We start from the raw sequence: 225,509 nt of genomic DNA, 5'->3' as shown, positions 1-225,509 counted from the left end.
GGGGGCGGCCAGCCCCGCGTAACGCTCCAGGAGCTGGGCCTGGGCATCGCGTACCGGCGCCCCTGAGGCCGGCTGGGCCAGCACATAGGCCCCATCGGGCTGCTGCAGCCAGGCCGAGTGGTTGTCGGAGAGGTACAGGTCGAGCTCCTTGCGCACCCGCTGGCGGAGCTTTTTGCCCTCGATGGGGAAGCAGGTCTCCACGCGGCGGTCCAGGTTCCGCTCCATCATGTCGGCGCTGGCCAGGTACAGGTCCGGCTCGCCGTCGTTGTGGAACCAGTAGACCCGGCTGTGTTCGAGGAACCGGCCGACCACCGAGCGGACGCGGATGTTGTCCGACACCCCGGGGATGCCACCGCGCAGGCAGCACATGCCACGCACGATCAGCTCGATTTTCACACCCGCCTGGCTTGCGCGGTACAGCGCACGGATCATCTTCGGATCGGTGATCGCATTGAGTTTGCAGATGATCTCGGCCTTCTTCCCTGCGGCTGCGTTGCTCGCTTCGCGTGCGATCAGTTCCAGCAGGGTCTTCTTCAGCGTAAACGGCGCATACAGCATGCGCTTCATCTTCAGCGCCTTGCCCATGCCCGTGAGCAGCCGGAACAGCTTGTGCACGTCGTCGCACAGCGCCTCGTCAGAGGTGAGCAGGCTGTAATCGGTATAGAGGCGGGCGTTACCGGAATGGTAGTTGCCGGTACCCAGGTGCGCATAGCTCACCAGCTTGCCGTTCTCGCGGCGCTGCACATAGGCCAGCTTGGCGTGGGTCTTCACACCCACCACGCCATAGGTCACCACGGCGCCCGCCTGCTGGAGGCGCGAGGCCAGGCTCAGGTTCGATTCCTCATCGAAGCGGGCGCGCAGTTCCACCACGGCGGTGACTTCCTTGCCGGCACGTGCGGCTTCCACCAGCGCATCGACGATCTCGGAATTGGCGCCACTGCGGTACAGCGTCTGCTTGATGGTGAGCACCTGCGGATCCTTCGCCGCCTGGCGCAGGAAATCCACCACGGGCGAGAACGATTCGAACGGGTGATAGAGCAGGATGTCCTGCTTGCCGATGACCGAGAACATATCCTCCGCATCGGCCAGCGCCTTGGGCAACGCCGGCACGAATGCCGGGTACTGCAGGCGGGCGTATTCCGGCTTCAGTGTCATTTCGAACAGGCGCGCCAGGTTCACCGGGCCATTCACTTCGTAAAGCGAATCGGCATCCAGGGAGTACTGCTTCAGCAGGTAATCCACCAGGGGCTTCGGGCAGTTGTCCGCCACCTCCAGGCGTACCGCATCGCCGTAGCGGCGCGAGAACAGTTCGCCACGCAGCGTGCGCGCCAGGTCTTCCACGTCTTCCGGGTCGATCGAGAGATCGGCATTGCGGGTCAGGCGGAACTGGTACGAGCCCAGCACGCGCATGCCGGGGAAAAGGTCATCCGCGTGGGCATGGATGATGGATGACAACAGCACATAATTATCGCCGCCTTCGCACACATCGGCCGGGAGGCGAATGATGCGCGGCAGGATGCGCGGCGCAGGCACGATGGCCAGGCCCGAATCGCGGCCGAAGGCGTCGGTGCCTTCCAGTTGCACGATGAAGTTGAGGCTCTTGTTCACCAGCCGCGGGAACGGGTGCGTCGGGTCCAGGCCGATCGGTGTGATCAGCGGCGCCACCTCGTTGCGGAAGTATCGGCGCACCCACAGCTTCTGTTTGTGCGACCACTGGTTGCGGCGCACGATGCGGATGCCTTCATCCGACAGGGCAGGGAGGATTTTCTCATTCAGGATGGCGTATTGCCGCTCGATCTGGCGGTGGGCAATTTCAGAAATTTCGGCCAGCACGCGGCGCGGTGGAATGCCATCGGCGCCAATCACCTCGTGGTCGAAAGCAATCTGCTGCTTCAGCCCGGCCACGCGGATCTCGAAGAACTCATCCATGTTGGATGAGAAAATGAGCAAAAACTTCAGGCGTTCGATCAGCGGCTTGGATTCATCCAGTGCCTGGTCAAGCACGCGGATGTTGAACTGCAGCTGCGCGAGTTCGCGGTGGATATACAGCGATGGGTCGTTGAGATCGATGGCGGGTGTATCCGCGACCACCGGCGGGGCCTTGGCGGAAGGTGCCTTGGCGGGTGCGGTCGGTTCGGTGGCAGTCGTCATCGTATCCAAGCGTCAGTCCTCGTCGCGGTTCACGACGTACCCGATGGTACGCCGCCCGGGGAGGTTATGACCGTGCTTTGACACAGTCATGACACCGACGGGCGCTACGCCTGCGCACCCGGCTGTTGTGTGCCCGATACGTGTAGGAGTCAGATGACCAGTGGTTCAGGTTCGAGCGTAATGCCGAAGCGGGCCTGCACGCCCGCAATGACTTTCTGGGCAAACGCCCACAGTTGGGGGCCGGTGGCTTTCCCATGGTTCACCAGCACCAGCGCGTGCCGGTTGGACATGCCGGCGTCGCCATCGCGCTCGCCCTTGAAGCCGGCGGCTTCGATCAACCAGCCCGCCGAGATCTTGGCGGTGCCCCCGGCATGCGGCCACACCGGCAGGCCGGGATGGGCCAGCGCGAGGGCATCCGCCTGGGCCTGGCCGATCACCGGATTCTTGAAGAAGCTGCCCGCATTACCGATCACGGCCGGATCGGGCAGCTTGCGCGAACGCAGGCGCACGACCGCTTCGGCAACGTGGTACGGGGTGGGCCGGGTGATCCCCATCTTCTCCACTTCTTCGCGGATGCCTGCATAGTCGAGCGATAACGGGCGTTCGCGGGGCAGGGCAAAGGTCACCGCGACGACGATCCAGCGGCCGGCCTGTTGCTTGAAGCTGGAGTCACGGTACGAGAAAGCACACGCGGCCTTGTCCAGCACCACGAATTCGCCGGCGTGCGTGTCGTAGGCTTCCACGGTGTCGACAAACTCGGCTACTTCCACGCCGTACGCACCGATGTTCTGGATCGGGGCGGCGCCCACGGTGCCGGGAATCAGGATGAGGTTCTCGAGCCCGGCGTAGCCCTGGCCCAGCGACCAGCGCACGAAATCATCCCAGCGTTCGCCCGCGGCGACCCGGATCAGCACCCGGTCGTCGCGCTGGAACGTTTCGACGCCTGCATTGGCCATGGCTAGCACGGTGCCATCGACGTCGCCCTTGATCAGCATGTTGCTGCCCTCCCCAAGCACCAGCACCTTGCCGCCTTTGACGGCGGGGAAAGCGAGGATCTCCGGGATTTTCAGCGGATCGCGTACTTCGGCCAGCAGGTTGGCACGCGCATCCACGCGTAGCGTATTGCGGCTGCCGAGGGGCGCGTGGGAGGTGAGGGTGAAGCCGCCCATGTCGACGGGCGCGTTGTTCAGGGTCATGCGAGGATCCCACGGCGGCGGATTTCCGCAACCGCTTCGTTGATCAGTTTGGGGCCACGGTATACGAGGCCGGAGTACACCTGCACCAGCGATGCACCGGCCTCCATCTTGGTGGCGGCGTCGTCGCCATCCAGGATGCCGCCCACGCCAACAATAGGGAGGCGGCCACCCAGGCGTTTTGCCATGCCACGCAGCACCGCGGTCGATTTCTCGAAGACCGGCTTGCCGGACAGGCCACCCATTTCATTCGCAAAGCGGTGGCCCGCCACGCGATCGCGATCAATCGTGGTGTTGGTGCAGATGACGCCATCGATGCCTGATGCAAGAAGCACTTCGGCGATGGCGTCGAGTTCGGCATCGGTCAGGTCGGGGGCGATCTTCAGCAGCATCGGCTTGCGCTTGCCATGCTGGCCGGCAAGGCGTTCCTGCGCATCGCGCAGCGTGCCGATAAAGCGGCGCAGCGTGTCCTCTTCCTGCAGGTCGCGCAGGCCCTGGGTATTCGGCGAGGAGATGTTCACGGTGATGTAGCTTGCCAGCGGATAAGCCCGCTCCAGGCACACCAGGTAATCGTCGGTGGCACGCTCGTTGGGCGTGTCCTTGTTCTTTCCGATGTTGATGCCGAGCACGCCACGGAAGCTGGCTTTCTCGACGTTGCGTACGAGCGCATCGATACCGCCATTGTTGAAGCCGAGCCGGTTGATGACGGCTTCGTGCTCGGGCAGGCGGAACATGCGCGGCTTGTCATTGCCGGCCTGCGGGCGCGGCGTGACCGTGCCGATCTCGACGAAGCCGAAACCCAGCGCGGCCAGGCCATCGAGGTGTTCGCCGTTCTTGTCCAGGCCGGCCGCAAGGCCTACCGGGTTGGGGAACGTGATGCCGAACACGGTGACCGGCAGATCGGCCGGCGGCTTGTTCACCAGGTGGGAAAAGCCGCTGCGTTGGGCCACGTCAGAGGCGTAAAGCGTGAGGCCGTGGGCGGTCTCGGCATCCAGCTTGAACAGCAAGGGGCGGATCAGGTCGTACATCAGGCGTCCGGGCGGCCCGCGAATACGCGGGTGTCGTAATCGAAATCGACCGTGCCGTCGTCCTGCGTCGCGTTGAAGAGCGAGCGCAGGGCGGCCAGCATCGGCTCGTGGTTGGGGTGCCCCGGTTTGGGCGCATACGAGGACGACATGAGCCGGCCCTGCAGCGCGTCGTAATCGAGCTTCTGGCCATGGGGAAACGACGCCATGCCGCGGTAGCCATGGCCAAACCAGCGGGCCATGGCGTCATCATCGGCATAGCGCTCGGCCACGCTGACGTAATCCACGCCGTACTCGTGCAGCAGGCGTTCGTAGCCTTCGAGGAAGGGTGTCCCCACCAGGCGCCGCGTATTCCAGAAAATGGCGACCAGTCCCCGTGGGGAGAGGATGCGGGCGAATTCCTTGCGCACCCTGGCCTGGTCGAACCAGTGGAAGGCTTGCGCGGCGATTACCACGTCGGTGGAACCATCCGCCAGGCCGGTGGCTTCGGCGGTGCCATCCACGGCGTGGAAACGGCCCTCGGCGCCCAGCCACTGCGTGGCGGCGGCGCGCATGGCGGCGTTAGGTTCCACGGCGGTGACGCGGTGGCCGGCATCAAGGAACAGCTTGCTCGAGATGCCGGTGCCCGCGCCCACGTCAGCGACGGCCCAGTCGTGCTTGACGCCCAGGCCGTGCAGCCAGTCGACCAGCGCCCTCGGGTAATCCGGCCGGTAGCGGACATAGTCCTCGACGCGGTCGGAGAATCGTTCCGTGGAGCGCAGGTCGGCCATGGCGTTGCCTCGGGTGCTTAGAACTCGAACTTGATGCCCTGGGCCAGCGGCAGTGCGTCGGAGTAATTGATGGTGTTGGTCTGGCGGCGCATGTACACCTTCCAGGCATCGGAGCCGGACTCGCGACCACCACCGGTTTCCTTCTCGCCACCGAAGGCGCCGCCGATTTCCGCGCCGGAGGTGCCGATGTTGACGTTGGCAATGCCGCAATCCGAACCCGCCGCGGAGAGATACTGCTCGGCCGCCTTCAGGTCCTGGGTGAAGATAGCCGAGGACAGGCCTTGCGGCACGGCATTCTGCATGGCGATGGCCTCGTCCAGCGTATCGAACGGCATCACGTACAGGATGGGGGCGAAGGTCTCGGTCTGGACCACGTCATCGGTGTTCTTCAGGCCGGTGACGATGGTCGGCAGCACGAAGTTGCCCTTGCGATCGGCCAGGGCCTTGCCGCCGGTGCGGACGTTGCCACCGGCCGCCTTGGCCTTGTCGACCGCGGCCACGAAGGCCTGCACGGCCTCGGGGCTGTTCAGCGGGCCCATCAAGGTCGTCGCCAGGGTGGGATCGCCGATCTTCTGTTCCACCTGGCCGTAGGCCTTCACCAGCGTATCGACCACGGCATCGTGGATCGACGAGTGCACGATCAGGCGGCGCGTGGTGGTGCAACGCTGGCCGGCGGTGCCGACGGCGCCGAACACGATGGCGGGGATTGCGAGCTTCAGGTCGGCCGACTTGTCGAGCACGATGGCGTTGTTGCCGCCCAGCTCCAGCAGGCTGCGGCCCATGCGGCGCGACACGCGCTCGCCGACCATGCGGCCCACCTTGGTGGAGCCGGTGAAGCTGATCAGCGGGATGCGCTTGTCGTCAACGAACGTCTCGGCCAGCGCCGTGCCGGCGTCGTTGAAGAGGAAGAAAATGTCCGGGAAACCGGCTTCTTTCAGCGCCTCGTTGCAGATCTTCATGGTGGCGATGGCCGAGAGCGGGGTCTTCGGCGACGGCTTCCACAGGCAGATATCGCCGCAGATCGCGGCCAGGAACGCGTTCCAGGCCCAGACCGCCACCGGGAAGTTGAACGCACTGACGATGCCGACCAGGCCCACCGGGTGCCACTGTTCGTACATGCGGTGGCCCGGGCGTTCCGAGTGCATGGTGTAGCCGTAGAGCATGCGGCTCTGGCCGACGGCAAAGTCGGCGATGTCGATCATCTCCTGCACTTCGCCATCGCCCTCGGGCTTGATCTTGCCCATTTCCAGGGCGACCAGGGAGCCCAGTGCATCCTTGTGCTTGCGCAGGGCTTCGCCACACAGGCGCACTGCCTCACCACGCCGCGGTGCCGGGGTGGTGCGCCACACGGCGAACGCTTCCTGGGCGCGCTGCACGATCGTCTCGTAGTCCGCCGCGCTCGAGGCGTTCACCGTGGCAATGACCTCGCCCGTGGCCGGGTTGGTCGGCGACAGCGTGCCGGCATCGGTCGTGGCGGCCCACTCGCCGCGGCCGAGGTAGGTGCCGGACTCGGTGGCGTTGAGGCCGAGCGCTTGGAGGATCTTGGCGGACATGATGGCTCCTGTGACGAGGCTCGGACGGGGTGTCCGGCTCATGGGAAAACGAGGATTCTAGCAAACGCCCCCTTCACCCCCTGTTGTGCAGCGCGGGACGGATGTCACGGCCGCGTCGATGCCGCACGTTCCTGCGGTGACCTTGCGATGACGAACGCAAGTGCATGCTTTGGCTGTAATTGTTGATTACGCTGGAGTTTTGCGATGACCCACCTGTACGAGGTGCCCTATTTCCCCGAGGACGACCTGGGCTGGCCGGTCCGTGTGGATGGGCGGATCGTGGCCCGCTGCGACTCCCGCTATGAGGCCGTGCGCACGGCTGTGAACCGCGCGGCGGCCGAAGGGGGCGATGCCAGCATCGGGATAGAAGGGGCGGATGGGGTATGGCGACCGTTCGGCAGCGATGCAAAACGCCCCAGCCGGGTCCCTCCGCTGCCAGCACGGCGATTCTCGACCGCCGGCTGACCGGTGCACCGGCCGACAGTGGCGGGCTTCGCGCTCCTGCATCGCGGCGTGATGTCGTAAACCGCCGGACGAGAAGGTACTCTGGCGCCCTTTGACCCACGCCGCGGGGCAGGGCGCCAATGAACAACGTTAGGATCGCCGTCGTGGGCCTGGGCTATGTCGGCCTGCCGCTGGCGGTGGAATTCGGCAAGATCCTGCCGACCCAGGGCTACGATATCGACGCCCGCCGGATTGCGGCCCTTCGCGAAGGGCACGATCACACTCAGGAAACGTCGGCCGACGATATCCGCGCGGCGACGCATTTGCGGATGACGGCGGAGATCGGCGACATCGTCGACGCCAATGTATACATCGTGACCGTGCCTACGCCCGTCGATGAACATAAGCGGCCTGATTTCGGGCCGCTGGTACGGGCAAGCGAGGCGATCGGTACCGTGCTGCGCCGTGGCGACACCGTCATCTATGAATCGACGGTATACCCCGGTGCCACTGAGGAAATCTGCGTGCCCGCGCTGGAGCGCACCTCCGGGCTGGTGTTCAACCAGGATTTCCACGTGGGCTACAGCCCTGAGCGCATCAATCCGGGCGATCGCGAGCGCCGCCTTGTCACCATCCCCAAGATCACCTCGGGCTCTACCCCCGAAACGGCGGATTTCGTCGATGAGCTATACCGGCTGATCATCCGCGCGGGGACACATAAGGCGCCCTCATTGAAGGTTGCGGAAGCCGCCAAAGTCATCGAGAACACCCAGCGCGATGCCAACATCGCGCTCATCAACGAGTTCGCGCTCATCTTCCACCGGCTGGGGATCGATACCACGGACGTGCTGGCCGCCGCCGGTACCAAATGGAACTTCCTGCCGTTCAAGCCGGGGCTGGTGGGCGGCCATTGCATCGGCGTGGATCCGTACTACCTGATCCAGAAAGCCCAGGCCGTCGGGTATTTCCCCGATATTCTCCTGGCCTGCCGGCGCATCAACGATGCCATGGGCAGCCACGTGGCCAGTGAGGTCATCAAGTTGATGATCGGAAAGGGGCATGCCATCCGGGATAGCCGGATCCTCGTCCTGGGGCTTACGTTCAAGGAGAACTGCCCGGACCTGCGCAATACGCGGGTGGTCGACCTGGTGCGTGAGTTCGAGGGCTACAGCGCCCGGGTGGATGTCTACGATCCCTGGGCGAACGCCGACGAGTGCATGGCCGAGTACGGCCTGCCTGTACTGGCGGAAGCCCCGGGTGCGGGTGAGTACGATGCCATCGTCGTGGCCGTGGCGCATGACGAGTTCCGGCAGATGGGCGGCCCTGGCATTCGGGCGCTGGCCAATGGCCGGGCTGTCGTCTATGACATCAAAGGCATATTACCTAAGGAAGCCGTCGACGGACGGCTGTGATGCTAAGGTACGTTGCGCGCGACGGGACGGCCGTTCGCATCCGATTCAAAGGCGTTAACGCATGAAAGTACTGGTAACGGGAACGGCTGGTTTCATCGGCTCCCATGTCGCCATGAAACTGCTCGAGCGCGGTGACGAAGTCATCGGCTTCGACAGCATGAACGATTATTACGACGTGACGCTGAAACAGGCGCGGCTGGCGCGTTTCAGCGATCACCCGAAGTACACGCATGTACAGGCCGACCTGGCCGACCGCGACGCGGTGGAGCGCGTGTTTGCCGAGCACAAGCCGGAGCGCGTGGTGCACCTTGCCGCGCAGGCCGGTGTGCGCTATGCGGCACAGAACCCCCATGTGTACGTGGCGAGCAATGTCACCGGCTTCCTGCATATCCTCGAAGGCTGCCGCCACCACCACGTGCAGCACCTCGTCTTTGCTTCGACCAGTTCGGTGTATGGCGCGAACCGCGACATGCCGTTCTCCGAGCACCGCTCGACCGAACACCCCCTGACGTTGTACGCCGCGACCAAGAAGGCCAACGAGCAGATGGCGCACAGTTATGCGCACCTCTATGGCGTTCCATCGACGGGCCTGCGTTTCTTCACGGTGTATGGGCCATGGGGCCGTCCCGATATGGCGCTGTTCCTCTTTACGAAGAACATCATCGACGGCAAGCCCATCGACGTGTTCAACCACGGCCATCACAAACGCAGCTTCACGTACATCGACGATATCGTTGAGGGTGTCGTGCTGGCGCTGGATAGCCCCGCCAAGCGCGATGAAGCGTGGGATGCGATGTCCCCGGACCCGGCCACGAGTGGCGTGGCGCCTTATCGCATCTTCAATATCGGCAACGAGCACCCCGTCGAGCTGCTTACCTACATCAAGACGCTTGAGAAGTGCCTTGGCCGTGAGGCCGTCATGAATTTGCTGCCGCTGCAGGCCGGTGATGTCCCCGACACGGAAGCGGATGTGACTGACCTGCGTGAGGAGCTCGGCTATAGGCCGAAGGTGCCCGTGAGCGATGGTGTTGCGAAATTCGTTGACTGGTATCGCGCGTACTATCGGGTTTAGGCCCAAGTTCTGGCCGTCAAGGCGCGTAGACGTTATCCTTGGCGCCCTTAGGCCCCGTAGCTCAGCTGGATAGAGCGTCCCCCTCCTAAGGGGAAGGTCGCCCGTTCGAATCGGGCCGGGGTCACCATTTCAGGCCGTCAGTGCGTGTATTTCGCCGCCGCAAAGGCCACGGCCGCCAGGGTCATCGCCACCGTAACGAACCACTTCGTGAGGTCGGAGCGTACGCCTTCGATGTGGGCCGTCATTTCGGAGCGTACGCCTTCGATGTGCTTGGTCAGGTCGGAACGGGAGCCTTCGATTCGGGTGATCAGATCGGCACGAATCCCTTCGGCGCGCGTCCCCTGCGCTTCGATCGCCTGCCTCAGTTCGGACGACAACTGCGCCATCGACTCAGCGGTCGCAACATGGCCTAAGGTGGTCTCGATTCGAGTGAGACGATGTCGGATGTCTCCGACACTCGTTTCGAGATCAAGAACACGCGTCTCAATATGTTGATCATGCGCGCTACGATATCGGGCACCCATGCCAAGTGACCCACGGTTGCGAAGGCGTTTGCTGCGGCTGACGATGCGTTGGGTCATGGGAAGGATGCTCTGGAGATCGGTGGGTGGTCACGGCGAGGGCAGGAGCGCGCTGTGGAATGCCGGATCTGCCCCGACACACTGACTGTATGGTTTCACGCCGATGTGTTTCTATCAGCCGTCGCCGCGCCGTTCTCTAGCCGATCCCTTACACGCTGTAGTCTTAGGGGGAGTTCCTCCCCGAAGTACGCGTTTGCAAGCCAGCCGATCTTGCCGGGGTGTATTCAGACATGATCCAGCTACCCGATATGCCACCTGCAGGAGCGCACCATGCCTCGTACGTTTGACGCCATCATCGTGGGGGCGGGCCAGGCAGGCCCGGCACTGGCGGCCAGGCTCACGGGGGCAGGACAAACCGTCGCCATCGTTGAGCGTCATCTGGTGGGCGGCACCTGCGTAAATACAGGGTGCAAGCCGACGAAGACGCTGGTGGCCAGCGCTTACGCGGCCCATGTCGCGCGGCGGGGGAGCGAGTACGGCGTCGAGTACGCGGCCGATCCCGGGCCCGTGCGGTTCAACCTGCCCGTTGCCGCGGCGCGGGCGCGCAAGGTGATTCTGGATTCGAGGAAGGGCAACGAAGATTGGCTCGCTTCGATGCCGGGACTCACGCTCATTCGCGGGCATGCAAGGTTCACCGGTCCGCGGAAGCTCGAGGTGAACGGGGAAACCATCGAAGCGCGGCAGGTGTTTCTAAACGTCGGCGGGCGGGCCAATGTGCCCGATTTTCCTGGGCTTGATCAGGTCGATTACCTGACCAACAGCACCATCATCCCCCTGGAAACCTTGCCAGAGCATCTGATCGTGGTGGGTGGCAGCTACATCGGGCTCGAGTTCGCCCAGATGTATCGTCGCTTTGGTGCGAAGGTCACGGTGGTCGAAATGGGGCCGCGACTGGTCGGCAAGGAAGATGAAGACGTGTCCGCCGAGATTCGTGCCTTTCTGGAGGCCGAAGGGATCGAGGTGCGCACGAGCGCATGCTGTATCCGGCTGGGTAAGCGTGGCGACAAGGTGACGGTTGGGGTGGATTGCACCGAGGGCGCCCCGGTAGTGGAAGGATCGCACGTGCTGCTTGCCGTGGGGCGCCGCCCGAATACCGATGACCTCGGGCTGGACATGGCAGGCGTGGCAGTGGATGAGCGCGGGTACATCAAGGTCGACGAGCACCTGAAGACCACGGCCGAGGGCGTGTGGGCCATGGGCGATTGCAACGGCAAGGGGGCGTTCACCCACACGGCCTGGAACGACTACGAGATCGTCGCCGCGAACCTCCTCGACGGTGCGGATCGCAAGGTGAGCGAACGTATCCTGGGTTATGCCCTGTATGTGGATCCGCCGTTGGGACGGGTGGGGCTGACCGAGGCCCAGGCACGCAAGACCGGCCGGCCGCTCCTCGTGGCCAAGCGGCCGATGACGCGCATCGGGCGCGCCGTCGAGAAGGGGGAAACCTGGGGCTTCATGTCCATGGTGGCCGATGCCGAGACCCGTCAGATCCTTGGCGCCGCGGTGCTGGGCACTGGCGGCGACGAAGTGATCCACGGCGTGCTCGACATGATGAATGCGGGCGCCACGATCGACACCTACCAGTGGGCGGTGCCGATCCACCCCACGGTCTCGGAGCTCATCCCAACGTTAATCGGTAGCCTGGGGCCAGCCACCTGATGGTGATGCGCTAGACCTCGCGCAACACCATCAGGCGAAGTTCGCTCATGTCATCGATGGCATAACGTACGCCTTCGCGCCCGATGCCCGATGACTTGGCACCCCCGTAAGGCATGTTGTCGACGCGGAAGCTGGGCACGTCATTGATGATGACGCCACCTTGTTCGAGCGCATCCCACGCCCGCATGGCGTGACGCAGGTCATGGGTGAAGACGCCGGCCTGCAGTCCGAAATCCGAGTCGTTGACGAGGCCGACGGCCTCGTCAAACGTCATGAAGCGATCGAGGATGGCAACAGGGCCAAATGCTTCCATGCGTTGCAGCTTCGCATCGCGTGGCACTTTTTCAAGCAAGGTGGCTTCGAGCATGGCGCCCTTGCGGCCACCCCCACATAGCAGGCGCGCGCCACCTTTCTTCGCCTCGCCGATCCAGGTTTCCAGGCGCTGCGCGGCGGCCTCGTCGATCATGGGCCCAAGGAACGTGCTCTTCTTCTTCGGATCGCCCGCCTTGAGTGTCGCCACTTTCGCGACGAGCTTGCGCTTCAATGCGTCGTACACATCATCGTGGATGAGAATACGCTGGACGCTGATACAGCTCTGCCCTGACTGATAGAAGGCACCGAATACCAGGCGATCAACGACGGCATCCAGCCGGTCCGCTTGATCCGCGTCAACGATGCATGCGGCGTTGCCACCCAGCTCCAGCGTGACCTTCTTGTGGCCAGCCTGCGCCTTCAGGTCCCAGCCGATGAGCCCGCCGGTGAACGAGAGGAGCTTCAGTCGTGGGTCCGTCACCAGCGGTGCGGCCGCCTTCCCGTCGAGGGGCAAGACAGAAAATGCGCCTTTGGGCAGGTCGGTCTCCGCCAGGATCTCGCCGATGATCAACGCGCCGAGCGGGGTGCGCTCCGACGGTTTCAGGACGAAGGGGCAGCCGGCCGCGATCGCCGGTGCGACCTTGTGCGCTACCAGGTTCAGCGGAAAGTTGAAGGGGGTGATGAATGCCACCGGGCCCAGCGGGACCTTGCGTGTAAAACCCTGGTAGCCATTGGCTCGCGCCGATATCTCAAGGTTGATCGTCTCGCCATTTATTCGCACGGCCTCTTCGGCCGCGATCTTGAACGTCTCGATCAGGCGGATCACTTCGCCGTGGGCATCGTTGATTGGCTTGCCTGCTTCAACGCAGAGTGCATAGGCCAGCTCATCCTTGCGCTCGCGGAAACGCGCCACGCAATGCTCAAGGACGGCCTGGCGTTGCCATGGCCTGAACGCCTTCATCGCACCAGCCGCGGCTGTTGCGGCGGCGATCGCCTTATCCAGGGCGTCAGCATCCGGCAGCGCCACCCGGGTGGCCACCTTGCCGGTGTATTTATCGATCACGTCGAGCTTCGCCCGGGCTTTTACGGCCTTGTTGGCGAGGTAATAGGGATAGCTCTTGTCGAGCATGGGCGGGGGCCCTCATTGGCAGCATTATTTGCCATGATCCAACCGCAAGCGTTCACTTGTCGTGAGGCGGTTTGCCGCGCGCGGGCGGTGGGCGATGGCTATTCGTCGCGTACCAGCTGCATCTGGCCCTCGGCCAGCATCACCCGTACGCGCTCGCCAATAGCCACATCGCCCGCACGGCGGACAATCGCATCGCGCTGGTCAAACACGATGGCGTACCCGCGTTCCAGCGTGGCAAGCGGGCTCACGGCATGCAGCGTGCGCCCCTGTTGCTGGACACGCAGCCGGTCCCGCTCGATGCGGCGTGCCATGCCCGTCGCGAGCCGCTGGCGCAGCTCGGCAAGACGCAGGCTCATGGGGGTCAACCGCAGCCGCGGATGCTGCGCGCCAAGACGCGCCTGAAGCCGATCCACGCGTGCGCGGCGCAAGGCGTTGGACTGGTCGATCGCATGGTGCAGGCGCCGCCGCAGGGCCTCCAGGCGCTGCGCATCCCGCGCCAGGCGCGCCTGGGGCCGCTGCGAGTTGAGCCGCGCATGCAGGTGATCCGTGCGTTGCGCGGCCGCTTGCAGGCGGCGGGTCACGAGGGTGGCCATGCGCTGGCGCAGGCGCTCCAGCTGGCGGGCCAGGTCGGCCGCATCGGGCACCAGTAGTTCGGCGGCGGCCGATGGGGTGGCGGCCCGCAGGTCGGCGACGAAGTCGGCGATCGTGAAATCCACCTCGTGCCCGACGGCGGAAACGACCGGGACCTCGCTGGCGTGGATGGCGCGGGCGACCTGCTCGTCGTTGAAGGCCCACAGATCCTCAAGCGAACCGCCGCCACGTGTCACAAGGATCACGTCGTAGCGGCCGCTGGCAGATGCCCGCCGAAGCATGGCGGCGATGGCCGGTGGAGCTTCGCGGCCCTGCACGGGCACAGGCAGTACCTCGACCTCGGCCAGCCCAAGGCGGCGGCCCAGCACGCTGAGTACGTCACGGATGGCCGCGCCTGAGGGCGAGGTCACCACGCCGATACGGCGGGGGAAGGCGGGCAGGGCGCGTTTGCGCTCCGTATCGAACAAGCCCTCGGCGCCAAGGCGGGCCTTGAGCTGTTCGAACTCCCGCTGCAGGGCGCCTTCGCCCGCGGGCTCCATGTGATCCGCGACAAGCTGGAATTCACCGCGCGCTTCGTACAGGCCCACCTTGGCACGCATGAGGACATGCATGCCATCGACGGGCCGAAAACGCAGGCGCGAAGCGGCCATGCGGAACATGGCGCAGCGTACCTGCGCGTTCGCGTCTTTCAGGGTGAAGTAGATGTGGCCCGATGACGGGCGAGCGACGTTGGAGAGTTCGCCCTCGATCCACACGCCCATGGGCAGGGCATCTTCCAGCAGATCGCGCACCAACCGGTTCAGGCCGGATGGCGTGAAGATCTCGGGTGCCGCGCGGTCAGTGCTATCGGACATGGACCGGCGAGGTTATCACGCCGGCCCGGAATGTCGATGGGGCGGGGAGTTACATGCGGAACACGCCGAAACGGCCTTGTTCGATCGGTGCGTTGAGCGACGCCGAGATCGCCAGCCCGAGCACGCGGCGTGTATCCGCCGGATCGATGATGCCATCGTCCCAGAGCCGCGCACTGGCGTAGTACGGGTGCCCCTGGCGTTCATACTGGTCGCGCACGGGTGCCTTGAATGCTTCCTCTTCCTCCGCGCTCCACGTGCCGCCGCTGGCCTCGATGCCATCACGACGCACCGTCGCGAGCACTGAGGCAGCCTGCTCGCCACCCATCACGCTGATGCGGGCGTTCGGCCACATCCACAGGAAGCGGGCGCCGTAGGCGCGGCCGCACATGGCGTAGTTGCCGGCGCCGAAGGAGCCGCCGATGACCACGGTGAATTTAGGAACGTGCGAGCACGCCACGGCCGTGACCATCTTTGCGCCGTCTTTCGCGATGCCGGCGTTTTCGTATTTCTTGCCCACCATGAAGCCGGTGATGTTCTGCAGGAACACCAGTGGCACGTTGCGCTGGTTGCACAACTCGATGAAGTGCGCACCCTTCTGCGCACTTTCACCAAAAAGGATGCCGTTGTTGGCAATGATGCCCACCGGGTACCCATGGATGTGCGCGAAACCCGTGACCAGGGTCTTGCCGTAGCGGGCCTTGAACTCGTGGAACTCGGAGTCATCGACCACGCGCGCGATGACTTCGCGGATATCGAACGGGCGCCGGGTATCCTCGGGGATCACACCGTAGAGTTCTTCCGCGGCAAACCGCGGCTCAAGCGGTGGCCGCACGGCGAGCGGCATCTTCTTCATGTGGTTGAGCGAGCCCACGATATCGCGCGCGATGGAAAGCGCATGGGCATCGTTTTCCGCGAAGTGATCGGCCACGCCCGACACGGAGGTATGCACGTCCGCGCCGCCCAGGGCTTCGGCATCGACCACCTCACCCGTAGCCGCCTTGACCAGCGGCGGGCCGCCAAGAAAAATCGTGCCCTGCTCGCGCACGATGATCGTTTCATCGCTCATCGCGGGCACGTAAGCGCCGCCCGCGGTGCATGAGCCCATGACCACGGCGATCTGCGGAATGCCCTGCGCGCTCATGCGCGCCTGGTTGTAGAAAATGCGGCCGAAGTGCTCGCGGTCGGGAAACACCTCGTCCTGGAGGGGCAGGAACGCGCCGCCCGAATCCACCAGGTAGACACAGGGCAGGCGGTTTTCCATCGCCACTTCCTGTGCACGCAGGTGCTTCTTCACCGTCATGGGGAAGTAGGTACCCCCTTTGACGGTGGCGTCGTTCGCAAGCACCACCACCTCCTGACCCATCACGCGGCCGATGCCGGCGATCACGCCTGCAGCGGGCGCGGCATCGTCGTACATGCCATGGGCGGCAAGCGGTGCGATTTCCAGGAAGGGCGAGCCCGGATCCAACAGGGCGCGGATGCGTTCGCGTGGCAGGAGCTTTCCACGAGCCACGTGCTTTTCACGCGCCTTCGCACCACCGCCCTCGGCAGTACGCTTCAGCGTGTCGCGCAGATCATCGGTGAGGGCGCGCAAACGCTGGCTTGCCGCCTGGAATTCAGGGGAGCGGGTATCGAGTTGCGACGTGAGGATGGGCATGGGCCGTCTTCGAGCGGATCAAACCACCATCATAGCGGCGCAAAGCCGCCGGAAAACGCTGCGCTGCCGCAGGCCGCAGGCAAAAAAACGGCCACCCTGGGGTGGCCGCTTCCTGAAGCAAACCGCGGGCGGGTTACTTCTTCGTGGAGTCGTCCTTCGCATCCTTGGCATTGGACGCGGCGTCCTTCGCCTGGTCGGCCGACTTGTCCGCCTGGTCAGCGGCGTTGGATGCGGCATCCTTCGAAGCTTCCGACGCACCGCCGGCGGTGGAGGCCGAAGCGGCGTTCTGGGCCTGGGCGGCGGCATCCTTGGCCTGGTCAGCCGATTGCTGGGCCTGGTCGGCGGCCTGGGTGGTCGCGGCGTTCTGCGACTGATCGGCGGCCTGCTGGGCCTTGTCGGCCTGCTGCTGGGCGTCGGCTGCCGACTTCTGGGCATCCTGCGCGGAATCCTGCGCGCCGTTGCTGCAAGCTGCCAGAAGCGCGACGAGCCCGGAGGCGAGAAGGGTACGCGTGAAATTCATTGTGGTTCTCCTTAGCCGTGGAATGCCGTTAGGCGGGCACATTAATAGCTCAGTTGTCTGGGCATCGCCAGCATCGACGGGATTTGCTTCAGGGCGCATTAAAACCCATGCAAATCGCGTGATGATGGCGCTAATAACACCCGTTCTTTCGACGTAGGCTTCACACCAGTTCGATGGCGATAGCCGTTGCTTCGCCGCCACCGATACACAGCGAGGCGACGCCCCTTTTTGCCCCACGGGCCGTCAAGGCATTGAGAAGAGTGACCACGATGCGCGCGCCACTCGCACCAATCGGATGGCCGAGGGCGCATGCGCCACCATTGACGTTGATCTTTTCGTGGGCGACGCCCAGTTCGCGCATCACGGCCATCGGCACCACGGCAAACGCCTCGTTGATCTCGAAAAGATCCACGTCTTCCACCTTCCAGCCGGCCTTGGCAAGCACCTTCTGGATCGCGCCCACGGGCGCCGTGGTGAACCACTCCGGCTCCTGCGAATGCGTGGCGTGCGCCACGACGCGGGCCAGCGGCGTGGCACCTTTCGCCTTCGCATCGTCGGCCGACATCAGCACGAGCGCCGCGGCGCCATCGGAAATGCTCGACGAGCTGGCGGCCGTAATGGTGCCGTTTTCCTTGCGGAAAGCGGCGCGCAGGGTCGGGATCTTCGCCGTATCGGAGCGGCCCGGCTGCTCGTCTTCCACGAAATCCTGGGGCCCCTTGCGGCCCTGGACGGTGACCGGAACGATCTCGTTGGCGAAGGCCTTGGCGGCCTGTGCGGCCTTGGCACGCTCCACCGACGCGATGGCGTAGGCATCCTGTTCTTCACGCGTGAAGTGGTACTTGTCGGCGCACTGCTCACCGAACACGCCCATGGACTTGCCGTCGTATGGGTTGGTGAGACCATCCCATGCCATGTGATCCACAAGCTGGCCATCGCCATAACGGATGCCAGTACGCGCGTTCACCATGTGCGGCGCATTGGTCATGGATTCCATGCCGCCGGCGACGACCACCGAGGCCGAACCGGCCTTGATCAGGTCATGGGCAAGCATGATCGCCTTCATGCCGGATCCGCATACCTTGTTGATCGTGGTGCAGCCCGTGCCCACCGGCAGGCCGGCCTTGAGCGACGCCTGGCGAGCAGGCGCCTGGCCCAGGTTGGCGGGGAGCACGCAGCCCATGATGACTTCGCTGACGTCCGCCGCGCCCACGCCGGCCTGGTCGAGGGCCGCCTTGATGGCGATAGCGCCCAGTTCCGGCGTGGGGACGCCCGTGAACTGGCCAAGGAAGGAACCAATGGCGGTGCGCTTGGCACCCGCAATGACGATGTCGGACATGGGGACTCCGTGGTACTTCAAATGGCCGCCCCTGAGGGGACGGAAACCGGCGGAGTATCGCAGTGCGGGGCAGGGGCGGGCAATGCGCACTGCGGCATTCTTCACGGACGATCCGCAGCTATTTGTGCCAAGATTCCGCAGGGCGCCGCCGCAAGGGGCGGTGGCGCGACATTGATGTCGAAACTGGGGAAAATCGAAGATGGCAAGGATTATCCTGCGCCAGCGCGACCTTGCGCTGGCCGTGTGCGTGAGCCTGGGGCTGGCCGCTTGCGGTGGTGGCGGGGGCAGCAAGCCCACCACGGTGGGTACCGGCGGTGGCGGCGGGGGTGGCGTGGTTACACCGCCGACCCAACCTACGCAGCCCACCCAACCCACGCAGCCGACGACTCCCGCGCAGCCCCCGTTGGATGCCCAGCTTGGACTCACGAACGTTGTCGCGGCCCACAATCTTGGCTTCAACGGCCAGGGTGAAACCATCGGCGTGATCGATACGGGCGTGGCTCATCTGAACCCAGCCCTTGCCGGCCGCGTGACCGCCGAACTGATTTACGTGGATCCATCCACAAACAATACGGGCGTGGACGATGTGGTCGGCCATGGCACGGCCGTGGCAGAAATTGCGGCGGGTGTTCCCTTTGGCAGTTTTGCCGGCGGTGTCGCCCCGCAGGCGACCATCGTGTCGGCCCGAATCATCAACGACAAGGCGCCGACGGATGACGGCTCCGGCCAGGGCAACCAGGCCACCAGCGCGGATCCGCTCGGCACGGTTAACGCGGACGTCGCCTCGCGGGGAGCCCGCATCCTGAATAACTCCTGGGGTGGCGTGTACTGGGACGTCACCGACGCCGCCGCGACCAAGAGCTTCCACGATGCCTATGCGCCGCTCACGGCGAATGGCGCGCATCTGTTCGTATTCGCCGCGGGTAACGATGGCCGTCCCGATCCGTCCGATGTGGCGGCGTTGCCGTCGCGGGCACCCGATGTCGAACAGGGCTGGCTCGCGGTTGTCGCCCTCGATAGCAATAACCCCACGCAAATCGCGTCGTATTCCAATCGTTGCGGTATCGCAAAGAACTACTGCCTGGCGGCGCCGGGTGATGTCGTGGTTGCGGCGGCCGGCACGACCAACAGTGGCAACGCCACCTACCAGATATGGGAAGGTACGTCGCTGGCCGCGCCGCAGGTGTCCGGCGCGGCTGCCGTCGTGCACAGCGCATTTCCCACCCTGGATTACAACGCGGTAAGGCAGATCATCCTCGGCACCGCCGATGATCTCGGGGACCCGGGTCCGGATGCGATTTATGGCTATGGCCGCCTGAACGTCGGTCGCGCCGTGCTGGGCCCGGGCCGGTTCGACTGGGGTACGTTCAACGCGAACGTCAATGGCGCGCAAATGACGTTCAGTAACGCGATTGGTGGTACGGGTGGCCTGAACGTGACCGGCTTTGGCACGCTCACGCTGACGGGTAACAACACCTACACCGGCGCGACCCTGGTGGACCAGGGGGCGACGCTGGCGGTCATGAATGAGCTGGCCAGCTCGTTGACCGTGGGCCATGCCGGTAACGCCTCGATCAACGCGACCTTGCATGGAAGCCTGGCGAGTGACGGCGTCGTCAAGGTCGGCGCAAGCGGCGCACATATCGATGGCAACTTCGTGCAGACCAGTGGTGGCACGCTATCCCTTGTGCTTGGCGCCCCGCTCACGATCGGCGGCAATGCGAGTCTCGCGGGTGCCATCGATATGCGCAGTACCGTTGCCAACTACACGCGGACGTCGCACCAGCAGGTCATCACCGCCAGCAGCATCCAGGGGCAGTTCGCCACGACACTGGTAGGGGGGGTCTTCGTCACGTCGACATTCCAGTACGCTCCCACGGAAGTCTGGCTCGATACCACTTCGCTCAGCATCCCGGCGGTGGCCAACGCCACGATGGCTCAATCGCGCGCTGCCACCTCCTCGGCCCAGCGCGTCGACGGCGCGATGACGCAGATAAGCAACAACCTGGCGGCAGGTGCGAGCGGCGCTGGCGCTATCGATACATCCATGCTGATTGCCGCAGGCGGCATACAGCAGTCTGCGACGACCCAGAGTGCCCAGGCATCGCTGGAATCGCTTTCCGGCCAGCTTTATGCCGCAAGCACGGCGGTGACCCTCGCTGGGATCGATGCCGGGAACGACGCCCTGATGCAGCATCTGGACGCGATGGGCAAGGGCGGCGCGTGGGTCCAGTCGCTTGGCTCACAGGGCGGCCTTAGCCGCAGCGGCTTCGGCAACGTGGGCTTCAACATCGATGGCAGCATGGTTGGTAACGACATCCGTCTTGGCACCAGTGGCTTCGCTGGCGTTGCCGTTTCGCAGATGCGCAGCAGCGGCCAGCTGTCTGGCAACTACGATCGCCAGCGTAATCGTGCGACGGAAGGGTCGCTTTATGCGGGTACGCAGGGGGCAAACTGGTACGGCGTGGGCCGTGTCGGCTTTGGCAGCTACCGTGGCGATACGCAACGCTTGCTGCGCTTTGGTGACGTGGGGGCCGCGTTCACCGGTGGCGAAAACAACGGTCGCTACAGCTCGGCCTACGGCGAACTCGGTTACCGCACGCACGCGGGCGCGTTCGATTTCACCCCGTACGCGAACGTCCAGTACGCCAGCATCCACCGCGATGGTTTCCAGGAGCTGGGTGGCGATGGCTTTGGCCTGGCGGCCGACGGCCACACCACCTCGCGCTGGCAGGCGGGCTTCGGCTTGCGTGCGGGTAGCACCTGGCTCACCTCGTACGGCAAGTTGCGCCTCGACATGAAGCTGGGCTGGCAGAACGCCTTTGCAACGCGTGGCGAGGTGTTCTCGGCGCGTTACACCGGACTGTCGCAGTGGGCACCGGTCGAAGGCATCGGCCTGTCGAGGCAGGCAGCGACGTTTGGGCTGAATGCGGGGATGGACCTGGGATCGCGTACGCAGCTGGCGTTTGGTGTCGATCAGCGGTTTGCCAGCCGCGATCATTCGCGGTCGGCTACCGCCAGCGTGCGCGTCAACTGGTAAGCCATCGCGCGCAAGCGCGCTCCATCAGGGGCGTGCTTGCGCGCGATGCCGTTGGATCAGGATTTGCCGTGGAACAACTCGCGGCCGATCAGCATGCGGCGGATCTCGTTGGTACCCGCGCCAATCTCATAGAGCTTCGCATCGCGCAGCAGGCGGCCAGCCGGGAACTCGTTGATGTAGCCATTACCGCCCAGCGCCTGGATCGCTTCCAGGGCGACCGTCACCGCATTGGTCGAGGCATTGAGCAGGCACGCAGCCGGGTCGATGCGCGACTTCACGCCGTTATCGAACTGCTGCGCGACCATGTACGCGAAACCGCGTGATGACTGCAGCGCCGTGTACATATCGGCCACCTTGCCCTGCATCAGCCCGAACGTACCGATCGGTGCGTTGAACTGCTTGCGCTCGCGCACGTAGGGCAGCACCAGATCCACGGCGGCCTGCATGATGCCGATCGGGCCGCCCGAGAGCACGAGGCGCTCCGTATCCAGGCCGCTCATCAGCACGCGTACGCCTTCGTTCACTTCGCCCACGATGTTTGCGGCGGGGATCTCGCAGTTCTCGAAGACGAGCTCGCAGGTGTTCGAGCCACGCATGCCGAGCTTGTCCAGCTTTTGCGCCGTGGAGAACCCCTTCATGCCCTTCTCGATGATGAAGGCGGTCATGCAGCGGCTGCCCGCGGCGCGCGGCGCCGTGCGCATGTACACCAGCAGCACGTCGGCATCGGGGCCGTTGGTGATCCACATCTTGGAACCGTTGGCCACCCAGGTATCGCCCACCAGCTCCGCCTTGCAGCTCATGGAGCCGACGACATCCGAACCGGCACCCGGTTCGCTCATGGCCAGCGCGCCTACCCACTCGCCGCTGGCGAGTTTCGGCAGGTACTTGCGGCGCTGCTCATCGGTACCGTTGTGGTAGATGTTCTGCACGCAGAGGTTGGAGTGGGCGCCGTACGAAAGGCCCACGGAGGCGGAAGCGCGCGAGATTTCCTCCATGGCGACCATGTGGGCCAGGAAGCCCAGGTCGGAGCCGCCCAGTTCACCGGGGATGGTGATGCCGAGCAGGCCCATGTCACCCAGCTTGGCCCAGAGGTCTTCCGGAAAGTGGTTTTCGCGGTCGATGCGGTCGGCGCGCGGGGCGATCTCTTTTTCGGCGAACGCGCGGACGGTTTCGCGCAGGAGGTCGAGGTCTTCGCCAAGGGAAAACGGACGCATGGGTGCAACTCCGGGGAAAAGGCGGGGGAAAACCCCACCATGCTAGCGTTTTGGCGCCGCCGAGCCACGGCGCGTCGCAGCAATCAACCCTGGGCGCCCCCCGCGATACGGTCGTGCACACGGGCCAGGAGCAGGCACTGGCGATCGAACAGGCGCAACGCGCCGCTGGCCGCCTGGGTGAGGTGCGAGGTGTCCTCATCGAGCCCGGGGGCGCCCAGCAAAGGCGCGGGGGTACCCGCGCGCAGGTGCTCGGCCAGGGTGTTGAAGCCGAAGGCGATGCGGCGCGCCGCCGCGTCCACCGCGGAGGCCTCCGCGGGGGCGATCACCTCGCGGTGGGTGCCCAGCGTTGAAAGGTGGGAGAGGGCGGCCTGCAAGGCCGTTAGCAGGCGCAGGGCACGCTCGCCCTGGCCAGGCGAATGGCCTGGTTCACCCAGCAGCTCGGCCACATTGCCCGCCACCACGGCCTGCGCCGCATGGGCGTCGCGCCGCGCGATGCGGTAGGCCAGGTCGTCGTCGCGGCCCGAGGCGTACTGCGCGGCAATCTGTTCGAGGTAACGCCCGTACGCCAGTAAGGCGTCAGCCACGAGATCGTCCAGGCGGCGAACCCTCCAATCGGGCAGCACGTAGCGGATCACCAGGGCGGCGACGAGCGCGCCAAGCAGTGTATCCAGCAGGCGCGGGCCGATGGCGTCGTAGCCGGCACCGACGCGATCGAAGCAGAGCAAGACGAACAGGGTGATGGCGCCCGTGGCGAGCGTGTAGCGGCGCAGCCGGAAGGCGAAGAACGCGGCGCCCGTGGCGACGAGCACGGGCAGGCGCCAATCGCCACCCGGCAAGGCCCGCAACAACGCCCAGCCCAGCACCAGCCCGGTGGTGGTGCCCACGATGCGCTGGACGAAGCGCCGCCGCGTGGCGCCATAACCCGGCTGGCATACGAACAAGGTGGTCAGGAGGATCCAATACCCATGCAACGGATGCAGCGCCAGCATCACGAGATACCCCCCGAGCATACCGATGGCCAGGCGCATGGCATGACGGAAATGCATCGATCGACGGTTGAGGCGCAAGCGCACGCGGCGCAATGCGTCGCGCAGCGACGAGGGCTCGTTGCCCTGTAACGCGATATCGCTGTCTTCACGCAGGCTGCCTTCATCGGCGATCAGCGCCTGCAGGCTTTCCATGTTTTTCAGCAGCGCGGCAAGCGCATCGTCGAGCGCGGTTCCCGCGCCGCGTGTTTGCTGGTGGAAGGCCATGGCGTCGCGCAGGTCATCGAGCGCGGCGGCCGGCAGGGCAATGGAGCGCAGGGGTGCCGAGCGACGGATGGCATCGGCGCGTTCCCGACAGGCCTGCGCCTGCAGGCGCAACAGGCGGCCAAAGCGGAACATGAGGTCGCTGTGGTAAAGCGCCTGGGCAAGGTCGTCGTACGGGTAGTGCGACGAGGTGATGCGCTCGTGGATATCCTGTGCCACGAAGAACATGGCCAGCCGGGAGGCCGAGCGGCCGCGTGGCTGGCGCCGGCCGATCCGGTCGATAAGCGCCACGCGGGCTTCGGTAAGCGCCAGTACCGTGCCCTGGTTACGGCGCGAAAACGCGAGGGCCAGCGCATCGTGATCGAGGCCGCGCACCGGTTCGAACTGGGCGGCTTTGGCGTCGATCAGCCCAGCCAGCGATTCGAATAGCCTGGCCAGTGCGTGACGCACCGCGCGCTGCGGGGCCAGGGCGCTCCAGAGCAGGGAGAGCACGCCGTACCACGCGGCGCCCGCGACGAGGGCCAGCGTGCCTTCAGCGCCGCGTCCACCCGCCGCGTCCGAAGCGATCATCGTGTATACCGCAAGGATGAGCGTCGCCGTGGCTATCGTCGCGTACCGCCCGCTGGCGGCGCCGAGCATGACGAGCAGGAAGGTGCCCAGCGGCAGCAACAGGGCGAACACCACGGGTGTGCCGATGGTCGTTTTCACGGCGGTCGCCGCGAGAGCGAAGCAGATCAGCGTGACGACCAGGCCGCGCAGGCGCCCCCGCCATGCATCATCAGTTTCGGCCAGGGCGCAGGCGATGGCACCGAGCAGGGCCGGTACGATCGCATCGGCCGGGCCGCGCAGCGTGCACCAGGCCGTGATCCCGCCCAGCGCCAGCAGCACGCGGATCACATCCGCGAAGCGATCGGATTCAGCGAGCTGGCGAAAGCTGGGCATGGCCCTGTTTAGCAGAGCCCGCCGTTGACCGCGAGGATCTGGCGAGTGATGTAACTCGCTTCCGGGCTCACCAGGAAGCGCACCGCCGAAGCCACTTCCTCCGGCGTGCCGCTGCGTTCCATCGGAATCACCTTGAGGATCTGCTCGACGGGGACATCGGGATCGAGCATGTCGGTGTCGATCAGGCCCGGCGCAACGCAATTGACCGTGATCTTGCGCTTGGCCAGTTCCACGGCGAGTGCCTTCGCCGCACCGATGACACCGGCCTTGGACGCGCTGTAGTTCACCTGGCCGCGGTTGCCGATCAGGCCCGATACCGAAGTGATGCACACGATGCGGCCCGGTGCGCGGCGGCGGATCATGGGCATCACCAGTGGGTGGAGCACGTTGTAGAACCCATCGAGATTCGTCCGCAGCACCTGGTCCCAGTCTTCGGATGTCAGGCCGGGAAAGGCGCCATCACGGGTAAGGCCCGCATTGCACACGACGCCGTAGTACGCGCCATGCGCGGAAAGATCGGCCTCCAGGGCCGCCGCCGTGGCGGCGCGGTCAGCCACGTCGAATTGCAGCACGCGCGCGGCGCGGCCTTTCGCGATGATCTCGGCTTGCACGGCCTCCGCTTCGTCACGGCGCGAGCGGCAATGCAGCACGATGTCATGGCCGGCATCGGCGAGGTTCAGCGCGATCGCGCGGCCGATGCCGCGGCTCGAGCCGGTGACGAGGATGGTATCGGTCATGGCGCGTTTCCGGTGGGGTCCAGGCTGTGGTGGCGTGGATCGAGGAAGGGGGTGGGGTCGGGCGGACTGAAGACAGTCAGGCGTGCTTCGGCCTGCACACCCGTCGCGGTGATCCGGCAAGCGAAAGACGCCATGCCGTCGTCATCGTGGAAGGTACGGGCGGCCTCGATGAGCAGGCGGGTCCCCACGGGGAAGAAATCCGCATCGGCGCGGTACGCGCGCGTTCCCAGGAGAAAGCCCGGGCGCACCTGGCCGCCTGCGGCCAGCACCTGGCATCCGTTCCACGCCGCGATCGCCTGGGCCATCAGTTCAACGCCTGCCCAGCTCGGCAGCCCCTCGGCGGTGACCTCCAGATCGCCCAGGCGCACCACGCGCTCGCAGACGACGCGCTCGGCATCCCACTCCACGACGCGGTCGATCCACACCATGCGTCCCGCATGGGGGAGCAGTTGTTCAATGGGCCAGTGATTCATGGCGAAGTGGCCTCGCGTGCAAGGCGGCGCTCTACGTCGTGCGTGAAGCAGGCCGGCGAGACCAGTTGCATCTCGCCATCAGCGACATGCACGGCCACCTGGATCGTACTGGCGCGCGTCAGTCGCTCGCCGGTAGCCACATCGCTTACGGTGTAGTGGATCTTTAGCCGGTTCTCCCATTCCACCAGTTCGGCGCGCACGCGCAGCGCCTGGCCGAACCGGGCCGCGCGCGCATAGCGCAGCTGCAGGTCGATGATGGGCCAGGCAAACCCGGTTTCCTTCATCTTCACGTAGTTGTGTCCGATATCGTCGAGCAGCGCGCAACGTGCGATCTCAAGGTATTTCACGTAATGCCCGTGCCAGACGATTTCGAGCGAATCGACATCGAAGAACGGAACCACCACATCGATCTCGGCGGCCAACACACCCTTACTGCGCATGGGTCACCCCCGGCATGGCATCCACGTGCAGATGGGCGGAAGAACACATGGCGTCGCCAACGCGGTACGCGAAATGCAGGCGGCCACGCTCGGCATCATGGCGGAGCACCAGCTCCACCTGATCGCCCGGTCGCAACAGCCGCTGGAACTTGAGCTGGTCCATGCCGCGGCAGGTCCGCGGTGTGCCGAAGCGGGACGAGGCAAACTCGAGCGCCCAGGCGATCTGCAACACGCCCGGCAACACGGGCGCTTCGGGGAAATGCTCGGCGAAGCATGCCAGGTCGAGCGGCAATGCCAGGCTCAGCACGTGCGTACCAGCGTCCACGCGCTCCGAGACCACCTGGGCGATACGCGGCAGCGGCGCCTGCAACAGCAAATCGATCCGCGCCGCTTCAGGTAGCCCTTCGACGAATCGCCATGCCATCGGGGTAGCCAGCGCGTCATCACCGGCGGCATGCTGGCCCAGTTCGCTGACGATACCGGCACGGCCATGCCGTGCCAGGGCGATGCGACCCGAGGCCGTCAGTGCCACGACCATGCCCAGGACCTGCTGGCCTGCATTGCCGCCCGCAGCCGCGGCAACCCACGGGTGCGATGCCAGCCGGACGGCCGCGCTGCCCATGGGGGCGTTACGCAGGCGTCGGCGCATGCGCTGCCTGCACACCCATTCCACGGCGAACAGCGTGCCCATCGCCACGTAGGCCACCACGCCGTTGTAGAACGTCCACCATGAAAGCGGCCCCCATGCGGCAAGCCACGCGGAGCATGCGCCGTTGATCGCGAAAAAAGCCGCCCACACCCCGGTGACCTTGCGGGTGTAAGGCAACGCGGCCTGCGGAAGGTCGGGCTCCATCATGCGCGCCACGCGTTCGATGATCGGTGGCCCGAATACGAGGCTATGGGTGAACGCTGCCAGCAGCAACGCGCAGATGAGGCTCGGGTACCAGCGCAGCAGGTGTTCGTGTCCGCCGAACGCCAGCAAGGCGCAATAGGCCAGGGCAACGCCGAGCATCCATTTGCCGCCAGGCTGGTGCACCAGCGCCGGCGCCCGGATCAGCCACAAGGCACCAAGAATCACGCCAAACACGGGCGGGGACACGTGATCGCCGCCCACGTAAACGATGAAGGGGTAAAGGATGCCCACGACAACCAGTACAAGGTTGGCGAGTTTGCGCGAGGGCTTTTCGTTGCCGTGGATAGTCATGCCTGCCGTTCCCGCGCATACAGGCGGTGAAGGTGCTCGTTGAGTCGGCGCGATGCGATGGGCGCGGGGGCCTCGCCTGAGAACGCCGCTACGCTGATGTCATCGCCCACGCGGAAGCGCATCTGCACGCGGCGGTTCGGAACGTGGTACCAGCGATCCGCCTTGGTGAGCGTTGTGGGTTCTACCGTGATGAACACGGGCGTGATGATGCTTGCACCTCGCACCGCGATCGCCGAAGCACCGCGGTGGAACACAGGTGCCTGCCCTGGCGTCGTACGCGTGCCTTCGGGAAACACGATCAGCGTCTGTCCCTCGCGCAACACGTCGGCGGCGCGCTCGAGCATGTCGGCGCTGCCATCGTTGCTGATGTACTGCGCCACGCAAATGGGCCCGCGCATGAAGGGGTTTTTCCACAGGCTGTGCTTCACCACGCAGTTCGCATCGGGCACATGGCCGATCAGGAACACCACATCGATCAGCGATGGGTGGTTCGCCACGATCATCTGGCCGGGACGCCCCAGCCGTTCCAGGCCTTCGAATTGGTAGGTTACGACACCGGTGCGGTACATGAATTGCGAATGCAGCCAGAAGGCCTTGCCGACCGTGCGCCGTGCGCGGCGGCGGCGTACCTCCAGCGGCGCTGGCCAGTGCATCACCACCGGCAGGACGAAGATGCGCAGCACCAGCCCGCCCACGCCGAACAGCGCGAACGACAGGGCGGTGAACACAAAGCGCCAGGCCCAGGCGTCGGCGCGGCGTTTCGTCGTGTCGGCTGCGAGATCCATGGGAAGGGGTTAGGCCAGGGCGAGGTCGGGTTGATGGTAGCGCCGGATGACCAGCGCGGCGCAGCTGCCGCCGAAACCGAAGCTGTTGGACAGGACCGCGTCCACCCGTGCCTCGCGCTCCGCGTCCAGCAGCGGCGTATCGGCAAACGCCTCATCCAGCTCACGGGGCGGTGCCCCGGCAAGCAACACGCCGTGCTCGATCATGCCGACGCACGCGATGGCATCCAGTGCACCCGCCGCGGCCGGCGCATGCCCCACCAACCCCTTTATAGACGACATCCAGGGAACGGGGTGCCCCCGGTCGCCGAACACGCGACGCAGCGCTTCCCACTCGGCCAGGTCGCCATCGCGCGTGGCGCACGCATGGGTGTTCACGTAATCCGGGACAACGCCGGCCAGGTCGATCGCCTGATGCATGGCTTCGGCCATGCCCTCGCTGTGCGGGCTCACCATGCCTTCGGGATCCGAGGCTGCGCCATAACCCGCCATCTCGGCCAGGATAGTGGCGCCGCGGGCTAGCGCATGATCAAGCGATTCCAGCACGAGCACGCCCGCGCCGCCGCCCAGCACGATGCCATCACGATCGGCCGCATACGGTGTGGAGATGCGCTCGCCGGCGACGCTTGTGGTGGTCAGGGCATGCATCACGTCAAAGCACATGGAGGCCTTGTCGTGCAGTTCTTCAGCACCACCGCAGATCACGATTTCCTGGCGGCCGAGCTGGATCAGCTCCATGGCCTGGCCAATGGCGTGGGTAGCGCTGGTGCACGCCGAGCCGACCGTGAAAGCGCGGCCGCCAAAGCCGAACGCATGGACCAGCGTGGCCGCGACGGCGCTGCCCATGCTGCGCGGGACGATAAAAGGCGACAGGCGCGAATAGCCTTTCGCGTGGAAAACATCCAGGCCCGCTTCGTACTCGGAGAGCGCAGCGGAGCCGCCCATGAGGATGCCCACGTCTCGCTCGCGTACGCGGGCGTCATTGATCCCTGCCTCCACCAGGGCCTCGCGCGTGGCGTGCCACGCGTACTCGGCAGCCTGCGGAAAATACCGGCGCAGCTTGCGCGGTGGCGGTTCCAGCGCGCCGAGGTCAACAGGTGCGGCGGTACGGCAACGCATGCCCAACGCGGCGTAGCCCGGCATATCCCGGAAGCCTTCGCGACCGGCGCGCAACCCATCGAACAGCGCGGCGCGGCCCGGGCCCAGGCATGTCACCGCGCCCATGCCAGTGACGACCACGCGACGCATCAGGCGTGCGCCTTGAAGATCAGTGATGTATTGATGCCACCGAACGCAAAGTTGTTGCTCATCACGTAATCGGTGCGGATGTCGCGGCCGTTCCCGGTGAGGTAATCCAGCGCGGCACATTCCGCATCCGGCGTCTCCAGGTTGATCGTGGGCGCGAACCAGCCACCACGCATCATCTCGATCGCCCACCAGGCTTCCAGTGCGCCGCAGGCGCCCAGCGTGTGGCCGACGTAGCTCTTCATCGAGCTGATGGGCACATTGGCTCCCAGCACGTCGTTCGTTGCGTGGCTCTCCGCCACATCGCCGCGGTCGGTCGCAGTACCGTGCGCGCTCACGTAGCCAATAGCGGCGGGCTCAAGGCCCGCGTCGGCCAGCGCCATGCGCATCGCCGCTGCCATCGTTTCCCGCGTGGGCTGGGTAATGTGCGCACCATCGGAGTTGGTGCCATAACCGACCACCTCGGCGTAAATGCGCGCACCGCGCGCGAGGGCATGTTCGTACTCTTCGAGCACCAGCGTCACGCCGCCTTCGCCGACGACCAGGCCGTCGCGTTTACCGTCGAACGGGCGCGGTGTCAGGCCGGGCGTTTCATTGCGCGTGCTTGTGGCGAAGAGGGTGTCGAAAACCGCCGCGCCCGGTCCTGAAAGCTCCTCGGCACCGCCGCACAGCATCAGCTGCTGCTTGCCTTGCTGGATCGCCTCGTAGCCGTAGCCGATGGCCTGGCTGCCCGAGGTGCAGGCGCTGGAGGTGGTGATGACCCGGCCCTTCAGCCCGAAAAACACGCCCACGTTCACGGCGGTGGTGTGCGCCATCATCTGGATGTAGCTCGTGGCGGTCACGCCTTGCATGGAACCGGTTTCCAGCATGCGCCCCACGGTGCGCGCCGGCTCGATGCTGCCACCGGACGAACCGTAGGCGACGCCCATGCGCCCATCGCGGATGCGCTCATCATCGAGCAGGCCGGCATCGCTCAGCGCGCGCTCGCTGGCGGCGGTGGCCAGCAGGGCCACGCGACCCATGGAGCGGGTGTGCTTGCGCGACCAGTGCGACGGCACCGCGAAATCATCGACCGGTACGCCGAGGCGCCCGTTGAGTGCATCGAAGTAATCCCATTCGCCCATGCGCCGCACGGCGTTCTGGAACTGGCGCAGCCGGGCTTCGATGCTGGTCCAGTCGTGTCCCAGCGGCGTGATGCCGCCGATGCCGGTCACGACGACGCGTTTCATCGCACGGCCACCCGTGGTGTTTGCGGTGTTGTTCATGCGTTTGGCTTCACAGGTGCAGGTGCGCTCACCGGGGCGAGGAGGGCGGTAAAGCCGATCCCCAGCAACAGGGTGAGCCCGAAATGTTGCAGGGCAGGCATGGTACTAAGGGCCAGCAGCCCGAACGAGAGCAAGGCGGTGACGGCGGAGAGCAGCACACCCGCGTAGGCGGCGCCGGGCGTGTGCGCGGAATGCGGTTCGCCTTCACGCAGGAACACGGCGTAGTTGGCGCCCACGCCAAGGACAAGCATCAGGGCCATGAGGTGGAATAGCGTGAGCGGTTGGTTGAGATAGCCAAGCGCCGCGACGGAGAAGACGATGCCCGCCAACGGGGGGAGTAGCACGCGCCATGCGCCACGCAGCCCGTAGCGCCATGCGAACGCGGCGGCCACCAGCAGCATGGCGGCACCCAGCCACAGGCTGGCGAACCCACGGTACTCACCGAACAGCGTAGAGATGCTGGCGGGCTTGTCGATCACCGATACACCCTGGAGGCCAGCCGCCGCGGCACGCATCCGTTCCACGGGGACATCGCCCTGCGGCACCACGATGCTGCCCTTGTCCATCCACAGGTACTGGAACGGCATGTACGCCTGCACCTGTTTCCAGTTCGCAAGCGTAAGCGGCTTGCCGGGGAACGCGGTTGCGTAAGCGCTTGCCGCTGTGTCCTTGAATCCGGCCACGGTCATGAATCGACGCATCTGGATCTGAGCCAACTCAGGGCTCGGCCCAAGAACGCCGACGACACCCCGGCACATGGCCCAGGTGATGGCCGCCACGTTCTCCGCCTGCCGCTTCTGCGAAGGCAACATGCCCGTCATGCCCGTCCAGGCAATGCCCTCCCTTTGCAGGCGATCGGTCAGCGCTTCCTCGTGCTCAAGCACGGCCTCCGGCGTATCCCCTTCCACCAGCCAGAACTGGCTACCGCCGCCAAACCCCGCGATATCGCGAATCTGGTTGGTTTGCGCTTCCAGGCTTTGCGGCGGTGAAATCAGCAGGTGGATGTCATCGTCATGGCCGAGCTTGATCCAGCCAGGGACGGCTATCAGCGCGAGTACCCCGATGACGGCGAACGCGCGGCGGCCCGAGGCGATCCGCTGCCAGGCCAGGGCCACGCGCACGAACGGCGCGGCCAGCGGCGCTTTGCCTGGATCGCGCAGCAACGCGGGCAGCAGCCAGAACACGCTGGCGCAAGCGACGGCCATGCCGGCAATGGCGAACACGGCCATCTGGCGCAGGGCCGGGAACGGCACCAGCGCAAGCAGCGCATAGCCGAGCAAGGAGGTGGCGAGTGCAAGCAGCAGGGCAGGGCGCACCTGGCGCACGCCACGCATGGGCTCCCAGGTGGGACCCGCGTTCGCGCGTGCGCACAGGTATTGGATGGAATAATCGACCGCTTCGCCCAACAAGGCCGCACCGAACACAAGCGTTAGCAGGTGCAACTGGCCAAACACGAGGATCGTAGCCACCGTGGCCCCGATCACGCCCAGCGCGGTAGACAGGAACGCGATGAGCAGCGGCCGCATCGAGCGGAACACGAACAACAGCAGGATGGCGATGCCGACAGTGGATGCGATACCTACGACATGGGTATCGCGCTCGGCCCCAGCGCGTGCCGCGGCTGCATAGAAAATAGCTCCCGTGCGAAGTAGTTGCGTCCCAGGGTGCTTCGCGATGATGTCGTGTTCGGCCTGGTCGAGGGCACCCAACGCGCGGCGCTGGACGCCGTCGTCATACGACGAGCCATCCAGCGTGGCGACGACCAACACATAGCTTCCCTCGTCGCGGTGCGCCGTCAGCAGGTCATCTTCGGGTACCAGCGTGGAGCGATTCCACGGCTGGCGGTCCAGCCAGTGCTGCAGCCAGCCGAAGGGATCGTCGCCCAGCTTCGGGCCCACGTTGGCGCCAAAGGGTTCATTGAGGCGGCGCTTCAGCGTTTCGGTCGGATCAAAACCGGCGGCATCGAGCGTGGCGCGATCTTCCTGGGTGAGCAGGTGGAAGCGATAGGGCAGGAAAGGGTTCACCAGTTGCGCCATGTCGAATGGCGGCAGCTCGGCAAGCACATGCTTGAATACCTTGTCCTTGCCCAGCGCGGCGCCCAGTTCGCGGGCGGCATCCTTCGCCGTGTCATCGTCCTGGTGGGCTACCAACAGGATCATGCGATCGCCGCTGGCGCGGGCAAGCCGCTCCACGGCATCCTCCGCCAGCGCGTTGCGCTCCGTGGCCGGGAGCATGGCGAGCAGATCGGTCTGCAGCGGCGAGGCACCACGGCCGAACAGCAGCCACGCGCCCAGGATGCATACCAGCAGCGACACCGCGGCGAACGCGGCCGCGCGGAGCGTCGTCGGCGCGGGCTTCATTCGGCGCCGAGCGCGCTGGCTTCAACGGGCGTGAGCGCGCCGGCATCGCGCGTGTTCGCGAAGGCGATGGCGGTGCGTTCGCCACTGGCGAGGTTCACGTCGATCGATTCGAGGAAGGCATCGCCCTTGAGCGTGATACCCGCCAGCACGCGGGCGACGCGCGCCTGCTTCGGCACGAAGTGCAAGGTCCATTGGTCCACGGTGCCTTCGGCCGTGATCGTAAACTGGCGAGCGGCCTCGTCGGTCTTGCCGGCCAGCAGGCCCTGCAACATGCCCGATACCTGGCTGACGCCACGGTTGCCATCGCGGACGCGCTCGAGCTTGCCCTGCGCGTTCAGCCGGCGTGTATCGCCGGCGCTGAGTACTAACGTATCGTCGTACGGGGCCCGGGTGTGCCAGAGCATGCCCTTGCCGATGACGAACAACAGGTCGCCGCTGCTCACCTGTGGCTCGGCAAGGTCGGGGTTTTCGCGGCGCTGGGTGAATTCGGCACGCACCTGCTGGTGCTTCGCGAGGTGGGCCAGCACCTGGTCGACCAGTGACGGTGCCTGGGTGGGCGCCGACTGGGTGTGCGCCAGGGTGGCGCAGCAGAGCAGGGCGAACAGGGTCATCAGGCGGCGCATGTGTCGGGTTTCCGTGTGAGCTTGCGAACGATCAGGCGCGGCGCGCGCGGCAGCATGCCCAGGAGCAGGCGGGTATGCATGGCCGTGATGCGTGCGTTGTCACGCCACAGGCGGAAATGGGAGAGGCCGTTTTCCGGGTAGATCACCCGGGTGGCGACATTGCGTACGGGGACGCCGCGCCAGAACAGGCGCACGGCGATTTCCGTGTCGAAATCCATGCGTGGTGGAAAAGGCTTGCGTGACATTTCCTCGCACGTCGCGGCCAACGGGTACAACCGGTAGCCCAGCATCGAGTCCTTGATGTCGAAGGAGAGTGTTTCCAGCCACACGCACGCGTGCGTGAGGTAGCGGCCGTAAAGGCGCGCCTTCGGGATGGAGTCGTCGTACACGGGGCATCCGCACACCATGGCGCCAGGCCGGGCCTGCGCTTCGGCAAGGAATCGCGGTACATCGGCCGTGTCGTGCTGGCCATCGGCATCGATCTGCAGCACGTGTGTGTAGCCGGCCGCGTGCGCGGCCTGGAACCCTGCGGAAAGCGCGGCACCCTTGCCACCGTTGCGCGGCTGGCGAATCAGGCGCAGGTCATCCCGTCCGGCGACGAGCTCATCCAGGATGCGCCGGGTGGCATCGTCGGAGCCATCATCCACGATCATCACGGGCAGGCCATGTGCGGCCAGCGCATTGGCGGTGCTGGCGATGGTGCGACCGTGGTTATAGATGGGCACGACCGCACAGGGTGCGAAGCGACGTTCCGCGGCCTCGCGCGGTCCTGCCGTGCCCATCATGCCGCGTCAGCGCGCGACCAGCTGCTGCACGGTGGCGACCACATCGCCGACGGTGCGCACGCTCTTGAAGTCTTCGGGCTTGATCCGTGTGCCGGTCATATCCTGCACCTGGATCGCCAGATCGATCGCGTCGATGCTGTCCAGCTCCAGGTCGGTGAACAGGTTCGCTTCGGGCGTCACCTTCGCCGGGTCGATCTCGAACGTCTCATGGAGGACGGTCCGAAGACGAGCCAGGATATCGGCTTGGGTGAAGGTCGCTGCTGGGATCGCGCTCATAAGCTCGGTAAGTCCATTTCAGCTCCGCCTGGCGTGCCTCGCTGTCCGCACGGGACAAGGGTAAGGCGGCGCCGCCGGAGCGACGAAGGGTCGTGATCTTGGATTTGGTAAATCCGCCTGAACGGCGGAGGTTTCCCCCTGCACCCAAAAGCTTCGTGTAGGCAAAGCCTTACAAGAGGCCGGGCGCGGCAAAGTGTAGCAGATCGCAACCCCGGACAACCGCGTCCCGCGGATTCCTGCGGGGGAACCGATACCGCCTGGCATCGCCGATCTTCACATTTGCCCAAAACGGCTTTGCAGCGCGGTTTGCGGCGGCATGAAAAAGGCCGCCGGTGGACCCGGCGGCCTTTCAGGTCGTGCACGGTGTTGCTTACTGCCCGCGCATGCGGCCCTGGAAGCGCGGCGCGCCGTTGCCCATGTGCGGCAGGCGGATCTTGCCGATCGCGTTGATGCGCTCTTCCGCCATGCGGTCCGCGGCCTTGTAGGTCGGGATGTTGTCGCGGCCGGAGATTTCGAAGATGCGGCCGACGTTGTAGTAGATCGTGCGCATCATGCGCATGGCGCGCTCGCGGTTGTAGCCGTCGATTTCCAGCGACACGTTCATGACGCCGCCGGCGTTCACGGCGTAGTCCGGCGCATACAGCACGCCGCGGCGGGCGAGTTCGTCGCCGATCGCGTCGGTGGCCAGCTGGTTGTTGGCCGCGCCGCAGATGATCTTCGCCTTGATGCGGTCGATCGTCTGCTCGTTGACCGTGCCGCCCAGGGCGCAGGGGCTATACACGTCGGCGTCGACGTCGTAGATCTCGTCCAGGCCCACCGCTTCGCAGCCCAGTTCATCGACGCAGCGCTGCACGGCATCCTTGTTGATGTCCGTGACGAACACCTTGGCGCCCTGCTCGCGCAGGAGCTTGATGAACTCGCTGCCCACGTGGCCGCAGCCCTGCACGGCGTAGCTGTACTTACCCACGTCTTCGTTGCCGTGCTTGGCCTGCAGCGCGGCCATCAGGCCCTGCAGCGTGCCGAACGCGGTGAACGGCGAGGGATCGCCCGAGCCGCCATGCACCTGGTGCACGCCGGTGACGTATTCGGTTTCGCGGTAGACATATTCCATGTCGTTCACGTCGATACCCACGTCTTCCGCCGTGATGTAACGGCCGTTGAGCGAGTTGACGAAGCGGCCGAAGGCGCGGAACAGCGCTTCGGACTTGTCCTTGGAGGGATCGCCGATGATCACGGCCTTGCCGCCGCCGAGGTTCAGGCCGGCCACCGCGTTCTTGTACGTCATGCCACGCGAAAGGCGCAGCACATCGTTCACGGCGTCCTGCTCGGACTTGTAGGGCCACATGCGCAGGCCGCCCAGCGACGGGCCAAGCACAGTGTTGTGGATCGCGATGATGGCCTTCAGGCCCGCGTCCTTGTTATGGCAGAAGACGACTTCTTCGTGGCCCGTGTTGGCGATGGTTTCGAAAATCATCGAACGCAAACTCCAGTTTTCATGATTAGCAGCCCGCCCCCCTTTGGGGCGAACCGGCAGCCGAGGCCACCGGTGGGGAAATGACCGTCCAAAAAAATCGCCCCGGCCGTTGAGGCGGGGGCGAGATTGTCGTGTCAGCTGCGTAGTCTAAACCGTTATTCGCGAGTTGGTAGATGCGGCGCAGCACGCAAATGTTAAGAATTTAGCGGTGCCAGTGCGGATCGCGCACCCAGACCTCGCGTTCGTAGTGGTAGCCGCCGCGGTAAGGACGCCAGCCGGGGCCGCGGTAGACATAGCCCGGACGGGCTGCGGCCCAACGGCCGCCGACCCATACGTAGCGGCCGCCGTACCAGTTCCAGTAACCGGGGGCCCAGACGTAACCGACCCGCGGGGGAGGCACGCGCTCAAAGCGCGGCGGCGGCGGGGCGTTACGGATCACGACCACTTCCCGCGCGGCGGCCGGCGGGGTGTAGCTAGCGGCGCCAACGGCCATGCCCAGGGCGGCCACGGCGGCAAGGGTGCGGGTGAGGTTGCGCATGCGGTCTCTCCTTCGTCGTTCGCGGGAATGCGAACTCGTGAGAAAAAACGTAGCCGCTGTCATCGGGTTGACCCCGGCGGTATGAGATGTTCAGCTTCGTGAAAGCTACGGCGAAAGGTCTTGCTAAGGGAACCTTGGCAGCCTGAGCCTGCACCAAGCCCTGATGCGAACCCAACAGACCCGCTCCCGCCCCATGAAGCCGCCCCGCCGTTTCGGCGCCCGTACTGTCGCGACGTTGCTTGGCATTCGCTTCGCCTACCGCTTTGGAAGCCGGCTGGCGCCAGGCCGCACGGTGGCGCATGCCGCCCGTGTCTTCCAGACGCCACTGCCGAGCAGCCGCGAGCGCGCCATGCATGCGCTCACCACCATGACGGCGCGCCGCGAGGCCGTCGATGTGGACGGGGAGCAGATCGCCACCTATGTCTGGGGCGATCCCACCACCCAGCCGTACATCCTGTTGGCGCATGGCTGGTCCAGCCTTGGGCTTCGCTGGGAAACCTGGGCCGCGCAGCTCCTGGCGAAGGGCTGGGCCGCCGTGGCATTCGACCAGCCCGCGCATGGTCACAGCGGTGGCGATCTTTGCACCTTGCCGGATTTCGTCCGCACGGTGACGGCGATCGGCCGCCACTACGGTGACGCGGAAGGCGTGATCGCGCATTCGCTCGGCGGCGCGGCCGTTGCCCTCTCGCTGGAGGATGGCTGGACGGCGAAGCGCGTGGTGCTGATCGCCCCGGCGGCCGATCCCGAGGCCGCCACGTCGCGGTTCGCCCGCTTCGTGCGCCTGGCGCAGCACCTGCGGCCCTCGCTGCACGATACGTTGGCCGCGCGAACCGGCGTGCAGATCGGCGACCTGCATATCCGTAACCATGTGCCGAATCGGACGCAACCGGCCTTGATCGTCCACGATTTCTTTGATCGCGACGTGCCGGTGGAAGAGGGCGAGCTCTACACCAGCCTGTGGCCCGGGTCGATCCTGCTGAAGACGCGCAGGCTGGGCCACCGTCGCATCGTCGACGACGAGTGTGTGCAGGCGGCGGCCCTCGCCTTCCTGTCCGGCGTGGATTTCGGTGGTGGTGGCGAAGCGGCCGCGTAACGTACGCACGCGTCTCGCTGCACTGCGTCAGAGGCCTCGCGGGCCCCGGCGGTAGAATCGGCAGGTTCCCCACCCCGACGATGGTTCTACCCGGAGTTTCCATGAGCTCGCAGCCCAAGCATATCCCCGCCAGCAACACCGACGCGGAGGCGAAGCCGCTGCGTTTCGTCACGGCGGCGAGCCTGTTCGATGGCCATGACGCGGCGATCAACATCATGCGCCGCATCATCCAGAGCCAGGGCGCCGAGGTGATCCACCTGGGCCATAACCGCTCGGTGGAAGATGTGGTGCGCGCGGCGCTGCAGGAAGATGCCGACGCCATCGCGCTGTCGTCCTACCAGGGCGGCCATGTCGAATACTTCAAGTACATGGTCGACATGCTGCGCGAACGCGGCGCCGGCCACGTGCGTGTGTTCGGTGGCGGTGGCGGCACCATCACACCGGAGGAGATCCGCGAGCTGCAGGCGTACGGCGTCGAGCGCATTTATCACCCGAACGATGGCATGAAGCTCGGCCTCGTCGAGATGATCGAAGACGTGATGACGCGCACCCGCAACGCGCAGAAGGCCCGCGCGGAAGCCGTGCCTGCCGCCGCGTCGATCGATGATGAAATCTCCATCGGTGCCATGCTGTCGGCGATCGAGGAAGACGGGCTACCGGCCACCGAGCTGGAGCGCCTGCGCAAGGAATGGAAGCTCGCCGGTGGCAAGACCCCGGTGCTGGGCCTTACCGGTACCGGTGGCGCAGGTAAGTCGTCGGTCGTGGACGAACTGCTGCTGCGCTTCCTGCATGCGTTCCCCGAGATGCGCATTGCCGTGCTCGCGGTCGACCCGACCCGCCGTCGTAGCGGCGGTGCCCTGCTGGGCGATCGCATCCGCATGAACTCCCTGCGCAGCCACCGCGTGTACATGCGTTCCATGGCCACGCGCCGCCAGCATGCGGCCACGTCGGTGGTGCTGCACGATTGCATCGATTTCCTCAAAGCCCAGGCGTATGACCTGGTGATCGTCGAGACCGCTGGTATTGGCCAGAGCGACTCGGAAATCGTCGACCTGGTGGATTTCCCGGTCTACGTAATGACGAGCGAGTACGGCGCGGCCAGCCAGCTCGAAAAGATCGACATGCTCGATTTCGCCGAGCTCGTGGTGCTCAACAAGTTCGACAAGCGTGGCGCGGAAGACGCGCTGCGCGACGTGCGCAAGCAGTGGAAGCGCAACCGCACCGCGTTCAACCTGGCCGACGACAAGGTGCCGGTGTATCCCACGATCGCCAGCCAGTTCAACGATCCGGGCGTGACCTGGATGTTCGACAACCTGTGTCGCCTGCTGCGCGAAAAGCTTTCGCTGCCGGCCACGGGCTGGACCCCGGACCTCGACACCAGCCTGCGCGAGCCGCGCGCCACGGTGCTCATCCCGGGCAGTCGCGTGCGCTACCTGGCGGAAATCGCGGAGCAGGGCCGTGGCGTGAACGCCTCCATCGCGAAGCAGGCCGAGGCCGCCGCGAAGGCGCAGCATTACTACGAATCACTGAAGGATATCGGTGACGAGGCGTTGCCGCGCGCCTTCGACCTGTACGACCACGCGCAGCTAAGCGTGGAGGGCGATCGTTCGCTCTCGACCCTGCGCCAGCGCTATAACACCGCGGTTCGCGAACTCAGCAGCGAGGCGATCAACCTGCTGCGCGAGTGGCCGGTACGCTTTGCCTCGGTCACCGCCGAGTACAACGAGTACACGGTCCGCGACAAAGTGATCCGCGTGGAAAACTACCGCGAATCGCTGAGCCACCAGAAGATCCCCAAGGTGTCGCCGCCGAAGACGAAGGACTGGGGCGAACAGCTCTCGTTTCTCATGCGCGAAAACCTGCCGGGCCACTACCCGTACACCGGTGGCGTGTTCCCGTACCGCCGCGCCGGTGAAGATCCGACCCGCATGTTCGCGGGCGAGGGCACCCCGGAGCGCACCAACCGCCGCTTCCATTACCTCTCGCTGGGCGGTGCCGCCGCACGCCTTTCCACGGCATTCGATTCGGTCACGCTGTACGGCGAAGACCCGGCCCCTCGCCCGGATATCTACGGCAAGATCGGTAACTCCGGCGTGTCGATCGCCACGTTGGACGACATGAAGAAGCTGTACTCCGGTTTCGACCTGTCCGCGCCCAGTACTTCGGTCTCGATGACGATCAACGGCCCTGCGCCGATCATCCTCGCCATGTTCATGAACACGGCGATCGACCAGAACATCGAGAAGTACCTGAATGAGGAGCCCGCGCGCTGGGAGGCGGTGAACGCCCGCATCGCCGAGCTATACCCCGATGGCAACCGCCCGCGTTACAACGGCGACCTGCCGGCCGGCAACAACGGCCTCGGCCTTGGCCTGCTCGGCGTATCAGGTGAGGAAGTGGTGGACGATGCAACCTACGCGCGGATCAAGGCCTATACCCTGGCCACGGTGCGCGGCACGGTGCAGGCGGACATCCTGAAGGAAGACCAGGCGCAGAACACCTGCATCTTCAGCACCGAGTTTGCCCTGCGCATGATGGGCGATATCCAGCAGTACTTCGTGGACCACAAGGTCCGCAACTTCTATTCGGTATCGATCTCCGGTTATCACATCGCCGAAGCGGGCGCGAACCCGATCAGCCAGCTCGCTTTCACGCTGTCGAACGGCTTCACCATCGTCGAGTACTACCTCGCCCGTGGCATGCAGATCGACGATTTCGCACCGAATCTGTCGTTCTTCTTCTCCAACGGCATGGACCCGGAATACACGGTGATCGGCCGCGTGGCCCGCCGCATCTGGGCCCGCGCCATGCGCGAGCGCTACGGTGCAAGCGCGCGCAGCCAGATGCTGAAGTACCACATCCAGACCTCCGGCCGCTCGCTGCACGCACAGGAAATCCAGTTCAACGATATCCGCACCACGCTGCAGGCGCTGTACGCGCTGTTTGACAACTGCAACAGCCTGCACACCAACGCATACGACGAGGCGATCACCACGCCGACCGAGGAGAGCGTGCGCCGCGCCGTGGCCATCCAGCTCATCATCAATCGTGAGCTCGGCCTCAACTTCAACGAGAACCCGTGGCAGGGAAGCTTCATCGTCGATGAGCTGACCGACCTGGTCGAAGAAGCGGTGTACAAGGAGTTCGAGGCGATCAGCGAGCGCGGCGGCGTGCTCGGCGCCATGGATACCATGTACCAGCGCGGCAAGATCCAGGAAGAATCGATGTACTACGAGCACAAGAAGCACGACGGTTCGCTTCCGCTCATCGGCGTCAACACCTTCCTGCCCAAGGACCACGGCGGCGAGATCGCCACCGAGATCGAACTCATCCGCTCCACGCCGGAAGAAAAGGGCCAGCAGATCGACAACGTGCAGCTCTACGGCAAGGCCCGCAACGGCCTGGCTCCGGAAAGCCTGCGTACCCTGCAGAACACCGCCCGCGACCGCCGCAACGTATTCGAGCAACTGATGGACGCCGTGAAGCACAACAGCCTCGGCCAGATCAGCCACGCCCTCTACGACGTAGGCGGCGAATACCGCCGCAACATGTAACCCGAAAGGCCCGCCCACCAGCGGGCCTTTTCTTTTGCGAGGCGCCCCCTACCTCTGTAGGAGCGCGCTTGCGCGCGATGGACCCCGTGATAACGCAGAAGGAACCCCTATGCCCCGCAAGGTCGTATCGCGCGCAAGCGCGCTCCTGCAGGTGCTTCTCGCAACGTGTCTCATGGCATTGGCCTGCGCCAGCCACGCAGCCGAGCGCCCCCGTCGCATCCTCTTCGTGGGCAACAGCCTCACCTACGTCAACAACCTCCCCGGCGCCACGGCATCGCTGGCGCCGGCGGGCGTGGCCGTCGACGCGTTCGCGCTACCCGGCGCGTCACTGGTCGATGATGAGCACAACGCGCGCCTGGCCGACCTGCTGACGAAGGGCCGCTACACCGATGTGATCTTCCAGGAGCGCGGAGGTAATGCCGTATGCATGGGGCAGGGCTGCATGGAAAGCGACGACTTCAGGGCGACGGAGCGTGCCAGCAAGGCGCTGGCTGATGCGGCAAGGGTAGGTGGGGCCAGGGTCTACTACCTGGGAACCTACCAGGGGAATCCCGCGATCGTGCCCCTTCTGATCGCCGGTGAACAAAGGATCGCTCGCCAGATGGGAGCGCGATACATCGAGATTGGCAGGACGTGGCTCAGCTTCCGACGGGCCGAACCCGCGGGCGCTTGGCTGCATAGCGACGGCCAGCACCCCGGCTATGCCACGACGGCGCTCATGGCGATACGTGTATGGCAGGCTGTGTCGGGAGAGACCGCCCATGCCGTGCCGTGTGTCGGCGGCACCCTCTACTATCAGTCGCCCAGCGAAGATGGCTTCTTTCGCGTGGACCGCGCCGCTACGCCAGTTACCTGCCTCGTTTCATCTGCACAGGCTGAATTGATGGGTGCGTCGCCCCTGCCCCCCGGCGCGTGATCTACACGCTAAGCTCGGTTTTTGCCTATCCTGGGGAATTTCAATGGCGACGGTTTGCGAAACATGCGGATTGGCCCACGACAGCGAGCTATTTGAACTGGCCTACCATCGGCCCGATGCCGTCGTTGCCATGGATGATGACGAGCGTGCCCAGCGCGTGCGTGAATCGAACGATATCTGCAGGATCGATAACGCCCGTTTCTTCCTGCGCGGAATCCTGCCATTGCCTGTCCACGACCGCGCGGACGGCTACATGCTCGGCGTCTGGGTCGAAGTGTCAGAGGGGTCTTTCAGCCGTATCCATAAGCTGTGGACCGATCCAGATCAGGCGGATGAGCCGGCATTCGACGCAACGCTGGCCAACGAGGTGCGCCACCACCCAGGAAGCCTTGGCCTGGCCGTGACGCTCCAGCTCACCGGCCCAACGACGCGGCCATCGGTATTCCTTGTCGATGACGGACACCCTCTCGCCGTCGAACAGCGAGAGGGCATCAGCTTCCACCGCGCCACCGAATACACCTACGGCCAACCCGACACCGCCGTGTAGGAGCGCGCTTGCGCGCGAGATCTTTTCGCGAGATCGCCGCAGGAGCGGTGGCTCTGCTTTTCTGCGGTTAGTCCGAGGCGAAGTCGATGCGCTCTACGCCGTGCGCTTTCACCAGCGCGAGCACCCGCGCTACGTCATCATAGGCTGCCTCGTCGCGCGCATGGAGTTCGATGCTGGGGGCCTTTGACGCGTCGTCGCCGCTTCTGGCAACAGCCACATCCAATTGCGTAGCGAGGGCCGCGTCACTCACCAGCGTGCCGTTGAGGAACACCATGCCACCGGGGTCAACCGTGACGCGCAGGGGCTCGACGGGCTTGGGCTGCCCTGCCGAACCGATGGGTAGATCGATACGGTTCTTGTGCGCGATCACCGGCGCCGAAATCATGAAGATGATGAGCAACACCAGCAGCACGTCGACGAGTGGGGTGACGTTGATGCCGGCGATGGGGGACGACTCGACCTTCGTAGAGAAAGCCATACTTCCTCCTTACGGTTTCGATGTGTGGGAATGCCCTGGTGCCGGGACAGTGGGGGACACCCGGCAGCCCGACTATGCCGTGACGAAGGGGGCTTCCCGCAAGGCGGCTGGCGGGTGCATGATCGGCGGATACGAGGAGAGGCATGGAAACCGAATCGCAGACGGACCTGGCGGCATCGTCGCCCGCACCCATGGCGGCCCTTTGGCGGCGCTACCTGGGATTCCTCATCGACTGGATCATTCTTTCCCTTGGCGGCGTCATCGTCGGCCTGGTCCTGTTCGACCCGCTGGTCCGGCTAGGGCCGTGGGCCCGCGTCATCGGCTTCGTGATTGCCACCGTGTACTTCGGTGTGGGCGATAGCGGGTGGGGCGGCGCCGGCTCCCCAGGCAAGAAGGTGCTGGGCATGCGCGTCGTGGACGCGAGCGGGCGGGTTATCGGCCTCGGCCGCTCGTTGCTGCGTGCCGCGCTGCTATGCGCCCCCGTTATCCTCAACAGCATCTTCGTGCACCGTCCCGGCGAATGGGGCTTGCTGGCGCTCGATGGCCTGACCGGTGGCTGGCTCGTGGCGACGCTGTATGTCCTGGTCTTCAACCGCGGTACGAAGCAGGGTCTGCACGATCTGGCCACCGGAACGTTCGTAGTGCACGGGCGCGCCACCCGGATGGGCCTCGGGGGTTACACGTTCTGGCGGCCCCACCTCATCATCGCCACCGTGTGCGTCGCGCTCTCGGTACCGGCGGCACTTGCTGGCCTTCCGGTGTATATGCACTTCGCGCCGGGCCTGAACCACGAGGTGACCACGGCGCCCGACACGGGGCCGGTCGAGGTCGTGAACGCCAAGCTCAAATGGGACCTGAAGAAGAAGGGCGATAGCGGCCGGCCGGAATGCCTTTCGGCACTTTTTCAGTTGCGCGGCACGGGCGTGCTGGATGAGCACCTGGCGCGCACGCTGAGCATGCAGATGATCGCCCATTATCGCTGCCAGGTGGTGACGAGCCTGACGGTACGCATGCAATACGGCTTCGACATGGGCTTTTCCAGCGGTACGGCCTTCCACGACTTCGTCATCGATGAAGCGGACCTGACCCGGTCGCCTTGAACCAACCCGGCGATTCGTAGTCCCATGGGGGCTGGTTTCACCGGAGTGCGTTGCGTTGAGCAGTCAGTCGTCGGGTTCGAAGTGGTTGGCAGGCGTGTTGATCGTCGCCATCGTGGGCTTGGGTGCGGTGTTTCTATATCGCGAGAAACAGGCCCGGGATGCGGCACAACCGTCGCAACCGGTGGCGGCGGCCTCGACGGCGCTGCCTTCAGCGCCGTTCCACGATGCGGCCCTGCCACAGCATCCCATCGGCCCGGCCGGCGCCTCCACCGCGGCGCTCCCTGCACTGGACCAGAGTGATGACGCCATCCTGGCAGGCCTGCTGGCGCTGACCAGCGACGGCGCGTTGAAAACCCTGTTACGCCCCGATGCCATCGTCTCGCGCATGGTCTCCACCATCGATGCGCTGCCCAAGCAAACCATCGGCATGAACATCCTGCCGCTGCGCACGCCCACGGGCCGGTTCCAGGTGCAACCCGATGACGGCATGTTCGTCGAATCGAAGAAGAACCTGGAACGCTACGACACCTACATGTACGTGGCCGACCACGTAAATCCCAAGGCCGCCGCGGCCTGGTACAAGCGCAACTACCCGCTGTTCCAGCAGGCCTACCGCGATCTTGGCACCAATGGTTATTTCAACGATCGGCTGATCGAAGTGATCGACCACCTGCTGGATGCGCCGGAACCCAAGGGCAACCTGCAGCTGCTCCCGGAAAAGGTCGGGTACGTTTACGCCAACCCGACGTACGAACAGCTCTCCGTCGGCCAGAAATTCATGATCCGCATCGGCACGGAAAACGAAGCCAAGCTCAAGGCGAAGCTACGCGCGCTGCGCGAAGCAGTGCTGGCCGATAATCCGCAAGCCGCGCCGTAACCGGTAGGAGCCCACCCTGTGGGCGACATCTTTCGCGACGAGGCGCCAGGAATTCTGCCGCTTTGTCGCGAAAAGCGTCGCCCACAGGGTGGGCTCCTACGCCAGCGCGTTATTTTTTCGACGGATCGCGCACCGGCACGCTGATATTGCAAAGGTCGATCTTCCCCGCCGGGCGGGTGTAGAAATCATCCTTGCGATTGCGCTTGGCATCGACCACGGCGGCGAACAGCTTGGTGTCGGTACGCAGCACCTGGATCGGAGTGCGTTCGGCTTCGGGCACATCGGCGGCGATGCGCACGCTCTTGATCGTCACGCGCTGCTCGGGCTTGTCGTAGAAGCCCATTGGCTCGCCGCCGCGCGGGTAGGCCGAGAGGATTTCCATGCCCTTGATGACCTTGCCGGCGACGGCCAGGTTGCGATCGAGGTTACGCGGCGCCTGGCCGATGATCGCGTAGAGCGAACTGCCGTTGCCGGTTTCGGCGCCGGTATCGCGGGCCACGCCCACCGTGCCGTAGCAATGGGCGATCCATGCTTCACCCGCCTTCGGGTCACGGGCGACAGGGAAACCTTCGGAGAAGCCCACTTCCGGCGCGTACACATCGCCATCGGCAAGCTTGGTGAACGGGTAGGGCTTGCCGCCCTTGCGGGTGAATTCGGGCGTGAGCGTGGCCTTGGCCGTGCCGATGCTCTTGGCCTTGGCCTTGTCATCCCCGTCGGCATCGCCCCACTGGGTGACGAAGTTATCCTGCACGCGGATCACCTGCGTGCCATCGAAGTAATGCTCGCGAATCAGGGTGCGGATGTTCGCGGCATGTTCCGGCGTCCAGTCCTGGGCCAGCTCGATAATGACGCGCCCCTGCGGCAGGTCCATGTACACGAGATTCTGCGGGTCGGGCGTGCGCCAGTCAGCCGGGGTGGACTTGGCCAGCAGCTCCTTCGGCGTGGGCGACTTCTTCGCCTCTTCGGCAAGGGAGGGCAGCGCCACGGCGGCGGCAAGGGCGAGCGCGAGGCAGGTACGAGCGAGCATGGGATCCCCAGGGTTGGTCAGGCCCAAGAAAAGTAGCACGCCCCGCGCCTGTTGTAGGAGCGACCTTGGGCGCGATGGGCGCTAGCGATGACATGCCATGGTTGCGGCCATCACGGCGAGAACCCATCGCGCGCAAGCGCGCTTCTACAGGGGGTGCAGCGCGGTTACAGGCCAACAATGGCCTTCGGCTCCAGGTAAGGCTCCAGCCCGAGTACGCCGTTCTCGCGGCCCAGGCCCGATTGCTTGAAGCCGCCGAACGGCGCCTTCGGCTCGTGGGTGAGGGTGTTCACCAGGACGCGGCCGGCGTCGATGCGTGCGGCGACGCGTGCGCCACGGGCGAGATCGGTGGTGGCGATGTAGGCCGATAGACCGTAGGTCGTGTCGTTGGCAATGGCGATGGCTTCCTCTTCATCGTCGTACGCGATGATGGCGAGCACCGGCCCGAAAATCTCGTCACGGGCGATGGCCATGTCGTTGCGCACATCGGTGAACAGGGTGGGGCGCACCAGCCAGCCGCGATCATTACCTTCCGGACGGCCTTCGCCACCGGCAAGCACGCGGGCGCCTTCTTCGATGCCCTTGCGGATATAGCCCTGCACGCGGTCCCACTGCTTCTGGCTCACCATGGGGCCGATGGTCGTGTCCATGTTGGCGGGGTTCCCGGAGACGCACGCGTTCACCGCTTCAGTCGCGAGCGCTTCGAATTCGGCCAGACGTGAGCGCGGGACCAGGAGGCGCGTACCAGCGACGCACGCCTGCCCGCTGTTCATGAAGCCGGCCTGGATGGCCAGCGGCACGGCGGTGGCGAAGTCGGCATCGTCCAGGATGATGGTCGGCGACTTGCCGCCGAGCTCCAGGGTGACGCGCTTCACGTCATCGGCCGCGGCGCGCAGGATGCTCTTGCCTACGGCGGTGGACCCGGTGAATGACACCTTGCGTACATCGGGGCTGGCGGTAATCGCCGCGCCGACCACATCACCGCGGCCGGTCACGATGTTGAATACACCGGCGGGCGCGCCCGCTTCATGCAGCGCTTCCATCACCACGCGCGTCTGCAGCGCGCTCATCTCGCTCGGCTTGATCACCGCCGTGCAGCCGGCAGCGAGCGCCGACGCCAGCTTGCCGGTGATAAAGCTCGCATTGCTGTTCCACGGCGTGATCAGGCCGACCACGCCGACCGGTTGCATGACAACATGGGCGATGCCCATCTTTCGCTCGAATTCGAAGTGCTCCATGGCATCGATGGCGTTGAGGAACACCTGCGCGGCGTACTGCGCCATCCAGCGCGAACGCGATACCGGCGCGCCGTATTCCTCGGTAATGGCCGCGAACAACGCATCCTCACGTGCGGCAATCGCATCGTGCATGCGGCGGAGCAGGGCGGCGCGCTCCGGGAGTGTGGTGCGCGACCAGGCGGGCAGGGCGCGTTTCGCGGCGGCGATAGCGTGCTGGGCATCTTCGGCATCGGCCAGGCGCACCGTGCCGATCACGGCCTCCGTGGCTGGGTTGAACAGCTCGAAGCGCTCCTCGCCATGCGGGGTGACAAAAGCGCCATCGACATAGATCTGGTTGAGGTCATACATGGTCGGGTTTCCGGTGTGGGGGCACGACACAGGATGGCGACGACCCATTGGCCTGATAAGCTGTACAAAACCGAATGCGGTGTGAAGCAGGAGCGGATAATGCGCAGTGGCCTGACTGAACTGGAGGCCGTGCTGGCCGTGGCCCGGCATGGCAGCTTTCGCAGCGCGGCGGCCGAGCTGGAAATGTCCACGTCGGCGCTGAGCCAGTCGGTGGCGGCCCTGGAGGCCCGGATCGGCACCCGGCTATTCCACCGAACGACCCGCAGCGTACGTCTGACCGACGCCGGGGCGCGCTTCGTGGAAGACATTGGCCCGGCCGTCTCAGGCATCCGCGACGCCATTGCCAGGGCGGGCGAGGCGAGCGACGAACTGGTGGGTACCTTGCGGCTCAATACCTCGGGCGGCGCGGCCCGCCGCCTCATGCAGCCGCTGCTCATTCCGTACATGCAGCGCTACCCCCGCGTGCAGCTGGAACTCGTCACCGAGGCGCGGATGATTGACATCGTCCGGGACGGCTACGACGCCGGCTTTCGTACGACGGATATCGTGCCGGGCGACATGGTGGCTGTGCCGCTGGGGCCGCGGATCCGCCACCTGGTCGTGGGCTCGCCGGGCTACTTCGCAAAGCACGGCCGTCCCGAAAGCCCGGGCGACCTGGCCACGCACGTCTCGGTCCGCGCCCGCATGGCTTCGGGCCACATTTATCACTGGGAGTTCGAACGCCATGGGGAAGCCCTGAGCGTGGACGTCCCGGGCACGGTAACCCTCGATGATCCGGTGCTGCTCCGCGAGGCGGCCCTGGCCGGTATCGGGCTGGTCTACCTCAGCGAGTACGACGTCGAGGCGGATCTGGCGGCCGGCCGCCTGGAAAGCGTGCTGGGCGAGTGGACGCCACCCTTCGACCGGCTCGCACTTTATTACCCCGGGCGCCGCCATGTACCGGCCACCTTGCGCGCCCTGATCGACCTCATCAGGGAAATAACCTAGCCGCCTGTGCCACCGGTCATGGCAAACCTTTGCGATCCGGCGGGCATCCTAGGCGAAGGAATTTACGCACGGACCCCGCATGCGCGCTCGCTTCACCCTGTTTGCCGCCCTCATCCTCGCCGCTGGCGCCGCCCATGCGGAAACCGCCGCGCGCGATGGCGTGGTGATCGATGGCCATATCGATCCTGCCGAGTGGGCCGGGGCGCAGCACATCACCGATTTCCGTGACACCCAACCGCGCACCGGTAAACCCGGCAGCCAGCCGACCGAAGCCTGGGTGCTCTCCACGCCCAAGGGCCTCGCGGTAGCCATCCGCGTTACCCAGTCCCCGGATATCCCGCGCTCGCGCCAGGCGGCGCGGCGCGATGAAGACGCGCTCGTCGACCGCATCAATGTCATGGTCGATTTCGATGGCGACGGCCGCACCGGTTTCGATTTCGAGGTGAAATCCACCGGCGGCATCGCCGATGAGGTGATCACCAACGAATCCGACTTCAGCTACGACTGGGATGGCATCTGGGATCACGCCGTCTCCGAGGACGCCGAAGGCTACAGCGTGGAGGTCCTGATCCCCTGGTACGTGGCGCAGATGCGCAAGCCCGATGGCGATACGCGCACGATCGGTCTCTATATCGATCGCGTCATCGCGGCTACGGGCGAACGCATGGCCTGGCCTGCCGTCAGCTTCGACCAGGGCCGATTCCTGTCCATGTTCCACAAGGTACAACTCCCCGCGTACACGCAATCGCTATTCGCAGTGACGCCTTACGTGGTCGGCAAGATGGAGCATGGCCACGGCGGGGCCTCGTTCGAGCAGGGCGCCGACATCCTGTGGAAGCCGAACGGCCAGACCCAGCTCACCGCAACGATCAACCCGGACTTCGGCCAGGTGGAAAGCGACGACCTGGTGGTGAACTTCTCACCCGAAGAAACCTTCTTCACCGACAAGCGTCCGTTCTTCACCGAGAACCAGGGCATCTTCGATTTCAGCCTGCTCGATGATTACTCGCAGCTGGTCTATACGCGCCGCGTGGGTGGCGAATCGGATGACGGGCACGGCCCGGCCGATATCTCCGCCGCTGTAAAGGTTAACGGCAGCGTCGGCCAGACCAGCTACGGCATCCTCACAGCGCAGGAAAAGGGCGATGCGGGACGCAGCTTCGGTGCGCTACGCCTGCTGCGCGCCGTGGATACCCAAAGCTTCGGCATGCTGGCGACGCACGTAAGTCATCCTTACGATGATCGCGACGCCAACGTGCTTGGCTTCGATCACCGCTGGCAGCCCAACGAGGCGTTCAACATCACAAGCAATGTGGTGGGCAGCAAGATCGACCAGCCGCAGGCGAAGAGTTCCGGCCTGGGTGCCACCAGCATCGCCTATTGGCAGATGAACGACACATGGGCGCAGCAGTGGCTGGGCATGTACTTCGGCCGCCGCCTCGATATCAACGACTTTGGCTACCTGCCGCGCAACGACATGGAGTACTTCCACTACGAAGTGCGCCAGCGCGTGACCGGCTTGCCGGAAGATTCGGCGTACAGCTCCCTGCTGTGGCGCTACCGCATCTCCAATCTGGATAACACCGAGGGCCTGCTGGTCAGCCGCCGCTTCCGGGTACAGCTCAATGCCAACCGGCGTGATGGCAGCAACGAGCAGTGGCGCCTGGATGCATTCACGGCGTCGTACGATGACCTGCTCACCCGTGGCGGCAACCCCGTGCGCAATCCGCCCACGGCGAAGTTGCAGTACGAGCGCACGCGACCACGCATCGGCCGCTGGAGCTGGGAAGCCGAGGGCTACATCAGCGGTAACGAGCTCACCGGCTATCACCGGCTCGGGTACTACTTCAAGTTCGTGCCCACGTTCTTCATCACCGATGCCTTCAGCGTGTTCGCCGGCGCAAGCTACGAGTGGGACCCGAACTGGCTGATCTGGCAGCACGATAACCTGGTGGGTTCGTACGACGGGCGCACGGTGGGTATCGACAGCGGCGTGAACTGGAACTTCGGCAGCCGCCAGGAACTACGCGTGAAACTGCAGACGCTGGCCGTGGGTGCGAAACTGCGCGGTGCCTACGAAATCGACCGCACCGGCCGTGCGCGGCCCAGCGATGAACCGATCGACGGGCTGGGCGTGGCCAACCTTGGCTTCCAGGTGCGTTACCGCTTCGAGATCGCGCCGCTGTCGAACCTGTACATCGTGTACAACCGCGGTGGTTACGAGCAGGACACGAACGACGAGGTCGATTCGCAGTTCCGCCGGGGCTTCTCGTTGAAGGACGTCAACGAGGGATTGGTAAAGGTCGCTTACCGCCTGGAGTTCTGAGCGACGCACTCACACAAGCTGAAGGTCACGCGGTTTCGCGCCCGGAAACACCGTTCCCATATCACCGTCTGAAAGCCCATACATCCGCTTCATCAGCCCGCCCAGCACATCGCGGTAGTTGTTGAGTACCGGATAGTCGCGGTTTTGCAGCAGGTTCGCGGCATTGACGGCTACCTGGCTGCCGAGCACGCGCCCTCCATTCACCTTGCCGCCGAGTACCCAGTACGTCGTGCCGTGACCGTGGTCGGTACCTTTGTTTCCGTTCTCGCGGAACGTGCGGCCGAATTCCGACACCACGACGACGACCGTATTGTTCCACTCGGCGTCGCCCAAGCCATTCGCGAACGCGGCGAGGCCCTGCGACAGGTTATCCAGGTTGTTCGCGAGCTGGCCGTCGGCACCGCCCTGGTTCACATGCGTGTCCCAGCCGCCCACGTCCACGAAGCCCAGGCGGAAGCGGTCTTTCATGAGCGTGGCCATGCGCTGGCCCTGCTGGGCGAAGCCTCGCGCATTCACCGCGCCACGGCTGGCGGCTACCATCTCGGTTTGCAGGTCCTGCGCTACCTGCTGGCGCAGTTGCAGGCCATCGGTCGCCGCCGCCTGCAGGGGCGTGCCTTCGTACATGCTGGCCAGGATCTTCGACTGGCGGTCATCGAACACCGCCTTGCCGCCACCCTTCAATGAAATATTGGGCACGTCACCCGTGCCACGGAACGAGAGCGGCAGGGCATCCGTAAAAGCGATAGGCGGTACGCCACGCAGCACGCCACTCAGGCGGCCCATGAACCCGGAAGCGTAGCTGCGGGCATCCCCGGCTTCGCCGGATTCGATATTGTCCTGCGTCTCGAAGTGGCTCCGTGACAGATCGTCTGTGCCGGCGAACGGAATGAACGCCAGCTGCTTCTTGTCCCACAGCGGCCCCATGCTCTGCGCGACGGCAGGTGTAAGCCCCCAGTTCGCATCGAGCGCGCGGACGGATTTCGGATCGCCCGGCGTCGGTTTAGCCAGTGCGATGGTGGGACGGGATTCGTAATAGAAATCGCTGGCGTAAGGCACGAGCAAATTGTTCGCGTCGTAGCCCCCGCGAAGGAATACAAGGAGGAAACGCGGTGAGTTGGCAGGCGCGGCAAACACCTTGCCCCCGAGCGTCAGCGCGGGAACGGTGGCGGCCAGGGCAAGCAGGAACTGGCGGCGGTCCATGGGTGAACCTCAGCGGTAGTTGAATTCAGGGGAGGAGAGCAGGAAGGTGTTCCATTCCTGCTGCGACGTGGCCTGCGATAGCGCGTTACGCGTCTTTGGGCCGAGTGACGGCTCGATCGCCGCGTAGTACGTGGGCGTCGTGAGCTGCGGAAACCCGCCCACCGAGCGTGTCCCCGCTTCGTCCAGATCGAACAGGTGGTTGGCACCACTGCCGATCGCGCGGGCGATTTCAAAGCGCTTCGCCACCTGGCCGGAGCTCGACCATTCGGAATCGGCCGTCGGCCACCCGTCCGGCGTGATCCGCCCAAAAGGTGCCTGGCCGAGCTGGTTGATCCAGTTCACGAGCGGGCGCGGATTCTCCACGGGCTTGCCGTCGTACGCGAGGCGCATGGTGGAGACGAGGAACTGGGTAGGATCCTTGTAGTGCTTGCCCAGCGAGGCGGTGAATTCCTTCGAGGTCAGCATCGTATCCATCACCTCGGCGATATCGCCGTCGGTACGGCGGAAGGTTTTCGCCATGGCGGTGATGAGCGAGGGCGGGGGTGTGTCCGAGACAAAGTACTTCGCGAGCTTGGTAGAGATGAAGGTCGCGCAGGCCGGCTGGCTCACGATCAAATCGACGGCTTTCTCTACTTCATCGAAACCACCGCCCTTGATCGGCTTACCCAACAAGACTTTGTCGCTGAAATCGTGCCGGTTCGGGTTGAACTCGAACACGCCCTCCTGCACGTAATACGCACGCATTTCGGGGCGCAGCTTGCGTGGCTGCCCATCAAAGTTGACACCGACGCCCGTGAGGATGCGCGCCAGGTTCTGCACATCGCCCTGTGTATAACCGCTGTTGACGCCCAGCGTGTGCAGCTCCATCAGCTCACGCGCGTAGTTTTCATTGACCTTGTCGCGGGCGTTTTGCGCGTTATCCAGGTACTCGAGCATCGCCGGGCTCTTCAGTGTCGCCAGTACCAGGTCCCGGAACTTGCCTAGGGCATGCGGGCGGATGGTGTCCTGCGCATAACTGGCGACCAGCCAGCGCACGCGGGCCTTGTTCTGGAACACGCTGAAGTGGTTCAGCCAGAACCACACCATTTGCTCACGCAGCTGGTTTTCATCGTAGACGGCACGAAGCAGCTCGGCGGCCTGGGCCTGCTGGGCGTACTGGTTGCCCTGCTTCTGCAGGGCCTTGCGCGCTTCCTGCTTCGCATCGCCGTCGGGCATGTCCTTGATATCGCGGTACTGGTCGCGGATCTGCGCCAATAGCGTATCGGTCGGGGTTTTCATCACATCGAAGCTGGCGATCTGCGCCGCGATGGGTTGCGGCAGGCCATCGCTATGTGGATGAAGCTGCGCCTGGAGGAAACGACGCCTTCCAAGGTCGCGATAGGTCGCGACCGTGGCGCTATCGACGCCGAACGTGACGCGATCGAGCCACGCGGCATCTTCCTGGGTGAGCGGCTTGTCCGCGGCCATGGCGGCCGCGGGCAGGCAAAGCAGGGTGGCCAGGCAGGCCGTCAGAAACGAACGCATGGGGATCTCCGTTCGAGGCGCGATAACCTTCAAACGGAATACGGTAGTAGGCGTTTACCTGGGCCGTTGGGCGCGGTTCACAGTTTGGGCGGGGTAGGTCAGATTTCGTTTTCGTCGGGGTAGACGAATTCGATGGCGGCCTCGCGGTTGCCGGCGGTCTCTTCGGCGATCTCGCGCACGCGCTCGCCCACCTTGTCATTGGGTACTTCGATTTCCACGGTATAGGTCGACGAGCTCATGTCGTCGGACGATTCAAAGGAGCTGGAATCGTCACGAAAGCCGCTGCCGAAATCGTCGATCTCTTCGACGTACTCGATGCGGTCCAGGCCGTGGATCGCGTTCACGACATCATCGAATACGTCACGGTCACCGGTAATGCGAAGCTGGATGCGGGGCATGGGTATCTCCTGTCCGATGCCACCACGATGCGGCGGCAAGCGTGTGCTGAAAGTGTACGCCCGGTAGGATGGGCGTTTTCGGCGGGATGCGCGCGATGCCCAAGACCTACGACCAGGCCTATTTTGACAAGTGGTACCGCAGTGCCGACCACGCTGTGCGGTCCACCGCGGAACTCACCCGCAAGGTGGCCATGGTGCTGGGCCAGGCCGAGTTCTATCTTGGACGTCCCGTCCGTAACGTGCTCGACATCGGCTGCGGCGAGGCCCCGTGGCGGGCCGTACTGCGGCGCCTTCGGCCCGGTATCGAGTACCGCGGCCTCGAGGCCAGCGAATACGCGGTGGCCCGCTACGGCCGCTCGCGCAACATCGGCTATGCCCGTTTTGGCCAGTTGGCGGAGCTGCGTTTCGATACGCGGTTCGACCTGATCGTGTGCACGGATGTGCTGCACTACCTTAAGCCGGCCGAGATCCGTGCCGGTCTGACCGGTATTGGCGAGATGGCAGAAGGGCTGGCCTTCCTTGAGGTCTATACCCGGGAGGATGATCCCGCCGGCGATCGCGAGGCCTTCTTCGGCCGCTCCGCCAGCTGGTACCGGGCTGAATTCGACAAGGTGGGCCTCATTCCCGTGGGCTCGCAGTGTTACGCCAGCCCGCGGCTGGCGCGGATGGTGGCCTCGCTGGAACGGCTCTAGCCGAACCAGGCCATGGTGGCCAGCGCGTTGTTGGCGGCGTGGCATACGAACGCTGGCCATATCGAGCCGCTGCGAACGCGGAGCCACGCGCAAAGAGCGCCCACAAGGGCGAGGTTAGGGACCGCGTACCACAGGCCGCCGAGGTCGGGCAGGTGCACGATGCCGAACACGGCGGCCGAGGCCGCAATGGCCCAGCCATCGCCGAACCGTGTGCGCAGTAGGGCGAGCAGGGCGCCGCGGAACAATACTTCCTCGACAAGCGGCCCGACCAGGACGGCCACGGGCAGCAGCGCGATGCGCATGACCACGTGGGCGCTGTCGGCCAGCTCGCTCACCGACTGGCTTACCGTGTGGTCGCCCGCTAGAAGCTGGGTAAGGAGCCCGCCCACGAGGGGGGCGACGATGCCCATGACGGCGCCGAACAGGACCTGCGCACCTGTCGGTGCCGTGAAGCCAAAGCCAGCGGGGCCGCCATCCCGGAGCAGGGGTGCCCAGCGTCGCTTGACCAGGGCCAGGGTGACGACGGCGGCTCCCAACAGGGTGAGGATGACCACGCTGACCAAGCGATCGCCCGGGCCCGGGACGCTGTTGGGGAAGAACTTGGCCAGGGTTTGCGAGACAAGCCCGAAGGCGCCACCGAGGACAAACTGCAGCGCGAAGTAGGCGACAAGGATGAGAATTGTCTCGACCCACCCCGGGCCCGGTCGGCGGCCAGGGCCGGCGGGCAGCGTATCGGCGTGAAGGGGCGAAAAAGCAGGATCGTTAGGCATGCGCCAACGTAGCCGAGGGCCTTCAACCGGCGCAACGATGGCTTCCGGCACAGACCTTCACATTTGCCCTGTATAGTCACCGGTCACTTATAGGAGGAAAGGTGGCGCTCCCGGCGCCGTCCCATGTTTGCATTCGACTGGTTAGCCGACCCTTCGGCCTGGGCGGGTCTTCTCACGCTGATCGTGCTGGAGATCGTCCTCGGTATCGATAACCTGGTGTTTGTCGCGATCCTCGCCGACAAGCTCCCCTCCCGCCAGCGCGACCACGCGCGCCTGCTGGGCCTTGGCCTCGCGCTGGTCATGCGCCTGTGCCTGCTGGCCGCCATGTCCTGGCTGGTCACGCTCACCCAGCCGCTGTTCCAGTGGAACGGGTTCGGGCTGTCCTGGCGCGACATCATCCTGCTGGTCGGCGGCGCCTTCCTGTTATTCAAGGCCACGCTCGAGCTGCACGAACGGCTCGAAGCCGATGACGACCACGAGGGCAAGGGCGCCCGCAAGGCCAGCTTCTGGCTGACGGTGGCGCAGATCGTCATCCTCGATGCGGTGTTCTCGCTGGATTCGGTCATCACCGCCGTCGGCATGGTCGATCACCTGTCGATCATGATGGTGGGCGTCGTGGTGGCCATGGCGTTGATGATCACCGCCAGCAAGCCGCTTACCGCGTTCGTCAACGCGCGGCCCACCGTGGTCATCCTGTGCCTGTCGTTCCTGCTGATGATCGGTTTCAGCCTGATTGCGGAAGGTTTCGGCTTCCACATTCCCAAGGGCTACCTGTACGCCGCGATCGGCTTCTCGATCATGATCGAGGTCTTCAACCAGACCATGCGCCGCAACCGGCGCCGCTCGTTGCTGCTGGGCGGGCGCATCATGCGCGACCGCACTGCCAAGGCCGTGCTGCGGCTGCTGGGCGGCACGGTCGATGACGAAGGCGACACCAAGAAGACACCCGACGTCGAGCAGGCGGAGCCCTCGGTCTTCGGCAAGGATGAGCTGGAGATGGTGCAGGGCGTGCTCGATCTGTCGCAGCGCCCCGTACGCTCGATCATGACCCCTCGCACGGAGATCGTCTGGGTCGATCCCTCGGATGAATTGCCCAGCCTGCTCACCGAAGCACGTGAATCGCCGCACCACTGGATGCTGGTGGCGAACGGCGACCTGGATGAGCTGATCGGCGTGACGTCGTCACGCGACCTGCTGGCCAGCCTGACCGAGCATGGTCGCCTGGTGACCGAGACAGCCGTGCGCAAGCCGATCACGGTCCTGGAATCGCTGAGCGTCCTGCGCCTGATCGATGAATTCCGCCGCGCCCCGCTGCAGGTGGCGCTGGTGGTCGATGAGTACGGCAGCATCCTGGGCCTGGTGACCCCGGCCGATGTACTCGAGACGATCGCTGGCGAGTTTCCCAACGAAAGCGGTGAAGGCGACCCTTCGGCGGTCAGCGAACCGGATGGCGCGTGGCTGCTCGATGCCAGCCTTGACGTGCGCCGCGTGGAGCACCTGCTGGGCCATCGCCTGCCCGGTGCGGGCGAGGGCAATTTCGCGACGCTTGCCGGTTTTGTCCTTCAGCAGCTGGGCCGCTTGCCTGGGGTAGGTGACACCTTCGAAAGCGACCGGCTGGCGTTCGAGGTCACGGCGATGGAAGGCGCCCGTATCCAGCGCGTACGCGTCGTCGAACTGCCCGCCACCGACGATTGATCGGCACTAACCCTGCTGTGCCGCGTCGTCAGCCGGCGCGGCGTTGTTCTCCATGATGGCCATGCCGATCCCGCCGGCGGCCATCAGCATCAGCACCGCCCAGGCCAGCATGGACACCATGTAGCCCGGGCCGCGGCGCGAGGCGTCACGCAGGTACGAAATGGCATACCAGAGGCGGCCGGCCAGCCAGACCATGCCGGCGATACCCGCCCACAGCGGATCCACGTACTGGGCGGCCAGCCAGAGCGCCGGGATGAACATCACGGCGTTTTCCAGGGTGTTCATCTGTACCCGCCAGGCCCGCTCGAAGGCCGGATCACCCGAAATCGCCGGTGCCTTGATGCCGTAACGGCTGCGGGCGCGGCCCACGGCCCACACCGTGAAGAACATCAGGAGCAGGGTGAGCAGGGTGACGACGGCGGGGAGCTGACTGTTCATGAAACGATCCGGGGGACGACGCAAACCCCGGAGTTTACCGGCAACCGTCCGTGCGATCATGCGGCACAGGTCTCGCGGGAGCACGCGGACGGGGAGAGGAGGGCGCCATGCTCTGGGAAAAAGGCCGTAGAAGCGACAACTTGGAAGACGCCGGCGACAGTGGCGGTGGCGGCGGGCCCTCCTTTGGCGGCGGCCGGGGGCTGGGTATCGGCGGCATCATCCTGCTCGCCATCCTTGGCCTGGTGTTCTACAAGGACCCCACGGCCCTGCTCAGCGGGGATGGCTCGGTCGCGCCACCACAGACCCAGCAAGCGCCCCAGCGGGCACAGCCGGCGGAAGCCAACGACCCGCAGGTGGATTTCGTCCGCGCGATCCTGGGCGAGACCGAGGACACCTGGGGCGAAATCTTCGCGGCGAACGGCCAGCAGTATGAGCAGCCCAAGCTGGTGCTGTTCCGCAACGGCGTGCGCACGGCCTGTGGTTCGGCCTCCTCGGAGGTGGGCCCGTTCTACTGCCCGGGCGACCATCGGGTCTACCTGGATCTCGGTTTCTTCCAGCAGATGCAGCAGCAGTTCCACGAGTCGGGCGATTTCGCGCGCGCGTACGTCATCGCGCACGAAGTGGGGCATCACGTGCAGAACCTGGTCGGGGTATTCGACAAGGTGAACGAGGCACGACGCCGCGGTGCACGCATGGAAGGTGCGAACGGATTATCGGTGCGCCAGGAGTTGCAGGCGGATTGCTTCGCAGGCGTTTGGGCGAATCATTCGCAGCAGCGCCAGCACTGGTTGCAGCAGGGAGATATTGAATCGGCGCTCAATGCGGCCACGGCGATCGGTGACGATAAACTGCAGGAGCAGGCGCAGGGCCGCGTGGTGCCGGATTCCTTTACGCACGGCACATCGCAGCAACGCGTGCATTGGTTCACGGTCGGCTTCCAGTCCGGCGATATCGGTAAGTGCAATACGTTCTCAGGCTCGATCTGATCCGCTTATGTCTCACCCTTGCATGCGCTGCGGCGCCTGCTGCGCGGCGTTCCGCGTAGCGTTTCACTGGATGGAAACCGATGCGGCCAGCGGCATGACGCCGGACGTGCTCACCGAGCAACTCGGGGCGCATCGGGTGAATATGCTGGGTACGAATACCTATGAGCCGCACTGTACGGCGCTGGTGGGCGAGGTGGGGGTGGGGACGCATTGCCGTATCTACGAGCTGCGGCCCTCGCCGTGCCGCGAATTAAAGGCCGCTTGGGAAGATGGCACCCCCAGCCCGCAGTGCGACCGGGCTCGCGCGAAGTACGGCATGCCGCCGCTTACGTCGGCGGATTTTGCGTAACTCTCGCCTTCGGTTTCGCGCTAGTGAATCGGTTCATTCGCGTTCGCGAATGCGTGTCTTAAGCGGCATCCGCCGCCTCGCTCTGGCGGGCTTGAGGCGAAGAGCCGCCGGTGCCCACCCTCGCGTCGATGCTGCGGCTACGCCGCCATGTCTTTGATTCGCGCACAAGGTGCGCTCCTACAACCGCCGCCCCGTTAGCGAGCCATGGGCCAGCCCGATGTAAGGCTGGCCTACGGCCGCTCTCTTGTGCGGAACTCGCCTCGAGGGTGGGCACCGACGGCTCTCTTCACCCATGAGGTGGCGTGGGGGCGAGCTCGCGTCTTATGCCGCCATGCCCTTGTAGGAGGTCACCCTGTGGCCGACAGCTTTTCGCGATACCGCCGCAGGGCCTGCGCGCTCGGCGAGAACATGTCGCCCACAGGGTGGGCTCCTACATGGCTATGTCGCGATTTGATAAATAGATGCGTCAGGCTCGTGTGGGGGCGTGCTTGCACGCGATCAGCCGGCGCAGCGATGACGCCGTAACCCATCACCGCGCCACGGCCACCACCGTCGCCGGCAGGTGCGACGGGCTGGCCGTGACAAACGAACCCATGGCCAACACACAGGTCAGCACGGCAGCAACGAAGAAGGACTTCAGCAGGAAGGTTTCAGCTTTCATGGCAATGCTCCGTGAGGTGGGACAGATGGGGCCAGGCCCCGTTACCCAAGACTTTGCATCCGCCGTGCCAACCCAAACCACAACCCACAAACGGCCCCACGACGCCGTTTGCGGCCATCCACGCCACACGATCACCCCTGTCCGCGGACGAAGCCGCTGTCCGCTGTACGTGTCCGAACGCACCAATCTGCCCGCAGACAACGCCGCGGCTCTCCCACCACCCAACCTCATGGGTCAAAAGAGCCGTCGGTGCCCACCCTCGAGGCGAGTTCCGCACAAGAGAGCGGCCGTAGGCCAGCCTTACATCGGGCTGGCCCATGGCTCGCTAACGGGGCGGCGGTTGTAGGAGCGCACCTTGTGCGCGAATCAAAGGCGCGGCGGCGCAGCCGCAGCATCCGACGCGAGGGTGGGCACCGACGGCTCTCGGCCTCAAGCCCACAAGCAAGAGGCGGCGCAAGCCGCTGGTCACACGCATTCGCGAAGGCGAATGAACCGATTCACCAGAGCGAAGCCGAAGGCGAGCCAGTAAACAAAAAGCCCGGCAGAAGCCGGGCTTTTCGTCGATCAGTAATCGCGCTTGCGGCGCGGCGGCTTGCCGCCACCCGGGCCGCCCGAGCGGGCACCCTGCGGGCGGAAATTACCGCGCGGGCGCTGCGGCGGTGCGCCGCTCTGCGGCTGCTCCGTGCCATCCCACTCGCTGATCTTCAGCTGCTGCTGCGCCACCCACACCTTCTTCAGGTGGTTGAACGTCTCCGCCGGCATGCCATCCGGAAGATCGATCAGGCTGTAATCGTCGCGAATGCTCACGCGGCCGATGAACTTGGCTTCCACGCCGCCCTCATTCGCAATCGCCCCCACGATATTGCCCGGCTTCACGCCGTGCTCGTGACCCACCTCAATGCGGTACGTCTTCTTACCCGACTCCGTGGCGTGCGGGCGCGGCTGGCGCATGCCCTCGCGCACCGGGCGGCGGTCATTGAAATCGCCACCATCACGCGGGCCACGGTCGCGATCGAAATCGCGCTGCGGGCGCTCACGATCGTACTCGCGCGGCGGGCGCTCGGAGTACTCGCGCTTGGCCGGCGGCTCGAGCAGCAGCGGCTGGTCGCCCTGGGCGATCTTGGCCAGCGCGGCGGCAATCTCGATCGCCGGCACGTTGTGCTCCTGCTCGTACTTCTCCACCAACTGCTGGAACAGCCCCAGGTCGCCAGCGGCCAGCGTATCGGTGATGCGCTGGTTGAACTTGTTCACGCGCGTATCGTTCACCGCCTCGATGGTCGGCAGCTGCATCTGCTCGATCGGCTGGCGCGTGGCGCGCTCGATCTGGCGGAGCAGGTTCTTCTCGCGCGGCGTCACGAACAGGATGGCCTCACCGTTACGGCCTGCACGGCCGGTGCGGCCAATGCGGTGCACGTACGATTCGGTGTCGTGCGGGATGTCGTAGTTCAGCACATGGCTGATGCGCTCCACGTCCAGGCCGCGCGCGGCCACGTCAGTGGCGATCAGGATATCGAGCTTGCCGTTCTTCAGCTGGTCGATCACGCGCTCGCGCTGGGCCTGGGCCATGTCGCCATTGATGGCGGCGGCCGCGAAACCACGTGCCTGCAGCTTGCTGGCGAGTTCTTCCGTGGCCGACTTGGTGCGGGCGAACACGATCATGGCGTCGAAGCTTTCCGCCTCGAGGATGCGGGTAAGCGCATCGAGCTTGTGCACGCCGCTGACCCACCAGTAACGCTGGCGGATGTTCGCCGCGGTGGTGGTCTTGTTCTTGATCGTGATCTCGACCGGATCCTTCAGGTACGTCTGCGCAATACGGCGGATCGGCGACGGCATGGTCGCGGAGAACAGGGCGACCTGGCGGCCTTCCGGCGTCGCCTGCAGCAGCTTCTCGACATCGTCGATGAAGCCCATGCGCAGCATTTCGTCGGCCTCATCGAGGACCACGAACTTCAGGGCGGAAAGATCCAGGGTGCCCTTGTCCAGGTGATCGATGATGCGGCCGGGGGTGCCGACGACGATCTGCGCACCACGCTTCAGGCCCTGCAGCTGCGGGCCGTAGCTCTGGCCGCCGTAGATCGGCAGGACCTGGAAGCCCGGCATGTACGTGGCGTACTTCTGGAACGCTTCGGCCACCTGGATGGCCAGCTCGCGCGTGGGGGCAAGCACCAGGGCCTGCGGCTTACCCGGCTTCACGTCGATGCGCGAAAGGACCGGCAGCGCGAACGCCGCGGTTTTGCCGGTGCCGGTCTGGGCCTGGCCGATCACGTCGCGGCCTTCGAGCAGCGGCGGGATGGTGGCGGCCTGGATCGGCGAAGGGGTCTCGTAACCCACATCGGTCAGGGCGCGGACGACGTTAGCGTCGAGCGCGAGCGCGCTGAAACCGGGCAGGGCCGGAGCGTTGTCAGTATCGGGGGATGTCATGGCAGCCTCGGGGAGGGGCGCGGCGGCGGATTCGGCGCCGGGCAGTAACGGTATTGTAGCAGCGATCAGGGGCTTACGTGGCACGCCGTGGCTGTTTGTCACGCCGGGGTTACACTCGTCGGTCAGTTTCCAGAGGGGTAAAGGCATGGCGGCGATCGAGACGGTGTCGGAGCAGCGCTGCTTCGGGGGTGTACAGGGCTTTTACACGCATGCCTCCGAGGTATGCGGCGGGCCCATGAAGTTTGCCGTTTACCTGCCGCCAGCGGCGGAAAACGGCCCCGTGCCGGTGCTCTGGTTCCTTGCCGGCCTGACCTGCACGGCGGAAACCTTCACGATCAAGGCCGGCGCCCAGCGCCTGGCCGCTGAGCTCGGCCTTGCCCTGGTCATGCCCGATACCAGCCCGCGTGATACCCAGATAGCCGGGGCCACGGGCGACTGGGAGTTCGGCGAGGGCGCCGGGTTTTACCTCGACGCGACCCAGGCGCCGTGGTCGGCGCGTTTCCGCATGTACAGCTATCTGGTGGATGAGCTTCCCCGCCTGGTTCAGGAGCGCTTCCCCGTGGATATGGGCCGGCAGGGCATCTTTGGGCATTCCATGGGCGGCCATGGCGCGTTGACCCTGGCCCTGCGCAACCCGGGCAGGTACCGCTCCCTATCCGCCTTTGCGCCGATCGTGGCGCCCGCCCAGGTGCCCTGGGGGCAGAAGGCGTTTCCGCGTTACCTCGGCGATGACAAGAAAGCGTGGCGCAGGCACGACGCCACCGCACTGATCGAGGACGGTGCCCGCTTCAGCGGCACCATCCTGATCGACCAGGGCGAGGCGGATGGTTTCCTGGTCAACCAGTTGCAGCCGCAACGTTTCGAAGCAGCCTGCGAGGACGCGAAACAGCCGCTCGATCTACGCATGCATGCCGGCTACGACCACAGCTACTACTTCATCCAGTCGTTCGTGGAAGATCACCTGCGCCATCACGCGAAAGTGCTGGCCGCATGAGCGAACCCGTCCGCATGCGCACGCCGCGCCTGCTCATCCGCCTTCTTGATATCGAGGAGGCGGAGCTGCTGCTGCGCTACCGCGTGGAAAACCGTGAACACCTGCGGCCGTGGGAACCCTTGCGCAACGCATCGCACTACACGCTGGAAGGGTGCCGGCAGACGATCGAGGCCGGCCTGGAAGCCGCGCGCTCCGATCGCGGGTTTCCCTTTGTCATGCTGACGCCGGACAGCAGCGAAATGGTCGGTAGCTTCACCTTCGCCAACGTGGTGCGCGGCGTATTCCAGGCCTGCCACCTCGGTTATGGCATCGGCCACAGGCATGAGGGCAAGGGCCTCATGTTCGAGGCGCTGGACGCGGCGGTACGCTATGCCTTTGGCCCGCTGGATTTCCACCGGGTGATGGCGAACTACATGCCGCGCAACGACCGCAGTGGCCGCCTGCTGGAACGCCTTGGCTTTGAAAAGGAAGGCTATGCCAAGCGCTACCTGAAGATCGAAGGTCTATGGGAAGACCACGTGCTCACGGCAAAGGTCAGAACGCAGGGGTAAAGGGCGATGTCCCGGCGGAGGCCGGCTTCTTGCCATCCGCGGCGAACAGGGCGGCCCATGCCGCGCGCTCTTCCCAGGCCAGCCACAGGTAGATCGCCAGCAGGAAGACATGTATCCCGAAGGCCTCGCCTTCGGTGACGAAGTGAAAGCCGAAGATGACGACGACCGGCGCGGACAGCAGCAGGAGCGCCAATGCGGTCATGCGGTGCGCGACAAGGGCGACGCCAGCGTAAGTGAAGAGCACGCCCAGCAGCGGCATGATGAATCCACTCGCGCCCAGGCCGGCGATGAATGCGCGGCCCGCCGTGGTGTGCGGTGCCGGCGGCTGCCAGAACCCGAAAATATGGTTCAGGCCGGAGAATATGAAGAACAGGCCGAACAGCGTACGCAGGATCTGCGTGGTGTAACGATGGAAACGGGTCATGCGGGGTGGTACCTACATCGGAAAGAGCCTGCCTGGCCCCGCATGATCCCGATTGCCGCATGGGCGCACCATCGCCCATGCGGCTAGGCCATCAGGCCTTGTTCGTGGCCGGCCCACGGCGCTGGCGACGGCGCTTGTGGTTACCGGTGTTCTCGCCCGTACCCGCCGCCGAATGGCCATGCGGGCGGTGCGAGGACGGGCGGCCGCCGTTGCCCGAGCGGCCCTGGCCACCTTCGCCCTGGCCGCCACCGGCGTGGCGCTGGCCACCCTGGCGCTGGCCCTGGCCTTGACCCTGGCGCTGGCCACCGCCACCACCCGCCTGGCGCTGCTGCTGCTTGGGACGCGGCGCACCGGCATCCAGGCGCAGCGGCGTGCTCGGCTCGAAGCCTTCCACGTTCACCAGTTCAAGGTCGGATTTCAGCAGGCGGCGGATATCGCGCAGCAGGCCCGATTCATCGTGGCTAACCAGCGATACGGCCTGGCCTTCGGCGCCGGCACGGCCGGTGCGGCCGATGCGGTGTACGTAATCCTCGGCCACCATCGGCAGGTCGAAGTTGATTACCACCGGCAGCTGGTCGATATCGATACCGCGCGCGGCGATATCGGTGGCCACCAGCACCGTCGTGCGGCCGCTCTTGAAATCGGACAGGGCGCGGGTACGGGCGTTCTGGCTCTTGTTGCCGTGGATGGCGGCGGCGCGCAGGCCGGCGGCCTCCAGGAAACGGACGAGCTTGTCCGCGCCGTGCTTCGTGCGGCTGAAGACGAGCGTCTGGCGGCGGCTGTCCTGCGCGAGCAGGTGCAGCAGCAGGTCACGCTTCTTCGCTGCATCCACCGGGTGCACGCGGTGCGTCACGGTGTTTGCCACGGTGTTGGCCGGGGCCGTGGAAACCTCACGCGGATCGCGCATGAACTGTTGCGCAAGCGCCTTGATTTCCGGCGCGAACGTGGCCGAGAACAACAGCGTCTGGCGCTTCTGCGGCACGGCGGAGAGGATCCGCTTCAGTGCCGGCAGGAAGCCCATGTCGAGCATGCGGTCGGCCTCATCCAGCACGAGCACTTCCACCTTCGAGAGGTCGACCGAACGCTGCATCATGTGGTCGATGAGGCGGCCCGGCGTGGCCACGACGACTTCGACGCCACGGCGCAGGGCGTGCAGCTGGTTACCCATGCCAACGCCACCGAAGATCACCGTGCTGCTGATGCGCACGTACTTGGCGTAGTCCGAGAGGTTGTCCTGGACCTGTGCCGCGAGTTCGCGGGTCGGCGTAAGGATGAGCACGCGGATGGGGCGGCGGCCTTCCCGGAAATCGGAGTTGGCGAGCTTGTGCAGGACGGGGAGCAGGAAGGCGGCGGTCTTGCCGGTGCCGGTCTGGGCGGCGGCCATCAGGTCGTGGCCTGCGAGGACCTCGGGAATGGCGGCGGCCTGGATCGGGGTCGGCTTCTCGTACCCGGCTTCACCAAGCGCGCGCAGCAACGCGGGCGCGAGGCCCAGCGATTCAAAGGACATTGGGGGTGACTCCTGTGTGCCCGGGCGTTCCCTGGAACCGCGCCGCGAGCGATGAATTCGGCGGCCGCGCGTGCCAAGGGGGGCAACGGGCTGGCCGGTGTCGCGCGCGCTGTTCGGGGGTGGGGGAGGGGCGCGGTCCCTGGTTCAGGACCGGCGCCGAAGCTCCGCAAGGGAGTCGATAGCGGCGGCACGACCCGCCGATTCTAGCACGTTTTGCGGCGCAACATACGCCAGCCCGGCTTACCGGCTCCTGGCGTGGCGTGAAGCAATCATCAGCCAGCTGTTATAGGGGGTGCGGCCAAAAAGGGGGCGGAAGTGCACATGGATGCCCCGAGGCTCCAGCGCAAGGCGAATATCGCCCTCCGTGGGAAAATACTGGGCGCCGCCGGGGATCCATCCCACGGCCTTGATAAAGCGCTCTTCCAAGACCGTGGCGCGGAAACGCCATGAGCTGTCGCGCAAAACCGTTCGCAGAATCAGCACGCCATCGTCGGAGAGATGGTCCACCGCGTTGGCCAGCAACACCGTCTGGCGTTCTTCGGGCAGGTAGTGGAGGACATCCAGCATGGCGACATGGCCGCGCAGGCCCTGCGGTGATGTCGCATCGTCCTGGCGTAACGTGAGCGTGCCAGCGAGGCCGGCGCGTTCGGCCGCTTCCTGGCCCATGGCGATCTTGCGCGGATCGTTGTCGAGGCCGAGGTACCCATCCAGTGCGTCACACGCATGCAGGTAATGACCAAGAATGCCCAACCCGCAACCGATATCGAGCAAGGGCAGGCGCCGGCCTGCGATGGCCATGGCGCACGCCGAATACACAGGATCGGTGGCGAGCTTGCCGTGGATGTAGAAACGATCGCCCCGCTGGCTGAAGCGGGAGGCAATGCGCCGCCGCGCATAGCGGTCTGGAATCATGGGCTGCGTGCCATCCCTGGAAGTGGCGGGGCACCCGTGGGATGCCCCGCCAGGTTAAGAGCGGTCAGTTTTGTTGCGGGACGCTGCTCTTGTTGACGTAGGCATTGTACTCGGCGGCGCTGAGTCGGCCATTGTGATCCAGGTCGGCTTCGCCAAAGTGCGCACGAAGCTGCTTCAACGCTTCAACGTCCTTCGGAACCTGGCCCCTCGTAATCCCCTTGCCGTCCTTGTCGAGATCGGCATACGCCGGTGCTCCCGTGGATTCACCCGACGCGCCCGGCGTGGAAGCGTGCGGACTCTGCCCGCTTGCCTCGACCTGTGGGTGAGCGGCGGGCTGGGGCGCGGGTGATGGTGCCGATTGGGCGAACGCAGCGCCCGCGGCCAGTGAACCTGCGAAAGCAAGGGAAACGATCAAGCGCGGATACTGCATGGAGTCCTCCGTTGGCCGTGGTGGCGTCACCGCCACAGGTTCGCCGCATGGGCGAAATCTTGCGATACGGCGCCGAGTGTAGCGGCAACACGTCGTCGGCCTGTGAGCCCCATGTTGCGATTTCGCCCTGTGCTAGCCTCTGCGGCGGTCAGCCTATGAGGAAATTCGGATGCCGTTACCTGCCGCGCTGCGCGAACTGAACCACACCCAGCGGCACACGGTCATCGCCAGCTTCCTCGGCTGGACCCTCGATGCATTCGATTACTTCCTCCTGACCTTCGTGATCCTGGCGGTGGCGCATGAGTTCAACGTGCCCGAGGCCGAAGTCACCTACGGCTTGTTCCTGACCCTTGCGGCACGTCCCCTGGGTGCATTGATCTTTGGCCGCCTGGCTGATCGTTATGGCCGCCGACCGGTATTGATGTTCGACATCGTGCTGTTCTCCGTGCTCGAGATTGCCTGCGCCTTCGCGCCCAGCCTCGCCGTGCTGCTGGGCCTGCGCTTCCTGTTCGGCATCGCCATGGGCGGTGAATGGGGTATTGGCGCATCGCTGGCCATGGAGTCCATTCCGCCGAAATCACGCGGCTTCGTATCGGGCCTCCTGCAAAGTGGCTACCCCTGCGGATTTTTCCTGGCCGCCCTGGCCAACTGGCTGCTGGTGGATCACATCGGCTGGCGTGGTCTGTTCGTCGTGGGTGCACTGCCGGCGCTGCTGGTCCTGTATATCCGCCGCAAGGTCCCTGAATCGCCGGTGTGGGAAGAACGCAAAAGCAAGCCTCGCGAAGGCCTGATGGTTGCCATGCGCGGGCACTGGAAGCTGTTCGTTTACCTCATGCTGCTGATGGCCGCGTTCAACATGTTCAGCCACGGCTCGCAGGATATGTACCCGACCTTCGTGCAGGAAACGCTGAAGATCCCGGCGGGCTCGGCCACGGCATTCATGCTCACGGCACTGCTTAACTTCGGCGCGCTCGCCGGCGGCCTGACCTTTGGTGCGATGTCGGAACGAATCGGCCGGCGCAAGGCGATCATCATTGCCGCCCTGCTGGCGATCCCCGTCATCCCGTTGTGGATGTACGGCGGCTCGCTGCTGCTGTTGGGCCTGGGTGCCTTCTTCATCCAGGTGATGGTGCAGGGTGCCTGGGGCGTGGTGCCCACCCACCTCAACGAGCTGTCGCCCGATGCCGTGCGCGGCACGTTGCCCGGCTTTGCCTACCAGATGGGCAACCTGCTGGCTGCCATCACGGCCACGGCACAAACCTGGCTGGCCGACCAGCGCGGGGGCGATTTCGCCTTCGCCATGTCGGTGTGGATCGCGGCGGTGGCCGTCCTGCTGGCGGTACTGACCTGGCTGGGCCCCGAGGCCCGCGGCCGGGGCTTTGGCCGGGACCGCGGGGCGGCGTGACGCCGGGCCCGGCGCCCGGTAAAATGCCCCGTTTTCATCCGGTAGAAACCATCATGCAGGCTGGCAAGGACAAGGTCATCTCGTTCCACTACACCCTCTCCGTCAACGGCGAGAAGGTCGAAAGCTCGATCGAGGGCGGCGATCCGTTGTGGATCCTGCTGGGCCACGGCCAGCTCATCCCGGGTATGGAAGCCGGCCTGGAAGGTAAGTCCGAGGGCGACAAGTTCGACCTGGAAATCGCCCCGGAGCAGGGCTACGGCGAGCGTCGCGAAGGCGCCACCCAGCGCGTGCCGAAGAAGTACTTCCCGAACCAGGGCAAGGGCCTGAAGGCCGGCGACACCACCATCCTCACCCTGAAGGAAGGTGGCCGCCAGGCAGTCGTTGTTCAGAAGGTCGGTTCCAGCGTGGTCGATATCGATACCAACCACCCGATGGCCGGCAAGACCCTCACCTTCAACATCGACGTGCAGTCGGTGCGCGATGCTTCCGAAGAAGAGATCGCCCACGGCCACGCCCACCCGAACGGCGACGGCGCACACTGAGCGCAACGCTCTCAGGGCAACAAAAAGGCGGCCACCTGGCCGCCTTTTTGTTGCCTGCTCGTTTGTATGACTACTTAAGCGAGCGCCTTGCCGTTCACGCTCACGTCCACGTCGATGTTGCCGCGGGTGGCGTGCGAGTACGGGCAGATGTCTTCGTGGGCGGTCTTGACGATTTCCTGGGCAGTGGCGTCATCCACGCCCGGCAGGCTGACTGCCAGCTTCACGTTGATCGCAAAACCCGAACCCTGGCGCGGACCGATGCCGACTTCGCTCTTCACGGAGGCGCCATCGACCTTGACCTTCTTTTGGCCAGCCACGAAGCGCACGGCGCCTTCGAAGCAAGCGGCGTAACCGGCTGCAAACAGCTGTTCCGGATTGCTGCCACCGCCATTGCCGCCCATTTCCTTCGGCAGGCGAAGCTGCAGGTCGATCAGGCCGTCGCTGCTCTTCACATGACCCTCGCGGCCGCCGGCGACTTCAGCGTGGGCGGTATAGAGGACTTTTTCGATTTTCGACACGTTGCTCATGGAAGCTTTCCTTTCTGGCTGACAGGGGAGGAAGCGCCGGGTCGTCCCGGGCCGTGGATTAAGTAGAGCACGCAATTAAATAGCGCGCAATCTAATTCTGACGAAGCGAGGGTCTATGTTGCCTCCCGTTCAGTTTAGAACGCGTCGACCATAGACGAAATTTTCCTTCCAATAGGCGCCGTCGAGCTCGTCGAGGCGCACCGTGCCGCCGGAATTGGGGGCGTGGACGAAACGGCCCTTGCCCACGTAAACGCCAACATGCGTGACGTGGCCGCGGCCAAAAAAGACCAGGTCACCGCTTTCAAGGTCCGATTCGCCGACCTTGGGCTTGTCGAGCGCAGCCATCTCGGTGGAGGTGCGGGGCAGGCGCAGGCCGGTGGATGTCAGGTAGATGTAGTTAACCAGGCCGCTGCAATCGAAGCCGCCCGCAGGGGTATTGCCGCCCCAACGGTACGGGGTACCGACCAGGCCGATCGCACGGAACAGCACATCATTGGCCGCATCGGCGGGCGGCGCGGCGGCAGGCTTTGTCGACCAGTTGAGGTTCTTTGCCAGCGGCACGGCCGAGGCCGGATTGTTCCGTTGCGACGACGAGGGGCGGTGCGGACTGCTGCCGCAGGCGGCGAGCAGGGCCAGCGCGGCACCCATCGCAACGTACCCCATGGTGCGACGTGGGCGAATGCTAAGTATGGCTGGGTGCATCGGGCGTTTCCCCTGTCAGGATCGGCACCGGGGAGGGTATCAAATCAATGATTTGCGTGGAATACCTCGCAATCTGCACGAATTCATGCGCGGGACAGGGCCCCAGCCCCTGGAGGGGCCGTTAAACTGGCGCCATGGATAGATCCCGAAGCGATGTGCTGATCATGGGCGGGGGTGTGGTCGGCCTGGCTTGTGCGCTTTACCTGCTGAAAGCTGGCGCGAGTGTGCGTGTACTCGAACAGCACACGCCTGGCAGCGGTAGTTCACATGGCAACTGTGGCACCGTGACCCCGAGCCACGCCGGCCCCCTGACCATGCCGGGCATGGTGGGCACGGCCCTGCGCTCGATGCTGCGCAAGGACGCCCCGCTGTACGTGAACCCGCTGCCTGATCCGGAGCGTGCGCGTTGGCTGCTCGGATTTGCCAGGCGTTGCACCTGGCGTGACTTCCAGCGCGCGGGTGAAGCCCGTGGGGCCATCCTTGAGCGGTCGCGCGCCCTCATCGGCGAACTGATCGCCAGCGACGATCTTGCCTGCGAGTTCGAGGACGTCGGCGAGCTCTATGTGTATCGCGATGAGCGAGCGCTGCAGCATGATCGCGCCCACGTTGAGCTGCTACGCCGCCTCGGCATGGATGTGCGGATGCTCATAGGCGATGACGTCCTGGCTCTTGAACCGTCCTTGCGCGAGGGCGTCGTGGGCGGCCTCCTGCACCCCGGCGATGCGCGATTGCGGCCCGACCTTTACGTGGCCGAGCTGGCGCGGCGTGTCCGAGAACTGGGTGGCGCGATCGAAACCGGAGCCCGCATCGATTCGTTCGTGATCGAGGGTGCGCGCATCACGCATGTGCGCACGACCGGTGGCGTGTTCACGGGCGATCGCATTGTGATGGCCCTCGGTGCGTGGTCTCCGCTAGTAAGCAAGTTGCTCGATATTCGCCTGCCCATGCAGCCTGGCAAGGGCTATTCGCTGACTTGGGACAAGCCGCCGGTGAACGCACCCACGCATTCGCTCGTGCTCCGCGAAGCGGCGGTATGCGTGACGCCATGGGTGTCCGGGTATCGCCTGGGCAGCACCATGGAGTTCTCCGGCTTCAGCGAAGGCCTGAACGATGTGCGCATCGACGCGCTTCGCCGCGGTGCCGCCGCGTATCTGCACGAACCCGAAGGGCAGGGCGAAGTCACCCCATGGTGGGGCTGGCGGCCGATGAGCGTGGATGAAGTGCCGATCATTGGACCAAGCTCGCAGTGGTCGAACCTGGTGTACGCCACGGCACACGGGATGCTTGGCATCAGCATGTCCGCGGCCACCGGCGAATTGGTGGCCGGCCTGCTCGCGGGGCCGGCGCCCGTGCTGGATGCGGCGCCCTATTCACCCGCGCGCTTCGGGCTTTAGCGGGGCTGCGAATTCACACGCAAGGCGAGCGCGAGTTTGTTACGGTGTCGCCACCCTTGCCCCGCTGGAGCCACGCATGTCCCATGAAGCCTTCGACCTAATCGTGATCGGGGGAGGCTCCGGCGGCCTGGCATCGGCGATACGCGCTGCAAAACACGGTGCAAAAGTGGTCCTCGTGGAACCACGTGAGTTGGGTGGCTTGTGCGTCAACCACGGCTGTGTGCCGAAGAAGGCCATGTGGTACGCCGCGCAGATGGCCGAGGCCCAGTACATCGCGCACGATTATGGCTTCACCGATAAGCCAGGCACGCTCGATTGGCCAGGCTTCATCGCGCGGCGCCAGGCTTACATCGAGCGCATCCATGGCAGCTACCGGCAGCAGCTCGATAAATGGGGCGTGACGCTCGTGCACGCCACGGCGCGTTTCATCGATTCGCGGCGCATTGCCGTCGGCGACCGCGTGCTTACCGCGCCGCACATCATCATCGCCACGGGGTCGTCGTCGAACCGTCTGGATAAACCAGGGTTCGATCTTGGCGTATCGTCCGATGGGTTCTTCGACCTGCGAGCGTGCCCGAAGCGGACGGCCATTGTGGGCGGGGGTTACGTGGCCGTGGAGCTCGCGGGTGTATTGCGCGCGCTGGGCAGTGAGGTGGACCTGTACGTCCGCAACCGGCTGATGGGTGGGTTCGACGAGGAGATGGCGTACCAGCTTGGCGAGGAGATGACCAAGCATGGCATCGCGATCAATTACGAATGCCAGATCGAAGCTGTTCATGGCACCCCAGGTGCCCTGATGCTCGATTGCGATAGAGGGACGAACCCTGGGCCCTACGACCTCTTGATATGGGCCGTGGGCCGCCACGGCAATACGGCATCGCTGGACCTTGCCGCCATCGGCCTGGGCACTAACGGTGACGGGCAGATCGACGTCGACGATTTCCAGGAAACCGGCGTGCCGGGTGTGTACGCCGTGGGCGATGTCACCCAGCGGATGGCGCTGACGCCGGTCGCGGTGAACGCCGGTCGCAAGCTGGCCGATCGCCTGTTCGGCAACCTGCCGAAGTCGAAACTCGATTACCAGAACATCCCCAGTGTGGTGTTTTCGCACCCCCCGCTGGGCACCGTGGGCATGAGCGAGCAGGAGGCCCGCGAGGCGTTCGGTGACGATGTACACCTCTATAAGCAGACCTTCGTACCCATGCAGCTGGCGCTTGCCCATCGGCCCATGTACGTACGCTTCAAACTCATCTGCGTGGGGGAGGATTCGCGCATCGTCGGCATGCAGATGCTGGGCCCCGGCGTCGACGAAATCCTGCAGGGCTTTGCCGTGGCGGTGAAGATGGGGGCAACAAAGGCCGACCTCGATGCCACGATGGCCATCCACCCCACCTCCGCTGAAGAAATGGTCACCATGGGTGATCGCGTCCCCGGTTGAGCATTACACTGATGCCATGACCCCGTATTCCCTGCACCGCGGCACCGCGCCGCTCCTGATCAGCCTGCCGCACAACGGCAGCGTCATTCCCGATGAGATCGCCGCGCGCATGAAGCGGCCCGCGCGCCGCTCGCCGGATACGGACTGGCATGTGGCGGAACTCTACGACTTCGCCCGCGGCATGGGGGCGAGCGTCATCCGCCCTGTGGTGTCGCGCTACGTGGTGGACCTGAACCGCCCGGCCGATGGCCACGCGCTTTACCCGGGCAAGAAGGAAACCGGGTTGGTGCCGACCATCATGTTCGATGGCCACGACATCTACCGCGGTGGCGCCGAGCCCGAGGCCGGGGAGATCGCCGACCGCGTGAAGCACTGGTGGAAGCCCTACCACCGCGCCTTGTGGGACGAGCTCAGCCGGCTTCGCAAGCTGCATGGCCATGTGGTGTTGTGGGATGGGCATTCCATCCGTAGCCACGTACCCATGCTGTTCGACGGCAAGCTGCCAGACCTGAACCTGGGCACCGCGGATGGCATCAGCTGCCATGCCGACCTGCAGGCGAAGGTCACGGCGATCCTCGAGGCGCAGAACGATTATTCGTTCGTGGCGAACGGCCGCTTCAAGGGTGGCTACATCACCCGCAACTACGGCAAGCCGGAGGAAGGCATCAGTGCCATCCAGCTCGAACTATCGCAGGTGACCTACATGGACGAAGACAGCTTCGAGTACCTGCCCAAGCAGGCCGCGCGCGTTCAGGTGCTGATCGGCGAGATGCTGCAGGCCTGCCTGGATGGTGCGAAGGCACTCTCCCCATAGGCCGTCCCCTTGTAAGAGCGCGCTCCTACAAGGGCAGCGCGGCCACGCACTTCAGCTCGATCGCGATGGGTGTTGGCAGGGCGGTGACGCCTACCGTTGTACGACACGCATCCACGCCCGCGAACGCCTCGGCATACAGCTTGTTATAGGTCGCGAAATCGCGTGCCATGTTGGTGAGGTACACGGTGATATCCACCAGGTCCTCCCAGCGTGCACCGCTGGCTTCGAGCACGGCGCGTACATTGGCGAACACCTGGCGGCACTGCGCCTCGATGTCGTAAGCCACCAGGATGCCGTTGGCGTCCATCACGTTGCCGGGTACGGCGTTGGTGCCCGGTGTGCGTGGGCCTACGCCCGAAAGAAACAGCAGGTTGCCCACGCGGCGCGCATGGGGGTAAGCACCCACCGGCGCGGGGGCGCCGTCGGTGCGGACGATGTCAGAGTCCGTGGTCAATGCAGACATTCCTTGCTTCAGTGAAGAAACGCATGGCATCGAAACCGCCTTCGCGGCCTACGCCCGATTGCTTGCTGCCGCCGAATGGCGTGCGCAGATCGCGCAGCATCCAGCAGTTCACCCATACGATGCCGAAATCGAGTTTCGCCGCCATGCGGTGGGCGCGGGAGATATCGTGGGTCCAAAGCGAAGCGGCGAGCCCGTAGGGCGTGCCGTTGGCCATGGCCAGCGCCTCATCTTCGCTATCGAAGGGGATGAGCGTGACCACGGGGCCGAAGATTTCTTCCTGGTTGGTCGCCGCGTCGAACGGCAGGCCTTCGATGACCGTAGGTGCAATGAACCAACCTTCGGCGCATCGGCCATCCACGCGTACCTGGCCACCGCCGACCAGCACGTTGCCGCCTTCGGCGCGGGCACGGTCGATGCAGCCCATGACTTTGTCGAAGTGCGCCTTTGACACAAGGGCGCCTAAATCGCTTGTGGCATCCTGCGGATCGCCCACGCGTAGCGCGCGCACGCGTTCGAGATACGCGTCGCGGAACCGCTCATAAATACCGCGCTGTACGAACAGCCGTGAGCCACAAAGGCAAACCTCGCCCTGGTTGGCGAAGCCGGAGCGGACGATCGTGGCCATCGTCTTTTCATTGAAATCGAAATCATCGAAGACGATGGCGGGATTCTTGCCGCCCAGTTCGAGCGATACCTTCTTGAGACGGGGCGCGGCGGCCGCGGCGATCGCCACGCCGGTGCGCGTGCTACCGGTGAAGGAAACGGCTTTCACCGCATCGTGCACGACGATGGCTTCGCCGACTGCCGGGCCGGTGCCGTGGACGATATTGAAAATGCCATCGGGGAAACCTGCCTCCCGCACGAGCGTACCGAGCAACCAGGCCGTATGCGGCGTTACCTCGGAAGGCTTGGCTACGACCGCGTTACCGGCTGCCAGGGCAGGGGCCACCTTCCATGTAAAGAGATAGAGCGGCAGGTTCCATGGACTGATGCACCCCACCACGCCGAGCGGCAGCCGCAGCGTGTAATTGATCGCGCCATGTTCCATGGCGTGCGATTCGCCGGCGAATTGGGTGGCCGCCGCGGCGAAGAAGCGCAGGTTGGCGATGGCGCGGGGGATATCGAGCGAGCGGGCAAGGGCCAGCGGCTTGCCACTGTCCTGTGATTCGGCCGCGGCGAAGTCCTCGATGCGTGCCTCGATCAGGTCGGCCAGCCGATACAGGCAGCGGGCACGGGCGTCGGCGGCCATGGTCGACCAGCGCAGATGCGCCCGGGTGGCCGCCGCGACGGCATCGGCAACATCCTCGGCGGTGGAGTCCGGGCAGCGCGCGTACGGTTGCCCTACGGCCGGGTCGATCACGTCCAGGTAGCGGCCACTACGCGGCGCCCGTGGTTCGCCGTCGATCAGGTTGCTGAGGGTGAGCATGCGGCCTCCCTCAGTTGAGGCTGCGGGTGCGCCCGCCATCGACCGCCAGGCTCACGCCGTTGATGTAACCGGCCGCGGGGCTGGCGAGGAAGGCAATGACCGCGCCCACTTCCGCCGGATCGCCAAAGCGTGCGGCGGGCACGCTGGCCAGCAGGCCGCGCTCGACTTCGTCACGGCCACGGCCGGCCTTCACGCTGGATTCCACGAGGGCGTCCAGGCGCGGAGTACGTGTGTAGCCGGGCAGGACATTGTTGACGGTGATGCCGTCATGAGCCACCTCGCCGGAAAGGGTTTTCGCCCAGCCCGCCATGGCGGCACGCACGGTGTTGGACACCCCAAGGTTGGGGATGGGCTCCTTCACCGAGGTGGAAATGACATTGACGATGCGGCCGTAGTGCGCCGCGCGCATGCCCGGCAGGCAGGCCTGCGTCAGTACCTGGGCGCTGACGATGTGCTGGCGGAAGGCTGTAAGGAACGCCTCCGTATCGGCCGCGTGCACCGCGCCCGGCGGTGGGCCGCCGCTGTTATTCACCAGGATATGCACGGCGTGGTCCTTCACCACCGCGCCGACGGCGGCGGCCAGGGCCTCGGTGTCGAGCATGTCCACGGCGAGGTAGCGGTGCTTCTGCCCGGCCTGCGCGGCAGGCAGTTCCGCCGCAAGGGCCTGCAAGGCATCGGCGGAGCGGGCGAGCAGGGTGACGCTGGCGCCGAGCTCGGCCAGCTCGAACGCCGTGGCCCTTCCTATCCCTTGCGAGGCGCCGCAGACCAGTGCGTGACGTCCGGTGAGGCGAAGATCCATGCGGCGCTCCTTGGTGGGTGGCGGGCGGTCAGCCCTGTTTCATCGCCCACCACTGTATCGCCATCGCGGCAAACCAGCACGGCCAGGCCAGCCATGGGGTACGCCGCCACCAGGCCTGCCAGCGGTTCAGGTCGGCATCGTTGAACAGGGCGGGGGCATCGGAGCGGAGCACCCGGCGCACGCGCAGCCAGTTGGCCATGCCGTTCGGACGGCCGGTATCCGCCTCGGTAATGGTTTTCCACTGGTCGGGGTAGCGATTCTTCAGCAGGCTGGAGAAGCGCCACTGCGCCACGAAATGCAGCACGAAGAACAGCACCGCGCCGATGAGCAGCAGGAGATAGGTGTAAACCGCGGCGACCATGGGGCTTAGCTACCCTTTTCCTTCTTTTGCGCATCCTTGCCGAGCAGATCGGTGCTGACCACATCCTTCAGGGTGTTGATCACGCCATTGCCCGGGGCGGCCTGGCCGCACACGGCGTTCTTCAGCGCGCTTTTGTAGGTGTCGTTCTCGATGCCGACATACACCACGCCATCGGGGCCGTGCTGGATCTTGAAGTTGCCCGCCGAGTTCATCTTGATCGGTGCCTCGGCCGAGAACGTCGTGGGCGACTGTTCCCAATACGTCTGGCTCTTCTGCTGCTTGGCGGAGGAGTACACCACCAGGTAGCGCGCGCGATCGTCTTCCACCTTGAACCGGCCGAACGCGCCGGTCGTTTCGCTGGTCCAGCCGATGTACTCGCACAGCTGGATATCTTCCGCGTGCAGCGGCTGGAATGCGTCGTCCAGGATCACCACCGTCGGCGCGAACAGGTAGCTCGAGCTGAGCCACCGGCCGTTGAGCTCGGATTTCATGGCGATCGTGTAGGGCGTCTGCGCGCCCTGCGGCAGCCGGAACGCCAGGAAATAGCTGCGGTCGCCATTGAGGTTGGCGACCGGCGTGTCCTTGGTCAGTTCAAAGCGCTTCGGCTGCCAGGGCAGCATGTCCTGGTAGGACAGGTCGGCGAAGCTGCCACAGCACGGGTTGGCGTCGTCGAGGGCCTTGCGGGCGAGATCCACCGTGACCGACGGATTTTCCGGCGGCCGGAAGTTCGGCGGCACGATCGTCTTGCAGCCGCCCAGCACAGTGAGGGCGACGGCAAGGGGGAACAGGCGGGTGAGTATGCGGGGCATGATCGATTCGTTGGATTAAAACTCGGCGCTCCCTGCCGCACGAGGGTAGGGGATGGCATCGCGGATGTTGCCCAGGCCGCAGACGTACACCAGCAGGCGCTCGAAGCCCAGGCCGAAGCCGGCGTGGGGCACGGTGCCGTAGCGGCGCAGGTCGCGGTACCAGTTATAGGTGTCCTTATCGAGCTTGAACTGATCCATGCGGCGGTCGAGGTAATCCAGGCGCTCCTCGCGCTGGGCACCGCCGATGATCTCGCCGATGCCCGGGGCCAGCACGTCCATGGCGGCCACGGTTTTGCCATCGTCGTTCAGGCGCATGTAGAAGGCCTTGATCTCTTCCGGGTAGTTCATGACGACCACGGGACGGCCCACATGTTCCTCGGCGAGGAAGCGTTCGTGCTCGGTCTGCAGGTCCACGCCCCAGGCGACCGGGTGCTCGAACTTCTTGCCGGACTTCTGCAGGATGTCGATCGCATCGGTGTAGTCGATGCGTTCGAAGGGTTTTGCGATGAAATCTTCCAGGCGCTTGATGGCGCCCGGCATGACGCGCTCGTCGAAGAACGCCATGTCGTCGGCGCGCTCGTCGAGTACGGCCTTGAAGATGCCCTTCAGGAAGACTTCGGCCAGGTCGGCGATATCGCTGAGGGTGGCGAAGGCCACTTCCGGCTCCACCATCCAGAACTCGGCCAGGTGGCGCGTGGTATTGGAGTTCTCGGCGCGGAACGTGGGGCCGAACGTGTACACCTTGCTCATCGCCATGGCATAGCCTTCGACGTTGAGCTGGCCGGATACCGTAAGGAATGCTTCGCGGCCGAAGAAATCCTTCTTCCAGTCGATACCGCCCTTGTCGTCACGGGGCAGGTTGGCCAGGTCCAGGGTGGACAGGCGGAACATGTCGCCGGCGCCTTCGGCATCGGAGGTGGTGATGATCGGCGTATTGATCCAGAAGAAGCCCTGCTCCGTGAGGATGCGGTGGATCGCCATCATCATGGTGTGGCGCACGCGGGTAACGGCGCCAAACAGGTTGGTGCGCGGGCGCAGGTGGGCCACTTCGCGCAGGAACTCCATGGAGTGCTGCTTGGGCTGGATCGGGTAGGTGAGCGGGTTCTCGACGAAACCGGTGACTTCGATCTTCGACGCCTGGATCTCGAACGCCTGGCCCTTGCCCTGCGAGGGCACCAGCTTGCCGGTGGCGATGACACCCGCGCCGGCCGAAAGGTGCTTCACGTCCGTCTCGTAATTGGCGAGATCGGCGGTGGCGACCACCTGGATGGGGGCAAAGCAGGAGCCATCGCTCACGTTTACAAACGAGAGGCCGCCCTTGGATTCGCGCAGGGTGCGCACCCAGCCACGTACCGTGACTTCCTGATCCGCCGCGGCCGTGCCGCCGGCGAGGGCCTGCTTGACGCTTACCACCGTCATCGATTGAAACTCCAGAAAGGGCGCCGCATATCGGGCGCGTAGGAACGCGACCCTGTATAATAAAGTAACGGTCGCGTGAACGGGACCGTTCCCCGGTATACCACGGCAAGAAAACGCTTTCATGAGCATCCAGATCACTCCCGCCGCCTCCGACCGCATGCGTGCTTTCCTCGCGAAAGCGCCCGAGGCTGCGGGTGTCCGCTTCGCCGTGAAACGCATGGGTTGCTCGGGCTTCGGCTACGTCGTGGACCTGGCCGGCGCCGTGGGCCCGGAGGATCAGGTCCTCGATATCGACGGGATCCGGGTCGTGGTCGACCCGAAGAGCCTGGTACTGGTCGATGGCACGGTCATCGATTTCCAGCGCCAGGGGCTCAATGCCTCGTTCGTCTTCCATAACCCCAATGCCACGGGCGAGTGCGGGTGTGGGGAGAGTTTCACCGTCTCGTGAGCCGCCTGCTGCGCAGGCGGTGAGTCGCGGCCTGCGGCCTGCTGGAAATCGTCAGCTACCGTGCCCCTGTGACGGGCGCGGCTGTCGATTTACCCTTCATAAGGCCGCGAAGTGGCCACTGGCGAGCCTAACCTCTTGAAATTACCCCGGTCCGCCAGTTACGATGCGCGGCTACCCCTCGGCGTACGAGGGGTTTCTTGCCTCACCGGTACGTACGTCCGGGAGGCTGCCATCCCCGTAAGGGGTGCATCCACAAGGAGCCACCATGCGTCATTATGAAGTCGTGTTCCTGGTCCACCCGGACCAGAGCGAGCAGGTGCCGGCCATGATCGAGCGTTACAAGACGCTGATCGAAGGCGACAACGGCAAGATCCACCGTCTGGAAGATTGGGGCCGCCGCCAGCTGGCTTACCCGATCGAAAACCTCGCCAAGGCTCACTACGTGATGCTGAACATCGAGGTTTCGCAGAACGCCCTGAACGAGCTCGAGACGGGTTTCCGTTTCAACGACGCCGTCCTGCGCCACCTGGTCATCCGTCGTGACGAAGCCGACACCGAACAGTCGTTCATCCTGAAGAGCAAGGAAAAGGATGAGCAGAAGGGTTCGCGTCGCCGTGACGACGATAACGACGGCGACGATCGCCGTGGCGGTCGCGACAGCGACAACGACGTCGACAGCGACGATTAATCGGGGAATATAGACATGTCCAAGTTTTTCCGCCGCCGCAAGTTCTGCCGCTTCACCGCTGAGGGCGTGAAGGAGATCGATTACAAGGATCTCAACACCCTCCGCCAGTACATCACTGAGAACGGCAAGATCGTCCCGAGCCGCATCACCGGCACCAAGGCGCGCTACCAGCGCCAGCTGGCGACCGCTATCAAGCGCGCCCGCTTCCTGTCGCTGCTGCCGTACACGGACAACCACGACGTCTGATTTTGGTAACCCTCTCCCGCATGGGGGAGGGTTTTCCACCTGAAGGCACATTTCGGACAACCGTCCTGGCTGCGCGGGCCACACCCGTGCTAACGAAAAGGAATACCCCATGGAACTCATTCTCCTCGAGAAGGTGAAGAACCTCGGCAACCTCGGCGACAAGGTCAACGTCAAGCCGGGTTACGGTCGTAACTTCCTCCTCCCGACCGGCAAGGCCGCTCGCGCCACCGCCGCCAACCTGGAAGCGTTCGAAGCGCGTCGCGCCGAGTACGAAGCCAAGGCGAAGGAACAGCTGTCGGGCGCCGAAGGCCGCGCTGCCAAGCTCGAAAACGCCGAAGTCACCATCGAAGTGAACGCTTCGCCGGAAGGCAAGCTGTTCGGTTCGGTCACCCCGCGTGATGTCGCTGAAGCGCTCACCGCCAAGGGCCTGAACGTCGACAAGAGCGAAGTCATCCAGGCCGAAGGCCCGTTCCGCAACACCGGCGATTACGAGGTCACCATCGTCCTCCACGCCGACGTGACGCAGACGGTCAAGGTCAAGGTCGTCGGCGCGTAAGCTCCGCACTGCCGCTAGCGTTACCAAACGGGCGCCCTGAAGGGCGCCCGTTTTTTTTGGCTCCTACATTTCTCATACGCGTGTGTTGTCGCCACGGCCGTCCAACCGCCTGGAAGCCCCGCCACACAAGGCTTGCCACCCCGACACCTTGGCACTCTCCACCTTGCCTGCCTACATTCACCGATTACGCAGTGGCAGGATCGGTTGGAAATGAAGCAACGGTGGTGGCGGTCGTGCCTGGGCATGGCCGGGAGTTCCATGGTGGGGATGTCCACATTCGCGGCCGAAGCGCCCCTGGAGAGCGCGCCGTATATCGAGACGCGCTACCGGTACAGCAACCTGCATTCCGACGCCAAGCCCAAGCGTGGCCATGCCAACACCCAGCGCCTGCAGCTGGGTTATCTGTGGGCTATCGGCGAGGGATGGAGCGCCTATGGCGAGGGCATTCGCACCTGGTCCCTGTTTGGCCAGCAATACGATGATGGCTCCGCCCGCATCACGCCTTATCCGGCCGAGGCGGATCCGGCGTCCACGGGCATCACCAATGCCTGGATCAACTATCAGAAGGGCGACATCGCCCTGCGCGCGGGGCGCCAGTACGTTCGTATCGATAACGGCCGCTTCTTCAGCAATAACCCCTGGCGGCAGAACCTGCAGTCGTACGACGGTGCCCACGTCGCATGGAAGGCCTGGAAGGGTGCCCAGCTCGAGTACTACTGGCTGGGGCGGGTGAACCGAACGGTGGGCGCCGATTTCGACGATCGCGACCAGCGCCGCTGGAAGCTCAACGCCCACTTGCTCCACGCCGACCAGGCGCTGCCCGTCGGTAAGCTCACCGCCTATGGCTATTTCGTGCGCAATGACACGATCGCATCGAACTCGGTAAAAACCCTGGGCCTGCGCTACACCGGTACGCAGGCGCTGGGTCAGGGCGGTCCCACGTTGACCTGGACCTCGGAGATGGCGCGCCAGTACGACTATGCCAACAACCCGGCCGACTTCAGCCTTGGTTACCACCTGTTTGATGCGACATTCGGCTACACGCCGCTATCGGCGCGCGTGGGCGAGGAGATGCTGCAGGGTAATGGGCGTAACGCGGTCAACGTGGCTTACGGTGCCGCGCGCGCGTTCAACGGGTGGGTGGTGGCTTTCCGCATCCCCAACAGCGGGTTGCGGGAGCGCTACGTGGGGCTGCTCGGCACGCTGGACGTGGGCCGTCCCGTCACGTGGCAGGTTACCTACCGGCATTTCCGGCCCGTGCAGGGGCGCGCCATGTTGGGCGACGAAGTGGATGCCGGCGTGCTGGTCGACCTCGGCCGGGGCTTCTCACTGGAAGCCCAGTACGGTGATTACCGGGCCCATCGGCATGGCGTGGACGAGCGGAAATTCTGGCTGATCGGCGAATATCGTTACGGCAAGCCGCCGAAATAACCCGTTTCGCGCCTTTCCCACAAGTTATCCACAGACTTATCCTCTCAACGCGTGCGACCCCTGCGCGTATCATGCCTGCACGGCAACCCGGGCCCGGGTCAGCGCCGCCTGCATGACGAGGTAATCCATGTCCTTCAATCCCGAGCGCGGCAACCGCGGCGATCGTGGCGAGCGCGGTGAGCGCCGCCGCCGCGAGCCCTCCGCCATCGATGCCCTTCGCGTCCCACCTAACTCCATTGAAGCGGAGCAGGCGGTGCTGGGTGGCCTCATGCTTTCGCCGGATTCGCTGGACAAGGTGGCCGATAAGCTCACCGATGAGGATTTCTACCGCAAGGATCACCGGATGATCTGGCGGGCCATCAACGAACTGGCCGGCAAGGGCATGCCCTGCGACGCCATCACGCTCGGCGAGTGGTTCCAGTCCAACGACCTGGATGAAATGGTCGGTGGCCCCACGTACCTGCTGGAACTGGCCAACTCGACGCCCAGCGCGGCGAACATCGCCGCCTATGGCGATATCGTTCGCGAGAAATCCGTACTGCGCAAGCTCATCGATGCGGGTACGGCCATTACCGAGGATGGTTTCCGTCCCGAGGGTAAAAGCGTCCAGGAAGTGATGGAGCTCGCCGAGCAGCGCGTGTTCCGCATTGCCGAATCCGGCGCGCGCGGCAAGAAGGACATCGTGTCCATGCGCGAAGCCGTCAGCGACGCATTCCGCCAGCTTACCGAGCGCTACGAGAACCGTGGTCAGCTCACCGGTCTTTCGACGGGGTTCACCGACCTGGATGAACTCACGGCAGGCCTGCAGCCCTCCGACCTGATCATCGTCGCCGCACGTCCGTCGATGGGTAAGACGGCATTCGCACTGAACCTGGCCGAGGCGGCCGCCATGCGCTCGAAGAAGGCGGTGGCAGTGTTCTCGATGGAAATGTCGGCATCCCAGCTGGCATTCCGTCTCATTTCTTCGCTTGGCCGTATCCATGCGCAGCACCTGCGCAACGGCGACCTGGCCGAAGAAGATTGGCCGCGCGTCACCTCGGCCATCACCATGCTTTCCGACGCCAAGATCTTCATCGACGATACCCCTGCGATGTCGCCGGTGGAAATGCGTTCGCGCTCGCGCCGCCTTCAGCGTGAACACGGCCTGGGCCTGATCGTGATCGATTACCTTCAGCTCATGCAGATTCCCGGCCACAGCGAAAACCGCGCGACGGAAATCTCGGAGATCTCGCGCGGCCTGAAGGCCCTCGCGAAAGAGCTGAACGTGCCGGTGATTGCGCTGTCGCAGCTCAACCGCTCGCTGGAGCAGCGTGCCGACAAGCGGCCGATGATGTCCGATCTTCGCGAATCCGGCGCTATCGAGCAGGATGCGGACGTCATCATGTTCATTTACCGCGACGACTACTACAACAAGGAATCGCCCGATAAGGGCCTGGCCGAAATCATCATCGGCAAGCAGCGTAACGGCCCCACCGATACGGTGAAGCTGGCCTTCCTGGGCCATTACACCAAGTTCGAAAACTGGGCCCCGGATTCCTACGTAGGCACCTTCGACTGATCGGCGTACCCTCGTCATATCGACGGGGGTGCGCATGGCCAGCGAGCACTTCGATGTCCTCATTATCGGCGCAGGGCTATCCGGCATCGGCATGGCGTGCCGGTTGGCCATGGCCTGCCCGGGCAAGCGGGTAGCGATTCTCGAGCGGCGGCGAGCGATCGGGGGCACCTGGGACCTTTTCCGGTACCCGGGCGTTCGCTCGGATTCGGACATGTTTACCTTTGGCTTCGGGTTCCGGCCCTGGAACGAGCTGAAGGTGCTGGCGGATGGGCCGGCCATCCTCAAGTACATCAATGACTCGGCTCGCGAGTACGCCATCGAGCGGCTGGTGCGATTTGGCATGCAGACCACGCACGCCGCGTGGTCGTCATCAGCCGGGCGGTGGGCCGTTACGGCGGTCGACGAAGATGGCGAGTCGCACGTCTTCAGCGCCGATTTCCTTATCGGCTGCACGGGCTATTACGCCTACGATCGGGGCTACGTACCCGAATTCGCCGGGCTTCCCGATTACCAGGGGCGGTTCGTTCATCCGCAGCACTGGCCTGCCGACCTTCAGTGGGAAGGCAAGCGCGTGGTCGTGATTGGTAGCGGGGCGACGGCTATCACGCTGGTGCCGGCGCTCGCCCAAAAGGCGGCGCATGTGACCATGCTGCAGCGCTCGCCGGGCTATGTGCTCCCGGTGCCGTCGCGTGATGCCATATCGGCGGCCCTGCTGCACGTGTTGCCGGAGCGTATCGTTTACGCGCTGGCCCGGCGCAGGAATATCGCGCTCCAGCGGGCGCTCTACAAAGCTGCGATGCGCTGGCCAAGACGCATTCGCGCACTGCTGTTGGCCGGTGTGCGTCGGCGCCTTGACGGTGCTGCGTCACTCGCTGACTTCACTCCCGACTATGCGCCGTGGACACAGCGGCTTTGCGTCGTGCCCGACAACGATCTGTTCGATGCCTTGCGTGACGGCAAGGCGTCGGTGTGGACGGACACCGTGGCACATTTCACTCCCACCGGGTTGACCCTGGCGTCGGGCGCAACGATCGACGCGGACATCGTGGTCAGCGCGACCGGCTTCCAGCTCCAGGTGCTGGGTGGCATGACGGTGGATGTGGACGGCGAACCACGTGACCCGGGTCGCATCATGACCTACAAGGGCGTGCTCCTCGAAGGCATCCCGAACGCGGCGGTGCTGTTCGGATACATCAATGCGTCATGGACGCTAAAGGTGGACCTGGCCGCGCAATATGTATGTCGCCTGCTACAGGCCATGGATGCGCAGGGCGCACATGTCGTCGTTCCACCAGCATCGCCGGGGCAGGCCACGAATACCTGCATCATGGATTCACTGCACGCCGGCTACGTCATGCGCGGCGAGGCCCAGCTACCCAGGCAGGGCAGGGAAGGCCCCTGGCACGTTACCCACCGCTACGAAACAGATCGCCGCGTGCTGCTCGACGACCCCATAGACGACGGGATCCTCACCTTCCACCCGATGGGTGGGGTAACGAAGTTGTGACATCCGCCCGTTGCGTGTGGGGCCCCGCTCTCCCAGTATCGGGGGATAGCCCACGCCGGGCCATAACGGAGGAGGGACTCATGTTGCGTGACGTGATGCTTGCGATGGCTCTGTGTGCGGTGACTACCGCGAGTTTGGCGACGAATACCGAGCGCCAGGTGCTTCCCGAGCACCCCTCGGCCGACCAGAAGGCCGATATCGAGCGGCGCTTGAATGACTGGCCGCAACTGGAGCGCTACGCCCGCGAGAATGAAGCGTATCCGGCCGGGAAGCCGGGTGAAAAGCGTGTCGTCTTCATGGGGGATTCGATCACCGACGGCTGGGGCCGCCAGGTCGGCGAATTTTTCCCGGGCAAGGGCTATATCAACCGCGGCATCAGCGGGCAGACCACGCCGCAGATGCTGGTGCGTTTTCGCGCCGATGTCATCGCGCTGAAGCCCGCGGTGGTGGTCATCCTTGCTGGAACCAATGACATCGCCGGCAATACGGGCCCGTCGTCGGTGCAGATGATCGAAGACAACCTGATGTCGATGGCCGAGCTTGCACGTGCCCATGGCATTCGCGTGGTCATCGCCAACCTGCTGCCCATCAGCAACTACCACGATGCCACATCAAGCACGCGCCGCCCGCCAGCGGATATCAAGACGCTGAATGCCTGGATTCGCGACTACACCACGCGCGAACACCTGGGATATATCGATTATTTCGATGCGATGCTGGACAAGACGGGCCAACTGCGCGCCGACCTGAGCGACGATGGCCTGCATCCCAACGCGAAGGGCTACAAGGTCATGGCGCCGCTGGCGCAGAAAGCCATCGATGCCGCGCTCGTTGATACGACCTCCTGATTTGTAGGTGTGCGCCCACAACACATAGTGGGCGATTCGTACGAACTTTTAGGAGTTCTCCTAATCCTGTCCTTGCGCGGCGACCGATAGCATTTCCCGGTCTCGCGACAGCCTGTCCGTCCACGCGCCCGTAACCCGGGCAGGTCTTTCTTCCGGGCGCGCAAGGACAGGGACCACTCATGGAACTCTTCAGCAAGACCGCCGCTACGACCGTGGCGGCTATCGGTATGTCGTTCGCGCTTACGGCATGCACGGCCACCAACCCACTGGTGACCAAGTCACAGCGCGAGCACGAAGCAAAAGTGCAGGCCATACCCAAGTGCGGCAAGAAGCTGGGCAGCATCTCGGTCATCGAGCCCGAGGGCGGCGTGCACTGGTGGACGCAGCAGCAGCTGCCTTCCCCCACGCGGCTGATCAAGGTATTCGTGCAGAAATCCGGCTGCTTCACGCTGGTGGATCGTGGCATGGGTATGAACGCGGCCATGCGTGAGCGTGAGCTGGCTGCCGGTGGCGATCTGCGTGGCGGGTCCAACCTTGGCAAGGGGCAGATCAAGGTGGCGGATTACGTCATGGTGCCCGATCTCGTCGCCAGCAACCGCAATGCAGGCGGTGCGGGGCTCGGCGCCCTGGTGGGCGGCCTCATCGGTGGTCCGGCCGGGGCGGTGGCCAGCAACATTACCATCAACTCCAAGACGGCGGATGTCGTGCTTACCGTGACGGATGTGCGGTCATCGGAGCAGGTGGCGCTGACCGAAGGCCACGGTGAGAAGAACGACCTCGGCTTTGGCGTCTCGGGAGGCATATGGGGTTCGTCAGCCGCTGGCGGTGCCGCGGTGGGGGCATACGCGAACACGCCCCAGGGCCAGGTCATCACCATGGCCTACCTGGATGCCTACACCAAACTGGTGAGTGAACTTGGCGGTTTGCCAGGCAGTGCATCGGCAGCGAATGCCCGCCAGGCCGGCACGGTGAACAAGCCCTCCACGTTGCGCGCGGCCGCGGATGTCAAATCCAAGGCGGTACGCAAGCTGGAGCCGGGCATGCCGGTGTATCCGACGGGCGACAAGATGGGCCTGCAGTGGGAAGTCGAGGATGAGCACGGCAACCGCGGCTGGCTCTCCTCGGAAAACTTCGATCTCACGCGCTGAGGTGGAAGACGCCACTTTCCCTTGCTACCATCTGCCACGAACGGGTTGCGGTCACTGATCGCCCCCCGGATGGGGCCGCAAGAGGAGTGCGACAGATCGCCGTGTGTCATCCGGCTTCGTGACAGTGGATGTTCGCCTGGCGATGTTTCCGTTCCGGATCATCGCGTCTTCCAACGCTTCTCGCCTTCGGGCGCCGGTGAAGGCCGTGCCTTCATCGGCGCCCGAGTGCATGTGCTCGCTCTTCGTACCGGTCCGGGGAGAGCGGCGTTTGACGACCCACCGGATCGTAAAGGGGCTTGATGATATGGAAGGCACGAGAACCCGGCGTTTCGCCGGCGTAATGGCGTTGGTGGTGGCAGCCCTGGCTGCACCGGCCAGCCAGGCGCAGATCAAGAGCGCACAGCAGCTGCGTGACGAGAAGATGAGTGAGATCCCGACCTGCGCGAAGCCCCTGGGCACGCTGGCCGTGGAAGAGCCCGAAGGCGGTGTGAGCTGGTGGACCGCGCAGCAGTTGCCCGCGCCGTCCAAGCTGATCAAGGTCTTCGTGATGAAGTCGCACTGCTTCACCCTGGTGGACCGTGGCGCGGGCCTCAACCAGGCGATGAAGGAGCGTGAACTCGGTGCCAGCGGCGAGCTGCGCGTGCAGTCGAACGTGGGCAAGGGCCAGCTCAAGGCGGCCGATTACGTGATGGTGCCTGACCTCGTGTCGAAGAACGACGACGCGGCCGGTGGTGGCGTGGGCGGCGTGCTTGGCGGCCTGATGGGCAGCAAGGTGGGCCGTATCGCCAGCAACGTGAGCTTCAAGACCAAGACCGCGGACGTCGTGCTCAGCATCACCGATGTTCGCTCGAGCGAGCAGGTGGCGATGGCCCAGGGCCAGGCCAAGAAGACCGATCTGGGCATCAACGCTTCCGGTGCGCTGTTCGGCAGCTCCGGCGTCGGCGGTGCCGGCGTGGGCGGCTACGCGAACACCGAAATGGGCCAGCTGATCACCATGGCCTACCTCCAGGCTTATAACGACCTCGTTGGGCAGTTGGGCGGCCTGAGTGGCAACGCTTCGGCCGACAATGCGCAGCAGGCCGTCACCATGGCCAAACCCGGCCGCCTGCTGGCGAACGCCAAGGGCACCGGTGCCCCCGTGCGCACGCTGGATCCCGGCATGATGCTGTACCCGACGGGTAACAAGGACGGCATGATGTGGGAAGTGCAGGATGAACTCGGCAACAAGGGCTGGGTGTCGTCGGCACTGATCCAGCTTTCGAAGTAACCGCGCCACGGGCGCTGTGCGCCGGTGCTGGCGCGATCTGTCCTTGCCAGCACCGGCCCTCGCCACACCTGCGCCACACGGATGCCCGGCGGATGCGGCTAGACTGGGCGGTCTTTCACTGACGCCGCTTATCCATGAGCCGTACCACCGTCGCTACCATCCACCTGGGTGCCCTGCGCCACAATCTCGCCCGCGTGCGGGCATTGGCGGCGGGCGCCCGCGTCATGGCGGTGGTAAAGGCGGATGCGTATGGGCATGGCCTCGAGCGCGTTGCGCGGGCGCTGGATGACGATGCCGAAGCGTTTGCGGTGGCTGCCATTGCCGACGGCCTGCGCTTACGTGCGGCAGGGCATCGGCAGCGCATCGTCGTGCTTTCCGGGCCCGATACTGCCGCCGATATCGCGGAAATGCAGCGGCTCCGGCTGGAGGCGCTGATTCATCACGATGCCCAGCTGCCCTGGCTGGCCAAGGCCGATCCCGCCCGCGGAAGCCTGGCGGTGTGGATCAAGGTGGATACCGGCATGCATCGGCTTGGATTCGCGCCGGCGAGGGCGCGCGAGGTTCATGGGCTGCTGAAGGCCATGCCCGCCATCGCCACGGAGGTAGGCCTCATGACCCACTTCGCTTCGTCTGAAGAATTCGAAGGCCACGATACGGCCCTGCAGATCCAGCGCTTTCGCGAGGCGACCGAAGGGCTTGAGGGCCCGCGGGCTCTTTCAAACTCTGCGGCGGTGCTTGGTTGGCCCGATGCGCGTGGCGATTGGGTTCGCACGGGTGGCCTGCTTTACGGTCTTTCCGTGGTTGAAGGCCGTAGCGGCGCTGATTTCGGATTCCGCCCGGCCATGACGCTGGCCACCCGCCTGGTCGCGATCAACCACCTCGCGAAAGGTGAACGCGTGGGCTACAACGGTACCTATACGTGCCCCGAGGACATGGCGGTCGGCGTGGCGGCGATCGGCTATGGCGACGGCTACCCGCGCAGCGCCGCGGAAGGAACGCCCGTTCTGGTGGGTGGCAAGCTGGCCCCGCTCGTCGGTCGCGTATCCATGGACCTGATCACGCTTGATCTGCGCGGCGTCCCCGATGCGCGTGTAGGCGACCGCGTCACGCTCTGGGGTGAAGGCCTGCCGGTGGAAACGGTGGCGGCCTCCGCCGGTACGATCTCCTACGATCTCACCTGTGGCATGACGCGTCGCGTACTCTTCGTGGAAGACGAGGGCTAACGCCCCAATATCGCGCCGTGCGACGCGGGTGCGCTATATAGCCCGCCTGCCTTTCCAGGAAGCCGAACATCGTGGCCAAAGCCAAGACCGCCTACGTCTGCACCCAGTGCGGCGCCGAACACAGCAAGTGGCAAGGCCAGTGCGCCGAATGCGGCGAATGGAATGTGCTTTCCGAGTTCGTTGTGCAACCGGCGAAGCCAAACGCTGTAGCCACGGCAGGCGCGCGACGCGGAGGGTACGCGGGCAACGCAGCGGGCGCCCCCCAGATCACGCCACTCACTGAAGTGCTGTTCACCGCGGAAGCACGCACCAATACGGGTATTGGCGAGCTTGATCGCGTGCTGGGCGGTGGCCTGGTCGATGGCTCCGTGGTGCTGATTGGTGGTGACCCGGGTATCGGCAAATCAACGCTGCTGCTGCAGATGCTCGGCACGCTCGGTGCGGTGCTGCCCAGCCTCTACGTAACCGGCGAGGAATCGCTTGCACAGGTCGCCGGTCGCGCGCAGCGGCTCGATTTGCCGTTGGCGCCGCTGCATGCGCTCGCGGAAACCTGTATCGAGCGCATTCTTGAGCAGGCCGCTGCGGCACGGCCGCGCGTGCTGGTCATCGATTCCATCCAGACCATCTGGACCGAGATGCTAACCGCGGCGCCCGGTTCGGTGAGCCAGGTGCGCGAATCGGCCGCCAAGCTCACCCGCTTCGCCAAGGAGACCGGTACCTCCGTGTTCCTCGTGGGCCATGTGACGAAAGAGGGTGGTATCGCGGGCCCGCGCGTGCTTGAGCACATGGTCGATGCGGTGCTGTATTTCGAAGGCGAATCCGGCAGCCGCTTCCGCGTGCTGCGTGCTTTCAAGAACCGCTTTGGCGCAGTGAACGAGCTGGGCGTGTTCGCCATGTCGGAAAAGGGCCTGCGCGAAGTGCCGAACCCGTCGGCGATCTTCCTGTCCGCGCATGCCGGGCCGACCCCGGGCAGCGCTGTGATGGTCACCCGTGAAGGCACCCGGCCGTTGCTGGTCGAGGTGCAGGCGCTCGTGGATCAATCGTCGCTGGGTAACCCGCGCCGCGTCGTGCTGGGCCTTGAACAGAACCGTCTTGCCATGCTGCTGGCGGTGCTGCACCGGCACGGTGGCGTAGCTGCCTACGACCAGGACGTGTTCGTGAACGTCGTCGGTGGCATCCGTGTGCAGGAGACCGCGTCGGATGTGCCCGTGCTCATGGCGGTGCTGTCCAGCCTGCGCGACCGGCCGTTGCCGGAGAAAACCATTGCCTTCGGTGAAGTGGGCCTCTCGGGCGAAATCCGCCCGGTACCCAATGGCGAAGAGCGCCTGAAGGAAGCCGCCACCCACGGCTTCCGCCGTGCCGTCGTGCCCGCTGCGAATGCACCCAAGCGCGGCCGCGTGGGTGACATGGAAGTCATCGGGGTAGAGCGCCTGTCACAGGCGATCGACGCATCCAGGGAGTAATGACTAGCTACGAAGCTGCTGTCGTAGGAGCGCGCTTGCGCGCGAAAAGCCAACTAAGCGGCGACGCCGTACCCTCAAGCCGTGCGATGCAGGATCAACTCAAGCACCAGCTTCGTGCCGAAAAACGCCAGCAACAGAATCCCCATGCCGGTGAGCGTCAGGTTCACCGCACGGATGCCGCGCCAGCCGTAGCGCCAGCGGCCCCATAGCAACACCCCGAACACCACCCACGCCACGATCGATAGCACGGTCTTATGCACCAGGTGCTGGCTGAACAGGTCGCCGACGAACAGAGCGCCCGTCACAAGGGTCAGGGTGAGTAGTACGAAACCGACGGCAATCAGGCGAAACAGCAGTACCTCGGTCAGCGTCAGCGGGGGCAGGGCGCGTACCCAGTGCCCGAACCGGCTGCGTCGCAAGGCGCGTTCCTGGATAGCGAGCAGGATGGCGAGGGCGGCCGCGAGGGAGAGGAAGCCGAACGCGAACACGGCGATCGTGACGTGCATCTCGATCTGCCACGTCATCGCCATGGGCGCGGTGCGCGGGGCGAGGAAGGCATCGATCGCCAGGAAGGCGGCCGAGAGCGGGAAAATCAGGATGCCCAGGCCGGCGACCGGCCGCGAGACGTTTACCACCAGGGTGAGTGCCGAAGCGATCCACGCCACGAGTGAGAGCGCGGCGAAGAAGTGCAGATCCAGGGTGCCACGGTGTGCGCCAAGCAACGCGCCGGCGTGGGCCAGGGCGGCGACCAGCGCAAGCGCCATGCCCCAGCGGGCCAACGGTTGCCCGCCCGTCACCAGCGGCCTGGCGAGGACGCCGGCGGCGGACAGGTAGAAAAGAATGGCGGCCAGCGAGAGGGTGACGATCATGGACGCGCAGTGTGGCATAGCGGGGCGGGGGAGCGGAATGCGACACAGTGGCATTTGCCAGCGCCCTGTAGGAGCCCACCCTGTGGGCGACTCCCTTCGCGAAAGCGCCTGGGGCGTGTTGCCCCACCGCGAAATGATGTCGCCCACAGGGTGGGCGCCTACGCCGTGGTTACCGGCTATAATCGGTCGTTTACGGCATCCCCGACGGCTCCCGCCATGTTTGAATCGCTCAGCCAACGCCTCTCCGATACCGTCAACCGCCTGCGTGGTCGCGGCCGGCTGACTGAAGAAAACATCCGCGAGACCCTGCGCGAGGTGCGCATCGCGCTGCTCGAGGCCGACGTGGCCCTCCCGGTGGTGAAGGCGCTGGTCGAGCGCGTGAAGGTGCGTGCCGTCGGTCAGGAGGTGCTCAAGAGCCTTTCGCCGGGCCAGGCTCTGGTCAAAGTGGTCAGCGATGAGCTCACCGCTGTCATGGGCGCCGCGAACAGCGAGCTGAACCTCGCCACCCAGCCGCCCGCCGTGGTCCTCATGGCCGGCCTGCAGGGTGCGGGTAAAACCACCACGGTGGGCAAGCTCGCGCGCTTCCTCAAGGAGCGCAAGAAGAAGCGCGTCATGGTCGTGAGCTGCGACGTTTACCGTCCGGCCGCCATCGAGCAGCTGCGCACGCTCGCCTCCCAGGCCGATGTCTCGTTCTTCCCGTCCGAGGCCGGCCAGAATCCGGTCGATATCGCGAAAGCCGCCGTGGCCGCCGCTCGCCGTGAGGTGATCGACGTGCTGCTGGTGGATACCGCCGGCCGCCTGCACGTCGATGAAGCCATGATGGAGGAGATCAAAGCCCTCCACGGCGCCATCAATCCGATCGAAACCCTGTTCGTCGTCGATTCGATGACCGGCCAGGACGCGGCGAATGTCGCCAAGGCGTTCGCCGATGCGCTGCCGCTCACCGGTGTCGTGCTGACCAAGACGGACGGTGACGCCCGTGGCGGTGCGGCACTGTCGGTGCGCTATGTCACCGGCCGTCCGATCAAGTTCCTCGGCGCCGGCGAAAAGACCGACGCCCTCGAGCCGTTCCATCCGGATCGCGTCGCCCAGCGCATCCTCGGCATGGGCGATGTGCTGTCGCTGGTCGAGGAAGTTGAGCGCAAGGTCGATCACGAGAAAGCCCAGAAACTGGCCGAGAAGGTCATGAAGGGCAAGCGCTTCGATCTCAACGACATGCGCGACCAGCTCGAGCAGATGAACAACATGGGCGGCCTGGCGGGCCTGATGGATAAGCTCCCGGGTGTCTCCAGCCTGCCTGAGAACGTGAAATCGAAGGTCAACGACGGCGAACTGAAGAAGATGGTCGCCATCATCGGTTCGATGACCAAGAAGGAGCGCCGGCACCCGGATCTCCTGAACGGCTCGCGCAAGGCGCGCGTCGCTCGCGGTTCGGGCACGCAGCCCGCCGATGTCAACCGCCTGCTGAAGCAGTTCATGCAGATGGAAAAGATGATGTCCAAGCTGTCCAAGGGCGGCAGCAAGGGCCTTATGCGCCAGATGCGTGGCGCGATGAAGGGCATGGGCGGCATGGGTGGGATGATGCCGCCCCGCTAAACCGGCCTTCGGGCCACGGAAGTACCCGCAGGTACTTCCATTTCTGAAAACTTTGGCTAAAATGTCCGGCTTTACCGCGCCCGCTTCTCGCGCGCGCCTTGCCGGCATCCGGCACTCTGGAGCACGTAACTTATGGTCAAGATTCGTCTTTCGCGCGGTGGCGCCAAGGGCCGTCCGTTTTATCACATCGTTGTGACCGACCAGCGCAGCCCGCGCGACGGCCGTAACATCGAGCGTGTTGGCTACTACAACCCGGTTGCTTCGGGCGCTGACAAGCGTCTCGAGCTCGACGTCGCCAAGGTCCAGGCCTGGGTGGCCAAGGGTGCCCAGCTGACCGATAAGGTCCGCGCGCTCGTCAAGGAAGCCGGCAAGCTGGCTGCCTGATGTCGATGGAGCCTGGTCGGCGCGTCCGCGTAGGGCGCATTGTCGGGCTCCACGGTGTGCAGGGTGAGGTCAAGCTCGAGAGCTGGACCGAACCCCGCCTCCAGATCTTCCGGTACCAGCCCTGGCTGCTGACCGCGCCGGGCGTGGAACGGGAGATGAGCGGTATCCGAGGTCGCGCGCAGGGCAAGGGCATCGTTGCCTCCCTGCCGGGTATCGCGGATCGCGACCAGGCGGCAACGCTCATCGGTTGCGAGATCACGGTCTCGCGCGATGTGTTTCCGCCCGCCGCACCAGGCGAGTTCTACTGGTTCGATCTCGAGGGTCTCGAGGTCGTCACCACGGAAGCTGTCTCGCTTGGCAAGGTAAGCCACCTTTTTTCCACCGGCGCCAACGATGTCATGGTGGTCAAGGATGGTGAAAAGGAGCGTCTGGTCCCGTTCGTCCAGGGCCCCTACGTGCAGTCAGTCGATTTCGACGCCGGCCGCATCGTGGTGGACTGGGACCCCGAGTTCTGAACACAGCGGTATCCGAAGATCATGCGCATCGACGTGGTAACGCTGTTTCCCGATTTCGTCCGCCAGTCGGCCGGTATCGGGGTGGTAGGAAGGGCGCAGCAGCGCGAGCTGCTCCAGGTGGAAACCTGGAACCCGCGCGATTTCGCCACCGATAATTATCGCACCGTGGATGGCCGCCCCTTTGGCGGTGGGCCCGGCATGGTGATGTTGATCGAACCCCTGCGGGCGGCCCTGGCGGCCATTCGCGAAGCGGCACCGGAGCCGGTGCACGTGATCTACCTCAGCCCGCAAGGCGCGCGGCTGACGCAGAAACGGGTGGAAGCGCTGGCAAACATGCCGCGAATCGCCCTGATCTGTGGACGTTATGAAGGTGTGGACGAGCGGCTGGTCCAGCACGAGGTCGACGAAGAGCTCTCAATCGGCGATTATGTGCTGTCTGGCGGCGAGCTTGGCGCAGCGGTGGTTATCGATGCGGTGGGTCGTCTGCAGGAGGGTGCGTTGAACGACGCACAATCCCATCAGCAGGATTCGTTCTCGGACGGCTTGCTGGATTGCCCGCACTACACCCGCCCCGTGCATCACGATGCGTGGGGTGGCGTGCCGGAGGTTTTGCTCTCAGGCGATCACGCGGCCATACGCCGCTGGCGCAGGAAGCAGTCGCTAGGTCGAACCTGGCTGCGCCGGCCGGACTTGCTAACGCAGCTTGTCCTGGATGATGAATCCAGGGTTTTGCTGGATGAATTCCGCCGTGAATATGCACGGCCAAACGGTGCGGCCGGCGACGACCGCCGTAACAAATATTGACAGGTGTGTGCCATGAACAAACTTCTCCAACAGTTCGAAGCCGAGCAGATCACCCGCCAGCTGCCGGATTTCGGCCCTGGCGACACCGTGGTCGTGAACGTCAAGGTCAAGGAAGGCAACCGCGAGCGCGTCCAAGCGTTCGAAGGTATCTGCATCGCCAAGCGTAGCCGCGGCCTGCACTCCGCCTTCACCGTGCGCAAGATCTCGCACGGCACGGGCGTCGAGCGCGTGTTCCAGACCCACAGCGCCACCATCGACTCGGTCGAAGTGAAGCGTAAGGGTAAGGTCCGTGGCGCCAAGCTGTACTTCCTGCGTGGTCTGGAAGGCAAGGCTGCCCGCATCAAGGAAGACGTGGCCGCCGCCGCTGCCGCCAAGGCCGCGAAGAAGGCTGCCGCTGCCACCGCCGAGTAATCGGCTGCCGCAAGGCGCACGAAAAAGCCCGCGAGCGATCGCGGGCTTTTTTGTTGTGGGACGCTGGTGTCGCCAAGGGACCAACACCGGCCACGCGCCCTTGTAGGAGCGCGCTCGCGCGATGCTCTTGCTTAGACGGGCAGGTATTCCTCGGCCAATACCTTCGCCGGCTCCTGCAGGAAATTACCCTGCACGAAATCGACGCCGCAGGCGAACAGGAGCGATGTGCTCACCGCGTCCTCGACCCATTCCGCCACGGTCTGCTTGCCGGTGGCATGCCCTTCCTTGCAGATATCGGCAATGCGCTTCTGGTTTTCCGGGTGCTGGGGCAGGTCGGTCATGTAGCTGCGGTCGATCTTCAGGAAATCGGCCTCGACATGGGTAAGCATCTGGAACGAGTTCAGGCCTGAGCCGAACTGCTCGATGGCGAACTTGCCGCCCGACTGGCGCCAGCCCACCGAGAACTCCTGCGCCTTGCGCAGCATGGTGAGTACCTTCGATTCCGGCATGGCGATTACCAGCTGGCTGCGGCGCAGCTTGGCCGTCTCCAGGCGGCGCTTCAGCCACGGCAGCAGGTCAGGGTCTTCCAGGGACTGCGCCGTGATCTTCACGAAGTACGTGGTGGTCAGGCCGTCGTTCTCGCGGTGGGCGAGGGCATCGATGGCATGGCCCAATACCCAGCGGTCGATGGCCGGCAGCAGGCCGTTGCGCTCTGCAACCGGGAAGAAGTACGAGGGGAGCACGTCGCCCTTGGGCCCGCGCATGCGCACCAGGATGTCGTAGTACTCGCCCGCTGCATCCTGGAGGCTGATGATTTGCTGGTGATACAGGCGCAGGCCGTCCTGGGCGAGTGCTTCGCGCACCAGGTCGAGCCAGTATTGCTCGCGCTCGGCGTCCGCCTTCTCGCGAGCGGCCGGGTCGTGCAGCTCCACGCGGTTGCCGCCCTGGTTCTGCGCGTTGCGCAATGCTGCACTGGCCTGGTCGAGCACGGTCTCGGCGTTGGCGTTCTTCTCGGCCAACAGGGTGCCGCCCACGGTCACCGTGACCGTCAGCGAGCGCGTGCCGGCATCGACGATGGCATCGGCGATGCTGGCGCGCAGGCGTTCCGTAAGGGCCGCATGCTCCAGGTCACCACGCGGCGCGAGCACGATGCCGAAGGTGTGGTCACCCAGCACGCCCGGCACATCGTCGTCATCGAGGGCTTCCTTGATGCGCGTGGCGAGGCTGGCGAGTACCTGGTCGGCGTTGGCGATACCCGCGCTGGCGACCAGTTCCTTCCAGTTGTCCGGTTCGATGAGGAGCACCGCCTGGCCCGCGCGGCCGGCGGCCGCCGCGGCCACGGCCTCGTCGATGTGCTCGAGCGTGCGTGCGCGGTTGAACAGGCCCGTGACCGGGTCCTGGTAAAGCTGGGCCACAAGGGCCGGGTCCACCGTCTGCTGGCGGAACACGATCTGCAGGCAGGCTTCGCCCTCGAACGTGGCCTGTGCGAATTCCACTACCGCCTTGAAGGTGCTGCTGTCGTCCCGGCGGGCGAGCAGGTCCATGGGCGGCGGCGTCTTTTCGCCCTTCGATACGGCGCGCAGGGCGTTCTTGAAATCATCCGCGTGCGTGCCGGAAATCAGGTCCAGGATCGGCAGGCCGATGATGTCGTCGTACTCGTTGAAGCCAAAGGCCTCGAGGTACGCCTGGTTCACGCGCACGTGCATGCCTTCGTGCACGTAGGCGATCGCATCGCGCGAGGAGTCGAGCAGCGAATCGCAACGGCGCTCCGTTTCGCGCAGTGCAGTCTCCAGCCGACGAACCTGGCGGCGCATGGATAGCGACTGGAACTCGCGATGCACGGTGGCCAGGATCTGGTCGTGGCGCTTGCGCAGGGCGACGCCGCGGACCCCGCCTGCCAGCAGGTCGGAGACCTCGTCGTCATCCAGGTGTTCAAGGACGGCGATCGCTGCCAGGTCGCGGCCGCTGGCATCGAGCTGGCGCAGTACCTTCGCCGGCTCGATGCCCGGCACGGCCGGGTTCATCAGGACCAGGTCTGGGACCTGCTCATCGAGGCAGGCCTGGATTTCATCGGCGCTGGTGGCGCGCGACGCGCGCACGGCAATGCCGCCATTGCGCAGGACGTTGATCAGCAGTTCCGCCTCTTCCACCGATGATTCGATAAAGAGGACGCGAATAACGTTGTCGTGTTTCATGCTTGTTCTTGGTTACCGCAGTTCCACCCAGCAGGCCGGGTACCGGCATGCTCCCCCTGTCGCGCGGTCCCGCCTGCGTCGTGACGGCGGGATGGCACCATACTAGCGCGCGAAATCGGCAATGGGACGCTTTGAGGGGTCGCCGGCCAGCTCACGAACGAGTTTTGGGACAAGGTAGCCAGGTAAACGTGCACGCAGCGCCTCGACCAGGGCCAGGGCCTCGTCGTCGGGCACCTCGAAATGGGCGGCACCCGTGACCTTGTCGAGCTGGTGCAGGTAGTAGGGCAGGACGCCGGCGGCGAACGAGCGCTCGCATAGCGCAGCGAGGACGTCCGGGTCATCGTTGACCCCCCGCAGCAGCACGGACTGGTTGAGCAAGGTCGCCCCCGCCTCGCGGAGGCGAGCGCAGGCCGCATCGACCGAGCCATCGAATTCGTTGGCGTGGTTGGCGTGGAGGACCACCACCTTCTGCACGGGCAGGGCGGCCAGCCAGGCCACGAAGGCATCGTCGATGCGCTCGGGCAGCACGACCGGCAGGCGGGTGTGGATACGCAGGCGAATGACGTGGGGCATGCCCGCCAGGCCGCGGGTCAGCTCGTCGAGCTTGTGCGTGGCGAGGGAAAGCGGATCGCCCCCGGAGAGGATGACCTCACGGATCGAGGTATCGGCCGCCACGTGGGCCAGGGCCTCGCGCCACTGGGCGGCGGCGGCAATCTCCTCCCCATAGGGGAAGTGCCGGCGAAAGCAGTACCGGCAGTTCACCGCGCACGATCCGCTGGCGATCAACAGGGCGCGGCCGTCGTACTTGTGCAGCAGCCCGTGGCCGGCCTTGGCCGCCATATCACCCACCGCATCCACGCTGTAGCCCGGCGCTTCCACGTGCTCGGCGGCCCGTGGCAGCACTTGCAGGAGCAAGGGGTCGGCGGGGTCGCCGTGGCGCATGCGTGCCACGAACCCGCGGGGCACGCGCAGCGGGAAGCCCGCGTCATCGGGCGGGAGCAGGTCGGCGCGGTGGCCCAGGCCGACGGCCCGGAGGAGCTCCCCGGCATCGGTAATGGCATCCCGCCAGGCCTCGCGCCAGCCCTGGGCTGGCGTCGGTAGGCGGGGAGTGGGGCTTGCGGTTATCATGGTGGGCCTTGGGGCGGGCCTTGGTGCCCGTAACAGACCCCTATTTTAGCCGCCCGGCGGGCGGATTCACCTCTGGAGCATGCAACACATGGCAAGCCTTGGCCTCAATGACGTCAAAACGGGCAAGAAGATCCTGCACAACGGCGATCCCTGGGTCATCACCGAAGCGGACTTCATCAAGCCGGGCAAGGGCCAGGCGTTCACGCGTATCCGCGTTCGCAACCTGAAGGACGGCCGCACGACGGAGCTGACCCTCAAGTCGAGCGATTCGTACGAAGAGGCGAATGCCACCGATACCGACGCCAGCTTCTCGTACATCGAAGGTACCGGCGACGACCGCGAGTGGATCTTCATGCACTCGGAGACCTTCGAGCAGTACCGCGCCAACCTGGCCGCCATGGGCGATGCATGGAAGTGGCTGAAGGGCGACGAGCAGTGCGTCATTACCATCTTCAACGAAACCCAGATCATCGCCGTCCAGGCACCGAAGTTCGTTGAACTGAAGATCGTCGAAACCGATCCGGGCGTCCGTGGCGACACCTCGGGCGGCGGTGGCAAGCCGGCCACGCTGGAAACCGGCGCCGTCGTGCGCGTGCCGCTGTTCGTGAACCAGGACGAAGTGATCAAGGTCGACACCCGCACCGGCGAGTACGACAGCCGCGTCAAGTAAGGCGGCTTCGCTCGACCCAACGCGACGGCACGGCCGCCCCCCGGGCGCCGTGCCGTTCGCTTATCAGGCGCTGGTAAACGGCCCTGGTACCCCCGATTCCGAGAGGCATGCATGAGTTCCGACGACATCCGAGACATCGACCTCCTGATCGAAGCCCGCTGGGTCGTTCCGGTCGAACCGCACGGCGTGGTGTACGACGACCACGCGGTGGCGATCGACGGCGGTGAAATCATCGAGATCCTGCCGGCGGACGAGGCGCGCAAGCACTACAAGCCGCGCGAGCGGGTCTCGCTGGCCGAGCACGCCTTGATCCCGGGCCTGGTCAATGCGCACACGCATAACCCCATGACGCTGCTGCGCGGCCTGGCCGATGACCTGCCGCTGATGGTGTGGCTACAGGAACACATCTGGCCCGCCGAAGGTCGCGTCATGGGCCCGGATTTCATCCGTGACGGCGTGGAACTGGCCGTGGCCGAGATGATCCGCGGTGGCACCACCTGCGCCAACGAGAACTACTTCTTCCCCGATGTCATCGCCGCGACCTATCGCCAGATGGGTTTCCGCGCGGTCATTGGCCTGCCGGTCATCGATTTCCCCACGCCGTGGGCAAAGACTTCCGATGAATACTTCCTGCGTGCCGAGGAAGTACACGACAGCCTGCGTGGCGAACCGCTGCTGACCACCGCGTTCGCACCGCATGCGCCGTACACCGTCTCGGACGAGAACTTTGAGCGTATCCGCGTGCTCTCCGAGCAACTCGATATCCCGGTACACCTGCACACGCACGAGACGGCGCAGGAAGTGGAAGAGGGTAAGGCGCGTGATGGCGTACGCCCGTTCCAGCGCCTGCAGAAGCTGGGCCTGGTCAACGAGCGCCTGATCGCCGTGCACATGACCCAGCTGACCGATGGCGAGATCGCCGCGTGTGCGGCCGCTGGTGTCTCGGTGGTGCATTGCCCGGAATCGAACCTGAAGCTTGCCTCCGGCTTCTGCCCGGCTGAAAAGCTGCGCACCGCTGGCGTGAATGTTGCCATCGGGACCGACGGCTGCGCCTCCAACAACGATCTCGATATGTTTGGCGAGATGCGTACGGCGGCGATGCTGGCAAAGGCTGTCGCCGGTGATGCCGCCGCGTTCGACGCCGCCAGCGCCTTGCGCGCCGCGACGCTGAATGGCGCGAAGGCGATTGGCCTGGGAGAGAAGATTGGTTCGATCGAGCCCGGCAAGCGCGCCGACCTGGCCGCCGTGCGCCTGGACGACCTGGAGACCCAGCCGCTCTATCATGTGGCCTCGCAGCTCGTGTACGCCACGGCTCGCCATCAGGTCAGCGACGTATGGATCGACGGCAAGCGCAAGCTCGCCGACAAGACCCTGGTCGGCATCGATGTCGAGGCCATTCGCGACAAGGCGCGTGGCTGGCGCGAACGCATTGCCGCCGAGGACACCCCGTGAACGATACCGTGCACCTCTACCTGGTCATGGCCATACGCAACCCGGCCTTCCAGGCTTCGGCAGGTGAGGAGCACCAGGTGTTCCTGAAAGACCTGATCGCGCGTGGCCTGCTGGACATGACCGGCCCGTTCACCGATGGCACTGGCGGTGCTTACCTGTTACGCGCGGCTGATCTGGAAACCGCCACGCAGATCGCCCATGGCGATCCATTGCATGTTTCCGGTTCGTCCACGCTTACTGTCCACGAGTGGCGCGTGCGCCGTTTTCCCTGAAGGCATTCACGATGCAAACCAACGCCAATGTGAGCGCGGAAGAAATCGCGCGTTTTGAAAAGCTCGCCGCGCGCTGGTGGGATCCCGATGGCGAATCCCGCCCGTTGCATGACCTGAACCCCGTGCGCTCCGCGTACGTCGCTGGCCGTGCGAACCTGCGCGGGGCGAAGGTGGTGGACGTGGGCTGCGGTGGTGGCCTGCTTAGCGAGGCACTGGCCCGCGCCGGCGCGAACGTCACCGCCATCGACCTTGGCGCCAAGCTGATCGAGATCGCGAAGCTGCACCTGTTCGAATCCAATTTGCAGGTGGATTACCGCGTGCAATCCTCCGACGAACTGGCGGCCGCCGAGCCGGCGTCGTTCGACGTGGTGTGCTGCATGGAGATGATCGAGCACGTGCCCGACCCGCTCGTGCTCATCCGCGACCTGGCGGCGATGCTTAAGCCGGGTGGCCAGTTGTTCCTGTCCACGCTGAACCGCACGCCGGCCGCCTTCGGCGCGGCTATCGTCGGCGCGGAATACCTCATGCGCCTGCTGCCGCGGGGCACCCATCACTACGCGCAGTTCCTGAAGCCGTCCGAAGTGGCAGGCATGTTGCGCCACGCGGGCCTGGAGCTCGAAGACATTTCGGGCCTGGCCTACAACCCGCTGACCCGCAACGCCAGCCTCACGCGCAACACGGCCGTGAACTATGTGCTGTCGGCGAGGAAGCCGGCGTGAGCCCGCTGCCGTTCAAGCCGGAAGGCGTGTTCTTCGACCTGGATGGCACCCTGCTCGACAGCGGGCTGGATTTGCATCATGCGCTGTTGCTGCTGTGCGCGGAGCTGGGCGTGGTACCGCCGCCGTACGACAGCGTGCGCCCGGTGGTGTCGCGCGGCTCGCGCGCCATCATCAGCGTAGGCTTCCCGCACCTCGACGACGCAGGCATTGTTGCGCTGGTGCCGCGCTACCTGGCGCTGTACGAGGCCAACATGGCGGCACACACCGTGCCATTCGCCGGGATTGAGCCGATGCTCACGGGCCTTGTGGGCGCGGGCATTCGCTGGGGTGTCGTTACGAACAAGCCTGGTTTTCTTACCGATGCGCTGCTACCGCAGGCCGTCCCGCACTGGCATCCGGCCGCGGTCGTATCGGGTGATACGTTGCCGGTGAAAAAGCCGGACCCGGCACCGGTTCTGCTGGCGTGTGAAACCGCCGGCTGTGTCCCGGGCCGTTCGGTGTTCGTGGGTGATGACCGCCGCGATGTACTCGCCGGGCGCGCTGCCGGCCTGTTCACCGTGGCGGTGCGCTGGGGTTACCTCGATGGCGGCGACCCGGATGCATGGGGCGCCGATGTGGTGGTCGACCATCCGAATGACCTGGCGACGCTGTTGGGCGTCGGCGAGGTGCCCGCATGAGCGATGGTGCAACCCAGAGCTATATCGACAAGTGGCTGGCTGTACAGCCGCAGCAGCGCGTCGCGCTGGGCTTCGTCGATCCGGCCGTGCGCGATGAGCGCGTGGCGCTCGCGGCGTTCGAGCAAGAGCTGATCTCCTCGGCGTACGGTATTCGCGAGCCCCAGGTCGCGGCGGCGAAGCTGCAGTGGTGGGCCGAAGAGCTCTCGGGCGCCGGTGCCAGCGGTGGCCGTCACCCGCTGACCAAGGCCTTGTTCACCAGCGCGCGCGCGAAGATCATCACGCCGCAGCTCTGGATCGCCCCCGTCCTCGCCGCCATGGCCCAACTGGAGCAGGGCACGCCTTCCGATTTCCCCGCGCAGGTGACGGCGTCGCGCAATATGCACGGGGCGCTGGCCGCGCTGGAAAATGCCTGGTGGTTCGGTCCGGAGGCACCCAGCGAGGCCGCCGCCGAGATCGCCACGCTGTCGCACCTGGTGTTCGCCCTGTCCCGGCTGGAGTTCGACGCGGATCGCGAGCGCCTGCCGCTGCCCATGTCGCGGCTGGCCCGGCACGGCCTGAGCCGTGGGCAGCTGAAGGATGATTCCCCGGCTCGCCGCGAGGCCATCAAAGCCCAGTTGGGCGACCTGGCTGCGGGCCTGGGCGCCGCGCTGGGCAAGGGGCAGCCCCTTTCCACCTTCCGTGGCCTGGAGGGTCGTACAGCGCTCGCCACGGCGCGTGGTGCCGCCCGGGCCACGGAGCCCTTCGCCGAATTACACAAGCGCCAGGCCCAGACCGGCCCCGCCACCGCCTTCCGCGCCTGGCGCGCGGCACGGCAGGCTGGCCGGTTGGGCTGAACGCAGCGTTTCCGGGCACACACCATTGAGCCATAGGCCATGGCCCCCATCTCGGGGCGAACGGCCGGAAACGACCTTACGTCCCAAGGAACCCCCGATGTACATCCAAGATTCCCCGACCCGCCTGCTGCCCGACGTTGCGTCGCAGGAGCATGCCCTGGCCATTGGCACGCTCGACTGGGTCGGCATGGATGGCATGGAAATGCCGGTGGCGTTCGACGCCGGTGACGGCGACGTTCGCTCCACCGGTGCGCGCGTCGGTGCGTTCGTGAACCTCACGAAGCCGGAAAAGCGTGGCATCCATATGTCCCGCCTGTACCTGTTGGTCTCCGAGGCCTTGTCCGCGGGGCCGCTGACCGTGGCGGGCATTCGTGCCCTGCTCGGGGAGTTCCTGTCCTCGCACGAGGGGCTTTCCGACCACGCCCGCATCACCATCGGCTTCGAACACCTGGTGCGCCGCCGTGCGCTGCGCAGCGACAACAGCGGCTGGCGCGCCTACCCGATCACGATCGACGCCACGATGCGCGGCGATCAGTTCCATCTGGAAGTAACCACCGACGTGGTGTACTCCTCGACATGCCCGGCGTCTGCTGCGCTGTCGCGCCAGCTTATCCAGGACAACTTCGTGAAGTCGTTCCCGGCCGACCAGGCGCTCGACCGCGAAACCATCCTGGCCTGGCTGGGCACGGAGCAGGGCATCATTGCGACGCCGCACGCCCAGCGCAGCACCGCCACGATCCGCGTGGCGCCGAAGGGCGAGGGTGTGTTCAACCTGATCGGCATGATCGATAACGTGGAAGCGGCCCTCGGCACGCCGGTGCAAACCGCCGTGAAGCGTGCCGATGAGCAGGCGTTCGCGCTGGCGAACGGCAGCAACCTCATGTTCTGCGAGGACGCCGCCCGCCGTATCCAGAAGACGCTGGAGGCCGATCCGGGCGTCGCCGATTTCCATGTACGTGTAGCCCACCACGAGAGCCTGCATCCGCACGATGCCGTGGCGTTCGCCAGCAAGGCGCGCTGATCGGCACGGTACCGCCGCTGCGTTACTGGATCCCCGGCAACAACAACGGATCCAGCCGCACGCCGAACCAGTTAAACCCCCAATGCACATGCGGCCCTGTGGCGCGCCCGGTCTTGCCCGCCGCGCCAATCACCTGGCCCTGGTGCACGTGTTGCCCGACCTTCACGTCGATCCGTGACAGGTGCAGGAAGTTCGACGACAGGCCAAAGCCATGGTCGAGCAGCACGGTGCCACCGGTGAGATAGAGATCCGGCTGGGCGAACGTGATGATCCCGTCCGCCGGCGCTTTCACGGGCGTGCCTTCAGGCACGGCGATATCCATGCCCGAGTGCGGGGCCTTTGGGTCGCCGTTGTAGATGCGCTGGTTGCCAAAGCGGCCGCTGATGCGCCCCGTAACCGGCCAGATAAACCCGTGGTCGAAGTCCTCGCGCGCATCGTCGCGGTTGCGCGCCGCGACCACGAGGGCTTGTTCGCGCTCGATCCGTGCGGCGATGTTCGGGGGCGGGTTCACCGTTTTTGGCGGGACACCCTCCACGCGCTCGATGGGCCAATCGCGTGGGGTCACGGTAATGCTCACCGTGCGGCTACCCACGGCCACCTTGATCGGCCCCTTTTCATCCCGGCCGGCGCCGAACACGAAGACGCCATCGTCGCCCACATGGACGGGCTTGCCGTTGACCCGCACGGCGGAGCCGGGCGGGGCGTGGGCGATGATGAGCGCGCCCTGGGACATGGTCGACGGGATATCTGCCGCGGACGCAGCGGTGGCGATGCCTGCGACCACGAACGCGCCGCCCTGGATGATCGCGCGCAAGCGCAATCGTCCAGGGCGGCGGTTGCAGGAGCGCGCTTGCGCGCGATCCGGGAGCTCGGTCTCGCCGCAATCCATTGCGAATTTCCTCATCGATCGAACTCGAGGCGCTGGCCGCGAATGCTGTCGTCGACGGTCTTGCCATCGAACACGCGCTGCCCGTTCACCCAGGTGGAGGCAATGCTGCTACTGAAGGTGTAGCCCTCGAACGGCGACCAGCCGCACTTGGAGAGCACTTCCTGGCGGGTCACGGTATGCGGCTTGTTCGGGTCGACCAGGACCAGGTCCGCCGCATAGCCTTCGCGCAGGAAGCCACGGTTCATCACATTGAACAGCTTCGCCGGGTTGTGGCAAACGGTCTCGACCACGCGCTCCAGGGTGAGCTTGCCTTCGGTCACGCGTTGCAGCGCGCCCTGCAGGGCGAACTGCACCAGCGGCAGGCCCGAGGGGGCCTTGTCGTATTTCTGCTCTTTTTCTTCGAGCAGGTGCGGAGCGTGATCGGTGGCGAGCACGTCCAGGCGGCCCTCGGCCAGCGCCTTGATGATTGCCTCGCGGTCGGCTTCGTCCTTGATCGCCGGGTTGCACTTGATGAACGAGCCCTTCTCGTCGTAATCGGCCTTGCCGCCAAAGTGCAGGAAGTGGACGCACGTCTCGGCGGTGATCCGCTTGCCTTCGATCGGGCCTGGCTCAAACAGGGCCAGCTCATCGGCCGTGGAGATGTGCAGCACGTGCAGGCGGGTGTTGTGCTTCTTCGCCAGTGAAATGGCCAGCCGGGTCGACTTGATGCAGGCCTCGCGCGAGCGGATATGCGGGTGTTCCCACATGGGGATGTCCTCGCCGTACTTCTCGTGCGCCTTGGCCAGGTTTGCGTCGATCATGGGGGTATCTTCACAGTGCGTGATGATCGGCACGGGGGTGTCGCGGAAGATACCGTCGAGCGTCTCCGGGTTATCCACCAGCATGTTGCCGGTGGAGGCACCCATGAACACCTTCACGCCTGGTGCAGCTTTGGGATCGAGCTTGCGGATGTGCTCAAGGTTGTCGTTGCTGGCGCCCATGTAGAACGCGTAGTTCACGACCGATTTTTCGGCGGCGAGCGTGTACTTGTATTCCAGGCTGTCGCGATCAAGTGCGGGTGGCTTGGTATTCGGCATTTCCATGAAGCTGGTGATGCCGCCGGCCGCGCAGGCGCGAGATTCCGTGGCCAGATCGGCCTTCTGGGTAAGGCCGGGCTCACGGAAGTGGACCTGGTCGTCGATCATGCCCGGCAGCAGGAGCAGGCCGCTGGCATCGATCACTTCTTCATCACGCTCTTTTTCCAATCCCTGCGCGATCTTCGCGATTTTTCCGTCGCGGATGCGAACGTCGGCGACGAACCGCTTGTTTTCATTCACCAGTTCGGCGTTCTTGATCAGCCAGGCATCAGTCATGGGTATGAGCTCCTTGGGCGCCGCAGCGGCGCAGGACAAAACGGTCGGGGACAGGATCGTGCCCACCCTCGCAGAGGGGCTGGCAGCGCAGGATGCGCCAGCTGCCCAGCACGAAGCCCTTGAAAGGGCCGAACCGGGCTATGGAAATCCGTGTGTAATCGGAACAGGATGGATGGAACCGGCAATTAGCCCCTAGCAATGGGCTGAGCCACCGCTTGTAAAGGGACAGCAGGAAGAGGAGGAGGCGGGTCACGTTCTCGAAAGGCCAGGTGGGTGCCGGCGTCGGGTATCTGACAGTATCCCAGAAGATAGGTTGCTGGGGTAACGCATCTGGGCTATAACACCCCGCCGCCACGGCCACCGAGGTGAAGGAAATGGCGAAAAACGCTCGTAGTTCCACCGTTGCCAAGGCTGCCGCCAAGAAGGGCGGGGCAGGTGACGCGACGAAGACCAGGACGGTTGCGGCCGGGGGCAAGGCACCGGCGAAGACGGCGGTGCGCGCGGCGGCCAAGCCAGCGGCAAAAACCGCAGCGAAAACCGTGGCAAAAACCGCGAAGCCGGCGACCAAGGCGGCTCCCGCGAAATCCGCTCCGGCCGCCAAGAAGGCGGCTGCGGCACCGGCGGCGAAACCCGCCGCCGCAAAGAAGGCGCCCGCCAAGGCGGCGCCCGTGACGAAGGCGGCGGCCCCCAAGGCGCCGGCCAAGCCTGCGGCAAAGGCACCGGCCCCCAAGGCCCCGCCAGCGCCCGCGAAGAAATCGGCCCCGGTGGTGGAGCATTCCGCCGCCAAGGCCACCCCGAAGCAGCAGGTGAAGGCATCGCCGGCACCCGCGCCGGCACCGGTGGTCAAGGCCACCGCCCCCGCCCCTGGACGCAAGGCGTCCGCGGTGGGGAGCCCTCCCTCATCCAGTAACGAGAAGTCCAAGCAAACCGGCATGAACAGCACCACTCTTGACAACGGAATCACGAAGGAAGACGGCCGTTACGCGTTGCCGGCTTCCACGATCATCGACCTGCCGAAGGGCTACAAGCCTGACGACAGCGAGGAATACATGAACCCGCGGCACCTCGCCTACTTCCGCAACAAGCTGAAGGATTGGCGTGAGCAGCTGGTCGAGGAATCGCGCCAGACCATGGATAACCTCCGTGAGGAAGTCCGCGATGTGGGCGATGAGGCCGAGCGCGCCACCCGCGAGACCGAAAACTCGCTGGAACTCCGCACCCGCGATCGCTACCGCAAGCTCATCTCCAAGATCGACAAGGCCCTGCGCCGGATCGAGGAAGGTCGTTACGGGTTCTGCGAAGAGACCGACGAGGAAATCGGCGTGAGCCGCCTCGATGCGCGTCCCATCGCCACCCTCACGCTCGATGCGCAGGAGCGCCGCGAGCACCTGCAGAAGCAGATGGGCGACTAAGCGCCGCATCGTTCGTGCAAACGTGAAAACCCCGCCCGCAAGGCGGGGTTTTTCGTTCCTACCCGAGGCGGCCTTGATGTTTCCGCACCTGCAGAACCTGATTCTCAACACCGACAGTTACAAGGCCAGCCATTGGCTGCAGTACCCGCCGGGTACCGATGCCACGTTCTTCTACGTGGAATCGCGTGGCGGCGTGTATGACCGAACGGTGTTCTTCGGCCTCCAGGCCATCCTTAAGGGGTGGCTGGCCCACCCGGTAACCCACGCCCACGTGGATGAGGCGCGCGAGTTTTTCGCGGCCCATGGCGAGCCGTTCAATGAAGAGGGCTGGCGCCACGTGGTGGAGACGCACGGCGGCCGTCTGCCGATGCGCATCCGCGCGGTACCCGAGGGCAGCGTGGTGCCTACGCACCAGGCGTTGGTCACGATCGAATCGACGGACCCGCAGGCGGCATGGGTGCCCAGTTACCTCGAGACCCTGCTGTTGCGCTTGTGGTACCCGGTGACCGTGGCCACGCTGAGTTGGCAGGTGAAGCGCTGCATTGCCGGCTTCCTTGATAAGACCAGCGATGATCCTGCCGGCCAGCTTCTCTTCAAGCTGCATGACTTTGGGGCGCGTGGCGTTTCTAGCGCGGAATCCGCCGCCATGGGTGGCATGGCCCACCTGGTGAACTTTCGCGGTACCGATACGGTGCAGGGTGTGTTGGCCGCCAGGGCGTTCTACGGCGAACCCATGGCGGGCTACTCGATCCCGGCCGCCGAGCACAGCACGATCACAAGCTGGGGCCGGGATCGCGAGGTGGACGCCTACCGCAACATGCTGCGCCAGTTTGCGAAGCCGGGTTCGCTCGTGGCGGTTGTGTCGGATAGCTACGACATTTTCCATGCCGTGCGTGAGCATTGGGGCCGGGCATTGCGCGATGAGGTGATTGCTTCCGGCGCGACCCTGGTGGTGCGCCCGGATTCGGGAGATCCCGTCGAAGTCGTGCACCAGTGCGTCGCGTTGCTCGACGAGGCATTCGGCAGCACCGTGAACGGCAAAGGCTACAAGGTGCTGAACCACGTCCGTGTCATCCAGGGAGATGGCGTAAATCCGCAGAGCATTCGCGCCATCCTCGAGCGGCTGACCGGCGCGGGTTATGCCACCGACAACATCGCGTTCGGCATGGGCGGCGCCCTCTTGCAGAAGGTCGATCGCGATACCCAGAAGTTCGCCCTGAAGTGCTCCGCCGCGCGCATTGATGGCCGGTGGGTCGATGTCTTCAAGGCACCCGTGACCGATGCGGGGAAGTTCTCCCAGCGCGGGCGCCTGACGCTCACTCGCCACCGTGAATACGGCACATGGAAGACCGTATCCATTCCTGACGGCGTGGAGCGCCCAGGGGACGTGGTGCTCGACCACGGCTGGGAGCACGCCATGGAAACCGTGTGGGAAAACGGCGTGCTGCGGAAGGACCAGACCTTCGACGAGGTCAGGGCCCGGGCGGACCTTTAGGAGCGCGCTTGCGCGCGATCCGCCGGCAGGCGGCCCCGCCCGGGCCAGGAGCATCGTGCGCAAGCGCGCTCCTACAGGGGCATGGCGTTATGCCAGCGCTTCGGCCGCGTACGCCTTGATTCGCACCAGCATGGCCGCGAGGCCATTGGAGCGGGTGGGGGAGAGGTGCTTCGCGAGACCGATCTCCCGGATGTACGACGGCTCCGTATCCACGATCTCCTGCGCTGAACGGTCCGAGTACACGCGCAGCAGCAGCGCGATAAGCCCTGAAACGATCGCCGAGTCGCTGGTCGCTTCAAAGTGCAACCGCGATGCATCGCCCGCGCGGGTCAGCCACACCATCGACTGGCAGCCGTGCACGCGGTTCTCTTCGTTCTTTTCCGCATCGGGGAAGGGCGGCAGTTGCTTGCCCAGGTCGATCAGGTACTGGTACCGCTCGGTCCAGTCGCCGAAAAAGCCGAATTCCTCGGCAATGGCGGCCTGGGCTGCGGCGGCGGTGGGTTCCTGCGGTTCTACGAGGTTGTTCATGCCTTCACTACGCTCCAGCGCGTGCCCTGCGCGCCGTCTTCAATAGCCACGCCCAGCGCCTTGAGCTGATCGCGAATGGCGTCGGAGCGGGCGAAATCCTTCGCCGCGCGGGCGGCGCGGCGTTCCTCAAGGAGGGCCTCGACCATGGCGGCGTCGATGGCATCGCCGGGGTTACCTTGCTGGAACCACGCTTCCGGATCCTGCTGGAGCAGGCCCAGGAGGGCGCCGCCATTGAGCAGGGCAGCCTTCGCCGCGATGCGCTCATCGCCGTTCGCCCGGCGGGCCGCGTCGGCGAGCTGGGACAGCTCAGCCAGTGCCTGCGGGGTGTTCAGGTCGTCGCACAGCGCAGCTTCCACCGCCGCCGGGACCGAGAACTCACCCGGGGGCACATCGGCCAGGTCGCGCAGCACGCCGTACCAGCCATCCAGCGTGCGTACCGACTGGGTAAGGGCGGCATCCGACCAATCAAGGGGCTGGCGGTAATGGCCGCGCAGCAGCATCAGGCGCAGGGCCTCCCCGGGGTGTTTGGTCAGCAGTTCGTGCAACTGGAGCACGTTGCCCAGCGACTTCGACATCTTCCGCCCTTCGAAGGTCAGCATGCCGTTGTGCAGCCAGAACCGCGCGAACGGCTTGCCACCATGGGCGCAGACGCTCTGGGCGATCTCGTTCTCGTGGTGCGGGAAGGTCAGGTCGACGCCGCCGGCGTGGATATCGATGGTCTCGCCCAGGTGGGCCTCGCTCATCGCCGAGCACTCGATGTGCCAGCCAGGGCGGCCACGGCCCCAGGGGCTATCCCACCCCGGAAGGGTCTCGTCCGAGGGCTTCCACAGCACGAAGTCACCCGCATCCTTCTTGTACGGGGCCACCTCGACGCGGGCGCCGGCAATGAGCTCGTCCGGGTCGCGACCCGAAAGCGCACCGTACGCGGGGTAGGAGGCCACGTGGAACAGGACATGGCCCTCGGCCTCGTAGGCGTGCTTCGAGGCAATCAGTCGCTGGATCATCGTGATGATCTCGGCGATGTGCGCGGTGGCGTGGGGCTCCACGTCGGGCTTGGCCACGCCCAGCTTCGCGATGTCGTCTCGGTAGGCCTGGGCAAAGCGGCCGGTGATCTCGGTGATGGGCACGCCCGCAGCAGCGGCGGCGGTGTTGATCTTGTCGTCCACGTCGGTGATGTTCCGGGCGTAGACCACGTTCGGGTAATGCCGGCGCAGCAGGCTGGCCAGCACGTCGAAAACGACCGGCGGCCGGGCATTGCCGATATGGATGTAGTTGTAGACGGTGGGCCCGCAGACATACATGGTCACCCGGTTCGGATCGAGCGGGGCGAACGCTTCCGTGCGGCGAGTCAGGGTGTTGTAGAGCGAGATCGTCATCGGGTGTCCATGCGGGGCGGGCCGGCGGCCTGGGCCGGCCTGAAATAGTAGCAAGGCCGGGCGCTGACCGTGCACGCGCGAACCGCGAAATGGTTGACAGCAGGCCGCGGATTCCTGCGGGGAAGACCTAAGCGTGGATTCAGCGTGATCTTGATGAAATGACACCCAGTAGGCGCTCTTGTGCGCCGGCTGGAGGTTTTCCTAAATGTCTCGCCTGCTTATCCCCGCGCTGATCCTCGCGGTTTTCGCTACCGGTGCCAGTGCCCAGGATCGTTACGGCCCCCCGCCGCCCCCGCCGTCGCAGTCGGCAGGGCCGGATGACAACACCCATTTTGGCTGGGCGGACGTGCTGCGCGTCGACCCGGTGTACGGCGTCGCCCGCGTGGAGACCCCGCGCCAGGAGTGCTACGACCAGCAGGTGACGACCCGCCAGCAGGGCAGCGGCAGCACGGCCGGGACGATCCTGGGTGCGGTCGTGGGTGGCGTGCTGGGCAATACGGTAGGCAAGGGCGATGGCCGCAAGGCCGCGACCGTGGCTGGCGCGGTGGCCGGTGGCGTGGTGGGCAATAACGTGTCGCGCAGTGGCGATACGGTCTACCAGGGCACGGAAACCCGCTGCCGCGACGTCAGCTCGGTGACCGAGCAGCGCCGCATCGCGGGCTATGACGTGGAATACCGCTACCGCGGTGAGGTCTACGTGTCGCGTCTGAACTACGACCCGGGCGAGCGCCTCCGCGTCCGCGTGAGCGTCTCCCCGGCCGACTGACCGGTTCCGGCAAGGCAGATGGGAAGGGCCGCGAGCAATCGCGGCCTTTTTCTTTTGCCGAGCCCGGCGAGGCCGAAGGCGCACCGGCTTGTTCCCAAGCCTCCCCGGGCAGTTGCGCAGCGCACCAATCCACGGCATTATCGACGCTTCACCTTTTTTCCGACCCCGACCGTGTCCCACGCCGACTACACCTCGAACGTCTATACCAGCGCCCGCATGGCCGCAGGAATGACGTCCCGTGCTCGTCGACCGTACATTGGATACTCGGCCGGGTAGGCTGTCGCGCGCATTTCATACGCAACGACTAAAAAACCCGGCCCCGTGCCGGGTTTTTTCGTTTCCGATTCCCCCTTCTTCCCACGGCCCCACCAGGCCACCGACCGATCTGGATCGCCATGACCGTTCGCCACTTCCTCAACACCACCGACTACAGCCGCGCCGAGATCGACGCCCTGCTCGCGCAGGCCGCCGAATTCAAGCGCTCGCCCCAGGGCCAGCAGCTGGCCGGCAAGTCCATCGCCCTGATGTTCTTCAACCCGTCCATGCGCACCCGCACCAGCTTCGAGATCGGTGCGTTCCAGATGGGTGGCCACGCGGTGGTGCTGGCGCCGGGCAAGGACGCATGGCCCATCGAGTTCGAGGTCGGCACGGTCATGGACGGTGACACCGAGGAGCACATTGCCGAAGTGGCCCGGGTGCTGTCGCGCTACGTCGACATCATTGCCGTCCGCGCCTTCCCCAAGTTCCAGGACTGGCAGGTCGATCGCCAGGACAAGGTGCTCAAGGCGTTCGCCCAGTACGCCACGGTGCCGGTCATCAACATGGAGACCATCACCCACCCCTGCCAGGAGCTGGCCCACGCGCTGGCCATGAAGGAGCACCTGGGTGACCTGCAGAACAAGAAGTACGTGCTGACCTGGACCTACCACCCGAAGCCGCTGAACACCGCCGTGGCCAATTCGGCGCTGCTGATCGCGACCAAGATGGGCATGGACGTGACCCTGCTGTGCCCCACGCCGGAGTACATCCTCGACCAGCGCTACATGGATTTCGCGGCGCAGAACGCGAAGGAAAACGGTGGCTCGCTGCAGGTCTCGCACGATATCGAAGCCGCCTACAGTGGCGCGCACGTCGTCTACGCCAAGAGCTGGGGCGCCATCCCGTACTTCGGCCGCTGGGATGAAGAGAAGGCCATTCGCGACGCAAACAAGCACTTCATCGTGGACGAAGCCAAGATGGCCCTCACCGACAACGGCCTCTTCAGCCACTGCCTGCCGCTGCGTCGGAACATCAAGGCGACGGACGCGGTGATGGATTCGCCCGCCTGTATCGCGATCGACGAGGCGGAAAACCGCCTGCATGTGCAGAAGGCCGTGATGGCTTCGCTCATGGCGCAGCCCGGCATCAAGTCGGGTCTCGGCTTCTGATAACACAGGCGGCGGCCCGCGCTGGCCGCCACCTTTCCGTAACGCCCTTGTGTTCGCCTTACCTCATTAAAACGCCTTGATTTCCGGAGCCAGCATGTCCAGCAAAGATATCGTCCTCGCCTTCTCGGGCGGCCTCGACACCAGCTTCTGCGTCCCCTACCTGATGGAGCGCGGCTATGCCGTGCACACCGTGTTCGTCGATACGGGTGGTGTGTCCGCGGAAGAGCGCGAGTACATCGAGCAGCGCGCCCACGAACTGGGCGCGGCTTCGCATCGCACGGTCGATGCCTCGCAGGCGATCTGGGATAGCTTCGTCACCCCGTTGATCTGGGCCGGCGAGTTCTACCAGGGCCAGTACCCGCTGCTGGTGTCCGACCGCTACCTCATCGTGAAGGCCTCGCTGGAGCGCTGCGACGAGCTGGGCACCAAGCTGTTCGCCCACGGCTGCACCGGCATGGGCAACGACCAGGTTCGTTTCGACCTGACTGTGAAGGCGCTCGGCGACTACACCATCATCGCCCCGATCCGCGAGATCCAGCGCGAGCACACCCAGGTGCGTGCCTACGAGCAGAAGTACCTGGAAGACAAGGGCTTCGAAGTCCGCGCCAAGACCAAGCACTACACCATCAACGAGAACGTGCTGGGCGTGACCATCTCCGGCGGCGAAATCGATGCGTGGGAGATCCCGGAAGAGGGCGCCGTGGCCTGGTGCGCACCGCGCGCCGAATGGCCGTCCGAACCGCTGCGCATCGAGCTCGGCTTCGACAAGGGCGTTGCCACCACGCTGAACGGCAAGGCTGCTACCGGCCCGGAAATCCTGGGGTTCCTCAACCGTGAACTGGCGAAGTACGGCGTCGGCCGTAGCCTGTACACCGGTGACACGAACATCGGCCTGAAGGGCCGCATCGTGTTCGAAGCGCCGGCGCTTACTGCGCTGCTGACCGCGCACCGTGCGCTGGAAGAAACCGTGCTGTCGAAGCAGCAGAACCGCTTCAAGCCGGAAATCGGCCGCAAGTGGACCGAGATCGCCTACGAAGGCTTCTTCAACGATCCGATCAAGGCTGACCTGGAAGCCTACCTGGTGAGCACCCAGCGCAAGGTCGATGGCAAGGTCATCATCGAAACCCGCGGCGGCACCGTGTACGCCGTGAAGGTGGAATCGAAGAACCTGCTGCACTCGAAGAAGGCCACCTACGCGCAGGCCGCCGACTGGGGCGTCGCCGAAGCCGAAGGCTTCATCAAGCTGTACGGCATGAGCTCGACGATCTGGGCTGAAGTCGACCGAGCCAACGGCGGGAAGTGATCGAGCACCCATGGATAATCTCCTGAAGGAAACCCTCGACCACCTGCGTGCGCTCGTTTCGTACGACACGCGCAACCCGCCGCGTGAGATCGGTACCGGTGGCATCTTCGATTACCTGCGCGCGAACCTCCCGGGGTTCGACGTGCAGGTGACCGATTTCGGCGCGGGCGCGGTGAACCTGTACGCCGTGCGTGGCACGCCGAAAATCCTGTTCAACGTGCACCTGGATACCGTGCCGGATTCGCCGCACTGGACGGCGAGCCCGCACGAACTTCGTGTGACAGACGACCGTGCGATCGGCCTGGGCGCCTGCGATATCAAGGGTGCTGCGGCGGCACTGGTGGCGGTCGCCAACGCCTCGAAGGGCGACATGGCGCTGCTGCTCTCCACCGATGAAGAAGCGAACGATGCGCGCTGTATCGATGGCTTCCTCAAGGACAAGCCGGCGTACGATGCCGTCATCGTCGCAGAGCCGACCAAGGGTGAAGCGGTGCTGGCGCACCGTGGCATCCTGTCGGTACTCATGCAGTTCAAGGGCCGCGCCGGCCATGCCTCGGGTGAGCAGAAGCCCTCGGACAGCGCGCTGCACCAGGCGGTGCGCTGGGGCACGGCGGCGCTCGATCATGTGCAGTCGCTCTCGCACGAGCGTTTCGGCGGGCTCACCGGCCTGCGCTTCAACCTGGGCAAGATCGAAGGCGGCATCAAGGCCAACGTGATCGCTCCGGCCGCTGAGGTGCGTTTCGGCTTCCGCCCGTTGCCGTCCATGGACGCCGACCAGCTGCTGGAGACCTTCCGCACGCTGGTCGATCCGCAGCCGGTGGAGTTCGGAGAGACCTTCCGCGGCGACTCGCTCCCTGCGGGCGATACCGCCACGGCTGAGGCACGCCGCCTCGCTGCGCGCGATCTGGCCGATGAGCTGGAGATCCCGGTGGGTAACGCCGTCGATTTCTGGACCGAGGCCGCATTGTTCTCCAAGGCGGGATACACCTGCTTCGTTTATGGTCCCGGCGATATCGCCCAGGCCCATACCGCCGACGAATGGGTCGCGCTCGATCAGCTCGCCCATTACGCCCAGACCATCCACCGGATCGTCGAACGTGGAATCTAAAAACACCCGCAAGACCATCGTCCGCCTGCTCTCCGCCATGGGCAGCGCGCGCGAGATCCAGCAGTACCTCAAGCGCTTCTCCCAGCTTGATGCCGCCCGCTTCGCGGTGGTGAAGGTGGGCGGCGCCGTGTTGCGCGACGAGCTCGCCGACCTCACCTCGTCGCTGTCGTTCCTGCAGCAGGTGGGCCTGACCCCCATCGTCCTGCACGGTGCGGGCCCGCAGCTCGATGAAGAGCTGGCCGCCGCCGGCATCGAGAAGAAAACGGTGAATGGCCTGCGCGTGACGTCGCCGGAAGCCCTGGCGATCGTCCGTCGCGTGTTCCAGTCGCAGAACCTGCGCCTGGTCGAGGCACTGCAGGAAGTGGATACCCGTGCCACCTCGGTACCGTCGGGCGTGTTCACGGCGGATTACCTCGACCCGGATCAGCTTGGCCTGGTCGGCAAGGTGCGTTCGATCAACCTGGCGCCGATCGAGGCCAGCCTGCGTGCCGGTTCCATCCCGGTCATCGCGAGCCTGGGCGAAACGGATTCAGGGCAGATCCTCAATATCAATGCCGATTTCGCCGCCAATGAGCTGGTGCGCGTGCTGCAGCCTTACAAGATCGTATTCCTCACCGGCACGGGCGGCTTGCTCGATGGCGATGGCAACATCATCGATTCGATCAACCTCTCGACGGAATTCGATCACCTGATCCAGCAGCCGTGGCTGCATTCGGGCATGCGCCTGAAGGTGGAGCAGATCAAGGATCTGCTCGACGATCTGCCGCTGACCTCGTCGGTCTCGATCACGCGCCCAGCGGATCTGGCGAAGGAGCTGTTTACCCACAAGGGCTCGGGCACGCTGGTTCGCCGTGGCGAACGCGTGCTGCGCTTTGATTCGTGGGAAGGCGTGGACCTGCCGCGAATGAAGACGCTGATCGAATCCAGCTTCGGCCGCACGGTGGTGCCGGATTACTTCGAGCGCACGAAGGTCTACCGCGTATACGTCTCGGAGAACTACCGCGCCGCCATGATCCTGACCATGGAAGATGGCTTCGCGTACCTCGACAAGTTCGCGGTGCTCGACGATGCGCAGGGCGAAGGCCTTGGCCGCGCCGTGTGGCAGGTGATGCGTGACGAGAACCCGAAGTTGTTCTGGCGTTCGCGCCACGGCAACGTCATCAACCATTTCTATTACGCGGAGTCGGATGGTTGCTACAAGCAGTCGCGCTGGAAGGTGTTCTGGTACGGCCTGGACAACTTCGCCGATATCGAACGCTGTGTCGCGCACTGCGCCACGCGTGTTCCCACCTTGCAGGACTGAAACCTAGCCATGGCCACCAAGACCATCGGTATCGTCGGCGCGCGCGGCCATACGGGCGCCGAGTTGATCCGCCTCATTGCCCGCCACCCGTCGCTGGAACTGGCGTTTGTGTCCTCGCGCGAGTTGGACGGCCAGCGCCTGGCTGAGCACAACGACGTGTACAAGGGCGAGCTTGCCTACACCAGCCTTGACCCGGCCGCGGTGGCGGAGCAGGGCGTGGATGTCGTCATCCTCGCCTTGCCCAACGGCAAGGCCGCACCGTACGTGGAGGCGATCGACAAGGCCGGTGGCAACACGGTCATCGTCGATCTTTCCGCGGACTACCGCTTCGACGAGCGCTGGTACTACGGGCTTCCCGAGCTGTACCGCGACCGCTGGCGTGGCGAGAAGCGCATCAGCAACCCGGGTTGCTATGCGACGGCCATCCAGTGCTCGATCGCGCCGATCAAGGACCTGCTGGCGGCGCCACCGGTGTCTTTCGGCGTCTCCGGCTACTCGGGCGCGGGTACCACCCCCTCGGACCGCAACGACCCGGACAAGCTGCGCGACAACCTCATGCCGTACTCGCTCACCGGGCACATGCATGAAAAGGAAGCCAGCCGTCACCTGGGCATGCCGGTGGAATTCATGCCGCATGTCGCGCCGCATTTCCGTGGCCTGACCGTCACCACTAATCTCTATCTGGCGAAGCAGGCAAAGCGTGAGGACATCGTCGCGAGGTTCGAAGCACGCTTTGCCAATGAGAAGCTGATCCACGTGGTGGATGAGGCGCCGTGGGTCAGCCAGATCGCACATAAGCACTACCTGGACGTAGGCGGCTTTGCGCTGTCGGTCGATGGCCGTCGCGTGGTCGTCGTCGCGACCCTGGATAACCTGCTGAAGGGCGCGGCCACCCAGGCCATGCAGAACGTGAACCGTGCGCTCGGCTTCGACGAGCTCACCGCTATTCCCCTGTAAGGATTCCACAATGACCCAGCCGCTCTGGCAGAAATCCGATACGCAGGTCGATGCGAAGATCATGCGTTTCCTTGCGGGTAACGACGTGGTCCTCGATCGCGAGTTCTTCCTGCACGACATCACCGCCAGCAAGGCGCACGTGGAGGGCCTGGCCAACATTGGGGTCGTGTCGGCCGATGAGCGCGATGCGCTGAAGCGCGAGCTCGATGCGTTGGCGGCCGATTTTTCGGCGGGCACCTTCGTGCTCGATGACCGCTTCGAGGATGGACATTCGGCCATCGAGGCACGCCTGACCGAGCGTCTTGGCGATGCAGGCCGCCGCGTACACACCGGTCGCAGCCGCAACGACCAGATCCTGGTGGCGACGCGCCTGTGGCTGAAGGACAAGCTTTCGACGCTGGAGGCCGTTTGCCGCCGTATCGCCGAGGTGTGTCTTGATCGCGCCAGTGGTGAAGCGGTGCCGATGCCGGGCTACACGCACATCCAGCGTGCCGTGGTGTCTTCCACGGGCATGTGGTTTGCAGCCTTCGCCGAAGCCTTCATCGATAACACCCTGCGTGCCCGCCAGGCACTCGAGCTGATCGATGCCAACCCGCTGGGCACGGCCGCAGGCTACGGCGTGAACGTGGCGCTGGACCGCGCGCACACCACGCAGGCACTCGGCTTCGCCCGCATGCAGGTCTCGCCGATCTACGCCCAGCTCTCGCGCGGCAAGTTCGAGATGGCCGCGCTGGACGCCGTCGGCACCGCGCTCCTGGATACGCGTCGCCTGGCGTGGGACCTGTCGCTGTTCACCACGGCCGAGTTCGATTTCGTGAAGCTGCCGGCGGAGTACACCACCGGTTCGTCGATCATGCCGAACAAGCGCAACCCGGATGTGGTCGAACTGCTGCGTGCCAGCTACGCCAGCGTCGCCGCCGCCCGTACCGAGATCGAGCAGCTGCTGTCGTTGCCCTCGGGCTACCAGCGCGACCTGCAGTTCTCCAAGGGCTCGCTGTTCCATGGTTTCTCCATGGGCCTGGGCGCGCTGGAACTGCTGCCGGACATGCTGGCCCGTTTCGAGTGGAAGGCGGACAAGATGCGCGCGGCGATCGAGCCGGCGATGTACGCGACGGACGTGGCGATCGAACAAGCCGTGGCCGGCGTGCCGTTCCGCGACGCCTACCGTGCCGCCGCCGAAACCGCCGCTTCCGCCGGCGAAGGCCGTTCGCCGGAGTCCAGCCTGGCCGCGCGCACCTCACCCGGCGCAGGCCACGATCTCATGCTCGACACACTGCGCAAGAGGCTTATTACCCTCGGCTGACCTGTAGGAGCGCGCTTGCGCGCTATGGGGGCTCGCGACACGCCCGGATCGCGCGCAAGCGCACTCCTACACAAAGCCCGGCTTCGTTCACGGAGGCACGATGTCATCCGGCTTCACCGAACAGGCATTACCCCAATGGCACCGCGCCGTCCTGAAGGTCGGCAGCAGCCTGCTCACCACGCCGGACGGTGCGCTTACCGGCGAGCACGCCGATGCGCTGGCCGCGTTCGTGAGGGCCAGCCGCGATGCGGGCAGGGAAGTGGTGATCGTGTCGTCGGGTGCCGTTGCCGCTGGCCGAGGACTTGCCCCGGTTCCCACGCGCAGCACAGGCCTCAGCGGTCGCCAGGCGCTTGCTGCACTCGGCCAGACCCGCCTGGTCGGGCTCTGGCAGACCTTCTTCGATGCACCGGTCGCCCAGGTCCTGCTGACCCACGACGACCTGCGCAACCGCCGCCGTTACCTCAATGCCCGCACCACGCTGCGGGAACTGCTGGCGTTGGGCGCCATTCCCGTCATCAACGAGAACGACACGGTCGCCGTCGATGAGCTGAAGCTCGGCGATAACGACAACCTCGCGGCGATCGTCGCCGCGCTGGTCGATGCGGATGTCCTGTTCATTGCCTCCGACATCGCCGGCCTCTACACGGCCAATCCGCGTATCGATCCGGATGCCGTTCCGGTGGCGGAGGTGCTGGAACTCACGGCGGCGCATCTGGAGAGCGCCGGCGGCGCAGGCTCGGCCGCAGGGACGGGGGGTATGCGCACCAAGCTGGAGGCCGCCATGAAGGCCGCTGCCGCAGGCATCGAAACCGTACTGTTCGACGGCCGCGACGCGCATGGCATCGCACGGCTCGCGGACGGTTTCCTCACGGGAACGCGCCTGCGCGCACCCCAGTCGCGCCTGGCGGCACGTAAATACTGGCTACGGCACGCTCCAGCCATGGGTCGGATCAGCGTCGATAGCGGCGCCGTCGAGGCCGTGCGTGGCCGCGGTGCATCGCTGCTTCCTGGCGGCGTGAGCGACGCCTCGGGCGAGTTTGCCCGCGGCGATGTGATCGAGATTGCTGCCGATGGTGTCCCGTTCGCCCGCGGCATCGCCCAGTACGCTGCCACCGATGTGCGCCGGATCGCCCGGCGGCACACGCGTGACATCGAGGCCGTGCTGGGCTACAGCTATGGTGAGACTATCGTCCACCGGGATGACCTGGTGGTGCTACCCGACCCCGCGAGGCTTCCATGACGAACCTGCGAGACCAGGCACTCGCCTGCCGCGACGCCGCGCCCGCCATCGCGGCGCTGGATACGGCGGCCAAGCAGCGCCTGCTCAACCGGATGGCCGACGCGTTGGCCGCAGACACCCGCCACGTCCTCGAAGCCAACACGCGCGACGTCGAGGCCGCCCGGCACAACGGCACCAGCGCGGCGATGCTGGATCGCCTTCGCCTGGATGAAGCCCGCGTCGCCGGGGTCGTCACCGCGATGCGCCAGGTCGCAGAGCTTCCCGATCCGGTCGGTCTGGTGACCCGCCGCGAGATCCGCCCCAACGGCATCAGCGTCGAACGTGTACGTATCCCGCTCGGTGTCATCGCGATGATCTACGAGGCGCGACCCAACGTGACAGCGGATGCCGCCGCGCTGTGCCTCATGGCGGGAAACGCCGCCATCCTGCGTGGCGGCTCCGACGCCATGCATTCGAACCTGGCCATCGCCGCGACCCTTCGCCGTGCGCTCCGCGACGAAGGTTTGCCCGAGGCCGCCATCACGGTCATCGACGACCCGGGCCGCGAGGCGATGGTGGAACTGCTCCAGCTCACCGATATCGTCGATCTTGCGATTCCCCGCGGTGGCGAAGGTCTCATCCGTTTCGTGGCGGAACACGCCCGCGTGCCGGTCATCAAGCACTACAAGGGCGTGTGCCACCTGTACGTCGATAAGGAGGCCGACGAAGCCCTCGCGATCGATCTGCTCATCGATGGCAAAACCAGCCGTCCCGGGGTCTGCAACGCCCTCGAAACCCTGCTGGTACATCACGATATCGCAGCCTCGTTCGTGCCAAAGGCCGTGGCCGCACTGCATGCGCGAGGCGTCACCGTGCGTGGTGACGACACCACCCGTGTGCTGGCACCCGAGGTCGAGGTGGCGACCGACGAGGACTATGCCGCCGAATTCCTCGACCTGGTTATCGCCGTGCGAGTAGTCCCGGATATCGAGGAAGCCATCTCCCACATCCGCCGCTTCGGCTCCGACCACACCGAGGTGATCGCCACGCGCGACATCGTCGCCGCCGATCGCTTCGTGAAAGCCTTGCGCTCGGCCGTGGTCATGGTGAACGCGTCATCGCGCTTCAGCGATGGCGGTGAGCTCGGCCTTGGCACCGAGATCGGTATCTCCACCACGCGGCTGCATGCGTACGGGCCGATGGGGGCGGAGTCGTTGACGGTGGAGCGGTTTGTGGTGCGTGGGGAAGGGCAGACGCGGCATCCGCTGTAAATCCGTAGCGGTCGTGAGTGGATCGGCAGCCCGGTGAGCGAATTCGTAGGCGCTTGCCTCCAACGGGATCGCCGGTGACGAGGTTTTCACGGCTAAATGATTGACGTGCATGGTCTTCGTTGGGATTTCGCGCGTCTCTGGCCTCGCGTCGTGTAAGTTCGAATCCCTGTTTCGCGTACCGGTAATTTGCTTCGATGACATCCACTGCATCCCATGCCCCAGAGTCCACCGTCGGGGCGACGACGAAGAGCCGCCTTAAATCCATCATCGGCGGCTCAACCGGCAACCTGGTTGAATGGTTCGACTGGTACGTCTATGCGGCGTTCACCCTGTACTTCGCGCCGCACTTCTTCCCCAAGGGCAACCAGACCGCGCAGCTGCTGAGCGCGGCGGCGGTCTTTGCCGTGGGCTTCATCATGCGCCCGATCGGCGCGTGGATCATGGGCATCTATGCGGACCGGCGGGGGCGAAAGGCGGGCCTGACCTTGTCGGTGACGCTCATGTGCGCCGGCTCGCTCATCATCGCCTGCACACCAGGTTACGCAACCATTGGCATCGCCGCACCGACGCTGCTGGTCGTCGCACGCATGATGCAGGGCTTGTCGGTGGGTGGCGAGTACGGAGCCAGTGCGACCTACCTCTCGGAGATGGCGGGCAAGGATCGGCGAGGCTTCTTTTCCTCGTTCCAGTACGTGACGTTGATCTCCGGGCAGCTACTGGCCATTCTTCTGCTGGTCGCCCTGCAAGGAACGATGTCGAAGGAGGCCCTGGACGCCTGGGGCTGGCGCATTCCGTTCGCCATTGGCGCGGTGCTGGCCATTGTTGTATTCCGCCTTCGCCGTGGCCTGGCCGAAACGGATAGCTTCAAGAACAGCCAGGGTAAGGTTGCGCCAAAGTCCGGCTTCGTCGCGTTGTTCAGGCACCACCCCAAGGAGACCATGCTGGTCATGCTCCTTACGGCAGGCGGCACGCTCGCCTTCTACGCCTACTCGATCTACATGCAGAAGTTCCTGGTGAACACCAGCGGCTTCAGCAGGGAAGCTGCGAGCCAGATCAATGCGATCACGCTGTTCGTCTTCATGCTGCTCCAGCCGGGCGCCGGCGCACTCAGCGACCGCATCGGTCGCAAGCCGCTGATGATTGCCTTCGGTGTGCTCGGTGTCCTGTGCACCTATCCGATCTTCAGCACCCTGGAGACCGCACGCGACCCCATCGTCGCCGGCCTGCTGGTCATGGCAGCGCTCATCATCGTCACGGGCTACACCTCGATCAATGCGGTCGTGAAGGCCGAACTATTCCCTGCACACATTCGTGCCCTCGGCGTCGCGCTACCTTACGCACTCGCCAACACGATCTTCGGTGGTACCGCCGAGTACGTCGCGCTCAGTTTCAAAGGGGCGGGGTGGGAGCAGGGCTTCTACTGGTACGTGACGGTGATGATCGGTTTATCGCTTATCGTCTACCTGCGGATGAGGGATACGCGGTCGGCTAGCATGATCGTGGAAGACTGAGAGAGTCGAAGGGTAAGTGTGCCGCCACTGGCGGCCCGCTCATCATGTATCTGTCGGCTGCGCGGTCAGGCCAGTCTTGACAGCCCGCCGCGCAAACGTTCACTTACGGCGCGCGCGGTGGTCGAACAGCGCTTGAGCGATGTCAGAAACTGCATGCGATCGACGGCAATCGTCTCCTGCCGCCCCCCTTCCTCAGGCCTGAATTCCACCAACAGCCGCTCCCCATCGATCCACGACTGCGTTCCCGCAAGGAACTCCGGATCGTCATACTTCGACGCGCCGACGCCGGGTGGCATGGCGAATGCGGTACGTCCCTCGCGCGGTGCGTTGGTCAGCAGGTCCACGGCTACCTCATACGATCCGTCACCGGCCTCGATTTCCAGCGGCACGCGGTCAAGTTCACGGCCGAGGAACAGTTCGATGCTGCCGTGGACGGCGATGTGCTTGGCATAGCCGTCCATGCGGGCGGCCTTGCTGTTAATCACGCTGCGGAGGTTGGCGATGTAGCGGTCGTTGATGTCAGGATGGTCGAGCAGCCAGTGGCTGCTGACGTCGATCAAGGCCACCCGGTGCCCGTCGGTCGTCGCTTCGAGTCCACGGTGCCGCACGCCTTCGGGAAGGTCCGGCAGCTGCACGGGCAAGCCACCCGCCTTCATGCCAAACAGGGTGCGGCCCGGCACCAGCCGCAGCCAATGCGTGGTGGCCTGCATGGCAAACCCGTCGCCGCGCTCCACGTGTGGCGCGGCGTAGAGATCGCCGATGCTCATGCCTGGCTCGCGCGCCAGGCTTCGATCGCTTCCACGGCGCCCAGGCAATCGGCGTAGCGGTTGTACAGCGGCGTGGGAGAGAGGCGGATCACGTCGGGCTCGCGCCAGTCGCCGATCACGCCGTGCTTCTCCAGGTACTCGAACAACGCACGGCCCGCCTCACGGCCAGCACGGACGCGGACGGAAAGCTGCGCGCCGCGCTGGGCCGGGTCGTTCGGGGTGACGATATCCAGCGTGTCATCGAGCCGCGAGCGGATCAGCCAGTCGAGGTACGCGGTGAGACGGCGGCTCTTTTCCACGAGGCGGGGCATGCCTGCACGCGTGAACACATCGAGCGATGCGCGCAGCGGGGCGAGCGCCAGGATGGGTGGGTTGGAGAGCTGCCAGCCATCCGCGCCCGGCGTAGGCACGAACTGCGGGCCCATCTGGAAACGGGTGCTCTTGTCGTGACCCCACCAGCCCGCGAAACGGGGGACATCGGCGTGTGCGTGGCGCTCGTGCACGAAGGCGCCGGCGACGGCACCGGGGCCGGCGTTGAGGTACTTGTACGTGCACCACACGGCAAAGTCGGGGCCTGTGTCGTGTAGCGCCAGGGGAAGGTTGCCGGCGGCATGGGCCAGATCGAAACCGACCAGGCAGCCCGCCGCATGGCCCAGTTCAACAATGCGCGCCAGATCGAACACCTGGCCGGTGCGGTACTGGATGCCGGGCAGCAGGATAAGTGCCACGCGGTGGCCGTGCTGGGCGATGGCGGCTTCGATGGCATCCATCGAGAGCGTGCCGCCGGGGCCATCGGGCTGCAGTTCAATCAGGTCGGTCGCCGGATCGAAACCGTGGAAGCGCACCTGCGATTCCAGCGCATATCGATCGGTTGGAAACGCGCCGGCTTCCATCAGGATCGCAGGGCGCTCCTTCGTGGGGCGGTAGAAGCTCACCATCATCAGGTGCAGGTTCACGCCCAACGTGTTCATGGCGACCACTTCCAGCGGCTTCGCGCCGACGACCTCGGCCATCGCGTCGCGCACGTACTCGTGGTAGTGCATCCACGGCGATCGGCCGCGGAAATGCGCCTCTACGGCCAGTTCCGACCAATCGTGCAGTTCGGCCTCGAGCGCGGCGCGTACGCCTTTCGGCTGCAGGCCGAGCGAGTTGCCGCAGAAATACAACGTGTCGCGGCCGTGATGCGGTGGAATATGGAACTCGTCGCGGAAGCGGTGCAGCGGGTCGGCGGCGTCCTGGGCCTCGGCCCAGTCGCGCGTGGCTTCAAAACCGTTCATAGCTGAAAACCTGGGAACTCATTGGGGTATGGAGCTGGCGACGTCTGCGCAACCTTTGTCGAACGTCGCGCTGAACTTTGCATCGCCATCGGGACGAACGCAGCGCAGCTGGATGGCATAACCATTGGCGAAGAAATAGCGCTCGTAGTAATCGAGTCTGGTGGTGCCTTCCTTCGCGGAATACACGTTCTCCGTGGGCGCCTTGGGCGTCCCCGCGGCATAGTCCTTCAGGTTCGTCGCACGGCTGCGCATCTCACCGGAGAACGTCTGGAACGAACGCAGGTCGGGGGCCTTTTTCAGCGTGATGGTGACACGTGAGAGCGTGGCGTCGGCGTGGCTGGAGCCCGGTACCTGGAACACCTGCGTCTCGGTCTCGCCGCTGGATTGCATGATCAGCGACCAGTTTTCCGGCACGGTGAAGTGGACGACGCCATCGGCCATGGCGACATCCGTCGCGCCAGCGGCCGGTGCGGCCAGGACAAAGGCAAGCGGAAGGGCGCGCAGCAACTTGCGAAGCATGGTTCGATTTCCCCCGGGAAGTCCTGCCATTTTGGCATACCCACCGCGCGCGGGCCGCGACGGCGGTGTGCGCCCCGTCACGCCACGGCAGCGACGGGCTGGAAGCGGGCGAGGGGGCAGCCCAGCCATTCGAGTGCCGTGCCGTGGAAAAGGCGGGCGCGGCTGGTCTCGTCCAGGCCCAGGGCCTCGATGCCGCTGCCTGGCTCCTGTTCGCCCAGGGGGAACGGGTAATCCGTGCCGAGCATGACGCGGTCAGTACCTACCGTCTCCAGCAGGTAGCGCAGCGCCGCGTCGTCGTGCACGCAGGAATCGAAATAAAGGCGCTTGAAATACTCGCGTGGGTTGCGCGCGTTATCCGTGGCCACCAGGTCCGGGCGCATGCGGAATCCATGCTCGATACGGCCAATGGAGTAGGGGAAGCTGCCGCCGCCGTGGGCGAGCATCACGCGCAGATCCGGCAGGCGCTCGAGCACCCCGCCAAAGATCAGCGAGCAGGCGGCGCGGGATTGCTCGGCGGGCATGCCGACCAGCCATGGCAGCCAGTACTTCGGCATGCTGTCGGTGCCCATCATGTCCCATGGATGCACCAGCACGGCGGCGCCCAGGTCGGCGGCGGCTTCGAAGAACGGAAAGAGTTCGTCGGCATCCAGATTCCAGTCGTTGCAGTGCGAACCGATCTGTACACCCTGCAGGCCCAGCTCGCCGATGCAGCGCTCCATCTCGCGGATGGCGAGATCGGGCGATTGCAACGGTACCGTGCCGATGCCGGCGTAGTGGCGCGGGCGTGCCTCGCACACTTCGGCCATGCTGTCGTTCAAATGCGTGTGCAGCTCAAGCGCCTGGTACCCCTTGGCCCAGTACGAGAACATCACCGGCACCGTCGAGACCACCTGCACACCCACGCCGAAGCGGGCGTAATCAGCGATCCGGTGATCCATGTCGAAGGCGGATTCCCACACTTCACGGAAAAATTTGCCGCCACGGTAAATGCGGTGATGGCCGCCAGAGTGGGTCATGACCGGAAAGCGGTCGTCGCCGAAGCGGGACGCCAGATCGGGCCAGTCCCGGGGCAGGATGTGCGCGTGGGTGTCGATCTTGAGCATGGCCCGAGTGTAGGGCGGCGGGAGCGGCCGCGCCTCTGGCGGTGCAGCATGCCGTCACGCCGGGGCGGTACTCCGCCGGTTAACCACGTGCGCGATGGTATCCACGTTATCGGTAAGCCGGTCGGTGAGGCGGGCGACCGCATCGGCCAGGGCGCGGTCCTGCGTGCGCGAAAGGGCCTCGACCAGCGTGCGCTGGTGCTCGCGCAAGTTCGGCGGCGTGACGACCGGTTCGGCGTGGGTCAGCGCCTGGCCCAATTGGCGGAGCTCCCCGGAAGCCTCCTTAATGAAGGGACCGACGTGCTCCCATTCCGGAGGGATGTCGCCGGCCTCGATCAGCGCTTCGAGTGTCATGCCGGTGCGTGCGACGCGGTTGCCGTTGGCGTAAAGCGTCTCGGCCAGTTCCTGGAGCAACGCGGGTGTGCCTGGCTCCGCGCGCATGCGATCGACCGACGCCTGGGCATTGGTGCGGGCGGTTCGCGTGGCGCTGCGCACTTCCTGCCGGGTACGCGCATCGGCGGGCGCCACCAGCGCATCGAGGTAATCCGCGTAGGCACAGAGCATTTCCGAGAGCGCGGTTCGCGCCCGGTGCCGTTCCCACGAGGGCCACAAGACGTAGGCAAGCAGGGCAAGGGCACTGCCGAGCGCGGTATTCAACACGCGATCGGACATGGCATTGAAGGGGTCCACACCCTCGAACGAGAGCAGCACCACGACGGTGCCGGTCAGTGCGGCGACGGCGATGCCGTAGTGCGCGCCGGCAAGATAACGGAACGCCACGCAGAGCACCGTCATTACCGTAAGGTGCGCCCAGACGACATCTGGCGTGAGGCGAAGCAGGAGGGTGGTGAGCATCAGGCCAAGGACGGTGCCGACGACACGGAGCAACCCGAAATTGAACGTGGCCGCGAAATCCGGGCGCAGCACGATGGCGGCGGTCATCGGTAGCCAGTAGCCGTGTGGCAACTGGTAATAGCGTGACACGACGAAGGCGAGGGTGAGCACCACCGCGCAACGCACGGCGTGGCGAAACGCTACCGAGTGCGGCGTCAGGTTGGCTCGGATCGTTGCGAGGGGCGAGGTACTGCGCAGGGTTTCCGGCAGCGTGGTTTCCTCGCGCTGCGCGCGTTCTTCGCCGCGGCTGCCGGCCCAGTTGGTGTTACGCACCACGGCGGCAAGCTGCCCTGACAAGGCCTGGATGTGCGCGGTAAGGCCCATGCCCGTGGCACCGGCCGCGAGGAGGGCGCGTTCGCTGGCCTGCAGGGTGGCCAGGGCGCGCTGCGCTTTTTCCGGCGGTTCGGCGGCGTCCAGTGCGGCGGCCGTCGCGCGCAACACGCGAGCCGCATCGGCACGGAACATTTCGCCCATGCCGTCGCGCCGTGTTTCCAGCTCGGCCATCGCCACCAGTTCCAGGCGCACGCGCTCGGCCAATTCCAGCAGGACGCGGAACGCTTCCATCGCGCGGCCCCGTGCATGGTGGCGGCCGAGCAGGGTGGTCTGAAGGTCGTTCATGGCCTCGGTGAGCCCCGGCGCTTCGCCCTCGCGCAACGGCTGTGCGGCGAGGTCGGCCAGGCCGCGATAGACGCCGGCCAGCGCCCGCCGCTCCGGCAGGTAGCGCTGCAGCGGCCACGCTGCGACGGAAAAGACCGCAAGGAGCATACCGCCCGCGAAGATCGAGGCCCCACCTCCCAGGGCGCCGCGCAAATCGGTAGGCACGGCGGCGCAGATCACCAGCAGAAGCATGCTGGTCATGCCGACGCGCGCGAGGTCCGGCCCGAACACGACAAGCAATCCACCAAAGAAGCCGCACACGATGCAGGCGAATGCCATGGGCAGCACCTGGCTACCGATGAGAAAGCCCACCAGGCCAGCCAGCCCTGCGGAGAGGGCGGCGAGGAACAATCGGCTGAGCCGTTGCTGGTAAGGCCCCGGCTGATCCGAGAACATCGTATCGAGCGCACCCGCCGCGATGCCGATGCCCGCCTGCGGATAGCCTGCGTAGAGGCCGATGGCGAGCGGCAGGATGACCGCTGCGGTGTTGCGCAGCGCAACGCGCATGGGGACATCGGGGCGCTTCGTCTTGATCAGCGTATCGATGACGCTGGCGCGAAGCGAGTAGCCGTTGCTCATGGTGGCGTGGGGTGGCCCTTCCTGTGGGCCTGTGATTCTGCCTGAGTCATCCTGACTGGACAGCGAGCAAAAACACGGGGCAGAAGCACGATGGCGTTCTGCCCCGCGGTGTTCATCAGGCGCGGCCCGAGAATTCGCCGGTGAGCGTATTCACCGTCACCTTTTCACCGGTGGTGATGTACTCCGGCACCTGGATTTCAATGCCGGTGTTGAGCTTGGCCGGCTTGTTGCGCTTGGTGGCGCTGGCACCCTTCAGTTCGGGCGCGGTATCGACGACCGTGAGGACGACGCTGCTGGGCACCTGAAGACCGACGGGGGCATCGTCGATGACCTGGACGTAGTAGCCCTCGGCGTCTTCGACGATGTAGCCGGCGTTATCGCCGACCACGGCTGGGTCGAGCGTGTACTGGGTGTAGTCCTCGTCATCCATGAAGACGAATGCCTCGCCATCCATGTACGAGAACTTCGCCTGGCGGCGGGCCAGGTCGACTTCCTTCAGCTCATCTTCCGAGCGCACGCTCAGGTCGAACTTGCGGTTGCCCGGAATGGAATAGAGCGTGAAGCGGTAAGTGATGTTGCCGCCACGTGCGCTGGGCGAGCTGCGCTCGATATCGCGCACCTGGTACACGGTGCCGTCGTTCTCGACGACGTTACCCTTTTTGACTTCGGATGCTTTCATGGCTTCGATGCTGGGTGGGTTGGATTACTTCGGGGCCAGGCGGACGGCGCCGTCGAGGCGGATCGTTTCGCCGTTAACGTAGCGCGCGCCCACGAGGAAGGCGACGAGATCGGCGAATTCTTCGGGCTTGCCCAGGCGGGACGGGAACGGGATGGATGCGGAAAGCGATTCCTGCACCTGCGGTGGCATGCCATCGACCATTGGCGTCCAGAAGATGCCCGGGGCAATGGTGTTCACGCGGATACCGAAGCGCGACAGTTCACGGGCCATCGGCAGGGTCATGCCGACGACGCCGCCCTTGGAGGCCGAGTAGGCCGCCTGGCCGATCTGGCCTTCGTAGGCGGCGACGGAGGCGGTGTTGACGATGAGGCCACGCTCACCATCGTCACCCGCAGCGTTGCCCTGCATGAGCTGCGCGGCGGCCTTGGCCACGTTGAAGCTGCCGACGAGGTTCACCATGACGGTGGTGCTGAAGGTGGAGAGCGGCATGGGGCCTTCCTTGCCCAGCACGCGGCCGGCGCCGAGGATGCCCGCGCAGTTCACGACCAGGTTCAGGCCACCCATGGCCTGTGCCGCCGCAGCGACATTGGCGACCACGCCTTCTTCGGAGGTCACGTCGGTGCGCTGGAAGCTGGCGTTCGGCCCCAGGGCGGCGATGGCGGCCTGGCCTTTCTCTTCGTTCACGTCGAAAAGCGCGACCTTGGCGCCGGCGGCGACAAGGCGCTGGGCAACGGCGTGGCCGAGACCGGATGCGCCACCGGTGATGATGGCCCTGACCTGTTCGAGCTGCATGGATACTCCGGGGATAACGGGGGGTAAAGAGGCGCAGTTTAGCCGAGGCCAGCCCAGGGGCGGTGCCGCGCCGCCGCAAAACAGCGGCCCGCTCCTACACGGGGAATCAGCCCAGCAGGTCGTCCAGCGTGCCGGTTGAGGCCAGGGTGGCGAAGGGGATCACGGGCACCGGCGGTACGGCCGGCTCACTCATGAACTTGCTCCACACGCCCACATCCCACCAGCGGCCCAGCTTGTAGCCTGCCTTCGGCCACACACCAGCCGGTGCGAAGCCCATGGCCTCGTGCATTGCGACGCTCGTATCGCCGGGTAGCGTGATGACGCCCACCGCCTGGTTGATGCCCTGCCGCTGCATGACGTCAAGCAGCACGCCATACAGCTTGCGCGCGATGCCGCGACGGCGGGCCTTCTCGTGCACATAAATCGATGTCTCGGCGATCCAGTCGTACGCCGCACGTTCGCGGAAGCGGCCGGCATAGGCATACGCGATAACCTCGCCAGCTTCTTCCCACACGAGCCACGGATGGTTCTGCAGGCGCGAGCGGATTCGCTCGCGCATCGCGGCCTCGCCGGGCAATTCGGTCTCGAACGTGATGGCGCTGGTTTCAACGACCGGTGCATAGATGGCATGACACGCGGCGGCGTCGGCTTCGTTGGCGATACGGATCACAAGGGCTTTTCCATGAAGATGCTTCCGGGACGCGCATGATGATCGCCGAACGGTGGGCAGCGGCGATAGCCGGAGCGCTCATAGAGTTCGATCGATTCGGTCTGTGCGGTACCCGTTTCGAGACGGACGAGCTTGCCGCCGTTCTTGCGCACCTGGGCTTCCAGCGCTTCGAGCATCTGCTTGCCCAGGCCCATGCCGCGGCAGGCGGGCAGCACGTACATGTATTTCAGTTCCACGTAATCGCCGTGATCGAGCCCTGCGCCACAGGCGAGGGGGATGCCGTCGACGCGCGCGGTCATGAAGGTGACGTGGGGCCGTTGCAGGCTTTCGACCGTCACGGCGGGTGAGACGGGGTGACGATCCAGGTCCGACAGGTAGCCGTGCAACTGCTCGATCAGCGCCACGACATCGGCGCGGCCGGGATCATCGATCCCGAACGCGAGCGATGGCGGCTTTGGCGCCACGATGAGGTCGCCATCGTTCAGTGCGCGCAGGAAGAAGCGGTCGCAGCTGAAATGGCCCGTGCCGCCCATGGGCGCGTCGATGCGGGTAAACCCGTGGCGCAGGTAAACCGTTTGCGCCGCATCCATGCCGGTAAGCGTTTCGAGGTAGCAGCGGGTGAAGCCTTCGCGCCGCGCGGCATCCAGGCACAGGCGCATCAGGCGCGATGCGGCGCCGGTGCCACGGGCCTGCGGCAGGAAATACATCTTGCGCAGCTCACAGGTCTCTTCGTCACCGCCCTCAAGCGGGGCGATACCCGCGCCGCCGACCACATGGCCGTCGATCTCGACCACGAAGTAGGCCCTGCGTCCGCCTGAGTAGGCGGCGGACATGTGGTCCACCTCGGCATCGTGGATGGCGAAGCCGGGGCCGTCGGCGCCGAACTCCGGCATGACGGCGCGAATGACCGCGGCGACCTGGGCATCGTCGCGGGGCTCAATGGGGCGGAGTAGGGGGTCTGGGGAGGCCATGGGGGCATGCTGCCATGGTGGGGGCGCGGCGTCACCGCTTCGTGGGCTTATCGCGTGTGGGCGCGCTCCTACAGGGCGCGCGCGGTGCCTTTATAGGAGCGTGCTTGCACGCGATCCGGTATCGCCTCAGGCCGCGGTACGGGCCCGGGTCACGCGGCTAGCCGTGTCCTTGCCCAGCTGCGCCGCGAGCCAGGCGCCGGTCTGCACCAGGCGGTCGAGGTCCACGCCCGTGGTCATGCCCATGCCATGCAGCATGTACACGACATCCTCGCTGGCCACGTTACCGGTAGCGCCCTTCGCGTAAGGGCAGCCACCCGTGCCGGAGACGGCGCTATCGACCACGCGCACGCCTTCTTCCAGGCAGGCGAGGATATTGGCCAGGGCCTGGCCATAGGTATCGTGGAAATGCACGGCCAACGCGGCCATGGGCACCTCGGTGGCGACGGCGCGCAGCATCGCGCGCGCCTTGGCTGGCGTGCCCACGCCAATGGTGTCGCCCAGCGAGATCTCGTGGCAGCCGAGCTCGTGCAGGCGCTTTGCGACGCGCACCACATCGGCCACCGGTACCTCGCCCTGGTAAGGGCAGCCCAGCACCGTCGAGACATAGCCACGCACCGCGACGCCATCGGTACGCGCGCGCTCCATGACCGGCGCGAAGCGGTCGATCGATTCATCGATCGAGGCGTTGATGTTCTTCTGGTTGAACGCTTCCGAGGCCGCTGTGAATACGGCTACCTCGGTCGCCCCCACTTCGCGCGCACGCTCGTAACCCTGCAGGTTGGGGACCAGAACGGGGTAAATCACGCCCGGCACCTTGCGAATGGCGAGGAACACCTCGGCGGCATCCGCCAGCTGCGGCACCCATTTGGGGCTGACGAAGCTGGTGGCTTCGATCGTCTGCAGGCCGGTATCGGACAAACGATCGATCAGTTCGATCTTCACCGCGGCGGGCAGCATGGCCTTCTCGTTCTGCAGGCCGTCCCGCGGGCCGACCTCAACAATGCGGACGTGGTTCGAGGCGTTCATGCGTGCTCCGGTCAGGCGGATTCAGCAAAGCGGACAAGGATGCTGTCGGCATCCACGAAATCGCCTTGCACGGCCGAGATGGATTCGATGCGGCCTGCGCGCGGCGCCTTCAAGGCCAATTCCATCTTCATGGCTTCCATCACCAGCAACTCCTGGCCTTCTTCGACCGAGTCACCAGCAGCGGCGCGCACCAGCACGATACGGCCGGGCATCGGCGCGACGACATGGCGTGCGGTATCGCCCGCGGCCCCCGCCCAGGCAAAGGCGGGCGCGCGTTCGAAGGTCCAGCGACGGCCCTCCGCATCGTGCACCCGCACGCGGTTGCCGGTTGCAGCCAACGGAACACGCCGCGCCTGCTCGTCGAAACGCGCCGAGAGCGCGTCGGCAGCGATGCGGGCCCCGGCGACGGTGGCCGTCGTGTCACCGTCGCGGAGCACGTAATGGCCAGCGTGGCCGTGTGCGTCGATTTCATGGCGGGTATCGCCTTCCATCAGCGCGACCACGCGCTTGCCAGGGTGACCCAGCCGCCACGCATCGGCGCCACCCCACGGCGAGTGGGGATCGTGAGCCGGGTTGCGGTGTTCGTTTTCGTCGGCCAGCAGCATCGCGACGGCCGCGGCGAAACGCTCGGTGTGGCCGGCCTGCGTATCCCCGGCGAGGAACTCGTCGAGGTGGCGATCGAGGTAGCCCGTATCAATGCGGCCCTCGACCACCACGGGGTGGCGGATGAGCCGCTCGAGGAACGCAACGTTGGACTTCGGGCCGACGATCTCGGTGTGTGCCAGCGCATCGCGCAGGCGCTCGAGCGCATCGGTGCGGTTCTCACCATAAACGATGAGCTTGGCGATCATCGGGTCGTAAAAGATCGTGACGGTATCGCCTGCCACCACGCCACCGTCGAGGCGTACATGGCGTGACGGCGCCGGAAGTGTCAGGGACACCAGCTTGCCCGAGCCAGGCAGGAAGTTCGCCTCGGGATCTTCGGCGTAAAGGCGTACTTCGATCGCATGGCCACGCGCCGTCACCTGGTCCTGCGCCAGCGGCAATGGCTCACCGGCGGCGACGCGCAGCTGCCATTCCACCAGGTCCAGGCCGAGGGTCTCCTCCGTGACCGGGTGCTCCACCTGCAGGCGGGTGTTCATTTCCATGAAGAAGAACTCGCCATCCTGGCCCACGATGAATTCCACCGTGCCTGCACCGACGTAATCCACGGCTCGTGCCGCGGCGACCGCGGCTGCGCCCATGCGTGACCGGCGCGTTTCATCCAGGAACGGCGAGGGCGTTTCTTCCAGCACTTTCTGGTAGCGACGCTGTGCGGAACACTCGCGTTCGTTGAGGTGGATGATGTTGCCAAACGTATCGCCGAACACCTGGAATTCGATGTGGCGCGGGTGCTCTACGTAGCGTTCCAGGATGACCCGGGTATCGCCAAACGCGTTGGCCGCTTCGCGCTGGGCCGACGCGAGCGCCTCGGCAAAGGCCGCGGCATCGCGCACGATGCGCATGCCCTTGCCGCCGCCACCCGACGCCGCCTTGATCATGAGCGGGAACCCGGTGCGCGTGGCTTCGGCGGCCAGGTGGGCGGGATCCTGGTTTTCGCCGTGGTAACCGGGTACCAGCGGGACCGCATGCTTTTCCATCAGGGCCTTCGCGGCAGCCTTCGAACCCATGGCGTCGATACTCTCGGGGCGCGGGCCGATGAATGCGATACCGGCGGCCGCACAGGCCCGGGCAAAGTCCGTATTTTCTGAAAGGAACCCGTAGCCGGGATGGATCGCCTGGGCGCCGGCTTTCCTGGCCACCTCGATGATGGCATCACCCCGCAGGTACGATTCCGCGGGGCGGGGGCCCCCGATCGGCCAGGCCTCGTCGGCCAGCCTGACGTGCTGGGCGTCGGCATCGGCCGTGGAGTACACGGCGACCGTGCGGATGCCCAGGCGGCGGCAGGTCCGGATCACGCGGCAGGCAATTTCGCCGCGGTTGGCGATCAGAATGCAGTCGAACATGGTGCTCCCGGCGACGCGCGGATGGGGTGGGGGAAAAGCGGGGAAATTAGCAGATTGAGCGGTCCCGGCGGGTTGCGGCGCAGCATCTGCGGGCGCCCGGATTTGCACCGAAGAGGCCTCTCCCCTAGCCTTACGGGGCAGCGAAGGCGAATTCCCCCTTCATCCCCCCTTACCCAGAGCGAGAATTTCATGCAGATCGGCAATCGCAACGTCGTTTCCTTCCATTACACGCTGACCGACGACCAGGGCAACGTGATCGATAGCTCGGAAGGCCGCGAGCCGCTCGCCTACATCCACGGTGAAGGCCACATCGTCCCGGGCCTCGAGAAGGCACTTGAAGGCCGCCAGGCTGGCGACCAGTTCAAGGTGGATGTCGCCCCCGAAGAAGGCTACGGCCCGCGCCATCCGGAGCTGATCCAGGTCGTGCCCAAGGCCGCCTTCCAGGGCGTTGATAACCTGGAGGTCGGCATGCAGTTCCAGGGCCGCAACGACCAGGGTTCGATCAACGTCACCGTCTCGAAGATCGAAGGGGACAACGTCACCGTCGACGGCAACCACCCGCTCGCCGGCCAGACCCTGCATTTCGCGGTGGAAATCACCAATGTGCGTGAAGCCAGCGAGGAAGAACTCTCGCACGGTCACGTGCACGGCGAAGGCGGCCACCACCACTAAGGTGGCGGCGTGATTGCGCGCAAGCGCGCTCCTACACAGGCACGAATCGGCAATGTAGGAGCGTGCTTGCACGCGATAAAGCCAACAAAGCGGTAAAGCCGCACACCTTGGCTATTCTCGCCCCCAGCCTCAATACCAATCCAACAACGAAACACCCACCCCCAGGTACGTTGCCCGGTGGTTGTAATCGATCAGGCTCTCGCCATACCCGTTGAACACCTCGAGATAACCGCGCAGGTTGTTCACCACCGGGAAGCTCCACGTACCCCGTAGCGAGCCATGCGAGCGGTCACCCGTCCGGAACGAATGCCGCGCCGTCAGGGCGAACTCGTTGCGGCCGACCTCGTGCACCACCTGGATTTCTCCGCGCCCCATGTAGTCCTGGATATCCGGGTTGTCGTCGTCCTTGCGTGCCTCGGGGATGCGCCACCACGGCCGCAGCATGACCGTCCAGCCCTCGCGCTCGAAGCCAAAATCGGCCACCACGCGGTTCCAGCTGCGCGATAGCGGATCGGCGCGCCCATTGGACTGGTGGTTGATGCCGATGCTGGCAAGGCGGCCATCCCAGCCCAGGATGCTGTAGTGCGTGCTGAATACCAGCAACGCCTCCGGCTCGTAATTCGTTTCGCGGAAGGGGCGGGAGTTGTCCTTGTTGTAGACCTGCCAGCGCGAGGACTGGGTGTAACCGACCCACAGGTCGCCGTTATCGCCAAACAGGTTCTCCGCGGCCTTGGTTTTCAGGCTGATCTGGAACTTCGACTCGACGTTATCCAGCTCCTGGGGCGTCGATACCGTGTGGTCAGGCGCGGGGCTGTGCGGCGTGTTGTTCTGGTTGTTCGTTGCGAAAAACGGCAATACGTAGGTGGGTTTGTACCCACGCAAGTTCAGCGTGCCCAGTTTGGATTCGGGGGACAGTTCCCACCGGCTATCCAGCAGTGACAACGGGCGGGAGACATTGCCCGATTCACGCGTGGCCAGATCGACGCTGACAGATTGGCCCTTGGCGTCTTCCTTTTTTGCCGCCTGCGGCATTTGCGTGCGGCCCACGGCCTTGTCATAGCAAAGCAGGCGCTGCGAGTCGGTTTCAATGGCCGAGCACGCACGAATATCCATCGGGCTCGGGTTCTGTGCCAGCGTGGGCGCCGCGTGCAGCAAGGCAAGCGCGCTGACCGCGCCTACGGCGTGGATTCGTTTCATGCGGTGATACTCCTTGGCCGTCCGCCCTGGCGGCAAGCCGCGAGTGTATCCGCCGCAAATGTATGGGGCGCGTGCAAGCGTCCCATTCGTTCAGGAAGGCAAGCGGGAATCGGCGATACCGAATCCCGCCTGCTCCGTTACGCGTTACTGGCTACCCGCACCCGAATGGGCCACCCACTTCGTGTACTCGGCCTTGCTGATGCGCCCATCGCGGTTGCTGTCGGCGTACTGGAAGTCGTTCGCCAGCAGCGGGTAGGCCGATGCCTGTTCGGCCGTGATGTAACCCTTGCCGCCCGAAAGCGTCTTGAAATCGGGGGGCGGGCCGGCCGGTTTGGGGGCGGCCGGCCCGCTATTGACCTGCACCTGACCCTGCGGCGTCGCCATCGACGTACCGCTGGTCATGCCGGCAGCGCCCGTATCACCCGGGGCCGGGGGAGCCGGTGGCGCGGGCGGCGGCGGGGGCGGAGGCGGTGCGCCCGCTGCCGGTGGTGGCATGCCCGCGTTACCGGCCGGCGGGGGCGGTGGCGTTGCCTCGCCAGGTGGCGGGGGCGGCAGTGCTTGCGACGGATCCGTGGGCAGGGTCTGGCCGGGCGGGGGAGGCGGCGGAGTCTGGTCGGCGGGAACGGTCTGGGCGAACGCCGTGCCTGCCAGCAGCAGCGAAGCGCCCAGGGCAACGGCGCGTACTTGCATCTTCATCGAAAGCCTCCTCTCGTGAGCGTGGTGGGGCATAACGGGCGCGGCCCGTGACATCGTTGCCGACGCTAGCAAGGAACGATTTAATGGTGGCCCAACTGCCAGAAGGCCTCCACCGTGGCGTCACGCGTATCCGACGATCCCTCCACAGGCCCCGTGTTTCGCCTTTCGCACCGTTCCGCCCAGTTGCTGCACCTGGAGGCGCAGGGCCTGCTGAAGCGCGCCACGCGCAAGGCGCGAAAAGCGGACGTGGCGGCAACGATCGCGCGGATGGGCATGCTTCAGATCGATACGATCAATGTGGTCGCTCGAAGCCCTTACATGGTGCTGTTCTCGCGCCTGGGCAGCTATCGCAACGAATGGCTCGACAACGCGTTGGCCGACGGGCAGCTTGCCGAAGCGTGGGCCCACGAGGCTTCGTTCGTACCCGCCGGTGAATTCCATTACCACCGCGACTACCGGCTGGGGCGCGCAGGCCACTGGGCACAGAAACTCGCCGAGCGCACGCACGCCGAAGCGCGGGCCGACATGGATGCGCTGCTTGAGCGCATTCGTACGGAAGGGCCGCTCATGGCGTCGGATTTCGAACGTGACACACCGGCAAGCAAGGGCTGGTGGGGTTGGAAGCCTGAAAAGAAATGGCTGGAGGCATGGTTCGCGCTGGGCAAGCTCATGGTGCTCCGGCGCGAACGCTTTCAGCGCGTGTATGACCTGGCCGAACGCGTGGTCGCACGTTGGCCCGAGCCGCCGTCCGCGGGCACGTTGGACGAGAACACGGTGCGCGCGCATTTCATTGCGCGAAGCGTCCAGGCGCTCGGCATCGCGCCGGCGCGGTGGATCGCGGACTATTACCGCCTCAAGCCCAGGGTCACCGACGCGGAACTCGAGCCCTTGCTTGCCCAGGGCACGCTGTTGCGGGTGGACGTGGATGGTTGGGACGAACCGGCGTACGTGCATGAGAGCCATGTTGGCCTGCTGGAGAAGGCGGCCGCGAACGCATTGCGCGCCACGCGCACGACGTTGCTATCGCCGTTCGACCCGGTGATATGGGATCGCACGCGGGCGCTCGAGCTGTTCGGCTTCGAATACACGATCGAGTGTTACACGCCGGCCGCGAAGCGGCGCTACGGTTACTACGCGCTACCCATACTGCACCGTGGGCGCCTGGTGGGGCGGCTGGATGCGAAGGCGCACCGCAGTGCCGGGTTGTTCCAGGTATTGGGTGTTTGGCTGGAGGAGGGAGTGCCCCTCTCACCCGCCCTGGTGGAGGGCATCGCAGCGGCGATATGTGAATGCGCGGCATGGCATGGCACGCCGCGCGTTGCCGTGGAAGGTGCGCAACCGAAAGGATTGCGCACCCAACTCAAACTGGCCTGCGCGGGCTGATCAGCGCGTGGAGGCGGGGGCGGGGGTATCGGCGCACGATTTGCCGTGGAGGGCATCCTTCAGCTGCGTCGACAGCGACACACAGCGGTTCTGCAACTGGTCACGCATGTCGGGATCCTGCGACTGGCGCAGCAGGCTCTCACGCATCATTTCGTAGCGGGGTTCGATCTGGTCGCGCGAAAAGACGCCTGCCGCCAGGTGGCAGCTCTTGTAGCTCGCCAGGTACTCGTCACACGCGGCGATCCCCGTGCTGTTAGGCAGGGGGCCGCCCTTGGCGGCGGGGCTGGCGGGGCTGGTCGTCTTCCTGGACGCGGGTACGCTCGTGACGGTGGTGGTCGCGGTTCGCGAGGTCGACGATGGCGTGGCCGTCACGGTCTGGGTGGTGCTGGGCTTGGGCTTGTTGTCCGAGCAGGCAGCGAGGGCGATGGCGCAGAAGGCCAGCGGGGCAATGCGGTTCAGGATGGTCTTCATGGTGGTAGGTCCCCCTTGCGGAGCCTTGGTCGATGGTGGGCCAAATCGCACCGGGGGGTGCGACGCGACCAACGATTTGCCCGATGGCGGGTGAACGTAACGTTATTGCGTTAGCACGAACGGGAAATGAGGGCAAAGCGCTCCATCGCTATTTTCCGCGGGGACAGGTATGATCCGCCCGCTGTGTTTGCCGGGGTCATAGAGTTCCGTTGACCCGATGCCGCTGATCACGGATCTGCCACATCGCTTCGCTCCTCGCGTTTCCTTGCACACCAGTAAGCGGCAACTGTCTAAAAGTTGCTGGTTATTCAATTAGTTATTCCGTTTGGAGTGTTACATATGTCGGATCGTGAAATCGGCACCGTGAAGTGGTTCAACGACGCGAAGGGCTTCGGCTTCATCTCGCGTGAGAACGGCCCGGACGTTTTCGTCCATTTCCGCGCCATCCAGGGCAACGGCTTCAAGTCGCTGGCCGAAGGCGAGAAGGTCTCCTTCAAGGTTGTCAACGGCCAGAAGGGCCTGCAGGCTGAGGAAGTCCAGAAGGCCTAAGCCTTCGGACAACCCGTCTGAATGAAAAGCCCGGCGCAAGCCGGGCTTTTTTTTGCGCGAGATTTCCGCTGCGCTCCTAGGAAAATCCCTGATTTCGCGTTTCCTTCACGCCTACGTGCGTGATGGGTGTCAAAAAAACGTCCTATGTAGGCATTCCCCTACAGAATCCTCGCCGAATGTGGTTATGATCACTCGTACTGTGTCTGCGCGGTCACGCGAGTGACCCGATGTGCGCGCGTTCGTTGATCACGCTCCATCGCCTCACCCGGTCCTGCATGCCCAGTAAGTCGCCGGCTTTTCGAGCCGGGTTTTCGAGTGCGAGTCTAGAGGTGTGTGTGATGGCAACAGGTACGGTGAAGTGGTTCAACGATGCGAAGGGTTTCGGCTTCATCACCCAGGACGGTGGTGGCCCCGACGTTTTCGTGCATTTCCGTTCCATCCAGGGCAACGGGTTCAAGTCCCTCCAGGAAGGCCAGAAGGTTGAGTACGAAGTGACCCAGGGCCAGAAGGGCCCGCAGGCCGACAACGTCGTGCCGAAGTAAAGCCTTTGCGGCTGGCATCGTCCAGTCAGCGTTGAAAGAACCTTGGCTCCTCCGGCCCCTGTCGCCGGAGGAGCCTTTCCATTTTCAGGGACTCGTGAAACGCATGAGTGAACCGGTGGAAGCAACGCGCGCGGCGATACCGCTGCGCATGACGGATGGTGCGCGCGCCGACCTGCTTTTGTTTCACCCCACGGGTACGCCGCGCGCCTGCGTGTTGTGGGTTCCCGCGCTTGGGGTGGCAGCCCGACATTACGAAGTCCTGGCCAGCGCCCTCACGCAGCAGGGCATCGCCGTGGGCATCCACGAGTGGCGCGGGCACGGCTCGAGCGACCAGCGGGCGAGCCGGCAGTGCAACTGGGGGTATCGCGAACTGCTTGGGGATGACCTGCCAGCCAGCCTCACGGCCATGGCGAAGACGTTCCCGGCCATCCCGCTCTATGTGGGCGGACACAGCCTTGGCGGGCAGCTCGCCACGATCCTTGCTTCGATCCACGTCGAGGCCGTCAAAGGTATCGTGCTGGTCGCCAGCGGCTCGCCGTACTGGCGTCGCTTCCACCCCTGGGTAGGCCTGGCGTACGTGGCCGCGCCGTTGCTGGCCAGCATCGTTGGCCGCCTGCCAGGCCGACAGATTGGCTTCGGCGGAAACGAGGCGCGCGGTGTCATTGCGGATTGGGCGCGCAGCGGTAGAACCGGGCGCTATGCCGCCCGGGGAATGGGCCTGGACGTAGAAGCTGCCATGTCCGGGCAGCGTGCGCCGGTGCTCGCCTTGCGGCTGCGCGACGATTGGCTTGGCCCCGAGCCCTCGCTACGCTTTCTTCTCGATAAGATGCCCCGTGCAGCACAGACGCTGGATGTGATCGGCCCGGAAGACCTCGATGGTGCGAAGGCGGACCATTTCGCCTGGATGAAGGCGCCTGCTCGCATTGCCACGCGTATCGCCGAGTGGCTCGGCTGAACCGCCTGCCGAACGTGCAAGGCAGGTGACCACGCATGCGTTACGCTGCGTGCGTGATCAACGGAGCCCTGCCATGACCACCGAATTCATCGACGGCAAACCGCGCGACCTGGGCGATGGCTTCAAGGTGCGCCGCATGTTGCCCCACCTGAAGGCACGCCACGTGGGTCCCTTTGTATTCTTCGACCAGATGGGCCCGGCCGATTTCAGCGAAGACACCGGCATGGATGTCCGGCCGCATCCGCACATCGGTTTGGCCACCGTGACGTGGCTGTTCGATGGCGCGATCCGGCACCGCGACAGCCTGGGTAGCAACGTCGATATCCATCCAGGTGACGTGAACTGGATGACCGCCGGACGCGGCATCGCGCATTCCGAACGCACGCCGCCCGATGAACGCCACCGTGGCCAGAAGCTGCACGGCATCCAGGTGTGGGTTGCGCTGCCGAAGACCCACGAAGATATGGCACCGGAATTCCATCATCACCCCGCGGCTGCGCTACCCAAGGTGGATGTCGAAGGTGGGCGCCTTGTCGTAATCGCCGGCGATGCGTTTGGTGCGATATCGCCAGTACGCGTCTTCGCGCCGATGTTCTTTGTCGAGGCGCGGCTCAAGGCGGGCGCGCGGTTGCCCATGCCAGCGCAGCACGCCGAATGGGGTGCGTATGTGGTGGAAGGGGCTGCAAGCTTTGGAGGCCTCGAACTCAATGCACTCGACATGGCCGTCGCGCACGATGGCGAACCGCCGGTGCTTGAAGCAACGCAGGATTCCCTCGTGATGCTTTTCGGTGGTGCGCCACTCGATGGCGAGCGCCACCTGTGGTGGAATTTCGTTGCCAGCTCAAAGGACCTGATCGAGCAGGCCAAGGCCGACTGGAACAACCGGGCCGGGCGCTTCCCGGTCGTACCCGGCGACGAGCACGAGCGGATCCCACTTCCTACGTACTGACGCGGAGCCTTCCATGGGTACCTTCGCCACGTTTCGCGAGTTCTATCCGTTTTACCTTGGCGAGCACGCTGACGTGCGCTGCCGCCGGCTGCATTTCGCCGGCAGTTTGCTGGTCATCGTGGCCGTCCTGCTTGCCTTCGCCACCGGCCACATGGCGTGGCTCTGGCTTGCACCGGTGGGCGGCTATGGGTTCGCATGGATCGGCCACTTCGTGTTCGAGAAGAACCGCCCAGCCACCTTCAAGCACCCGCTTTACAGCCTGATGGGTGACTGGGTCATGTTTTGCGACATCCTGCGCGGGCGCGTCACGCTGCGCTGAACCTGGCGGACGCGCGCCGCGCAGCCTCAGGCCACCTCGGCAGCGGCGCGGGCTTCCTCCTTGCGCAGCCGGCGGCTCGCGCTCCACTCGGGCAGGTTCATCTCGCCCCGCGCATTGCGGCAGGCATCCAGCAGGTGCTGCACGGCGTGGTCATCCATGCCGGCATTCAGGGTCAGCCGTAGCAGCGAGCGGTTCACTGTCGTTGCCGGTGCGCTGAACACCGAGCCGAACACCCCATGTTTCTCCATGACATCGCGCACGTGGCCGGTCAGGATTTCCTGGCCCGCTTCGAAGGCGATGATCTGCTCGGTGCCGTCGCCGATGGGGTAGCCCATGGCAGTGAGTTCGCGGCGTACATACCGTGTTACGTCGCGCAAGCGCTGGCGCCGCCAGGTCTCGGTCTGGATCACCTTGTGCGAAGCGGATAGCCCGGCGAGTTCATGGGGAAGAAGCGACGAACTGAAGATGGCTGGCAATGCTTCGCAACCAAAGTAGTCCTTGAACCGGGTCGTGCATGCGATGAAGCCGGCGCGCGAGCAATAGGCTTTGGCAAGGCTGGCGGTGATGAAGTGGACGCGGTCGTTGAGCCCAAGGCTGGCGACGAGCCCTTCGCCACGCATGCCGTGCGTGCCGAGTGAATGCGATTCATCGACGACGAAGACGCATCCATGCGCTTGCGAAAGTTCTGAGATTTCTCGCAGCGGAGCGAGGCTGCCGTTGGTGCTGTACACGCTATCGACCACGATGACGCCTGGCCCGTTTCGCAGCAATTGCCGCTCCAGGTGCTGCACATCGTTATGCAGGATGGACACGGCCTTTGCGCCTGCGCTGCGGATGCCTTCCCACAATGACGCGTGGGCCAGCATATCCACGTACACGGGGACGCGTTCCCCGGCGATGGACTGGATGAGGCCCACGTTGGCGGCGAATCCGGACTGGGCCAGTATGCCGTCCTCGCTGCCGACGGCACGCGCGAGTTCGGCCTCCGCCTGGTGCAGGGGCTGGTCGGCATCCTGTTGGAACAGTGCGGACATCATCATGCCCAGCCCACCCGCGGCGAGCGCAGCGCGTTGCGCTTCCACGATGGCCGGATGGCCAGCGATGGCAAGGTAGTCGTTGCTCTGTAGCATCAGGTCGCGCGCGGCGGGCTTGCGGCCACGTAAAATGTGACGACCACCCCAGTCGATGGCGACGCGTTCGCGGTGAAATCGTTCTACCCGGCGCTGGACGAACTCGGGTAGCTGCGGCGCCTTGACGATGGGGTGGAGGACGGAAACGTTTTCCATGGGGGCTCTCTCTCGTTGGCTTTAAGGGCAGGCGATATCCACGGCGTCGTTTCGCAACGACACGCGCACGCCGGCCTCGCCTGGGGCAGGCGCGAAAACGAGAGAGGCAATCCGCGCCGGCCTGAACGGCCTGGGCGCGAGCCCTGCCAAATTGGTGAGAGGGCCGCGCCGGCAAACGATGCTGCCGCGGCGACCACGCCACGAGCATATAGGCATGCGCACCCCTTGGCGCCGGTGGATCCGGCACCTGGGGTGTCAGCAGGACGCTGTTAGGGATTGGGTCAGATAAAGCGCGGGCGGCTGTCGGCCGACAGGCTCAGGTCTTGCTCGCGCAGCCAGCTGCGGTACGACTTGACGTGCTGGAGGCGGAAACGCTCCACGTCATCGATGAGCGCGTAGTAGTACCACTGCTCCCCGGATACGGCCGTGGCGGGGTACATGTGCGCTTCGGGGTTTTCCACGCCCTTGTGATAGAACCCGTCGCGCGAGTTGAACCAGGGCAGGGCCTCGCCGCTTCGCAGTGCTTCGAGTACGGCCGAGGGTGCCCCCAGGTCCGATGCGATTTCGTAGTGCGTGCGGAGGTCTTCGTCGGTTTGCACCAGCAGGAAGCGGCCTATGCCCCACGCGTCGACGAGCAACAGGCCCGTGGGGTTGCAGTGCACATAACATTCCACCGGCTGGAACGTGGCGGTAACGCTTTGCAACACATCGCGGAAAGCGGGATCGCGCAGGAAACGGAAGTTGCCGAGGGCAAGGGTTTCCGCGACGAATGCGCTGGCGCGTTCGAAATAGCGCCGTTGCAGCTCCACGATGGCGGTCTGCAGCTTTTCGATCGCCAGGGGATCGTTCTTGCGGATGAAACGGTCGATGACCCCCGAATTGAACGCATCGATCGCCGTGGCGTCATCGGCGCGACCGGTCAGCAGGATCTTGCCGATGTGCGGATTCGGCAACCGTTTGCAGAAGGTGATGCCATCCATCTCGGGCATGGCCTGATCCACCACGACCACCGAGATCTCGGCGAAGCGTTCAGGGTCGTAGACCACGCGATGGATGGAGTCGATATCCAGCGCCACAAGTTCCTGCGTTTCGGACGGGCGGTCTTTCCAGCGGTAAAGCCAGCCACCGCCGGGAACCGGGCGGCTCCCGTTATTGCCCAGCGTGGCCAGCGCGCTGCGCGGCGAGCTGAACGTACGTACCCGGACCATGGGGTCGAGCAGCAACGGGACGACATCGAGGTATTCCTCGTGGTCATCCACAAGTACCGTGGTCGTCGGGAAATGGAAGGGCTGGATATCGCCCTGCGAGTTCAGCGTCATCACTGCCGGACCCCGGCCTCCGTAATCGGGAACGTGAGAGTGAATTCCGTGAATTCACCCAGATTGGTACGGCAAACGATGCCTCCGCCCATATGCTCCATCGCCGCGCGACAAAAAGCGAGACCTATCCCGAGGCCGGTTATGTTGCCCGTACCCGCGCTATCGCTCGAATACGAATAAAAACGATTGAAAATACGGGGAAGTACGTCGGGCGGGATGCCTGGGCCGGTATCGTGAACCCTGACGTGATTGCCGTTTTCGCCTGCTTCTATATACACCTTGATCTCGCCTTTACCAGCACGGTCGGTATGAAACAGGGCGTTACGTAGCAGGTTGAACAGGATGTGGACCACCAGGGTCTCTTCGCCCAGGAGGGGAAAATCGCCCGTGGGGGAGAGGGTGATCCGTTCGCGCTCGGCCCGGGAGCCGTAGGGGAACCGGCGCAGGGCCTGCTCCACGCAATCACGCGCGCCCAGCAGGCTCAGGGGCACCTCGCCGATGGGGCGTGCCGAGAGCAGCAGCATGTCGATGATGGTGTTGGCGTAGGTGACCTCGCGCTCCATGACGCCGATGCTGCGTTCCAGCGCGTGCAGGTTCTGGGTTCGCATTTCAGGCACGGCCAGGCCCTCGCTTTCGGCCAGCCGGTGGCTGCGGATGAGGTCGGGCATGTAGCGGGCGACCGCCCGTGCCGCGATACGCAGGGAGCCCAGCGGCGTGCGCAGCTCGTGGGCGATATTGTTGGAGGTGGCTGTCAGGGCATCGATCCGGCTTTGCTCGGCCATGTTGGACGAAACCGTGCAGGTCGCCCCCCCCACGATGCCGAAGAGCAGCAGCGGGATGTATTCCAGCATGGTCTGCCCGTGCAGCTCGGCCCCCGGCGACAGCGCGAACGCCAGCCCCGCGAGCAGGCTCCCGGTCGTGAAAACGAGCAGGAAACTCACGATATCGAACAGCATCATGAGCAGCATGACGCACGCCATGTGGGTCATCAGCCATGGCGGCGTGGCATTGCGCAGGGTCATGTAGCCGACGAAAAACGGCATTGCCACGGTCATGGCGAAGTACCAGTACGTGGGGAGGTAGGCACGCAAGCGCCGTGGCCACCACGGCAGCAGCGCCAGGGGTATGAACGTGGCGCTGCATGCCAGCCGCATGGGCAGGTTTTCGTACGGCTGCGGAAACAGATAGGCCCAGATCGGGTAGTAAACGGCCAGCGAAAAGCTGCCAACCACGCCGATGGCCACCATCTTGGGCTGCGAGTAACGGGTGCGCAGCCACATGGTGGTTTCGAAGCGTGCCAGCGCCCGCAACAGCAGCCATAGCTGCAGCTTCAGGAAGGGTTGGCGCGGTGGCGGCTGGTCGTCCGGCGAGGGCATGGGCATGGGTGGGCGCCGGTCAGCGGTACTGCTGGTGGCATGCCGAACAGGCATCGCCGACCGGCTTGAGGGCGGCGGTGAGTGCCTCACACGTGGCCGGCTGGGCAGCGATAGCCGAATCCAGGGCGGTGCTGAGCGCGCCTGCGGCATGGCTGAATGCCGGGTCCGTGCCCGGGAACGCCTCGGTGATGTCGCCGGCCTCCTGGCGAAGGCGGCCCAGACGCAGCGCGGAGGCCTTGGCATCGCACTGCTTTGCCCGCACGTTCGCCCGTAGCGCACCCATGTGGTGCTGCATGACCGCCATGACCCCGTCGTGGAACGGCGTGCCCTGGCGCAGGGCGGAGATCGCGAACGTGGCGCCCAGCGCGCCTATGGCGAGGCCCAGCACGACAAGGAGCAGCGCGCGCATTGGTTTTCCATGGCTTAGCGTGGCCGTCAGCATAGCCGACGGGCCTGTTGTTTCAATATGAGATAATGCACACACATTCCCACCCAGAGATTCATGTGAGCACGGCCCAGGCCGAGCGTTTCGCTGGCATCGAGCGGCTCTACGGCCGCGGCACCCTGGACCGCCTCGCCCAAGCGCACGTGTGCGTCATCGGCATCGGCGGGGTAGGGTCGTGGGCGGCCGAGGCGCTGGCCCGGAGCGGGATCGGGCGGCTCACGCTCATCGATGGCGACGATGTCTGCCTGTCGAACACGAACCGCCAGCTGCATGCCCTGGACGGGCAGTACGGCAAGCCGAAAGTGGGTGTGATCGCCGAGCGCGCCCATGCCATCAACCCCACCATTCGGCTGGAAGGGATGGAGCGGTTCCTCACCCCGTCCACGCTGGATGAGTTACTGAACCGCAATTACGACGTGGTGATCGACGCGTGCGATGCCATGAAGGTGAAGCTGGAGACGATCGTGTGGTGCCGTCGCCGCAAGGTGCCCCTGGTGACCGTGGGATCGGCGGGCGGTCGCACGGATCCGACCCAGGTGCGCGTCCGCGACCTGTCACGCACCGAGCACGACGCCATGCTCAGCATGATTCGCAAGCGCCTCCGCCAGGAATACAACTTCCCGCGTAACCCCGATCGGTTCTTCGGCGTCTCCGCGGTGTATTCGCTCCAGAACGTGCAGTATCCCCAGGCCGATGGCAGCGTGTGTGGCATCAGGCCGCCCGGCAGCGATGCGCTGAAGCTCGATTGTGGCGGCGGCCTGGGTGCCGCGACCCACGTGACGGGTGCGTTCGCGTTTGCCGCTGTTGGCAAGGCGCTCGAGAAACTTACGGCCGCGAAGAAGGCCTAAAGCACGCTGGCCAGCGTTGCGAGCGCCTGTTCCAACCGGCCGGGGCCCTCCTCGGCGCCCAGGCATACCCGGAGCCCGCGGCCGGTGCCACCCTCGGCGTTGAACGGCACCGGTGGTGTCACCAGCACGCCGGCGGACCGTGCCCGGTCGTAGACGGCATCCGCGTCGTCACGGGGCAGCCAGGCGTGCATGCCGCCGCTGGTGCGCAGGCGCTCACCGAGGATCTCGCGGGCCAGCAGGTTGCGGTCGCGCATCGAGGCCGCAAGCGTGTCGAGCAGGCTATCCGCCGTGCCGTCAGCCATCCAGCCCGCCACGATGGCGGGCAGGAAGGGGGCGAGACCGTCGGTGGCCAGTTGCAGGGACTCGGTCAGGCGGTGGTGCGTGCCGTCATCGGGTGCCAGCAGCCAGCCGATCCGCAAGCCGGGACCCAGCACCTTGCCCATGCCGCCGGCGTGCAGGACCCGCTCCGGTGCCAGTTCGGCCAGGGCAGGGAGTGGATCGCCGCCTTGCCAGCCAAGCGCGGCGTACACATCACCCTCGATCAGGGTAAGGTCCAGCCGTCGCGCCACCTCGACGATGGCCTCGCGCCGCTGCAACGACATGGTCGCTGTCGTGGGGTTGTGCAGTGTTGGCTGCACATAGGCGGTACGGGCGCCGGTTCGGTGCACCGCCTCTTCCAGCGCATCGGGGCGCATGCCTTCATCGTCCATGGCGACCGCCGCGGGCCGGACACCATGGGCCAGGACACCCAGGCGAAAGCCATGGAAGGTGAGTTCTTCCATCAGCAAGGTATCGCCTGGCGCACAGGTTTCTTCCAGAGCGAGCACGAGCCCGTGCCGCGCCCCGATGGTCAGCAGCAGGCGCCGCGGGTCGACCGCAGCGAACCCGCTGTGGCGCCGCATCCACCCGGCGATGGCCTCGCGGACCGCCAGGCCGCCTTCGGGCGCCGGGTAAGCAAGCAGGCCATCATCCAGCGGGAAGCTGGCCAGCGCTTCGCGCAGGCGGGCGACGGGGGCGGCACGCAGCGGGAGGTTTACGGCGAGGTCGTAGCTCATCGGGGCATTATGCTTTGGGTATGTGGTACGTCTATCTCATCGAATGCCGGAATGGCAGCTGGTACGCCGGCATCACCAATGACCTCGATGCGCGTTATGCCGCGCACGCGGCGGGCAAGGGCGCCCGCTATACGCGGGCTAACCCGCCCGTGAAACTGCTTGGCGCCCGGGCGTTCCCCGATCGCTCCGCCGCCTCGCGCGCAGAGTACGAGATTAAACGCCTGCCCAAGGCAAAAAAGCTGGCGTGGCTGGGCGCTCAATCAGGCAGTGAGTAAGCCAGGTCGTAGCTGTGCGCGCCATCCGGCCCGATCTCGATGGCGAAGGTGCCCGAGATGCCTTGCAGCTCCTCCGAGCCCGTATCCGGCACGATCGTGATCAGCAGTTCGCGACCGCCGTTAGCCTGCACGCCACGATGAGCGAGGGCGAAGCTGCCCTTCTTGCCGTCCACCGTGCCGGTGAAGCGCTCCACCGCCACGTAGACGCCGGAATCGACCTTTTCCACGCTGGATGCCGTGAGCATGGTGCCCCTGGATGTACCGGTCATGCCGCCATGGAAGGTTTTCTCCAGGCTCATCTGCCCCAGCACGGATCCGGGCCCGGTATCGGGCTGGCCGGTCGGGGCGATCTTCACGTCGAAACGGCCCTTGGCGTGGTGCGTCATGCTGGCTCCCCAGGCAATGGTGGTGAAGGCGAATACGGCAGCGACGAACGTGGCGCGGACGATGGACTGCATGGAACCCCCCGGTCGATGCACAATGGCGCCATGCAAGCACGCCGACATACCAAGGTTACGCCGGATTGGCATCGCTGGATCGGCGAGGCGCTCGCCGGTGGCAATGCCCCCGCCGAGCTGCTCGCCACCATGAAGGAGCATCAATTCGACGAGCGCGTGGCGCGCGATGCGATTGCCGATGCGGTCTTTGGTGGCGCCGCGCCGCCATGGGCGGACGATGCCGGTGCCCATGAATTCACCAGCCGGCTGGCGCCTGGGCATGTCATCCATGCGCCCGATCGGGAGATCCGTGTCCTGGTGCGCGTGGCCCGCCCGGTCATCGCTGTCCTGGATAACGTGCTCGATGCCGCGGAGTGCGATGGCCTCATGGCCATGGCTCGTTCCCGCCTGGCGCGCTCCGCCGTGGTGTCGCCCGATTCGGGAAGTAACGCTGTGATGGACATCCGTACCAGCGAGGGCGCGTATTTCCACCGTGCCGAGAATGAGCTGATCCAGCGCATCGACGCCCGCACGGCGGCGATCATGCAGCTATCGGAGGAACACGGCGAAGGGCTGCAGGTCATGCGCTATGGCGTCGGCGGTGAGTACATGCCGCATTTCGATTATTTCGCGCCCGACCAGAAGGGTAGCGCCCCCCATATTGCCACCGGAGGCCAGCGGGTCTCCACGCTCATCATGTACCTGGATGACGTACAGGCCGGCGGCGAAACGATTTTCCCGCGCATTGACTTCAGCTATGTGCCACGCAAGGGCCAGGGCCTGTATTTCGAATACGCGGCCGCCGATGGCTCGCTGGATCCGCTGTCACTTCATGGCGGCGCGCCGGTGATCAAAGGCGAGAAATGGATCGTCACCAAATGGATGCGCGAGCGCGAATTCGCCGGCTGACGACTTGACGGCCACCCGTGACCTCTGGCCTATATCGGGCCTGTGAGTCGTCCAGCAATCTCGCTGGATTCAAGGGGAGGGTGGAAGCATGCGCCGCGAGGCAGCCAGGGTCGTACGTCTTGTCATCGCGGGCGCGTTTTCTTGCGCCACCGCCGCCTGGGCCCAGAGCCCGCCGGCACCCACGGCGCCACCGCCGGCGCCTGCCGCGGCCAGTACGGTCGCCGCGCCCGCCGTCCCTGTCGAGATCCCTTTCGCGTCGCCGCACGCCGCGTACGTGCGCACGCCGAGTGCGCCTACGGCATGGGGCGGTCCGCGTACCGGTAGCGAAGCGACGCTATCCGACCGGGTGGTTTCGTACCGCATCCAGGCCAGGCTCGATCCTGAGAAGCACACCGTCGACGGGCAGCAGCAGCTGACGTGGCGTAACCGCAGCGACCGGCCGGTCTCGGCGGTTTTCCTGCACCTTTACCTCAACGCCTTCGAAGGTGAGGGCAGTACGTTCTTCAGTGAGCGCCAGGTGCTCGCACCCGACGGCGGCTCGCGCGGCGTGGGCAAGGTAAAGAAGGGCGAATGGGGCTACATCGACCTGCAGCATGTGGAGCAGGATGGGGCCGCGCTGAAGTGGCGCTACGTCCACCCGGATAACGGCCCGGCGACGGATCACACCGTGGTACGCGTGGACCTGGCCCAGCCGGTACCCGCCGGTGGCAGTGTCACGCTCGACATGGCGTTCCACAGCCAGTTGCCGCGGGTCATCGAGCGCACGGGCTACGTCGGCAAGTTCCACCTGGTAGGCCAATGGTTCCCCAAGATCGGCGTCCTGGAACTGCCCGGTGAACGTGGCGCGACCGAGCCGCGCTGGAATGTCCACGAGTTCCACTTCAACAGCGAGTTCTACGCCGACTTCGGCGAGTTCGATGTACGCATGACGGTACCCAAGGCGTACACCGTCGCTGCGGTGGGCGAGCAACAGGGCGATCCCGTGCCGGAGGGCAACGACCTTACCTGGCATTTCATCCAGGCCGATGTGCACGACTTCGCATGGATGGCCGCGCCAGACTTCAAGACCATTGAAACCACCTGGAACGGCCCGGGCAGCCCCACGGTCAAGGTCAAGGTGCTGTACCCGGCCGAATACGAGGTCGATGCGAAGCCGGTACTGAAGGCCACCACGGATTCGCTGACCTACTTCTCGAATACGCTGGGCGCCTACCCGTACAAGACGATCACGGGCGTGATCCCCCCGTTCAACGCCAGCGAAGCGGGTGGCATGGAATACCCGACGTTCTTCACGTCGGATAACGCGAAGGACCTGAAGCCGAAGACACTCTCGGAATGGTTCATCGATTTCGTCACCATCCATGAGTTCGGCCATGGCTACTTCTACGGCTTGCTGGCCTCCAACGAATTCGAAGAGCCCATGCTGGACGAAGGGCTGAACGAATACTGGGATGAACGCATGCTGCGCGAGCGCAAGCAGGACGTTTACCTGACGAAGCCGATCTGGCAGTTCTTCGGCGTGGAACCGCCCATCAACGTGTTCGCGCTGGAACGCATGATGGCCACGCTGGCGCATCCCGGCGATCCGCTGGGCCAGAACGCGTGGGATCGCCTGTCGAGTTCGCAGTACGCCACCGTGTATTCGCGCACGGCGACGGCCATGCACGACCTCGAAGAGCGCCTTGGAAAGGATGTGACGGAGAAAGCATTCCGCCAGTACTACGCGACCTGGCACTTCCGTCATCCGGGCATCGGCGACCTGCAGGCCACGCTGGCCGAGGTATCGGGGAAGCCCGATGTGGTCGCGCAGGTGTTCGACCAGTATGTCTACGGTACGGACCGCATCGATGACCAGGTGAAGGACATCACGAGCGAGGAAGTACTGCCGCTGGCCGGCACCTCGGTGAAGGATGGCAAGCGCGTGGAGCTGTCGAGCGACGATAACGATGAAGCGATCGACAAGAAGCGCGATGCATGGAAAAAGGCGCACCCCGATGCAAAGCCGGGCACGGGGCCGTTTCCGTACCGCACGATCGTGACCGTGTGGCGCGATGGCGCACCCGTGCCGCAGGTGTTGAAGGTGACCTTCGCGGATGATTCGGTGGAGACCGTACGCTGGGATGACCAGCGGCGCTGGGCGCGTTTTGAGTTCACCAAACCGGTGAAGGCCAAATCCGCCGAGCTTGATCCGGAGCAGAAGATCTACCTCGACAGCAACAAGCTCAACGACAGCCGCACGGTGGAGGCGAACCACGCCGCGACGCGCCGCTGGACTTCGGACTTCGCCGCCCTGTTCCAGGGCATCTACAGCCTGCTGGTGACCCTATGAACGGCCAAGTGAAACGCTCCGCCATCGCTGCACTGGGCGCCGGGGCCCTTGGTGGCTTGCAGTGGCGCGTGCTGTTGCTGTGGATCCTGGTCACGTTGCTGCCGACGCTGGTTGTCGCATTGCCGTTCTGGGCCCTGCTGGATGGCATGCTTGGTCACAGCGTGCATGCCGACCGTTTCGCCAGCCATTTCGACGGGCTGATGTTCGCCGACGTGATGGCAGGTCTCCGCGACAATCGGTGGACGGGCATGGCCTTCTTCGCCGGCGTGCTGGTGACGCTGGCGATTTCCCCGTTCCTTACCGGCATGGTGGTGGCGGGTGGCCGGGCGGGCAGGGCGCTTAGCTTTGGCTCGTTGCTGCAAGGCGGCGCCACGGAGTATGGCCGCATGCTGCGCCTGCTCATCCTGTCGCTGGTGCCTTACATTCTGTTTGGGTTGGCGGCGAACGGTTTGTCGTCGTTCGCTTCCGATAAGGGTGATGCTGCGTTCCTGGAATCGGATGCGGACATGTGGGCACACGTGGCGCTTGGCGTGACGTTGCTGGTGTTCGTGATCGTGCAGTGCATCGTGGAGTCGGCGCGTGCGGCGTACATTGCGGACGTGACGTTGCGCTCGGCGTTTCGTGCCCTGGGCCGCGGCTTCATGCAGTTCCTGCGCCGCCCGTTCGCGACCTTGCTGGTGTACCTGGTGATTACGCTGGTGGGGGCGATCCTGGCGGTGCTGGTGGCGTCGTGGCGTGGGCATACGACGGCGGCGGGTAGTGGCGCGTTGGTGGCGTTTCTGATCGTGCAGGTGGGTGTGATCGTGGTGGCGTGGATGCGGACGGCACGCTTGCTGGCGCTGTCGCGGCTGGCCAACGTGAACCCGCACCGCCGCCGCCGCACGGATTTCGCACCGGCACTTTGATGGTGTGTTGATTGACCAGCGCGACGGCTCGCCTTCGGCCTCGCGCTGGTTATGCGGTTCATTCGCTTTCGCGAATGTATGGGACCAGCGGCTTGCGCCGCCGCGTGCTTGTGGGCTTGAGGCCGAGAGCCGTCGGTGCCCACCCTCGCTGCTCAGACAGGTCCTCCGCGTTCGTACCGGAGTGCGCCTGCGGCGCATATGTACTTAATTGGCCTACGGCCGCTCTCTTGTGCGGAACTCGCATCGAGGGTGGGCACCGACGACTCTTTTGACCCATGAGGTTGGGTGGTGGGAGAGCCGGTGCGTTGTCTGCGGGTCGATTGGTGCGTTCGGACACGTGCGGGCGGACAGCGGCTTCGTCTGCGGACAGCGGACAGCGTGCGGCGCGCATCGGCAAACGCGGCGTCTTGACGGCGTTTGCCGCTCGTCGCGCGTTGATGCGATAGGACGTCATCGCTGCGTGGGCTGATCGCGCGCAAGCACGCTCCTACACGAACTTGGCGCATCCATTCCTCAGATCGCGGCACCCCGTGTAGGAGCCCACCCTGTGGGCGACATCTTTTCGCCAGGCGCGCACGTCCTGCGGCGGTATCGCGAAAGCTGTCGGCCACAGGGTGGCCTCCTACGACGGCTCTGCGCCTCAAAACGACCAGCGCCAGGCGGCGCAAGCCGCTAGTTACATGCATTTGCGAAAGCGAATGAACCGCATAAAAAAAGGCCGCGATTGCTCGCGGCCTTCTCATATCCTCACAGCAAGGGGCATCACCCAGCGCGACGAACTTCCCGGTGCGGCGGGTAGTACGCGAACAGGTGCGTCGCGCCGCCCAGGAAATCGATGTTATCGATGTGCTCGCCACCCAGGCGTTCCGCCACGTGGTCGGAGGCTTCGTTGCCGATGCGCACCAGGCTGATCACACGCTGCGCGTGCATCTGGTTCCATGCGAAATCCAGGATGGCCGAGCCGGCCTCCGTCGCATAGCCATGGTGGCGGTGCTCCGGCTTCAGCATCCAGCCCAGCTCCAGGTCCGGCCAGCCCTCAGGCTTCATCAGGCCCGCACGGCCGATGAACTCGCCGGTGTCCTTCAGTTCGATCGCCCACATGCCGCAGCCGCGCAGGGCCCAATGGCCGAGCAGCATGGCCATGGAGCGCCACGCATTCATGCGATCCAGCGGCTGGCCGTCGCCGATCCAGCGCGTGCTTTCGGCATCGGCCAGCATGCTGGCGTAATCGTCGAAGTGGCGTTCGGTGAGAGCCGTGAGCCGCAGGCGCGGTGTTTCCAGGACAGGGATATCTGCAGTTGCCATCGAGGTGACCAGAAGTTTCAACCGAGCAGGGCAGCCAAAGCGTGAGTGCTCACGCGGAGGCTTTCCTGCCAGGACAAGCCGGTTATTTTCTCACCAGTTTGGGCATCGGCAAAGGCCTCTACCTGGCCTGGCGCCAGAAGGTGTCGGTAATCCACTGTAATTTCAGTGCCTTGCGGCAAGTCTTTGGCAGCAAATATAAATCCGAGGTGCCAAAGCCCGGTGGGCTGGAAGCTGTGATTGACGTAGCACTCATCCGGCCAGTCCGGGGACATGGTGTAGCGGTCCTCGAACCAGCGCGCGGCGGAGTACAGGTCTGGTGACGCCTGGATATCGGCCCAGCGGTAGGTGCGGTCGATCTCGTCGGGCGCGGTGACAATAGCCCCCGCGGCCACGAACTCATCGACAAAAAGCCCCTTGCCGGCCCCTTGGATGGTCGACTCGGCAATGCGGTAACGCGGAAGGATCATTGGATCTTCTTCGCCCCAGTCCGTGCCTGCGGCCCCCCGGCCCGGCATGGGGCGCGAGTGTAGCGCGTTGGGCGATAAGTGGAAGGGCCGCCCGTATGAGCGGCCCTTCTTGCTTTAGCCATCGTCCTCCGTCGCGGGTGCCTTTTTCCCCTTGCCGGCCCTGGCAGCGCGCGGCTTGGTGGCTTTCCCTTCATCGAACTGGATGGCATCGCGGTTGCGATCCACCAGGGATGGACCGATGCCCTTTACCTCGGTGAGCTGATCGGCCGAGCTGAAGGGGCCGTTGGCCTCGCGCCAGGCGACGATGGCCTGCGCCTTGGCCAGGCCCACGCCATCCAGCGATTGGGCAAGCGTGCCGGCGTCGGCCGTGTTGATGTTGACGGGCGTGGAGGCAAAGGCGGGGGCCGCCAGCAATGCGGCGGTAAGGAACAGGTGGCGAACGGACATGGATGGCTCCTGGAAAAGCGCGCCCGGATGGCGCTGGGGCACTTTGCGCTGACACGGTGTGCGCGCTAAGCGGCGTATCCTGCGACGTTGCGTAGGGCTCCGGAGCCCGGCGGTGAAGGTCCGGGCCGACACGCCGCGGGCCTTCGCTGGCCGCGCTGTTACACTTCCCCTTTGCCCCAACACGCAAGGCGCGCCATGGATACCTCCCGCATCTCCTCCTTCGTCAGCGGCCTGTGGGACCAGGAAATCGTCCCGCAGCTCATGGATTACATTCGCATCCCGAACAAGTCGCCCATGTTCGATGCGCAGTGGCGCGAGCACGGCTACATGGACCAGGCCGTGAAGCTGATGGAGGACTGGGCGCGCTCGAAACTGCCGGCGCTGCAGGGCGCGACGCTCGAAGTGGTGCGCCTCGAAGGCCGCACCCCGCTGATCTACATCGACGTACCCGCGCAGGGCACGAACGGCACCGGTACCGATGCAACGGTCGTGCTTTACGGCCACCTCGACAAGCAGCCGGAAATGACGGGCTGGGCCGATGATCTCGGCCCCTGGACCCCGGTGCTGAAGGGCGACAAGCTGTATGGCCGTGGTGGCGCCGATGATGGTTACGCCATCTTTGGTTCGCTCGCGGCACTGCTGGCGCTGCGCGACCAGGGGGTGCCGCACGCGCGCTGCGTCATCCTGATCGAGGCTTGCGAGGAATCGGGCAGCTACGACCTGCCGTACTACGTCGATCATCTCGCGGGCCGCATCGGCAATCCGGCGCTTGTTGTCTGCCTGGATTCGGGCTGTGGCAACTACGACCAGTTGTGGCTGACCACCTCGCTGCGTGGCATGACCGGCGGCAACCTGACCGTGCAGGTACTGGAAGAGGGCGTGCACTCCGGCGACGCCTCGGGCGTGGTGCCCTCCAGCTTCCGCATCCTGCGTGACCTGCTGAGCCGCCTGGAAGACCAGGAGACCGGCAAGATCATTCCCAAAGAGCTCTATGTCGAGATTCCGGAGCAGCGCAAGGCGCAGGCACGCAAGTCCGCCGACGTGCTTGGAACGGCGATTTACGACAAGTTCCCGTTCGTGGAAGGCATGCAGCCGACCACCGATGACCTGACCGAACTCGTGCTCAACCGCACCTGGCGCCCGCAATTGTCGGTGACGGGCGTGGGTGGCATGCCGCCGCTGGAGAGTGCCGGCAACGTGCTGCGGCCGAAGACATCGGTAAAGCTGAGCCTGCGCGTTCCGCCGACGCTCAACGGTGCCGAGGCCGGCAAGTTCCTCAAGCAGCTGCTCGAAAAGGATCCCCCGTACGGCGCGAAGGTCACCTTTGCGCTGGAGAAGGACGGCAGTGGCTGGAACGCACCGGTGCTTTCGCCGTGGCTGGAAGAGACCGTGGCGCAGGCCTCGCAGGATTACTACGGCCAGCCGGCCGCCTACATGGGCGAGGGTGGCAGCATCCCGTTCATGGGCATGCTGGGCGAGAAGTTCCCGCAGGCGCAGTTCCTGATCACCGGTGTGCTGGGTCCGCACTCGAACGCACACGGCCCCAACGAGTTCCTGCATATCCCGACGGGCAAGCGCGTGAGCATGGTGGTGGCCAGCGTCGTGGCCCGCCACTTCAAGGAAGCCACCAAGGCATGACCGGCGACCTGGCCACGCTCGCCGGCCGGCTGGCCGCCGTGCGGGCGGGGATTGATGCGGCCTGCCGTGAGGCGGGTCGCGATCCGGCCGAGGTAGCCCTGCTGCCGGTAAGCAAGACGTTTGGCGCGGATGTGGTGGCCGAGGCCACCCAGCTGGGCCTGCGCCGTTTTGGTGAGAACAAAGTGCAGGAGATCCAGCTCAAGGCCGCCGCACTGGCGGCGGACCACCTTGAGTGGGTGGTGATCGGCCATCTGCAGACCAATAAGGCCAAGGCCGTGGTGGCACTGGCCAGCGAGGTGCAGTCGCTGGATCGGCTGGATCTGGCCGTGGCCCTCGACAAGGCCCTTCAGGCGCAAGGCAGGGCGATCGACGTACTGGTCCAGGTGAAGACCTCGAGCGAGGACAGCAAGAGTGGCCTGGCGCCTGGCGACCTGCTGGCGTTCCTCCGGGAACTGCGCGCCTTCAGCTCGCTACGCGTGCGCGGCCTGATGACCATCGCCGAACACAGCGAGGACGCGGGCCTGGTCCGGGCCAATTTCCGGGACCTGTATCAGTGCCGAAACAGGGCCCGCGATGCCGGCTTCGAGCTGGAGCGGCTGTCCATGGGGATGAGCGGGGACTACGGCCTGGCGATCGCGGAAGGCAGTACCGAAGTACGCGTCGGCAGCTCGATTTTCGGTGCACGGAATTACAAACACTGACCAGTTTAATTAATCGAATTACGTGGCCGGCACGCCGTGAGGCGACCCGTAAGCACTCACATACGTGAAGCAAGTGCTTATATCTGTTCAGGAATGTCGTAACGGGGCCGTAAGTTTTTAGGGAATTGTCGGAATCTTTCCTAGGAATGGCACTTTTTAACTTTATGCCAACAACAGGGCTAATGGGGTTTGCTAACTTCACCCCTCGTTCACGGTCGTCTCACCTAAACGGCGGCTTAACCCAACACGGAACAGGCCTTCTCGCTCATGCAATTCAAGCGACTGACCGCTCTCGCGTTTGCTAGCTGCTGTATCGCCGCTGTAACACCCGCCATCGCCGACACCGTCCAGGCTCCACAAGGCCTTGACCAATCCGCGACGCTGCTCCTTACCGATCTCCCGGTCTTCGCCCCGGCCTCCGGCCTGGCGCAGTCCATCATCCCGGATGCCGCGACCTTCGCCCCCAAGGCCACCGTCGCCCAGGCCCAGGATGCGCAGGAAGCCGACGCCGTGGATGGCGACGACGAAGACGATAGCCTGGTCGCTGCCGCCACCGCCCGCCTTGCCGGCCACGTCGATGGCCACGCCCGCGAAGCCCTCCTGGCCTTCGCCATGAAGCTCCGTGATATCCGTTACCACCGCGGTGGCCGTACACCGACCGCCGGCTTTGATTGCAGCGGCTTCGTCCGCTACGTGTTCGCCAAGAGCATCGGCCTCGACCTGCCGACCAATTCCGCCAGCCAGTTCCTCGCAGGGCTGTCGGTCAAGCGCACCGAAATGAAGACGGGCGACCTGGTTTTCTTCCGCACCCGCGGCAAGGCCATCTCGCACGTCGGCATCTACATCGACAACGGCCAGTTCATCCACTCCCCGTCGGCAGGCAAGACGGTGCGCGTGGATAGCCTCAACGAGGCGTACTGGTCCAAGCACTTCGCGGGCGCCAAGCGTCCCGAAGGTATCGCCAAGATCTGACGGATCCCTTCAACGACTTTTCCGAAACGGCATGCCCCGGCATGCCGTTTTTTTTAGCGTGGAAGAAACCCGCCGCCGATCAACCATTGCTCGAGTAACCCCGGCCATGCCCGCAGGGCAGGCTTGTCGCCAGCAAGGCCGGTGCCGTGCACACCTTTCTCGAAGACGTGCAACTCGCTGGGCACGCCGGCGCGCTTCAGCGCGAGGAAGTAGTTGACGCTGTCCTCGACGGGAATCGTTGCGTCGTCCGCTGTGTGGTAGATGAAAGTAGGTGGTGTGGACGAGGTGATGTGCAGGGCGGGCGTGTACTGCTCCAGATAACCGGGCGTGCAAGTGGATGCGGGGACCTTAAGCGTGACGCAATACGCCAGATTGCCTTTTTGGTCCTTGTTGAACATGGAGAATGCCGGGTAACCAAGGATGACGAAATCGGGCCTCGCGCTCTGCTGCGAGACCGTATCGATGGGGCCACCGGGGACCGTGCCAGCCTGCGTCTCGAGCACGGCAGCGAGGTGTCCACCCGCGGAGAATCCGATGAACCCTATCTTCCGTGGCTGGAGCTTGTAGTGGGCCGCGTTTGCGCGGACGTACTGGACAGCGCGCTGGGCATCCATCAACGGAACCGGGAACGGGTATTTACTGCCAAGGCGATAACGCAGGACGAATGCAGTGACGCCCCTGCTGGCGAACCAATCCGCCACTTCGCGTCCTTCAAGGTCCCCGGCAAGGCCCTGGTACGCGCCGCCGGGGGCAATGATGACGGCCGTGCCGTCGGGCTCACCGAACGGTGGAAACACGGTCAGTGACGGCACGTCATCGACACCATCGCCTTTGGCGCCAGGCGGGATGTCGTACAAGTGCACGGTGCTCAGGTGCAGCATGGGGTCGCCGAGGGCCGACGTGGCCTGGCCGCTGGCAGCGCTGGTGGCGATGAGTGCACAGGCGGCGATGAGACGGGCTTTCACTATCGATCATCCACGCGGCGAAGAAGGAACCGACCTTAGCCAATCGCCTGTAAAATAACGAGGCGGTGCCCTGCCGTTTACCGTGCCCTCATGCCCAAGCCCTCCCAGACACCCACGTTCGGCCTCGCCCGGACGCTATCCAAGCGCGGCATCTGTTCGCGGAGCCAGGCCGAAAAGCTTGCGCGCGAGGGCAAGGTGCGCGTGGACGGCAAGGTGGTGCGAGATCCTGAGTTCCGTATCCGTGGGCCTGAGCGCATCGATATCGACGGCGCTGCTACGGATAGGGTGACGCCGGTGCATCTTGTGATGAACAAGCCACGCGGCATCGTGGTCTCCGCATCGGACGAACGCGGGCGCGATACGGTGTACTCGCTGCTGGAGGGCGCGGCGCTCCCGTGGCTGGGGCCCGTGGGGCGCCTGGACAAGGCGAGCGAGGGCCTGTTGCTGCTCAGCAACGATACGGTATGGGCGGCCGGCATCACCGATCCCGCGACACACGTACCGAAGACCTACCATGTGCAGGTGGCGGGGCATCCGGATGAGGGCACGATCACGGCGATGCTGGAAGGCGTCGTCGACGAGGGGGAGCCGTTGCGTGCAGGCGCCGCCATGCTGCTGCGGCAAGGCGAGAAGAACGCCTGGCTCGAAGTCACCCTGGATGAGGGACGCAACCGGCATATCCGCCGGCTAATGTCGGCGCTGGGGTTCGAGGTACAACGACTGGTCCGCGTTGCGATTGGCGACCTTCCATTGGGCGAGTTGCCGAAGGGCAAATGGCGGCACTTGCTGCCTGCCGAAATCGAAGCGTTGCGCCGCCGGTAAGCCATAAACCTGTAGGAGCGCGCTTGCGCGCGATCGCGCGCAAGCGCGCTCCTACAGGAAGTTCCCTGCGGTCGTCAGGCCTTGAGCACGCCCAGCTTCTTGCCCACCCTGGTGAATGCGGCAATGGCCTTGTCCAGGTGCTCGCGCGTGTGCGCGGCGCTCATCTGCGTGCGGATGCGCGCCTTGCCCTGCGGTACCACGGGGAAGAAGAAACCGGTGACGTAAATGCCTTCCTCGAGCAGTTCGGCCGCCATGGCCTGCGCTTGCTTGGCGTCGTAGATCATGACCGGGACGATCGGGTGCACGCCCGGGCGGATGTCGAAGCCCGCTTCAGTCATCTTCTCGCGGAAGTAGCGGGTGTTTTCCTTGACCTGATCGCGCAAGTCGCCAGCGGCGGCAAGCATGTCGAACACCTTGCTTCCGGCGGCCACGACGTGCGGCGGCAGCGAGTTGGAGAAAAGGTAGGGGCGTGAACGCTGGCGCAGCATCTCGATCACTTCCTTGCGGCCGGTGGTGAAACCACCCAGTGCGCCGCCGAGGGCCTTGCCCAGTGTGCCGGTCACGATATCGATCTTGTCGAGTACGCCGTGATACTCGGCCGAGCCACGGCCGGTATCGCCAAGGAAGCCCGTGCAGTGGCATTCATCGATATGGACCAGGGCGTTGTACTTCTTCGCCAGCGCGGTGATCTCATCCAGCGGCGCGATGAAGCCATCCATCGAGAAGGCACCATCGGTGGTGATCAGCTTGGTACGTGCACCGGCGGCATCGGCGGCCTGCAGCTGCGCTTCCAGGTCGGCCATGTCGCAGTTGTTGTAGCGGAAGCGCTTGGCCTTGCACAGGCGAATGCCATCAATGATCGAGGCGTGGTTCAGCGCATCGGAGATGATGGCGTCTTCCTCACCAAGCAGGGGCTCGAACAGGCCGCCGTTGGCGTCGAAGCAGGCCGCGTAAAGGATCGTGTCCTCGGTACCGAAGAAGCTGGCGATCTTTGTCTCCAGCTCCTTGTGCAGATCCTGCGTGCCGCAGATGAAGCGCACGCTGGCCATGCCGAAGCCGTGGGAATCCAGCGCATCCTTGGCCGCCTGGATAACGTCCGGGTGGTCAGCCAGGCCCAGGTAGTTGTTCGCGCAGAAATTGAGCACCTTGCGGCCGCCTTCGAGCTCGATCTCGGCGGACTGGGGCGACACGATGATGCGCTCGGCCTTGAACAGGCCTTGTTCGCGGATGGAGGCGAGTTCGGCGGCGAAGCGTTCCTGGGCGGGGTACGACATGGGACGGGTTCCGGGACGGGGAAATCCCGATTCTAGCGCGGGTGCGCCCGCGACGCCCTGTAGGCGCGCGCCTAGGCGCCATCCCGTCCGCGAAACCACGACGCGATCACGCCCAGGCGTCGCTCAATGGAGCCCGAAATCCACCCGCGTCGTCTTGCCACCATCATCAATGCCCTTTGGATCGAGCTTGGGCGCCAGGACAAACACCCGCTTGTCATCCACCTTGCCCTGCAGCCACAGCCTGACGGCATTCGCTCGCCGTTCGGCCAGATGGCGCAGCGCGTCGGCGTCTACCGGCATATTGGTTTCCATCAGCGTGCGCATTTCCTCAGGCGGCTGCGACTTGGTGAGGCCAATCATGTTCTTGGGTTTCGGGAACGAGGCGTGCTTGTAGGCCCGTTCCAGGTACTTGTCAGCCTGCTCCTGCGTCGGTGGCGTCGTATCGTCGCCTTTGTCGTTCACCTGTTCCTGGTGGACGAGGTCATCAACCATGACCTTGCGCAGCCCGGCCTCGTCCTTGCTCGTGTCGATCCGCCCGATGATGTCCAGGCTGATGGACGGCTTGTTGTTGAGCACCTTGACCAGCTCAGCCAGCTTCGAGTCCGCCGCCGGATCAAGCACGGCCGAACCCGGCGCAAACTCGACGTAGCCAAGATCCTCGCGGCCACCACCAGCCGACGCCAGCAGGCGGAACGGCGATGTGACCGCCTTGACGATCAGGTTGCCGATGGCCCGCCAGATCAACCCGCCGACGCTGAAATGCGGATCGTCGAGCGAGCCGGTGACCGGCACGTGCACATCGATACGCCCCTCGCTATCGCGCAGCAGCGCGACAGCCAGCTTCACGGGGAGGTGGCTGACGCCGGGCCCTTCGATCTTGTCGCCGAACGTCAGCTGGTCAATGAAGATGTGGTTGTCCGCGTTGAGCTTGCGCTGGTCCAGCGTGTAGTGCACATCGACGTTCAGGCGGCCGCGGGTGATCGGGTAGCCCGCGTACTTGCCCGAATAGGGCGAGAGGTTGGTGAGCTGGATGCCTTCGGCCTTGGCGGTGATGTCGAGGAACGCCACCGGTGCCAACGGGTTGATCGTGCCATCGATATTGACCGGCGCGTTGCCATCGAGCTGGCCCTGCAGCGTCAGGGGCGCGGGGGGCGCACCGGCAACCGTCCCGAAGCCCCCAATCTTGCCGGTGAGGTCGGTGACATCGGCGGTGTAATTCGGCTTGATGAAATTGTCGGTGTAGTTCAACCGGCCCTTGGTCAGCGTGATCTGGCCGATGCGGATATCTGCCTCCGGTGCGGCGGCGGCAGGCACAGGCGCGGGCTCATCGGCTTTCTTCGGCGCGGGGTTGGCCTGCGCTTGCGTGACGGAGACCGCGCCTGGGGATTCCGGGCTGGCGACGACATCCTGAAGGTTCAGCCGGCCGGTCGCGTTGATGATCACGCGTGCATAGAAATCATCGAGGGCGAGGCCACCTATCGCCACGCGCGGCACGCCGTCGCCCATGGCCACGGACAGGTTGGTGGCGCTAAGTGAATTCCAGCGCAGGAAATCGTCGTTGGTGAGCTTGTCCTGCACGCGTACGCGGCCGAGCGTGGCACGGCCGCGGTAGGCGATGCGCGGGGCATCCTTGCCGCGGTCGGCATATCGGACGTCACCATCGATGCTGAGCAAGCCGCTGGCCACCGTGACATTGAGCGGCACCGTTACAAGGTTTTGCAGGGGCGCGACGTTAAGGCGCGTGGTCTGGACTTTCAGGTCCGCTTCCATCGGCTGTGGCTTGACCTTGCCCGCCACGGCGAACGTGCCTTCGCCCAATCCGCCCTTGAGGTCGACGCTGATCGGCTTGCGCAGGTCATCGGACAGGCCATCCACGCTGAAGGCGCTTGCCGTCAGGCTCACGGCGTTGCGCTTGCCCGTTGCCTTTGCATCCCGCAGGGTGACCTTGCCATCGGTGAGGCCGACATGGCCGACGCTCCAATGCCAGTCGTGGCCGCCGGGGTGCGCAGCGCTCGCATTCGCGGGCAGGACATTGACGATATCGAGGTTGCCATTGGCGAGCTTCCGGATATCGAGGGCGAGGCCGTCCAGCAGGAGCGAGTCGATCCGGGCTTCGCTCGTCGCCATATCGACCGAGGTGATGGTCGCGTCGAGCGACGTCCAGGTGATGGGTGATGCGCGCCCGTTGCGGGGCACCAGGTTGAATCCGTCGAGCCGTGCATTCGCCCGTTCAAGGCGGATCGTGGCGGCGTCATGCCAGTCGGCTTTCAGGGTGCCGTCGGCCGTGAACGTGCCGCCCGTGATGTCGGCCGCGAGCATGGGCGGCGTCAGCGGCATGAGTGGCGCGAGCGAGACATGGCGAATGTCCGCCTTGCCCTCGTAGCGGCTGCCCGCCAGGTCGAACGTGCCTTGGGTGGCCAGCGTGCCACCAGCCATGCGCGCCGACACATCGAGTGCGGCTGGCGGCGCCTTGACGGTGCTCAGGCCCCGGAGTGTCCCGGCAAGGCCCTCGAGGGTGAGATGGGCGGGAGCGGGTGCCGCCAGGTCGGCATAGTCGATCCTGGCGTTGGCCAAGGTCAGCAACTCGATGCGAACGTCGGTCGGTGGGGCCTTGGGGTCGGGCTTCGCATCGCCCGCCGTCAGCGCATCGAAGTTGCTCTTGCCGCCGGGAAGGCGGGCGTAACGCAGGTTGGCGTCCTTGATCGAGATGGCGCCAAGCCGGTATCGGGAGGTGAGGGGATCGAGCACGCCCAGGTCGGCATCGGCGTGGCCCATGTCGAGCAGGGCGCCACCATCCTTGCCCGTGACCTTGAGCCCGTCGAGTGTAAGGCGGCCCTTGATACGCACGGTCGACTGCTTCTCGCCCTGCGAGAAGTCAACCGTCATGACGCCGGAGAGCTTGCCACCGGGAACCGCGACCGGGAGCGGCGCTGGAACGAACCCGATATATCGGGGCAGTTCGAGCTGATCGAAACGGAACGTGATGGCCGATTCCCGACTGCTCGCAAACGGCTTTGTCTGGCCTTGCACCTTCAGCGGGCTGCCATCGATGTTCATGGCCAGCAACGGCTGCACAAAGATGTCGGCATCGCTGGGCAGGCTGGCGATGAACGGAATGCCCAGTTCAAGGTGGTCCACCTGGTGCTTTGCGTCGAGGACGCGGTCGTCGAAGTCGATTTGCCCGTCGTGGATGGCGATGTTCGACACGGCGAATCGAGCGGGCCCGGTGTCGGGCGAGGCGGGTTGCTTCGCGAAGCGCTCGACGATGTCGGTGAAATTGAAGCGCTGGGGCGCGTTGCGCTGCAGATGCACGCGCGGGCTGTCGATGCGCAGCTCGTCCAGGATGGGCGCCAGGCGGAAGAGGGAGGCCCACGACGCGTTGCCCGTGACCTGGCCGATGTCGACGAAAGCCGTCTTTCCGTCCGCCTCGGCGATGTGCAGCCGGCTCAGCGTAAGCCTGAGGGTAAACGGGTTGAGGCTGGCATCGCCTACCGTGACCTGGCGGCCCAGCGCGGCCGAGGCTCGGCTGGCGATCTGCGAGCGGATGAGGGAGGGCGCGGCAAGGAAACCGAGCAGGGCGAACAGCACCAGGGCGATCGCCAGGCCGAGGGCGATGCGCCGGGCCCGGTGCGACTGGTAGGTTGCCATCGCCCGGTCACGGGCACGCCCCCAGGGCAGGCTCCGCCAGCTTCTACGGGTGTCCATTCGTGCCGCCCTCTCTACGCGTTGCCCCCGGCGGAAAGTGTACTCGCCGGGCGGCTACGCGGAAGGTGGCAAAGTCCTAAACAGGACGGCCATCGTGGAGGAGCGCGCTTGCGCGCGATGGGTGCTCGCGGCAAGTCCCATCGCGCGCAAGCGCGCTCCTGCAAACGGCTAGTTCAGGTCCAGCTGCAGACGACCTTGCCGCAAACACCGGCATCCATCAGGTCGAAGCCCTTCTGGAAGTCGTCGATCGCGATCTGGTGGGTGAGCACCTTCTGCAGTGGGAAGCCGGTGAGCACCATCTGGGTCATCTTGTACCAGGTCTCGTACATCTTGCGGCCGTAGATGCCCTGCAGGGTCAGGCCCTTGAAGATGACCTTGTCCCAGTCGATGCCCGCGCCGCGCGGCATGATGCCGAGCATGGCCACCTTGCCGCCGTGGTACATGCACTCGAGCATGTCGTTGAAGGCGCGGGGGTTGCCGCTCATCTCCAGGCCCACGTCGAAGCCTTCGATGTGCAGGTCTTTCACCACGTCCTTCAGCGACTGGTTGGCCACGTTCACCACGCGGGTGGCGCCCATGTCGGCGGCCAGCTTCAGCCGGTAATCGTTGACGTCGGTCACGACCACGTTGCGAGCACCCACGTGCTTGGCGATACCCGCGGCGATGATGCCGATCGGGCCGGCGCCGGTGATCAGCACGTCTTCGCCGATCAGGTCGAACTCCAGTGCACAGTGCGCGGCGTTGCCGTACGGGTCGAAGAAGGCGGCCAGCTCGGAGGGGATCTGGTCCGGGATCGGCCACAGGTTCGAGGCCGGCATGGTCATGTATTCAGCGAACGCGCCGTTGCGGTTCACGCCAATGCCCACGGTGTTCGGGCACAGATGCTGGCGGCCAGCGCGGCAGTTGCGGCAGTGGCCGCACACGATATGGCCTTCGGCCGAGACACGGTCGCCGATCTTGTAGCCGGTGACGCCTGGGCCGATCTCGGCGATGCGGCCGACGAACTCGTGGCCGATCGTGAGGCCCGGCTTGATCGTGCGCTGGGACCACTCGTCCCACTTATAGATGTGCAGATCGGTGCCGCAGATGGCGGTCTTCTCGATCTTGATCAGCACCTCGTTCGGGCCCGGGGTCGGGACCGGCACTTCTTCCATCCAGATGCCTTGTTCGGCGTGGCGCTTCACCAGCGCTTTCATCGTCTGCTGCATGGGCTTTCGGGTTCTCGTGGGGAGGGGCCGCGGGGGCGGTCCAAACCCCCATTATAGGCCGTGGCAAGTACGTTGGCTTGTGCGCCGCGGCATTGCCAGCGGCCGCCCGGGGCCTCTAGGGTGGGACAGCTTTGGAACCCACAGGGGCAAGTGAGACGATGCGAATCCGCACCATGATGCTGGGAGCCGCCATGGCATTGGCGCTGGAAGCGAAGGCCGACGAGGGCATGTGGATGCCCTCCCAACTGCCTTCGATTGCGAAAAACCTCAAGGCTGCGGGGTTCCGTGGCGACGCGGCCGACCTCGCCGACCTGACCAAGGCACCGCTTAACGCGGTGGTCCGGGTGGGCGGTGGTACGGGCTCCTTCGTTTCGGCCGATGGCCTGCTGGTCACCAACCATCACGTGGCCTTTGGTGTCATCCAGTACAACTCAAAGCCGGATCGTGACCTGATCACCAACGGCTACGTGGCGCCGGATCGTGCGGGCGAACTTCCAGCCAACCCGGATTACCGGGCCCGCGTCACCGTGGGGTTCGACAAGGTTACCGAGCGGATTCTCGCCAGCGCCAGGGGGAAGACCGGCCGGGCGTACTACGACGCGGTGGATGCCGCCAGCAAGGCGCTCGTGGCAGAGTGCGAGAAAGAGGCTGGCATCAAGTGCAGCGTGGCGACCATGTTCTACGGCCGCGACTTCTACCTGGTGAAGCAGCTGGAGCTTCGCGACATTCGCCTGGTCTACGCGCCACCGCGCGCTATCGGCAACTATGGCGACGAGACCGATAACTTCATGTGGCCGCGCCACGCCGGCGATTTCACCATCCTGCGGGCCTACGTGGGCCCGGACGGCAAGCCGGCCGACTATTCGCCGGACAACAAACCGTACCACCCGCCGTCGCATCTGCAGATTGCGACCGATGGCGTGGCTGAGGGCGATTTCGTCATGCTGGCAGGTTACCCGGGCATCACTTACCGCCACCGCACCGCGGCCGAGTTTGCCGATCAGGTGGAATGGCGCCTGCCGACGTCAGTGGCCGTGCTGAAGGCACTCCAGGATGTGATCGAAGAGCAGGGCAAATCAAACAAGGATGCGGCCATCCGCTACGCGTCCCAGCTGCAATCGCTGAAGAACGGCATCAAGCGTTTCAGTGGCGAACTCGAGGGCCTGGAGCGTAGTGACGCGGTCACGGTGCGCCGCGAGGACGAGGCGGCGATGTTGGCCTGGCTTGCCAGGCAGCCTGAGGCGAACACGCTCAAGCCGCAGATTGACCAGGCCATGGCGCTCATCGCCCAGGGCAAGGACGTGCGTGAGCGTGACCTGTTGGTGGGCCTGCTCTCGAGCCAGACCCAGTTGATGCGCGGCGCGCTCAACATGGATCGTCTGGCGGTCGAACGCCCGAAGGCGGATGCCGAGCGTGAAAGCGGCTACCAGAAACGCGACGAGGAGCTGATCCAGAGCCAGCTGAAGCAGATCCAGCGCCGCTATGACCCGAAGATCGAAAAGGCGCTGATCACCTCGTTGCTCACGCGTTACCAGAAGCTCCCGGCGGCGCAGCATCTGGCTGAGGTGGACAAGGTGTTCGGCACCACGCCCGCTGAAGTAGTAAGCGCGCTGGATCGGATCTACGGTTCGACGATGCTTGGCGATGAGGCCGAACGCAACAAGCTGTTCACCGCCAGCCCGGCGGACGTGGTGAAGAGCACGGATGCACTGATGTTGGCCGCCCGTACGCTTCGCCCGGCCTTGCTGCGCATCGAAGACGAAAAGAAGAGCCGTGATGGTGACCTGTTGCGCCTGCGACCGGCGTACATGCAGGCGCTGATCGGTTACCGCGAGAAGCAGGGCAAAGCGGTGTATCCGGATGCGAATTCCACGCTGCGGGTGAGCTACGGCAAGGTCACCCCGCTGATGGCTCGCGATGCGGTGACATACGCCCCGTTGACCACGGCCCAGGGCATCGTCGAGAAGAACACGGGCAAGGTTCCGTTCGATGCCCCGCAGCCCCTGCTCGATGCGATCAGGAAGGGCGATTTCGCGGGGTACGCCGATCCGAAGACCGGCGCCATGCCGGTCGACTTTCTGTCCAACCTCGATACGACGGGCGGTAATTCGGGCTCCCCGGTGCTGAATGCGAAGGGCGAGCTCGTTGGCCTTAACTTTGACAGCAACTGGGAGGCCGTGAGTGCGAGCTGGATGTACGACCCGCGCTACAAACGCGCCATTCACGTGGATATGCGTTACATGCGTTGGCTGATGGACAAGGTGTATCCTTCACCAGCGTTGCTCAAGGAACTCGGCACGCCGGCGCACTGAACCTGCGCGTACCGCGACTTAACCGAAAGGCCACCCTCGGGTGGCCTTTCGTGTTTCATGTTCACTCATGGCCTTCAGAAAAACATCAGTTGCATCAGTTTCGCCAGGGCCATGCATGCGCCCATGGAGGCGGCGAAGAAGCCAGCGCCCGCTACGAGCGGATACCAGCGTGACTCCGCATTGATCTTCGATGTTTCCGCGATGATCTTCAGGATCTCCGCCCGGAGCTTCTCCCGGATTTCTTCTTCGCTCGTCACGTCCCGTGTCTCGAATACCGTTGCCATGTGTTCTCCGATGCTAGCACTCCAACAGCGCAGTCGAATCCTGCCACGAGCGTGAAACTTCATGATGTAGGCGAATCGCTCGCGAACATGTAGGCAGCTGAAAATCCGCGCCGCATCGCCGAGACGACAGGGACACATCCGCGCGCAGCCCAACCGTGCGAACTGGCTCAAAAAAGGCCGCCCGGTGGCGGCCTTCGATGCGTTCCCGGCGTCGCGATGCCAGCGAGCTCATCCCTTGAAGAACATATCCAGGACTTTGATAAACGCGGCGCCGGCGGCGAAGAAAGCCGTCGTGACGATGAAAGGGTGCCATCGCCGTTCCTGATTCACCTTCAGGGACTCGATGAGAAGCTTGTAGGTCTCGGCCTGGAGCTTTCGCATTTCCTGATCTTCGCGCGTCACGCCTTTCTCGAATACTGTGTCCATGGTGCTTCGATCCTATCACTGCGGGTACCCATGCAAATCCTGCCATGGGTGCGTGCACGCTGATGTAGGCGGAGCGCGCGCCGATACGTAGGCCCGGTTGCGTGCAGGCGCTTTGAGCCGGGTCATGGTCAGGGCGCTGGCATGCATTCCTTGATGCACGTGAACCACGCCTTCTTGTGCGGGTAGTCGATCGTCATACGAAAATGCGCGTACACATTTCCGCCTACGGCACCCTTGATGTCGCCCGCCATGTACTGGCCGATGCCTTTGTCGCTGAACGCCGCGTCCCTCCGCTCAGTAAACCAGGCGGGGCCGACGGTCCAGCCCGCAATCTCCACGGCAGGCACGCGGATCGTGCGAGTTGCCTTGGCGGTGCCTGCAAGATCGTCCGCGCCTTCGACCACGGGCCAATCAGGATGAGCAGCGTGCCATGCATCCATCACGGACGTGACGATGTAGCTTCCCGCGGCAAAACCTCCATTCGCCACCTCTGTGCCCATGGCCTTTTGCCCGGCGGGAGACGGGTGAGCTGTTGCTCCTGTATCGAGCAGCATGTCCAGGGGCTTTCCATCTACCTTGATTGTGATGGTGGGTAATGGCGAGCCAGCATCACCGCGCGCGTCGAGCATGAAAGCTATCTGCCCTTCCCGGGCGCCTCCGGTCGGGCGCCAGGAAGCATCTTCAACGATCAGCTGGTGCCCGGGATAGTCGAACGTCCATGCGTGATCGAACAGGTAGAAGCTGCCAACGACACCGTCAATGCTCTTGTCGGTCACCGTTTTTGCAGAGGCTTTGAATGCCTTGCCGCACGAGCGCTCCGACGCAGGCAACCCTTTGCCCTGGGCGAATGCAGGTGGCTGGAGGAAGAAGTCATATCCACCACAGGTGGCCGGGGCCAACCGCAGGCGCGCCGCCGTAGCCGGAAAAAGACCCCATGTGAGTCCTGGGCCGCCGGTATCCAGAATGAGCTTGAGCATTCCCCCTTGAGCCAGGGTCGGGGTGACATAGAAGTGACCGGCTTCGTAGACAGTGGGCAGGACAGTCGCCGCGGTAGCGGACAGGAATGGGCATCCCCCCAGCGCGATTCCACAAGCCAACGCCTTCACGCTCATCGAATCCTTCCTGGAGTTCGTTTGGGTGCCCTGATCGTTGCACCGATGGCGATTCACGTCTCCATGCTGAGTTACTCTTGCGCAGATCCAGCCTTTGCCCTACCGATGACCCGCGACACCCGCCCCCTTGCCATCTTTCTCATGGGTCCCACTGCCTCAGGGAAGACCGCGCTCGCTTGCGAATTGTCTGATCGCTTTCCCGTTGGGCTGATCAGCGTCGATTCGGCGCTCGTCTACCGCGGCCTCGATATCGGCTCGGCGAAACCGGACCAGGCGACGCTCGTGCGTTATCCGCACGAACTGATCGATATCCGCGACGCCGCACAACCTTACTCGGCGGCGGATTTCGCGGAGGACGCTGCGTCTTCGATGTTGCGTATGGCCGGGCAGGGCAAGGTGCCGCTGCTCGTGGGTGGCACCGGCCTCTACTTTCGGGCGCTCCAGCGTGGGTTATCTGAGCTGCCCGAGGCCGATCCGGCGGTACGCGAGCGGCTCGCCGCCGAGGCGGCAGAGATTGGCTGGGCAGCGATGCATGCCCGCATGGCGGCCGCCGATCCGGCCGCCGGCGCACGTATCCGCCCGGCCGATGCCCAGCGGATCCAGCGTGCCCTGGAGGTCATGGAGCTGACCGGTCGGCCGATCACCGAGCTCCAGAACGCCCCGCGCAAGCCGTTCCCGTGGCGCGTGCTCAAACTTGCCCTGCTTCCTGAGAGCCGCACGGCGCTCCACGAACGCATCGCAAGGCGATTCGATGGGATGCTTGCCGACGGATTCCTTGATGAAGTGCGCGGGCTCAGGGCACGCGGCGACCTCCATCCGGATCTCCCGGCCATCCGCGCGGTGGGCTACCGACAGGCCTGGGAATTCCTTGATGGCCAAGGGGATGCCCAGAACTTCCGTGACCGTGGTATCTATGCAACGCGGCAACTCGCGAAGCGCCAGATCACCTGGCTGCGGAGTGAGCTTGACGCACGCGCGTTCGACCCGGATCGGGGGGATCCGTTGCCGGAAGTGGGCAGGGCGGTGCGGCAGTTCCTTTAATTGCCGACATCATCACGCTGGCGGCTTCCAGCGAGCGTTTAAAAGCAGTTAAGATTCAAAGCACTTGGGCCGGGGCGCCGTGTTTGGCGTTTTTTTACCCGGACCCGTACGAGAGGCGTAGGGGAGAAGAAAAAATGTCCAAAGGGCAATCATTGCAAGATCCGTTTCTGAATGCGCTTCGCCGTGAGCGTGTGCCGGTCGCCATCTACCTGGTGAACGGCATCAAGCTGCAGGGCACGATCGAGTCATTCGATCAATTCGTGGTGCTGCTGCGTAACCAGGTGAGCCAGATGGTGTACAAGCACGCCATTTCCACCGTGGTGCCGAGCCGTAATGTCCGCGTTGGCGGCCATGAAAGCCACGTAGACGCGGCAGGTGGCGACGCCGAGGGTTGAGGGGCCCAAGGCTGAACCCATATTGGTAAGGACGAGTACGGGCAGGCCACGCTGGCCTGCCCGTCTCCTTCTCCATCCTTGAGGTCAATCCCCTAAGTGTTCGATAGGCAAAAGAAAGGCGACCGCGCGATCCTGGTGCTCCCGCATTCCCGGGGCGAAGGCGATGCGGCACGTCGTGGCGAAGAATTCGCCGAGCTGGTGTCCTCGGCCGGTGCCGAGATCCTCGCCAGCATCCCGGCGCGCGTGAGCGAGCCCAATCCCCGCTATTACATTGGTACCGGCAAGGCCGACGAGGTGGCCGAAGCCGTGCGTGCCCTCGAGGCGGACCTGGTGCTGGTCGACCATGTCCTTACCCCGGTGCAGGAGCGCAACCTCGAAAAGCACCTGAAAACCCGCGTGGTCGACCGGGCAGGGCTGATCCTCGATATTTTCGCCCAGCGCGCCCGCTCCCATGAAGGCAAGCTGGAAGTGGAACTGGCCCAGCTCAAGCACCTGGCCACACGCCTTGTGCGCGGCTGGACCCACCTTGACGCCCAGCGCGGCGGTGCCATCGGCAACCGCGGACCGGGTGAAACCCAGCTGGAAACCGATCGCCGCCTCCTGGCCGAGCGGGTGAAAATGCTTACCAAGCGCCTCGAGAAGGTGCAGGTCCAGCGTGACCAGCAGCGCCGGTCGCGCCTGCGCAACACGGTGCCGCGCGTGGCCCTGGTCGGTTACACCAATGCCGGCAAGTCCACGTTGTTCAATGCGCTCACCACGGGCGGGGTCTATGCGGCGGATCAGCTGTTCGCCACGCTGGATCCCACCGTACGCAAGATCGATGGCCTCAGCTGTGGCCCGGCGGTGGTGGCCGATACCGTCGGCTTTATCCGTGAATTGCCCCACGACCTGGTTGCGGCCTTCCGCGCCACCCTGGCCGAGGCGCGCGATGCGGATCTGCTGATCCACGTCAGCGATGCGGCGGATGAAGAGCGCGAGCTCCTCCGCCGGGTGGTCAACGCGGTGCTTGAGGAAATCGGGGCGGGGGATGTTCCCCAGCTTTCGGTCATGAATAAGATTGATCTCATCGAGGGTGCCGAGCCGCGCGTCGACCGGGGCGACGATGGCAAGCCGCGCACGGTGTGGCTTTCGGCGCACTCCGGGGCGGGTCTCGATGGCCTGCGCGATGCCTTGGGTGAGCTGCTTGGCGGTGACCGGGTGCGGGCCGAGCTGCGGCTCCCGCTCACGGCCGGGCGCCTGCACGCACGGCTGAAGGCCGCCGGGGCGATCGCGGGCGAGGCCGTGGACGAGCACGGATGGCAGCTGGATATCGACGCCCCCCGCTCGGTCCTGGCCCCCCTGGCCGGCGACGACGCCCACGGTTCACCCCTGCGCGAGTTGATCGATCCGCCTCACGCCGAGCACTGACCGGCCGTCCTCTGGTAGAATTAACGGTGTTTGCGTGCCCGTTCGGCGCGGCGATGGGCACTTTCGTGCTCCTTGCCTTCCCCTGCCGATCCGGGCCCGCCCCGATGGCTTTCCAGCCGCCCACCCTCCGGTCCCCGAAGGAGACTGTCGACCATGCCCTGGAATGAACCCGGCAACGGCCAGAAGGACCCCTGGAACCGCAACCGGCAGGGTCAGCGCAAGTTCGACCTGGATAGCCTGCTGAAGCAGGTCACCTCGCGCTTCGGCCGTTTCGGCGCCGGTAGTGGCGGCGTGCTTGCCATCCTGCTCGTCTTTGCCGTGGCGTGGCTGCTCGTATCGAGCTTCACGGTCATCGATGCCCGCCAGGTGGGCGTCGTGCTGCGCTTTGGCCAGTTCGCCCGCGTGCTGCCCCCTGGCATGCACCTGAAGGCCCCGAACCCGATCGAGACGGTGACCAAGGTGGAAACCACCCAGGTCCGCACCGTGTCCGACACGGTATCGATGCTCACCCGCGATGAGAACATCATCGCCATCGATTTCAACATCCAGTACCAGGTCTCTGACGCGCGCAAGTTCCTGTTCTCAAACGCCGATAACGCGGAGAACATGCTGAAGAACGCCGCCGAGGCGGCGGTCCGTTCGGTCGTGGGCGCCAACGCCATGGATAACATCCTGACCACACCGGGCGCCGATGCGTCCCCGGCGCAGGCGCCGGGTGCGGATGCCTCGCCCGAGGCCAAGGAAACCCTGCAGCAGCAGACCCGCTCCATCCTGCAATCCACCCTCGATATGTACGATTCGGGCATCGCGGTCACTGGCGTGAGCTTCCAGAGCGTGTCGCCGCCGCAGCAGGTCAAGGACGCGTTCGATGACGTGAACGCGGCCCGCGAAGACCGCCAGCGGGCGGAAAACGAAGCGCTGGCCTACCAGAGCAAGGTGCTGCCCGAAGCGCGCGGCGAAGCCGCGCGCATCGCCGGCGCGGCCGAAGCGGACAAGGTGGAGCGCATTGCCGCCGCCACGGGCGATGCCGACCGGTTCAATCTCCTGTTGAAGGAATACCGTGCCGCCCCGGATGTCACCCGGCGCCGTCTCTGGCTGGAAACCGTCGAGGACGTGATGAGCCATAACCCGAAGGTCGTGGACGGCACGAACGGTAAGAATCTGATCCAGCTGCCCGTGGAAGCGGGCAACACAAGCGTACGCAATGTGCCTGGCGTGGGCACCGTGGTGCAGTCCGCCAGCACCGATGCGGCACCGGCACAGCAGGGAGGCAACCCGTGAAGATCATTTCCGGTCTCGTCGTCGTCGCGCTCGTCCTGCTGGGTTTCAACAGCGTTTTCGTCGTGAAGGAAGGGCAGAACGCGCTGCTGCTGCAGTTCGGCCGCATTGTCCGTTCGGATTACCAACCCGGCCTGCACTTCAAGGTGCCGCTGGCGCAGCAGGCGGTGCTGTTCGATAACCGCATCCTTGGTCTCGATGCGCCTCCCGAGCGCTATTTCACGAAGGAGAAGAAGACGGTCGCCGTCGACTTCTACGTGAAATGGCGCATCGCCGATAACGCCGCTTATTACCGTGCGACGGCGGGGGATCCGACCGCCGCGATCGGCCGGCTTACCCCGGTGGTCAAGGATGCGTTGCGTGACGAATTCAATTCACGTCCGCTCGAAGATCTCATCAGTGGCGGCCGCAAGGACATCACGGGGCATGTCCGTGAACGTACCGATGCGGTGGCACGCAAGACCCTGGGCGTGAGCATCGTCGATGTGCGTATCAAGCGCATCGACCTGCCCGAAGAAGTGAGTGGTTCGGTGTACAAGCGCATGCGCACCGAGCGCACGCGCCTGGCCAACGAGCTGCGTTCGACGGGGCAGGAGAACGCCCAGAAGATCCATGCCGATGCCGATCGCCAGCGTGCCGTGATCCTCGCCGACGCGAACCGCGATGCGACGTCCGTACGCGGCGATGGCGACGCGAAGGCCGCGGCCATCTACGCATCGGCCTATGGCCAGGATCCCGAATTCTTCGCGTTCTACCGCAGCCTGGCGGCGTACCGTAAGGCCTTTGCCGACGGTAAATCCACGCTCGTGCTCAAGCCCGATTCCGAATTCCTGCGCTACCTCAACGACGGCCCTGGCCGCCAGCGCTAAAACCGCATCCACATCGCCCTTGCGGGCACATGCAACCTAAGAGAACCACCACCATGGGTAAGTCAGTAGTCATTCTCGGCGCGCAATGGGGCGACGAAGGCAAGGGCAAGATCGTCGATCTGCTCACCGAACGCGTCGGTGCCGTCGCTCGTTTCCAGGGCGGCCACAATGCCGGCCACACGCTGGTGATCAAGGGCAAGAAGACGGTCCTGCACCTGATCCCGTCGGGCATCCTGCGTGACGATGCCCTGTGCCTGATCGGCAACGGCGTGGTGCTCTCGCCGGCGGCCCTGATGAGCGAAATCGCCGAGCTGGAAGCGCAGAACGTTGATGTGCGCGCCCGCCTGAAGATCTCGCCGGCCACCCCGCTGATCATGCCGTATCACATCGCTGTCGATAAGGCGCGCGAAGTGGCGTCCGGCGCAAAGGCCATTGGCACCACCGGCCGCGGTATCGGTCCGGCGTACGAAGACAAGGTGGCCCGTCGTTCCATCCGCGTGGCTGACCTGATGTACCCGCACGAGCTGCCGGAGAAAGTGAAGGCGGCCGTGGATTACCACAACTTCGTGCTCACCCAGTGGCTGAAGGCCGAACCGGTCGATTACCAGACCGTGCTGGACGAAGCGCTGACCTGGGGCGAGTATTTGCGCCCGATGGTCGACGACGTGGCCACCATCCTGCACGACGTGCGCAAGGAAGGCGGCAACATCCTGTTCGAAGGTGCGCAGGGCGCGCTGCTGGATATCGACCACGGCACCTACCCGTATGTCACCTCGTCGAACACCACGGTCGGAGGCGCGCTGGCCGGTACCGGCGTCGGCGCCCGTGATATCGACTACGTGCTGGGCATCTGCAAAGCCTACGCCACGCGCGTCGGTGGCGGTCCGTTCCCCACCGAGCTCAACGACGAGATGGGTGAGCTGCTTCGCAAGAAGGGCAACGAGTTCGGTGCCAGCACCGGTCGTCCGCGCCGCTGCGGCTGGATCGACCTGGTTGCGCTGAAGCGCGCCGTGCAGATCAACGGTATCGACGGCCTGGCCATCACCAAGCTCGATGTGCTCGACGGCCTGGAAAGCATCAAGGTCTGCATCGCGTATGAATACCGCGGCAAGCGCCGTGAGCTGGCCCCGCTCGATGCGGACGGCTGGGACGAGTGCAAGCCGGTGTACCTCGAGTTCCCGGGCTGGGAAGAATCCACCGCGGGCATCCGTGACTGGAACAAGCTGCCCCCGGCGGCCCGCGCGTACCTGCGTGCGGTGGAAGAGCTCTCGGGCTGCAAGCTGGCCCTCGTGGCCACCGGTGCCGATCGCGACGACACGATCGTCCTCGACGATCCGTTCGGCGGTGCCGATTGCTGATCGCGTCCAAGCGATAGCCGGAAAGGCCAGCCTCCGGGCTGGCCTTTTTGTTTTTGGCTCGCCGCTGCCATTAAGCTTTACCGTACTTTCGTTGGGCTCCCCGCCATGCGCCACACACCCGGTATCACCGTCACGACTTACGTGGGGCAGGCGATCCTGTCCGTGGTCGATGAACTTGCCGGGCTGCGTATCGCGGTCTTCCGTGACTGGCCGTATCTCTATGACGGCGATCGAGACTATGAGCGCGATTACCTGGCCGCCTATGCCGCTTCGCCGCGCAGCGTGTGCGTGGTCGCAAGGAGTCCGGCCGGTGAGGCGATCGGTGCCTCCACGGGTATTCCGCTTGCCGATGATGGCGAAGCCTTCCATGCCCCCTTTCTCGCGCATGGCATGCCGCTGGACAGCGTGTTCTATTTCGGTGAATCGGTACTGCTGGCGCCGTGGCGCGGGCGCGGCGCCGGCCATGCGTTTTTCGATGCGCGTGAGGCACACGCACGCAGGTGCGGTGATTTCCGCTACACCGCGTTCTGCTCCGTGCGGCGTGATCCCGCCGATGGGCGCGCTCCTGAGGGCTACCGGCCTAACAACGCGTTCTGGCGCGGGCGCGGCTATGAACCGGTACCTGGCATGAGCTGCACGCTATCGTGGAAAGAACACGGGGATACAGCGGCGACACCGCACGTACTTGATTTCTGGATGCGCGAACTGGACCGCGCGGAGACTGCCGCATGACCCGCACGCTGGACCAATGGCTCGCGTACCAGGAAACCACGAACGTGCACGAGATCGAGCTCGGCCTTGATCGCGTACGTGCGGTTTGGCAGGCGATGGGTGCGCCCCGTCCTGCGCCGGTGGTCATTACCGTTGGCGGTACCAACGGCAAGGGCTCCACGGTGGCGCTGCTTGAGGGCATGCTGCGCGCCGCGGGTTATCGCACGGGCTGCTACACATCGCCTCACCTGGTGCACTACAACGAGCGCGTGCGCATTGAAGGCGTTGATGCCGGCGATGCGCAGCTCATCGCCTCGTTCGAGCGTATCGAAGCCGCACGCGGCACCCTTCCCCAGACCTATTTCGAGTTCGGCACGCTCGCGGCCATCGACGTGATGTCCCGGGCCCATATCGACGTGGCGATCCTCGAAGTGGGGTTGGGCGGACGGCTCGATGCGGTGAACATCATCGATGCCGATGCCGTGGTCATCACCACGATCGATCTCGATCACCAGGCATGGCTTGGCAACGATCGCGACAGTATTGGCAGGGAAAAGGCGGGTATCGCCCGCGCAGGCCGGCCCGCTGTCGTGGGTGAGCTTGATCCTCCCGAAGGCTTGCTCGATGCACTCCGCGGCGCGGGGGCCGTCATCGAGCGTGCAGGCTCGTCGTTCTGGTGGGATGTGTCGGTAGGAGAGCGTGGCGCGGGCCATTGGCAGTGGTTCCACACCGATGGCACCACCCTCGACCTTCCGCGGCCGGCGCTCGCGGCGCCTGTCCAGTACGCCAATGCATCGGCCGCCATCGCATGCCTGCACGCGCTGCGCGAGCGACTCGCCGTGCCCGCCGCGGCGGTTGCCTCGGCGTTGGCGAACGTCCATGTGGAAGGGCGGCTCCAGCGAGTCGGGGAGCGCCCCCTCACCCTCGTGGATGTTGGCCATAACCCGCAGGCCGCCCGCGCGCTGGCGGACTGGCTCGATGCGCAGCCGGATATGGGAAGGGTCATGGCCGTGTACGGCGCCCTCGCGGACAAGGACGTGGCCGGGGTGATTGCAGCGTTGGGTGACCGGATCGATCACTGGTTCCTCGCCGGCCTGGATCGGGATACGCCGCGGGGCCTGCCAGCGGCAGCGCTGGAAGAGGCCTTCCTGGTCGCCCTACCCGGGGCCGCGCGGGAAGGCTATCCGGATGTCGACTCGGCCTGGCGCGCCGCGCGGCAGGCCTCGACAGCCGACGACACCGTTCTTCTCTTTGGTTCGTTTTTCGTGGCGAGCGCGGTGTTGACGACGCGGCCGTGAACGCCGACACGGGGGAGGGCATCGGGCCCTGCCCATTGCCGGTTATAATCGCGGCGATCCGCATTGCGCCGGCTGAATGGAGCCTTCCTTGAAAACACGCCTGCTGGGTGCCGCCGTCCTCATCGCCTTGCTCGTCCTGATCGTGCCCATGCTGTTCTCCAGCACGCCGCCGAAGAGCGACACCGACCAGACGGTCAGCCTCGAGATCCCGCCGGCGCCGGACCGCGAACTGCAGTCGCGTACGCTGGATGTTTCCCCCAACGGCACGGCCACGCCCGCTACCGCACCCGCGCAGGCGCCGCAGCAGCCTGCGGCCACAGCCCAGGCACCCGCACCGGTTCAGCCGGCGCCGGCCGCGCCGCAGGCCGCAGTCACCCCCGGTAGCGGGAGCCGCCTCGCGTCCGTGGATATCGCCTCGCGCAAGCCGGTAGACGCACTGCCCGAAGATTTTGCCAAGCCGGCACCCGCGCCGGCCAAACCGCCCAAGCCGGCTGCGACCCCGACCCTGGCCACGCCAGCGCCTGCGGATTCGCCCGTAGCCGCTCCGGCTGGTGCCGCCGCCCGTGGCAGCTACAGCATCAACCTGAGCGCCTACGCCGACCGCAGCAAGGCCGACGCCGTTGTCCAGAAGGTTCGTGCGCTCGGTTATCCGGTGAGCACCTCCAGCGCTAATCAGGCCGGGAAGGCGCTGACCCGCGTGACGGCCGGCCCGTTTGAAACCCGTGCCGCCGCCGAGGCCGCGCGCCTCAAGATCACCGCCGCGGTCCCGGGCGCCCCGGCGTCGCTCACCTCGAAGCCCGAGGCGCAGACCGCCGATGTGCCGGCGCCACCCAAGCCGGCCGCCGCGCCAGCCGCCCAGCAGGCCCAGGCCGCCGCTGTTCCGGTCGCCGCGCCGCGCGCGGGCGGGTTCGCCGTGCAGGTCGCGGCGGTCAGCAGCGAAGCCGAGGCTACCCGCCTGCGTGACAAGCTCCGCGGCGCGGGTATTGCCGGGTACGTGGACAGCATCGCCTCCAGCAGTGGCGCGAAGCTGTGGCGCGTCCGCGCCGGCCCGCAGACCCAGCGTGACGATGCCGTGCGCCTGAAAGAACAAATCAAGGCCAAGGTCGGCCTCGATGGCGTCGTGGTGTCGGCCCCGTAACGGGCCGCGCCGCACGCCTGTCGCCACATGGAGAGCAGCAGTGTGAATTGGGCCGATTACGTCATCCTGGCGGTGCTGTTCATTTCGGTCTTGATCGGCCTGGCGCGTGGCCTCATTTCCGAGGTGTTGTCGCTGGTGATCTGGGTGGCCGCCTTCTGGGTCGCCTGGGCCATCGGGCCACAGCTGGCCCATTACATGGAAGGCTCAGTGTCGAACGCCACCGCCCGTGTGGGCATTGGCTACGCTCTGGCGTTCGTCGTCGTCCTGGTGGTCGGCGGTATCATCCGGTTCCTTGTGTCGCGCCTGGTGGCGAGTACGGGCCTGGGTGGCACCGACCGCCTTTTCGGCATGTTGTTTGGCCTGGCGCGTGGTGTGCTTATCGTCAGCCTGGTGGTGTTCATCCTCGGCTTTACGCCGTTGCCGAACGACCCGTGGTGGCGTGAATCGACCATGCTCCAGCAGTTCCGGGCCCCCGCCGCATGGATCGGCGAGCAGATACCGGCGAACGTGCGTGATTACATGCACCCGCCAGAAGCGCTGAAGAATATGAAAATGCCGGACGTCCAGCTCCCCAGCAAGGACGATCTCATGAAACTGCGCGACCTGCCTATCCCCGGGCAAAAGCGCGACAATAGCCAGGCTCACCCCGCTGCCGCTTCCACGGCGGCCTCTTCGTAGAAGGCAACACCATGTGCGGAATCATCGGCATCGTCGGTACCACGGAAGTGGCATCGGCCCTGTATGACGGCCTGACCGTCCTGCAACATCGCGGTCAGGATGCCGCCGGTATCGCCACCGTGGATGGCGCACGCCTGCGCCTTCACAAGGGCAACGGCCTGGTGCGCGATGTCTTCAATTCGGCGGGCGTCGGCAAGCTGCGCGGCCGCATCGGTATCGGCCACTGCCGCTACCCCACGGCAGGCTCCGAGGGCACCGAAGAGGCCCAGCCGTTCTACGTGAACTCGCCTTACGGCATTGCGTTCGCGCACAACGGCAACCTGGTCAACACCGAGCAGCTCCGCAAGGAAATGTTCGAAGACGACCGGCGCCACATTGACACCGATTCCGATTCCGAAGTGCTGCTCAACGTGCTTGCGCACGAACTGCAGCTGGAAGATCGGGGTGACCTCACCCCTGAACATGTTTTTGAATCGGTGGCGCGTGTCCACGAGCGTGCGCGTGGCGGTTACGCCTGCATCGCGCTTGTGCTGGGTTACGGCCTTATCGCGTTCCGCGACCCGAACGGCATCCGTCCGCTGGTGCTCGGTGAGCGCGAAACGGCGGAGGGCCGCGAGTACGCCGTGACGTCCGAATCGGTTGCGCTCGACGTGCTGGGTTTCAAGCGCCTGCGTGATATCGAGCCGGGCGAGGCGGTGATCATCACCGAGGGTGGCCAGCTGTTCTCCAAGCGTTGCGCCGAAGGTGCAGTGCATGCGCCGTGCATCTTTGAATACGTCTACCTCGCGCGTCCCGATTCCATGATCGAGGATGTGTCGGTGTACAAGGCGCGCCTGCGCATGGGCGAAAAGCTCGCCGAGAAAATCCTGCGTGAGCGCGGCCCTGATCACGGCATCGATGCGGTCATTCCCATTCCGGATACGTCGCGCACCGCGGCCAGCTCGCTGGCCCAGGCGCTGGGCGTGCCCATGCGCGAAGGCCTGGTCAAGAACCGCTACATCGGCCGTACCTTCATCATGCCGGGGCAGGGTGAGCGTGTGAAATCCGTACGCCGCAAGCTCAACGCCATCGATCTGGAATTTCGCAAGAAGAACGTGTTGCTGGTCGATGACTCCATCGTCCGCGGCACCACCTCCAAGCAGATCATCCAGATGGCACGCGATGCCGGTGCGAAGAACGTGTACTTCGCCTCCGCGGCACCTCCGGTGCGCTACCCGAACGTATACGGCATCGATATGCCGGCCGCGTCCGAGCTGGTGGCCGCGGGCCGTACGGTGGAAGAGGTAGAGAAGATCCTCGGCGCCGACTGGCTCGTCTACCAGGACCTGGACGACCTGATCTGGGCCGTGCAGGACGGCAACGAAGACCTGAAGCGTTTCGATACCTCGTGCTTCTCCGGCGAGTACGTCACGGGCGTCGATTCCGCGTTCCTCGAACAGCAGGAAGCCCTGCGTTCGGATGGCGCGAAGAACGAACGCCGTACGGCCTGATCGAGCGTGCGGCACGCGTCATGCGTGCCGCACCCCCTGATCTGATGCAGGATCTCCACGCCGCCGCCCGCCGCTGCCTCGACGCGGCCGATCCCGCCGAAAAGGTGCGGCTCACCTTCGAGACGTTCGCCCGCCTGTATGCGGGGGAGCTTGGGCCGGATCCGCTATCGCCGCCGGCGCAGCCCATTCCCTTGCCGGGCCGCCCCGAGCGGCCACGACTGGTATCGCCGCGTGAGCTTTCCCAGCGGGGCCTGGGCACGCCGGAAGGGCGCATCGCGCTCGTCCACGCCATTGCACATATCGAGTTCAACGCCATCGACCTGGCGTGGGATGCGGTGTACCGGTTTCGTGGCAAGCCCTTGGCTTACTACACCGACTGGGCGTCGTGCGCCAACGACGAGGCTCGCCATTTCATGATGCTGCAAGGGCGCCTTGGCGAGCTCGGCCATGCGTATGGCGATTTCGATGCGCACAACGGTTTGTGGGAAATGGCCGACAAGACGGCGCACAGCGATACGGCGCGTATGGCGCTGGTGCCGCGCGTGCTCGAGGCTCGCGGCCTGGATGTGACGCCGGGCATGATGGATCGCCTTCGCCACCAGAAAGATGAGCGCACGGTGGCCATCCTCGAGGTCATTCTTCGCGAAGAAGTGGCGCATGTCGCCGCCGGTACGTGCTGGTTTCACTGGTGCTGCGCGCGCGACGGCATCGACCCAGAGGCGACGTTCGCGACGTTGCTCAACGACTACATGAATGGATCGCTGCGGGGGCCATTCAATCTCGAGGCACGGCGTGAGGCGGGGTTTTCGGAGAGCGAGCTGGCGTGGTTGGTTACCTTGTGACGCGATCCGCGCAACGCGCGGCCTCCTTACGGCAGCTTCAACCCACGTAATTCAACGCTATCAGGCTCTATGCGCAGCACCGAGCCATGGTCGTACCAATCGCCCAGCACGATGCGCTGCGCAGCGGCGCCATCGAGCGTGAAGTCATGCACAGCTGGCCGGTGCGTATGCCCGTGGACCAGCCGCGTAACACGTGCCTGGCGCATGGCATCTTCCACGGCGCCCTGGTTCACATCCATGATCGTTTCATCGATTCGACCCGTCCGAGATTTGCTGTCGCTACGTGCCTGCGCGGCGAACGCGCGGCGCGCAGCGAGCGGCATCGACAGGATCTGCTGTTTCCACTCTGGCGTGCGCACCTGCTTGCGGACCGCCTGGTACTCCACGTCATCCGTGCACAGCACATCGCCGTGCATCAGCAGCGTAGGCACGCCTTCAATGTCGTGGACCGTGCCGTCCTCGAGCAACGTCATGCCTGCACGTTTCGCGAATGCTTCGCCGAGCAGGAAATCGCGGTTCCCGACCATGAAGTACACGGGGACGCCTGCATCGCTCAGGCCCTTTGTGGCGGCGGCGATACGGGAAGGCAGTTCGGCGTCGTCATCGTCGCCGATCCAGGCCTCGACCAGGTCGCCCAGGATATAGAAGGCCTTCGCACCACGCGCCTTATCGGAGGCGAGGTAGTGTTCGAACAGCTCGGTGATATGGGGGCGGGCGTCGTCCAGGTGCAGGTCGGCGATGAACAGCGTGGTCATGGCGAGGTCTTGGCCGCCGGCTTCTTCTCGGCCTTCTTCGCGGGAGGTGCTGCCGCAGGGGCGGGCGCCGCCGGTTTTGCCACCGTGGAGGCGGCGGCAGGCGCCGCCTTCTCCTCACCCACGACCTGGGCGGAGTTGATGATCACCAGTGGGTTAGGCACGTCACCCACGAACGGGCCCTGCGCCTTGGTCGGTACCTTGGCGATCTTGTCGATCGTATCCATGCCCTGGACCACCTTGCCGAATACGGCAAAGCCCCAGGTCAGCCCGCTCTGGTTGCTCACGTAATCCAGCCGGCGGTTATCGACAAGGTTCACGAAGAACTGCGAGGTGCCGGAGTTGGCATCCGCGCCGCGGGCCACCGACACGGTGCCGCGCAGGTTGGACAGGCCGTTATCGGCCTCGCTCGCGATGGGGGCGCGGGTACGGCGCTGGGTCAGGTCGCGGCTGTACAGGCCACCTTGCACCATGTAGCCATCCACCACGCGGTGGAACACGGTGCCGTCGTAGAAGCCATCGCGCACGTACTGGAGGAAATTGGCAACGCTCTTGGGTGCCTTTTCAGGGAAGAGCTCCAGCGTGAAATCGCCCGAGCTGGTGTGCATGACCACCCGTGGGTGATCGACGGGACCGGGCGCAGGGGCCGCCGGCTTGGCCTGCTGTTGCGCCAGGGCGGCAACGGGCAGGGCGAGGAGGAGGCTGGCGAGGGCGGCTTTCAGCATGGGCAACCGGTTCGTGCAAAGTGACAACCCCACCATGATACCCCCATGGCGGGCGGGGGCACGGTTATTCCGTGACGATCTCGAGTTCCAGCCCCAGTTCAGCGAGCGGTTCCCGCTCCTGTTCCAGATCCGCTTCGGTCAAGGGGTGCTGGTCGAGCCAATCGGCTGGCAGGGTAATGCGCAGGCGCTGGCGCGTGGCATTGACGCGGATGCGCGGCAGCGACTCGGCGCGCCGCGCACGGCGGAACAGCACGGCCAGGCGCAGGATGGCGGTGATGTGCCGGGCCAGGGCCCGGTAACGCGCAGGCAGCGCGCTCATCACCGATTTCTCGGGCTTGCGCCGGTGCGACTCGACGATGGCCGCCAGTAGCTGCTGCTCCTGGCGGGAGAAGCCGGCCATGTCGGCGTGGCGCAGGATGTAAGCGCCGTGGCGCTGGTGCTGGCTGTGGGCGATGGCCAGGCCCAGCTCATGCACGCGGGCGGCCCACGAGAGCCATTCCCGGCCGTCATCGTCCAGTTTCCACACCTTGGCCAACTGGTCGAACAGCGACAGGGCGGTCGTCTCCACGCGCCGTGCCTGGGCCCGGTCGACCCCGTAGCGCGCGGCCAACGAATCAATGCTGGCCATGCGCGGATCCGTACCGGCGGATCGGCCGATCAGGTCCCACAGCACGCCCTCGCGCATGGAGCTTTCCGACACGCCAAGGCGCTCGATGCCCAGGGCTTCGAAGGCGGCTTCGAAGATCGCCACGCCGCCGGCAAAGACTTCAGCGCGGTCCTCGGCAAGCCCGGGCAGCTTCAACGGAGCACCGTTGGCACCTTGTTCAATGAGCGCTTCGCGGACGGCCGCAAGGGCATCCGGAGTGATGCCATTGTCGGAGAGCTTCATGGCGCGTACGACGGACCCAATGGCCTTGGCCGTACCCGACGAGCCGTACGCATCCGCCCAGCCGGCTTCCCGGTAATCCTCGGAAAACTGCTGCAGTAGGACGCCGATCTCGCGGCGCGCTTTCTGCCAGCGCTTGCGTGTGATCTTGCCGCCGGGAAAGAAGCGCAGGGTGGAAGCGATGCAGCCCACCTGCACGCTTTCCGTCAACAGCGGCGAGGTACCACGGCCAATGATGAACTCCGTGCTGCCTCCCCCGATGTCGATCACGAGGCGGTGATCGCGCGACGCAGGCAGGTCGTGGGCGGCGCCCAGGAAGATCAGGCGGCCTTCCTCACGACCCGAAACGATTTCGACCGGATGGCCCAGTGCGGCCTCGGCAGCGGAAAGGAATGCATGCGGCGACGCGAGGCGGCGTACGGTATTGGTCGCCACCGCGCGAATGTGCAATGCCGGGATGCCGGCCAGGCGCTGGCCGAACCGCGCAAGGCTACCCAGGGCAGCCGCGCGGTGCGCGGCATCCAGGGTGCCATCGGGGCGCAAGCCCACGGCCATGCGAACCGAATCGCGCAGGCGATCGACGACACGCGGTTCGCCGTGCTCATAGCGGGCGACCACCATGTGGAAGCTGTTGGAGCCCAGGTCGACAGCGGCGATGAATTCGCCATCGTTGATCTGCGATTTACCAGATGAGGCCAAGAGGAAATGTCCGCAGCGGCGTATCGGGGAATTTTGTCACGCCTTTACCGCTTTGGGGAAACCGCAGCGCGCGATTTCGGCATGGCGGATAGCGCATACAACAGGATGCAGAGGAAACCGAATACCCAGTAGTCCGTGGGTGCGGGGCCCCACCAATGGCGGTGCCAGGGCACGTTTTCCGGGGTGAAGCGCGCAAGCCCGAAGGCTGGGTTCAGGATGAACCAGAGCCCATCCTCGGCCACCCAGAACAACATGACGCAGGCGATGATGCGGACCTGCGCGCGCCAGCTCCAGAATCCACGGAACACCATGGGGAAATGGAAAGACAACGCGATGAAAGGGAACACCCACGCGTGGTAGCCCGTCATGGGCCGGCCACCCCAAAGCAGGTCGAGTAGCCAGTGGTTCTCGATGCGCCATGTCGGCAGGCTCGTAGCCCAGCCATGGGGACCCTCGATTTCCACCTCGACGTGAGCAAAGAGGAAGGCCAGAAGGAAGGTGAAGGCCGCGGTCGCGAGGACCGAAACCATTCGCCTGCGCGGGGAATGGCTCATCGGTGGCCCAGTTGCGCAAGCACGATGTCAACGACATCGCGGGCAGCGTGCGGCCGGCCGATCGCACGGGCGCGTGCCGCCATGGCGGCCAGGTGGGCGGGGTCGGCACGCAAGGCCTGGATGCGCCACGCCAGCGCAACCGCATCGATCGCCTTCCAGGCGGCCCCCTGTTCCAGCAGGTAATCCGCATTGCGTTCTTCCTGCCCTGGGATCGGCGCGTTCACGATCATCGGCAAGCCCATGGCCAGGCACTCCGAGGTGGTGAGCCCACCTGGCTTGGTGATGGCCAGGTCGCAACAGGCCATGAGCTGTTCGACGTGCCGTGTGTAACCCTGTGGAAACAGGCGTCCAGCGTGTTTGCCCGCTGCCAGGCGGCGCAGCCGTCCGAGCATGTCTTCATTGCGCCCGGCCAGCACGACGAGCTGGAAATCCCCGCCAGCCGAGAGCAGCGTATCCGCCAGCTCATCCAGCGCGCCAACGCCCGCGCCACCGCCCATCACGAGGTACGCAGGACGTGTTGGATCCATGCCGAAACGGTGCGCCAGCACCGAGCGATCATGGCGTTCAGCAAATGCCGGCATCACGGGAATACCGGTGGTATGGACTCGCTCGGCGGGCAGGCCCACGGCATGCATGCGGTGGGCGATTTCCGGGCTGCCGGCGAAGTAACCGCTCATGCCCGGCACGAGCCACATGCGGTGAAGGTCGAAATCCGTCACCTGCAGGTACACCGGCGCGGAGACACGGCCCTTGCGGATCTGCCGGGCGAGCATTTCGGCGGGCAGGAAATGCGTGCACACGATCGCGTCCGGAGCGAAGTCCGCGATGGCGGCACGCAGGCGCCGGGTGTTCAGCCGCTCGATGGTCCGGCGCATGCGCTGTACAACGGCATCGGGGCGAGCGTCATCGGTGATGCGGTAGAGCATGCCCCACAAGCGCGGATAGCGGGTGATGAGGCCGAGGTAGAAATCCGCATAGATGCGGCGGAAGCTGGACGGGACGAAATCCATCACATCGAGGTGGAGCGCCTCCACCTGGCCACCCTGCGCGGCCAGCGCCGAGATGGTGGCTTCCAGCGCATCGGCGGCGCGCACGTGGCCCGCACCCGCCGACACCGAAAGGAGCAGGATACGCCGCGTCACCCGCAGTACTTTGCCAGCAGCGCCTGTTGCGCCGAATGCGGGAGCTCGCCGGCCGCCGGGTGACGCCGCGTATAGCGGCCATCGGCGCCGAGCATCCATGCCTGGGTGTTGTCACGCAGGTAGTTATCCAGCGTTTCGTCGTATACGCGCTTGAACAGCTCGGGCTCCAGGATGGGCACGCCTATCTCGATGCGGCGCATGAGGTTGCGCTCCATCCAGTCGGCGCTGGCGCAATAGAGTTCGGGGTCGCCGTCGTTGCCGAACCAGTAGACGCGGCTGTGCTCGAGAAAGCGGCCGATGATCGAGCGCACCCGGATATTCTCCGAGACACCCTTGATCCCGGGGCGCAGCGTGCACGCACCGCGGATGATCAGGTCGATCTGCACACCGGCCTGCGACGCGCGGTAGAGCGCCTCGACCACGTGGGCCTCGTTCAGCGCATTGAGCTTGGCGACAATACGGCCGCCGCGACCGTTCTTCGCATGCTCGATCTCGCGTTCGATCTTGCCCATCACGCTGCTGTACAGGGTGAACGGCGAGTGCAGCAGGCGCTTGAGCTGGATCATCGGGCCCAGGCCGGAAAGCTGCTGGAACACCTTGTGGATGTCTTCGCCGATCTCCGGGTTGGCTGTCATCAGGCCGATATCGGTATAGCCGCGGCTGTTGCCCTGGTGGTAATTACCGGTGGACAGGTGCACGTAACGGCGCAGGCCATTGCCTTCGCGGCGCACGATGAGCAGCATCTTCGCGTGGGTCTTGTAGCCGACCACGCCATACACCACCTGCACGCCGGCCTCCTGCAGGCGGTTGGCCAGGCCGATGTTGGCCTCCTCGTCGAAGCGCGCCCGCAGCTCGATCACCACGGTGACGTCCTTGCCGTTGCGCGCCGCATCGACCAGCAGGTCCACCAGCGGGGAATCCTTGCCGGCACGGTAGAGCGTCTGCTTGATGGCGAGCACGCCCGGGTCCTGCGAAGCGCGGCGCAGCAGTTCCACCACCGAGGCGAAGGACTCGTAAGGGTGGTGCATGAGCACATCGCGCTCGCCCAGTACATCGAATTCGTTCACGCCCTTGGCGAACGCCGGTGTCAGGCGTGGGGTGAAGTGCGGGAACTTGAGCTCAGGCCGGTCGAGCTGATCGTAGATGACGCCGGCACGAATGATGTTGACCGGCCCATCACAGCGATAGATGTCGGCATCTTCCAGCTGGAAGTTCGCCATCAGCATGTCGGTGATCGCACGCGGGCAATCCGCGCCGACCTCGAGACGTACCGGGCGGGCATAGCCGCGGCCCGCGAGCTCTTCGCTGAGGGCGCGGGCCAGGTTTTCCACTTCAGCTTCTTCAACCACCAGCTCGCTGTTGCGGGTCACGCGAAACTGGTACGCCGCACAGACCTGGAAGCCGGGGAAGATTTCATCGGCGAAGCTTTGCAGTACTTCGGCGAGGAAGACGAAATCGCCATCGCTTCCCGATACCTCGGCGGGGATGCGGATGATGCGCGGGAGTGAGCGCGGCGCACGCACCAGCGCCATGTGGCCCTCGCGGCCAAACGCATCGCGTCCCTTCAAAACGACCGCCAGGTTCAGCGTCTTGTTGAGGATGCGGGGGAACGGGTGGGCGGGATCCAGGCCAAGTGGTGAAAGCACCGGCATGATTTCGTTCTGGAAATAGCCCTGCAGCCAGCGTCGCTGCTTGTCCGACCAGTTATCCCGGGTCAGGAAACGGATATTGGCATCGTTCAGGGCGGGCCCGAGTTCATCGCGCCAGATCCGGTAGAGCTCGCCAACCAGTTCGAGCGCGCGCTCGCGGATACGGCCCAGGATTTCGCCCGACGACATGCCATCCGCACCAGGCAGGGCGGCACCGAGCGCATGCTTGTGCTTCAGCACGGCGACGCGCACCTCGAAGAACTCGTCGAGGTTGTTGCTGACGATGGTGAGGTAGCGCAAGCGTTCCAGTACGGGAACATCGGGATCGCTGGCCTGCGCCAGAACGCGGAAATTGAATTCCAGCGCCGCCAGCTCACGGTTGATGTACAGCTCGGTGGCCCCGAGGTCGACCTTGGCGTTCATGCGTTCCGCGGTTCGTTTCATAGCCCCCGATGGTGAACCATGGGCCGCGGTCACGGAAAGGGGCATCGCAGCAACCTGCGGGCGCCGGGCTGCCATGCGTTCAGGCCGGTGCGCCCGCCACATCGTGGATGCGTGAACCATCCAGGAGGCGATCGCTGCCGAAAACGCAGGCGAACGTGGAGCCCTTGCCGGGCTCGCTCTCAATGGAGAGCCGCGCCTGGTGCAGGTTTAGCACGTGCTTCACGATCGACAGACCCAGGCCGGTGCCGCCGGAATCGCGCGAGCGGCTGGACGATACGCGATAGAAGCGCTCGGTCAGGCGCGCGATATGCGCGGCCGGAATGCCAAAGCCCGAATCCTGCACCGAGAAGCGCGCGCCATCAGCGGTGGCGGCCCAGCGGATGGCGATCTTGCCGCCCGTGGGGGTGTAGCGGACCGCATTGCCGACCAGGTTGCCGAAGGCGCTGTGCAGATCCTTGGTCGAACCGAGCAGGTCGTAACCGGTGGCCACGTCCAGCGAAATGGTATGCCGACCCTGGCTGAGCGCCTCGGCCTCTTTCCGCAGCGACGCGAGCAAGGGTGCCATCTGCACGTGTTCTTCGGCCAGGTGGTCCTGGGTTTCCAGGCGCGACAGGGTCAGCAGGTCTTCCACGATCTGGCCCATGCGCTTGGACTGCGCGCGCATTTCGTCCAGCACCGGCGCGAGCTCAGGCACATCCTCCGGATCCAGCAGTTCGAGGTAACCGTGGATAACGGTCAGTGGCGTGCGCAGCTCGTGGGAGACGTTGGCCACGAAATCGCGGCGGATCTGTTCCAGCCGGGTGAGGTGGCTGGTATCGCGCGCCAGTAGCACCCGCTGGCGGCTGCCGAAGGGCAGCAGCGTGGCCGTGATGTGCCGGTTCGGATGCCCCGGGGCCGTGACGTCGGTCAACGGCTCGCGCGCACCCTCGTCCAGCCAGTCGGCGAGGTCGCTGTTCTTGAGGATATCGGTAATGAAACGGCCGCGGTCACGCGGTCCCTTCAGGCCGAGCAACTCCTCCGCCGCATGGTTGAACCAGCGGACGTGTTGCGCGTGGTCCAGCAGGACCACGCCATCGGGGAGCGAGCCGGCCGCGCTGCGCAGATCACGGAGGCGGGAGGCGATACGGCGTGTGCGGGTCATGAGACGGTCATGCTCAGGGTGGTGCGTTGCGGGCGATTGCAACATTGGGCCCGGCTTATGACGGAACAGCGACAGCAGCACGACGATTTGGACCAGCGCGACCGTGGTCACGCCGGCCAGCGCCGCGCCCATGAGCGCGCCCACCGCACCGCCCGCAAGAAGCAGGGCGGCGCAGGTGGCGGGCAATCGCCAGGAGGTCAGGAAGCTGGGTGGCATAACGGGGTAACCGGCGGGCAGGTGGTTCGCACCATAACGCGGCTACCGCGCCTAAGCCTAGGTATTGGCGGAGAAGCGGTAGCCGGCGCCACGGACGGTCTGGACCATATCGTCCAGCTTCCATGGTTCCAGGGTCTTGCGCAGGCGGCGGATGTGGACATCCACGGTGCGCTCTTCGACGTACACGCTGCCGCCCCAGACGTGGTCGAGCAGCTGGGCCCGGGAGTAGACGCGCTCCGGGTGGGTCATGAAGAAGAACAGCAGGCGGTATTCGGTGGGGCCGATCGGCACGGCATCCTCACCGGCGAAGACGCGGTGCGCCGGGCCGTCGATGCGCAGGCCACCCAGCTCCACCACGCCTGAGCCATCGTCGCCCTGGCTGCGGCGGAGCACGGCCTTGATGCGAGCGATGAGCTCGCGGGTGGAGAACGGCTTGATCACGTAGTCGTCCACGCCGGCCTCCAGGCCGTTCACCCGGTCCATCTCCTCGCCGCGGGCGGTGAGCATGATGATGGGGATTTCGCGCGACAGTTCCTCGCGGCGCAGGCGGCGGGCCAGTTCCAGGCCGCTGGTGCCCGGGAGCATCCAGTCGAGCAGGATCAGGTCCGGCACGCGCTCGGAGATAGCCATCTGGGCGGCGCGGGCGTCGGCGGCGTGCGCCGCATCCATGCCCGCCTTGCGAAGCGCGAAGGCGACCATGTCGCGAATCGATGCTTCGTCTTCCACGATGAGAATGCGTTTATGCACGCTATGAACCGCTTGGTGGCTGTGACCGTCATATTGCAGCCGTGCCGTGTTACAGGGCAATGACAACGGTCACATTCACCTGTTGCCGATAAGGCACATCTATTGCTGCGAGCGGCCGTCGGGGTTGTCATCGGTGGCCACCCGGCGCTTGCGAAGCTCCAGGAGCAGCGGGGTCAGGTCGGCAATCTGGGCCTGGATGCGCGACCGCTGGTAGAAATCGAGGTCATCGCGCTTGAGCAGCCGGCGCAGCTGCTCCATGGCATCGAACGGCCGGCCTGACAGGTAGGCGCTGTTCGCGTAGGCCTCGGCCGAGCGGATGCTATCGCCAGCGCGCTCGGTGGCCTGGGCGTACGTACGGAAGATTTCCGGGTCGTCGCTGTTATCCAGCATGGGCCGGAGCAGGGCGGCCGCCTGCTGGGCGCTGTCCCGGCTACCCTGGACGGCAAGGGCCTTGGCATACCCGAGCGCCACCGCGACATTGCGCGGCGAGTTGGCGTGCAGCGCCTTGTAGATGGCCATGGCATCGCCGTAACGGCCCGCGTCCATATAGGCATCCGCCATCGCCAGCCGCAACACGACGCTATCGGGCCGGCTGGCCAGCAGCGGCTGCAACTGCTCCACGGCCTGGCTGCCATGGTTCGTACGGATGAGCGCCACGGCATAGCCATAGCGGTTGGCCGCCGTATCGAAGTCCTTGCGCTTGAGGTTCGTGGCGTAATACGACGCGAGCTTGCCGGCGTCGCCCGAGAGCACGCGGACCCGCTCGCGCATGAGTGCGTAGGTATCACCGGCGCTGTCCTTGGGCGCTGCGTTGCCGGTACTGATCAACGTGGTGGGATCCTTGACGAAGAGCACGGGGGCCGTGCTCTTCTCCCAGCTCGCCTTGTCCAGCGTGGGCAGCTTCGGTTGGTTTTTCAGCCGTTCCTCGAGGACGCGTGCGCGCGCCCGCGCGTCGCTGATGCGGTCGAGGGTCACCGGGTGGGTCTGCAGCAGGGCGGGGAGGGCGTCTTCGCCCTCGCCGACGCGCAGGGTGTCCTGCATGCGCCCGAAGAAATCGGCCATGGCTTCCGGATCGAACCCCGAGTTGGCAAGCGTCTGGATGCCCACCCGGTCAGCCTCGATTTCGTCCTTGCGGGTGAAGTTGATCTGACGCTGCAGCAACAGGCCCTGGCCACCCATGAGCACGCCCGCGGCCGCGTCGCCGCCCGCACTACCGGCCGCGATGGCACCGAGCAGTACCAGTGCCAGGAGCGGGGCATCCTTCTTCGACGCCTCGAAGGCGCGATAAAGGTGGTTCTGGGTGATGTGGCCGATTTCGTGGGCGATGACGCCCGCCAGTTCGCTCTCATTCTGGGTGATGTTGATCAGGCCCGCATTTACGCCGATATAGCCGCCGGGGGCGGCGAAGGCGTTGATCTGCGTATCGCGGACGATGAAGAACTGGAAGTGGTCCTTCGGCCGGTCGCTCGCGGCGACCAGCCGGAAACCCAGGTCGTTGATGTACTGGTCGAGCAGGGCGTCATCCAGCGTCAGGTCCAGCGCATGCATCTGGCGCAGCATCTGGGCGCCGTAATCCTCGGCTTCCCGCGGGCTGATAAGGGCGTTGGCGGAGCTGCCCAGGTCGGGCAGGCGCACGGCCTCCTGGGCGCCGGCCACGAAGGTGGCGGCGGTGCTGGCGGCGAGGAGCAGCAGGCGGGGAACGGGCAGGCGCATAAGTGTTAAAACGATACCACTACGGGGTCGTAACCCGCTTGGACCGCGCGCGACGGCGCCGGTTCGCCGCGGGTTGTAGAATGGGCGCAAGGCCGCCATATCACGGTCATCAGAGCGTTCGGAGACACCCGTTCCATGAGCACCCCCGATATCACCATCTATTCGACCGCGGTATGCCCTTACTGCGTCGCCGCCAAGAACCTGCTGAAGGCCAAGGGCCTGGCCTGGAACGAGGTGCGCATCGACATGGATCCGACCCAGCGCGACATCATGCTGGAGAAGAGTGGCGGCCGCCGCACGGTGCCGCAGATCTTCATCAACGGCACGCATGTCGGCGGGTTTGACGACCTTGCCGCCGCCGATCGCAGCGGCCGCCTGGCCGAGATCCTCGAGGCCACGCACTGATGGCCACGGACAAGGACCGCGTCGAGGAGTTCACCGCCTTCCGCAAGCGCATGAACGAGCGCATCCTGGGTGAAGACAACCAGGTGGTGCGTCGTTTCTTCGCCCTGGATACGCAGACCTACCGGGCGGGTGCGCTCGATGTGAAGACCAAGGAGATGCTGGGCCTGGTCGCTTCCATGGTCCTGCGTTGCGATGACTGCATCAGCTACCACGTGGCCCAGTGCAAGGAAGCGGGCGTGAACCGCGACGAGTTCTTCGAGGTGTTCAGCGTGGGCCTGGTGGTGGGCGGTTCCATCGTCATCCCGCACCTGCGCCGCGCCGTCGATTTCCTGGACTCGCTGGAAGGTGAGACGGCGGGGGATGCCGCCGCCTGCGCGGACCACGTGGCTGGCTGAATACAGGCCGCCACGGGCGGCATCCTTGAAGGAAGCGGGCAAAATCGCCGATAATCGGACGATTTTCTTTCCCCGGCACATGCGTCGCGTGTGTCCCTAGACCCGCTTCCTTCCAGGAGTTACCCCCATGAGCAAGACCATTGCCGTGATCCCCGGCGACGGTATCGGCCCCGAGATCATGGACGCGACCATCCGCGTCCTCGATGCCCTCGACTGCGGCCTGACCTACGATTTCGTGGACGCGGGCATGGTGGCCCTCGAGAAGCACGGCGACCTGCTGCCGCAGGCCACGCTCGATGCCATCGCCAAGCACACCGTGGCGCTGAAGGGCCCGCTCACCACGCCGATCGGCGGTGGCTTCACCTCGATCAACGTCACCCTGCGCCGCAAGTTCGACCTGTACGCCAACGTGCGTCCGGCCATCAGCTTCCCGGGCACCAAGGCGCGCTACGACAACATCGACATCATCACGGTGCGCGAGAACACGATGGGCGCGTACATGGCCGAAGGCCAGACGCGCGAGGGTGAGGGCGCGAACGAAGTGGCCGTGTCGGTCATCCGCAATACCCGTCCGGGCATGGAGCGCATCTGCCGCTACGGCTTCGAGATGGCGCGCGCGAAGGGCCGCAAGAAGGTCACGGCCGTGCACAAGGCCAACATCATGAAGACCTCGTCGGGTCTGTTCCTGGATGTGGCGCGTGAAGTGGCGAAGGATTTCCCGGACCTCGAGTTCCAGGAAATGATCGTCGACAACGCGTGCATGCAGCTGGTAATGAATCCGTACCAGTTCGACGTGATCGTCACCACCAACCTGTTCGGCGACATCCTGTCGGACCTGTGCGCTGGCCTGGTCGGCGGCCTGGGCCTGGCCCCGGGTGCTAACATCGGTAAGGACGCGGCCATCTTCGAGGCAGTGCACGGCTCGGCGCCGGATATCGCGGGCCAGAAGAAGGCCAACCCGTGCGCGCTGCTGCTGGCAGCGGCCGATATGCTCGATCACCTGGGCATGGTCGCGAAGGGTACGCGCCTGCGTGCGGCGATCAGCGATGTAATGAACGCGCGCGACCGCACGACGCCGGACGTGGGCGGCACCGGCAACACCGATACCTTCGGCGATGCGATCGTCGAGCGGATCAAGGCGACGGCGTAATCGCCATCGCTCGAGCTTGAACAAAAAGCCCGGCACATGCCGGGCTTTTTTTGTATTCGCCTGTGCAGGCTCGCCTTCGGCTTCGCGCTAGTGAAGCGGTTCATTCGCTGGCGCGAATGCATGTCTCGAGCGGCATCCGCCGCCTGTTGGTTGTGGGCTTGAGGCGAAGAGCTGTCGGTGCCCACCCTCGCTGCTCAGGCAGGTCCTCCGCGTTCGGTGCGGAATGCGCCTTCGGCGCATGGTTTACCTATATGGCCTACGGCCGCTCTCTTGTGCGGAACTCGCCTCGAGGGTGGGCACCGACGACTCTCTTCACCCATGAGGTGGCATGGCGGCGAGCTCGCTGCTGGTGCGCCATGCCGTTGTAGGAGCCCACCCTGTGGGCGACGCCGTTCGCGACAAAGCCACAGGGCCTGCTACGTCGTCGCGAAAGATGTCGCCCACAGGGTGGGCTCCTACAAGGCTATATCGCGATTTGATAAATGGATGGACCAGGCTCGTGTGGGAGCGTGCTTGCACGCGATCAGCCGACGCGGCGATGACGCCGCAACCCATCAACGCGCGACGGCCACCACGTTCGCCGGCAGCTGCGACGGGCTGGCCGTGACAAATGCCCCCATCGCCAACACGCAAGTCAGCACGGCAGCAACGAAGAAGGACTTGAGCAGGAAGGTTTCAGCGTTCATGGCGATGCTCCGTGAGGTGGGACAGATGGGGCCAGGCCCCGTTACCCAAGACGTTGCATCCGCCGTGCCAACCCCATCAACGGCCCGCAAACGGCGCCACGACGCCGTTTGCGCCGAACCACGCCACACAATCACTACTGTCCGCGGACGAAGCCGCTGTCCGTCCGCACGTGTCCGAACGCACCGATCGACCCGCAGACAACGCACCGGCTCTCCCACCACCCAACCTCATGGGTCAAAAGAGCCGTCGGTGCCCACCCTCGAGGCGAGTTCCGCACAAGAGAGCGGCCGTAGGCCAGCCTTACATAGGGCTGGCCCATGGCTCGCTAACGGGGCGGCGGTTGTAGGAGCGCACCTTGTGCGCGAATCAAAGACATGGCGGCGTAGCCGCAGCATCGACGCGAGGGTGGGCACCGGCGGCTCTCGGCCTCAAGCCCACAAGCACTAGGCGGCGCAAGCCGCTGGCTACACGCATTCGCGAATGCGAATGAACCGCTTAACAGCTCGACACCGTGCGCCTATTTGGCGTCGGCCACCTGCGGATCACGACTATCCGCCGTGATGGACGTATTCTCCAGCGCCCGCTGGCAAACCGCCGCCTGCGCCGGGTAGCGGTCCACGCAATACGCCACCCACTTACGCACGCTCTTCGCACGCTGCGAAGGCAACAAGTGCCCCGTCATCGGTGCACGCGCATAGCCCGTCAGCTCCTTCAGGACCGCAAGCAGCCCATCATGCACGTACCACGGGTGGTATTGCGTATCCGAGCGGCCCGTTACCGCCTGCACCCAGATCGATTGCTCGGGCAGCGGGCGGCTATCGCCCAGGTGGGCTACCACGTACGGGACCGCTGGCCTGCCAAGGCCGATCAGCGTCTTGAACGCGCGGGCCTGGCTGGTGGAGTCCTTGGTGAGGTCGGCGACAAGCCCATCGACTAGCAGGCCCAGATCGCGTTGAACACCCGCGGCCGGGACGGCGGCGAGGGGCGGGGTTCCGGGTGGAATGACATGTGCCGGCGGCGGGGCCGCTGCGGCAATCGTGGGAACCACTAGTGCGAGAAACCAGCCAAGCTGCTTCATGCCCTTGTCTCCGTTCAGGCTCACCCCGTCCGGAGTATCGCGCCGCTTGATCCTGCGGCGCGTGAAATCTTCTTTAACCCCGGAAGAAGGGGTAGGGCGCCAGGAACACCAGCCAGACCATCACCACGATGCCGATGTACTTGAGGACGCGAAACAGCTTCGGGTTGGCCTTCTTGAATTTGCGGGTGCGCTCGCGGCCACGCTGGTTCAGGGCGAACATGCGGTTCACGAAGCCCACCTGTTCCTTGCCGTCATCGCTGTTGGGCGAGGCGGTGATCGAGCCCATGAAGGCACCGACCCGCTTGTTGATCGCCGTCATCAGGCCGAACTTGAGCGGTCGCTCCACATCGGCGAACAGGATCACACGGGTCTGGTCGGTGCGGTTCTCCGCCCAATGCACATAGGTTTCGTCGAACACCACATCCTTGCCATCGCGCCAGGCGTGCATTTCGCCATCGACGAAGATGCGGCAGTCGTCCGAATTGGGCGTGATCAGGCCAAGGTGGTAGCGCAGCGAACCGGCGAACGGATCGCGGTGCGGATTCAGGCGGCTGCCCGGCGGCAGCAGGGCGAACATGGCCGCCTTCACGCTCGGGATCGAGTTCAGCAGCTTCACCGTCTCCGGGCAAAGGGCCTCTGCGGATGCGAGCGGTTCGCCGTACCACTTAAGGTAAAAGCGCTTCCAGCCCTGCTTGAAGAACGAGTTGAACGAGGCATCGTTATGCTTTTCCGCCGAGCGAATGTAGCCCTCGTCAAACAGGTGCATGGCCTCTTCGCGGATTTTCTGCCAGTTGTTCTGCAGCAGATCGAGTTGCGGGAACCCGCTGCGATCCAGGATGGGCCGTGCGGGCACCGCTGAAAATGCGTACATCAACAGGTTGTACGGGGCGAACAGCGCCGAGTGATCCACCAGCTGGCGATCGAATCGCAGGCGCGAGCGGCCACGCAGGTGCACCAGTAGCACGCATAGCGTGAACAGGATCAACAGGTACAGGACGATGAAGCGGGGCCCGAGGAGATTCATGGGGTTGCACTCGAAAGGACGGGCGATACATGCGGCCCGTTCAGGCCCGTATCAACGCGCTTAGTTTACTCCGGGCTTAGTGCGCCAGCACGTGGACGGCGCCGCCGCCTGGGCGCCACGCCCCCCGGAAAGCCTTGTCCAGCCAGGAAATGGCAGCGCGGACAGCCGCCTGCGGCGCTTTGCCCCGTGCCAGGTGGGCTGTGACGGCCGAAGCAAGGGTGCAGCCGCTGCCGTGGCCCTCGAAGGGAAGGCGGGGGTGTTCAAATGCGAGCGCGCCGGTCGCGTCGTAGTAACGATCCACGATCTGCCGGCCGTTAGCATGGCCCCCCTTCAGCAGCACGCCGCCGCAGCCCAGGGCGAGTAAATCAGCCCCGGCCTCGTCGAAGGCCTTGCCGATCCGCCGGCCCAGGAGGGCCTCTGCCTCGGGCAGGTTGGGCGTGAGGATATCTGCCAGCGGAATGAGTCGTGTGAGCAGGGCGTCTAGCGCGTTCTCATCGAGCAGGCGGGCGCCGCTCGTGGCAATCATCACCGGGTCGACCACTAGCCACGGTGGCTGTCGTGCGGCCAATTCTTTAGCTACGAGCCGTGTGATGGCGGCGGAGCCGAGCATGCCCGTCTTCACCCCAGCAATCGGGAAGTCGGCGAACACGGCCTCGATCTGGCTACGCACATGGGCGAGCGGCAACGTGTGCACCGCGGAAACGCCTCGGGTGTTTTGCGAGGTGACCGCCGTGATCGCGGTCAGCCCGTGCGTGCCCAGCGAGTGGAACGTCTTCAGGTCAGCCTGGATCCCCGCACCACCGCCGGAGTCGGATCCGGCGATGGTGAGGGTGTTGGGTTTCGCGACCGTCACAAGGCTTCGGAAGCGAAATCGGCCAGGCGCGAACGTTCGCCGCGCTTCAGGGTGATGTGGCCGGAATGGGCCCACATCTTGAAGCGGTCCACCGCGTAGGTCAGGCCCGAGGTGGTTTCGGTGAGGTACGGCGTGTCGATCTGCTCCACATTGCCAAGGCACACGATCTTCGTGCCCGGGCCCGCGCGCGTGATCAGCGTCTTCATCTGCTTGGGCGTAAGGTTCTGCGCCTCGTCGATGATGAGGTAGCGGCTGAGGAACGTTCGGCCGCGCATGAAGTTCAGCGAGCGGATCTTCACCCGCGAGGCGAGCAGGTCGTTGGTGGCCTGGCGGCCCCACGATCCACCTTCCTCGGGGTTGGCGAGCACTTCCAGGTTATCGGTGAGCGCGCCCATCCACGGGGTCATCTTTTCCTCTTCCGTACCGGGGAGGAAGCCAATGTCTTCGCCGACCGACACGGTGGCGCGAGTCATGATGATCTCGCGGTACCGCTGCTGGTCCATGACCTGGGCCAGGCCGGCGGCGAGCGCGAGCAGGGTCTTGCCGGTACCTGCCGTGCCAAGCAGCGTGACGAAATCCACGTCGGGATCCATCAGCAGGTTCATCGCGAAGTTCTGCTCGCGGTTACGTGCCGCAATACCCCACACGCCGTGCGCGGCGTGGGTATGGTCATCGAGCAGGACCAGTTTCGCCCTGCGGTGGTCCTCGTCGCCGCGGATCTCGAGCACGCGCAGCTCGACGTCGTTCTCGCCCGGCATGTACAGGCATTGGTTCGGATACCAGAGCTCGTCGTCGCGTACATCTACTTCGTAGAACGTGCGACCACGCTCGTTCCACGAACGGAGCTCGGGGTGCAGGCTCCAGAAATCCTCCGGCAGCTGGTCTGAACCGGTGAAGAGCAGGGCGAAATCATCGAGCGCGCGATCGTTCTCGTAATCCTCGGCGGTGATGCCGTAGATCGAGGCCTTGATCCGGAGGTTGATGTCCTTGCTGACCAGGATGACCGGGCGATCGGGGTACTGGTCGCGCAAGTCGATGACCGCGGCCAGGATCTGGTTATCCGCCTTGCCGTTGCCGTGGCTGGTACGTTGCTGGAAGAACAGGCGGCCCACCGCGCCGCGCTTGAGCTTGATACCCTGGGGGTTGCTCAGTTCGACCCCTTCGCGGAGTCCGTCGTGGCCGCCGCGCTCGATGAGCTCGTTGAGGAAGCGGCTTACCTGGCGGCCGTTGCGTGAAACTTCCGAGCCACCTTTCTTCTTGTCGTCCAGTTCCTCCAGCACCGTCATCGGTATGAAGACATCGTGTTCCTCAAAGCGGAACAGCGAGGTCGGATCGTGCAGCAGCACGTTGGTGTCGAGGGCGTAGATGCGCTTGCTTCCGGTCATGCGGAAGTGACCTCATGCGGAGGTTGCAAAACCCGGCTACGCGGCCGTGGCCGGGGGAAGGAGCCGCGTGGCGCGGTGTCCGTCACGCGGTGGGAACACTCTCAAGGACGGCTTGCGCATGGCCGGGGATTTTCACCCCGCGCCACTCCGCGAACACCTTGCCATCCGGGTCGATGAGAAACGTGCTGCGTACGACACCCATGTACTTTTTGCCGTACAGCACCTTCTCGTGGATGACGTCGAAGGCCTGGCACCAGGCTTCATCGGCGTCGGAAACGAGGGGGAAGGGGAGTTCGTGCTTTGCTGCGTAGTTCGCGTGCGAGCGCACCGAATCGCGCGATACCCCGATGACTTCGGCGCCACGCGCCTGGAATTCGGCGTAGTGGTCGCGGAAATCCTTGGCTTCGTTCGTGCAGCCCGGCGTGTTGTCCTTGGGGTAGAAGAACACGACGACCCACTTGCCGGAGAGGGATGACAGCGCCAGCGTGGAAGCGTCGCCGAGCGTGCCCTTGAGTTTCGGAACCTTCTTACCCTTGCCGATCATGCGATGTGTTTTATTCCCTGGGGTCAGAACTTTACCGGGTCCATGATGGCATCGAGGTTGAGGCCATCGCACAGTTCGAGGAAATCGTCGCGCAGCGCGGCGATATGCGTTTCGGACGGAATGCCGATCGTGATCTGCGCCTGGAACATCTCCGCGCCGGTCTGCATGGCCTGGTAGCGCATGGAAGAGAGCTGCTCCACGCTGATGTCACGGCGCGAAAAGAACTCGATGATCTTGACCAGGATGCCCGGGCGATCGGCGGCGATCACTTCCACCAGGTACGGCAGCAGGTGCGCCGTCGGCTCGCGCGGCGTCGTGCGGTAGTGGACGATCTGCAGTTCTTCATCCCGGGCCAGCTTGCCCACCGCCGTTTCCAGCTTGGCCACCGCATCCCAGGAGCCTGACGCCAATAGCATCACGGAGGTGTCGTTGCCGATGGTGGAAACCCGGGCATCGGCCAGGTTGCACCCGGAATCGGCGATACGCTTGGCGAGGGCGAGGATCGGCGCGCGGTGCGCCGGCGACAGTGTCGAGATAAGTAACTGGTTATCGGCGGCGGCGCTGCGTGCTACAGAACGGTTCAAGGCCTTTACTACCCATGGCGCGGCCCGCGGGGCGCGGGGCGTCGCTGTTGGCCCGAGCTTAACGGGGGCCATCGGACACTAGCAAGACACGGCGGGCGGTGGCGGCCGCATCAGGGCGAATGGACTCCCCGGAAACGCCCCGGTAACATGCGAAGGGCTGGTTCCTCAATGGGTTTCACCTTGGATATCTCCGGAAGCATCACCGCATTGGCAACCCCGTTTGCCGCTGACGGTTCGCTCGATCTCGACGCGTTTGGCCGCCTGCTCGACCAGCAGCTGGCCGGCGGCACCCAGGCCGTGGTGGTCGCGGGTTCGACGGGCGAATCGCACTTCCTCGAGCATGACGAATTCGAGCGCCTGCTCGCATTCGCGGTGAAACATATCGACAAACGTATCCCGGTCATCGCGGGCACCGGCGAAGCCGGTACGGCGAAGACCATTGCCACCACGCGCCGGGCCAGGGCCCTGGGTGCGGATGCCGCGCTGGTCGTGGCCCCGTTTTACGTGCGGCCCACCCAGGAAGGCATGCGCCGGCATTTTCTTGCCGTGGCCGACGAAGGTGGCCTCCCTGTCATCCTGTACAACGTGCCGCCGCGCACGGGCTGCGATATCGCGCCGGAGACCGTGGCGGTGCTTCGTGATCACCCCGGCATCGTCGGTATCAAGGAAGCCCGGGGTGAGCCAGAACGTATTCGGGCCATCGCGGAACTTATTCGCGCCGATTTCGTCTACCTCAGCGGTGACGACGGTACGGCCCACCAGGCCATGCTGGCTGGCGCCGCAGGCACCATTTCGGTGGTGGCCAATCTCGTTCCGGAGCCTTTCCGTGACTTCTGCGACGCCGCCCGTTCGGGTGACGCAGGGCGCACGGCCAGCGCCACGGCCCGGCTGGCCCCCCTGATCGACGCACTGAACTGTGCGCCGAACCCCATCCCCGTCAAGGCCGGCCTGGCCATGCTGGGGCTGGGTTTGGCGGCACCCCGCCTGCCCCTGGTCGAGCTGGAACCCGGCCCGGCGCTGGCGAAAGTGCGCGAAACGCTCGCGGCTCTGGCACCATTGGCGACTGCCGCCTGACGCAACCCCATTAAAACGGCTTCCAACGGAACCCTTGTTCATGAAGAAAACCTCGTACGCGCTGGTCGTCCCGGCACTGCTCCTGTCCGTCCTGGTCGTTTCCGGCTGCGGCGCGTTCCGCTCCACCAAGCAGTGGGAAAAGGCCAAGCAGGAAGCTCCGCTGGAAATTCCGCCGGGCATGGATACCCCGTCGACGAGCGCGGCGCTGGTGATTCCGGATGCCGGCTCTGCGTCGGGTAACGCCGCCGGCACGGGTGCTCCCGCCGCCGCCCCGGTTTCGGATGGCTTCATCCTGTCCGATGCCCCCGATGCGGCCTACAAGCGCATCGGCGAAGTGCTGGCGGTTGGCGATGTCGGTACCGTGACGGCGCATGACGACGATACCCACACGTTCCAGATCGCAGCGACCTCGGGTGCGCCGGAACAGAAGCGTGGCTTCTTCAAGCGCATGTTCGGCGGCAGCGACAAGAACCCCGATGCAGCGATCGAAGGCGGCCCGCAGGCCGCGCAGCAGGGTGGCAACAAGCACCCGGTGGTGCTCACGGTCAACGCCAGCGGCGCTGGCTCCGAGGTGCGTGCGCAGGGCGATGCAGGCGGCGTGCGTCGCGTCATCGATTCGCTGAAGGCGCGCCTCGGCGTCAAGTAAGCCCTGGTTTCGCTGCAAACGAAAGGCGCCCAATCGGGCGCCTTTTTTTATCCTCTGTAGGAGCGGGGCGCACAGGAGAAGCCGGGCGTGGAGAACAAAAAAGGCCCCGCGGGGCCTTTTTTTGTCGGAGCCTACTTCTGCAGCAGCTCGATCTTGTTGGGTTTGTTTTCCCAGTCCTTCGCGTCCGGCATGCCATCCTTGCGCTCGGTGATCACCGGCCAATCCTTCGACAGCTCGGCATTCAGCGCCACGAACGGCTCCTGCCCGGCGGGGACATCGTCCTCGGGGTAGATCGCGTTGATGGGGCATTCCGGCTCACAGAGGGTGCAGTCGATGCACTCGTCCGGATTGATGACCAGGAAGTTCGGGCCTTCGTGGAAGGCATCCACGGGGCAAACCTCGACGCAGTCCGTGTACTTGCACTTGATGCAGTTGTCGGTAACGACAAAGGTCATGCGAACGGTTCGGCGCCGAAGAGGAAAGTGGCGCTCCCTACGAGGTTCGAACTCGTGTTCCAGCCTTGAGAGGGCCGTGTCCTAGACCACTAGACGAAGGGAGCGGGTCGTACGAGACGTACGAAGCGCGCTAGTATATCCGAATTCCGCCGCCTGGCAACGTCTTTGCAGCCGCTCGTCGGATTGGGTCGAATTCGTTACATTTGGCCCGTTCATCCCGACACCGGCCGCCGGTGGGGGCAGCCACTTGCCCGGGCGCCAAGGCGCCCGCCAGGACACCAACCGCTTGAATTCCGAATCAAGGGGCGAGGTTCCGCACGGTATGCGAATCATCCCGCGCGAACAGCACTCCATTTCCCGCAAGAACATCAGCAAAGCCGCGTTGCGCGTGCTTTACCGACTGCATGACGCCGGGTTCGCCGCGTACCTGGTGGGCGGTGCCGTGCGCGACCTACTGCTGGGCGGCCACCCCAAGGATTTCGACGTGGCGACCAACGCCACGCCGGAAGAGGTGAAAGGGCTGTTCCGCAACTGCCGGTTGATTGGCCGTCGCTTCCGGCTCGCCCACGTCGTGTTCGGCCCCGAGATCATCGAGGTTGCCACCTTCCGTGGTACGGGTGAGGAGGGGGCCGAGGGTGAGGGTGACCGGCACATCGTCGATGGCCGAATCGTCCGCGACAACATCTGGGGGACGATCGAGGAAGATGCGGTACGCCGCGACTTCCGGGTCAACGCCCTTTATTACGACATCGCCGATTTCAGCGTTCGCGATTACGTGGGCGGCATGCAGGACCTGGAAGACCGCACCATGCGGCTTATCGGTGATCCTGAGCAGCGCTATCGCGAAGATCCCGTGCGCATGCTGCGTGCAGCGCGTCTCGCGGCCAAGCTGGGCTTCACCATCGCGCCGTCGGCGTCCGCACCGTTCAAGAAGCTGGGGCACCTGCTGACAGAAGCCTCGCCCGCCCGCCTGTTCGACGAGTCGTTGAAACTGTTTCTCGCGGGCCATGGGCTGAAGAGCTTCAAGATGCTCGAAGCCTGCGGTTTGCTTGAGTTCCTGTTTCCAGCGACCGCCCGCGCGCTGGAGCGCGGTGACAACGCGTTGCGTGCGCTGGTGGAGCAGGGCCTGGCCAACACGGATGCCCGGATCGCTGAAGGCAAGTCGGTTACCCCGGCGTTCCTCTATGCGGTATTGCTATGGGGCGAGGTGCGCGATCAGGCCCACGGCTGGATGGCGCAAGGTTTTGAAATGAATGAGGCATGGCAGCGCGCTGCCGTGCACGTGGTGGGTGAACAGTGCCAGCGCGTCGCCATCCCGCGCCGTTTTACGTTCACCATGGAAGAGATCTGGGCGCTGCAGCCGCGCTTCGAGCAGATCCACCGTAAGCGCGTGTTCCGCCTGATGTCGCACCCGCGCTTCCGTGCCGCATTCGATTTCCTGCTGCTGCGCGCCCACGAATCCCCGCGCATGCGCGAGCTGGGTGAGTGGTGGGCGCACGCTCAGCAGTTGCCGCCGGAGATGCTGGCGGCCGCCCTGGGCGGGGGCGGTGTGCCGACGAACGACGGCAGCACCGTGGCCGCCACGGCACCGGCGCGAAAACGCCGCCGCCGGCGCAAGCCCACGCGGGGTGGCAAGGGCGACGCGGGCGGGGCGTGAGCGTCGTTGCCCTGATCGGCCTGGGCGGGAACCTGGGTGACGTGCGGTCGCGGCTCGGTGCCGCGATCGACGCCCTGGACGGAACGCCGGGCATTCGTGTCGTCGCGAGGTCGCGGTTCTACCGCACGCCCCCCTGGGGCAACCTGGACCAGCCGGATTTCATCAATGCGGCCATCGCCGTGGAGACCTCCCTGGACGCCCACGGCCTGCTCGATGCCTTGCTGGCGACCGAGCGTTCGTTCGGCCGCGTGCGTGATGGCGAGCGCTGGGGCCCTCGCACGCTCGACCTGGACCTGCTGGCCTATGGCGACACCGTGATCCACGACGAACGCCTCGTGGTGCCTCACCCGCGGATCCCCGAGCGGGCTTTCGTCCTGCTGCCCCTGGCGGACATCGCTCCTGGAGCCATGCTGGCGGGGCAAGGCAAGGTCGCCGATCTGCTGGCCGGCGTGGATTCGGCTGAATGCATCCCCCTCGCCTGATCCGGGTTCCTTGAGCCCCGGGCCAATCAGGCGGACAATTCCCGTTTCACCCAACGAGGCGACAAGAGCGTGTACGTCGAAAAAACGAGTGCGCCGGCGCGTAAGCCGGTGACCGTGCCGGGCCTGAAGGCAATGAAAGCCGAAGGCCGGAAGATCGTGATGCTCACCGCCTACGATGCGAGTTTTGCCGCGCAACTGGAATCCGCCGGGGTCGATGTCGCCCTGGTGGGTGACTCCCTCGGCATGGTGGTGCAGGGCAGGTCGAGCACGCTACCGGTCACGGTCGATGAAATGGTCTACCACACCGCTGCCGTGGCGCGCGGTCTTTCCGCCACGTTGCTGGTGGCCGACCTGCCGTTCATGAGCGATCGCGATGTGCCTGCCGCGATGGAGGCCGCCACGCGGCTCGTCGCGCAGGGCGGCGCCGCCATGGTCAAGATCGAGGGCGCTGGCCGCATCTGTGAGGTGATTTCGGCGCTGGCTGAGCGGGATATTCCCGTGTGCAGCCACCTGGGTCTCACCCCGCAGTCCGTGAACAAGTTCGGCGGCTACAAGGTGCAGGGCAAGACGGAAGACGCGGCCGACAAGCTTTTCGCCGATGCGAAGGCCGTTGAGGCGGCGGGTGCCGATTTGCTTGTCCTCGAATGCGTGCCCTCTGCGCTGACCGAACGCATCACGAAGGCGCTTTCGATCCCCGTGATCGGTATCGGGGCGGGCGTGGATTGCGACGGGCAGGTGCTGGTCGTGTACGACATGCTCGGCCTTACCCCCGGTAAGCGGCCGAAGTTCTCCAAGGATTTCCTCGCCGGACGTGATTCCATTCCGGCAGCGATCCGCGCGTACGCGGATGACGTAAGGGCGGGGGCGTTCCCCGGCCCCGAACACAGCTTCAGCTAACGAGCCAGCCATGCAGACCGTAACCGACGCCGCCGCCCTCCGTGCCACGATCCGCGGCTGGCGCACCTCTGGCCAGACCGTGGGCTTCGTGCCCACCATGGGCAACCTTCACGAGGGCCACCATTCCCTGTTGAAGCTGGCCCGTGCCCGCGCCGACCGGGTTGTCGCCTCTGTCTTCGTGAATCCCACCCAGTTTGGTCCGGGCGAGGATTTCGAGCGCTACCCGCGCACCCTGGCCCAGGATCAGGTGGGCCTGGCCGAGGCGGGCTGTGATGTGCTGTTCGCGCCGGAAGTGGCCACGCTCTACCCGTTCGGTGCCGAAGGGAGCGTCAGCATCCATGTGCCCGGCGTGACCGAGACCCTCGAGGGGGCCCACCGCCCCGGCCATTTCGATGGCGTGGCTACGGTGGTTTCCAAGCTGTTCCATCTGGTCCAGCCCGACTTTGCCGTCTTCGGCCAGAAGGATTTCCAGCAACTGAAGGTCATCGAGCGGATGGTCCGCGACCTGTCGTTGCCGGTGAAAATCATGTCCGGCCCCACCTTGCGTGACGACGATGGGCTGGCCAAAAGCTCGCGCAACCAGTACCTGACGCCCGCCGAGCGCCAGCGGGCGCCGCAGATCTACGCCACGCTGACCCAGATGCGTGACCTGTTCCGCCAGGGGCACAACTGGCAGGCCCTGGAAACCGCCGCCCGGGCGCGCCTGGAGCGCGCCGGTTTCGTTCCCGATTACGTGGCCATCCGCCGGGCCGATGACCTGGCCGAGCCCGCGGCGGACGAGCGCGAGGGCCTGGTCGCCCTGGTCGCCGCCCGCCTTGGCGCCACCCGCCTGATCGATAACCTGCCGTTCGACTGAATCCCTTCACGAACGGGCACTTGCGTTTCCGACCCCGCTCCCCCATAAAGCGCCTCGACACCGAGGAAGCCCATTCACGACGGTACGGGCTTGCTTCCGTTAGAATGGGCGTTTTTGTAACCGCCAAGACCCCAGAGACTGCCATGCACCTCAACATGCTCAAGTGCAAGATCCACCGCGCCACGGTGACTCACGCCGAGCTGAACTACGAAGGTTCGATCGCCATTGATGGCAACCTGCTCGATGCCGCCGGCATCCGTGAATACGAGCAGATCCACGCCTGGAACATCAACAACGGCGAACGCTTCGTCACGTACGCACTGCGTGCGGAAGAGGGCTCGGGCATCATTTCCGTGAACGGTAGCGCCGCGCGTCGCGTGTCCACGGGCGACCTGGTCATCATTGCCGCGTTCGTCGGCCTGTCCGAAGCCGAGATGGCCAAGTACCAGCCCGACCTGGTGTACGTGGATGCCGACAACCGCATCACGCACACGAATCATTCGATTCCGAAGCAGGCGGCGTGAAGGTAAGTCGCCGGCTTGCACCGGCTGTGAGCCGTTCGCTGCGCTCACTGTGAATCGTCAGCAGGATCGTGGGGTCCCCATCGGTCTTGCTGACGGCCCACAGGCCCTTGTGGCCGACTACCAGGCGGCTCGTCGCCGACTAACGCTCTAACATACAATCCACTTACGCTGCAGTGCGGTAATATCGGCGCTTCCCTCCGTCGCAGCCAAGTGGAAGCCATGGATTCAAACCACGTCCCCGTGCCGTCGTTCGATGAGCACAAGAGCCGCCTTGCCGGCACCTCCCTCCGCACGCTCGTCAACGATGCCTCCCGTGGCGATCGCTTCCGCAAGCGCATGGGTCCCATCCTGCTCGATATCACCCGCCAGAAGCTCGACACGGCGGCGCTCGATGCCGTGGGTAACTACATCGAGAGCACCGGCTGGCAGGCCGCGCGCGATGCCATGTTCGAAGGCAAGCACATCAACACCTCCGAAGACCGCGCGGTGCTGCACACCGCGCTGCGCGGGGGTGCGTCGCGTCATCCGGCCGCGCCCGCCGATGTGCGCAAGGACGTGGCCGATGCGCTGGACCAGATGGAAAAGCTCGTCAACGCCGTGCACAAGGGCGAGGGTGAATCGGTTGGCCTGATCGGCCGCGTCACCGACGTGGTCAACATCGGCATCGGCGGCTCGGACCTGGGTCCGCGCCTGGCGGTGCACGCCCTCGAGCGTTTCCACGTCGATGGCATCAGGAGCCATTTCCTTACCAACGTGGATGGCCAGGCTGCCTACGACCTGATGAACACGCTGGATCCCGCGCATACGCTGGTGATCCTCGTATCCAAGAGCTTCAACACCCAGGAAACGCTGCTCAACGGCGGCGTCTTCCGTGACTGGATCCTCAAGGCCAACAAGGGCGACACCACGAAGACCGCGAAGCACTTCATCGCCGTCAGTTCGAATGTCGAGGCCGTGAACAAGTGGGGCGCCGCACAGGTGCTGCCCATGTGGGATTACGTGGGCGGCCGTTTCTCGTTGTGGTCGGCCGTGGGTGCATCCATCGCCTTCGCCATCGGCATGAACGGTTTCCGCGACCTGCTGGCTGGCGCGGCCGAGGCGGACGACCATTTCCGTACGGCGGAGTGGAAGGACAACCTGCCGGTCCTGCTGGCCGCCGCCGAACTGTGGAACCGCAACATCCTTGGGACCACCAGCCGCGCGGTGATCCCGTACGTGGATTACCTGGCGGACCTGCCGTCGTACCTGCAGCAGCTCGAGATGGAATCGCTGGGCAAGCACGTGCACCCGACCACGGGTAAGCACGTCACCGGTTCGACCGTGCCAGTGGTGTGGGGCAGCATCGGCACGAATGCGCAGCACGCGTACTTCCAGGCGCTGCACCAGGGCACCGATATCGTGCCGCTGGAGTTCATCGGCCTGGTGAAGCCGGCACACCCGCTGCGCGAAAACCAGGATGTGCTCACCTCCAACCTGCTTGCCCAGGCTGCCGCGCTGTCGCTCGGCAAGACGTTCGAGGAAGCGCTTGCCGAAGCGAAGACGGGTACGGAGGAGGAGCGCCGCGCGCTGGCAGCGCAGCGTACGTTCGAGGGCAATCGCCCGAGCAGCGTCTTCATGCTTGATTCGCTTACCCCGCACTCGCTGGGTGCGCTCATCGCGCTGTACGAGCACAAGGTGTTCATGCTCGGACACCTGTGGGGCATCAACGCGTTCGACCAGTGGGGCGTGGAGCTGGGCAAGGTCATTGCCAAGCAGATCTACCCGTCGCTGGCGAACGACAAGGATGCCGGCGATATCGCGCAGTTCGACGCGGCAACGCGCGGGCTGATCGAAGCGATTCGCGAGCGCCGCTAAACGGCCCGTGTCGCGCAAAAAAAAGCCCGGCGTTGCCGGGCTTTTTTTGGTTCAGACCTCGAGGGTGGCCAGGTCGCCCTTGTCCTCGAGCCATTGCTTGCGGTCGCTGGCGCGCTTCTTGGCGAGCAGCATGTCCATCAGCTTCGTGGTGCCGTCATCGGTATCCACCGTGAGCTGCACCAGGCGGCGGGTATCCGGGTGCACCGTGGATTCGCGCAGCTGTGCCGGGTTCATCTCACCCAGGCCCTTGAAGCGGGTGACCGAGACGGCGCCCTTCATCTTCTCGCGCTCGACCTTCTCCAGCATCAGGCGCTTCTCTTCCTCATCCAGGCAATAGAACACCTGTTTGCCCACGTCCACGCGGAACAGCGGCGGCATGGCCACGAACACGTGGCCTTCGCGCACCAGCGCGGGGAAGTGGCGAAGGAACAGTGCCGAGAGCAGCGTTGCGATGTGCAGGCCGTCGGAGTCCGCGTCAGCGAGGATCACGACCTTGCCATAGCGCAGGCCTGTCAGGTCATCCTTGCCCGGGTCGCAGCCGATGGCGACGGCCAGGTCGTGCACTTCCTGCGAAGCGAGTACCGCGGTGGATTCGACTTCCCAGGTGTTCAGGATCTTGCCGCGCAGCGGCATGATCGCCTGGAAATCCTTGTCGCGGGCCTGTTTGGCAGAGCCACCTGCCGAATCGCCCTCGACGAGGAAAATTTCGGTGCGGGTCAGGTCCGTGGACGCGCAATCGGCAAGCTTGCCGGGCAGTGCCGGGCCCGAGGTGATCTTCTTGCGGACGACCTGCTTGGCGGCCTTGAGGCGCGCGCTCGCACGTTCGATCGCGAGTTGCGCGATCTTTTCGCCGAGATCCACGTGCTGGTTCAGCCACAGGCTGAAAGCATCGTGCACGACGCCTTCCACTACGCCCGCTGCGTTACGCGACGACAGGCGCTCCTTGGTCTGGCCAGCGAACTGGGCATCCTGCAGCTTGATGCTGAGGACGAAGGCGAGCCGCTCCCATACATCTTCCGGCGCGAGCTTGACGCCGCGCGGCAGCAGGTTGCGCAGGTCGCAGAACTCGCGGATGGCGTTGGTGAGGCCCGAGCGCAGGCCGTTCACATGCGTGCCGCCCTGCGCCGTCGGGATCAGGTTTACGTAGCTTTCCTGGACCAGCTCGCCTTCCGGCAACCAGCAGAGTGCGACATCCACCGTGTCCGTCTCGCGCGCGAAGTGCTTCACGAACAGATCGGCCGGGAGCGCTTCGGCGCCCTGCAGTTCGGCCTTCAGGTAATCCTGCAGGCCATCTTCGAAATACCACTCGGTGGTCTCGCCGGCGGCTTCGTCGTGCAGGCGCACGGTGAGGCCGGCGCAGAGCACGGCCTTGGCCCGCAGGAGGTGCTTGAGCTTGGAGACGAGGATGCGCGGCGAGTCGAAGTATTTCGGATCCGGCCAGAAGCGTAGCGTCGTGCCGGTCTTCTTCTTCGGCACGGTGCCAATCACTTCGAGCTCGCTGGCGCGATCGCCGTTCGCGAAGCTCATGCGGTATTCCTGGCCCTCACGGCGGATGGTGACATCCACGCGGGTGGAGAGCGCATTCACCACCGAGACACCCACGCCGTGCAGGCCGCCTGAGAACGCGTAATTCTTGTTCGAGAACTTGCCGCCCGCGTGCAGGCGCGTGAGGATCAGCTCGATACCCGGCACTTTCTCTTCCGGGTGGATATCCACGGGCATGCCGCGGCCATCGTCGGTTACTTCGACTGAGCCGTCGTTGAAGACGGTGACGTCGATGGTTTTCGCGTGGCCGGCCAGCGCCTCGTCGACGGAGTTGTCGATGACTTCCTGCGCCAGGTGGTTCGGGCGCGAGGTGTCGGTGTACATGCCGGGGCGGCGCTTGACCGGGTCAAGGCCGCTGAGGACTTCGATGTCTGAGGCGTTGTAACGGGTATTCATCAGGCGGGTCGGTTTCTCGTAAGCCGGGCAGGATGGGTGAGCGTATCGGAGCGGTCAAGTCTGCCCGATTCGCGTATCACCCAAAGAGACCGGCCCGTTGTAGGAGCGCGCTTGCGCGCGATAAGCCAACGAAGCGGTGACGCCGGCCCCCTCAAAGCGGGGCGCAGTGCCATTCCAGCCAGGCACGGTCCTCGCCGTCCAGAAGGGGGGACAGGGCCGCACGCACGGTGGCGTGGTAATCGTCCAGCCAGGCTCGCTCGGAGGGCTCCAGCAGCCGCGGTTCCAGCCCGCGCCGGTCAAACGGGCAAAGGGTGAGCGTCTCAAACGCGTAGAACTCGCCGAACTCGGTCTGGTCGGCCTGGGTAACCACGGCGAGGTTCTCGTGGCGGATGCCGTGGCGGCCGGGCTTGTACAGGCCGGGCTCGATCGAGGTGATCATGCCGGTCTCCAGCGGCACCAGCGCGCCGCCCGTGACCGGCGGGCGGATCCCGTGGGGGCCTTCATGCACGTTGAGGAAGTAGCCCACGCCATGGCCGGTGCCATGGCCGAAATCCATGCCGGCCGCCCAAAGGGGCGCGCGGGCCAGCGCATCCAGCTGTGGGCCGCTGGCGCCCTTGGGGAAGCGGGCGCGCGAGAGGGCGATCATGCCCTTGAGCACCAGCGTGGAATCGCGCTTCTGCTCATCGGTCACCGGCCCCAGGGCCAATACGCGGGTGATATCGGTCGTGCCGCCGAGGTACTGGCCGCCGGAATCGACCAGCAGGAGGCCCCTGGCGGCCAGCGGGCTGAAGCCCTCTTCGGTGGCGCGATAATGGGGAAGGGCGCCGTTGGCCTGGTAGCCCGCGATGGTCGAGAAACTCTCGCCGACAAAGCCGTCCTGGGCGGCACGCGCTTCGCGGACGATCGTATCGACGTCGAGCTCGGTCAACGGCTCGCCGCTTGCCAGCCCCGCCTCGATCCGCCGAAAGGCACGGGCGAGTGCCGCGCCGTCGCGGCGCATGGCCTCGCGAATGTGCTCTAACTCTTCGGGCGTCTTGCGTGCCTTGGCGGCGGTTGACGGCGCCGGCCCGCGCACTTGCTTCACGCTGGCCGGCAGGCCATCCAGGATGGCGACGACCACTTTCGACGGGTCGAACAGGAGCGTGGCGTCATCGGGCAGGGCGGCGACGGCAGCGGCGGCCGTGCCGTAATCGGCCAGGCTGATGCCATCGGCGGCCAGGGCGGCCTTCACCGCTGGCGGCAGCTTCGGGGCATCGATGAAGAGGGTGGCACGGGTGTCCTCGACCAGCAGATGGGCGAGGAACACGGGGTTGTAGTCGACATCGGCGCCGCGCAGGTTGGTGAGCCAGGCGATGTCATCGAGGCTGGAGACCAAGTGGTGCGTGGCCCCGGCCCGGCGCATGGCGGTGCGAACATGCTGCAGCTTGTCGGCCCGGCTGACCGGGGCGTAGGGCGCCTCGTGGGCAAACACCGGAGCCGCGGGGCGGGCAGGACGGTCCGCCCAGGCGGCACCCGGCAGGTCCAGGTCGGTGCGCAGCGAGGCACCGGCACCGGCCAGGCGCTGGGCCAGGCCCTCGGCGCCCGCCACCGACACGCTATCGCCGGCGACGGCCACGGTGTCCCCGTCACCGAACTGGCTGGCGAGCCAGGCCACGTGCTCGGGCGTGTGCGCCACGTTAAGCTTCATCAGGGGCAGGCCGCTGCCGGCCAGTTCGGTCTCCGCCTGCGAGAAATAGCGTGAATCCGTCCACAGGCCGCCGCCCTTCGCGGTGACCACCAGGGTGCCTGCCGAGCCCGTGAACCCCGAAAACCACTCCCGGGCCTGCCAGCGGGGCGGCAGGTACTCGGAAAGGTGGGGGTCGGCGCTCGGCACGACGACGGCGGCAACACCCGCGCGGGCCATGGCGGCGCGCAGGGCTTCGAGGCGGGCGAAAATCGGGGATGTGCTCATACCCCCATGTTAAGCGTTCAGCGAACCCCTCGCGAGCGGCCGTGCACTCGGGTAAAATACAAATTTCCAGCACTGGCTGCTCGCATGACTCCCCTGATTTTCGTCACCGGCGGTGTGGTGTCTTCCCTTGGGAAAGGCATCGCAGCGGCGTCGCTTGCCTCCATCCTCGAGGCGCGTGGTCTCTCCGTGACCATGATGAAGCTCGATCCGTACATCAACGTGGATCCGGGCACCATGAGCCCCTTCCAGCACGGCGAGGTGTACGTCACCGATGACGGCGCCGAAACCGACCTGGACCTGGGCCACTACGAGCGCTTCGTGCGTACCCGTCTGACGGGCAAGAATTCCATCACGGCCGGCAAGATCTACGAATCGGTGATCCGCAAGGAACGCCGTGGCGATTACCTGGGCGCCACCGTGCAGGTCATCCCGCACATCACTGACGAGATCAAGCACTCGATCCACGAAGCGACCCGTGGTTTCGACGTGGCGCTGGTGGAAGTGGGTGGCACCGTGGGCGATATCGAATCCCTGCCGTTCCTCGAGGCGATCCGCCAGCTGCGTATCGAGCACGGCGCCGAGAAGTGCATGTTCGTGCACCTCACGCTGGTGCCGTATATCAAGGCCGCGGGCGAGATCAAGACCAAGCCGACCCAGCATTCGGTGAAGGAACTGCGCTCGATCGGTATCCAGGCCGATGTGCTGCTGTGCCGTGCCGAAGAGGCGCTGCCGGATACGGAACGGCACAAGATCGCGCTGTTCACCAACGTGCCGAAGAACGCCGTCATCAGCATGATCGATGTCGACGTGATCTATAAGCTGCCGATGTGGCTGCACGAGCAGGGCCTGGATGACCTGGTCATCAAGCGCCTTGGTCTCGACGCCGGCCCGGCCGATCTCTCCAGCTGGGTGCGCACGGTGGAAGCCGTGGAACACCCGCGCGATGAAGTCACGGTCGCCATTGTCGGTAAGTACGTCGAACACAAGGATGCCTACAAGTCGCTGGGCGAAGCCCTGCGCCACGGTGGCATCAAGCAGTCCACCCGGGTCAAGCTGGAGTGGATCGATTCCGAGGACGTCGAGGCGCGTGGTGCGCGCGCGGTACTGGGGGGCGCCGATGCCATCCTGGTGCCGGGCGGTTTTGGCAAGCGTGGCTTCGAGGGCAAGATCCTTGCCGCGCAGTTCGCCCGCGAAACCGGCATTCCGTACTTCGGCATCTGCTACGGCATGCATGCGGCGGTGGTCGAATTCGCCCGGAACACGGCGGGTCTCAAGCAGGCCGACTCCAGTGAAAACGATCGCAACACGCCGGATCCCGTCATCGCCCTGATCACCGAATGGACCACGGCCGCCGGTGAAACCGAGCAGCGCAGCGAACGCTCCGACCTGGGTGGCACCATGCGCCTCGGTGCACAGGAATGCCGCCTGAAGGCCGGCACGCTGGCGCGTGAACTGTACGGCGAGGATGTGGTGCGCGAGCGCCACCGCCATCGTTACGAGTTCAATAACCGCTACCGCCAGTCGTTCGAAGATCTTGGCCTGGTCATCTCGGGCAAATCCATGGATGACCTCCTGGTCGAGGTGGTGGAGCTGCCGCGCAACGTGCACCCGTGGTACCTGGGTTGCCAGGCACACCCGGAGTTCACCTCCACGCCCCGCGAAGGCCACCCGCTGTTCATCGGCTTCGTCCGTGCCGCTCGCGAATACAAGGCCGTGCGCGATGGTGAAAAGCTGGCGACCCGCTCCGAAGAATCGGCCGCTTGACGTTATGATGGGCATTGCCTGGCGCGATCAAGCGCGCCGGGTACACACAGCACGGGGGCCAGGGGCCTCCCCAGGAGACGGGCGCCGATGGTCGAAGACAGCGGGATCCACAGCGCGGGCACATATGCCCAGCGTGCGGCCACCTTGCCGCAGTCGGGTCTTGGCGTTGCGTCGTTCGTCATCGCGCTGGTTTCCGGCCTTGCCGTGCTTGGCGGCATCACGCTTTCCGCCGTGCTCATCTCGGCCGGTGATACCGCCGAGCACATGCCGCTGTTCGGCCTGATCGGCCTCGTTCTCATCTTCTTCCTGCTCATGGCGCTGGTTGGCACCGTGCTGGCCCTGGTCGCCCTGCGTCGCCAGGATCGCCGCCGCACGTTCGCCGCGATCGGCCTTGGGCTCAATGTTTTCATCCTGCTTGGTACCGGCGCCATGATGGCGCTGGGTACCGTGCTCCGTCATTCCAACTCGTAACGGGAAGCGCATGACCACCTCCATCACCAAGATCCACGCCCGCGAAATCCTCGACTCGCGCGGCAACCCCACCCTTGAAGCCGAAGTCACGCTGGCCGATGGCTCGTTCGGCCGTGCAGCCGTTCCCAGCGGCGCCTCCACGGGCACGCGTGAAGCGGTCGAGCTGCGCGATGGCGACAAGGCCCGCTACGGCGGCAAGGGCGTGACCAAGGCCGTCGCCAACGTCAATGGCGAGATCGCCAAGGCACTGGCCGGCTTCGATGCACTGGATCAGAAGGGCCTCGATGCGAAGCTCATCGCGCTCGATGGCACCGATAACAAGGGCAAGCTGGGCGCCAACGCGCTGCTCGGTGTCTCCATGGCCGCCGCCCACGCCGCCGCCGCTTCGAAGAAGCAGGCCCTGTGGCAGTACCTGATGGTGCAGGGCGGTGGTTCGCTGCCGGTGCCGATGATGAACATCATCAACGGTGGCGCCCACGCCGACAACAACGTGGACGTGCAGGAATTCATGGTGCTGCCCGTTGGCGCACCGAACTTCGCCGAGGCGCTGCGTTACGGCGCGGAAATCTTCCATGCCCTCAAGTCGGTGCTGAAGGGTCGCGGGCTTAACACTTCGGTGGGCGATGAAGGTGGCTTCGCGCCGAACCTCAAGTCCAACGTCGAAGCGCTGGACACGATCCTCGAAGCCGTGAACAAGGCAGGCTTCAAGGTTGGCAGCGACATCCTGCTTGGCCTGGACGTGGCCAGCTCGGAGTTCTTCAAGAACGGCAAGTACGACCTGGAAGGCGAGGGCAAGGTGTTCACGCCGGAGCAGTGGGTGGATACGCTGGCCTCGTGGGCGAAGCAGTACCCGATCGTCACCATCGAAGATGGCATGGCCGAAGGCGACTGGGACGGCTGGGCACACCTCACCAAGGTGGTGGATGGCGCGATCCAGCTGGTCGGCGACGATCTGTTCGTCACCAACCCGAAGATCTTCCAGGAAGGCATCGACAAGAAGATCGCCAATGCCATCCTGATCAAGGTCAACCAGATCGGCACGCTGACCGAAACGCTCGAAGCCATCGCCATGGCCGACCGCGCGAAGTACGCCGCCATCGTCTCGCACCGCTCGGGCGAGACCGAGGACACCACGATCTCGGATATCGCCGTGGCGACCACCGCGACCCAGATCAAGACCGGCTCGCTGTGCCGTACCGATCGCGTGGCCAAGTACAACCAGCTGCTGCGCATTGAAGAGGCGCTGGGCGCGAAGGCGGTCTATGCCGGCCGCAACGCGTTCCCGAACCTCAGCAAGCTGCCGGGCTAACGAGGGCCTGTGAGCAACGCGGCACTCCTGCGCTGGGTCGGCCTGATCCTTGTCGTCATCCTCATCGCGCTGCAGCTCAAGCTGTGGGTCGGCGGTGGGGGGATGGCCGAGGTCGATTCGCTGCGCGTATCGGTCAAGAAGCAGACCGAGGACAACGCCGCGTTGCAAAAACGCAACGAAGCGCTCGCCGCCGATGTGGAAGACCTCAAGCACGGTGAGCAGGCGACGGAAGCGCGTGCTCGCCAGGAACTGGGCCTGATCAAGCCGGGTGAGACGTTCTACCAGGTGGTGGAGCCGGGGGCTGCGACCAGCGCGCCGCCGCCCCCACCGCCCGCTACTGCCGGCGACCAGTAATGGACGCGCTCTGGTGCGTGATTCCGGCCGCCGGCAAGGGTGTCCGGGCGGGCGGCGACCGGCCGAAACAGTACCAGCCGGTGGCCGGGCGGCCGCTGCTGGACCACACGCTGGAACGCCTGGCGGCACATCCGCTTGTTGCCGGGCTGATGGTCGTTATCGCGGCTGACGATATGCATTTTTCCGCAACTGACCAGGTGCGCGGCAAACCGTTGCTCACCACGGTGGGTGGTAGCGAACGCAGCTATTCGGTGCTGGCCGGGATCGAGGCGCTGCCCGCAGCCGTGACCGATGACGCCTTCGTGCTCGTACACGATGCGGCGCGGCCGTGCGTGCGTGCGGAGGACATCACCCGGCTCGTCACGGAAGCGGGACGCCGCGATGGCGGTTTGCTCGGCGCCCCATTACGCGACACGCTGAAGCGCGCCGATGCCGGCGGCCACAGCGCGGAGACCGAGCCGCGCGACGGGCGCTGGCGTGCGTTTACCCCGCAGATGTTCCGCCGTGCGGAACTGGCGCGTGCACTTCGTCTTGCCGCAGAGGCCGGTATTGTCGTTAGCGACGAAGCCATGGCAATCGAGCGTGCCGGTGGCAGGCCGCTGCTGGTCGAGGGCTCGGAAGACAACATCAAGGTCACGACGCCGGCCGATTTCGCCCTGGCGGAATTCCTGCTCGGGAGGATGAAATGATTCGTATCGGACAGGGTTTCGACGTACACGCGTTTGGCGACGGTGACCACGTCATGCTGGGTGGCGTGCGCGTGCCGCACAAACAGGGCGTGCTGGCGCATTCGGATGGCGATGTCGTATTGCACGCCTTGTGCGATGCCCTGTTGGGCGCGTTGGCGCTGGGCGACATCGGCAAGCATTTTCCTCCGTCGGACGACCAGTGGAAGGGCGCGGATAGCCGCACGTTTGTCCGCGCGGTACGTGATCTGCTGCTCGCACGCGGCTACGTGCTCGGCAACGCGGATGTCACTGTCATCTGCGAGGCGCCGAAAGTGCTGCCGCACGCGGAGGCCATGCGGGTGAATATCGCCGCGGACATGGGCGTGGATATCGATCGCATCAGCATCAAGGCGACGACCACTGAAACACTCGGGTTCACCGGCCGCCGCGAAGGCATCGCCGCGCTGGCGAGCGTGCTGGTACAGCCCGCATGACCGAACTCGACACCCGCGCGTCAACGCCACGCCTGCAGGATCGCCTTGAGGCGATCAACGACCTGCTGCGCCGGCGTGAAGCGCTGGTGGCCCTGGAGGCGACCACGCCGACGGGTGACGCAGAGGCGCTCGCGGCCGTCGATGCCGGGCTCCAGGCCACCCTGGATGCACTGCACCCGGCCGACCTGGCCGACGTGCTCGAATCGCTCCCGCTCGAGGACCGCCTCGCGGTGTGGCAGCGCGTGCGCAGCGACCGTGACGGTGAGATCCTCCTCGAGGTATCGGATTCGGTTCGCGAATCGCTGATCGCGGATATGGACGATCGCGAGATTCTCGCCGCTGTCGAACCGTTGGATGCCGACGAGCTGGCAGATCTGGTCGATGACCTGCCCACCGAAGTGCTGCCGGAACTCATGGCCAGCCTCGATGCGCAGGAGCGCGAGCGCGTGCAGGCGGCCATGTCCTACGAGGACGACCAGGTCGGCGCGCTGATGGATTTCGACATGGTTACCATCCGCGAGGACATCAGCCTCGAGGTGGTGTTGCGTTACCTGCGCCGTTTCGAGGAGCTGCCGGCGCAGACCGACAAGCTGTTCGTCGTCAATGCCGATCACGTGCTGACAGGCGTCCTGCCGTTGCATTGGTTGCTGGTCAATTCGCCCGACAAAATGGTGCGCGAGATCATGGCGCCGGACGTGAACACGTTTGGGCCGGAAGACGACGCTTACGATGTTGCCCAGGCCTTCGAGCGATACGACCTGGTCACGGCGCCGGTCGTCGATTCGCACATGCGCCTTATTGGCCGTATCGCGGTCGATGCCATGATTGATTTCATCCGCGAGGAAGGCGAGGCCGAGGCGCTGTCGCGTGGCGGCTTGCGCGAAGAGGAAGACATCTTCGCCTCCGTGTGGAAATCCGTACGTAACCGCTGGGCATGGCTGGCGACCAACCTGGTGACGGCCTTCATCGCGTCGCGTGTGATCGGCTTGTTCGAGCACTCGATCGAGAAGCTGGTGGCGCTCGCCGCGTTGATGCCTATCGTGGCCGGCATCGGCGGCAACTCCGGCAACCAGACCATCACGATGATCGTGCGCGCCATGGCGCTCGAGCAGGTGGGTGTGAACCAGGCCGGCCGCCTCTGGCGCAAGGAACTGGGCGTGGCGCTGATCAATGGCCTGGTCTGGGGCGGCGTCATCGGTATCGTTGCGTGGCTGTTGTACGACAGCGCGTCGCTGGGCCTGGTGATGACCGCCGCCATGACGCTCAATCTCCTGCTCGCTGCCTTCATGGGCGTGGGCATCCCCATGTTGATGGTCAAGCTGGGCCGGGATCCTGCACTGGGTTCCAGTGTCCTGATCACGGCCATGACCGACAGCGGTGGCTTCTTCATCTTCCTTGGCCTGGCCACCCTGTTCCTGATGTAAAGGCGTTACCCGATGACCGAGAACGAACTGCCTTTCGCGTTTGGCGCGCCGCCGTTGCGTGCACGCCTGCGCACCCAGCCTGAGGATTTCTTCGTCGAGGAGATCCTGGGCTACGAGCCGGATGGGGCGGGCGAGCACGCGTTCGTGCTCGTGGAAAAGCGTGGCGCCAACACCGATTGGGTGGCACGCGAAGTGGCGAAGTTCGCCGGTACATCGCCCATGAATGTCGGCTACGCTGGCATGAAGGACCGGCATGCCGTGACCCGTCAGGTGTTTACCGTGCAATTGCCCGGCAAGGCCGATCCGGACTGGAGCGCGTTCCCGCACGCCGATGTGAAACTGACGGCACTCGGCCGTCACTCGCGCAAGATCAAGCGTGGCGCGCTGCGCGGCAATCGTTTCGTCCTGGTATTGCGCGAGGTCGAAGGCGACCGCGCGGCCGCTGAAGTGCGGCTTTCGGCCATCGCCGAACGTGGCGTGCCAAATTACTTCGGTGAGCAGCGCTTCGGCCTCGGTGGCAACAACGTCGAGCAGGCCCGTGGCATGTTCAAGGGGCGCAGGGTCGATCGAGACAAGCGCTCCATCCTGCTGTCGGCCGCGCGTTCGCACATCTTCAACGGCGTGCTTGCCGAGCGTGTCGCGGCCGGCACGTGGGATGTCGGGATGGACGGCGAGATATGGGGCCTGGACGGCTCGCGTTCGTGGTTTGGGCCGGAACCTTTCAATGACGCGCTGGCGGAGCGTCTCGCGCGCTTCGATATTCATCCGACCGGGCCGCTATGGGGCAGGGGAGAGACACCTGCGGGTGCCGACGTTGCCGCGCTGGAAACGGAAATCGCTGGCCGTGATGCGGACCTGGCCGAAGGCCTGGCCGGTGCACGCATGGATCAGGAACGTCGCGCGCTGCGTCTCAAGCCCGCCGACTTCGCCTGGCGCTGGCTGGATGATGGCGCCCTGGAAGTAAGCTTCGCTCTCCCGGCGGGTGCGTACGCCACGACCGTGATCCGTGAGATCGCCACCACCGTGTGATCAGCTCCTACACCGGCCGCTCAGGGCTTGAGCAGGACGACCACCGCCCCGGTGCCGCCTTGCATGGGTCGCGCCGAGGCGAACGCCACCACATCGTCACGCCGGCGTAGCAGCTTGTCGGTGAGCCCTTTCAGCACGGGCCCTGCCGCTTTCGAACGCAGGCCCTTGCCGTGAATGATGCGCACGCAGCGGATGCCATCGCGGTGGCATTCGGCGAGAAACTCCGTAATGGTGAGTTGCGCCGCCGCGGCGTTCATCTGGTGAAGGTCCACATCGGCCTGGATGCTGAACTGGCCGCGCTTGAGTTGTTTCAGCAACTTGGGCGGATAGCCGTCGCGTAGGTACGACAATTCTTCGCCGACTTCGAGATCGGCCGGATCGTAATCGAACAGTAAGGAATCGGCCGGCACGGCGGCTTCGTCCGCGTCGCGCATGAACGGCACGGGATCGGGGCGGGGCCGCTCGGGCGCGCTTTCGGTGGCCACGACGGGCCGAACGTCGCCGATCGCCTCGCGGAACAGGCGGCTATCGTCGTCGTGTACCGAAGGACTGCGTCGTTTCATGAACTCCATCCTAGCCGGTTCCGGTGAATCCCGCGCCCCGCTCCGGTAGACTTGGGCAGTCGCGCGGCCTGGGTTTCACATGGGGCCGCCAGCCCCGTTTTTCGATCTGGATCAGCATGCAAGTTCTGGTTAGCAACGACGACGGCGTGGAGGCTCCGGGCATCCGGATCCTGGCCGAGCGTCTTGCCGGGTTCGGTACCGTCACGGTGGTCGCCCCGGACCGCGACCGCTCCGGTGCGAGCAACTCGCTCACCCTCGATGCGCCCATCCGGGTGCACCGCATGGACGATGGCCGCTACCGCGTGGCGGGTACGCCAACCGATTGCGTTCACCTGGCGCTATCGGGGTTGCTTGAGCACGAGACCGACATCGTGGTCTCCGGCATCAACAACGTGGCGAACCTGGGCGACGATGTCATTTATTCGGGTACCGTTTCCGCGGCCATGGAAGGGCGCTTCCTCGGTCTGCCGGCCATCGCCGTATCCCTGGTGACGAAGGAAGGCTCAGGGCACCATTTTGAGTCGGCCGCCAGCGCCGTGCTCATGCTGGTCCGCCGCCTGGTGATCGATCCGCTGCCTGCCGATACGATCCTGAACGTGAATGTCCCGGATCTGCCGTGGGATGAGATCCGTGGCTTTGAGGTGACTCGCCTCGGCAAGCGGCACCGCTCGGCGCCGGCCATTCGCACCGAGGATCCGCGCGGTCGTGACATGTGGTGGATCGGGCCGCCC

General features: G+C 65.2%; 215 protein-coding genes, 2 tRNA genes and 1 pseudogene (2 of these 218 cut by a window edge). 110 read left to right on the top strand and 108 right to left on the bottom strand.

Going from position 1 to position 225,509, the window contains the following annotated elements:
- The 5 genes from ppk1 (L2Y97_RS16000) to amaB all read right to left on the bottom strand — a co-directional run.
- Window positions 1–2,151, bottom strand: the 5' portion of a protein-coding gene (gene ppk1, locus L2Y97_RS16000; RefSeq protein ID WP_247428517.1) for a polyphosphate kinase 1. 9 nt of this gene lie to the left of the window's left edge; 2,151 of the gene's 2,160 nt are visible here — the first part of the coding sequence; it begins with the start codon at window positions 2,149–2,151; its stop codon lies off the left edge, out of view.
- 149 nt (window positions 2,152–2,300) lie between these two features.
- On the bottom strand, window positions 2,301–3,320 hold the full coding sequence (gene murB / locus L2Y97_RS15995; RefSeq protein ID WP_247436836.1) for a UDP-N-acetylmuramate dehydrogenase: 1,020 nt from the start codon (window positions 3,318–3,320) through the stop codon (window positions 2,301–2,303).
- 23 nt (window positions 3,321–3,343) lie between these two features.
- Window positions 3,344–4,372, bottom strand: coding sequence for a quinone-dependent dihydroorotate dehydrogenase (locus L2Y97_RS15990; RefSeq protein WP_247428515.1), 1,029 nt, complete (start codon window positions 4,370–4,372; stop codon window positions 3,344–3,346).
- On the bottom strand, window positions 4,372–5,139 hold the full coding sequence (locus L2Y97_RS15985; RefSeq protein WP_247428513.1) for a class I SAM-dependent methyltransferase: 768 nt from the start codon (window positions 5,137–5,139) through the stop codon (window positions 4,372–4,374). Before L2Y97_RS15985 ends, L2Y97_RS15990 begins: the two co-directional genes overlap by 1 nt.
- 17 nt (window positions 5,140–5,156) lie before the next feature.
- Window positions 5,157–6,692: an L-piperidine-6-carboxylate dehydrogenase gene (gene amaB / locus L2Y97_RS15980; RefSeq protein WP_247428511.1), complete on the bottom strand. Its 1,536-nt coding sequence runs from the start codon at window positions 6,690–6,692 to the stop codon at window positions 5,157–5,159.
- Between the two features lie 204 nt (window positions 6,693–6,896).
- On the opposite strand from amaB, the gene L2Y97_RS15975 reads away from it, so the two are divergent.
- From L2Y97_RS15975 to L2Y97_RS15960, 4 genes are all read left to right on the top strand, one after another.
- Window positions 6,897–7,157 carry a DUF2188 domain-containing protein gene (locus L2Y97_RS15975; protein ID WP_247428509.1) on the top strand — a complete coding sequence of 87 codons (261 nt, stop codon included), beginning with the start codon at window positions 6,897–6,899 and terminating at the stop codon, window positions 7,155–7,157.
- A 119-nt stretch (window positions 7,158–7,276) separates the two neighbouring features.
- Window positions 7,277–8,548: a nucleotide sugar dehydrogenase gene (locus L2Y97_RS15970; RefSeq protein WP_247428507.1), complete on the top strand. Its 1,272-nt coding sequence runs from the start codon at window positions 7,277–7,279 to the stop codon at window positions 8,546–8,548.
- A 61-nt stretch (window positions 8,549–8,609) separates the two neighbouring features.
- Window positions 8,610–9,620, top strand: coding sequence for an NAD-dependent epimerase (locus L2Y97_RS15965; RefSeq protein WP_247428504.1), 1,011 nt, complete (start codon window positions 8,610–8,612; stop codon window positions 9,618–9,620).
- Between the two features lie 50 nt (window positions 9,621–9,670).
- Window positions 9,671–9,747 (top strand) — tRNA-Arg (locus L2Y97_RS15960).
- 10 nt (window positions 9,748–9,757) lie between these two features.
- Here L2Y97_RS15960 and L2Y97_RS15955 read toward each other — a convergent pair.
- Window positions 9,758–10,201, bottom strand: coding sequence for a hypothetical protein (locus L2Y97_RS15955; protein ID WP_247428502.1), 444 nt, complete (start codon window positions 10,199–10,201; stop codon window positions 9,758–9,760).
- 270 nt (window positions 10,202–10,471) lie between these two features.
- Here L2Y97_RS15955 and L2Y97_RS15950 point away from each other — a divergent pair, with 270 nt between their 5' ends.
- Complete coding sequence (locus L2Y97_RS15950) at window positions 10,472–11,860, top strand: FAD-containing oxidoreductase (RefSeq protein WP_247428499.1); 1,389 nt, start codon at window positions 10,472–10,474, stop codon at window positions 11,858–11,860.
- A 10-nt stretch (window positions 11,861–11,870) separates the two neighbouring features.
- Here L2Y97_RS15950 and L2Y97_RS15945 read toward each other — a convergent pair whose 3' ends face one another.
- From L2Y97_RS15945 to L2Y97_RS15925, 5 genes are all read right to left on the bottom strand, one after another.
- Entirely contained in the window at window positions 11,871–13,301 is a 1,431-nt protein-coding gene (locus tag L2Y97_RS15945) for an aldehyde dehydrogenase family protein (protein ID WP_247428496.1), read from the bottom strand.
- 98 nt (window positions 13,302–13,399) lie between these two features.
- Window positions 13,400–14,746 carry an exodeoxyribonuclease VII large subunit gene (gene xseA / locus L2Y97_RS15940; protein ID WP_247428493.1) on the bottom strand — a complete coding sequence of 449 codons (1,347 nt, stop codon included), beginning with the start codon at window positions 14,744–14,746 and terminating at the stop codon, window positions 13,400–13,402.
- A 49-nt stretch (window positions 14,747–14,795) separates the two neighbouring features.
- A complete protein-coding gene (locus L2Y97_RS15935; protein ID WP_247428490.1) occupies window positions 14,796–16,403 on the bottom strand; it encodes a carboxyl transferase domain-containing protein in 1,608 nt (535 codons plus the stop codon).
- Window positions 16,404–16,536: 133 nt separating this feature from the next.
- Complete coding sequence (locus tag L2Y97_RS15930; RefSeq protein WP_247428487.1) at window positions 16,537–16,923, bottom strand: hypothetical protein; 387 nt, start codon at window positions 16,921–16,923, stop codon at window positions 16,537–16,539.
- Between the two features lie 160 nt (window positions 16,924–17,083).
- The gene (locus tag L2Y97_RS15925) at window positions 17,084–18,259 is read right to left on the bottom strand and encodes a thiolase family protein (RefSeq protein ID WP_247428483.1); all 1,176 of its coding nucleotides are present in this window, start codon (window positions 18,257–18,259) and stop codon (window positions 17,084–17,086) included.
- 199 nt (window positions 18,260–18,458) lie between these two features.
- On the opposite strand from L2Y97_RS15925, the gene L2Y97_RS15920 reads away from it, so the two are divergent.
- Window positions 18,459–21,299, top strand: coding sequence for an autotransporter serine protease (locus L2Y97_RS15920; RefSeq protein WP_247428480.1), 2,841 nt, complete (start codon window positions 18,459–18,461; stop codon window positions 21,297–21,299).
- Window positions 21,300–21,355: 56 nt separating this feature from the next.
- On the opposite strand, the gene L2Y97_RS15915 is transcribed toward L2Y97_RS15920, so the two are convergent.
- From L2Y97_RS15915 to L2Y97_RS15845, 15 genes are all read right to left on the bottom strand, one after another.
- On the bottom strand, window positions 21,356–22,513 hold the full coding sequence (locus tag L2Y97_RS15915) for an isovaleryl-CoA dehydrogenase (protein ID WP_247428477.1): 1,158 nt from the start codon (window positions 22,511–22,513) through the stop codon (window positions 21,356–21,358).
- Window positions 22,514–22,596: 83 nt separating this feature from the next.
- A complete protein-coding gene (gene yccS, locus L2Y97_RS15910) occupies window positions 22,597–24,705 on the bottom strand; it encodes a YccS family putative transporter (protein ID WP_247428474.1) in 2,109 nt (702 codons plus the stop codon).
- A gap of 8 nt (window positions 24,706–24,713) precedes the next feature.
- A complete protein-coding gene (fabG, locus tag L2Y97_RS15905; RefSeq protein ID WP_247428471.1) occupies window positions 24,714–25,442 on the bottom strand; it encodes a 3-oxoacyl-ACP reductase FabG in 729 nt (242 codons plus the stop codon).
- A complete protein-coding gene (locus L2Y97_RS15900) occupies window positions 25,439–25,915 on the bottom strand; it encodes a hotdog family protein (RefSeq protein ID WP_247428468.1) in 477 nt (158 codons plus the stop codon). The genes fabG and L2Y97_RS15900 overlap by 4 nt, the downstream gene beginning before the upstream one ends.
- Complete coding sequence (locus tag L2Y97_RS15895) at window positions 25,912–26,355, bottom strand: acyl-CoA thioesterase (RefSeq protein WP_247428465.1); 444 nt, start codon at window positions 26,353–26,355, stop codon at window positions 25,912–25,914. Before L2Y97_RS15895 ends, L2Y97_RS15900 begins: the two co-directional genes overlap by 4 nt.
- Window positions 26,345–27,559 carry an ApeI family dehydratase gene (locus tag L2Y97_RS15890; RefSeq protein ID WP_247428462.1) on the bottom strand — a complete coding sequence of 405 codons (1,215 nt, stop codon included), beginning with the start codon at window positions 27,557–27,559 and terminating at the stop codon, window positions 26,345–26,347. The genes L2Y97_RS15895 and L2Y97_RS15890 overlap by 11 nt, the downstream gene beginning before the upstream one ends.
- Window positions 27,556–28,344: a lysophospholipid acyltransferase family protein gene (locus L2Y97_RS15885; protein WP_247428459.1), complete on the bottom strand. Its 789-nt coding sequence runs from the start codon at window positions 28,342–28,344 to the stop codon at window positions 27,556–27,558. The genes L2Y97_RS15890 and L2Y97_RS15885 overlap by 4 nt, the downstream gene beginning before the upstream one ends.
- A gap of 9 nt (window positions 28,345–28,353) precedes the next feature.
- Entirely contained in the window at window positions 28,354–29,589 is a 1,236-nt protein-coding gene (locus tag L2Y97_RS15880; RefSeq protein WP_247428456.1) for a beta-ketoacyl-[acyl-carrier-protein] synthase family protein, read from the bottom strand.
- Window positions 29,589–30,815, bottom strand: coding sequence for a beta-ketoacyl-ACP synthase (locus L2Y97_RS15875; RefSeq protein WP_247436833.1), 1,227 nt, complete (start codon window positions 30,813–30,815; stop codon window positions 29,589–29,591). Before L2Y97_RS15875 ends, L2Y97_RS15880 begins: the two co-directional genes overlap by 1 nt.
- 32 nt (window positions 30,816–30,847) lie before the next feature.
- Window positions 30,848–33,211, bottom strand: a complete 2,364-nt coding sequence (locus L2Y97_RS15870) for an MMPL family transporter (RefSeq protein ID WP_247428454.1) — start codon at window positions 33,209–33,211, stop codon at window positions 30,848–30,850.
- Window positions 33,208–33,834: a LolA family protein gene (locus L2Y97_RS15865; protein WP_247428452.1), complete on the bottom strand. Its 627-nt coding sequence runs from the start codon at window positions 33,832–33,834 to the stop codon at window positions 33,208–33,210. Before L2Y97_RS15865 ends, L2Y97_RS15870 begins: the two co-directional genes overlap by 4 nt.
- Window positions 33,822–34,616 carry a glycosyltransferase family 2 protein gene (locus tag L2Y97_RS15860; protein ID WP_247436830.1) on the bottom strand — a complete coding sequence of 265 codons (795 nt, stop codon included), beginning with the start codon at window positions 34,614–34,616 and terminating at the stop codon, window positions 33,822–33,824. The genes L2Y97_RS15865 and L2Y97_RS15860 overlap by 13 nt, the downstream gene beginning before the upstream one ends.
- 9 nt (window positions 34,617–34,625) lie before the next feature.
- Window positions 34,626–34,895: an acyl carrier protein gene (locus L2Y97_RS15855; protein ID WP_247428450.1), complete on the bottom strand. Its 270-nt coding sequence runs from the start codon at window positions 34,893–34,895 to the stop codon at window positions 34,626–34,628.
- Window positions 34,896–35,265: 370 nt separating this feature from the next.
- On the bottom strand, window positions 35,266–36,369 hold the full coding sequence (locus L2Y97_RS15850) for a Glu/Leu/Phe/Val dehydrogenase dimerization domain-containing protein (protein ID WP_247428449.1): 1,104 nt from the start codon (window positions 36,367–36,369) through the stop codon (window positions 35,266–35,268).
- Window positions 36,370–36,571: 202 nt separating this feature from the next.
- Window positions 36,572–36,907: a YXWGXW repeat-containing protein gene (locus L2Y97_RS15845; RefSeq protein WP_247428447.1), complete on the bottom strand. Its 336-nt coding sequence runs from the start codon at window positions 36,905–36,907 to the stop codon at window positions 36,572–36,574.
- Window positions 36,908–37,070: 163 nt separating this feature from the next.
- Here L2Y97_RS15845 and L2Y97_RS15840 point away from each other — a divergent pair, with 163 nt between their 5' ends.
- The 4 genes from L2Y97_RS15840 (at window position 37,071) to L2Y97_RS15825 (ending at window position 43,017) form a co-directional block, all read left to right on the top strand.
- Window positions 37,071–38,000 carry an alpha/beta hydrolase gene (locus L2Y97_RS15840; RefSeq protein WP_247428445.1) on the top strand — a complete coding sequence of 310 codons (930 nt, stop codon included), beginning with the start codon at window positions 37,071–37,073 and terminating at the stop codon, window positions 37,998–38,000.
- 101 nt (window positions 38,001–38,101) lie between these two features.
- Window positions 38,102–41,554 (top strand): methylmalonyl-CoA mutase family protein, encoded by a 3,453-nt coding sequence (locus tag L2Y97_RS15835; RefSeq protein WP_247428443.1) that lies wholly within the window; start codon window positions 38,102–38,104, stop codon window positions 41,552–41,554.
- Window positions 41,555–41,663: 109 nt separating this feature from the next.
- Window positions 41,664–42,470 (top strand): SGNH/GDSL hydrolase family protein, encoded by an 807-nt coding sequence (locus L2Y97_RS15830; protein WP_247428441.1) that lies wholly within the window; start codon window positions 41,664–41,666, stop codon window positions 42,468–42,470.
- A 70-nt stretch (window positions 42,471–42,540) separates the two neighbouring features.
- Window positions 42,541–43,017: a DUF2199 domain-containing protein gene (locus L2Y97_RS15825; RefSeq protein ID WP_247428439.1), complete on the top strand. Its 477-nt coding sequence runs from the start codon at window positions 42,541–42,543 to the stop codon at window positions 43,015–43,017.
- Between the two features lie 67 nt (window positions 43,018–43,084).
- On the opposite strand, the gene L2Y97_RS15820 is transcribed toward L2Y97_RS15825, so the two are convergent.
- Window positions 43,085–43,495 (bottom strand): ExbD/TolR family protein, encoded by a 411-nt coding sequence (locus L2Y97_RS15820; RefSeq protein ID WP_247428437.1) that lies wholly within the window; start codon window positions 43,493–43,495, stop codon window positions 43,085–43,087.
- A 143-nt stretch (window positions 43,496–43,638) separates the two neighbouring features.
- On the opposite strand from L2Y97_RS15820, the gene L2Y97_RS15815 reads away from it, so the two are divergent.
- Window positions 43,639–44,595, top strand: a complete 957-nt coding sequence (locus L2Y97_RS15815; protein WP_247428434.1) for an RDD family protein — start codon at window positions 43,639–43,641, stop codon at window positions 44,593–44,595.
- A gap of 55 nt (window positions 44,596–44,650) precedes the next feature.
- Complete coding sequence (locus tag L2Y97_RS15810; protein ID WP_247428432.1) at window positions 44,651–45,472, top strand: DUF3014 domain-containing protein; 822 nt, start codon at window positions 44,651–44,653, stop codon at window positions 45,470–45,472.
- 109 nt (window positions 45,473–45,581) lie between these two features.
- Here L2Y97_RS15810 and L2Y97_RS15805 read toward each other — a convergent pair whose 3' ends face one another.
- Both L2Y97_RS15805 and L2Y97_RS15800 read right to left on the bottom strand, forming a co-directional pair.
- On the bottom strand, window positions 45,582–46,499 hold the full coding sequence (locus tag L2Y97_RS15805) for a peptidylprolyl isomerase (RefSeq protein WP_247428429.1): 918 nt from the start codon (window positions 46,497–46,499) through the stop codon (window positions 45,582–45,584).
- A 164-nt stretch (window positions 46,500–46,663) separates the two neighbouring features.
- On the bottom strand, window positions 46,664–48,082 hold the full coding sequence (locus tag L2Y97_RS15800; protein WP_247428426.1) for an aldehyde dehydrogenase family protein: 1,419 nt from the start codon (window positions 48,080–48,082) through the stop codon (window positions 46,664–46,666).
- A 99-nt stretch (window positions 48,083–48,181) separates the two neighbouring features.
- On the opposite strand from L2Y97_RS15800, the gene L2Y97_RS15795 reads away from it, so the two are divergent.
- The gene (locus L2Y97_RS15795; RefSeq protein WP_247428424.1) at window positions 48,182–49,069 is read left to right on the top strand and encodes a LysR family transcriptional regulator; all 888 of its coding nucleotides are present in this window, start codon (window positions 48,182–48,184) and stop codon (window positions 49,067–49,069) included.
- Window positions 49,070–49,148: 79 nt separating this feature from the next.
- On the top strand, window positions 49,149–51,395 hold the full coding sequence (locus L2Y97_RS15790) for a DUF5916 domain-containing protein (protein ID WP_247428422.1): 2,247 nt from the start codon (window positions 49,149–49,151) through the stop codon (window positions 51,393–51,395).
- 9 nt (window positions 51,396–51,404) lie between these two features.
- Here L2Y97_RS15790 and L2Y97_RS15785 read toward each other — a convergent pair whose 3' ends face one another.
- From L2Y97_RS15785 to L2Y97_RS15775, 3 genes are all read right to left on the bottom strand, one after another.
- A complete protein-coding gene (locus L2Y97_RS15785) occupies window positions 51,405–52,595 on the bottom strand; it encodes a DUF1501 domain-containing protein (protein ID WP_247428419.1) in 1,191 nt (396 codons plus the stop codon).
- A 9-nt stretch (window positions 52,596–52,604) separates the two neighbouring features.
- Window positions 52,605–54,119, bottom strand: coding sequence for a DUF1800 domain-containing protein (locus L2Y97_RS15780; protein WP_247428416.1), 1,515 nt, complete (start codon window positions 54,117–54,119; stop codon window positions 52,605–52,607).
- 98 nt (window positions 54,120–54,217) lie between these two features.
- A complete protein-coding gene (locus L2Y97_RS15775) occupies window positions 54,218–54,517 on the bottom strand; it encodes a hypothetical protein (RefSeq protein ID WP_247428413.1) in 300 nt (99 codons plus the stop codon).
- A gap of 95 nt (window positions 54,518–54,612) precedes the next feature.
- Between L2Y97_RS15775 and L2Y97_RS15770 the strand changes: the two genes are divergently transcribed.
- The gene (locus tag L2Y97_RS15770; RefSeq protein WP_247428409.1) at window positions 54,613–55,209 is read left to right on the top strand and encodes a class I SAM-dependent DNA methyltransferase; all 597 of its coding nucleotides are present in this window, start codon (window positions 54,613–54,615) and stop codon (window positions 55,207–55,209) included.
- Here the strand turns inward: L2Y97_RS15770 and L2Y97_RS15765 are convergent.
- A complete protein-coding gene (locus L2Y97_RS15765; protein ID WP_247428407.1) occupies window positions 55,206–55,979 on the bottom strand; it encodes a CPBP family intramembrane glutamic endopeptidase in 774 nt (257 codons plus the stop codon). The two genes, L2Y97_RS15770 and L2Y97_RS15765, sit on opposite strands and share 4 nt — an antisense overlap.
- Before the next feature lie 123 nt (window positions 55,980–56,102).
- On the opposite strand from L2Y97_RS15765, the gene L2Y97_RS15760 reads away from it, so the two are divergent.
- Window positions 56,103–57,674 carry a hemolysin family protein gene (locus L2Y97_RS15760; protein WP_247428404.1) on the top strand — a complete coding sequence of 524 codons (1,572 nt, stop codon included), beginning with the start codon at window positions 56,103–56,105 and terminating at the stop codon, window positions 57,672–57,674.
- Between the two features lie 6 nt (window positions 57,675–57,680).
- On the opposite strand, the gene L2Y97_RS15755 is transcribed toward L2Y97_RS15760, so the two are convergent.
- A complete protein-coding gene (locus L2Y97_RS15755) occupies window positions 57,681–58,112 on the bottom strand; it encodes an MAPEG family protein (RefSeq protein WP_247428401.1) in 432 nt (143 codons plus the stop codon).
- 107 nt (window positions 58,113–58,219) lie between these two features.
- Here L2Y97_RS15755 and ypfJ point away from each other — a divergent pair, with 107 nt between their 5' ends.
- Both ypfJ and L2Y97_RS15745 read left to right on the top strand, forming a co-directional pair.
- Window positions 58,220–59,098 (top strand): KPN_02809 family neutral zinc metallopeptidase, encoded by an 879-nt coding sequence (gene ypfJ, locus L2Y97_RS15750; RefSeq protein ID WP_247428398.1) that lies wholly within the window; start codon window positions 58,220–58,222, stop codon window positions 59,096–59,098.
- Window positions 59,099–59,168: 70 nt separating this feature from the next.
- Window positions 59,169–59,447 carry a YkgJ family cysteine cluster protein gene (locus L2Y97_RS15745; protein ID WP_247428396.1) on the top strand — a complete coding sequence of 93 codons (279 nt, stop codon included), beginning with the start codon at window positions 59,169–59,171 and terminating at the stop codon, window positions 59,445–59,447.
- Window positions 59,448–59,976: 529 nt separating this feature from the next.
- Here the strand turns inward: L2Y97_RS15745 and L2Y97_RS22395 are convergent.
- Together L2Y97_RS22395 and L2Y97_RS15740 are read right to left on the bottom strand one after the other, a co-directional pair.
- Window positions 59,977–60,108, bottom strand: coding sequence for a hypothetical protein (locus tag L2Y97_RS22395; protein WP_256452050.1), 132 nt, complete (start codon window positions 60,106–60,108; stop codon window positions 59,977–59,979).
- Window positions 60,109–60,672: 564 nt separating this feature from the next.
- A complete protein-coding gene (locus tag L2Y97_RS15740) occupies window positions 60,673–62,529 on the bottom strand; it encodes a DEAD/DEAH box helicase (RefSeq protein WP_247428393.1) in 1,857 nt (618 codons plus the stop codon).
- A 145-nt stretch (window positions 62,530–62,674) separates the two neighbouring features.
- On the opposite strand from L2Y97_RS15740, the gene fghA reads away from it, so the two are divergent.
- The gene (fghA, locus tag L2Y97_RS15735) at window positions 62,675–63,523 is read left to right on the top strand and encodes an S-formylglutathione hydrolase (protein WP_283248277.1); all 849 of its coding nucleotides are present in this window, start codon (window positions 62,675–62,677) and stop codon (window positions 63,521–63,523) included.
- Window positions 63,520–64,074: a ribosomal protein S5-alanine N-acetyltransferase gene (gene rimJ / locus L2Y97_RS15730; RefSeq protein WP_247428390.1), complete on the top strand. Its 555-nt coding sequence runs from the start codon at window positions 63,520–63,522 to the stop codon at window positions 64,072–64,074. Before fghA ends, rimJ begins: the two co-directional genes overlap by 4 nt.
- On the opposite strand, the gene L2Y97_RS15725 is transcribed toward rimJ, so the two are convergent.
- The 4 genes from L2Y97_RS15725 to L2Y97_RS15710 form a co-directional block, all read right to left on the bottom strand.
- Window positions 64,058–64,498 carry a hypothetical protein gene (locus L2Y97_RS15725; RefSeq protein WP_247428388.1) on the bottom strand — a complete coding sequence of 147 codons (441 nt, stop codon included), beginning with the start codon at window positions 64,496–64,498 and terminating at the stop codon, window positions 64,058–64,060. The genes rimJ and L2Y97_RS15725 overlap by 17 nt on opposite strands.
- Window positions 64,499–64,589: 91 nt before the next feature.
- The gene (locus tag L2Y97_RS15720) at window positions 64,590–66,005 is read right to left on the bottom strand and encodes a DEAD/DEAH box helicase (RefSeq protein WP_247428385.1); all 1,416 of its coding nucleotides are present in this window, start codon (window positions 66,003–66,005) and stop codon (window positions 64,590–64,592) included.
- Window positions 66,006–66,245: 240 nt separating this feature from the next.
- The gene (locus L2Y97_RS15715; RefSeq protein ID WP_247428383.1) at window positions 66,246–66,917 is read right to left on the bottom strand and encodes a class I SAM-dependent methyltransferase; all 672 of its coding nucleotides are present in this window, start codon (window positions 66,915–66,917) and stop codon (window positions 66,246–66,248) included.
- A gap of 64 nt (window positions 66,918–66,981) precedes the next feature.
- A complete protein-coding gene (locus L2Y97_RS15710) occupies window positions 66,982–67,347 on the bottom strand; it encodes an EF-hand domain-containing protein (RefSeq protein WP_247428380.1) in 366 nt (121 codons plus the stop codon).
- A 169-nt stretch (window positions 67,348–67,516) separates the two neighbouring features.
- Between L2Y97_RS15710 and L2Y97_RS15705 the strand changes: the two genes are divergently transcribed.
- Window positions 67,517–68,752: an MFS transporter gene (locus L2Y97_RS15705; RefSeq protein WP_247428378.1), complete on the top strand. Its 1,236-nt coding sequence runs from the start codon at window positions 67,517–67,519 to the stop codon at window positions 68,750–68,752.
- Between the two features lie 53 nt (window positions 68,753–68,805).
- On the top strand, window positions 68,806–69,294 hold the full coding sequence (locus tag L2Y97_RS15700; protein ID WP_247436825.1) for an FKBP-type peptidyl-prolyl cis-trans isomerase: 489 nt from the start codon (window positions 68,806–68,808) through the stop codon (window positions 69,292–69,294).
- A gap of 74 nt (window positions 69,295–69,368) precedes the next feature.
- Here the strand turns inward: L2Y97_RS15700 and L2Y97_RS15695 are convergent, their stop codons facing one another.
- The gene (locus L2Y97_RS15695; protein WP_247428375.1) at window positions 69,369–69,821 is read right to left on the bottom strand and encodes an organic hydroperoxide resistance protein; all 453 of its coding nucleotides are present in this window, start codon (window positions 69,819–69,821) and stop codon (window positions 69,369–69,371) included.
- A gap of 129 nt (window positions 69,822–69,950) precedes the next feature.
- Window positions 69,951–70,523: a C40 family peptidase gene (locus L2Y97_RS15690; protein WP_247428372.1), complete on the bottom strand. Its 573-nt coding sequence runs from the start codon at window positions 70,521–70,523 to the stop codon at window positions 69,951–69,953.
- A 134-nt stretch (window positions 70,524–70,657) separates the two neighbouring features.
- On the opposite strand from L2Y97_RS15690, the gene L2Y97_RS15685 reads away from it, so the two are divergent.
- The 3 genes from L2Y97_RS15685 (at window position 70,658) to hutG (ending at window position 74,169) form a co-directional block, all read left to right on the top strand.
- Complete coding sequence (locus L2Y97_RS15685; RefSeq protein WP_247428369.1) at window positions 70,658–71,917, top strand: NAD(P)/FAD-dependent oxidoreductase; 1,260 nt, start codon at window positions 70,658–70,660, stop codon at window positions 71,915–71,917.
- A gap of 76 nt (window positions 71,918–71,993) precedes the next feature.
- Complete coding sequence (gene gorA / locus L2Y97_RS15680) at window positions 71,994–73,355, top strand: glutathione-disulfide reductase (protein WP_247428366.1); 1,362 nt, start codon at window positions 71,994–71,996, stop codon at window positions 73,353–73,355.
- Between the two features lie 16 nt (window positions 73,356–73,371).
- On the top strand, window positions 73,372–74,169 hold the full coding sequence (gene hutG / locus L2Y97_RS15675) for an N-formylglutamate deformylase (protein ID WP_247428364.1): 798 nt from the start codon (window positions 73,372–73,374) through the stop codon (window positions 74,167–74,169).
- 25 nt (window positions 74,170–74,194) lie between these two features.
- Here the strand turns inward: hutG and L2Y97_RS15670 are convergent, their stop codons facing one another.
- From L2Y97_RS15670 to asnS, 6 genes are read right to left on the bottom strand one after another with little or no spacing between them, the layout of a single operon-like run.
- On the bottom strand, window positions 74,195–74,623 hold the full coding sequence (locus L2Y97_RS15670) for a RidA family protein (protein ID WP_247428361.1): 429 nt from the start codon (window positions 74,621–74,623) through the stop codon (window positions 74,195–74,197).
- Window positions 74,607–76,058, bottom strand: a complete 1,452-nt coding sequence (locus L2Y97_RS15665; RefSeq protein WP_247428359.1) for an aldehyde dehydrogenase — start codon at window positions 76,056–76,058, stop codon at window positions 74,607–74,609. Before L2Y97_RS15665 ends, L2Y97_RS15670 begins: the two co-directional genes overlap by 17 nt.
- 10 nt (window positions 76,059–76,068) lie before the next feature.
- Complete coding sequence (locus tag L2Y97_RS15660) at window positions 76,069–76,857, bottom strand: SDR family oxidoreductase (RefSeq protein ID WP_247428356.1); 789 nt, start codon at window positions 76,855–76,857, stop codon at window positions 76,069–76,071.
- Between the two features lie 28 nt (window positions 76,858–76,885).
- Window positions 76,886–77,218 (bottom strand): hypothetical protein, encoded by a 333-nt coding sequence (locus L2Y97_RS15655; RefSeq protein WP_247428354.1) that lies wholly within the window; start codon window positions 77,216–77,218, stop codon window positions 76,886–76,888.
- A 5-nt stretch (window positions 77,219–77,223) separates the two neighbouring features.
- Window positions 77,224–78,027 carry a MalM family protein gene (locus L2Y97_RS15650; protein ID WP_247428351.1) on the bottom strand — a complete coding sequence of 268 codons (804 nt, stop codon included), beginning with the start codon at window positions 78,025–78,027 and terminating at the stop codon, window positions 77,224–77,226.
- Window positions 78,028–78,042: 15 nt separating this feature from the next.
- A complete protein-coding gene (gene asnS / locus L2Y97_RS15645; RefSeq protein ID WP_247428348.1) occupies window positions 78,043–79,446 on the bottom strand; it encodes an asparagine--tRNA ligase in 1,404 nt (467 codons plus the stop codon).
- A gap of 121 nt (window positions 79,447–79,567) precedes the next feature.
- Here asnS and L2Y97_RS15640 point away from each other — a divergent pair, with 121 nt between their 5' ends.
- From L2Y97_RS15640 to radA, 12 genes are all read left to right on the top strand, one after another.
- The gene (locus L2Y97_RS15640) at window positions 79,568–79,894 is read left to right on the top strand and encodes a HesB/IscA family protein (protein WP_247428346.1); all 327 of its coding nucleotides are present in this window, start codon (window positions 79,568–79,570) and stop codon (window positions 79,892–79,894) included.
- Window positions 79,895–80,159: 265 nt separating this feature from the next.
- Window positions 80,160–80,582 carry a 30S ribosomal protein S6 gene (gene rpsF / locus L2Y97_RS15635; RefSeq protein ID WP_247428344.1) on the top strand — a complete coding sequence of 141 codons (423 nt, stop codon included), beginning with the start codon at window positions 80,160–80,162 and terminating at the stop codon, window positions 80,580–80,582.
- Window positions 80,583–80,597: 15 nt separating this feature from the next.
- The gene (gene rpsR / locus L2Y97_RS15630; RefSeq protein ID WP_045830959.1) at window positions 80,598–80,828 is read left to right on the top strand and encodes a 30S ribosomal protein S18; all 231 of its coding nucleotides are present in this window, start codon (window positions 80,598–80,600) and stop codon (window positions 80,826–80,828) included.
- 109 nt (window positions 80,829–80,937) lie between these two features.
- Window positions 80,938–81,384 carry a 50S ribosomal protein L9 gene (gene rplI, locus L2Y97_RS15625; RefSeq protein ID WP_247428342.1) on the top strand — a complete coding sequence of 149 codons (447 nt, stop codon included), beginning with the start codon at window positions 80,938–80,940 and terminating at the stop codon, window positions 81,382–81,384.
- A 210-nt stretch (window positions 81,385–81,594) separates the two neighbouring features.
- Complete coding sequence (locus L2Y97_RS15620) at window positions 81,595–82,815, top strand: alginate export family protein (protein WP_247428340.1); 1,221 nt, start codon at window positions 81,595–81,597, stop codon at window positions 82,813–82,815.
- A 127-nt stretch (window positions 82,816–82,942) separates the two neighbouring features.
- A complete protein-coding gene (locus L2Y97_RS15615) occupies window positions 82,943–84,373 on the top strand; it encodes a replicative DNA helicase (protein WP_247428338.1) in 1,431 nt (476 codons plus the stop codon).
- Window positions 84,374–84,407: 34 nt separating this feature from the next.
- Entirely contained in the window at window positions 84,408–85,880 is a 1,473-nt protein-coding gene (locus tag L2Y97_RS15610; RefSeq protein WP_247428336.1) for a flavin-containing monooxygenase, read from the top strand.
- 80 nt (window positions 85,881–85,960) lie between these two features.
- Complete coding sequence (locus L2Y97_RS15605) at window positions 85,961–86,728, top strand: SGNH/GDSL hydrolase family protein (protein ID WP_247428334.1); 768 nt, start codon at window positions 85,961–85,963, stop codon at window positions 86,726–86,728.
- A 179-nt stretch (window positions 86,729–86,907) separates the two neighbouring features.
- Window positions 86,908–87,876, top strand: a complete 969-nt coding sequence (locus L2Y97_RS15600; RefSeq protein WP_247428332.1) for a CsgG/HfaB family protein — start codon at window positions 86,908–86,910, stop codon at window positions 87,874–87,876.
- Between the two features lie 304 nt (window positions 87,877–88,180).
- Window positions 88,181–89,143 (top strand): CsgG/HfaB family protein, encoded by a 963-nt coding sequence (locus tag L2Y97_RS15595; protein ID WP_247428330.1) that lies wholly within the window; start codon window positions 88,181–88,183, stop codon window positions 89,141–89,143.
- Window positions 89,144–89,277: 134 nt separating this feature from the next.
- Window positions 89,278–90,366 (top strand): alanine racemase, encoded by a 1,089-nt coding sequence (gene alr / locus L2Y97_RS15590; RefSeq protein ID WP_247428327.1) that lies wholly within the window; start codon window positions 89,278–89,280, stop codon window positions 90,364–90,366.
- A 71-nt stretch (window positions 90,367–90,437) separates the two neighbouring features.
- Window positions 90,438–91,829, top strand: a complete 1,392-nt coding sequence (gene radA, locus L2Y97_RS15585; RefSeq protein WP_247428324.1) for a DNA repair protein RadA — start codon at window positions 90,438–90,440, stop codon at window positions 91,827–91,829.
- A 74-nt stretch (window positions 91,830–91,903) separates the two neighbouring features.
- Here the strand turns inward: radA and L2Y97_RS15580 are convergent, their stop codons facing one another.
- A complete protein-coding gene (locus tag L2Y97_RS15580; protein WP_247428321.1) occupies window positions 91,904–92,698 on the bottom strand; it encodes a cytochrome C assembly family protein in 795 nt (264 codons plus the stop codon).
- A 216-nt stretch (window positions 92,699–92,914) separates the two neighbouring features.
- Here L2Y97_RS15580 and ffh point away from each other — a divergent pair, with 216 nt between their 5' ends.
- The 5 genes from ffh to rplS all read left to right on the top strand — a co-directional run bounded on the left by ffh (window position 92,915) and on the right by rplS (window position 96,408).
- Window positions 92,915–94,294, top strand: a complete 1,380-nt coding sequence (ffh, locus tag L2Y97_RS15575; RefSeq protein ID WP_247428318.1) for a signal recognition particle protein — start codon at window positions 92,915–92,917, stop codon at window positions 94,292–94,294.
- Window positions 94,295–94,426: 132 nt separating this feature from the next.
- Window positions 94,427–94,678, top strand: coding sequence for a 30S ribosomal protein S16 (gene rpsP / locus L2Y97_RS15570; RefSeq protein ID WP_247428316.1), 252 nt, complete (start codon window positions 94,427–94,429; stop codon window positions 94,676–94,678).
- 5 nt (window positions 94,679–94,683) lie between these two features.
- Window positions 94,684–95,193, top strand: coding sequence for a ribosome maturation factor RimM (gene rimM / locus L2Y97_RS15565; protein ID WP_247436824.1), 510 nt, complete (start codon window positions 94,684–94,686; stop codon window positions 95,191–95,193).
- Window positions 95,194–95,214: 21 nt separating this feature from the next.
- A complete protein-coding gene (trmD, locus tag L2Y97_RS15560; protein WP_247428315.1) occupies window positions 95,215–95,997 on the top strand; it encodes a tRNA (guanosine(37)-N1)-methyltransferase TrmD in 783 nt (260 codons plus the stop codon).
- A 12-nt stretch (window positions 95,998–96,009) separates the two neighbouring features.
- The gene (gene rplS / locus L2Y97_RS15555) at window positions 96,010–96,408 is read left to right on the top strand and encodes a 50S ribosomal protein L19 (protein WP_247428312.1); all 399 of its coding nucleotides are present in this window, start codon (window positions 96,010–96,012) and stop codon (window positions 96,406–96,408) included.
- Window positions 96,409–96,539: 131 nt separating this feature from the next.
- Here the strand turns inward: rplS and L2Y97_RS15550 are convergent, their stop codons facing one another.
- A complete protein-coding gene (locus L2Y97_RS15550) occupies window positions 96,540–98,603 on the bottom strand; it encodes an EAL domain-containing response regulator (RefSeq protein WP_247428310.1) in 2,064 nt (687 codons plus the stop codon).
- 102 nt (window positions 98,604–98,705) lie between these two features.
- The gene (gene epmB, locus L2Y97_RS15545; protein WP_247428307.1) at window positions 98,706–99,731 is read right to left on the bottom strand and encodes an EF-P beta-lysylation protein EpmB; all 1,026 of its coding nucleotides are present in this window, start codon (window positions 99,729–99,731) and stop codon (window positions 98,706–98,708) included.
- 88 nt (window positions 99,732–99,819) lie between these two features.
- Here epmB and efp point away from each other — a divergent pair, with 88 nt between their 5' ends.
- From efp to folE2, 7 genes are all read left to right on the top strand, one after another.
- Window positions 99,820–100,401: an elongation factor P gene (gene efp, locus L2Y97_RS15540; protein ID WP_247428306.1), complete on the top strand. Its 582-nt coding sequence runs from the start codon at window positions 99,820–99,822 to the stop codon at window positions 100,399–100,401.
- Window positions 100,402–100,512: 111 nt separating this feature from the next.
- A complete protein-coding gene (locus tag L2Y97_RS15535; protein ID WP_247428303.1) occupies window positions 100,513–101,853 on the top strand; it encodes a TRZ/ATZ family hydrolase in 1,341 nt (446 codons plus the stop codon).
- On the top strand, window positions 101,850–102,125 hold the full coding sequence (locus L2Y97_RS15530; protein WP_247428300.1) for a YciI family protein: 276 nt from the start codon (window positions 101,850–101,852) through the stop codon (window positions 102,123–102,125). The genes L2Y97_RS15535 and L2Y97_RS15530 overlap by 4 nt, the downstream gene beginning before the upstream one ends.
- An 11-nt stretch (window positions 102,126–102,136) precedes the next feature.
- The gene (ubiG, locus tag L2Y97_RS15525; protein WP_247428297.1) at window positions 102,137–102,844 is read left to right on the top strand and encodes a bifunctional 2-polyprenyl-6-hydroxyphenol methylase/3-demethylubiquinol 3-O-methyltransferase UbiG; all 708 of its coding nucleotides are present in this window, start codon (window positions 102,137–102,139) and stop codon (window positions 102,842–102,844) included.
- Window positions 102,841–103,521 carry an HAD family hydrolase gene (locus L2Y97_RS15520; protein WP_247428294.1) on the top strand — a complete coding sequence of 227 codons (681 nt, stop codon included), beginning with the start codon at window positions 102,841–102,843 and terminating at the stop codon, window positions 103,519–103,521. The genes ubiG and L2Y97_RS15520 overlap by 4 nt, the downstream gene beginning before the upstream one ends.
- Window positions 103,518–104,354 carry a squalene/phytoene synthase family protein gene (locus L2Y97_RS15515; protein WP_247428292.1) on the top strand — a complete coding sequence of 279 codons (837 nt, stop codon included), beginning with the start codon at window positions 103,518–103,520 and terminating at the stop codon, window positions 104,352–104,354. The genes L2Y97_RS15520 and L2Y97_RS15515 overlap by 4 nt, the downstream gene beginning before the upstream one ends.
- A gap of 97 nt (window positions 104,355–104,451) precedes the next feature.
- Window positions 104,452–105,375, top strand: a complete 924-nt coding sequence (folE2, locus tag L2Y97_RS15510) for a GTP cyclohydrolase FolE2 (protein WP_247428290.1) — start codon at window positions 104,452–104,454, stop codon at window positions 105,373–105,375.
- A gap of 22 nt (window positions 105,376–105,397) precedes the next feature.
- On the opposite strand, the gene L2Y97_RS15505 is transcribed toward folE2, so the two are convergent.
- The 3 genes from L2Y97_RS15505 to yidD all read right to left on the bottom strand — a co-directional run bounded on the left by L2Y97_RS15505 (window position 105,398) and on the right by yidD (window position 107,869).
- Window positions 105,398–106,189, bottom strand: a complete 792-nt coding sequence (locus tag L2Y97_RS15505) for a M23 family metallopeptidase (RefSeq protein ID WP_425492773.1) — start codon at window positions 106,187–106,189, stop codon at window positions 105,398–105,400.
- An 86-nt stretch (window positions 106,190–106,275) separates the two neighbouring features.
- Window positions 106,276–107,616 carry a dihydroorotase gene (locus L2Y97_RS15500; RefSeq protein WP_247428288.1) on the bottom strand — a complete coding sequence of 447 codons (1,341 nt, stop codon included), beginning with the start codon at window positions 107,614–107,616 and terminating at the stop codon, window positions 106,276–106,278.
- On the bottom strand, window positions 107,609–107,869 hold the full coding sequence (gene yidD / locus L2Y97_RS15495) for a membrane protein insertion efficiency factor YidD (RefSeq protein ID WP_247428286.1): 261 nt from the start codon (window positions 107,867–107,869) through the stop codon (window positions 107,609–107,611). Before yidD ends, L2Y97_RS15500 begins: the two co-directional genes overlap by 8 nt.
- A 121-nt stretch (window positions 107,870–107,990) precedes the next feature.
- Between yidD and dksA the strand changes: the two genes are divergently transcribed.
- Both dksA and L2Y97_RS15485 read left to right on the top strand, forming a co-directional pair.
- Window positions 107,991–109,028, top strand: a complete 1,038-nt coding sequence (gene dksA, locus L2Y97_RS22555; protein ID WP_425492772.1) for an RNA polymerase-binding protein DksA — start codon at window positions 107,991–107,993, stop codon at window positions 109,026–109,028.
- Between the two features lie 76 nt (window positions 109,029–109,104).
- Window positions 109,105–110,523, top strand: coding sequence for a nicotinate phosphoribosyltransferase (locus tag L2Y97_RS15485; protein ID WP_247428284.1), 1,419 nt, complete (start codon window positions 109,105–109,107; stop codon window positions 110,521–110,523).
- Between the two features lie 87 nt (window positions 110,524–110,610).
- On the opposite strand, the gene L2Y97_RS15480 is transcribed toward L2Y97_RS15485, so the two are convergent.
- Together L2Y97_RS15480 and cysS are read right to left on the bottom strand one after the other, a co-directional pair.
- Window positions 110,611–111,051 (bottom strand): SufE family protein, encoded by a 441-nt coding sequence (locus L2Y97_RS15480; RefSeq protein WP_247428282.1) that lies wholly within the window; start codon window positions 111,049–111,051, stop codon window positions 110,611–110,613.
- On the bottom strand, window positions 111,048–112,427 hold the full coding sequence (cysS, locus tag L2Y97_RS15475; protein WP_247428280.1) for a cysteine--tRNA ligase: 1,380 nt from the start codon (window positions 112,425–112,427) through the stop codon (window positions 111,048–111,050). Before cysS ends, L2Y97_RS15480 begins: the two co-directional genes overlap by 4 nt.
- A gap of 205 nt (window positions 112,428–112,632) precedes the next feature.
- Between cysS and L2Y97_RS15470 the strand changes: the two genes are divergently transcribed.
- The 10 genes from L2Y97_RS15470 (at window position 112,633) to L2Y97_RS15425 (ending at window position 124,595) form a co-directional block, all read left to right on the top strand.
- On the top strand, window positions 112,633–113,193 hold the full coding sequence (locus tag L2Y97_RS15470; protein ID WP_247428278.1) for a glycine zipper 2TM domain-containing protein: 561 nt from the start codon (window positions 112,633–112,635) through the stop codon (window positions 113,191–113,193).
- Between the two features lie 395 nt (window positions 113,194–113,588).
- Window positions 113,589–114,620: an N-acetylornithine carbamoyltransferase gene (locus L2Y97_RS15465; RefSeq protein ID WP_247428275.1), complete on the top strand. Its 1,032-nt coding sequence runs from the start codon at window positions 113,589–113,591 to the stop codon at window positions 114,618–114,620.
- Between the two features lie 94 nt (window positions 114,621–114,714).
- Window positions 114,715–115,923: an argininosuccinate synthase gene (locus tag L2Y97_RS15460; RefSeq protein ID WP_247428272.1), complete on the top strand. Its 1,209-nt coding sequence runs from the start codon at window positions 114,715–114,717 to the stop codon at window positions 115,921–115,923.
- A gap of 10 nt (window positions 115,924–115,933) precedes the next feature.
- Window positions 115,934–117,031 carry an acetylornithine deacetylase gene (locus L2Y97_RS15455; RefSeq protein WP_247428270.1) on the top strand — a complete coding sequence of 366 codons (1,098 nt, stop codon included), beginning with the start codon at window positions 115,934–115,936 and terminating at the stop codon, window positions 117,029–117,031.
- A 37-nt stretch (window positions 117,032–117,068) separates the two neighbouring features.
- Entirely contained in the window at window positions 117,069–118,334 is a 1,266-nt protein-coding gene (locus L2Y97_RS15450) for an acetylglutamate kinase (RefSeq protein WP_247436815.1), read from the top strand.
- A gap of 9 nt (window positions 118,335–118,343) precedes the next feature.
- Entirely contained in the window at window positions 118,344–119,291 is a 948-nt protein-coding gene (gene argC / locus L2Y97_RS15445) for an N-acetyl-gamma-glutamyl-phosphate reductase (protein ID WP_247428268.1), read from the top strand.
- A gap of 10 nt (window positions 119,292–119,301) precedes the next feature.
- A complete protein-coding gene (locus L2Y97_RS15440; protein ID WP_247428266.1) occupies window positions 119,302–120,594 on the top strand; it encodes an argininosuccinate lyase in 1,293 nt (430 codons plus the stop codon).
- A gap of 100 nt (window positions 120,595–120,694) precedes the next feature.
- Entirely contained in the window at window positions 120,695–121,834 is a 1,140-nt protein-coding gene (gene proB, locus L2Y97_RS15435) for a glutamate 5-kinase (RefSeq protein ID WP_247428264.1), read from the top strand.
- Entirely contained in the window at window positions 121,831–123,084 is a 1,254-nt protein-coding gene (locus L2Y97_RS15430) for a glutamate-5-semialdehyde dehydrogenase (protein WP_247428262.1), read from the top strand. The genes proB and L2Y97_RS15430 overlap by 4 nt, the downstream gene beginning before the upstream one ends.
- Window positions 123,085–123,278: 194 nt before the next feature.
- On the top strand, window positions 123,279–124,595 hold the full coding sequence (locus L2Y97_RS15425; protein WP_247428260.1) for an MFS transporter: 1,317 nt from the start codon (window positions 123,279–123,281) through the stop codon (window positions 124,593–124,595).
- Window positions 124,596–124,660: 65 nt separating this feature from the next.
- On the opposite strand, the gene L2Y97_RS15420 is transcribed toward L2Y97_RS15425, so the two are convergent.
- The 12 genes and pseudogenes from L2Y97_RS15420 to L2Y97_RS15365 all read right to left on the bottom strand — a co-directional run bounded on the left by L2Y97_RS15420 (window position 124,661) and on the right by L2Y97_RS15365 (window position 136,532).
- Window positions 124,661–125,362, bottom strand: coding sequence for a hypothetical protein (locus tag L2Y97_RS15420; protein WP_247428259.1), 702 nt, complete (start codon window positions 125,360–125,362; stop codon window positions 124,661–124,663).
- Window positions 125,359–126,639: a kynureninase gene (kynU, locus tag L2Y97_RS15415; protein ID WP_247428257.1), complete on the bottom strand. Its 1,281-nt coding sequence runs from the start codon at window positions 126,637–126,639 to the stop codon at window positions 125,359–125,361. Before kynU ends, L2Y97_RS15420 begins: the two co-directional genes overlap by 4 nt.
- An 18-nt stretch (window positions 126,640–126,657) precedes the next feature.
- Window positions 126,658–127,158: a hypothetical protein gene (locus L2Y97_RS15410; RefSeq protein WP_247428255.1), complete on the bottom strand. Its 501-nt coding sequence runs from the start codon at window positions 127,156–127,158 to the stop codon at window positions 126,658–126,660.
- Between the two features lie 77 nt (window positions 127,159–127,235).
- Window positions 127,236–128,261: an amidohydrolase family protein gene (locus L2Y97_RS15405; RefSeq protein ID WP_247428253.1), complete on the bottom strand. Its 1,026-nt coding sequence runs from the start codon at window positions 128,259–128,261 to the stop codon at window positions 127,236–127,238.
- Window positions 128,262–128,315: 54 nt separating this feature from the next.
- Complete coding sequence (locus L2Y97_RS15400) at window positions 128,316–130,388, bottom strand: FUSC family protein (RefSeq protein WP_247428250.1); 2,073 nt, start codon at window positions 130,386–130,388, stop codon at window positions 128,316–128,318.
- A 115-nt stretch (window positions 130,389–130,503) separates the two neighbouring features.
- On the bottom strand, window positions 130,504–131,067 hold the full coding sequence (efpL, locus tag L2Y97_RS15395; protein WP_247428247.1) for an elongation factor P-like protein EfpL: 564 nt from the start codon (window positions 131,065–131,067) through the stop codon (window positions 130,504–130,506).
- A 24-nt stretch (window positions 131,068–131,091) separates the two neighbouring features.
- Window positions 131,092–131,859 carry an SDR family oxidoreductase gene (locus tag L2Y97_RS15390; RefSeq protein ID WP_247428244.1) on the bottom strand — a complete coding sequence of 256 codons (768 nt, stop codon included), beginning with the start codon at window positions 131,857–131,859 and terminating at the stop codon, window positions 131,092–131,094.
- A 106-nt stretch (window positions 131,860–131,965) separates the two neighbouring features.
- The gene (locus tag L2Y97_RS15385) at window positions 131,966–132,529 is read right to left on the bottom strand and encodes a GNAT family N-acetyltransferase (protein WP_247428242.1); all 564 of its coding nucleotides are present in this window, start codon (window positions 132,527–132,529) and stop codon (window positions 131,966–131,968) included.
- The gene (locus tag L2Y97_RS15380) at window positions 132,526–132,828 is read right to left on the bottom strand and encodes a GNAT family N-acetyltransferase (RefSeq protein WP_247436813.1); all 303 of its coding nucleotides are present in this window, start codon (window positions 132,826–132,828) and stop codon (window positions 132,526–132,528) included. The genes L2Y97_RS15385 and L2Y97_RS15380 overlap by 4 nt, the downstream gene beginning before the upstream one ends.
- Window positions 132,829–133,011: 183 nt before the next feature.
- Window positions 133,012–133,500 (bottom strand): annotated as a pseudogene (locus L2Y97_RS15375) (GNAT family N-acetyltransferase); the annotation flags it as partial.
- 126 nt (window positions 133,501–133,626) lie between these two features.
- Entirely contained in the window at window positions 133,627–134,526 is a 900-nt protein-coding gene (locus L2Y97_RS15370) for a hydroxymethylglutaryl-CoA lyase (protein WP_247428239.1), read from the bottom strand.
- An 11-nt stretch (window positions 134,527–134,537) separates the two neighbouring features.
- Window positions 134,538–136,532 carry an acetyl/propionyl/methylcrotonyl-CoA carboxylase subunit alpha gene (locus L2Y97_RS15365; RefSeq protein ID WP_247428236.1) on the bottom strand — a complete coding sequence of 665 codons (1,995 nt, stop codon included), beginning with the start codon at window positions 136,530–136,532 and terminating at the stop codon, window positions 134,538–134,540.
- Between the two features lie 189 nt (window positions 136,533–136,721).
- Between L2Y97_RS15365 and L2Y97_RS15360 the strand changes: the two genes are divergently transcribed.
- A complete protein-coding gene (locus L2Y97_RS15360; protein ID WP_247428233.1) occupies window positions 136,722–137,204 on the top strand; it encodes an FKBP-type peptidyl-prolyl cis-trans isomerase in 483 nt (160 codons plus the stop codon).
- A gap of 129 nt (window positions 137,205–137,333) precedes the next feature.
- Here L2Y97_RS15360 and L2Y97_RS15355 read toward each other — a convergent pair whose 3' ends face one another.
- Entirely contained in the window at window positions 137,334–138,401 is a 1,068-nt protein-coding gene (locus tag L2Y97_RS15355) for a phospholipase A (protein ID WP_425492771.1), read from the bottom strand.
- A 144-nt stretch (window positions 138,402–138,545) separates the two neighbouring features.
- Window positions 138,546–139,097, bottom strand: a complete 552-nt coding sequence (locus tag L2Y97_RS15350; protein WP_247436991.1) for a hypothetical protein — start codon at window positions 139,095–139,097, stop codon at window positions 138,546–138,548.
- 114 nt (window positions 139,098–139,211) lie between these two features.
- On the opposite strand from L2Y97_RS15350, the gene L2Y97_RS15345 reads away from it, so the two are divergent.
- Window positions 139,212–140,480 carry a winged helix-turn-helix domain-containing protein gene (locus L2Y97_RS15345; RefSeq protein WP_247428230.1) on the top strand — a complete coding sequence of 423 codons (1,269 nt, stop codon included), beginning with the start codon at window positions 139,212–139,214 and terminating at the stop codon, window positions 140,478–140,480.
- Here L2Y97_RS15345 and L2Y97_RS15340 read toward each other — a convergent pair whose 3' ends face one another.
- Window positions 140,481–140,951, bottom strand: coding sequence for a hypothetical protein (locus L2Y97_RS15340; RefSeq protein WP_247428227.1), 471 nt, complete (start codon window positions 140,949–140,951; stop codon window positions 140,481–140,483).
- Window positions 140,952–141,290: 339 nt separating this feature from the next.
- Between L2Y97_RS15340 and L2Y97_RS15335 the strand changes: the two genes are divergently transcribed.
- The 5 genes from L2Y97_RS15335 to L2Y97_RS15315 all read left to right on the top strand — a co-directional run bounded on the left by L2Y97_RS15335 (window position 141,291) and on the right by L2Y97_RS15315 (window position 144,265).
- Window positions 141,291–141,500, top strand: coding sequence for a cold-shock protein (locus L2Y97_RS15335; RefSeq protein ID WP_036111834.1), 210 nt, complete (start codon window positions 141,291–141,293; stop codon window positions 141,498–141,500).
- A gap of 338 nt (window positions 141,501–141,838) precedes the next feature.
- On the top strand, window positions 141,839–142,042 hold the full coding sequence (cspE, locus tag L2Y97_RS15330; RefSeq protein ID WP_216161052.1) for a transcription antiterminator/RNA stability regulator CspE: 204 nt from the start codon (window positions 141,839–141,841) through the stop codon (window positions 142,040–142,042).
- Window positions 142,043–142,145: 103 nt separating this feature from the next.
- Complete coding sequence (locus L2Y97_RS15325) at window positions 142,146–142,997, top strand: alpha/beta hydrolase family protein (protein WP_247428225.1); 852 nt, start codon at window positions 142,146–142,148, stop codon at window positions 142,995–142,997.
- Window positions 142,998–143,070: 73 nt separating this feature from the next.
- Entirely contained in the window at window positions 143,071–143,946 is an 876-nt protein-coding gene (locus L2Y97_RS15320) for a pirin family protein (RefSeq protein WP_247428222.1), read from the top strand.
- A gap of 13 nt (window positions 143,947–143,959) precedes the next feature.
- Window positions 143,960–144,265 carry an Mpo1-like protein gene (locus L2Y97_RS15315; RefSeq protein ID WP_247428219.1) on the top strand — a complete coding sequence of 102 codons (306 nt, stop codon included), beginning with the start codon at window positions 143,960–143,962 and terminating at the stop codon, window positions 144,263–144,265.
- Window positions 144,266–144,291: 26 nt separating this feature from the next.
- On the opposite strand, the gene cqsA is transcribed toward L2Y97_RS15315, so the two are convergent.
- The 4 genes from cqsA to L2Y97_RS15295 all read right to left on the bottom strand — a co-directional run bounded on the left by cqsA (window position 144,292) and on the right by L2Y97_RS15295 (window position 148,655).
- The gene (cqsA, locus tag L2Y97_RS15310) at window positions 144,292–145,551 is read right to left on the bottom strand and encodes an alpha-hydroxyketone-type quorum-sensing autoinducer synthase (protein WP_247428216.1); all 1,260 of its coding nucleotides are present in this window, start codon (window positions 145,549–145,551) and stop codon (window positions 144,292–144,294) included.
- A 281-nt stretch (window positions 145,552–145,832) separates the two neighbouring features.
- The gene (locus tag L2Y97_RS15305; RefSeq protein ID WP_247428214.1) at window positions 145,833–146,870 is read right to left on the bottom strand and encodes a response regulator; all 1,038 of its coding nucleotides are present in this window, start codon (window positions 146,868–146,870) and stop codon (window positions 145,833–145,835) included.
- Window positions 146,870–148,252: a sensor histidine kinase gene (locus L2Y97_RS15300; protein WP_247428211.1), complete on the bottom strand. Its 1,383-nt coding sequence runs from the start codon at window positions 148,250–148,252 to the stop codon at window positions 146,870–146,872. The genes L2Y97_RS15305 and L2Y97_RS15300 overlap by 1 nt, the downstream gene beginning before the upstream one ends.
- A gap of 13 nt (window positions 148,253–148,265) precedes the next feature.
- Complete coding sequence (locus L2Y97_RS15295) at window positions 148,266–148,655, bottom strand: cytochrome c (protein WP_247428208.1); 390 nt, start codon at window positions 148,653–148,655, stop codon at window positions 148,266–148,268.
- 65 nt (window positions 148,656–148,720) lie between these two features.
- On the opposite strand from L2Y97_RS15295, the gene tcdA reads away from it, so the two are divergent.
- A complete protein-coding gene (gene tcdA / locus L2Y97_RS15290) occupies window positions 148,721–149,539 on the top strand; it encodes a tRNA cyclic N6-threonylcarbamoyladenosine(37) synthase TcdA (protein ID WP_425492770.1) in 819 nt (272 codons plus the stop codon).
- Here the strand turns inward: tcdA and L2Y97_RS15285 are convergent.
- Window positions 149,536–150,594: an aminotransferase-like domain-containing protein gene (locus L2Y97_RS15285; protein WP_247428203.1), complete on the bottom strand. Its 1,059-nt coding sequence runs from the start codon at window positions 150,592–150,594 to the stop codon at window positions 149,536–149,538. The genes tcdA and L2Y97_RS15285 overlap by 4 nt on opposite strands.
- 20 nt (window positions 150,595–150,614) lie before the next feature.
- Here L2Y97_RS15285 and L2Y97_RS15280 point away from each other — a divergent pair, with 20 nt between their 5' ends.
- Window positions 150,615–150,869, top strand: a complete 255-nt coding sequence (locus tag L2Y97_RS15280; RefSeq protein WP_247428201.1) for a GIY-YIG nuclease family protein — start codon at window positions 150,615–150,617, stop codon at window positions 150,867–150,869.
- On the opposite strand, the gene L2Y97_RS15275 is transcribed toward L2Y97_RS15280, so the two are convergent.
- Entirely contained in the window at window positions 150,851–151,327 is a 477-nt protein-coding gene (locus tag L2Y97_RS15275) for a DUF3224 domain-containing protein (protein WP_247428199.1), read from the bottom strand. The two genes, L2Y97_RS15280 and L2Y97_RS15275, sit on opposite strands and share 19 nt — an antisense overlap.
- A gap of 30 nt (window positions 151,328–151,357) precedes the next feature.
- Here L2Y97_RS15275 and L2Y97_RS15270 point away from each other — a divergent pair, with 30 nt between their 5' ends.
- The 3 genes from L2Y97_RS15270 (at window position 151,358) to L2Y97_RS15260 (ending at window position 155,449) form a co-directional block, all read left to right on the top strand.
- On the top strand, window positions 151,358–152,215 hold the full coding sequence (locus L2Y97_RS15270) for a 2OG-Fe(II) oxygenase (protein WP_247428197.1): 858 nt from the start codon (window positions 151,358–151,360) through the stop codon (window positions 152,213–152,215).
- 88 nt (window positions 152,216–152,303) lie between these two features.
- Window positions 152,304–154,544, top strand: coding sequence for a M1 family metallopeptidase (locus tag L2Y97_RS15265; protein ID WP_247428195.1), 2,241 nt, complete (start codon window positions 152,304–152,306; stop codon window positions 154,542–154,544).
- A gap of 8 nt (window positions 154,545–154,552) precedes the next feature.
- The gene (locus tag L2Y97_RS15260; RefSeq protein WP_247428193.1) at window positions 154,553–155,449 is read left to right on the top strand and encodes a hypothetical protein; all 897 of its coding nucleotides are present in this window, start codon (window positions 154,553–154,555) and stop codon (window positions 155,447–155,449) included.
- A 762-nt stretch (window positions 155,450–156,211) separates the two neighbouring features.
- Here L2Y97_RS15260 and L2Y97_RS15255 read toward each other — a convergent pair.
- The 3 genes from L2Y97_RS15255 to L2Y97_RS15245 all read right to left on the bottom strand — a co-directional run bounded on the left by L2Y97_RS15255 (window position 156,212) and on the right by L2Y97_RS15245 (window position 157,668).
- A complete protein-coding gene (locus tag L2Y97_RS15255; protein WP_247428191.1) occupies window positions 156,212–156,754 on the bottom strand; it encodes a GNAT family N-acetyltransferase in 543 nt (180 codons plus the stop codon).
- Between the two features lie 17 nt (window positions 156,755–156,771).
- Entirely contained in the window at window positions 156,772–157,221 is a 450-nt protein-coding gene (locus L2Y97_RS15250) for an SET domain-containing protein-lysine N-methyltransferase (protein WP_247428189.1), read from the bottom strand.
- 114 nt (window positions 157,222–157,335) lie between these two features.
- Window positions 157,336–157,668 (bottom strand): ComEA family DNA-binding protein, encoded by a 333-nt coding sequence (locus L2Y97_RS15245; RefSeq protein ID WP_247428187.1) that lies wholly within the window; start codon window positions 157,666–157,668, stop codon window positions 157,336–157,338.
- Window positions 157,669–157,863: 195 nt separating this feature from the next.
- On the opposite strand from L2Y97_RS15245, the gene L2Y97_RS15240 reads away from it, so the two are divergent.
- The 3 genes from L2Y97_RS15240 to L2Y97_RS15230 all read left to right on the top strand — a co-directional run bounded on the left by L2Y97_RS15240 (window position 157,864) and on the right by L2Y97_RS15230 (window position 160,979).
- Window positions 157,864–159,306 carry a M20 family metallopeptidase gene (locus L2Y97_RS15240; RefSeq protein WP_247428184.1) on the top strand — a complete coding sequence of 481 codons (1,443 nt, stop codon included), beginning with the start codon at window positions 157,864–157,866 and terminating at the stop codon, window positions 159,304–159,306.
- Window positions 159,303–160,007: a YggS family pyridoxal phosphate-dependent enzyme gene (locus L2Y97_RS15235; protein ID WP_247428181.1), complete on the top strand. Its 705-nt coding sequence runs from the start codon at window positions 159,303–159,305 to the stop codon at window positions 160,005–160,007. The genes L2Y97_RS15240 and L2Y97_RS15235 overlap by 4 nt, the downstream gene beginning before the upstream one ends.
- Window positions 160,008–160,274: 267 nt before the next feature.
- Window positions 160,275–160,979, top strand: coding sequence for a C40 family peptidase (locus tag L2Y97_RS15230; protein WP_247428179.1), 705 nt, complete (start codon window positions 160,275–160,277; stop codon window positions 160,977–160,979).
- Window positions 160,980–161,032: 53 nt separating this feature from the next.
- On the opposite strand, the gene L2Y97_RS15225 is transcribed toward L2Y97_RS15230, so the two are convergent.
- Window positions 161,033–161,944 (bottom strand): alpha/beta hydrolase, encoded by a 912-nt coding sequence (locus L2Y97_RS15225; protein ID WP_247428176.1) that lies wholly within the window; start codon window positions 161,942–161,944, stop codon window positions 161,033–161,035.
- 90 nt (window positions 161,945–162,034) lie between these two features.
- Here L2Y97_RS15225 and L2Y97_RS15220 point away from each other — a divergent pair, with 90 nt between their 5' ends.
- Window positions 162,035–162,766, top strand: coding sequence for a pseudouridine synthase (locus tag L2Y97_RS15220; protein ID WP_247428174.1), 732 nt, complete (start codon window positions 162,035–162,037; stop codon window positions 162,764–162,766).
- Between the two features lie 74 nt (window positions 162,767–162,840).
- On the opposite strand, the gene kbl is transcribed toward L2Y97_RS15220, so the two are convergent.
- From kbl to tdh, 3 genes are all read right to left on the bottom strand, one after another.
- On the bottom strand, window positions 162,841–164,040 hold the full coding sequence (kbl, locus tag L2Y97_RS15215) for a glycine C-acetyltransferase (protein WP_247428171.1): 1,200 nt from the start codon (window positions 164,038–164,040) through the stop codon (window positions 162,841–162,843).
- Window positions 164,041–164,163: 123 nt separating this feature from the next.
- Window positions 164,164–167,745, bottom strand: a complete 3,582-nt coding sequence (locus L2Y97_RS15210) for a DUF748 domain-containing protein (protein ID WP_247428168.1) — start codon at window positions 167,743–167,745, stop codon at window positions 164,164–164,166.
- A 173-nt stretch (window positions 167,746–167,918) separates the two neighbouring features.
- Window positions 167,919–168,953 (bottom strand): L-threonine 3-dehydrogenase, encoded by a 1,035-nt coding sequence (gene tdh / locus L2Y97_RS15205; RefSeq protein WP_247428165.1) that lies wholly within the window; start codon window positions 168,951–168,953, stop codon window positions 167,919–167,921.
- Window positions 168,954–169,111: 158 nt separating this feature from the next.
- On the opposite strand from tdh, the gene L2Y97_RS15200 reads away from it, so the two are divergent.
- A complete protein-coding gene (locus tag L2Y97_RS15200) occupies window positions 169,112–171,265 on the top strand; it encodes a S46 family peptidase (protein WP_247428162.1) in 2,154 nt (717 codons plus the stop codon).
- 74 nt (window positions 171,266–171,339) lie between these two features.
- On the opposite strand, the gene L2Y97_RS15195 is transcribed toward L2Y97_RS15200, so the two are convergent.
- The 3 genes from L2Y97_RS15195 to L2Y97_RS15185 all read right to left on the bottom strand — a co-directional run bounded on the left by L2Y97_RS15195 (window position 171,340) and on the right by L2Y97_RS15185 (window position 173,087).
- The gene (locus L2Y97_RS15195) at window positions 171,340–171,549 is read right to left on the bottom strand and encodes a hypothetical protein (RefSeq protein ID WP_247428160.1); all 210 of its coding nucleotides are present in this window, start codon (window positions 171,547–171,549) and stop codon (window positions 171,340–171,342) included.
- Window positions 171,550–171,777: 228 nt separating this feature from the next.
- Complete coding sequence (locus L2Y97_RS15190; protein ID WP_247428157.1) at window positions 171,778–171,975, bottom strand: hypothetical protein; 198 nt, start codon at window positions 171,973–171,975, stop codon at window positions 171,778–171,780.
- Window positions 171,976–172,103: 128 nt separating this feature from the next.
- A complete protein-coding gene (locus L2Y97_RS15185; protein ID WP_247428154.1) occupies window positions 172,104–173,087 on the bottom strand; it encodes a hypothetical protein in 984 nt (327 codons plus the stop codon).
- A gap of 105 nt (window positions 173,088–173,192) precedes the next feature.
- Between L2Y97_RS15185 and miaA the strand changes: the two genes are divergently transcribed.
- From miaA to L2Y97_RS15125, 12 genes are all read left to right on the top strand, one after another.
- Complete coding sequence (miaA, locus tag L2Y97_RS15180; RefSeq protein ID WP_247428152.1) at window positions 173,193–174,128, top strand: tRNA (adenosine(37)-N6)-dimethylallyltransferase MiaA; 936 nt, start codon at window positions 173,193–173,195, stop codon at window positions 174,126–174,128.
- A gap of 134 nt (window positions 174,129–174,262) precedes the next feature.
- Window positions 174,263–174,523: an RNA chaperone Hfq gene (gene hfq / locus L2Y97_RS15175; RefSeq protein ID WP_247428149.1), complete on the top strand. Its 261-nt coding sequence runs from the start codon at window positions 174,263–174,265 to the stop codon at window positions 174,521–174,523.
- A 96-nt stretch (window positions 174,524–174,619) separates the two neighbouring features.
- Window positions 174,620–175,930, top strand: coding sequence for a ribosome rescue GTPase HflX (hflX, locus tag L2Y97_RS15170; protein WP_247428147.1), 1,311 nt, complete (start codon window positions 174,620–174,622; stop codon window positions 175,928–175,930).
- A gap of 153 nt (window positions 175,931–176,083) precedes the next feature.
- A complete protein-coding gene (gene hflK / locus L2Y97_RS15165) occupies window positions 176,084–177,211 on the top strand; it encodes an FtsH protease activity modulator HflK (RefSeq protein ID WP_247428144.1) in 1,128 nt (375 codons plus the stop codon).
- Window positions 177,208–178,077 carry a protease modulator HflC gene (gene hflC, locus L2Y97_RS15160; protein ID WP_247428141.1) on the top strand — a complete coding sequence of 290 codons (870 nt, stop codon included), beginning with the start codon at window positions 177,208–177,210 and terminating at the stop codon, window positions 178,075–178,077. Before hflK ends, hflC begins: the two co-directional genes overlap by 4 nt.
- Before the next feature lie 53 nt (window positions 178,078–178,130).
- Window positions 178,131–179,435, top strand: coding sequence for an adenylosuccinate synthase (locus L2Y97_RS15155; protein WP_247428140.1), 1,305 nt, complete (start codon window positions 178,131–178,133; stop codon window positions 179,433–179,435).
- Between the two features lie 105 nt (window positions 179,436–179,540).
- Window positions 179,541–180,167, top strand: a complete 627-nt coding sequence (locus tag L2Y97_RS15150; protein WP_247428137.1) for a GNAT family N-acetyltransferase — start codon at window positions 179,541–179,543, stop codon at window positions 180,165–180,167.
- A complete protein-coding gene (folC, locus tag L2Y97_RS15145; protein ID WP_247428135.1) occupies window positions 180,164–181,444 on the top strand; it encodes a bifunctional tetrahydrofolate synthase/dihydrofolate synthase in 1,281 nt (426 codons plus the stop codon). The genes L2Y97_RS15150 and folC overlap by 4 nt, the downstream gene beginning before the upstream one ends.
- Window positions 181,445–181,532: 88 nt before the next feature.
- Window positions 181,533–182,582: an SPOR domain-containing protein gene (locus tag L2Y97_RS15140; protein ID WP_247428132.1), complete on the top strand. Its 1,050-nt coding sequence runs from the start codon at window positions 181,533–181,535 to the stop codon at window positions 182,580–182,582.
- Window positions 182,583–182,624: 42 nt separating this feature from the next.
- Window positions 182,625–183,260, top strand: a complete 636-nt coding sequence (locus tag L2Y97_RS15135; protein ID WP_247428129.1) for a CvpA family protein — start codon at window positions 182,625–182,627, stop codon at window positions 183,258–183,260.
- An 11-nt stretch (window positions 183,261–183,271) separates the two neighbouring features.
- Window positions 183,272–184,750 carry an amidophosphoribosyltransferase gene (gene purF, locus L2Y97_RS15130; protein WP_247428126.1) on the top strand — a complete coding sequence of 493 codons (1,479 nt, stop codon included), beginning with the start codon at window positions 183,272–183,274 and terminating at the stop codon, window positions 184,748–184,750.
- Between the two features lie 44 nt (window positions 184,751–184,794).
- Window positions 184,795–185,592 carry a ferritin-like domain-containing protein gene (locus tag L2Y97_RS15125; RefSeq protein WP_247436808.1) on the top strand — a complete coding sequence of 266 codons (798 nt, stop codon included), beginning with the start codon at window positions 184,795–184,797 and terminating at the stop codon, window positions 185,590–185,592.
- 26 nt (window positions 185,593–185,618) lie between these two features.
- Here the strand turns inward: L2Y97_RS15125 and L2Y97_RS15120 are convergent, their stop codons facing one another.
- The 9 genes from L2Y97_RS15120 to L2Y97_RS15080 form a co-directional block, all read right to left on the bottom strand.
- Window positions 185,619–186,347, bottom strand: coding sequence for a UDP-2,3-diacylglucosamine diphosphatase (locus tag L2Y97_RS15120; protein WP_247428123.1), 729 nt, complete (start codon window positions 186,345–186,347; stop codon window positions 185,619–185,621).
- Window positions 186,344–187,069 carry a peptidylprolyl isomerase gene (locus L2Y97_RS15115; RefSeq protein WP_247428121.1) on the bottom strand — a complete coding sequence of 242 codons (726 nt, stop codon included), beginning with the start codon at window positions 187,067–187,069 and terminating at the stop codon, window positions 186,344–186,346. Before L2Y97_RS15115 ends, L2Y97_RS15120 begins: the two co-directional genes overlap by 4 nt.
- A gap of 64 nt (window positions 187,070–187,133) precedes the next feature.
- Window positions 187,134–188,654, bottom strand: coding sequence for a Ppx/GppA phosphatase family protein (locus L2Y97_RS15110; RefSeq protein ID WP_247428118.1), 1,521 nt, complete (start codon window positions 188,652–188,654; stop codon window positions 187,134–187,136).
- A gap of 44 nt (window positions 188,655–188,698) precedes the next feature.
- A complete protein-coding gene (locus L2Y97_RS15105; protein ID WP_247428114.1) occupies window positions 188,699–189,184 on the bottom strand; it encodes a hypothetical protein in 486 nt (161 codons plus the stop codon).
- 20 nt (window positions 189,185–189,204) lie between these two features.
- Complete coding sequence (locus tag L2Y97_RS15100; RefSeq protein WP_247428111.1) at window positions 189,205–190,350, bottom strand: MGDG synthase family glycosyltransferase; 1,146 nt, start codon at window positions 190,348–190,350, stop codon at window positions 189,205–189,207.
- Window positions 190,347–192,422 carry a polyphosphate kinase 1 gene (gene ppk1, locus L2Y97_RS15095; RefSeq protein ID WP_247428108.1) on the bottom strand — a complete coding sequence of 692 codons (2,076 nt, stop codon included), beginning with the start codon at window positions 192,420–192,422 and terminating at the stop codon, window positions 190,347–190,349. Before ppk1 (L2Y97_RS15095) ends, L2Y97_RS15100 begins: the two co-directional genes overlap by 4 nt.
- 100 nt (window positions 192,423–192,522) lie before the next feature.
- The gene (phoR, locus tag L2Y97_RS15090; RefSeq protein ID WP_247436805.1) at window positions 192,523–193,629 is read right to left on the bottom strand and encodes a phosphate regulon sensor histidine kinase PhoR; all 1,107 of its coding nucleotides are present in this window, start codon (window positions 193,627–193,629) and stop codon (window positions 192,523–192,525) included.
- Between the two features lie 228 nt (window positions 193,630–193,857).
- Window positions 193,858–194,547 (bottom strand): phosphate regulon transcriptional regulator PhoB, encoded by a 690-nt coding sequence (phoB, locus tag L2Y97_RS15085; RefSeq protein ID WP_247428105.1) that lies wholly within the window; start codon window positions 194,545–194,547, stop codon window positions 193,858–193,860.
- A 99-nt stretch (window positions 194,548–194,646) separates the two neighbouring features.
- A complete protein-coding gene (locus L2Y97_RS15080; RefSeq protein ID WP_247428102.1) occupies window positions 194,647–196,260 on the bottom strand; it encodes a M48 family metalloprotease in 1,614 nt (537 codons plus the stop codon).
- A 135-nt stretch (window positions 196,261–196,395) separates the two neighbouring features.
- On the opposite strand from L2Y97_RS15080, the gene grxC reads away from it, so the two are divergent.
- The 3 genes from grxC (at window position 196,396) to L2Y97_RS15065 (ending at window position 198,210) form a co-directional block, all read left to right on the top strand.
- Window positions 196,396–196,665 carry a glutaredoxin 3 gene (gene grxC / locus L2Y97_RS15075; RefSeq protein ID WP_247428099.1) on the top strand — a complete coding sequence of 90 codons (270 nt, stop codon included), beginning with the start codon at window positions 196,396–196,398 and terminating at the stop codon, window positions 196,663–196,665.
- Entirely contained in the window at window positions 196,665–197,060 is a 396-nt protein-coding gene (locus tag L2Y97_RS15070; protein ID WP_247428097.1) for a carboxymuconolactone decarboxylase family protein, read from the top strand. The genes grxC and L2Y97_RS15070 overlap by 1 nt, the downstream gene beginning before the upstream one ends.
- Window positions 197,061–197,187: 127 nt before the next feature.
- Window positions 197,188–198,210 (top strand): isocitrate dehydrogenase, encoded by a 1,023-nt coding sequence (locus L2Y97_RS15065; protein WP_247428094.1) that lies wholly within the window; start codon window positions 197,188–197,190, stop codon window positions 198,208–198,210.
- Between the two features lie 554 nt (window positions 198,211–198,764).
- On the opposite strand, the gene L2Y97_RS22390 is transcribed toward L2Y97_RS15065, so the two are convergent.
- From L2Y97_RS22390 to L2Y97_RS15035, 7 genes are all read right to left on the bottom strand, one after another.
- Window positions 198,765–198,896: a hypothetical protein gene (locus tag L2Y97_RS22390; RefSeq protein ID WP_256452049.1), complete on the bottom strand. Its 132-nt coding sequence runs from the start codon at window positions 198,894–198,896 to the stop codon at window positions 198,765–198,767.
- 518 nt (window positions 198,897–199,414) lie between these two features.
- Window positions 199,415–199,975: a hypothetical protein gene (locus L2Y97_RS15060; protein WP_247428091.1), complete on the bottom strand. Its 561-nt coding sequence runs from the start codon at window positions 199,973–199,975 to the stop codon at window positions 199,415–199,417.
- A 73-nt stretch (window positions 199,976–200,048) separates the two neighbouring features.
- A complete protein-coding gene (locus L2Y97_RS15055) occupies window positions 200,049–200,975 on the bottom strand; it encodes an aspartyl/asparaginyl beta-hydroxylase domain-containing protein (RefSeq protein WP_283248305.1) in 927 nt (308 codons plus the stop codon).
- A gap of 100 nt (window positions 200,976–201,075) precedes the next feature.
- On the bottom strand, window positions 201,076–201,852 hold the full coding sequence (thiD, locus tag L2Y97_RS15050) for a bifunctional hydroxymethylpyrimidine kinase/phosphomethylpyrimidine kinase (protein WP_247428087.1): 777 nt from the start codon (window positions 201,850–201,852) through the stop codon (window positions 201,076–201,078).
- The gene (locus L2Y97_RS15045; RefSeq protein ID WP_247428085.1) at window positions 201,849–203,237 is read right to left on the bottom strand and encodes a PhoH family protein; all 1,389 of its coding nucleotides are present in this window, start codon (window positions 203,235–203,237) and stop codon (window positions 201,849–201,851) included. The genes thiD and L2Y97_RS15045 overlap by 4 nt, the downstream gene beginning before the upstream one ends.
- An 82-nt stretch (window positions 203,238–203,319) precedes the next feature.
- Window positions 203,320–203,781, bottom strand: a complete 462-nt coding sequence (locus L2Y97_RS15040; RefSeq protein WP_247428082.1) for a peroxiredoxin — start codon at window positions 203,779–203,781, stop codon at window positions 203,320–203,322.
- Window positions 203,782–203,804: 23 nt separating this feature from the next.
- On the bottom strand, window positions 203,805–204,437 hold the full coding sequence (locus L2Y97_RS15035) for a glycine cleavage system transcriptional repressor (protein ID WP_425492769.1): 633 nt from the start codon (window positions 204,435–204,437) through the stop codon (window positions 203,805–203,807).
- A gap of 108 nt (window positions 204,438–204,545) precedes the next feature.
- On the opposite strand from L2Y97_RS15035, the gene dapA reads away from it, so the two are divergent.
- Window positions 204,546–205,439, top strand: coding sequence for a 4-hydroxy-tetrahydrodipicolinate synthase (dapA, locus tag L2Y97_RS15030; protein WP_425492859.1), 894 nt, complete (start codon window positions 204,546–204,548; stop codon window positions 205,437–205,439).
- 40 nt (window positions 205,440–205,479) lie between these two features.
- Window positions 205,480–206,085 carry a hypothetical protein gene (locus tag L2Y97_RS15025; protein ID WP_247428075.1) on the top strand — a complete coding sequence of 202 codons (606 nt, stop codon included), beginning with the start codon at window positions 205,480–205,482 and terminating at the stop codon, window positions 206,083–206,085.
- Window positions 206,086–206,216: 131 nt separating this feature from the next.
- Here L2Y97_RS15025 and fdxA read toward each other — a convergent pair whose 3' ends face one another.
- A complete protein-coding gene (gene fdxA, locus L2Y97_RS15020; protein WP_247428072.1) occupies window positions 206,217–206,540 on the bottom strand; it encodes a ferredoxin FdxA in 324 nt (107 codons plus the stop codon).
- 28 nt (window positions 206,541–206,568) lie between these two features.
- A tRNA-Glu gene (locus L2Y97_RS15015) sits at window positions 206,569–206,644 on the bottom strand.
- A 218-nt stretch (window positions 206,645–206,862) separates the two neighbouring features.
- On the opposite strand from L2Y97_RS15015, the gene pcnB reads away from it, so the two are divergent.
- From pcnB to pgi, 6 genes are all read left to right on the top strand, one after another.
- Window positions 206,863–208,197 (top strand): polynucleotide adenylyltransferase PcnB, encoded by a 1,335-nt coding sequence (gene pcnB, locus L2Y97_RS15010; RefSeq protein WP_247428069.1) that lies wholly within the window; start codon window positions 206,863–206,865, stop codon window positions 208,195–208,197.
- On the top strand, window positions 208,194–208,679 hold the full coding sequence (folK, locus tag L2Y97_RS15005) for a 2-amino-4-hydroxy-6-hydroxymethyldihydropteridine diphosphokinase (RefSeq protein ID WP_247428066.1): 486 nt from the start codon (window positions 208,194–208,196) through the stop codon (window positions 208,677–208,679). The genes pcnB and folK overlap by 4 nt, the downstream gene beginning before the upstream one ends.
- 132 nt (window positions 208,680–208,811) lie before the next feature.
- Window positions 208,812–209,576 carry a 3-methyl-2-oxobutanoate hydroxymethyltransferase gene (gene panB, locus L2Y97_RS15000; RefSeq protein ID WP_247436802.1) on the top strand — a complete coding sequence of 255 codons (765 nt, stop codon included), beginning with the start codon at window positions 208,812–208,814 and terminating at the stop codon, window positions 209,574–209,576.
- Between the two features lie 10 nt (window positions 209,577–209,586).
- Complete coding sequence (gene panC / locus L2Y97_RS14995; protein ID WP_247428064.1) at window positions 209,587–210,432, top strand: pantoate--beta-alanine ligase; 846 nt, start codon at window positions 209,587–209,589, stop codon at window positions 210,430–210,432.
- Between the two features lie 143 nt (window positions 210,433–210,575).
- Window positions 210,576–210,956 carry an aspartate 1-decarboxylase gene (gene panD / locus L2Y97_RS14990; RefSeq protein ID WP_247327735.1) on the top strand — a complete coding sequence of 127 codons (381 nt, stop codon included), beginning with the start codon at window positions 210,576–210,578 and terminating at the stop codon, window positions 210,954–210,956.
- A 219-nt stretch (window positions 210,957–211,175) separates the two neighbouring features.
- The gene (gene pgi, locus L2Y97_RS14985; protein ID WP_247428061.1) at window positions 211,176–212,810 is read left to right on the top strand and encodes a glucose-6-phosphate isomerase; all 1,635 of its coding nucleotides are present in this window, start codon (window positions 211,176–211,178) and stop codon (window positions 212,808–212,810) included.
- A gap of 51 nt (window positions 212,811–212,861) precedes the next feature.
- Here pgi and parE read toward each other — a convergent pair whose 3' ends face one another.
- Window positions 212,862–214,751 (bottom strand): DNA topoisomerase IV subunit B, encoded by a 1,890-nt coding sequence (gene parE / locus L2Y97_RS14980; protein ID WP_247428059.1) that lies wholly within the window; start codon window positions 214,749–214,751, stop codon window positions 212,862–212,864.
- A gap of 151 nt (window positions 214,752–214,902) precedes the next feature.
- Window positions 214,903–216,702 carry an aminopeptidase P family protein gene (locus tag L2Y97_RS14975; protein ID WP_247428056.1) on the bottom strand — a complete coding sequence of 600 codons (1,800 nt, stop codon included), beginning with the start codon at window positions 216,700–216,702 and terminating at the stop codon, window positions 214,903–214,905.
- 84 nt (window positions 216,703–216,786) lie between these two features.
- On the opposite strand from L2Y97_RS14975, the gene pyrG reads away from it, so the two are divergent.
- From pyrG to truD, 8 genes are all read left to right on the top strand, one after another.
- On the top strand, window positions 216,787–218,466 hold the full coding sequence (pyrG, locus tag L2Y97_RS14970) for a CTP synthase (RefSeq protein WP_247428054.1): 1,680 nt from the start codon (window positions 216,787–216,789) through the stop codon (window positions 218,464–218,466).
- Between the two features lie 87 nt (window positions 218,467–218,553).
- Window positions 218,554–218,937, top strand: coding sequence for a hypothetical protein (locus tag L2Y97_RS14965; RefSeq protein WP_247428051.1), 384 nt, complete (start codon window positions 218,554–218,556; stop codon window positions 218,935–218,937).
- Between the two features lie 10 nt (window positions 218,938–218,947).
- Window positions 218,948–220,246 (top strand): phosphopyruvate hydratase, encoded by a 1,299-nt coding sequence (gene eno, locus L2Y97_RS14960; protein WP_247428049.1) that lies wholly within the window; start codon window positions 218,948–218,950, stop codon window positions 220,244–220,246.
- A 9-nt stretch (window positions 220,247–220,255) separates the two neighbouring features.
- Window positions 220,256–220,600 carry a cell division protein FtsB gene (ftsB, locus tag L2Y97_RS14955; protein ID WP_247428046.1) on the top strand — a complete coding sequence of 115 codons (345 nt, stop codon included), beginning with the start codon at window positions 220,256–220,258 and terminating at the stop codon, window positions 220,598–220,600.
- The gene (gene ispD, locus L2Y97_RS14950) at window positions 220,600–221,289 is read left to right on the top strand and encodes a 2-C-methyl-D-erythritol 4-phosphate cytidylyltransferase (protein ID WP_247428043.1); all 690 of its coding nucleotides are present in this window, start codon (window positions 220,600–220,602) and stop codon (window positions 221,287–221,289) included. The genes ftsB and ispD overlap by 1 nt, the downstream gene beginning before the upstream one ends.
- The gene (ispF, locus tag L2Y97_RS14945) at window positions 221,286–221,762 is read left to right on the top strand and encodes a 2-C-methyl-D-erythritol 2,4-cyclodiphosphate synthase (RefSeq protein WP_247428040.1); all 477 of its coding nucleotides are present in this window, start codon (window positions 221,286–221,288) and stop codon (window positions 221,760–221,762) included. Before ispD ends, ispF begins: the two co-directional genes overlap by 4 nt.
- Window positions 221,759–223,186: a magnesium transporter gene (gene mgtE / locus L2Y97_RS14940; RefSeq protein ID WP_247428037.1), complete on the top strand. Its 1,428-nt coding sequence runs from the start codon at window positions 221,759–221,761 to the stop codon at window positions 223,184–223,186. Before ispF ends, mgtE begins: the two co-directional genes overlap by 4 nt.
- 12 nt (window positions 223,187–223,198) lie before the next feature.
- Window positions 223,199–224,215, top strand: coding sequence for a tRNA pseudouridine(13) synthase TruD (gene truD, locus L2Y97_RS14935; protein ID WP_247428034.1), 1,017 nt, complete (start codon window positions 223,199–223,201; stop codon window positions 224,213–224,215).
- Window positions 224,216–224,235: 20 nt separating this feature from the next.
- On the opposite strand, the gene L2Y97_RS14930 is transcribed toward truD, so the two are convergent.
- Window positions 224,236–224,778: a Smr/MutS family protein gene (locus L2Y97_RS14930; RefSeq protein ID WP_247428031.1), complete on the bottom strand. Its 543-nt coding sequence runs from the start codon at window positions 224,776–224,778 to the stop codon at window positions 224,236–224,238.
- A gap of 116 nt (window positions 224,779–224,894) precedes the next feature.
- On the opposite strand from L2Y97_RS14930, the gene surE reads away from it, so the two are divergent.
- A protein-coding gene (surE, locus tag L2Y97_RS14925; RefSeq protein ID WP_247428028.1) for a 5'/3'-nucleotidase SurE crosses the window boundary here: on the top strand, window positions 224,895–225,509 show its 5' portion. It continues 168 nt past the right edge of the window; only the first 615 of its 783 coding nucleotides appear in the window; it begins with the start codon at window positions 224,895–224,897; its stop codon lies beyond the right edge, outside the window.

It is taken from the genome of Luteibacter aegosomatissinici (genome assembly GCF_023078495.1).
Lineage (GTDB): Bacteria > Pseudomonadota > Gammaproteobacteria > Xanthomonadales > Rhodanobacteraceae > Luteibacter > Luteibacter aegosomatissinici.
The sequence above is the reverse complement of the archived record's forward strand: the minus strand, read 5'-3'. Positions and strand labels throughout refer to the sequence as shown.

Coding starts and splice junctions, on each gene's coding strand:
- L2Y97_RS15970 (WP_247428507.1), top strand. CDS start 7,277: ATGAACAACGTTAGGATCGCCGTCGTGGGCCTGGGCTATGTCGGCCTG.
- L2Y97_RS15920 (WP_247428480.1), top strand. CDS start 18,459: ATGGCAAGGATTATCCTGCGCCAGCGCGACCTTGCGCTGGCCGTGTGC.
- L2Y97_RS15990 (WP_247428515.1), bottom strand. CDS start 4,372: ATGTACGACCTGATCCGCCCCTTGCTGTTCAAGCTGGATGCCGAGACC.
- L2Y97_RS14975 (WP_247428056.1), bottom strand. CDS start 216,702: ATGAGCACATCCCCGATTTTCGCCCGCCTCGAAGCCCTGCGCGCCGCC.
- L2Y97_RS15040 (WP_247428082.1), bottom strand. CDS start 203,781: ATGATCGGCAAGGGTAAGAAGGTTCCGAAACTCAAGGGCACGCTCGGC.
- L2Y97_RS15230 (WP_247428179.1), top strand. CDS start 160,275: ATGCAATTCAAGCGACTGACCGCTCTCGCGTTTGCTAGCTGCTGTATC.
- L2Y97_RS15315 (WP_247428219.1), top strand. CDS start 143,960: ATGGGTACCTTCGCCACGTTTCGCGAGTTCTATCCGTTTTACCTTGGC.
- L2Y97_RS15725 (WP_247428388.1), bottom strand. CDS start 64,498: ATGACCCGTTTCCATCGTTACACCACGCAGATCCTGCGTACGCTGTTC.
- L2Y97_RS15615 (WP_247428338.1), top strand. CDS start 82,943: ATGTCCTTCAATCCCGAGCGCGGCAACCGCGGCGATCGTGGCGAGCGC.
- L2Y97_RS15070 (WP_247428097.1), top strand. CDS start 196,665: ATGGCCACGGACAAGGACCGCGTCGAGGAGTTCACCGCCTTCCGCAAG.
- L2Y97_RS15280 (WP_247428201.1), top strand. CDS start 150,615: ATGTGGTACGTCTATCTCATCGAATGCCGGAATGGCAGCTGGTACGCC.
- L2Y97_RS15240 (WP_247428184.1), top strand. CDS start 157,864: ATGGATACCTCCCGCATCTCCTCCTTCGTCAGCGGCCTGTGGGACCAG.
- L2Y97_RS15765 (WP_247428407.1), bottom strand. CDS start 55,979: ATGCCTAACGATCCTGCTTTTTCGCCCCTTCACGCCGATACGCTGCCC.
- L2Y97_RS15380 (WP_247436813.1), bottom strand. CDS start 132,828: ATGACCGCGCGCGTCGACGGCATCCCCCTCGCCTGTGGCGCAGGGCTC.
- L2Y97_RS15265 (WP_247428195.1), top strand. CDS start 152,304: ATGCGCCGCGAGGCAGCCAGGGTCGTACGTCTTGTCATCGCGGGCGCG.
- L2Y97_RS15450 (WP_247436815.1), top strand. CDS start 117,069: ATGGGCAGCGCGCGCGAGATCCAGCAGTACCTCAAGCGCTTCTCCCAG.
- L2Y97_RS15600 (WP_247428332.1), top strand. CDS start 86,908: ATGGAACTCTTCAGCAAGACCGCCGCTACGACCGTGGCGGCTATCGGT.
- L2Y97_RS15550 (WP_247428310.1), bottom strand. CDS start 98,603: ATGAAACACGACAACGTTATTCGCGTCCTCTTTATCGAATCATCGGTG.
- L2Y97_RS15685 (WP_247428369.1), top strand. CDS start 70,658: ATGGATAGATCCCGAAGCGATGTGCTGATCATGGGCGGGGGTGTGGTC.
- L2Y97_RS15400 (WP_247428250.1), bottom strand. CDS start 130,388: ATGAGCAACGGCTACTCGCTTCGCGCCAGCGTCATCGATACGCTGATC.
- L2Y97_RS15220 (WP_247428174.1), top strand. CDS start 162,035: ATGCCCAAGCCCTCCCAGACACCCACGTTCGGCCTCGCCCGGACGCTA.
- fdxA (WP_247428072.1), bottom strand. CDS start 206,540: ATGACCTTTGTCGTTACCGACAACTGCATCAAGTGCAAGTACACGGAC.
- L2Y97_RS15830 (WP_247428441.1), top strand. CDS start 41,664: ATGCCCCGCAAGGTCGTATCGCGCGCAAGCGCGCTCCTGCAGGTGCTT.
- L2Y97_RS15420 (WP_247428259.1), bottom strand. CDS start 125,362: ATGAGCATCGGCGATCTCTACGCCGCGCCACACGTGGAGCGCGGCGAC.
- L2Y97_RS15715 (WP_247428383.1), bottom strand. CDS start 66,917: ATGATTCCAGACCGCTATGCGCGGCGGCGCATTGCCTCCCGCTTCAGC.
- L2Y97_RS15580 (WP_247428321.1), bottom strand. CDS start 92,698: ATGATCGTCACCCTCTCGCTGGCCGCCATTCTTTTCTACCTGTCCGCC.
- L2Y97_RS15300 (WP_247428211.1), bottom strand. CDS start 148,252: ATGCCCATGCCCTCGCCGGACGACCAGCCGCCACCGCGCCAACCCTTC.
- L2Y97_RS15355 (WP_425492771.1), bottom strand. CDS start 138,401: ATGAAACGAATCCACGCCGTAGGCGCGGTCAGCGCGCTTGCCTTGCTG.
- L2Y97_RS15305 (WP_247428214.1), bottom strand. CDS start 146,870: ATGACGCTGAACTCGCAGGGCGATATCCAGCCCTTCCATTTCCCGACG.
- tcdA (WP_425492770.1), top strand. CDS start 148,721: ATGCACACACATTCCCACCCAGAGATTCATGTGAGCACGGCCCAGGCC.
- fghA (WP_283248277.1), top strand. CDS start 62,675: ATGGCGGCGATCGAGACGGTGTCGGAGCAGCGCTGCTTCGGGGGTGTA.
- L2Y97_RS15210 (WP_247428168.1), bottom strand. CDS start 167,745: ATGGACACCCGTAGAAGCTGGCGGAGCCTGCCCTGGGGGCGTGCCCGT.
- L2Y97_RS15790 (WP_247428422.1), top strand. CDS start 49,149: ATGCGCGCTCGCTTCACCCTGTTTGCCGCCCTCATCCTCGCCGCTGGC.
- L2Y97_RS15895 (WP_247428465.1), bottom strand. CDS start 26,355: ATGCGCAGTAAGGGTGTGTTGGCCGCCGAGATCGATGTGGTGGTTCCG.
- L2Y97_RS15665 (WP_247428359.1), bottom strand. CDS start 76,058: ATGCTCACCCTCAGCAACCTGATCGACGGCGAACCACGGGCGCCGCGT.
- miaA (WP_247428152.1), top strand. CDS start 173,193: ATGACCCGCGACACCCGCCCCCTTGCCATCTTTCTCATGGGTCCCACT.
- gorA (WP_247428366.1), top strand. CDS start 71,994: ATGTCCCATGAAGCCTTCGACCTAATCGTGATCGGGGGAGGCTCCGGC.
- L2Y97_RS15745 (WP_247428396.1), top strand. CDS start 59,169: ATGGAAACCGATGCGGCCAGCGGCATGACGCCGGACGTGCTCACCGAG.
- mgtE (WP_247428037.1), top strand. CDS start 221,759: ATGACCGAACTCGACACCCGCGCGTCAACGCCACGCCTGCAGGATCGC.
- L2Y97_RS15985 (WP_247428513.1), bottom strand. CDS start 5,139: ATGGCCGACCTGCGCTCCACGGAACGATTCTCCGACCGCGTCGAGGAC.
- rimJ (WP_247428390.1), top strand. CDS start 63,520: ATGAGCGAACCCGTCCGCATGCGCACGCCGCGCCTGCTCATCCGCCTT.
- dksA (WP_425492772.1), top strand. CDS start 107,991: ATGGCGAAAAACGCTCGTAGTTCCACCGTTGCCAAGGCTGCCGCCAAG.
- L2Y97_RS15125 (WP_247436808.1), top strand. CDS start 184,795: ATGCAGGATCTCCACGCCGCCGCCCGCCGCTGCCTCGACGCGGCCGAT.
- L2Y97_RS15835 (WP_247428443.1), top strand. CDS start 38,102: ATGAGCTCGCAGCCCAAGCATATCCCCGCCAGCAACACCGACGCGGAG.
- L2Y97_RS15805 (WP_247428429.1), bottom strand. CDS start 46,499: ATGCTCGCTCGTACCTGCCTCGCGCTCGCCCTTGCCGCCGCCGTGGCG.
- pyrG (WP_247428054.1), top strand. CDS start 216,787: ATGACTCCCCTGATTTTCGTCACCGGCGGTGTGGTGTCTTCCCTTGGG.
- L2Y97_RS15660 (WP_247428356.1), bottom strand. CDS start 76,857: ATGGATCTTCGCCTCACCGGACGTCACGCACTGGTCTGCGGCGCCTCG.
- L2Y97_RS15480 (WP_247428282.1), bottom strand. CDS start 111,051: ATGAACAACCTCGTAGAACCGCAGGAACCCACCGCCGCCGCAGCCCAG.
- L2Y97_RS15515 (WP_247428292.1), top strand. CDS start 103,518: ATGAGCGATGGTGCAACCCAGAGCTATATCGACAAGTGGCTGGCTGTA.
- L2Y97_RS15870 (WP_247428454.1), bottom strand. CDS start 33,211: ATGAAGCCCGCGCCGACGACGCTCCGCGCGGCCGCGTTCGCCGCGGTG.
- cspE (WP_216161052.1), top strand. CDS start 141,839: ATGGCAACAGGTACGGTGAAGTGGTTCAACGATGCGAAGGGTTTCGGC.
- L2Y97_RS15690 (WP_247428372.1), bottom strand. CDS start 70,523: ATGCACCCAGCCATACTTAGCATTCGCCCACGTCGCACCATGGGGTAC.
- L2Y97_RS15800 (WP_247428426.1), bottom strand. CDS start 48,082: ATGTATGACCTCAACCAGATCTATGTCGATGGCGCTTTTGTCACCCCG.
- L2Y97_RS15860 (WP_247436830.1), bottom strand. CDS start 34,616: ATGGGCACGGCAGGACCGCGCGAGGCCGCGGAACGTCGCTTCGCACCC.
- L2Y97_RS15460 (WP_247428272.1), top strand. CDS start 114,715: ATGTCCAGCAAAGATATCGTCCTCGCCTTCTCGGGCGGCCTCGACACC.
- L2Y97_RS15105 (WP_247428114.1), bottom strand. CDS start 189,184: ATGGTTTCGGTCCTCGCGACCGCGGCCTTCACCTTCCTTCTGGCCTTC.
- L2Y97_RS15640 (WP_247428346.1), top strand. CDS start 79,568: ATGAGCATCCAGATCACTCCCGCCGCCTCCGACCGCATGCGTGCTTTC.
- rimM (WP_247436824.1), top strand. CDS start 94,684: ATGGAGCCTGGTCGGCGCGTCCGCGTAGGGCGCATTGTCGGGCTCCAC.
- kynU (WP_247428257.1), bottom strand. CDS start 126,639: ATGAACGGTTTTGAAGCCACGCGCGACTGGGCCGAGGCCCAGGACGCC.
- grxC (WP_247428099.1), top strand. CDS start 196,396: ATGAGCACCCCCGATATCACCATCTATTCGACCGCGGTATGCCCTTAC.
- ffh (WP_247428318.1), top strand. CDS start 92,915: ATGTTTGAATCGCTCAGCCAACGCCTCTCCGATACCGTCAACCGCCTG.
- L2Y97_RS15840 (WP_247428445.1), top strand. CDS start 37,071: ATGCGAACCCAACAGACCCGCTCCCGCCCCATGAAGCCGCCCCGCCGT.
- L2Y97_RS15295 (WP_247428208.1), bottom strand. CDS start 148,655: ATGCGCGCGCTGCTCCTTGTCGTGCTGGGCCTCGCCATAGGCGCGCTG.
- panB (WP_247436802.1), top strand. CDS start 208,812: ATGAAAGCCGAAGGCCGGAAGATCGTGATGCTCACCGCCTACGATGCG.
- L2Y97_RS15695 (WP_247428375.1), bottom strand. CDS start 69,821: ATGAGCAACGTGTCGAAAATCGAAAAAGTCCTCTATACCGCCCACGCT.
- L2Y97_RS14930 (WP_247428031.1), bottom strand. CDS start 224,778: ATGAAACGACGCAGTCCTTCGGTACACGACGACGATAGCCGCCTGTTC.
- L2Y97_RS15430 (WP_247428262.1), top strand. CDS start 121,831: ATGACGAACCTGCGAGACCAGGCACTCGCCTGCCGCGACGCCGCGCCC.
- proB (WP_247428264.1), top strand. CDS start 120,695: ATGTCATCCGGCTTCACCGAACAGGCATTACCCCAATGGCACCGCGCC.
- L2Y97_RS15200 (WP_247428162.1), top strand. CDS start 169,112: ATGCGAATCCGCACCATGATGCTGGGAGCCGCCATGGCATTGGCGCTG.
- L2Y97_RS15190 (WP_247428157.1), bottom strand. CDS start 171,975: ATGGACACAGTATTCGAGAAAGGCGTGACGCGCGAAGATCAGGAAATG.
- L2Y97_RS15770 (WP_247428409.1), top strand. CDS start 54,613: ATGCCCAAGACCTACGACCAGGCCTATTTTGACAAGTGGTACCGCAGT.
- L2Y97_RS15485 (WP_247428284.1), top strand. CDS start 109,105: ATGTTTCCGCACCTGCAGAACCTGATTCTCAACACCGACAGTTACAAG.
- L2Y97_RS15775 (WP_247428413.1), bottom strand. CDS start 54,517: ATGCCCCGCATCCAGCTTCGCATTACCGGTGACCGTGACGTATTCGAT.
- L2Y97_RS15465 (WP_247428275.1), top strand. CDS start 113,589: ATGACCGTTCGCCACTTCCTCAACACCACCGACTACAGCCGCGCCGAG.
- panD (WP_247327735.1), top strand. CDS start 210,576: ATGCACCTCAACATGCTCAAGTGCAAGATCCACCGCGCCACGGTGACT.
- L2Y97_RS15845 (WP_247428447.1), bottom strand. CDS start 36,907: ATGCGCAACCTCACCCGCACCCTTGCCGCCGTGGCCGCCCTGGGCATG.
- L2Y97_RS15925 (WP_247428483.1), bottom strand. CDS start 18,259: ATGTCCGACATCGTCATTGCGGGTGCCAAGCGCACCGCCATTGGTTCC.
- cysS (WP_247428280.1), bottom strand. CDS start 112,427: ATGACGATCTCGCTCTACAACACCCTGACTCGCCGCACGGAAGCGTTC.
- efp (WP_247428306.1), top strand. CDS start 99,820: ATGGCAAGCCTTGGCCTCAATGACGTCAAAACGGGCAAGAAGATCCTG.
- L2Y97_RS15755 (WP_247428401.1), bottom strand. CDS start 58,112: ATGAACAGTCAGCTCCCCGCCGTCGTCACCCTGCTCACCCTGCTCCTG.
- epmB (WP_247428307.1), bottom strand. CDS start 99,731: ATGATAACCGCAAGCCCCACTCCCCGCCTACCGACGCCAGCCCAGGGC.
- murB (WP_247436836.1), bottom strand. CDS start 3,320: ATGGGCGGCTTCACCCTCACCTCCCACGCGCCCCTCGGCAGCCGCAAT.
- rpsR (WP_045830959.1), top strand. CDS start 80,598: ATGTCCAAGTTTTTCCGCCGCCGCAAGTTCTGCCGCTTCACCGCTGAG.
- asnS (WP_247428348.1), bottom strand. CDS start 79,446: ATGACGGTGGTAAGCGTCAAGCAGGCCCTCGCCGGCGGCACGGCCGCG.
- trmD (WP_247428315.1), top strand. CDS start 95,215: ATGCGCATCGACGTGGTAACGCTGTTTCCCGATTTCGTCCGCCAGTCG.
- L2Y97_RS15270 (WP_247428197.1), top strand. CDS start 151,358: ATGCAAGCACGCCGACATACCAAGGTTACGCCGGATTGGCATCGCTGG.
- L2Y97_RS15235 (WP_247428181.1), top strand. CDS start 159,303: ATGACCGGCGACCTGGCCACGCTCGCCGGCCGGCTGGCCGCCGTGCGG.
- kbl (WP_247428171.1), bottom strand. CDS start 164,040: ATGTCGTACCCCGCCCAGGAACGCTTCGCCGCCGAACTCGCCTCCATC.
- rpsF (WP_247428344.1), top strand. CDS start 80,160: ATGCGTCATTATGAAGTCGTGTTCCTGGTCCACCCGGACCAGAGCGAG.
- L2Y97_RS15950 (WP_247428499.1), top strand. CDS start 10,472: ATGCCTCGTACGTTTGACGCCATCATCGTGGGGGCGGGCCAGGCAGGC.
- L2Y97_RS15900 (WP_247428468.1), bottom strand. CDS start 25,915: ATGAATCACTGGCCCATTGAACAACTGCTCCCCCATGCGGGACGCATG.
- L2Y97_RS15885 (WP_247428459.1), bottom strand. CDS start 28,344: ATGGATCTCGCAGCCGACACGACGAAACGCCGCGCCGACGCCTGGGCC.
- ubiG (WP_247428297.1), top strand. CDS start 102,137: ATGCAAACCAACGCCAATGTGAGCGCGGAAGAAATCGCGCGTTTTGAA.
- L2Y97_RS15795 (WP_247428424.1), top strand. CDS start 48,182: ATGCGCAGTGGCCTGACTGAACTGGAGGCCGTGCTGGCCGTGGCCCGG.
- panC (WP_247428064.1), top strand. CDS start 209,587: ATGCAGACCGTAACCGACGCCGCCGCCCTCCGTGCCACGATCCGCGGC.
- xseA (WP_247428493.1), bottom strand. CDS start 14,746: ATGTCCGATAGCACTGACCGCGCGGCACCCGAGATCTTCACGCCATCC.
- L2Y97_RS15035 (WP_425492769.1), bottom strand. CDS start 204,437: ATGGCCCCCGTTAAGCTCGGGCCAACAGCGACGCCCCGCGCCCCGCGG.
- L2Y97_RS15855 (WP_247428450.1), bottom strand. CDS start 34,895: ATGAGCGCGATCCCAGCAGCGACCTTCACCCAAGCCGATATCCTGGCT.
- alr (WP_247428327.1), top strand. CDS start 89,278: ATGAGCCGTACCACCGTCGCTACCATCCACCTGGGTGCCCTGCGCCAC.
- parE (WP_247428059.1), bottom strand. CDS start 214,751: ATGAATACCCGTTACAACGCCTCAGACATCGAAGTCCTCAGCGGCCTT.
- hutG (WP_247428364.1), top strand. CDS start 73,372: ATGACCCCGTATTCCCTGCACCGCGGCACCGCGCCGCTCCTGATCAGC.
- tdh (WP_247428165.1), bottom strand. CDS start 168,953: ATGCAGCAGACGATGAAAGCGCTGGTGAAGCGCCACGCCGAACAAGGC.
- L2Y97_RS15620 (WP_247428340.1), top strand. CDS start 81,595: ATGAAGCAACGGTGGTGGCGGTCGTGCCTGGGCATGGCCGGGAGTTCC.
- L2Y97_RS15945 (WP_247428496.1), bottom strand. CDS start 13,301: ATGCTCGACAAGAGCTATCCCTATTACCTCGCCAACAAGGCCGTAAAA.
- L2Y97_RS15285 (WP_247428203.1), bottom strand. CDS start 150,594: ATGAGCTACGACCTCGCCGTAAACCTCCCGCTGCGTGCCGCCCCCGTC.
- truD (WP_247428034.1), top strand. CDS start 223,199: ATGACCGAGAACGAACTGCCTTTCGCGTTTGGCGCGCCGCCGTTGCGT.
- rpsP (WP_247428316.1), top strand. CDS start 94,427: ATGGTCAAGATTCGTCTTTCGCGCGGTGGCGCCAAGGGCCGTCCGTTT.
- L2Y97_RS15610 (WP_247428336.1), top strand. CDS start 84,408: ATGGCCAGCGAGCACTTCGATGTCCTCATTATCGGCGCAGGGCTATCC.
- hfq (WP_247428149.1), top strand. CDS start 174,263: ATGTCCAAAGGGCAATCATTGCAAGATCCGTTTCTGAATGCGCTTCGC.
- L2Y97_RS15470 (WP_247428278.1), top strand. CDS start 112,633: ATGTCTCGCCTGCTTATCCCCGCGCTGATCCTCGCGGTTTTCGCTACC.
- L2Y97_RS15390 (WP_247428244.1), bottom strand. CDS start 131,859: ATGCAGCTCGAACAGGTCAGGGCCATCATCACCGGTGGCGCATCCGGT.
- L2Y97_RS15500 (WP_247428288.1), bottom strand. CDS start 107,616: ATGACTGATGCCTGGCTGATCAAGAACGCCGAACTGGTGAATGAAAAC.
- L2Y97_RS15700 (WP_247436825.1), top strand. CDS start 68,806: ATGCAGGCTGGCAAGGACAAGGTCATCTCGTTCCACTACACCCTCTCC.
- L2Y97_RS15760 (WP_247428404.1), top strand. CDS start 56,103: ATGTTTGCATTCGACTGGTTAGCCGACCCTTCGGCCTGGGCGGGTCTT.
- L2Y97_RS15890 (WP_247428462.1), bottom strand. CDS start 27,559: ATGACTATCCACGGCAACGAAAAGCCCTCGCGCAAACTCGCCAACCTT.
- L2Y97_RS15955 (WP_247428502.1), bottom strand. CDS start 10,201: ATGACCCAACGCATCGTCAGCCGCAGCAAACGCCTTCGCAACCGTGGG.
- L2Y97_RS15150 (WP_247428137.1), top strand. CDS start 179,541: ATGCGCCACACACCCGGTATCACCGTCACGACTTACGTGGGGCAGGCG.
- L2Y97_RS15350 (WP_247436991.1), bottom strand. CDS start 139,097: ATGAAGATGCAAGTACGCGCCGTTGCCCTGGGCGCTTCGCTGCTGCTG.
- L2Y97_RS15410 (WP_247428255.1), bottom strand. CDS start 127,158: ATGCTTCGCAAGTTGCTGCGCGCCCTTCCGCTTGCCTTTGTCCTGGCC.
- L2Y97_RS15915 (WP_247428477.1), bottom strand. CDS start 22,513: ATGCGTCCGTTTTCCCTTGGCGAAGACCTCGACCTCCTGCGCGAAACC.
- argC (WP_247428268.1), top strand. CDS start 118,344: ATGGCCACCAAGACCATCGGTATCGTCGGCGCGCGCGGCCATACGGGC.
- L2Y97_RS15850 (WP_247428449.1), bottom strand. CDS start 36,369: ATGATTTTCGAAACCATCGCCAACACGGGCCACGAAGAAGTCGTCTTC.
- L2Y97_RS15335 (WP_036111834.1), top strand. CDS start 141,291: ATGTCGGATCGTGAAATCGGCACCGTGAAGTGGTTCAACGACGCGAAG.
- L2Y97_RS15060 (WP_247428091.1), bottom strand. CDS start 199,975: ATGAAGCAGCTTGGCTGGTTTCTCGCACTAGTGGTTCCCACGATTGCC.
- phoR (WP_247436805.1), bottom strand. CDS start 193,629: ATGTTGCAATCGCCCGCAACGCACCACCCTGAGCATGACCGTCTCATG.
- folE2 (WP_247428290.1), top strand. CDS start 104,452: ATGTACATCCAAGATTCCCCGACCCGCCTGCTGCCCGACGTTGCGTCG.
- L2Y97_RS15785 (WP_247428419.1), bottom strand. CDS start 52,595: ATGGACCGCCGCCAGTTCCTGCTTGCCCTGGCCGCCACCGTTCCCGCG.
- L2Y97_RS15455 (WP_247428270.1), top strand. CDS start 115,934: ATGGATAATCTCCTGAAGGAAACCCTCGACCACCTGCGTGCGCTCGTT.
- L2Y97_RS15595 (WP_247428330.1), top strand. CDS start 88,181: ATGGAAGGCACGAGAACCCGGCGTTTCGCCGGCGTAATGGCGTTGGTG.
- hflK (WP_247428144.1), top strand. CDS start 176,084: ATGCCCTGGAATGAACCCGGCAACGGCCAGAAGGACCCCTGGAACCGC.
- L2Y97_RS15880 (WP_247428456.1), bottom strand. CDS start 29,589: ATGCGTCGCGTGGTCGTCACTGGCATGGGCGCGGTGACATGCCTGGGC.
- ispD (WP_247428043.1), top strand. CDS start 220,600: ATGGACGCGCTCTGGTGCGTGATTCCGGCCGCCGGCAAGGGTGTCCGG.
- pgi (WP_247428061.1), top strand. CDS start 211,176: ATGGATTCAAACCACGTCCCCGTGCCGTCGTTCGATGAGCACAAGAGC.
- L2Y97_RS15340 (WP_247428227.1), bottom strand. CDS start 140,951: ATGAAGACCATCCTGAACCGCATTGCCCCGCTGGCCTTCTGCGCCATC.
- L2Y97_RS15875 (WP_247436833.1), bottom strand. CDS start 30,815: ATGAAACGCGTCGTCGTGACCGGCATCGGCGGCATCACGCCGCTGGGA.
- L2Y97_RS15360 (WP_247428233.1), top strand. CDS start 136,722: ATGCAGATCGGCAATCGCAACGTCGTTTCCTTCCATTACACGCTGACC.
- ispF (WP_247428040.1), top strand. CDS start 221,286: ATGATTCGTATCGGACAGGGTTTCGACGTACACGCGTTTGGCGACGGT.
- L2Y97_RS15710 (WP_247428380.1), bottom strand. CDS start 67,347: ATGCAGTATCCGCGCTTGATCGTTTCCCTTGCTTTCGCAGGTTCACTG.
- folC (WP_247428135.1), top strand. CDS start 180,164: ATGACCCGCACGCTGGACCAATGGCTCGCGTACCAGGAAACCACGAAC.
- L2Y97_RS15535 (WP_247428303.1), top strand. CDS start 100,513: ATGAGTTCCGACGACATCCGAGACATCGACCTCCTGATCGAAGCCCGC.
- L2Y97_RS15605 (WP_247428334.1), top strand. CDS start 85,961: ATGTTGCGTGACGTGATGCTTGCGATGGCTCTGTGTGCGGTGACTACC.
- rplS (WP_247428312.1), top strand. CDS start 96,010: ATGAACAAACTTCTCCAACAGTTCGAAGCCGAGCAGATCACCCGCCAG.
- L2Y97_RS15025 (WP_247428075.1), top strand. CDS start 205,480: ATGAAGAAAACCTCGTACGCGCTGGTCGTCCCGGCACTGCTCCTGTCC.
- L2Y97_RS15320 (WP_247428222.1), top strand. CDS start 143,071: ATGACCACCGAATTCATCGACGGCAAACCGCGCGACCTGGGCGATGGC.
- ppk1 (WP_247428108.1), bottom strand. CDS start 192,422: ATGAACGCCAAGGTCGACCTCGGGGCCACCGAGCTGTACATCAACCGT.
- L2Y97_RS15325 (WP_247428225.1), top strand. CDS start 142,146: ATGAGTGAACCGGTGGAAGCAACGCGCGCGGCGATACCGCTGCGCATG.
- L2Y97_RS15705 (WP_247428378.1), top strand. CDS start 67,517: ATGCCGTTACCTGCCGCGCTGCGCGAACTGAACCACACCCAGCGGCAC.
- L2Y97_RS22390 (WP_256452049.1), bottom strand. CDS start 198,896: ATGAACGCTGAAACCTTCCTGCTCAAGTCCTTCTTCGTTGCTGCCGTG.
- L2Y97_RS15405 (WP_247428253.1), bottom strand. CDS start 128,261: ATGCTCAAGATCGACACCCACGCGCACATCCTGCCCCGGGACTGGCCC.
- L2Y97_RS15720 (WP_247428385.1), bottom strand. CDS start 66,005: ATGTCCTTTGAATCGCTGGGCCTCGCGCCCGCGTTGCTGCGCGCGCTT.
- cqsA (WP_247428216.1), bottom strand. CDS start 145,551: ATGGAAAACGTTTCCGTCCTCCACCCCATCGTCAAGGCGCCGCAGCTA.
- L2Y97_RS15365 (WP_247428236.1), bottom strand. CDS start 136,532: ATGTTCGACTGCATTCTGATCGCCAACCGCGGCGAAATTGCCTGCCGC.
- L2Y97_RS15820 (WP_247428437.1), bottom strand. CDS start 43,495: ATGGCTTTCTCTACGAAGGTCGAGTCGTCCCCCATCGCCGGCATCAAC.
- yccS (WP_247428474.1), bottom strand. CDS start 24,705: ATGCCCAGCTTTCGCCAGCTCGCTGAATCCGATCGCTTCGCGGATGTG.
- ypfJ (WP_247428398.1), top strand. CDS start 58,220: ATGCTCTGGGAAAAAGGCCGTAGAAGCGACAACTTGGAAGACGCCGGC.
- amaB (WP_247428511.1), bottom strand. CDS start 6,692: ATGTCCGCCAAGATCCTCCAAGCGCTCGGCCTCAACGCCACCGAGTCC.
- L2Y97_RS15065 (WP_247428094.1), top strand. CDS start 197,188: ATGAGCAAGACCATTGCCGTGATCCCCGGCGACGGTATCGGCCCCGAG.
- fabG (WP_247428471.1), bottom strand. CDS start 25,442: ATGACCGATACCATCCTCGTCACCGGCTCGAGCCGCGGCATCGGCCGC.
- L2Y97_RS15245 (WP_247428187.1), bottom strand. CDS start 157,668: ATGTCCGTTCGCCACCTGTTCCTTACCGCCGCATTGCTGGCGGCCCCC.
- L2Y97_RS15370 (WP_247428239.1), bottom strand. CDS start 134,526: ATGAACGCCTCGAACCACGTCCGCATTGTTGAGGTCGGCCCGCGGGAC.
- L2Y97_RS15115 (WP_247428121.1), bottom strand. CDS start 187,069: ATGCTGAAAGCCGCCCTCGCCAGCCTCCTCCTCGCCCTGCCCGTTGCC.
- L2Y97_RS15655 (WP_247428354.1), bottom strand. CDS start 77,218: ATGGTCGCCGCGGTTTACACCTATCTCCTGCTGCTCATCGGCGCGGTG.
- L2Y97_RS15250 (WP_247428189.1), bottom strand. CDS start 157,221: ATGATCCTTCCGCGTTACCGCATTGCCGAGTCGACCATCCAAGGGGCC.
- L2Y97_RS15255 (WP_247428191.1), bottom strand. CDS start 156,754: ATGGCAACTGCAGATATCCCTGTCCTGGAAACACCGCGCCTGCGGCTC.
- L2Y97_RS15080 (WP_247428102.1), bottom strand. CDS start 196,260: ATGCGCCTGCCCGTTCCCCGCCTGCTGCTCCTCGCCGCCAGCACCGCC.
- L2Y97_RS15120 (WP_247428123.1), bottom strand. CDS start 186,347: ATGACCACGCTGTTCATCGCCGACCTGCACCTGGACGACGCCCGCCCC.
- L2Y97_RS15425 (WP_247428260.1), top strand. CDS start 123,279: ATGACATCCACTGCATCCCATGCCCCAGAGTCCACCGTCGGGGCGACG.
- L2Y97_RS15815 (WP_247428434.1), top strand. CDS start 43,639: ATGGAAACCGAATCGCAGACGGACCTGGCGGCATCGTCGCCCGCACCC.
- L2Y97_RS15965 (WP_247428504.1), top strand. CDS start 8,610: ATGAAAGTACTGGTAACGGGAACGGCTGGTTTCATCGGCTCCCATGTC.
- L2Y97_RS15930 (WP_247428487.1), bottom strand. CDS start 16,923: ATGAATTTCACGCGTACCCTTCTCGCCTCCGGGCTCGTCGCGCTTCTG.
- L2Y97_RS15865 (WP_247428452.1), bottom strand. CDS start 33,834: ATGCGCCGCCTGATGACCCTGTTCGCCCTGCTCTGCTGCGCCACCCTG.
- L2Y97_RS15045 (WP_247428085.1), bottom strand. CDS start 203,237: ATGACCGGAAGCAAGCGCATCTACGCCCTCGACACCAACGTGCTGCTG.
- L2Y97_RS15650 (WP_247428351.1), bottom strand. CDS start 78,027: ATGCCCCGCATACTCACCCGCCTGTTCCCCCTTGCCGTCGCCCTCACT.
- L2Y97_RS22395 (WP_256452050.1), bottom strand. CDS start 60,108: ATGAAAGCTGAAACCTTCCTGCTGAAGTCCTTCTTCGTTGCTGCCGTG.
- L2Y97_RS15275 (WP_247428199.1), bottom strand. CDS start 151,327: ATGCAGTCCATCGTCCGCGCCACGTTCGTCGCTGCCGTATTCGCCTTC.
- L2Y97_RS15740 (WP_247428393.1), bottom strand. CDS start 62,529: ATGACATCCCCCGATACTGACAACGCTCCGGCCCTGCCCGGTTTCAGC.
- L2Y97_RS14965 (WP_247428051.1), top strand. CDS start 218,554: ATGGTCGAAGACAGCGGGATCCACAGCGCGGGCACATATGCCCAGCGT.
- L2Y97_RS15155 (WP_247428140.1), top strand. CDS start 178,131: ATGGGTAAGTCAGTAGTCATTCTCGGCGCGCAATGGGGCGACGAAGGC.
- L2Y97_RS15975 (WP_247428509.1), top strand. CDS start 6,897: ATGACCCACCTGTACGAGGTGCCCTATTTCCCCGAGGACGACCTGGGC.
- L2Y97_RS15780 (WP_247428416.1), bottom strand. CDS start 54,119: ATGCGTTCGTTTCTGACGGCCTGCCTGGCCACCCTGCTTTGCCTGCCC.
- L2Y97_RS15195 (WP_247428160.1), bottom strand. CDS start 171,549: ATGGCAACGGTATTCGAGACACGGGACGTGACGAGCGAAGAAGAAATC.
- eno (WP_247428049.1), top strand. CDS start 218,948: ATGACCACCTCCATCACCAAGATCCACGCCCGCGAAATCCTCGACTCG.
- pcnB (WP_247428069.1), top strand. CDS start 206,863: ATGCGAATCATCCCGCGCGAACAGCACTCCATTTCCCGCAAGAACATC.
- rplI (WP_247428342.1), top strand. CDS start 80,938: ATGGAACTCATTCTCCTCGAGAAGGTGAAGAACCTCGGCAACCTCGGC.
- L2Y97_RS15185 (WP_247428154.1), bottom strand. CDS start 173,087: ATGAGCGTGAAGGCGTTGGCTTGTGGAATCGCGCTGGGGGGATGCCCA.
- purF (WP_247428126.1), top strand. CDS start 183,272: ATGTGCGGAATCATCGGCATCGTCGGTACCACGGAAGTGGCATCGGCC.
- L2Y97_RS15440 (WP_247428266.1), top strand. CDS start 119,302: ATGACCCAGCCGCTCTGGCAGAAATCCGATACGCAGGTCGATGCGAAG.
- L2Y97_RS15935 (WP_247428490.1), bottom strand. CDS start 16,403: ATGCCCATCCTCACGTCGCAACTCGATACCCGCTCCCCTGAATTCCAG.
- efpL (WP_247428247.1), bottom strand. CDS start 131,067: ATGAAAGCATCCGAAGTCAAAAAGGGTAACGTCGTCGAGAACGACGGC.